The organism is Mesorhizobium sp. BR1-1-3, assembly GCF_020165455.1.
Classification (GTDB): Bacteria; Pseudomonadota; Alphaproteobacteria; order Rhizobiales; family Rhizobiaceae; genus Mesorhizobium; species Mesorhizobium ciceri.
Genome location: NZ_JAIUIC010000008.1, coordinates 54,739 through 279,236, shown reverse-complemented (window position 1 = coordinate 279,236; position 224,498 = coordinate 54,739). Strand labels below are relative to the sequence as shown.

At 63.5% G+C, this 224,498-nt stretch carries 219 protein-coding genes, 2 tRNA genes and 3 pseudogenes (2 of these 224 only partly in view); 120 read left to right on the top strand and 104 right to left on the bottom strand.

The annotated features are described in order from the left end of the window. From LB559_RS19990 to msrA, 3 genes are all read left to right on the top strand, one after another. Positions 1 to 108 carry the 3' portion of a DUF1223 domain-containing protein gene (locus LB559_RS19990; RefSeq protein ID WP_224674816.1) on the top strand. 591 nt of this gene lie to the left of the window's left edge, so 108 of the gene's 699 nt are visible here — the last part of the coding sequence; its start codon lies beyond the left edge, outside the window; its stop codon occupies positions 106 to 108. A 102-nt stretch (positions 109 to 210) separates the two neighbouring features. Further along, positions 211 to 489: a hypothetical protein gene (locus tag LB559_RS19985; RefSeq protein ID WP_027162827.1), complete on the top strand. Its 279-nt coding sequence runs from the start codon at positions 211 to 213 to the stop codon at positions 487 to 489. Positions 490 to 631: 142 nt separating this feature from the next. Beyond that, a complete protein-coding gene (gene msrA, locus LB559_RS19980; protein ID WP_224674815.1) occupies positions 632 to 1,369 on the top strand; it encodes a peptide-methionine (S)-S-oxide reductase MsrA in 738 nt (245 codons plus the stop codon). Between the two features lie 62 nt (positions 1,370 to 1,431). Here the strand turns inward: msrA and LB559_RS19975 are convergent, their stop codons facing one another. From LB559_RS19975 to LB559_RS19965, 3 genes are all read right to left on the bottom strand, one after another. After that, entirely contained in the window at positions 1,432 to 1,932 is a 501-nt protein-coding gene (locus tag LB559_RS19975; RefSeq protein WP_224674814.1) for a hypothetical protein, read from the bottom strand. Positions 1,933 to 2,004: 72 nt separating this feature from the next. Then, positions 2,005 to 2,292, bottom strand: coding sequence for a hypothetical protein (locus tag LB559_RS19970; protein WP_224674813.1), 288 nt, complete (start codon positions 2,290 to 2,292; stop codon positions 2,005 to 2,007). Continuing rightward, the gene (locus LB559_RS19965; RefSeq protein WP_013528685.1) at positions 2,270 to 2,542 is read right to left on the bottom strand and encodes a DUF4242 domain-containing protein; all 273 of its coding nucleotides are present in this window, start codon (positions 2,540 to 2,542) and stop codon (positions 2,270 to 2,272) included. The genes LB559_RS19970 and LB559_RS19965 overlap by 23 nt, the downstream gene beginning before the upstream one ends. 213 nt (positions 2,543 to 2,755) lie before the next feature. Between LB559_RS19965 and LB559_RS19960 the strand changes: the two genes are divergently transcribed. Further along, a complete protein-coding gene (locus tag LB559_RS19960) occupies positions 2,756 to 5,350 on the top strand; it encodes a helix-turn-helix transcriptional regulator (protein WP_224674812.1) in 2,595 nt (864 codons plus the stop codon). Positions 5,351 to 5,405: 55 nt separating this feature from the next. On the opposite strand, the gene LB559_RS19955 is transcribed toward LB559_RS19960, so the two are convergent. Beyond that, on the bottom strand, positions 5,406 to 6,410 hold the full coding sequence (locus LB559_RS19955; protein ID WP_224674811.1) for a cytochrome d ubiquinol oxidase subunit II: 1,005 nt from the start codon (positions 6,408 to 6,410) through the stop codon (positions 5,406 to 5,408). Positions 6,411 to 6,419: 9 nt separating this feature from the next. Next, positions 6,420 to 7,781 carry a cytochrome ubiquinol oxidase subunit I gene (locus tag LB559_RS19950; protein ID WP_224674810.1) on the bottom strand — a complete coding sequence of 454 codons (1,362 nt, stop codon included), beginning with the start codon at positions 7,779 to 7,781 and terminating at the stop codon, positions 6,420 to 6,422. Between the two features lie 261 nt (positions 7,782 to 8,042). Between LB559_RS19950 and LB559_RS19945 the strand changes: the two genes are divergently transcribed. Then, positions 8,043 to 8,969: an ABC transporter ATP-binding protein gene (locus LB559_RS19945; protein WP_024502216.1), complete on the top strand. Its 927-nt coding sequence runs from the start codon at positions 8,043 to 8,045 to the stop codon at positions 8,967 to 8,969. After that, complete coding sequence (locus tag LB559_RS19940) at positions 8,966 to 9,727, top strand: ABC transporter permease (RefSeq protein ID WP_013528680.1); 762 nt, start codon at positions 8,966 to 8,968, stop codon at positions 9,725 to 9,727. The genes LB559_RS19945 and LB559_RS19940 overlap by 4 nt, the downstream gene beginning before the upstream one ends. 155 nt (positions 9,728 to 9,882) lie before the next feature. On the opposite strand, the gene LB559_RS19935 is transcribed toward LB559_RS19940, so the two are convergent. Continuing rightward, on the bottom strand, positions 9,883 to 10,920 hold the full coding sequence (locus LB559_RS19935; protein ID WP_127368985.1) for a phosphatidylglycerol lysyltransferase domain-containing protein: 1,038 nt from the start codon (positions 10,918 to 10,920) through the stop codon (positions 9,883 to 9,885). Positions 10,921 to 11,263: 343 nt separating this feature from the next. Between LB559_RS19935 and LB559_RS19930 the strand changes: the two genes are divergently transcribed. Then, complete coding sequence (locus tag LB559_RS19930) at positions 11,264 to 12,454, top strand: flavin-containing monooxygenase (protein ID WP_224674809.1); 1,191 nt, start codon at positions 11,264 to 11,266, stop codon at positions 12,452 to 12,454. Here LB559_RS19930 and LB559_RS19925 read toward each other — a convergent pair. Then, on the bottom strand, positions 12,446 to 12,670 hold the full coding sequence (locus LB559_RS19925) for a hypothetical protein (RefSeq protein WP_224674808.1): 225 nt from the start codon (positions 12,668 to 12,670) through the stop codon (positions 12,446 to 12,448). The two genes, LB559_RS19930 and LB559_RS19925, sit on opposite strands and share 9 nt — an antisense overlap. A 145-nt stretch (positions 12,671 to 12,815) precedes the next feature. Further along, entirely contained in the window at positions 12,816 to 14,819 is a 2,004-nt protein-coding gene (locus LB559_RS19920; protein ID WP_224674807.1) for a PhoX family protein, read from the bottom strand. 561 nt (positions 14,820 to 15,380) lie between these two features. On the opposite strand from LB559_RS19920, the gene LB559_RS19915 reads away from it, so the two are divergent. Then, a complete protein-coding gene (locus tag LB559_RS19915; protein WP_063169632.1) occupies positions 15,381 to 15,887 on the top strand; it encodes a hypothetical protein in 507 nt (168 codons plus the stop codon). Between the two features lie 283 nt (positions 15,888 to 16,170). Here the strand turns inward: LB559_RS19915 and LB559_RS19910 are convergent, their stop codons facing one another. Both LB559_RS19910 and LB559_RS19905 read right to left on the bottom strand, forming a co-directional pair. Further along, positions 16,171 to 16,830, bottom strand: a complete 660-nt coding sequence (locus LB559_RS19910; protein WP_013528674.1) for a response regulator — start codon at positions 16,828 to 16,830, stop codon at positions 16,171 to 16,173. Next, complete coding sequence (locus LB559_RS19905; protein WP_024502211.1) at positions 16,827 to 18,221, bottom strand: sensor histidine kinase; 1,395 nt, start codon at positions 18,219 to 18,221, stop codon at positions 16,827 to 16,829. The genes LB559_RS19910 and LB559_RS19905 overlap by 4 nt, the downstream gene beginning before the upstream one ends. A 170-nt stretch (positions 18,222 to 18,391) precedes the next feature. Between LB559_RS19905 and LB559_RS19900 the strand changes: the two genes are divergently transcribed. The 4 genes from LB559_RS19900 to LB559_RS19885 all read left to right on the top strand — a co-directional run bounded on the left by LB559_RS19900 (position 18,392) and on the right by LB559_RS19885 (position 21,824). Beyond that, positions 18,392 to 18,733, top strand: a complete 342-nt coding sequence (locus tag LB559_RS19900) for a hypothetical protein (protein ID WP_013528672.1) — start codon at positions 18,392 to 18,394, stop codon at positions 18,731 to 18,733. Positions 18,734 to 18,747: 14 nt separating this feature from the next. Beyond that, entirely contained in the window at positions 18,748 to 19,461 is a 714-nt protein-coding gene (locus LB559_RS19895; protein WP_224674806.1) for a phosphatase PAP2 family protein, read from the top strand. Positions 19,462 to 19,730: 269 nt separating this feature from the next. After that, positions 19,731 to 20,009, top strand: coding sequence for a helix-turn-helix domain-containing protein (locus LB559_RS19890; RefSeq protein ID WP_063169634.1), 279 nt, complete (start codon positions 19,731 to 19,733; stop codon positions 20,007 to 20,009). Positions 20,010 to 20,078: 69 nt separating this feature from the next. Further along, positions 20,079 to 21,824 carry a SulP family inorganic anion transporter gene (locus tag LB559_RS19885; protein WP_224674805.1) on the top strand — a complete coding sequence of 582 codons (1,746 nt, stop codon included), beginning with the start codon at positions 20,079 to 20,081 and terminating at the stop codon, positions 21,822 to 21,824. 42 nt (positions 21,825 to 21,866) lie between these two features. On the opposite strand, the gene LB559_RS19880 is transcribed toward LB559_RS19885, so the two are convergent. Then, entirely contained in the window at positions 21,867 to 22,589 is a 723-nt protein-coding gene (locus tag LB559_RS19880) for a class I SAM-dependent methyltransferase (protein WP_224674804.1), read from the bottom strand. Between the two features lie 315 nt (positions 22,590 to 22,904). Between LB559_RS19880 and LB559_RS19875 the strand changes: the two genes are divergently transcribed. Then, complete coding sequence (locus LB559_RS19875; RefSeq protein WP_224674803.1) at positions 22,905 to 24,806, top strand: sulfotransferase family protein; 1,902 nt, start codon at positions 22,905 to 22,907, stop codon at positions 24,804 to 24,806. A 148-nt stretch (positions 24,807 to 24,954) separates the two neighbouring features. Here the strand turns inward: LB559_RS19875 and LB559_RS19870 are convergent, their stop codons facing one another. From LB559_RS19870 to LB559_RS19860, 3 genes are read right to left on the bottom strand one after another with little or no spacing between them, the layout of a single operon-like run. After that, on the bottom strand, positions 24,955 to 25,725 hold the full coding sequence (locus LB559_RS19870; RefSeq protein ID WP_224674802.1) for a glycosyltransferase family 2 protein: 771 nt from the start codon (positions 25,723 to 25,725) through the stop codon (positions 24,955 to 24,957). Positions 25,726 to 25,777: 52 nt separating this feature from the next. Continuing rightward, positions 25,778 to 26,692, bottom strand: coding sequence for a UbiA family prenyltransferase (locus LB559_RS19865; RefSeq protein WP_224674801.1), 915 nt, complete (start codon positions 26,690 to 26,692; stop codon positions 25,778 to 25,780). Next, positions 26,689 to 29,433, bottom strand: a complete 2,745-nt coding sequence (locus LB559_RS19860) for a hypothetical protein (RefSeq protein ID WP_224674800.1) — start codon at positions 29,431 to 29,433, stop codon at positions 26,689 to 26,691. The genes LB559_RS19865 and LB559_RS19860 overlap by 4 nt, the downstream gene beginning before the upstream one ends. Positions 29,434 to 29,554: 121 nt before the next feature. Here LB559_RS19860 and LB559_RS19855 point away from each other — a divergent pair, with 121 nt between their 5' ends. Further along, positions 29,555 to 29,962 carry a sulfotransferase gene (locus LB559_RS19855; RefSeq protein WP_224674799.1) on the top strand — a complete coding sequence of 136 codons (408 nt, stop codon included), beginning with the start codon at positions 29,555 to 29,557 and terminating at the stop codon, positions 29,960 to 29,962. A 103-nt stretch (positions 29,963 to 30,065) separates the two neighbouring features. Next, on the top strand, positions 30,066 to 30,311 hold the full coding sequence (locus LB559_RS19850; RefSeq protein WP_224674798.1) for a hypothetical protein: 246 nt from the start codon (positions 30,066 to 30,068) through the stop codon (positions 30,309 to 30,311). 10 nt (positions 30,312 to 30,321) lie between these two features. Here LB559_RS19850 and gmd read toward each other — a convergent pair whose 3' ends face one another. Next, entirely contained in the window at positions 30,322 to 31,362 is a 1,041-nt protein-coding gene (gene gmd / locus LB559_RS19845) for a GDP-mannose 4,6-dehydratase (protein ID WP_224674797.1), read from the bottom strand. Positions 31,363 to 31,448: 86 nt separating this feature from the next. Between gmd and LB559_RS19840 the strand changes: the two genes are divergently transcribed. Then, a complete protein-coding gene (locus LB559_RS19840) occupies positions 31,449 to 34,010 on the top strand; it encodes a glycosyltransferase (protein ID WP_224674796.1) in 2,562 nt (853 codons plus the stop codon). Positions 34,011 to 34,276: 266 nt separating this feature from the next. Here LB559_RS19840 and LB559_RS19835 read toward each other — a convergent pair whose 3' ends face one another. Next, complete coding sequence (locus tag LB559_RS19835) at positions 34,277 to 35,137, bottom strand: SMP-30/gluconolactonase/LRE family protein (protein WP_224674795.1); 861 nt, start codon at positions 35,135 to 35,137, stop codon at positions 34,277 to 34,279. Positions 35,138 to 35,250: 113 nt separating this feature from the next. Between LB559_RS19835 and LB559_RS19830 the strand changes: the two genes are divergently transcribed. Beyond that, positions 35,251 to 36,051 carry a helix-turn-helix domain-containing protein gene (locus LB559_RS19830; RefSeq protein ID WP_127366869.1) on the top strand — a complete coding sequence of 267 codons (801 nt, stop codon included), beginning with the start codon at positions 35,251 to 35,253 and terminating at the stop codon, positions 36,049 to 36,051. 21 nt (positions 36,052 to 36,072) lie between these two features. Here LB559_RS19830 and LB559_RS19825 read toward each other — a convergent pair whose 3' ends face one another. The 4 genes from LB559_RS19825 to LB559_RS19810 are packed head-to-tail and all read right to left on the bottom strand — an operon-like array spanning position 36,073 to position 37,546. Beyond that, positions 36,073 to 36,513, bottom strand: coding sequence for a hypothetical protein (locus LB559_RS19825; protein ID WP_224674794.1), 441 nt, complete (start codon positions 36,511 to 36,513; stop codon positions 36,073 to 36,075). Between the two features lie 22 nt (positions 36,514 to 36,535). Further along, complete coding sequence (locus LB559_RS19820; protein WP_224674793.1) at positions 36,536 to 37,054, bottom strand: hypothetical protein; 519 nt, start codon at positions 37,052 to 37,054, stop codon at positions 36,536 to 36,538. Further along, positions 37,047 to 37,391, bottom strand: a complete 345-nt coding sequence (locus tag LB559_RS19815; RefSeq protein ID WP_127365456.1) for a hypothetical protein — start codon at positions 37,389 to 37,391, stop codon at positions 37,047 to 37,049. Before LB559_RS19815 ends, LB559_RS19820 begins: the two co-directional genes overlap by 8 nt. A gap of 11 nt (positions 37,392 to 37,402) precedes the next feature. Beyond that, a complete protein-coding gene (locus LB559_RS19810; RefSeq protein ID WP_023813481.1) occupies positions 37,403 to 37,546 on the bottom strand; it encodes a hypothetical protein in 144 nt (47 codons plus the stop codon). A gap of 179 nt (positions 37,547 to 37,725) precedes the next feature. On the opposite strand from LB559_RS19810, the gene LB559_RS19805 reads away from it, so the two are divergent. Beyond that, the gene (locus LB559_RS19805; protein WP_013528662.1) at positions 37,726 to 38,697 is read left to right on the top strand and encodes a helix-turn-helix transcriptional regulator; all 972 of its coding nucleotides are present in this window, start codon (positions 37,726 to 37,728) and stop codon (positions 38,695 to 38,697) included. 54 nt (positions 38,698 to 38,751) lie between these two features. Here the strand turns inward: LB559_RS19805 and LB559_RS19800 are convergent, their stop codons facing one another. From LB559_RS19800 to LB559_RS19790, 3 genes are all read right to left on the bottom strand, one after another. After that, positions 38,752 to 39,558, bottom strand: a complete 807-nt coding sequence (locus LB559_RS19800; RefSeq protein ID WP_224674792.1) for a lipo-like protein — start codon at positions 39,556 to 39,558, stop codon at positions 38,752 to 38,754. An 87-nt stretch (positions 39,559 to 39,645) separates the two neighbouring features. Beyond that, positions 39,646 to 40,578, bottom strand: coding sequence for a CHAD domain-containing protein (locus tag LB559_RS19795; protein ID WP_224674791.1), 933 nt, complete (start codon positions 40,576 to 40,578; stop codon positions 39,646 to 39,648). Further along, positions 40,575 to 41,048 (bottom strand): CYTH domain-containing protein, encoded by a 474-nt coding sequence (locus tag LB559_RS19790; protein ID WP_013528659.1) that lies wholly within the window; start codon positions 41,046 to 41,048, stop codon positions 40,575 to 40,577. Before LB559_RS19790 ends, LB559_RS19795 begins: the two co-directional genes overlap by 4 nt. A gap of 90 nt (positions 41,049 to 41,138) precedes the next feature. On the opposite strand from LB559_RS19790, the gene LB559_RS19785 reads away from it, so the two are divergent. The 4 genes from LB559_RS19785 to LB559_RS19770 are packed head-to-tail and all read left to right on the top strand — an operon-like array spanning position 41,139 to position 44,837. Further along, a complete protein-coding gene (locus LB559_RS19785) occupies positions 41,139 to 41,837 on the top strand; it encodes a CerR family C-terminal domain-containing protein (protein ID WP_224674790.1) in 699 nt (232 codons plus the stop codon). After that, positions 41,834 to 42,787, top strand: a complete 954-nt coding sequence (locus tag LB559_RS19780) for an HlyD family secretion protein (RefSeq protein ID WP_224674789.1) — start codon at positions 41,834 to 41,836, stop codon at positions 42,785 to 42,787. Before LB559_RS19785 ends, LB559_RS19780 begins: the two co-directional genes overlap by 4 nt. After that, complete coding sequence (locus LB559_RS19775; RefSeq protein ID WP_013528656.1) at positions 42,784 to 43,704, top strand: ABC transporter ATP-binding protein; 921 nt, start codon at positions 42,784 to 42,786, stop codon at positions 43,702 to 43,704. The genes LB559_RS19780 and LB559_RS19775 overlap by 4 nt, the downstream gene beginning before the upstream one ends. Beyond that, positions 43,701 to 44,837, top strand: a complete 1,137-nt coding sequence (locus LB559_RS19770) for an ABC transporter permease (RefSeq protein ID WP_224674788.1) — start codon at positions 43,701 to 43,703, stop codon at positions 44,835 to 44,837. The genes LB559_RS19775 and LB559_RS19770 overlap by 4 nt, the downstream gene beginning before the upstream one ends. Before the next feature lie 620 nt (positions 44,838 to 45,457). On the opposite strand, the gene LB559_RS19765 is transcribed toward LB559_RS19770, so the two are convergent. The 3 genes from LB559_RS19765 to LB559_RS19755 all read right to left on the bottom strand — a co-directional run bounded on the left by LB559_RS19765 (position 45,458) and on the right by LB559_RS19755 (position 47,169). Further along, on the bottom strand, positions 45,458 to 45,829 hold the full coding sequence (locus tag LB559_RS19765; RefSeq protein ID WP_063173458.1) for a hypothetical protein: 372 nt from the start codon (positions 45,827 to 45,829) through the stop codon (positions 45,458 to 45,460). Continuing rightward, positions 45,819 to 46,100, bottom strand: coding sequence for a hypothetical protein (locus LB559_RS19760; protein WP_063173459.1), 282 nt, complete (start codon positions 46,098 to 46,100; stop codon positions 45,819 to 45,821). Before LB559_RS19760 ends, LB559_RS19765 begins: the two co-directional genes overlap by 11 nt. 139 nt (positions 46,101 to 46,239) lie before the next feature. Continuing rightward, entirely contained in the window at positions 46,240 to 47,169 is a 930-nt protein-coding gene (locus tag LB559_RS19755) for a LysR family transcriptional regulator (protein ID WP_224674787.1), read from the bottom strand. Positions 47,170 to 47,288: 119 nt separating this feature from the next. Between LB559_RS19755 and LB559_RS19750 the strand changes: the two genes are divergently transcribed. After that, positions 47,289 to 47,891, top strand: a complete 603-nt coding sequence (locus LB559_RS19750; protein WP_224674786.1) for an NADPH-dependent F420 reductase — start codon at positions 47,289 to 47,291, stop codon at positions 47,889 to 47,891. 43 nt (positions 47,892 to 47,934) lie between these two features. Here the strand turns inward: LB559_RS19750 and LB559_RS19745 are convergent, their stop codons facing one another. The 3 genes from LB559_RS19745 to LB559_RS19735 all read right to left on the bottom strand — a co-directional run bounded on the left by LB559_RS19745 (position 47,935) and on the right by LB559_RS19735 (position 50,229). Beyond that, entirely contained in the window at positions 47,935 to 48,534 is a 600-nt protein-coding gene (locus LB559_RS19745) for a DNA-3-methyladenine glycosylase (protein ID WP_063173460.1), read from the bottom strand. Positions 48,535 to 48,625: 91 nt separating this feature from the next. Continuing rightward, complete coding sequence (locus tag LB559_RS19740) at positions 48,626 to 49,609, bottom strand: threonine/serine dehydratase (protein ID WP_027161221.1); 984 nt, start codon at positions 49,607 to 49,609, stop codon at positions 48,626 to 48,628. Positions 49,610 to 49,905: 296 nt separating this feature from the next. Further along, positions 49,906 to 50,229, bottom strand: a complete 324-nt coding sequence (locus LB559_RS19735; RefSeq protein WP_024502197.1) for a hypothetical protein — start codon at positions 50,227 to 50,229, stop codon at positions 49,906 to 49,908. A gap of 175 nt (positions 50,230 to 50,404) precedes the next feature. Here LB559_RS19735 and mbfA point away from each other — a divergent pair, with 175 nt between their 5' ends. Continuing rightward, on the top strand, positions 50,405 to 51,388 hold the full coding sequence (gene mbfA / locus LB559_RS19730; protein ID WP_013528652.1) for an iron exporter MbfA: 984 nt from the start codon (positions 50,405 to 50,407) through the stop codon (positions 51,386 to 51,388). A 10-nt stretch (positions 51,389 to 51,398) separates the two neighbouring features. On the opposite strand, the gene LB559_RS19725 is transcribed toward mbfA, so the two are convergent. The 3 genes from LB559_RS19725 to LB559_RS19715 form a co-directional block, all read right to left on the bottom strand. Continuing rightward, a complete protein-coding gene (locus tag LB559_RS19725) occupies positions 51,399 to 51,743 on the bottom strand; it encodes an antibiotic biosynthesis monooxygenase family protein (RefSeq protein ID WP_013528651.1) in 345 nt (114 codons plus the stop codon). Further along, positions 51,740 to 52,072 (bottom strand): NIPSNAP family protein, encoded by a 333-nt coding sequence (locus LB559_RS19720; RefSeq protein ID WP_013528650.1) that lies wholly within the window; start codon positions 52,070 to 52,072, stop codon positions 51,740 to 51,742. The genes LB559_RS19725 and LB559_RS19720 overlap by 4 nt, the downstream gene beginning before the upstream one ends. 63 nt (positions 52,073 to 52,135) lie before the next feature. Then, positions 52,136 to 52,351: a DUF1127 domain-containing protein gene (locus LB559_RS19715; protein WP_063169647.1), complete on the bottom strand. Its 216-nt coding sequence runs from the start codon at positions 52,349 to 52,351 to the stop codon at positions 52,136 to 52,138. A gap of 68 nt (positions 52,352 to 52,419) precedes the next feature. On the opposite strand from LB559_RS19715, the gene LB559_RS19710 reads away from it, so the two are divergent. Next, complete coding sequence (locus LB559_RS19710) at positions 52,420 to 53,094, top strand: ArsR/SmtB family transcription factor (RefSeq protein ID WP_063173462.1); 675 nt, start codon at positions 52,420 to 52,422, stop codon at positions 53,092 to 53,094. Between the two features lie 76 nt (positions 53,095 to 53,170). Here LB559_RS19710 and ligD read toward each other — a convergent pair whose 3' ends face one another. Next, complete coding sequence (gene ligD, locus LB559_RS19705; RefSeq protein ID WP_224674785.1) at positions 53,171 to 55,684, bottom strand: DNA ligase D; 2,514 nt, start codon at positions 55,682 to 55,684, stop codon at positions 53,171 to 53,173. A 12-nt stretch (positions 55,685 to 55,696) separates the two neighbouring features. Further along, positions 55,697 to 56,566 carry a Ku protein gene (locus tag LB559_RS19700; protein WP_224674784.1) on the bottom strand — a complete coding sequence of 290 codons (870 nt, stop codon included), beginning with the start codon at positions 56,564 to 56,566 and terminating at the stop codon, positions 55,697 to 55,699. Between the two features lie 377 nt (positions 56,567 to 56,943). Here LB559_RS19700 and LB559_RS19695 point away from each other — a divergent pair, with 377 nt between their 5' ends. After that, entirely contained in the window at positions 56,944 to 57,084 is a 141-nt protein-coding gene (locus LB559_RS19695; protein ID WP_224674783.1) for a hypothetical protein, read from the top strand. Between the two features lie 179 nt (positions 57,085 to 57,263). Continuing rightward, positions 57,264 to 57,725: a DCC1-like thiol-disulfide oxidoreductase family protein gene (locus tag LB559_RS19690; protein WP_224674782.1), complete on the top strand. Its 462-nt coding sequence runs from the start codon at positions 57,264 to 57,266 to the stop codon at positions 57,723 to 57,725. A gap of 15 nt (positions 57,726 to 57,740) precedes the next feature. On the opposite strand, the gene LB559_RS19685 is transcribed toward LB559_RS19690, so the two are convergent. From LB559_RS19685 to LB559_RS19675, 3 genes are read right to left on the bottom strand one after another with little or no spacing between them, the layout of a single operon-like run. After that, positions 57,741 to 58,124: a DUF1850 domain-containing protein gene (locus LB559_RS19685; protein WP_224674781.1), complete on the bottom strand. Its 384-nt coding sequence runs from the start codon at positions 58,122 to 58,124 to the stop codon at positions 57,741 to 57,743. After that, positions 58,121 to 60,241, bottom strand: coding sequence for a TRAP transporter permease (locus tag LB559_RS19680; protein WP_224674780.1), 2,121 nt, complete (start codon positions 60,239 to 60,241; stop codon positions 58,121 to 58,123). The genes LB559_RS19685 and LB559_RS19680 overlap by 4 nt, the downstream gene beginning before the upstream one ends. A gap of 14 nt (positions 60,242 to 60,255) precedes the next feature. Beyond that, a complete protein-coding gene (locus tag LB559_RS19675; RefSeq protein ID WP_224674779.1) occupies positions 60,256 to 61,215 on the bottom strand; it encodes a TAXI family TRAP transporter solute-binding subunit in 960 nt (319 codons plus the stop codon). Between the two features lie 257 nt (positions 61,216 to 61,472). Here LB559_RS19675 and LB559_RS19670 point away from each other — a divergent pair, with 257 nt between their 5' ends. Together LB559_RS19670 and LB559_RS19665 are read left to right on the top strand one after the other, a co-directional pair. Beyond that, complete coding sequence (locus tag LB559_RS19670) at positions 61,473 to 61,826, top strand: YciI family protein (RefSeq protein ID WP_013528640.1); 354 nt, start codon at positions 61,473 to 61,475, stop codon at positions 61,824 to 61,826. Next, complete coding sequence (locus LB559_RS19665; RefSeq protein WP_224674778.1) at positions 61,826 to 63,070, top strand: RNA polymerase sigma factor; 1,245 nt, start codon at positions 61,826 to 61,828, stop codon at positions 63,068 to 63,070. The genes LB559_RS19670 and LB559_RS19665 overlap by 1 nt, the downstream gene beginning before the upstream one ends. Before the next feature lie 3 nt (positions 63,071 to 63,073). Here the strand turns inward: LB559_RS19665 and LB559_RS19660 are convergent, their stop codons facing one another. The 6 genes from LB559_RS19660 to hrcA all read right to left on the bottom strand — a co-directional run bounded on the left by LB559_RS19660 (position 63,074) and on the right by hrcA (position 68,667). Next, entirely contained in the window at positions 63,074 to 63,700 is a 627-nt protein-coding gene (locus tag LB559_RS19660) for a glutathione S-transferase family protein (protein ID WP_024502187.1), read from the bottom strand. Between the two features lie 129 nt (positions 63,701 to 63,829). Continuing rightward, the gene (gene cysK, locus LB559_RS19655; RefSeq protein ID WP_013528637.1) at positions 63,830 to 64,810 is read right to left on the bottom strand and encodes a cysteine synthase A; all 981 of its coding nucleotides are present in this window, start codon (positions 64,808 to 64,810) and stop codon (positions 63,830 to 63,832) included. A 196-nt stretch (positions 64,811 to 65,006) separates the two neighbouring features. Next, the gene (locus tag LB559_RS19650; protein ID WP_224674777.1) at positions 65,007 to 65,624 is read right to left on the bottom strand and encodes a LysE family translocator; all 618 of its coding nucleotides are present in this window, start codon (positions 65,622 to 65,624) and stop codon (positions 65,007 to 65,009) included. 272 nt (positions 65,625 to 65,896) lie between these two features. Continuing rightward, positions 65,897 to 67,249 (bottom strand): PQQ-dependent sugar dehydrogenase, encoded by a 1,353-nt coding sequence (locus LB559_RS19645; protein ID WP_082827514.1) that lies wholly within the window; start codon positions 67,247 to 67,249, stop codon positions 65,897 to 65,899. A 98-nt stretch (positions 67,250 to 67,347) separates the two neighbouring features. Continuing rightward, entirely contained in the window at positions 67,348 to 67,545 is a 198-nt protein-coding gene (locus LB559_RS19640) for a hypothetical protein (protein WP_013528634.1), read from the bottom strand. A gap of 24 nt (positions 67,546 to 67,569) precedes the next feature. Next, positions 67,570 to 68,667: a heat-inducible transcriptional repressor HrcA gene (hrcA, locus tag LB559_RS19635; RefSeq protein WP_027161211.1), complete on the bottom strand. Its 1,098-nt coding sequence runs from the start codon at positions 68,665 to 68,667 to the stop codon at positions 67,570 to 67,572. 158 nt (positions 68,668 to 68,825) lie between these two features. Here hrcA and rph point away from each other — a divergent pair, with 158 nt between their 5' ends. The 6 genes from rph (at position 68,826) to LB559_RS19605 (ending at position 72,734) form a co-directional block, all read left to right on the top strand. Beyond that, positions 68,826 to 69,542, top strand: coding sequence for a ribonuclease PH (gene rph, locus LB559_RS19630; protein WP_013528632.1), 717 nt, complete (start codon positions 68,826 to 68,828; stop codon positions 69,540 to 69,542). A gap of 184 nt (positions 69,543 to 69,726) precedes the next feature. After that, positions 69,727 to 70,137, top strand: coding sequence for a VOC family protein (locus tag LB559_RS19625; RefSeq protein ID WP_024502185.1), 411 nt, complete (start codon positions 69,727 to 69,729; stop codon positions 70,135 to 70,137). Continuing rightward, entirely contained in the window at positions 70,137 to 70,784 is a 648-nt protein-coding gene (rdgB, locus tag LB559_RS19620) for an RdgB/HAM1 family non-canonical purine NTP pyrophosphatase (protein WP_224674776.1), read from the top strand. Before LB559_RS19625 ends, rdgB begins: the two co-directional genes overlap by 1 nt. Next, positions 70,781 to 71,944 (top strand): radical SAM family heme chaperone HemW, encoded by a 1,164-nt coding sequence (hemW, locus tag LB559_RS19615; RefSeq protein WP_224619104.1) that lies wholly within the window; start codon positions 70,781 to 70,783, stop codon positions 71,942 to 71,944. Before rdgB ends, hemW begins: the two co-directional genes overlap by 4 nt. A 3-nt stretch (positions 71,945 to 71,947) precedes the next feature. Further along, positions 71,948 to 72,271, top strand: coding sequence for a low molecular weight protein tyrosine phosphatase family protein (locus LB559_RS19610; protein WP_013528628.1), 324 nt, complete (start codon positions 71,948 to 71,950; stop codon positions 72,269 to 72,271). A 25-nt stretch (positions 72,272 to 72,296) separates the two neighbouring features. Next, complete coding sequence (locus tag LB559_RS19605) at positions 72,297 to 72,734, top strand: EamA family transporter (protein WP_224674775.1); 438 nt, start codon at positions 72,297 to 72,299, stop codon at positions 72,732 to 72,734. 73 nt (positions 72,735 to 72,807) lie between these two features. Here the strand turns inward: LB559_RS19605 and LB559_RS19600 are convergent, their stop codons facing one another. Further along, entirely contained in the window at positions 72,808 to 72,996 is a 189-nt protein-coding gene (locus tag LB559_RS19600; protein ID WP_013528626.1) for a hypothetical protein, read from the bottom strand. 149 nt (positions 72,997 to 73,145) lie between these two features. Between LB559_RS19600 and rsmI the strand changes: the two genes are divergently transcribed. Together rsmI and LB559_RS19590 are read left to right on the top strand one after the other, a co-directional pair. Continuing rightward, positions 73,146 to 74,060, top strand: coding sequence for a 16S rRNA (cytidine(1402)-2'-O)-methyltransferase (gene rsmI, locus LB559_RS19595; RefSeq protein WP_224674774.1), 915 nt, complete (start codon positions 73,146 to 73,148; stop codon positions 74,058 to 74,060). Next, a complete protein-coding gene (locus LB559_RS19590; protein WP_024502180.1) occupies positions 74,053 to 74,430 on the top strand; it encodes a YraN family protein in 378 nt (125 codons plus the stop codon). The genes rsmI and LB559_RS19590 overlap by 8 nt, the downstream gene beginning before the upstream one ends. Before the next feature lie 80 nt (positions 74,431 to 74,510). On the opposite strand, the gene LB559_RS19585 is transcribed toward LB559_RS19590, so the two are convergent. Beyond that, the gene (locus LB559_RS19585; RefSeq protein WP_224674773.1) at positions 74,511 to 75,317 is read right to left on the bottom strand and encodes an undecaprenyl-diphosphate phosphatase; all 807 of its coding nucleotides are present in this window, start codon (positions 75,315 to 75,317) and stop codon (positions 74,511 to 74,513) included. Between the two features lie 160 nt (positions 75,318 to 75,477). On the opposite strand from LB559_RS19585, the gene LB559_RS19580 reads away from it, so the two are divergent. The 12 genes from LB559_RS19580 (at position 75,478) to LB559_RS19525 (ending at position 87,161) form a co-directional block, all read left to right on the top strand. Next, complete coding sequence (locus LB559_RS19580) at positions 75,478 to 76,170, top strand: glutathione S-transferase family protein (protein ID WP_013528622.1); 693 nt, start codon at positions 75,478 to 75,480, stop codon at positions 76,168 to 76,170. Further along, positions 76,151 to 77,305, top strand: coding sequence for a tRNA epoxyqueuosine(34) reductase QueG (gene queG, locus LB559_RS19575; RefSeq protein ID WP_224674772.1), 1,155 nt, complete (start codon positions 76,151 to 76,153; stop codon positions 77,303 to 77,305). The genes LB559_RS19580 and queG overlap by 20 nt, the downstream gene beginning before the upstream one ends. Continuing rightward, positions 77,302 to 78,201, top strand: coding sequence for an SDR family oxidoreductase (locus tag LB559_RS19570; RefSeq protein WP_224674771.1), 900 nt, complete (start codon positions 77,302 to 77,304; stop codon positions 78,199 to 78,201). Before queG ends, LB559_RS19570 begins: the two co-directional genes overlap by 4 nt. 149 nt (positions 78,202 to 78,350) lie before the next feature. Then, a complete protein-coding gene (mepA, locus tag LB559_RS19565; protein ID WP_224674770.1) occupies positions 78,351 to 79,439 on the top strand; it encodes a penicillin-insensitive murein endopeptidase in 1,089 nt (362 codons plus the stop codon). 174 nt (positions 79,440 to 79,613) lie between these two features. Next, a complete protein-coding gene (locus tag LB559_RS19560) occupies positions 79,614 to 80,660 on the top strand; it encodes a glucokinase (protein WP_027161200.1) in 1,047 nt (348 codons plus the stop codon). 78 nt (positions 80,661 to 80,738) lie between these two features. Then, entirely contained in the window at positions 80,739 to 82,610 is a 1,872-nt protein-coding gene (locus LB559_RS19555; RefSeq protein ID WP_024502175.1) for an ABC transporter ATP-binding protein, read from the top strand. Continuing rightward, positions 82,607 to 83,449 (top strand): 4-hydroxy-tetrahydrodipicolinate reductase, encoded by an 843-nt coding sequence (gene dapB / locus LB559_RS19550; RefSeq protein WP_024502174.1) that lies wholly within the window; start codon positions 82,607 to 82,609, stop codon positions 83,447 to 83,449. Before LB559_RS19555 ends, dapB begins: the two co-directional genes overlap by 4 nt. A gap of 33 nt (positions 83,450 to 83,482) precedes the next feature. After that, positions 83,483 to 84,103, top strand: coding sequence for a 2,3-bisphosphoglycerate-dependent phosphoglycerate mutase (locus LB559_RS19545; protein WP_013528615.1), 621 nt, complete (start codon positions 83,483 to 83,485; stop codon positions 84,101 to 84,103). Positions 84,104 to 84,176: 73 nt separating this feature from the next. Continuing rightward, a tRNA-Leu gene (locus LB559_RS19540) sits at positions 84,177 to 84,261 on the top strand. 149 nt (positions 84,262 to 84,410) lie between these two features. Beyond that, entirely contained in the window at positions 84,411 to 86,096 is a 1,686-nt protein-coding gene (locus LB559_RS19535; protein ID WP_224674769.1) for an FAD-dependent oxidoreductase, read from the top strand. Further along, on the top strand, positions 86,093 to 86,401 hold the full coding sequence (locus LB559_RS19530) for a UBP-type zinc finger domain-containing protein (protein WP_063173483.1): 309 nt from the start codon (positions 86,093 to 86,095) through the stop codon (positions 86,399 to 86,401). Before LB559_RS19535 ends, LB559_RS19530 begins: the two co-directional genes overlap by 4 nt. Before the next feature lie 196 nt (positions 86,402 to 86,597). Further along, complete coding sequence (locus tag LB559_RS19525; RefSeq protein ID WP_013528613.1) at positions 86,598 to 87,161, top strand: cytochrome b; 564 nt, start codon at positions 86,598 to 86,600, stop codon at positions 87,159 to 87,161. A gap of 120 nt (positions 87,162 to 87,281) precedes the next feature. On the opposite strand, the gene LB559_RS19520 is transcribed toward LB559_RS19525, so the two are convergent. Then, a complete protein-coding gene (locus LB559_RS19520; RefSeq protein WP_023814179.1) occupies positions 87,282 to 87,461 on the bottom strand; it encodes a hypothetical protein in 180 nt (59 codons plus the stop codon). Between the two features lie 129 nt (positions 87,462 to 87,590). Then, complete coding sequence (locus tag LB559_RS19515) at positions 87,591 to 89,579, bottom strand: transcriptional regulator (protein ID WP_224674768.1); 1,989 nt, start codon at positions 89,577 to 89,579, stop codon at positions 87,591 to 87,593. A gap of 254 nt (positions 89,580 to 89,833) precedes the next feature. Between LB559_RS19515 and cysK (LB559_RS19510) the strand changes: the two genes are divergently transcribed. The 7 genes from cysK (LB559_RS19510) to LB559_RS19480 all read left to right on the top strand — a co-directional run bounded on the left by cysK (LB559_RS19510) (position 89,834) and on the right by LB559_RS19480 (position 98,500). Beyond that, positions 89,834 to 90,922 carry a cysteine synthase A gene (gene cysK / locus LB559_RS19510; protein WP_127368096.1) on the top strand — a complete coding sequence of 363 codons (1,089 nt, stop codon included), beginning with the start codon at positions 89,834 to 89,836 and terminating at the stop codon, positions 90,920 to 90,922. Positions 90,923 to 90,935: 13 nt separating this feature from the next. Next, positions 90,936 to 92,423: a pyridoxal phosphate-dependent decarboxylase family protein gene (locus tag LB559_RS19505; RefSeq protein WP_224674767.1), complete on the top strand. Its 1,488-nt coding sequence runs from the start codon at positions 90,936 to 90,938 to the stop codon at positions 92,421 to 92,423. Between the two features lie 49 nt (positions 92,424 to 92,472). Next, positions 92,473 to 92,829, top strand: coding sequence for a hypothetical protein (locus LB559_RS19500; RefSeq protein WP_024502169.1), 357 nt, complete (start codon positions 92,473 to 92,475; stop codon positions 92,827 to 92,829). Positions 92,830 to 92,956: 127 nt separating this feature from the next. Continuing rightward, entirely contained in the window at positions 92,957 to 93,328 is a 372-nt protein-coding gene (locus LB559_RS19495) for a hypothetical protein (protein WP_064992726.1), read from the top strand. Between the two features lie 114 nt (positions 93,329 to 93,442). Continuing rightward, positions 93,443 to 94,069: a CDGSH iron-sulfur domain-containing protein gene (locus tag LB559_RS19490; protein WP_027161191.1), complete on the top strand. Its 627-nt coding sequence runs from the start codon at positions 93,443 to 93,445 to the stop codon at positions 94,067 to 94,069. A 121-nt stretch (positions 94,070 to 94,190) separates the two neighbouring features. Further along, entirely contained in the window at positions 94,191 to 96,233 is a 2,043-nt protein-coding gene (locus LB559_RS19485; RefSeq protein WP_224674766.1) for a hydantoinase/oxoprolinase family protein, read from the top strand. Between the two features lie 98 nt (positions 96,234 to 96,331). After that, positions 96,332 to 98,500 carry a malate synthase G gene (locus tag LB559_RS19480; RefSeq protein WP_224674765.1) on the top strand — a complete coding sequence of 723 codons (2,169 nt, stop codon included), beginning with the start codon at positions 96,332 to 96,334 and terminating at the stop codon, positions 98,498 to 98,500. Between the two features lie 66 nt (positions 98,501 to 98,566). Here the strand turns inward: LB559_RS19480 and LB559_RS19475 are convergent, their stop codons facing one another. Together LB559_RS19475 and LB559_RS19470 are read right to left on the bottom strand one after the other, a co-directional pair. Beyond that, entirely contained in the window at positions 98,567 to 99,106 is a 540-nt protein-coding gene (locus LB559_RS19475; protein WP_224674764.1) for a J domain-containing protein, read from the bottom strand. Between the two features lie 275 nt (positions 99,107 to 99,381). Next, positions 99,382 to 100,005, bottom strand: a pseudogene (locus LB559_RS19470) (ATP-binding protein); the annotation flags it as partial. 66 nt (positions 100,006 to 100,071) lie between these two features. Between LB559_RS19470 and LB559_RS19465 the strand changes: the two are divergent. Then, complete coding sequence (locus LB559_RS19465) at positions 100,072 to 100,542, top strand: hypothetical protein (protein WP_224674763.1); 471 nt, start codon at positions 100,072 to 100,074, stop codon at positions 100,540 to 100,542. Between the two features lie 22 nt (positions 100,543 to 100,564). On the opposite strand, the gene LB559_RS19460 is transcribed toward LB559_RS19465, so the two are convergent. Continuing rightward, entirely contained in the window at positions 100,565 to 100,774 is a 210-nt protein-coding gene (locus tag LB559_RS19460) for a hypothetical protein (RefSeq protein ID WP_224674762.1), read from the bottom strand. Positions 100,775 to 101,182: 408 nt separating this feature from the next. Between LB559_RS19460 and LB559_RS19455 the strand changes: the two genes are divergently transcribed. Beyond that, the gene (locus LB559_RS19455) at positions 101,183 to 102,172 is read left to right on the top strand and encodes a hypothetical protein (protein ID WP_224674761.1); all 990 of its coding nucleotides are present in this window, start codon (positions 101,183 to 101,185) and stop codon (positions 102,170 to 102,172) included. Positions 102,173 to 102,185: 13 nt separating this feature from the next. Here LB559_RS19455 and LB559_RS19450 read toward each other — a convergent pair whose 3' ends face one another. Continuing rightward, positions 102,186 to 103,148, bottom strand: coding sequence for an IS1595 family transposase (locus tag LB559_RS19450; protein WP_224674760.1), 963 nt, complete (start codon positions 103,146 to 103,148; stop codon positions 102,186 to 102,188). A 99-nt stretch (positions 103,149 to 103,247) separates the two neighbouring features. Between LB559_RS19450 and LB559_RS19445 the strand changes: the two genes are divergently transcribed. Both LB559_RS19445 and LB559_RS19440 read left to right on the top strand, forming a co-directional pair. Then, entirely contained in the window at positions 103,248 to 103,484 is a 237-nt protein-coding gene (locus LB559_RS19445; RefSeq protein WP_224674759.1) for a DUF6471 domain-containing protein, read from the top strand. A 301-nt stretch (positions 103,485 to 103,785) separates the two neighbouring features. Next, positions 103,786 to 104,526 (top strand): hypothetical protein, encoded by a 741-nt coding sequence (locus LB559_RS19440; protein WP_224674758.1) that lies wholly within the window; start codon positions 103,786 to 103,788, stop codon positions 104,524 to 104,526. A gap of 42 nt (positions 104,527 to 104,568) precedes the next feature. On the opposite strand, the pseudogene LB559_RS19435 reads toward LB559_RS19440, so the two are convergent. Next, positions 104,569 to 104,883 (bottom strand): annotated as a pseudogene (locus LB559_RS19435) (ATP-binding protein); the annotation flags it as partial. A gap of 165 nt (positions 104,884 to 105,048) precedes the next feature. Here LB559_RS19435 and LB559_RS19430 point away from each other — a divergent pair. Further along, complete coding sequence (locus LB559_RS19430; RefSeq protein ID WP_224674757.1) at positions 105,049 to 106,701, top strand: recombinase family protein; 1,653 nt, start codon at positions 105,049 to 105,051, stop codon at positions 106,699 to 106,701. 9 nt (positions 106,702 to 106,710) lie between these two features. Here LB559_RS19430 and LB559_RS19425 read toward each other — a convergent pair. Together LB559_RS19425 and gshB are read right to left on the bottom strand one after the other, a co-directional pair. Then, positions 106,711 to 107,352 (bottom strand): annotated as a pseudogene (locus tag LB559_RS19425) (magnesium chelatase domain-containing protein); the annotation flags it as partial. Between the two features lie 174 nt (positions 107,353 to 107,526). After that, complete coding sequence (gene gshB, locus LB559_RS19420; protein ID WP_013528601.1) at positions 107,527 to 108,468, bottom strand: glutathione synthase; 942 nt, start codon at positions 108,466 to 108,468, stop codon at positions 107,527 to 107,529. A gap of 300 nt (positions 108,469 to 108,768) precedes the next feature. Between gshB and LB559_RS19415 the strand changes: the two genes are divergently transcribed. The 6 genes from LB559_RS19415 (at position 108,769) to LB559_RS19390 (ending at position 114,825) form a co-directional block, all read left to right on the top strand. Next, the gene (locus LB559_RS19415) at positions 108,769 to 110,118 is read left to right on the top strand and encodes a putative bifunctional diguanylate cyclase/phosphodiesterase (RefSeq protein WP_013528600.1); all 1,350 of its coding nucleotides are present in this window, start codon (positions 108,769 to 108,771) and stop codon (positions 110,116 to 110,118) included. A 272-nt stretch (positions 110,119 to 110,390) separates the two neighbouring features. Continuing rightward, a complete protein-coding gene (locus tag LB559_RS19410) occupies positions 110,391 to 111,158 on the top strand; it encodes an SDR family NAD(P)-dependent oxidoreductase (RefSeq protein ID WP_224674825.1) in 768 nt (255 codons plus the stop codon). Then, positions 111,155 to 112,108, top strand: coding sequence for a 2-dehydro-3-deoxygalactonokinase (locus tag LB559_RS19405; protein WP_224674756.1), 954 nt, complete (start codon positions 111,155 to 111,157; stop codon positions 112,106 to 112,108). The genes LB559_RS19410 and LB559_RS19405 overlap by 4 nt, the downstream gene beginning before the upstream one ends. Then, the gene (locus tag LB559_RS19400; RefSeq protein ID WP_013528597.1) at positions 112,105 to 112,746 is read left to right on the top strand and encodes a 2-dehydro-3-deoxy-6-phosphogalactonate aldolase; all 642 of its coding nucleotides are present in this window, start codon (positions 112,105 to 112,107) and stop codon (positions 112,744 to 112,746) included. Before LB559_RS19405 ends, LB559_RS19400 begins: the two co-directional genes overlap by 4 nt. Beyond that, a complete protein-coding gene (locus LB559_RS19395; RefSeq protein WP_024502161.1) occupies positions 112,743 to 113,624 on the top strand; it encodes an SMP-30/gluconolactonase/LRE family protein in 882 nt (293 codons plus the stop codon). The genes LB559_RS19400 and LB559_RS19395 overlap by 4 nt, the downstream gene beginning before the upstream one ends. A gap of 127 nt (positions 113,625 to 113,751) precedes the next feature. Beyond that, positions 113,752 to 114,825 (top strand): D-alanine:D-lactate ligase-like protein, encoded by a 1,074-nt coding sequence (locus tag LB559_RS19390; RefSeq protein WP_224674755.1) that lies wholly within the window; start codon positions 113,752 to 113,754, stop codon positions 114,823 to 114,825. 42 nt (positions 114,826 to 114,867) lie between these two features. Here LB559_RS19390 and LB559_RS19385 read toward each other — a convergent pair whose 3' ends face one another. The 9 genes from LB559_RS19385 to dnaK form a co-directional block, all read right to left on the bottom strand. Next, complete coding sequence (locus tag LB559_RS19385; protein ID WP_224674754.1) at positions 114,868 to 115,278, bottom strand: GFA family protein; 411 nt, start codon at positions 115,276 to 115,278, stop codon at positions 114,868 to 114,870. Positions 115,279 to 115,313: 35 nt separating this feature from the next. After that, positions 115,314 to 115,781: an SRPBCC family protein gene (locus LB559_RS19380; protein ID WP_027161172.1), complete on the bottom strand. Its 468-nt coding sequence runs from the start codon at positions 115,779 to 115,781 to the stop codon at positions 115,314 to 115,316. After that, a complete protein-coding gene (locus LB559_RS19375; RefSeq protein WP_013528592.1) occupies positions 115,778 to 116,098 on the bottom strand; it encodes an ArsR/SmtB family transcription factor in 321 nt (106 codons plus the stop codon). The genes LB559_RS19380 and LB559_RS19375 overlap by 4 nt, the downstream gene beginning before the upstream one ends. Before the next feature lie 245 nt (positions 116,099 to 116,343). Next, positions 116,344 to 116,631 (bottom strand): DUF1330 domain-containing protein, encoded by a 288-nt coding sequence (locus LB559_RS19370; protein WP_013528591.1) that lies wholly within the window; start codon positions 116,629 to 116,631, stop codon positions 116,344 to 116,346. Between the two features lie 32 nt (positions 116,632 to 116,663). Then, entirely contained in the window at positions 116,664 to 117,362 is a 699-nt protein-coding gene (pyrF, locus tag LB559_RS19365) for an orotidine-5'-phosphate decarboxylase (RefSeq protein WP_224674753.1), read from the bottom strand. Then, the gene (locus LB559_RS19360; RefSeq protein ID WP_024502157.1) at positions 117,359 to 117,955 is read right to left on the bottom strand and encodes an NADPH-dependent FMN reductase; all 597 of its coding nucleotides are present in this window, start codon (positions 117,953 to 117,955) and stop codon (positions 117,359 to 117,361) included. Before LB559_RS19360 ends, pyrF begins: the two co-directional genes overlap by 4 nt. 158 nt (positions 117,956 to 118,113) lie before the next feature. Then, positions 118,114 to 118,719 (bottom strand): phospholipid N-methyltransferase PmtA, encoded by a 606-nt coding sequence (pmtA, locus tag LB559_RS19355; RefSeq protein ID WP_224674752.1) that lies wholly within the window; start codon positions 118,717 to 118,719, stop codon positions 118,114 to 118,116. A gap of 166 nt (positions 118,720 to 118,885) precedes the next feature. Then, on the bottom strand, positions 118,886 to 120,016 hold the full coding sequence (dnaJ, locus tag LB559_RS19350) for a molecular chaperone DnaJ (RefSeq protein WP_023810873.1): 1,131 nt from the start codon (positions 120,014 to 120,016) through the stop codon (positions 118,886 to 118,888). Positions 120,017 to 120,228: 212 nt separating this feature from the next. After that, complete coding sequence (gene dnaK / locus LB559_RS19345; protein WP_024502156.1) at positions 120,229 to 122,145, bottom strand: molecular chaperone DnaK; 1,917 nt, start codon at positions 122,143 to 122,145, stop codon at positions 120,229 to 120,231. A gap of 213 nt (positions 122,146 to 122,358) precedes the next feature. Between dnaK and LB559_RS19340 the strand changes: the two genes are divergently transcribed. From LB559_RS19340 to LB559_RS19320, 5 genes are all read left to right on the top strand, one after another. Continuing rightward, positions 122,359 to 124,602: a hypothetical protein gene (locus LB559_RS19340; protein WP_224674751.1), complete on the top strand. Its 2,244-nt coding sequence runs from the start codon at positions 122,359 to 122,361 to the stop codon at positions 124,600 to 124,602. 10 nt (positions 124,603 to 124,612) lie between these two features. Continuing rightward, positions 124,613 to 128,458, top strand: a complete 3,846-nt coding sequence (locus tag LB559_RS19335; RefSeq protein WP_224674750.1) for a DUF11 domain-containing protein — start codon at positions 124,613 to 124,615, stop codon at positions 128,456 to 128,458. 222 nt (positions 128,459 to 128,680) lie between these two features. After that, positions 128,681 to 129,358, top strand: a complete 678-nt coding sequence (rpe, locus tag LB559_RS19330) for a ribulose-phosphate 3-epimerase (RefSeq protein ID WP_027161168.1) — start codon at positions 128,681 to 128,683, stop codon at positions 129,356 to 129,358. A 408-nt stretch (positions 129,359 to 129,766) separates the two neighbouring features. After that, positions 129,767 to 130,507, top strand: a complete 741-nt coding sequence (locus LB559_RS19325) for a GntR family transcriptional regulator (RefSeq protein WP_224674749.1) — start codon at positions 129,767 to 129,769, stop codon at positions 130,505 to 130,507. A gap of 177 nt (positions 130,508 to 130,684) precedes the next feature. Then, complete coding sequence (locus tag LB559_RS19320) at positions 130,685 to 132,199, top strand: malonate--CoA ligase (protein WP_224674748.1); 1,515 nt, start codon at positions 130,685 to 130,687, stop codon at positions 132,197 to 132,199. 27 nt (positions 132,200 to 132,226) lie between these two features. Here LB559_RS19320 and LB559_RS19315 read toward each other — a convergent pair whose 3' ends face one another. Genes LB559_RS19315 through LB559_RS19295 form a run of 5 tightly spaced genes read right to left on the bottom strand, consistent with a single transcriptional unit; the run spans position 132,227 to position 138,205 of the window. Beyond that, entirely contained in the window at positions 132,227 to 134,266 is a 2,040-nt protein-coding gene (locus LB559_RS19315; RefSeq protein ID WP_013528580.1) for an ABC transporter ATP-binding protein/permease, read from the bottom strand. A gap of 51 nt (positions 134,267 to 134,317) precedes the next feature. Next, complete coding sequence (gene nagA / locus LB559_RS19310) at positions 134,318 to 135,496, bottom strand: N-acetylglucosamine-6-phosphate deacetylase (protein WP_013528579.1); 1,179 nt, start codon at positions 135,494 to 135,496, stop codon at positions 134,318 to 134,320. Continuing rightward, a complete protein-coding gene (locus LB559_RS19305; RefSeq protein WP_224674824.1) occupies positions 135,493 to 136,527 on the bottom strand; it encodes an SIS domain-containing protein in 1,035 nt (344 codons plus the stop codon). Before LB559_RS19305 ends, nagA begins: the two co-directional genes overlap by 4 nt. 17 nt (positions 136,528 to 136,544) lie before the next feature. Beyond that, entirely contained in the window at positions 136,545 to 137,327 is a 783-nt protein-coding gene (locus LB559_RS19300) for a GntR family transcriptional regulator (protein WP_063169682.1), read from the bottom strand. Next, positions 137,324 to 138,205 carry an N-acetylglucosamine kinase gene (locus tag LB559_RS19295; RefSeq protein ID WP_013528576.1) on the bottom strand — a complete coding sequence of 294 codons (882 nt, stop codon included), beginning with the start codon at positions 138,203 to 138,205 and terminating at the stop codon, positions 137,324 to 137,326. The genes LB559_RS19300 and LB559_RS19295 overlap by 4 nt, the downstream gene beginning before the upstream one ends. A 198-nt stretch (positions 138,206 to 138,403) precedes the next feature. Here LB559_RS19295 and LB559_RS19290 point away from each other — a divergent pair, with 198 nt between their 5' ends. From LB559_RS19290 to LB559_RS19260, 7 genes are all read left to right on the top strand, one after another. After that, positions 138,404 to 139,363, top strand: coding sequence for an N-acetylmuramic acid 6-phosphate etherase (locus tag LB559_RS19290; protein ID WP_224674747.1), 960 nt, complete (start codon positions 138,404 to 138,406; stop codon positions 139,361 to 139,363). A gap of 2 nt (positions 139,364 to 139,365) precedes the next feature. Then, on the top strand, positions 139,366 to 140,625 hold the full coding sequence (locus tag LB559_RS19285) for an ABC transporter substrate-binding protein (protein WP_013528574.1): 1,260 nt from the start codon (positions 139,366 to 139,368) through the stop codon (positions 140,623 to 140,625). 241 nt (positions 140,626 to 140,866) lie between these two features. Next, on the top strand, positions 140,867 to 141,796 hold the full coding sequence (locus tag LB559_RS19280; RefSeq protein ID WP_027161161.1) for a carbohydrate ABC transporter permease: 930 nt from the start codon (positions 140,867 to 140,869) through the stop codon (positions 141,794 to 141,796). A gap of 11 nt (positions 141,797 to 141,807) precedes the next feature. Then, positions 141,808 to 142,647 carry a carbohydrate ABC transporter permease gene (locus LB559_RS19275; RefSeq protein WP_224674746.1) on the top strand — a complete coding sequence of 280 codons (840 nt, stop codon included), beginning with the start codon at positions 141,808 to 141,810 and terminating at the stop codon, positions 142,645 to 142,647. Next, positions 142,644 to 143,111, top strand: coding sequence for a DUF4304 domain-containing protein (locus LB559_RS19270; protein ID WP_013528571.1), 468 nt, complete (start codon positions 142,644 to 142,646; stop codon positions 143,109 to 143,111). The genes LB559_RS19275 and LB559_RS19270 overlap by 4 nt, the downstream gene beginning before the upstream one ends. 1 nt (position 143,112) lies before the next feature. Then, positions 143,113 to 144,168: a Gfo/Idh/MocA family protein gene (locus tag LB559_RS19265; protein WP_224674745.1), complete on the top strand. Its 1,056-nt coding sequence runs from the start codon at positions 143,113 to 143,115 to the stop codon at positions 144,166 to 144,168. 15 nt (positions 144,169 to 144,183) lie between these two features. Then, on the top strand, positions 144,184 to 145,182 hold the full coding sequence (locus LB559_RS19260; protein ID WP_127369149.1) for an ABC transporter ATP-binding protein: 999 nt from the start codon (positions 144,184 to 144,186) through the stop codon (positions 145,180 to 145,182). Positions 145,183 to 145,347: 165 nt separating this feature from the next. Here the strand turns inward: LB559_RS19260 and LB559_RS19255 are convergent, their stop codons facing one another. The 5 genes from LB559_RS19255 to LB559_RS19235 all read right to left on the bottom strand — a co-directional run bounded on the left by LB559_RS19255 (position 145,348) and on the right by LB559_RS19235 (position 151,803). Next, positions 145,348 to 146,193 (bottom strand): fumarylacetoacetate hydrolase family protein, encoded by an 846-nt coding sequence (locus tag LB559_RS19255; RefSeq protein WP_013528568.1) that lies wholly within the window; start codon positions 146,191 to 146,193, stop codon positions 145,348 to 145,350. Between the two features lie 219 nt (positions 146,194 to 146,412). Further along, the gene (locus LB559_RS19250; RefSeq protein ID WP_224674744.1) at positions 146,413 to 147,144 is read right to left on the bottom strand and encodes an SDR family oxidoreductase; all 732 of its coding nucleotides are present in this window, start codon (positions 147,142 to 147,144) and stop codon (positions 146,413 to 146,415) included. Positions 147,145 to 147,330: 186 nt separating this feature from the next. Beyond that, entirely contained in the window at positions 147,331 to 149,703 is a 2,373-nt protein-coding gene (locus LB559_RS19245; RefSeq protein WP_224620770.1) for an aldehyde dehydrogenase family protein, read from the bottom strand. A gap of 70 nt (positions 149,704 to 149,773) precedes the next feature. Beyond that, on the bottom strand, positions 149,774 to 150,823 hold the full coding sequence (gene deoC / locus LB559_RS19240; RefSeq protein ID WP_224674743.1) for a deoxyribose-phosphate aldolase: 1,050 nt from the start codon (positions 150,821 to 150,823) through the stop codon (positions 149,774 to 149,776). Positions 150,824 to 150,975: 152 nt separating this feature from the next. Continuing rightward, on the bottom strand, positions 150,976 to 151,803 hold the full coding sequence (locus tag LB559_RS19235) for a ferredoxin--NADP reductase (RefSeq protein ID WP_224674742.1): 828 nt from the start codon (positions 151,801 to 151,803) through the stop codon (positions 150,976 to 150,978). A gap of 221 nt (positions 151,804 to 152,024) precedes the next feature. On the opposite strand from LB559_RS19235, the gene LB559_RS19230 reads away from it, so the two are divergent. The 4 genes from LB559_RS19230 to LB559_RS19215 all read left to right on the top strand — a co-directional run bounded on the left by LB559_RS19230 (position 152,025) and on the right by LB559_RS19215 (position 158,038). Continuing rightward, positions 152,025 to 154,109 carry a hydantoinase/oxoprolinase family protein gene (locus tag LB559_RS19230; RefSeq protein WP_224674741.1) on the top strand — a complete coding sequence of 695 codons (2,085 nt, stop codon included), beginning with the start codon at positions 152,025 to 152,027 and terminating at the stop codon, positions 154,107 to 154,109. A 1-nt stretch (position 154,110) separates the two neighbouring features. After that, a complete protein-coding gene (locus tag LB559_RS19225; RefSeq protein WP_224674740.1) occupies positions 154,111 to 155,853 on the top strand; it encodes a hydantoinase B/oxoprolinase family protein in 1,743 nt (580 codons plus the stop codon). 123 nt (positions 155,854 to 155,976) lie between these two features. Further along, positions 155,977 to 156,753, top strand: a complete 777-nt coding sequence (locus LB559_RS19220) for an ABC transporter substrate-binding protein (RefSeq protein ID WP_224674739.1) — start codon at positions 155,977 to 155,979, stop codon at positions 156,751 to 156,753. 154 nt (positions 156,754 to 156,907) lie between these two features. Further along, positions 156,908 to 158,038 (top strand): aminomethyltransferase family protein, encoded by a 1,131-nt coding sequence (locus LB559_RS19215; RefSeq protein WP_224674738.1) that lies wholly within the window; start codon positions 156,908 to 156,910, stop codon positions 158,036 to 158,038. Positions 158,039 to 158,220: 182 nt separating this feature from the next. Here the strand turns inward: LB559_RS19215 and LB559_RS33045 are convergent, their stop codons facing one another. Next, the gene (locus LB559_RS33045) at positions 158,221 to 158,493 is read right to left on the bottom strand and encodes a hypothetical protein (RefSeq protein WP_318014176.1); all 273 of its coding nucleotides are present in this window, start codon (positions 158,491 to 158,493) and stop codon (positions 158,221 to 158,223) included. A 10-nt stretch (positions 158,494 to 158,503) separates the two neighbouring features. Between LB559_RS33045 and LB559_RS33040 the strand changes: the two genes are divergently transcribed. Beyond that, entirely contained in the window at positions 158,504 to 158,818 is a 315-nt protein-coding gene (locus tag LB559_RS33040; RefSeq protein WP_318014175.1) for a Fic family protein, read from the top strand. Between the two features lie 78 nt (positions 158,819 to 158,896). Here the strand turns inward: LB559_RS33040 and LB559_RS19200 are convergent, their stop codons facing one another. The 6 genes from LB559_RS19200 to LB559_RS19175 all read right to left on the bottom strand — a co-directional run bounded on the left by LB559_RS19200 (position 158,897) and on the right by LB559_RS19175 (position 166,006). Continuing rightward, the gene (locus LB559_RS19200; RefSeq protein WP_013528559.1) at positions 158,897 to 159,553 is read right to left on the bottom strand and encodes a methionine ABC transporter permease; all 657 of its coding nucleotides are present in this window, start codon (positions 159,551 to 159,553) and stop codon (positions 158,897 to 158,899) included. Then, positions 159,534 to 160,631: a methionine ABC transporter ATP-binding protein gene (locus LB559_RS19195; protein WP_224674736.1), complete on the bottom strand. Its 1,098-nt coding sequence runs from the start codon at positions 160,629 to 160,631 to the stop codon at positions 159,534 to 159,536. The genes LB559_RS19200 and LB559_RS19195 overlap by 20 nt, the downstream gene beginning before the upstream one ends. 91 nt (positions 160,632 to 160,722) lie before the next feature. Then, positions 160,723 to 161,577, bottom strand: a complete 855-nt coding sequence (locus LB559_RS19190; protein ID WP_013528557.1) for a MetQ/NlpA family lipoprotein — start codon at positions 161,575 to 161,577, stop codon at positions 160,723 to 160,725. A gap of 244 nt (positions 161,578 to 161,821) precedes the next feature. After that, positions 161,822 to 163,309 carry an aldehyde dehydrogenase gene (locus LB559_RS19185; protein WP_224674735.1) on the bottom strand — a complete coding sequence of 496 codons (1,488 nt, stop codon included), beginning with the start codon at positions 163,307 to 163,309 and terminating at the stop codon, positions 161,822 to 161,824. Beyond that, positions 163,306 to 164,508 (bottom strand): cytochrome P450, encoded by a 1,203-nt coding sequence (locus LB559_RS19180; RefSeq protein WP_224674734.1) that lies wholly within the window; start codon positions 164,506 to 164,508, stop codon positions 163,306 to 163,308. The genes LB559_RS19185 and LB559_RS19180 overlap by 4 nt, the downstream gene beginning before the upstream one ends. A 49-nt stretch (positions 164,509 to 164,557) precedes the next feature. Beyond that, entirely contained in the window at positions 164,558 to 166,006 is a 1,449-nt protein-coding gene (locus LB559_RS19175; protein WP_224674733.1) for an APC family permease, read from the bottom strand. Positions 166,007 to 166,178: 172 nt separating this feature from the next. Here LB559_RS19175 and LB559_RS19170 point away from each other — a divergent pair, with 172 nt between their 5' ends. From LB559_RS19170 to LB559_RS19145, 6 genes are read left to right on the top strand one after another with little or no spacing between them, the layout of a single operon-like run. Continuing rightward, positions 166,179 to 166,949 carry an IclR family transcriptional regulator gene (locus tag LB559_RS19170; RefSeq protein ID WP_224674732.1) on the top strand — a complete coding sequence of 257 codons (771 nt, stop codon included), beginning with the start codon at positions 166,179 to 166,181 and terminating at the stop codon, positions 166,947 to 166,949. Next, positions 166,949 to 168,229, top strand: coding sequence for a Tm-1-like ATP-binding domain-containing protein (locus LB559_RS19165; RefSeq protein WP_224674731.1), 1,281 nt, complete (start codon positions 166,949 to 166,951; stop codon positions 168,227 to 168,229). The genes LB559_RS19170 and LB559_RS19165 overlap by 1 nt, the downstream gene beginning before the upstream one ends. Then, positions 168,226 to 168,894, top strand: a complete 669-nt coding sequence (locus tag LB559_RS19160) for an HAD family hydrolase (RefSeq protein WP_024502132.1) — start codon at positions 168,226 to 168,228, stop codon at positions 168,892 to 168,894. The genes LB559_RS19165 and LB559_RS19160 overlap by 4 nt, the downstream gene beginning before the upstream one ends. Before the next feature lie 19 nt (positions 168,895 to 168,913). Beyond that, positions 168,914 to 170,263, top strand: coding sequence for an aminotransferase class III-fold pyridoxal phosphate-dependent enzyme (locus tag LB559_RS19155; protein ID WP_224674730.1), 1,350 nt, complete (start codon positions 168,914 to 168,916; stop codon positions 170,261 to 170,263). 52 nt (positions 170,264 to 170,315) lie between these two features. Beyond that, positions 170,316 to 171,602: an aminotransferase class III-fold pyridoxal phosphate-dependent enzyme gene (locus LB559_RS19150; protein WP_224674729.1), complete on the top strand. Its 1,287-nt coding sequence runs from the start codon at positions 170,316 to 170,318 to the stop codon at positions 171,600 to 171,602. Then, positions 171,599 to 172,621 carry a phosphotransferase enzyme family protein gene (locus LB559_RS19145; protein WP_224674728.1) on the top strand — a complete coding sequence of 341 codons (1,023 nt, stop codon included), beginning with the start codon at positions 171,599 to 171,601 and terminating at the stop codon, positions 172,619 to 172,621. Before LB559_RS19150 ends, LB559_RS19145 begins: the two co-directional genes overlap by 4 nt. Positions 172,622 to 172,649: 28 nt before the next feature. Here LB559_RS19145 and hpaH read toward each other — a convergent pair whose 3' ends face one another. From hpaH to LB559_RS19120, 5 genes are all read right to left on the bottom strand, one after another. Next, complete coding sequence (gene hpaH / locus LB559_RS19140; RefSeq protein ID WP_224620780.1) at positions 172,650 to 173,456, bottom strand: 2-oxo-hept-4-ene-1,7-dioate hydratase; 807 nt, start codon at positions 173,454 to 173,456, stop codon at positions 172,650 to 172,652. After that, positions 173,453 to 174,325, bottom strand: a complete 873-nt coding sequence (locus tag LB559_RS19135) for a fumarylacetoacetate hydrolase family protein (protein ID WP_063169699.1) — start codon at positions 174,323 to 174,325, stop codon at positions 173,453 to 173,455. Before LB559_RS19135 ends, hpaH begins: the two co-directional genes overlap by 4 nt. Positions 174,326 to 174,560: 235 nt before the next feature. Then, on the bottom strand, positions 174,561 to 175,541 hold the full coding sequence (hpaD, locus tag LB559_RS19130) for a 3,4-dihydroxyphenylacetate 2,3-dioxygenase (RefSeq protein ID WP_224674727.1): 981 nt from the start codon (positions 175,539 to 175,541) through the stop codon (positions 174,561 to 174,563). A gap of 14 nt (positions 175,542 to 175,555) precedes the next feature. Next, entirely contained in the window at positions 175,556 to 177,073 is a 1,518-nt protein-coding gene (gene hpaE, locus LB559_RS19125; protein ID WP_063170418.1) for a 5-carboxymethyl-2-hydroxymuconate semialdehyde dehydrogenase, read from the bottom strand. An 11-nt stretch (positions 177,074 to 177,084) separates the two neighbouring features. Continuing rightward, positions 177,085 to 177,471, bottom strand: coding sequence for a 5-carboxymethyl-2-hydroxymuconate Delta-isomerase (locus LB559_RS19120; RefSeq protein WP_013528543.1), 387 nt, complete (start codon positions 177,469 to 177,471; stop codon positions 177,085 to 177,087). 215 nt (positions 177,472 to 177,686) lie between these two features. Between LB559_RS19120 and hpaR the strand changes: the two genes are divergently transcribed. Next, positions 177,687 to 178,082: a homoprotocatechuate degradation operon regulator HpaR gene (gene hpaR, locus LB559_RS19115; RefSeq protein WP_224620863.1), complete on the top strand. Its 396-nt coding sequence runs from the start codon at positions 177,687 to 177,689 to the stop codon at positions 178,080 to 178,082. A 29-nt stretch (positions 178,083 to 178,111) separates the two neighbouring features. Here the strand turns inward: hpaR and LB559_RS19110 are convergent, their stop codons facing one another. Both LB559_RS19110 and LB559_RS19105 read right to left on the bottom strand, forming a co-directional pair. Continuing rightward, complete coding sequence (locus tag LB559_RS19110; RefSeq protein ID WP_013528541.1) at positions 178,112 to 178,621, bottom strand: flavin reductase; 510 nt, start codon at positions 178,619 to 178,621, stop codon at positions 178,112 to 178,114. A 6-nt stretch (positions 178,622 to 178,627) separates the two neighbouring features. Next, entirely contained in the window at positions 178,628 to 180,172 is a 1,545-nt protein-coding gene (locus LB559_RS19105; protein WP_224674726.1) for a 4-hydroxyphenylacetate 3-hydroxylase N-terminal domain-containing protein, read from the bottom strand. Positions 180,173 to 180,264: 92 nt separating this feature from the next. Between LB559_RS19105 and LB559_RS19100 the strand changes: the two genes are divergently transcribed. From LB559_RS19100 to LB559_RS19025, 16 genes are all read left to right on the top strand, one after another. Next, entirely contained in the window at positions 180,265 to 181,134 is an 870-nt protein-coding gene (locus tag LB559_RS19100; RefSeq protein WP_224674725.1) for a helix-turn-helix domain-containing protein, read from the top strand. Between the two features lie 206 nt (positions 181,135 to 181,340). Continuing rightward, a complete protein-coding gene (locus LB559_RS19095; protein ID WP_224620786.1) occupies positions 181,341 to 181,829 on the top strand; it encodes a hypothetical protein in 489 nt (162 codons plus the stop codon). A 177-nt stretch (positions 181,830 to 182,006) separates the two neighbouring features. Next, positions 182,007 to 183,101 carry a transporter substrate-binding protein gene (locus LB559_RS19090; RefSeq protein WP_013528537.1) on the top strand — a complete coding sequence of 365 codons (1,095 nt, stop codon included), beginning with the start codon at positions 182,007 to 182,009 and terminating at the stop codon, positions 183,099 to 183,101. Continuing rightward, the gene (locus LB559_RS19085; RefSeq protein ID WP_024502123.1) at positions 183,098 to 183,715 is read left to right on the top strand and encodes an ANTAR domain-containing response regulator; all 618 of its coding nucleotides are present in this window, start codon (positions 183,098 to 183,100) and stop codon (positions 183,713 to 183,715) included. The genes LB559_RS19090 and LB559_RS19085 overlap by 4 nt, the downstream gene beginning before the upstream one ends. Positions 183,716 to 183,734: 19 nt before the next feature. Continuing rightward, positions 183,735 to 184,601 (top strand): ABC transporter permease, encoded by an 867-nt coding sequence (locus tag LB559_RS19080; RefSeq protein WP_128278528.1) that lies wholly within the window; start codon positions 183,735 to 183,737, stop codon positions 184,599 to 184,601. After that, entirely contained in the window at positions 184,598 to 185,518 is a 921-nt protein-coding gene (locus LB559_RS19075) for an ABC transporter permease (RefSeq protein ID WP_063170923.1), read from the top strand. Before LB559_RS19080 ends, LB559_RS19075 begins: the two co-directional genes overlap by 4 nt. Positions 185,519 to 185,551: 33 nt before the next feature. Next, a complete protein-coding gene (locus tag LB559_RS19070) occupies positions 185,552 to 187,195 on the top strand; it encodes an ABC transporter substrate-binding protein (RefSeq protein WP_063170924.1) in 1,644 nt (547 codons plus the stop codon). Next, on the top strand, positions 187,185 to 188,129 hold the full coding sequence (locus LB559_RS19065; RefSeq protein ID WP_024502120.1) for an acetamidase/formamidase family protein: 945 nt from the start codon (positions 187,185 to 187,187) through the stop codon (positions 188,127 to 188,129). The genes LB559_RS19070 and LB559_RS19065 overlap by 11 nt, the downstream gene beginning before the upstream one ends. A 46-nt stretch (positions 188,130 to 188,175) precedes the next feature. Continuing rightward, complete coding sequence (locus tag LB559_RS19060) at positions 188,176 to 189,939, top strand: ABC transporter ATP-binding protein (protein ID WP_224674724.1); 1,764 nt, start codon at positions 188,176 to 188,178, stop codon at positions 189,937 to 189,939. Between the two features lie 206 nt (positions 189,940 to 190,145). Beyond that, positions 190,146 to 191,354 carry an ABC transporter substrate-binding protein gene (locus tag LB559_RS19055; protein WP_224674723.1) on the top strand — a complete coding sequence of 403 codons (1,209 nt, stop codon included), beginning with the start codon at positions 190,146 to 190,148 and terminating at the stop codon, positions 191,352 to 191,354. A 12-nt stretch (positions 191,355 to 191,366) separates the two neighbouring features. Next, positions 191,367 to 192,146: an ABC transporter ATP-binding protein gene (locus LB559_RS19050; protein WP_013528529.1), complete on the top strand. Its 780-nt coding sequence runs from the start codon at positions 191,367 to 191,369 to the stop codon at positions 192,144 to 192,146. After that, positions 192,139 to 192,849 (top strand): ABC transporter ATP-binding protein, encoded by a 711-nt coding sequence (locus tag LB559_RS19045; protein WP_127369551.1) that lies wholly within the window; start codon positions 192,139 to 192,141, stop codon positions 192,847 to 192,849. The genes LB559_RS19050 and LB559_RS19045 overlap by 8 nt, the downstream gene beginning before the upstream one ends. A 7-nt stretch (positions 192,850 to 192,856) precedes the next feature. Then, positions 192,857 to 193,744 carry a branched-chain amino acid ABC transporter permease gene (locus tag LB559_RS19040; protein ID WP_224674722.1) on the top strand — a complete coding sequence of 296 codons (888 nt, stop codon included), beginning with the start codon at positions 192,857 to 192,859 and terminating at the stop codon, positions 193,742 to 193,744. A gap of 22 nt (positions 193,745 to 193,766) precedes the next feature. Next, on the top strand, positions 193,767 to 194,738 hold the full coding sequence (locus tag LB559_RS19035; RefSeq protein WP_024502115.1) for a branched-chain amino acid ABC transporter permease: 972 nt from the start codon (positions 193,767 to 193,769) through the stop codon (positions 194,736 to 194,738). Between the two features lie 27 nt (positions 194,739 to 194,765). Further along, positions 194,766 to 195,413, top strand: coding sequence for a class I SAM-dependent methyltransferase (locus LB559_RS19030; RefSeq protein WP_024502114.1), 648 nt, complete (start codon positions 194,766 to 194,768; stop codon positions 195,411 to 195,413). Between the two features lie 91 nt (positions 195,414 to 195,504). Continuing rightward, complete coding sequence (locus LB559_RS19025) at positions 195,505 to 196,563, top strand: aminopeptidase (protein ID WP_224674721.1); 1,059 nt, start codon at positions 195,505 to 195,507, stop codon at positions 196,561 to 196,563. An 86-nt stretch (positions 196,564 to 196,649) separates the two neighbouring features. Here the strand turns inward: LB559_RS19025 and LB559_RS19020 are convergent, their stop codons facing one another. From LB559_RS19020 to LB559_RS18980, 9 genes are all read right to left on the bottom strand, one after another. Further along, a complete protein-coding gene (locus LB559_RS19020; protein ID WP_224674720.1) occupies positions 196,650 to 196,883 on the bottom strand; it encodes a hypothetical protein in 234 nt (77 codons plus the stop codon). A 104-nt stretch (positions 196,884 to 196,987) separates the two neighbouring features. Continuing rightward, complete coding sequence (locus LB559_RS19015) at positions 196,988 to 197,371, bottom strand: VOC family protein (RefSeq protein ID WP_024502110.1); 384 nt, start codon at positions 197,369 to 197,371, stop codon at positions 196,988 to 196,990. A gap of 95 nt (positions 197,372 to 197,466) precedes the next feature. Next, a complete protein-coding gene (locus tag LB559_RS19010; RefSeq protein ID WP_013528521.1) occupies positions 197,467 to 198,447 on the bottom strand; it encodes a 2-dehydropantoate 2-reductase in 981 nt (326 codons plus the stop codon). 2 nt (positions 198,448 to 198,449) lie between these two features. Next, positions 198,450 to 199,976, bottom strand: coding sequence for an acyl--CoA ligase (locus LB559_RS19005; RefSeq protein WP_224674719.1), 1,527 nt, complete (start codon positions 199,974 to 199,976; stop codon positions 198,450 to 198,452). Positions 199,977 to 200,064: 88 nt separating this feature from the next. Continuing rightward, the gene (gene ggt / locus LB559_RS19000; RefSeq protein WP_224674718.1) at positions 200,065 to 201,651 is read right to left on the bottom strand and encodes a gamma-glutamyltransferase; all 1,587 of its coding nucleotides are present in this window, start codon (positions 201,649 to 201,651) and stop codon (positions 200,065 to 200,067) included. A 64-nt stretch (positions 201,652 to 201,715) separates the two neighbouring features. Next, positions 201,716 to 202,516, bottom strand: a complete 801-nt coding sequence (locus LB559_RS18995) for an ABC transporter permease (protein WP_127369843.1) — start codon at positions 202,514 to 202,516, stop codon at positions 201,716 to 201,718. After that, complete coding sequence (locus LB559_RS18990; protein WP_224674717.1) at positions 202,513 to 203,439, bottom strand: ABC transporter permease; 927 nt, start codon at positions 203,437 to 203,439, stop codon at positions 202,513 to 202,515. Before LB559_RS18990 ends, LB559_RS18995 begins: the two co-directional genes overlap by 4 nt. Further along, positions 203,439 to 204,521, bottom strand: coding sequence for an ABC transporter ATP-binding protein (locus LB559_RS18985; RefSeq protein ID WP_224674716.1), 1,083 nt, complete (start codon positions 204,519 to 204,521; stop codon positions 203,439 to 203,441). Before LB559_RS18985 ends, LB559_RS18990 begins: the two co-directional genes overlap by 1 nt. Before the next feature lie 82 nt (positions 204,522 to 204,603). Further along, a complete protein-coding gene (locus LB559_RS18980; RefSeq protein ID WP_224674715.1) occupies positions 204,604 to 205,644 on the bottom strand; it encodes an ABC transporter substrate-binding protein in 1,041 nt (346 codons plus the stop codon). A 229-nt stretch (positions 205,645 to 205,873) separates the two neighbouring features. On the opposite strand from LB559_RS18980, the gene LB559_RS18975 reads away from it, so the two are divergent. Together LB559_RS18975 and LB559_RS18970 are read left to right on the top strand one after the other, a co-directional pair. Beyond that, positions 205,874 to 206,575 (top strand): GntR family transcriptional regulator, encoded by a 702-nt coding sequence (locus tag LB559_RS18975; RefSeq protein ID WP_224674714.1) that lies wholly within the window; start codon positions 205,874 to 205,876, stop codon positions 206,573 to 206,575. A gap of 124 nt (positions 206,576 to 206,699) precedes the next feature. Continuing rightward, the gene (locus LB559_RS18970) at positions 206,700 to 207,269 is read left to right on the top strand and encodes a TMEM175 family protein (RefSeq protein WP_027161123.1); all 570 of its coding nucleotides are present in this window, start codon (positions 206,700 to 206,702) and stop codon (positions 207,267 to 207,269) included. 28 nt (positions 207,270 to 207,297) lie between these two features. Here LB559_RS18970 and LB559_RS18965 read toward each other — a convergent pair whose 3' ends face one another. Continuing rightward, complete coding sequence (locus LB559_RS18965) at positions 207,298 to 208,056, bottom strand: SDR family NAD(P)-dependent oxidoreductase (protein WP_224674713.1); 759 nt, start codon at positions 208,054 to 208,056, stop codon at positions 207,298 to 207,300. A 275-nt stretch (positions 208,057 to 208,331) separates the two neighbouring features. Then, a complete protein-coding gene (locus LB559_RS18960) occupies positions 208,332 to 209,225 on the bottom strand; it encodes a LysR family transcriptional regulator (protein WP_063173508.1) in 894 nt (297 codons plus the stop codon). A 55-nt stretch (positions 209,226 to 209,280) separates the two neighbouring features. Here LB559_RS18960 and LB559_RS18955 point away from each other — a divergent pair, with 55 nt between their 5' ends. The 3 genes from LB559_RS18955 (at position 209,281) to LB559_RS18945 (ending at position 212,245) form a co-directional block, all read left to right on the top strand. After that, positions 209,281 to 210,618: an MFS transporter gene (locus LB559_RS18955; RefSeq protein ID WP_318014173.1), complete on the top strand. Its 1,338-nt coding sequence runs from the start codon at positions 209,281 to 209,283 to the stop codon at positions 210,616 to 210,618. Then, positions 210,609 to 211,703, top strand: coding sequence for an alpha/beta hydrolase (locus LB559_RS18950; RefSeq protein ID WP_013528508.1), 1,095 nt, complete (start codon positions 210,609 to 210,611; stop codon positions 211,701 to 211,703). Before LB559_RS18955 ends, LB559_RS18950 begins: the two co-directional genes overlap by 10 nt. Positions 211,704 to 211,777: 74 nt before the next feature. Further along, positions 211,778 to 212,245 (top strand): cyclophilin-like fold protein, encoded by a 468-nt coding sequence (locus LB559_RS18945; protein ID WP_224674712.1) that lies wholly within the window; start codon positions 211,778 to 211,780, stop codon positions 212,243 to 212,245. A 364-nt stretch (positions 212,246 to 212,609) separates the two neighbouring features. On the opposite strand, the gene LB559_RS18940 is transcribed toward LB559_RS18945, so the two are convergent. Further along, a tRNA-Arg gene (locus LB559_RS18940) sits at positions 212,610 to 212,686 on the bottom strand. A 323-nt stretch (positions 212,687 to 213,009) separates the two neighbouring features. Continuing rightward, a complete protein-coding gene (locus LB559_RS18935) occupies positions 213,010 to 214,512 on the bottom strand; it encodes a sensor histidine kinase (protein ID WP_013528506.1) in 1,503 nt (500 codons plus the stop codon). Positions 214,513 to 214,790: 278 nt separating this feature from the next. Between LB559_RS18935 and rpmH the strand changes: the two genes are divergently transcribed. The 4 genes from rpmH (at position 214,791) to LB559_RS18915 (ending at position 217,859) form a co-directional block, all read left to right on the top strand. Next, positions 214,791 to 214,925, top strand: coding sequence for a 50S ribosomal protein L34 (gene rpmH, locus LB559_RS18930; protein ID WP_008833937.1), 135 nt, complete (start codon positions 214,791 to 214,793; stop codon positions 214,923 to 214,925). Positions 214,926 to 214,941: 16 nt separating this feature from the next. Beyond that, positions 214,942 to 215,295 (top strand): ribonuclease P protein component, encoded by a 354-nt coding sequence (gene rnpA, locus LB559_RS18925; protein WP_013528505.1) that lies wholly within the window; start codon positions 214,942 to 214,944, stop codon positions 215,293 to 215,295. Between the two features lie 14 nt (positions 215,296 to 215,309). After that, positions 215,310 to 217,121, top strand: a complete 1,812-nt coding sequence (yidC, locus tag LB559_RS18920; protein WP_063170936.1) for a membrane protein insertase YidC — start codon at positions 215,310 to 215,312, stop codon at positions 217,119 to 217,121. Positions 217,122 to 217,298: 177 nt separating this feature from the next. Then, positions 217,299 to 217,859, top strand: a complete 561-nt coding sequence (locus LB559_RS18915) for a fasciclin domain-containing protein (protein WP_013528503.1) — start codon at positions 217,299 to 217,301, stop codon at positions 217,857 to 217,859. A gap of 185 nt (positions 217,860 to 218,044) precedes the next feature. On the opposite strand, the gene LB559_RS18910 is transcribed toward LB559_RS18915, so the two are convergent. From LB559_RS18910 to LB559_RS18900, 3 genes are read right to left on the bottom strand one after another with little or no spacing between them, the layout of a single operon-like run. Next, a complete protein-coding gene (locus LB559_RS18910) occupies positions 218,045 to 219,586 on the bottom strand; it encodes a DHA2 family efflux MFS transporter permease subunit (protein WP_224674711.1) in 1,542 nt (513 codons plus the stop codon). Continuing rightward, positions 219,583 to 220,875 (bottom strand): HlyD family secretion protein, encoded by a 1,293-nt coding sequence (locus tag LB559_RS18905; protein WP_224674710.1) that lies wholly within the window; start codon positions 220,873 to 220,875, stop codon positions 219,583 to 219,585. The genes LB559_RS18910 and LB559_RS18905 overlap by 4 nt, the downstream gene beginning before the upstream one ends. Then, positions 220,868 to 221,332: a MarR family winged helix-turn-helix transcriptional regulator gene (locus tag LB559_RS18900; protein ID WP_013528500.1), complete on the bottom strand. Its 465-nt coding sequence runs from the start codon at positions 221,330 to 221,332 to the stop codon at positions 220,868 to 220,870. Before LB559_RS18900 ends, LB559_RS18905 begins: the two co-directional genes overlap by 8 nt. A 178-nt stretch (positions 221,333 to 221,510) precedes the next feature. Between LB559_RS18900 and LB559_RS18895 the strand changes: the two genes are divergently transcribed. From LB559_RS18895 to yihA, 3 genes are all read left to right on the top strand, one after another. Continuing rightward, positions 221,511 to 221,825 carry a hypothetical protein gene (locus LB559_RS18895; protein WP_024502096.1) on the top strand — a complete coding sequence of 105 codons (315 nt, stop codon included), beginning with the start codon at positions 221,511 to 221,513 and terminating at the stop codon, positions 221,823 to 221,825. A gap of 124 nt (positions 221,826 to 221,949) precedes the next feature. Next, a complete protein-coding gene (locus LB559_RS18890; protein ID WP_027161114.1) occupies positions 221,950 to 222,588 on the top strand; it encodes a CatB-related O-acetyltransferase in 639 nt (212 codons plus the stop codon). After that, positions 222,585 to 223,244: a ribosome biogenesis GTP-binding protein YihA/YsxC gene (gene yihA, locus LB559_RS18885; protein ID WP_013528497.1), complete on the top strand. Its 660-nt coding sequence runs from the start codon at positions 222,585 to 222,587 to the stop codon at positions 223,242 to 223,244. Before LB559_RS18890 ends, yihA begins: the two co-directional genes overlap by 4 nt. Before the next feature lie 91 nt (positions 223,245 to 223,335). On the opposite strand, the gene LB559_RS18880 is transcribed toward yihA, so the two are convergent. Beyond that, entirely contained in the window at positions 223,336 to 224,070 is a 735-nt protein-coding gene (locus LB559_RS18880; protein WP_013528496.1) for a TetR/AcrR family transcriptional regulator, read from the bottom strand. Positions 224,071 to 224,202: 132 nt separating this feature from the next. Here LB559_RS18880 and LB559_RS18875 point away from each other — a divergent pair, with 132 nt between their 5' ends. Continuing rightward, positions 224,203 to 224,498, top strand: the 5' end (the start) of a protein-coding gene (locus tag LB559_RS18875; protein WP_013528495.1) for an HlyD family secretion protein. 904 nt of this gene lie beyond the right edge of the window; 296 of the gene's 1,200 nt are visible here — the first part of the coding sequence; the start codon lies at positions 224,203 to 224,205; its stop codon lies off the right edge, out of view.

Here is a 224,498-nt window from a genome sequence, read left to right as displayed (position 1 = left end):
GGCGCGGCAGCGACGTATCCTCTGCCCGCCGCGTCCGGCGGCATGAGCACCGCCGTGCTCGTGCAGTCGCCCGGTGGCGGACCGATCCTGGCCGCCGCGACCGACTAGATCCCGCTTCGACAAGAGATTGCGCAACGCCGCATGGAGCGGCGCCGCATAGCACGGCCGCCTAGAGGGCGCGCCTTCAACGCCAACCCCAAGGAGATCATCATGACCACTTCCCGCCTGACGCTGCCGGCGCTCGCTCTCGCTCTGTGCTCGACGGCGCTGTTTGCCGGCGGCATCGCCCGTGCCGACGACGCGACCAATGCGATGAAGCCGGCTGCAAATGCCATGAAACCGGCCGCGGATGCGATGAAGCCGGCCGCAGACGCCATGAAACCTGCAACGGATGCGATGAAGCCTGCCGACCCGATGGCCACCAATTCCATGAAGCCGGCGGCTGACGCCATGAAGCCGGCAACGGATGCGATGGCTCCGGCCAAGTAAAGGCGGTGCTGTTTCCGGCTTCGGTCCCGCGGGTCCGAAGCCGGATGCACGTGAAAGTGAGGCTTCGGCCGCAACTCGCACGTCGCATCGTCGTATCTTATCCAATAGACTCCACATGATGGACGTCACAGGAGCTCAAGCCATGACCGACATTCAAAAACCAGTCATCAGACAATCGTCGAACGTCTTCCGCAGCGCGCTCGCCGCCCTTGCGCTGGCCGCAGCGGGCGCCGCGTTCTGGCTGACGCCGGCGGTTTCGGCCGAGGACGCGGTGAAGATCCCGCCGCCGGCACTCGACGAGAAGGCGGCCACCGGCACTGAAAAGGCAGTTTTCGCCGGCGGTTGTTTCTGGGGCGTGCAGGGCGTGTTCCAGCACGTCAAGGGCGTGACCAGGGCCGTCTCCGGCTACACCGGCGGCGACAAGGACACCGCCGTCTACGAGACGGTCGGCTCAGGCCGCACCGGGCATGCCGAATCCGTCGAGATCACCTACGATCCGTCGAAGGTGACCTACGGCCAGCTGCTGCAGGTCTATTTCTCGGTCGCCCACAACCCGACCCAGCTGAATTTCCAGGGTCCGGACTCCGGCACGCAGTACCGCTCGACGATCTTCGCCGAAAACGATGCCCAAAAGAAGATCGCGCAAAGCTACATCGCCCAGCTCGACCAGGCCAAGGTGTTCCCGGAGCCGATCGTCACCACGCTGGAAACCGGCAAGACCTTCTATCCGGCCGAGAATTATCATCAGGACTTTCTGACGCTGAACCCGACCTATCCCTACATCGTCTACAACGACCTGCCCAAGGTGGCGAACCTGAAGGCCCTGTTCCCGGCGCTCTATAGCGAGAAGCCGGTGCTGGTGCTGTCGGCGAGCAACTGAGAACGCGCAATCTCCCCCTCGCGGGGGGAGATTTGCGCACTCAGCCGCCCCGCCCCTGCCGGCTACATGGCCTTCATCGCGTCACACGACACAGTCGGGTTCATGTCGGCGAAGGTGCCGGCCGGGTTCTTCTTCCAGGCCCAGACATGCAGTTCATAGAACGGGCCTAGACCGTAGCGGTTGGGCGCACTGTCGAAATTGAACAGCTGCCCTTCCAGCGAAGCCGGACCTTTCGAGGTGATGTACTCGACGGCCACCAGCCTCAGCTTGCCGTTTGCCATCGGCTCGTACATCAACGCCTCGGGCTTGGCGAGTTCGACCGCATCGTCCTTCAGATAACCGGCATTGACATAGTGGATGCCCATGGCGCCGCCGGTGATGCCGCTGGCGCAAGGGATCGGCGCATAGCCCTCGGCCGTCGCCATCGCCACGTTCTCGAAGCGGCTGTTGGCTGCCCGCACCTTCTCGTCCAGCGCGCCAGCGTTGTGAGCATTGGCCGCCGTGGCCGCGATCGACAGGATCGACAGGTTGATGAGGTGTTTGGTCCACAGATGGATGTTCATGTTCTCTCCTCCTTGTTGATGGCGCGCGGGAGCAGCCGCTCCCGCTGCGACGTCGGATCTCGGCTGCACGCATCATTGGTACCGGGTGAAGTCCCAGTAGTGCGGCAGACCCTCGAGCTCCGGCAGGCCGATGTCGCGTCTCAGATAATCGTCCTGCGGAGGCAATCGACGCCGACTCTTGCGCAATGGCGCGAACAGCAGCGAGGCCAGCCGCCAGAAAGCCCGGCCCGGTAACGGGTCTCGTCCGATGGGTCTCGACGCCGCCGACGGCCCGCTGAACGATTCGTCAGGCACGCTGCCGTCGCCGCGAAGGGCAGTTTGATACTCATCGATCGGGTCAACGGTAAAAGTAAGGGTCAAGAACCCGCACCTCCGTGATCTTGTCGACAGGCAGCGCGTTTTTCTGGGCCGTGCTGCGGATCGCTTCCGGCGAAGGCGCGTCATAGATGCAGAAGCTCTGCTTCTTGTCGGGCGAGACGAAGGACTGCACCCAGGTCACGCCTTTCTCCGCGTTGCGCATGATGACGCCGCCCAGCGCATCGGCGCCGGCATCGTTCACCGGCACGCTGAGGCCGTTGGGAAATGTACGTTCAACCACATAGCGAGGCATATCAGGTTCCTTTGCTGTTTCACGCCCGGTTTTGAGCGCGGAGGACATTGATCACGCTCGCCAGGGGCGCGCATCGGAACCTTTCCCTATGTTTCGTGGGACGATTCCCCATGTTAACGGCGTTCACTGCTGGAGCCACAAAGCCGATACCGGGCCGCGCTATCCTGCCTGACGAAAGCGGGGTGCGGCAGCGACCCGGATCACGAAAAGCGGATGATCATGCTTCTGGAACGGCAGACACAGCTGGAGCAGCTGGACGGACTTCTCGCCGAAGCCGCGCGTGGTCGCGGCAGCGTGGTGGCGTTGTCGGGCGAGGCCGGCGCCGGCAAGACCGCACTGGTCGAGGCCTTCGTCGCCGGCGCGGCCAAGGCTACGCGCATCTTGCGCAGCGCCTGCGAGGACCTGTCGATCCCCGATCCGCTCGGACCGCTCTATGACCTCGCCCGCGAGGCGCAATGGGCGATGCCGCAGGCGATCGACGCCAGGCAGGGTCAGCGGCTGCCACTGTTCTCCGGTGCCCTCGACGTGTTCGAGACAAGGACCCAGCCGACGCTTCTGGTAATCGAGGATCTGCATTGGGCGGACGACGCGACGCTCGATTTCGTCCGCTTTCTTGGCCGGCGCATCGCCAACACCCACATCCTGGTCCTGTTGACGGCGCGCACCGACCGCAGCGAAGGACAGGCGCGTGTGCGCCGGGCGCTGGGTGAAATTCCGTCGGGCAACGTTGCCCGTATCGACGTGCCGCTGTTGAGCGAGGCGGCCGTCCTGTCGCTCGCCAGCGCTGCCGGCCGCGATGGCGATGCCATCTACCGGGTCACCGCCGGCAATGCCTTCTTCGTCACCGAGCTCCTGTGCGCCGACAATGAGATGACGCCGCCGGCCAGCGTGCGGGACGCCGTTGTGGCGCGGGCCGAACGGCTGTCCGCTGGTGCCCGCTCGATGCTCGACGCGGTGTCGGTGTTTCCCAGGCGGGCCGATGCTTGGGCTCTGCAGGGCCTGTGCGGCGTCGCCAGCGCCGGACAGCTGGCGGAATGTGTGTCGAATGGGCTGCTCGACGATCTGGGCGATGGCTATGCCTTCCGCCATGAAATCGCACGCCGCGCCATCGAGATGATGCTGACGACAAGTTACAGGAGACTGTTCAACCAGCGCGCGCTGTCGGCGCTGCTTGAAAACGGCGGCGTCGCCACCGCACGCCTGGTCCATCACGCCGTGGAAGCGCACAATTTCGAGGCGGTGCGCGAATTCGCGCCGATCGCCGCGCGCGAGGCTTCGCGTGTCGGCGCCCATCGCGACGCCGCCGGCTACTATGAGGTTGCCTTGCGGCAGGCCGACACCTTGCCCGTGGAAGAACGCGCCGGACTTTACGAGCAGTATGCCTTCGAGTGTCACTTGATCGCCCGCATTGACGAGGCCATCAAGGCGCAGGAACAAGCCCGCGCGTTGCAAAAGGCGCTTGGCAACACGCTGAAGGAAGGCGACAGCCTCAGGTGGCTATCGCGCTTCGCCTATCTGTTGGGCGACCGCCCGGCAGCCGACCTGTTCGGCGCCCAGGCGGTCGCGTTGCTGGAGGCAGTTCCCGCCAGTGCCGAACTTGCCATGGCCTATTCGAACCTTTCGCAGCTGGCGATGCTGGCCGAAAGGCTCGACGAGACCCTGTCGCTGGGCGGCAGGGCGATCGAGCTTGCCGAGCAGCTGGACCGGCAGGATGTCGTTTGTCACGCGCTCAACAATGTCGGCGCCGCCGAGCAGTGGCTGGATCTGGCCAGCAGCCGGCTGCATCTCGCCCGCAGCCTCGAAATCGCGCTGGAGCAGAATTTTCAGGAGCACGCCGCGCGTGCCTTCACCAATTGCGCCTGTGGCGAGATCAACCAATTGGGCTACAGCCAGGCTCAATCCTTCCTCGATCGCGGCATCGACTATTGCGTCGACAACGATCTGGCGACTTGGCGTGACTATATGCGTGGGGTTCGGGCACAGTTGTTGTTGCGTCAGGGATACTGGAACGAAGCTGCCGCCGAGGCTCTGGATGTCATAAGCAATGACCAGGCGACGGCGCTGGTCCGCTATCCCGCTTTGGTGGCCCTGGTGAAACTGCGTCTTCGGCGCGGAGATCCTTCGGCCGAGCCGCTGCTGGCGGAAATGAATCGGTTCCTGGAAAGGGGAGCCGAATTGCAGCGGCTGTTGCCGTACGCCGCCATCGTCGCCGAGCAGGCATGGCTCGGCGAGGCGGAAATCGCCGAGGCGCTGCGGCTGATCGACCTTGCCGAGACCCTGTCGCCGACGCGGGCTATGTTTGCCGAACTGGCCAGCTGGCGCCAGATCCTCTCCGCCGGTAGCGACGCGGGGGATACGGCCGGCATGGCCGCGCCGTACCGAATGCTCCTGGCTGGCGACTGGCAAGGGGCGGCCGCGGTCTGGGCGGATCTCAACGCACCTTATGAACGTGCGCTCGCGCTCGCCCAGGGCGATGAGCCGGCGCAGCGTGCGGCACTCGAGATATTCGAGACCCTTGGAGCCAAGCCGGTTGCGAGCCATGTGCGCGAAATCATGCGGCGCAACGGCGTCATTCGCATCGCCCGGGGGCCGCGCCAGACCACGCGCGCCAACAGCGCCGGCCTGACCCAACGCCAGATGGAAGTGCTGCAACTGATCGAGCGCGGCTTCTCCAACAAGCGGATCGCAGAGCATCTGACCATTTCACCAAAAACCGTCGATCACCATGTCTCCGCGGTTCTGGGTAAGCTGGATGCCATCTCGCGTGGCGAGGCCACAGCTGCCGCGCGCGATTCCGGGCTGATCTGAAAGCAGCCCTTCCTGAGAAAGCCCATGGCGCTTTGCGTCAAAGAGATGGAGCGGATCAATCGTAGGTCAGGTCGGTCGCCTTGCCGCCGAACACCCGGTAGGCATAGAAGGAATAGAAGATGATGATCGGCAGCACCACCACGGTGCCGGCCAGGATGATGGCCAGGCTTTCCGGTGCCGAGGCTGCCTGCCAGATGGTCAGGCGATCCGGCACCACGAACGGGTAGAACGACCAGGCGAGGCCGGCAAAGCCAAGCGCGAAGATGGCCGCCAGCGTCAGGAACGGCGTCAGTGAATGGCGGTCGTCGGGCTTCGGCAGATGGAAGGTCTGCTGCCACAGCCACAGAAACAGCAGCGCCGACAGGATCGGCAGCGGCGACAGATAAAGCATCTCCGGCCAGACGAACCATTTGTCGAAGATGCGCGGGCTGGCGAAGGGCGTCGCCAGCGACACCGCGGCCATGCCGAGCGCGGTCAGCACCAGCGTCGTGCGCAGCCAGCGCACCGCCTTCTTCTGCAGCTCGCCTTCGGTCTTGTAGATCACCCAGGCGGCGCCCATCGCCGCGTAGGCGGCGGCAAGGCAGAACGCCACCAGCACGCCGAACGCCATGCCGCCGAGGCCGACATCGAGGCCGAGCACATAGACACCCAGCATGTAGCCCTGCGCCAGCGAGGCGATGAGCGAACCCAGGAAGAAAATACGGTTCCAGCGATGCTTCCGGCCAGCTGGCACCTTGGCGCGGAAATCGAAGGCGACGCCGCGCAGGATCAGCCCGAGCAAAAGCACGAAGACCGGAATGTAGAGCGCCGTCAGGATGACGCCATGCGCCAGCGGGAAAGCGACCAGCAGCAGGCCGACGGCCAGCACCAGCCAGGTTTCGTTGGCGTCCCAGAACGGGCCGATCGCGGCAATCATCGTATCCTGTTCGGCCTCTTCGGCGGCGGCGAACAGGATGCCGATGCCGAGATCGAAACCGTCGAGAATGACGTAGATCAGGATGGCGAGGCCCATCAGGCCGGCGAAGATGAGGGGAAGCGCGGTTGGCCAGTCGAAGCTCATCTTCTTCTCCTACTCGCCAGCCGCCGGCTGTGACATGGCGGCGTTCATGACGCCCGGCAGCGGCGATGAATCGCCGTCCTTCGCCGCCTTCAGCGCCAGGTGCACCAGCACGCCGAGATAGGCGATCAGCAAAAGCACATAGAGAACGAGGTAGGTCGCCAGCGTCAGCGCGACATGGCTGCCCGCCACCGGGCCGACCGCGTCTGCCGTTTTCAGCACGCCCGTCACCAGCCAGGGCTGTCGGCCGATTTCGGTGGTGTACCAGCCGGCCAGCGTTGCCAGCCAGCCCGACAGCGCCATCGGTACCATCAGCATGGCGAGCGGCTTCGGCAGGCTGTGCCGGCGCTTGAGGAAGAAGGCAGCCGACCACGAGACGAGCAGCATCGATATGCCTGTGCCGACCATCACGCGGAAACCCCAGAACACCGGAAAGACCGGCGGATGGTTGCCGGGATAATCGTTCAGTCCCGGCACCACACCGCTGGTCGAGTGCCGCAGCACCAGGCTGGCGCCGTCGGGAATGGCGATCTCGAATTTGTTTTCCTTCGCGGCCTCGTCGGGAAGCGCAAAAAGCACCAGCGGCACGTTGGGGCCGGTGTTCCAGTTGGCTTCCATGGCGGCGATCTTCTGCGGCTGGTGCTCCAGCGTGTTCAGCCCATGCTGGTCGCCGGCGAAGATCTGAATCGGGATCAGGATCGCGGCCGTGAAGACGCCGGTGCGCAGCGCCTTCCACATCGATTCCGAACGGTCGCCGGTGAGATAGCGCAGCGCCGACAGGCCAGCGATCAGGAACGACACCGTCAGCCCGGACGCCAGCAGCATGTGGGTCAGCCTGTAGGGCATCGACGGGTTGAAGATGATTGCCCACCAGTCGACCGCATGCGCCACGCCGTCGCGCATCTCGAAGCCGGCCGGCGTCTGCATCCAGGAATTGAGCGCGATGATCCAGAACGCCGAGACGGTGGTGCCGCCGGCGACAAGCACCGTCGCCAGCGTGTGGATGCGGTTGGAAACGCGGCGGAAGCCGAACAGCATGATGCCGAGGAAGGCCGCTTCGAGGAAGAAGGCGGTGAGGATCTCGTAGGCCAGCAGCGGCCCGGCGATGTTGCCGACCTTTTCCATGTAGCCCGGCCAGTTGGTGCCGAACTGGAAGCTCATGGTGACGCCCGAAACCACACCCATGGCAAAGGACAGCGCGAACACCTTCACCCAGGTGAAATAGGCGCGCATCCAGGCGGAATCGTTGGTCGCGTTGTAGCGCAGCTTGAAGAACAGCAGCACCCAACCCAGCGCAATGGTGATCGTCGGAAATAGAATGTGGAATGAAATATTCGCGCCGAACTGGATACGCGAAAGTATGAGCGGGTCCATGATGGGCTCCGGCTGCTGCAAATACTCGCGAAGAATAGGCCCGAAGCGAGTTCAGGTCAAAGCGGCGTCCTGCCGCGAGGCTGAACGCCACAGGACAATTTTCCCGGTTGCATGCCGCGCAACTCCGGGCCTGTGCGCCGCACCTGCAATGGCCGGCCGGCAACGATTGTCGAGAACTGTCAGCAGGGCATTGACTTGCGGTTGCAAGCACCGACATTCGGCCTATATCAGGGGACCTCTTTCAAGCAGCCGTTTTCATCCATGCCTTCCATCCTGTCCATTTCCGGGGTCTCCAAGACCTACGCCACCGGTTTTACCGCGCTCAAGGAAGTCAATCTCGACATTCAGCGCGGCGAAATCTTCGCGCTGCTTGGGCCCAATGGCGCCGGCAAGACGACGCTGATCTCGATCGTCTGCGGCATCGTCAACCGCTCGTCGGGCACCGTCACCGTCGACGGCCACGACATCAACAAGGATTATCGCGCCGCGCGCGGTCTGATCGGGCTTGTGCCGCAGGAACTGACCATCGATGCCTTCGAGAGCGTCTGGGCGACGGTCAATTACAGCCGTGGCCTGTTCGGCAAGCCGGCCAACCACGGCTTTGTCGAGAAGGTGCTGCGCGATCTCTCACTGTGGGACAAGAAGGACGCCAAGGCGATCACCCTGTCGGGCGGCATGAAGCGCCGGCTGATGATCGCCAAGGCGCTGTCGCATGAGCCGCGCATCCTGTTCCTCGACGAGCCGACCGCCGGCGTCGATGTCGAGCTGCGCCAGGACATGTGGGCGATGGTGCGCCGGCTGCGCGAGGACGGCGTCACCATCATCCTCACCACGCACTATATCGAGGAAGCCGAAGCGATGGCCGACCGCGTCGGCGTCATCAACCGCGGCGAGATCATCCTGGTCGAGAACAAGGCCGAACTGATGCGCAAGCTCGGCCGCAAGCGGCTGGTGCTGGAACTGCGCAATCCGCTGACGGCCATTCCCGAGGCGCTCTCGCGCTATGCGCTGGAATTGTCGCCCGATGGCGGGCAGCTGACCTACACCTATGACAACCAGGCCGAGCGGCCCGGCGTCGCCTCGTTGATGCGCGATCTCGAGGCCGGCGGCATCCAGTTCCGCGATATCGACACGCAAAACTCTTCGCTCGAGGAGATCTTCGTCAATCTGGTGAGGAGGGAGCCATGAACCTTCGCGCAGTATGGGCGATCTACCGGATGGAAATGGCACGTGCTTTCCGCACCGTGCTGCAGAGCATCGTCTCGCCGGTCATCTCGACGTCGCTGTATTTCGTCGTCTTCGGCTCGGCCATCGGCTCGCGCATCACCGAGATCGACGGCATCAGCTACGGCGCCTTCATCGTGCCGGGTCTGATCATGCTGTCGCTGTTGACGCAGTCGATCTCCAACGCCTCCTTTGCCATCTATTTCCCGAAATTCGTCGGCTCGATCTACGAGCTTCTGTCGGCGCCGGTCTCCTATCTGGAGATCGTCATCGCCTATGTCGGCGGTGCCGCGACCAAGTCGATCATCCTCGGCCTGATCATCCTGGCCACCGCCTCGCTGTTCGTGCCGCTCACCATCCTGCATCCGTTCTGGATGCTCGCCTTCCTGGTGCTGACGGCGGTGACCTTCAGCCTGTTCGGCTTCATCATCGGCATCTGGGCGAAGAGTTTCGAGCAGCTGCAACTGGTTCCGCTGCTGATCATCACGCCGCTGACCTTCCTCGGTGGCAGCTTCTATTCGATCAACATGCTGCCCGAGGTCTGGCGCACGATCACGCTGTTCAACCCGGTCGTCTATCTGATCAGCGGTTTCCGCTGGAGCTTCTACGGCAAGTCCGACGTCTCGGTCGGCGTCAGCCTCGGCATGACGGTCGTCTTCCTGCTGATCTGTATAACGATCGTCGCCTGGATCTTCAGGACAGGTTATCGGTTGAGGAATTGACGGCAGAACGCCGCCAGGTCTGTTGAGATTCAGGTCAGGCCGAGTCGAAAATGGCGGATTCCGAGAACCGGAGCGGAGCGTACTTTTCGTACGTGAGCACCGGAAGCGCAGGAAGCCGCCATTTGCAGGCCGGCCTCACCTGAATATCGATAGATCTAGATCGCCTTGACCAGCCGCAGCAACCCCAGCATCTCGACATACGTCCCCTTGCGGAAGGCGATGTAGACCGGCTCCTCGACACCGTGGAAGCGGCGCTTGAAGGCCGCCTGGCCCTGCAGGTTGAACCTGCGGCGATTGACCCAGGGCGAATCGTAGGCGCGCTGGAAGGCATTGCGCCAGAAATCGCTTTCGGCAAAGCCGCTTGGCCCGATATCGAGCATCGGCGACAGGCCGAGCGTGACCACCGAGATGCCCTCTTCGCGAAAACGATCGACGGCGAATTTGGTCAGGCCGACCTCGGCATGCGGCGAAGCGTCGATATGCTTGCGCTTGAAGGCCGTCGTGTAGCCGATGACCTTTCCGTTGCGGCACAGCGGGTCGAAGTCGAGCAGAGCGACCAGTCCGCCGTCGGGACCGTGCAGGACGAAACGGCGCATGTCGGTGCCGAGATGGTCGGCAAAGTTGCGGTTGAGAAAGCCCATCTCCCAGCGCTTGACGATGCGGTCGCCGCGCCAGTTTTCCGAAAGCCGGGCAATTTCATCCAGAAAAATCGTGCGCTTGTCCTCGTCGAACGAAAAGCCTTTCTTCAGCAGCCAGCGCTCGGAGTAGCGCACGGTCTCGTTGCGCTTCCCGGAAAAATCATGCTCGGGCAGGGTGAGGCGGGTGTCGATGCCGAGGCGATTGACCTTGTAGCCAAGGCCGGCCAGCACGCGTGCGGTTTCCTCGCCGACCTGCACGAACCACGGGCTGCCGGCGGTCTCGACGAAGCGCTTGATGTAATCGGCCCGACGCGCCGGAGCCGCCACCGGGTCGCCGAGCGCGAAATGGTGCTTCATCTTGGTACCGAAGGCGATGTAGCCGTCGGCGTCGCCGAAATAGGAGAGCTTGCCTTGCACGGCGGTGGAATAGGCGAGCGAGAAGTCGCCATAGCGGCGCACCAGTGCCAGGCGTTCGACATGGGTCAGCGCCTGCCGCTCGACCTCGGGCGCGGCGGCCTCAAGGATCTTGTCGAAATAGAACCGCAAGGAGGGCATGGTCGAGATTCCGCGTGCCGCCTACAGCGCCGGCCGTCCAGGACGCGCCAAGGTGCTGTAACACTTTGATTCTGCGCATGACTCGAAAATCGGAGTCGATTTCGGGCATGCGCGTGGGGATAACCGAGACTCGCCAGCCACCCCGAGCCTCGAATCAATCACATTGCCGCGACCTGATTACCGTTGATATCGCGCATATGCCATATAGAGCGCAACCGCGGCCCGGCGTACGGAGCTAATTCGCATCGCTCGAAATTTCGGCCGCGGTTTGCTGCAGGGATCCTGCGCGGGATCAAACGGTTACAGCGTCCTGCCAGCCTAGCGTCGAACGGGATTCGAGTGAATGACTGATACGACAATCAGATCGATTGTGGATCTGCCGGCCAAGGTCGAGCCGGCAATCGTCGTCGGCGCCGGTGCTGCCGGGCTGGCCGTCGCGCACGCCTTGATGAACGCCGGCGTGCCGACGGCGATCCTGGAAAAGGAAAGCCGGTTGGCTGAGCCATGGCACCGGCGGCACCAGCAATTGCATCTCAACACCCACCGCGATCTTTCTTCGCTGCCTGGTCTCCCCTATCCCCCCGGCACCCCCGCCTTTCCGCACCGGACGGTCGTCATCCGCCACATGAATGATTTCAGGGAGGAAAACCGGCTGCCGGTGCAGTTTGGCGTCGCTGTCGAAGAGATTGCCTTCAAGGGCGATCACTGGGCGGTACGGACCAGCGCTGGCCTGCGGCTGGCCCGCAATGTCGTCGTCGCCACCGGCCGCGACAGGCAGCCGTTCATTCCCGAATGGAAAGGCATGAAGGATTTCGTCGGGCGCATCATCCATTCGGCGGATTTCGGTGACGCACAGGCCTATGCGGGCCAGAAAGTGCTGGTCGTCGGCGCCGGCAATTCGGGTTTCGATGCGCTCAATCATCTGGCCGGCATAGACACGGCCGCCATCTGGCTGTCGGCCCGCAGCGGTCCCGCCCTGCTGCCCAAGCGCATCGGCAAGATCGCCGTGCACCGGCTTTCGCCGTTCATGGCTCGCTTGCCGTTGCGGGTCGCCGACGCGGTGATGTCGGCGACGCAGCGCCTGGCTTTCGGCGACCTGACCAAATTCGGCCTGCCGCCCGCGCCTGCGGGCGGCGCCAGCCGCCTGACCTCGGACTACACCGCGATCGCCGCCGACGACGGCGCCGTCAGCGCCATAAAGGCCGGCAAGATCACCGTCGTACCCGGCATAAGGGAATTCACCCGTGACGGCGTGATCCTGGCCGATGGCAGCCTGATCTATCCTGACATCGTCATTGCCGCGACAGGCTACCGCACCGGGCTGGAGCCGATGGTCGGCAAGCTCGGCGTGCTTGACGCCAAGGGCGTTCCGCTCTTCAACGGCGGGCAAGCCGATCCGAAATTGCCCGGTCTGTGGTTCACCGGCATGCGGCCGAGCATTCGCGGCTGCTTCGCCAATGCCGGTATCCTGGCCAAGGCGATCGCCAAACGGATTGCAGGGTCGGCCTCGCACCAACCCGGCGCATCACGCTGATTTGGGTTCCAGCCGCCGGAAACCGACGGTCTCCATCAGCATGTCCTCTTCCTCCATGCCGGCATTGTGCAGGGCGAGCAGGTTAAGCGCGATTTCCCGCGCGTCGGCGGAATCGGGATGTGCCTCGCGCCGCCGGCAGGCCTCGTCGAACACGCGCTGCAGCTTGGCGATATCGGCTGGCTTGAGCAAGCCACGGTCATAGACGGACTTCGACATGGCGATCTCCTGATAAAGATCTAGGGCGCCATGCTTAAATTGCCAATCTTTCCCGAGGCTTGACCGACTTCACCCCATGCCGCGACTTCAAGGGGCGGCAGCGGTGCAAATCTGCTCCGCTGCTGCGCCTCACGCTGGAGGACAATCAGACCGCGATCTTGCCGCCGCCCTGTCTGGTGATGGCGACCACCGACGGCCGCACCGGCATGTCGGGCTTGAAGTCGGGCCAGCGCGTCGACAGATCCTCATAGTAGGACGGGCGGCCGAACGCTTCCCAGTCTTCGCCGCCATCGCCCGGATGCTGGACGGCGACGAAGGCGGTCTGGTCGTCGGGCGCAAACAGCGGACCGCACATTTCGGCGCCGATCGGCACGCGGAAGAACAGTTTCGAGGTCGCCCGCGCCGCCCCTTCCGTGTCCACCGCCCACAGACCATCTGTGCGGCCGGTGGCTTTCGGGCCTTGGCCGTCGGTCGCGACCCAGAGACGCCCGGCCGAATCGACCGCGCAATTGTCGGGCATGCCGAACCAGCCATTGGCCGTCGTTGCCGTCGAGAAGGTGGCGCCGACATCGGCAACCGCCGGATCACCGCATTTCAGCAGCACTTCCCACTTGCCCTTGGCGGCGGTGAAATCACCGCCGTCCTCGGCGATCTCGATGATGTGGCCGAAGGCGTTTTCGGCGCGCGGGTTGGCGGCGTCTACCTGGTCGGCCTTGCGCTTCGAATTGTTGGTCAGCATGACATAGACCTTGCCGTTGACGGCATTGGGCTGGATGTCTTCGGGCCGGTCCATCTTGGTGGCACCGAGCAGGTCGGCGGCGCGGCGCGTCTCGATCAGCACGTCGGCCTGGCCAGTGAAACCGTTTTCAGCCGTCAGCGGTCCCTGGCCGAAGACGATCGGCAGCCATTCGACCGTGCCATCTTCGGCGAACCTGGCGACATGCAGCGTGCCATCATCGAGCAGGTCCCGGTTGGCGGCATGATCGTTCGGATCGAACGCGGCCTTGGTCACGAACTTGTAGACATAGTCGAAGCGCTCGTCGTCACCGAGATAGAAGACGACGCGGCCGTCCCTGGCGACAATCGATTCGGCGCCCTCATGCTTGAAGCGGCCCATGGCGGTGCGCTTCCTCGGCGTCGAGGTCGGGTCGTTGACATCGACCTCGACGATCCAGCCGAAGCGGTTGGCCTCATTGGGCTCCTTGGCGAGGTCGAAACGCTCGTAATGCGCCGCCCATTCATAGGCGCCTTCGGGAATGCCGAGACGCTTGTAGTTCGCGGCTTCCTTGTGGCCTTCCGGCAACTCGCCGGAGAAATAGCCATGGATGTTCTCCTCGGCCATCACATAGGTGCCCCAGGGCGTGACGCCGCCGGCGCAATTGTTGAACGTGCCGAACACCTTGGTGCCGGACGGATCGGCATTGGTCTTGACGCGGTCATGGCCGGCAACCGGACCGGACAGCGCCATTTCGGTGTTGGAGGTGATGCGGCGATTGAGCTTGCCGTCGCGCACCACCTGCCATTTGCCTGATGCCTTGCGGATCTCGACGATGGTGCCGCCGTGAGCTGCCATTTCGACATCGACCTGCTCCTTCGAGAGGGGTGCGACTTCGGCCGACTTCTTGCCGTCCTTCTCGACGATCTTCACGATGCCCGGGAACATCAGATGCGGATTGGTGTATTCGTGGTTGACCACCAGCAGGCCATGTTCGGCCGAGCCGTCGATGGGAATGTAGCCGACATAATCGTTGTTGTAGCCGAACTGTTTCGCCTGGGCCTCGGCCGACTGTTTCGTCGGGTCGAAGTCGGGCGAATCGGCAAACAGCGGATCGCCCCAGCGCAGCAGCACATCGGCATCGTAACCCGGCGCGACGTGGTGCTTGTCGTCGATGCCGGCCTCGAGTTCGTCGAACGTGAAGGCCGAGCCTTCAGCGGCCCGGGCCTCGTCGGCGCTGATCAGCGCCAGCGGGCTGACGGTGGCGGCGATGGCCGAGACAGCCAGCGAACCCTTGAGGAAGCCGCGGCGCGAGAACCGCGCGGCGATGATCTCGCCCATGGTGCGGTTGTCGGAAGCGTTGATGGCCGGGCCGTCGTTTTCCTCGAGCAGGCTGGTGCGGAATCGGGTGTCGGGGGAGCGAAGGTCAGTCATGGCTTGCCTCTGGCTGTTGGATTGGCTGGAGCGTGGGTACCTGTTTGACCCCCTTATAATCGCCGGATCACATTTTCGTGACATCGGGAGACCTTTCAGACGCGACAGGCATTGCGCGCAGCGCTGGCTAAGCATTCCCGCAGACCGGAACTGCTCCAGAATCGCCGGTTCGAGATGAAAGGAGACCTTAGGCGGCATCTTGGCCGCGCATCCTGCGACGGCGGACGACATCAGTCGTTTGCAAAAAACAGATCAACGGGCAACTGCACCCTCGACAAGTCACCTCCGCCGCCCCCGGCGGAGGTGACTTGATGTTCGGCGTCTGCGGTCGTCAGGCATCGGGAAAGCCAGTCTCCCGTTTAGCGATGGCGGTCACGGCGCCGTTCATGCGAAGCTAATGTAGCATATACTTGGGACTTTAGTCCAACCTTGCGCTTGCAATGGTCCTGGTTGACAACCGCAACGGTCGGAGGTCGCTTCCGGGCGCCGCGTCTTTCGGCAATGTTGGTTGCACTGCAACGTTGGGGTGGGGCGCGCCGGGCTCAGTCGTCGGAGATCAGAATGCACAGATCGGTCACGACCCGTTGTTGCCGGCTGGCGCTCAAATCGGCAGCGGCGCTGGTGTTGACGATTGCGCCCTATCAAATTGTCCTGGACGGCTCCGTTTCCGGCATCCACACCGTCAGCGCATACGCCAAGGGTGGCGGTAACAGTGGCGGCGGTGGTGGTGGCGGTGGTGGCGGAGGCAACAGTGGGGGCGGCAACGGCGGCAATTCCGGCGGAAGCAATAGCGGGAACAGCGGCAACGGCAATGGGAATAACGGCAACAGCGGCAACAGTGGCAACAACGGCAAATCAGGATCCAGTCAGGGTAAGAGCGGGAGCCATGTCAATGCAAAGACCGGTGACAAGGTCGACGTGACCGGCAACAAGATCACAGTCAGGCATCCCGACGGCATAACGGAAAAGCTCGAGAACGGTCGTTTCAGCATGAAGGACGCTCTCGGTCGCACGATCATCGACCGCCAGGCCACGCCGGCCGATGCCAATCGTCTCAAGGCCTTGTGAAGCTGGCCAACAGGCAACGGTCAGCTTTGCACGTCACCTCCGCCGCCCCCCGGCGGAGGTGACCTCGTTTCCGGCCGGCGTCGTCCCGGTTTTCGGCACCGCAATGGCTGCGGTCCCGAGGCGCGACGCGCTTTTGCGCAATCCGGGACGGGAAACCGCTGCGCATTTCTTCGGACCTGCCCAGAGCAATTCTAGAAAAAGTGTGAAGCGGTTTTCCCGTTCCCTTGGGAATTGCGTCACAGAGTTAGAGCAGCTCGCCGTTTCCGTGAAACGGTGAAATGCTTTAGGAAGGCCTGTCGCGGTCGCGCCACTCACGCATCATCAAGGCCGCTTCGGTGCGATTTCGCACATTGAGCTTCGACAGCACTCCGGTCATGTGATGTTTGACGGTCTTCTCCTGCAACTCAAGCCGCAAGGCGACTTCCTTGTTGCTCAGCCCCTCCGCCACCAGCCGCAGGATTTCCGTTTGCCGATCGGTGAGCTGCCGCAGCCGTTCCGCCAAGCCGTCGGTCGGCTGCTGGGACTGGAGATCCGAAAGCAGCCGGGCCGATAGTGTCGGCGAGAGATAGCTTTCGCCGGCTGCGACATTGCGCAGGATGTCGGCGAGGCCGCGCGATCCGACGCCTTTGAGGACATAGCCATTCACCCCTGCGTTCAGCGCCTTGGTCACATCGGCATTGGCCTCCGAGACGGTCAGCATGACGATCTTCTGGGCGGGATGGTTGGCGAGGATGCTTGCGACCGCGCTCAGCCCGCCGCCCGGCATCGAGATGTCGAGCAGCAAGATGTCGGGCCGCATCGTCGCGGCGAGGCGTTCGGCATCCTGCGCCGTGGCGCCCTCGCCAACCATCTCGAAGCCTCCGATCTCCGACAGGCTGCGCGTCACACCTTCGCGAAAGAGGGGATGATCGTCGACAATGGCAATGCGAATGGTCCCAGTCATGCTTGCTCCTCGACCGACAGACGGATCACCAAACGCGTACCTTGCGGCCCGGTCAAGGTTTCGAACTGTCCGCCAATGCTTTCGACCCGTTCCCTGAGGCCGGCGAGCCCGAGGCCCTCGACCCGTGCCGTCGGATCGAAACCCGGCCCGCGGTCCGACACTTCGACAAAAAGCCTGCCACCTTTCATCCCGGCACTCACCGCCTGATCCTTGCCTAGCCCGTGGTGATAGGCATTGTTCAGCCCTTCCTGGACGAAACGATAGATGCTGATCTTCTCGGAGGCGCCGGGTTCAGGCAACTGTCCGGCCAGCGTCAGCGTCACCGACGTTCCCGTCCTCTGTTCGTGTTCCTTGACGGCCAGCCGCAGAATGTCGGTTGCGGCAGCCGTCTCGATCTGCGGCAGGACAAGGCCGGTGCAGATGCCGCGTATTTCGCGCATCGCATCCTCCAGCGTCTTGCGAATCATCGTGACCTCGGTCGAGCGGCTTGCGCCCGAATGGCCATCGCTGGAAAATATCGGGCTGTCCATGCGCAGCGCCGCCAGGGCCACGAGTTGGGCCGGGCCGTCATGCAGGTCGGCGCCGATGCGGCGCAGATATCTTTCGTTGAGCGCGGTGGCGCGGCGCGAGGCCTGTTGCACGCGCAGTCGCAAGGCACTGTTTTGCGCCACCAGACCCTGCAGTTCCGACACCTGGCGGCGCAGCGCCCCACGCTGGTCGTCGATGGTGCGGCTGCCGCGCAGGACGATGCCCGACAGGAGCAGGAATGCCGCCAGGGTCGCGCCGGCCACGATCAGCCAGCTCGACCACAGAGCGGAAGCCAGGGTGGCCTGGAAATCGTCGGCGATCTCATAGAACTCGGTAACCGCCACCACCTCGCCCGACCAGGGCTCGCGCACGGGATTGTAGATCTCCAGCAATGGCAAGCCGGTCGCCTTCTCCTCGCTCTCATCCTCATCGAAAGTATTGAATTCAGCGACGACATTGCCTTGGAAAGCGGAACGCAGATTGTCGCTCGGAGCGAAGCGGCGGCCGATCAGGGCCGTCTCCTTGGCATAGAGGACCGTCCCGTCGCGGCGCCAGAGCATGAACGATTCGAGGCGCTTGCCGAGCGCGCCCTGGCCAAGCGTCTCGTCCAGCGCCTGCTTGACGGAATCGCTGAGCTCCTGCTCCTTGCGCAAGTCGGGAAGCAGCGGCGCAATCACGCTGTCGACATAGAGCGCCGTCGTGGCGGCCGAATTGCGGATGACGCCCTCTCTGATCTGCGCCGTCACCCAGGCGCCCACCACCAGCATGACGGCCAGCAGGCCAAAACCGCCGGCAACGACGAATTGCAAGGCAAGAGAGAGTTCGCTCCAGCGTCGCGTCAAGTTCTGCAGAATACGAATCATGAACCCCTGACCGCCCTTCAATCGAATGGCTGGACGATGTCGGTACATTGAGCCTCCGTCTTGCCATTGCCAAGAGCTTCGTTTGGTCGAGCGCTTGACGTCCCGGCGCGCTTCGGAAACAACGTCCGCGACACATGCGGCGGGAGCCGCTTCGAGAGGGGGGCGGAACGTTGAGTTTTTCGGGACTGCTGCAGCTCGGCTTTTCAACCGTCATTTTCCTGCTGGCGGCGACAGCCGCCAAGCAATGGGGCCTGGCGCCGAGCCTTGGCAAGATCGCGCTGACGCTGGCGCTCTATTCGCTGGGCAATCTGATCATGCTGCGGCTGATCCGCGAATTCGGCATGTCGGTGTCGTTCAGCCTGTCTGCCGTCATCCAGCTGGTCTCGGTGAACGTCGTGGCACTGGTCTTCTTCGGCGAGCGCGTCAACGCGCTGCAGGCGACCGGCATCATGCTGGCGATCGCCGCAGTGGCGCTGATCACGCTCGGACCCTATCTGCAAGGCCGGCTGTAACGGGCGGATTGCCGATGAAGAATGCCGCGAACGCTTTGCTCAACCGGGTCGAATTCCCGGTGCTGCTGGCCGGCCTGGTCATCGCGGCCGGCCTTTGGGGATTCGAGGAGCTGATGGAGATGGCGCGCGCCACCACCCCGCACGCCTTCGACACCGAAATACTGCTCGCCTTCCGCCAGGCGGGGCGGCCTGACAGCCCGATCGGCCCGATGTGGCTGCAAGGGGCGATGCGCGACATCACAAGCCTTGGCAGCGGCAGCGTGCTGGTGCTGATCGTGACGGCGGTAATCGTCTATCTCCTGCTTATCCGCAGGCCGGCGACCGCCCTTTTCATCTTCGTGGCGGTGGCCGGCGGTCAGGTGCTGTCGAGCCTGCTGAAAGCCGGAATCGACCGGCCGCGCCCCGAACTCGTCTCGCATCTCGTCAACGAAACGACGCTGTCTTTTCCCAGCGGCCACGCCATGCTGTCGGCGGTGACCTATCTGACGCTCGGCGCGCTGGCGGCACGCTTCCTGCCCGGTCGAACGACGAAGATCTATGTGCTGTCGCTGGCGGTGCTGACGACGCTGCTGGTCGGCATCAGCCGCGTCTATCTCGGCGTCCACTGGCCGTCGGATGTGCTGGCCGGCTGGTGCGCCGGCTTCGTCTGGGCGATGCTGTGCTGGCTCGCTGCCCGGACGTGGCAGCGATGGCGTGGGCAGCACCCGGACGGCGAGACTGGAGACTAGATCAGCCGGTTGATCAGCCCGTGCCCGCAGCCGGCCAACAGGAAAACCGCCGACAGCAAGGCTGCCGATGTCATGAAAGTCTTGAAGATATTCAACCGCGTTACTCCCTGCCCAGATGGAAGACCTTAGCGCGCAATCCCGGGAAAGTATCTAAAAAATGGCCAGTCAGGCGCCGCTACTTACGTCTCAAACATTCATCCTAATGCTTGAAACATCAGAATGATGATATTATACCTTACTCCTGCAGACTCAGACGGGGATTCCGGCCGATGATCACTGCCGCGCAGATGCGCGCCGCAAGGGCGCTGGCCGGCATCGATCAGAAGACGCTCGCCGAGCGCGCCGGCGTTTCGCTTCCGACTATCCAGCGCATGGAGGCGAGCGATGGCGTGGTCAGGGGCGTGGTCGACACGCTGATGAAGGTCATCCAGGCCCTCGACGAGGCCGGGGTGGAGCTGATCGGCGAGAATCAGGCCAGCGAGCGCGGCGGCCGGGGCGTGCGCCTCAAGTCTGCCGTGCCGCCGGATCCCAAGGCTGAGCCGGCATAAAGTCGCGACGGCGACCGCCGACAGCCCTGCCGACGATCCCGCCGCCTTTCAGGGTGCGAAAGGCAGTCCATGGATCAGACGCAGCGGGCAGGGCATGAACCGGCCCCCAGATCGGCCCAAAGGTCGGCCCACCAGTCGGCAAAGCCGACATTTCCCGAATTGTTCACGCCAAAGCTCGTGACGGTCTGGCGCGAGGGCTACACCTTCGCCGACGCCAAGGCGGACGCCATTGCCGGGCTGACGGTGGCCATTGTCGCGCTGCCCTTGTCGATGGCCATCGCGATCGCCTCGGGAGTCACGCCCGAGCGCGGCCTCTACACCTCGATCGTCGGCGGCTTCATCATTTCGGCGCTCGGCGGCAGCCGCTTCCAGATCGGCGGCCCGGCCGGCGCCTTCATCGTGCTGGTGGCCGCGACGGTTGCCCGGGTCGGTATTGACGGGCTGCTGCTGGCAACGATGATGGCAGGGGTCTTCCTGCTCGCCATCGGCTATCTCCGTCTCGGCACCTACATCAAGTTCATTCCCTATCCGGTGACGGTCGGCTTCACCGCCGGCATCGCCGTCATCATCTTTTCCGGACAGATCGTCGAACTGTTCGGGCTGAAGCTTGCCGGCAAGGAGCCCGGACCGCTGGTGCCGAAGCTGATCGCGGTCGGCGAGGCGGCCGGCACCATCAACCCGGCGGCGACCTTCGTGGCGGTGTTGACCGTCGCCACCATCGCCGGCCTGAAGCGCTGGCGGCCGACATGGCCCGCAATGCTCATCGCCATCGGGCTGGCATCGCTGGTCGTGGCGCTTCTCGCACTGCCGGCGGAGACGATCGGCACCCGCTTTGGCGGTATACCGCGCAGCCTGCAAATGCCCGCTTTGCCGCCGATCAGCCTGGACAGGATGATTGACGTGCTGCCGGATGCCATTGCCTTCGCCTTGCTGGGCGCCATCGAATCGCTGCTTTCGGCGGTGGTCGCCGACGGGATGACGGGCCGCCGGCATCGTTCCAACTGCGAACTGGTGGCGCAAGGCTTCGCCAACATCGCATCCGCCCTGTTCGGCGGCATCTGCGCCACCGGCACCATCGCCCGCACGGCGACCAATGTGCGGGCCGGCGCCCACGGACCGGTTTCGGGCATCGTCCACTCCGCCATCCTGCTCGCCTTGATGTTGGTGGCGGCGCCGCTCGCCAGCTATATCCCGCTCGCCGCCCTGGCCGGCGTGCTGGCGGTCGTGTGCTGGAATATGTTCGAGAAACAGGCCTTCGCCACCTTGCTGCGTGCCTCGCGCGGCGATGCGCTGGTGCTGATGGCGACCTTTCTGCTCGTCATCTTCCGCGATCTCACCGAAGGCATCGTCGTCGGCTTCGTGCTGGGGTCGATCCTGTTCATCGACCGCATGGCCAAGTCGATTGCGGTCGAGGCCGATCAGCCGCTGGTGCAGGAGGATGTCGCCGACAGCACCAAGGCCTACGATGCCAGCGAGGCGACCGACGCCGACACCGTCGTCTATCGCATTTCGGGCGCCTTCTTCTTCGGCGCCGCATCGACCGTCGGCACCGTGCTCGACCGCATAGCCGACCAGCGCAGGAACTTCATCCTCGACTGCTCGGCCGTACCGTTCTTCGATTCGACGGCGGCCAACGTCATCGAAGGCGCCGCCCACAAGGCGAAACGCGCCGGTGTCCGCTTCATCATATCGGGTGCCGCGCCGCAGATCCGACGCATGCTGATCACCCACGGCGTCAAGCGCCCGCTGGTGACCTACGCCGCCTCGATCAAGGATGCGCGGGCGCAGCTGAAAGGGAAGATCGAGGCGGGGTAGGGGCCACTGCGGATGCGCTGGTCCATATTGGCCGTCAATCAGTCAACCTGGCAGCAGCCCATAGGCGTAGGCCATCTTTTCCGTTTCTGCGGTCCTGCCCGGCGAGGCGTCCACAAGGATGCGTGTGCCCCAACTGTCGATGCGATCAATCTTAAAGCCAACGTCGCGCACCATGGCAAAGAGACAATCCTTATTGGGCACCCAGAAATTGGTGATGTCGCCGGCAAGGGAAGCCGCTTCGTAGTATTGCGCGACCGCGACGCCAGGCATCAGGGCCGGCGCAAATTCCGTTTCAACCAGCAGGCGAGCCTGACACAGTCCGGCAACGATGTTCAGCGCGCGCACCATGTCGGGCAAATGATAGAGAACGCCCAGAAAAAGCACGATGTCGAACGTGCCAATGTCTGATGCAGGGATATCGTACAGGTTCATTTGGCGGTAATCGAAGTCCAAAGCGGTCAACTGCTCCATGGCTCCGAAACCATGAACGTTCTTGGCCCGATAGTCGATGACCGTCACCTGCGCTCCGCGACGCGCCATGTTCATCGAAAAAAAACCATCCGATGGACCTATGTCCAAGACTTTGAGGCCAGCCATATCTTTTGGCAATTGGAGTTTTTCGAGCAGGAATCCTGGGTCATAGGAACCCGGAGTGACCACGCCTGGGAAGACTTCAAACTTGTGGTGCCAATGGGTTACCTCTGCAACGATCGCCCGAGCGCGGTCGCGGTCGAGTGACGTCGAAGCTGGTGCTGCCGGGTACATATCTCTAATCTCCAATCAGGTCCTGCCTCACTCAGGAGATAAATTTTTGACCCGAGCCTCATATGCCAGCGATGGGCGCCAGGCCGCGACTATGCATGCGGGCTCCATCGTTGCCAATAGTGCAACCGATTTCCCTAACAGTTGCGATGGGCGGATGGACAGCCCCTTCAGCAACGACCGACTGCTGCCAGAGCGCTTCACGGTTTCACGCCAACGGTCCTCATCCGCCTGCTTTGAAACAACTTTGGACGTACATTCGTTTCACACTGTTCCTGTATCCGCCCTAAGCGTTGAGCGCGTTTCCTTGGAGGCGTCATGACCAACAGAACCGCCATAGTTGTTGTCGGTATGCACCGCAGCGGGACGTCTGCGCTGGCGCGGGTGCTCAGTCTTCTCGGCGCAACCTTGCCACGCAACCTCAATCCCGCGGGATTGGGCAACGAGATCGGCCATTGGGAGCCGGAGGCTGCCGTTCGCCTCAATGATCAGATTCTGGATCTGGCCGAGTCCCCCGTAAACGACGTCCAAGGGCCGGCCGGCGAATGGCTGCAACGGCCTGAGGCTCTCGCGTTCGTCGACAGGCTGGCGGATCTGATCGCCGACGAATATGGCGACGATCCGCTGTTCGTGCTGAAGGATCCCCGAATCGCGCTGTTGTTTCCCTTGTGGCGCGTCGCGCTGGGTAGACTGAAGATAAGGTGTGCCACTGTCGTCATCTCGCGCAATCCAGTGGAGGTTGCGCTCTCGCTGGCGAAGCGACAAGGCGTGGCAGGTGATTGGCAATCGTGGCCGCTGGAGAGGGGTGGGCTTCTATGGTTGCGCTACAATCTTGCGGCCGAGGAATACACGCGCGGCGTCGATAGGGCGTTCTGCGACTATTCGAAATTGCTCGAGGACTGGAGAGCGGTCGTGCGCCGCCTGGGCGATGAACTCAATATCGCATGGCCGAAATCCATCCCGGATGCCGCTTCCGAGATCGACGGCTTTCTTTCGCGCGACCGGCGGCACCATCAAGAGCCCGAAGACTTGGATCACCGTCATGGGGTATGGTCCGAATGGATCGCGCCGATTTTTTCGGAGCTTCGTGGGGCAGCCGAAGGTCGTGGCCCCGACCCGGCTATTTTCGGCGCAGTGAAGCAGTCGTTCGGCGATGTCTACACCGATATCTGTACGGGCATTCAGTCTCCTCCGGCTCAGCAGCCACCGTCAGGGCGATCTCGTCTGCGCGTCATGCGCCGGGGTAGGGGCAGGCGAAAGATATGTCTTGCCGGCGGCCTGTTTTGGAAGGCTAACCATGGCGACGGCGCGGCGATGGCCGCGGTCGAAGCCGCCATAGCCGACGACATCGAAATTTCTATCATCGACATCGGCGCCTTCACCGACGCAGATGAGACCGCCTTTGCCGCCTTTGCCGAAAGCCATTCCTTCGACATCGAGTATCCCGACGAGGACGACCCGCCAATCGAGCCATCCTTCCTGGCTTCAACGATCCGGTTATTGAGGTACGTCCGGGCGCGGCGTTTCGATGCCATTCTCTTTCAGGATCAGAATGGTCTTGGTAGCGCAAGCGCCGTGGCAAAGCAGGCCGGATTGACGCTCGATGGCATTTCTCTGGCCGTTCTTGCCGCGGGGAGCCCCGACTGGATCGGGCAGAAGAATGGCGCGCCTCCATCAACTCTGGTGACGATCGGCATCGAACACCTGGAAAAAATGGCAGTCGAGCGAAGTACCGCTCAAGCGATCATTGCAGCAAACAGCAATGCGCTGAAGGGCGAGGTCGGCCGGTATGTACACAGCCTGCGGATAGCCCTCGAGGAGCGATCGAGAGATGCCGCAGAGGCGGCACGTTACGCGAGCTCCCTAGAAGGCACAGTGGACCAATTGCGGAAGGCGAACGAGACCGCGGCCGAATACGCCAGAAGTCTCGAACAGTCGCGGATTCAGATGGAGACGGCCTCTGGCGGCGATGCACTGGATAGGGAGGTCGGCCGATACGTGCACAGCTTGCAAGCAGCCCTCGAAGCACGATCGAGAGATGCTGCGGAGGCGGCGCGTTATGCGAACTCCCTAGAGGACACCGTGGCCCTATTGCGGAAGGCGAACGAGACTGCGGCCGAATACGCCCGAGATCTCGAACGGTCGCGAGCTGAAACCGAGGAGTATGCCAGGTCGCTGGAGGCAGAACTAGAAAAAGCCAACCCGACTGCACAAAGCTGACGGCGAAGAGCTTAGAATCCGGCACATATGACCAAGTCACCCCATTTATAACCGGCTTGCAACGGACTAGGCATTGGCATTCCGTGCCCAACGCCGCGACGGTTTTGCCTGGAACCATGGCTCGGCATGCTTGACTGCCGTCGGCGGTTTAGGAAAAAAGCCGGAAACGGGCGAGATACCAGATTGCCTTGACACCATCGCGCCATCCGATTTTTTTGCCCTCCTCATAGGTGCGACCGAAATAGCTAATGCCCATCTCGTAGATGCGCCAACGGCCTGCAAGCGCAATCTGGGCACTGAGCTGGATTTCACAACCAAAGTCGTTGCAGGTCAGACGCAGCCGGCTCAATACGTCTCGCGTGAACATCTTGTAGCAGCATTCGATATCGGTAAGGGTCTGGTTAAAGAGCAGATTGAACGCCAGAGAGATGAGGCGATTGGCCAGATAATGGTGAAAATAGAGAGAGCGGTGAGGTCGGCCGTAGAAGCGTGAGCCGTAGACGACATCAGCAACTTTTCGCCCGGCAATGAGGTCATACATGACGGTCCAATCCGCAGGATCGTATTCAAGGTCCGCGTCCTGGATGACAATGACGTCGCCCTTGACTTCCGCCAGCCCGGTCTGCAGCGCCGCGCCTTTTCCGCTATTTCTGTCGTGATAGAACACGCGCACCGCAACTGGGGCGCTCGCCCGTTGCTTGGCGAAGACTAGACCTCCTTCGACGCCGACTGTCAGGGCCGTGGCGCAGCCGGACCCGGTTGGAAAATTGGCCTGAAGCCACTCGCGGGTGCCGTCGGAGGAGCCGTCGTCGACGACGATGATCTCCTTCGCCACCTCGGGAAGTGCTATACTCACCATCGCCAGAACGTGTGGCAATGTCGCTGCTTCGTTAAAGACCGGTACGATTACGGAGAGCATGGAACCTCGAGGCCGACATGTCAGCCGTTGCGGTGGAATCCGACACCGCCGGCTAGGATAGAGCGACCATCAAGATCATGCCGATGCCAATGGTGGCGAAGAGCGCCCGATAGCACCGCTGCAGTCCACGCAGGCTCTCGGACGTCAAGCCAGCCCGCATGGCGCGGCGGGACGCCAACAGATGCAACGGGATGAGCGCAGCGGCAAGGACGAGAGCAATCGGAACGAAGCCGAGTGCTGCCAGCACGACCAGGTAGATGTAGGAGGAGATAAAAAGCATCAAGCCGGCGACAAAGCTTTGCGTCTTGCCGAACGCCACGGCGTTCGTGCGTATGCCGTTGATCAGGTCAACCTCGTGGTCCCGCGCCTCATGCGTGAAATGGCCGGCAGTGAATACCAGTCCAAAGAAACAACTTACGACGACGCCCTGTGCATCGATCGCGCCAAAGGCCGTGTATCCAAGCAGGAAATGCAGGCAACCGCCGACAAAATGCAGGGCCGAGCTGAACAGCGGCGCAGCCTTCAAATGCAAGGCGGGGCTGGAATACAAGGCGCTTAACCCGGCGATCGTTGCTGCGATAAGGAGCGTTCCCGTGCCGACCAGCGCAAGGAGGAGCAGACTGATCACAAGTAGCGAGCCGGCGAGATAGCCGACTTCCGTGCGCGTCAGGCCTTTTGCAGCGAATGTCCGGCCGGCCCGGTCCGGGTCCTTGAGATCGCCGAAGATACCTGACCAGTCGTTGAGAACGAACACATGAGCCATCAGGCATAGATTGCCGGCCATCATGATGGCCCCGGTCAGCACATGGCCGGCCGACAAGGCTCCAACTGAGAAAACGGCTCCGACGAAAGGCGTGGCCTGCAGGGCCGCGACCTCGTCATAACGGATGCAAGAAAGCCAACGCAGCAACAACTGAATCGCTGGGAGGTGACTTCGAGAGGCTGCATCGCCGGCGATTTGCGTCACTTGTCACCACATTCCCGTTTCGAGCCGCAGGCAAGCTTCGAACGCATAAGTTCATTCTCGAAATAGAGCCGCAACCAGAGGGCATAGCCGAAATCTTGCGACCAGTAGAATCGTCTTACCGTCGCGCTAAGGTCATTGTGATACAGAAGCGGAGGTGTGTGGCTCAACAAGGAAAAGTCATCGGCCGCAATATCCTTCAGCAACTGGGCCGTGCGTTGATAGGCCTCGGATGAGCCGGCATGGCTTTCCACTTGCCGAAGCGCGCCCGCCGCCCGAACCCAGATGTCCTGGCCGGGAATGTCGGTCTGCAATCGCGATTGCGGAACCGGCGGCCGGCAGCCGGCTTTTTCCAGATCCGCCAACCGCAGCATCGGCATGAGGGGCGCATTGGCATAGTAAACCCAGATATCGTCATCGCCCGCCTTCTTAGAGAGGGCTTCGCACAGCGACCGCGCGGCGGGTTTGTCCACTCGGTCAAGAAGGAGGAAGATGTGCATCTGGATTGCGGCATCCGCAGGATTAGGGTCGTGCCCCGGGTCGAGGCATTGGTACTTGTCCCTTGTCGCGAGCCAGGTCTGGTAAAGCCCGTCAGCCCGCATGAATTGCGTGATGGTGGCAAGCGCGGGTTGCAGCAGTTCGCGCTTGTCGCTGGGCGCAACCCGCCACGCCAGGGTTGTGTCGTCCGAATCGGGCGTGATGGCGCAGCCAAGCGTGCCGATCGTGGGCGCGTCCGGCCGACCATGATAGCGCACAAGGCCGCTTTCCTCGATCTGTGCAGACAGGAACTGCCGCGCTCCTGCAAGCATGTCGCTCACGCCGGCGGCTTCGGCCACCGGGCTCGCCACGTCAAGCATGACGGCGTTGAGATAGGTATTGAGTTCCAGGCGCGGCTGCTCGAACCGGCTCGCGCTGGTATAGGATGTAAGCCAGTATCCGCCGGCCTGCTGATCGTTCGCCAGCAACTGCCTGGCGTGCCGCGCCGCGCTAGGCAAATCGCTGACATGCTCAACTGCAACTTTGTCCACGGGAACAAGGAAGGAGACCTGCTTGAGCAGGCGCGGGTCGCCACCCTGGGTCGCGCGCACCAGAACCGCCAGCGAATGCTCGCCCGGCGTCATATCATCGATTGGGATGGTTACGCGCCAGCCAGCCGGGCTCGATTGCCCCAAAGCCTTTTCTACATCGGCTCTGCCAAAGAAATCCCTGGTTCCACCCAGCTGCCGGCCGTCGATCAGCACGCCGACATCGGTTGGAGAATGCTGGTTGGTGAGCGCCCATCCCAGGATCTCGAGCTGTCGGCCTGCTTCGGCGCCTACGGCTTGACCTGCGGGCAAGATGTTAACGGCATCGATGTTGCCTGTTAAATCGACAACGAGGTCGGCGCGCACATGCGGGTGAGAGAGTTCGGCGATGAAGGCCGCGTTATGAATGTCCCAGGCCGGCCGCATTCTGTCCGGACCCTGAGTTGAGATGACGGGCATGTCGAAAATGCCGGTGTACCAGAAAGCGCCGATCGTCTGGGTCGAGACCGCCGCCAGCGATGCAAGGCCGAATGCCGCACAGCCGCTGCGTGACAGATTTTTCACGACCGGTGGAAGCATCCATATGAGCATGGGCAACATGTCAGTAAGCCATCGCGGTCCCCAGGACATGCCTTGCCGCCAGTCGATCATGGCGTAGAAGAACACTTGCACGATCATAGCGCAACCGACTGCCGCCGTTAGACCTCGCCCCAAGCGTTCAGCCGCGAGGTGACGAAAAAACATCGGGACAAACAGCAGGAATGGGGAGAAGATGAAGAGGCCTCGGGTCGGGCTGAAAAGCAGACCCGCGATACCGCCCATCAAGCTGTCATTTAAATCGCCTGCCCCGACATGCACTGCATAAGCGCCCGCAATATTGCCGACGAGCATGACATTGTAGGCAAGGGTTAGGGCGACGGGGACCATGCCTGAAAAAACGAGCAGTGATCTCATGCGGCCAGCCCACCACAGGCCATAGACACCCAAGCCCGCAGCCAGAATGGCATCCGGCTGGCGGTTGGCCGCGATAAGTGCGCAAAGCAGGCCGGCGAGCAGGACCCGCCACGGCTTGGCAGGGCCTGTAAGCAAAAGCATTGTGCCTATGACCAGCAGCTGCGCCAGGCCATGCATCCAGAGGGCTTGACTGCTGATGACCCATGTCGTGGTGCCAAATGCATAGAGCAGGGCCAGAATGGCTGCCCACCCTTCATCGGTCTTTCGGCGCAGCAGCAAGTAGAGCAGCCCCACGGAGACCGCCGCCATCAAAGAAGCGCAGAGCTTTTCCATGATGCGGGCGAGTTTGTCCAACAGCAGCGCATCGGAACCATGCCGTTCCAGATAAATGATCGCCGGCAGGTAGAGTGGGGAGAGGACGACGGGAACGACGATGGGATATTTCGATACGTAATCGCCCCCCTGAATCTTCACGATCCAATGGGCATTGTAAGTCTTGTCCGGCGTTGACGGAAGCTTTCGGCCCTGAGCGATCAGGTCTAGGATCGGGTTCAAGGTCAGGCTGTGATTCTGCCAAATTGAAAAGGGCAGATAGCGCGCCGCAAAGCTGTCCGCTGCCGCGATCGATCGCATATTCGCGTTGAAGACCAGGAGGGACAGGAACCCGAGGAGCAAAGCGGTCGCGAGATCGCGTGCGCGGATGCGTCGAAAAGCCGGCGTCGATACTATCTGGCTCGGAACGTGGGCGGTCATTGCCACGATCAACGATCTTTCCCGTTCAAAGCTCATAGACGTGTAGGGCTCGTACAACGATCGCGTTGCGGCTTCAACCCGACATAAAAAAATTTAGATCATACCGGGTTGCCGGAGATTTGGGGGATCAAGATTGCCACTGTTGAAAATGCACACCGCGAGGCGGGTAAATCTGATCGGCATCGGAGCCGCGAGGACCGCAACCAGCAGTCTGGCGTGGATGCTGCGCGGGACGGGAAAGGTCTTCGTACCCGAAGAGAAAGAGATGAATGGCTTCGGCATCGACGCGGATGTAACCGCAAGCGTGTACGACATGCGCTTCTCGGAGGCGACGACTGAGCATCGCTATCTCGCCGACATCTCTCCCGTCTATCTTTCAAGCATCCAGGTGGCGGAGGCGATAAAAGCCTACAATCCGGACGCGAAAATCATCGCAAGGGATCCTGTCAGTCGAGTGATTTCACAGTACAGGCACATGAAGGGAAAGATAGACCCGTCTTTGGGCGCCGAACTAAAAGGGGGTGGCGGATATATACAATAATAAATTGGGCGATAACTCCTGGTATTCCGCAGCAATGAATATAAACCACTCGTTTTACGGAAAGTATTTGCAAGCGTATTATTAGAGATTCCCCAAAAACCAGATGCTCGTGCTGGTCTATGAGGACCTAACGCGACGGCGCCTGTTCCGCCAGGGTCCCTGGGCGTGGCAATTGCAGCGGTTCCTGGGTGTCAATGTAAACCAGGAGTACCACGACAACCGCGCCGTAGGATTCGAAACGAAAATCGCTGACGATATGGCAGTCGATTTGAAAAAGCTGTTCGCGGCAGACGTATCCACGACCAGCGACCTGATCGGCCGCGACCTGGCCAGACTATGGGGATATTAGATCGCTGCTGCTAGAACCCTGCCGCATGGTTCGACGAGACCCGTTGCATGTCAGCCTCAACCATCTCGGCGACCAGATCCTCCAGTCGAACCGTGGGGCTCCAGCCAAGCACCTCTTTGGCACGCGAAGAGTCGCCGACAAGTAGGTCGACTTCCAATGGCCTGTAGAAAGCCGGGTCAACAGATACAACGACTTTTCCGGTAGTCCGGTCGATACCTTGCTCGTTGTGCCCCGTTCCTTGCCAATCCAGAAAGATGCCGCAGGCTTTCGCGGCCATCTCGACAAATTCACGAACCGTGTGCGTTCTCCCGGTCGCTACAACGAAATCCACTACAGGCGTCCTTTGCAGCATCCTCCACATTGCATCGACGTAGTCTCGGGCGTGGCCCCAATCTCTTTTCGCCTCTAGATTTCCGACCCGCAGAGGCCCTTCGCCGCGCAACGCATATTTGGCCATACCAAGTGTTACTTTTCGAGGGAGAAACTCCACGCCCCTTAGAGGCGACTCGTGATTGAAGAGGATGCCGCTACAGCAATGCAAGCCATACGCCTCTCTGTAGTTCACAACAGTCCAATGCGCGAACAGCTTGGCCACTCCATAAGGGCTGCGCGGATAGAAGGGAGTTCCTTCGTTTTGCGGGACTTCTTGCACTTTACCAAACATTTCGGACGTCGAAGCTTGGTAGAATTTAGCTTCCGGGACGACAGATCTAACGCCTTCCAGCAGTCGCAATGTTCCAATCGCGGTCACCTGAGATGTATAGATTGGCTGTCTAAACGATTCGCCGACAAAACTCTGGGCCGCAAGATTGTATATCTCATCGGGCTGGACATTCTCCAGCACCACACGCACGTTTGAGTCCTCGGTCAATTCCATCGACACGAATTCGATATCTCGCAGAACCTGCAGATCCTGGAGACGCCATGTGCCTATCCCCGACGTGCGGCGCATGGAGCCCACCACGCGGTATCCCTTGTCGAGAAGCAGCTTTGATAGATAAGCTCCATCCTGCCCCGTGATGCCCGTTATCAAAGCGGTCTTATTTGCCACAGCCTGTTCCTTGCGATTGTGGATTTCCCTTGTCGTGGGCTATGGCAACGTTTGGATGCGAAGGCAAAGGAAGATTCGGGCCCAGCATGAGGAATGCGTTCTTTACGATTTCATCGTGGAACTATCTCCACTATTCGCGCACGCTTGCGTCTTCGTTTGCTCGCCACCATCCAGACTTCTCACGCATACTTGCCATCGCTGACACACCTCGGAACGACCTGCAACAGGGCGCCTTCCCCGAATTCGATGCTCATATTTTCTTCGGCGAACTCGATCTGCCTGACCGTCGCTCCTTCAGTTTTCGCTACGATGTCATGGAACTGAACACGGCCATCAAGCCTACGGTATTCCGGCGACTTTTTGCCGAAGGTTTTGACCGCGTGATTTACCTTGATCCGGATATCTTCGCTTATCGTCGCTTCGACGAGATATTGCGGGCATTCGACGAGGGAGCGACTTCCATCCTGACGCCGCATTCCCTCGCCCCCAATCTCCATTCCGAGGGCCCAAACGACCTGACCTTTATGCAATCCGGCATTTACAATCTGGGGTTTTTGGCCCTCGCCAGGACGAGCGAGACGTCGGCTTTGCTGGAATGGTGGGAGTCGCGTCTGCAAAGCGAGTGTGTCGCCGATCGCCTGAGCGACGGGATTTTCGTTGACCAGAAATTCATGGACCTGTGGCCCGCCTATTGCCCAGGCACACACATCCTGCGCGATCCAGCTTACAACGTGGCGTACTGGAACCTGGACACCCGCACGATCAAAGCCACGAATGAGAACTACGAAGTTAACGGCGCGCCACTCGCCTTCTTCCATTTCAGCGGGATCACTCCCGGCGACAGGGGCGTCCTGTCGAAGCACCAGCAGCGATGGAAACCAACATCTACGGAAGCGTTGGCAAGCCTCACAGCGGGTTATCATGACCAGCTGGAAGGTTTCGGGGCAAGCAGTTTTTCTTCAGTCCCCTACGGCTTCGGGACGTTCTCGGACGGCACCAAGATTCCGAAACTGGCACGAATTCTCTTTCGCGAGAAGCTCGAGCCTTTCGAGGGCGATCCTTTCACTCTGATGCCGGACCATCTGGACCGTCCAGCCGGCATCAAGCCCAACCCCGGTGGTGTGGTCACACAGCTTGCGCACGCACTCTGGACGACGAGGCGCGACCTACAATCCTACTTCCCTCTCCAAGAGGGGAAATCCCAGATAAACTACGCCGACTGGTATATCGCCGGTGGCGCAACGTCGGCAGGGATTCCTGCCAGGTTCACGCAAACTGTCGCCAAGAGAATCCGCCAATTAGGTCACGGAACTGCAGATGTTTCAGGCACAGAAAAATCGGTGATCGCGACGCGTATCGCGCGCCGCGCTTATCGAACTCTCATGAAAGCCCAGCCTCACATTCGCTGGCTCTATAGAATGGTGCCGCCGGCCAAGCGAAAGCAATTTCTCGATGCGATGTTCAGGCATGCGTGGCCCGCAAATTTCGACACGATATCGAAGGCCCCCGTCGGCCCCGGCATGTCCCTGATCGGTTATCCATTTTCAGAAACGGGCGTGGGTGAAGCAATGCGCTCGCTCGCTCGTTCAGTCGACAGTGCCAACATCACCTATGATGTCACGAACTTTGACGAGCAGGTCCTTTCGTCGAGGAGGGATAGAGCCCTGACGTCTCATATCGTTGTTCGACCATCCAAAATGGTGAACGTTTTCTGCGTAAACGCCGACATGCTGGGGTCAACCATTCATGGCATTGGCGGGGGTGTTCTCCAAAACAGATACAACATCGTCAGGCCTTTCTGGGAACTGCCTTCGATCCACCCGCAATGGCTGAACAGTCTGCGACAAATGGACGAAATCTGGGCCCCGACCGCCTTCGTTCGGGATGCCTTCATGGCCGGTACTGACCGCCCCGTTGTGCATATTCCAGTGGCTATATCCGTTCCGCCCGACATCGAGGCGAGCCGTGAGCGTTTCAAGGTTCCAAAGAACTCTACCGCATTTCTGTTTGCATTCGATTTTTCGTCCTACCCGGACCGGAAGAACCCGAACGCTGTTTTACAAGCCTACCTTCGCGCGTTCGGAGATGACCGAAATCGACGCGTTTCTTTGGTTATCAAGACGATGGGTAATAGCCCCCACAAACGAACAATTCTGAATTCAATTCGTAGCCTGGCGCAGACCGACAACAGGGTTGTGTTGATTGATGAGGTTCTCACTCGAACCGAAACCTATTGTCTGACAAAATCTTGCGATGTCTTTGTCTCGTTGCATCGCTCGGAGGGCTTCGGGTTGGGAATTGCCGAAGCCATGGCTATGGGCAAAGCCGTTATTGCAACAGACTTTTCGGGAAGTAAGGATTTTGTTGGCACGCAAACGGGGTTTCCTATTCCATACCGATTGATCGGCGTCGAACCCGATCAATACCCCTATTTCATCGAAGGCCAGAAATGGGCCGATCCCGACATAGATGAAGCCGCTCGGGTCATGGCGCAACTTGCCGACAACGTTGAGGTCATGGCCGCTATGGGCGAGCGTGCTCGGAAATATATGGCCGCGGTGCACAGCCCCGAGGCGGTCGGCAAGGCGATCGCTAGTCGCCTTCAAGACATCCAAGGATATAGGAATTCCATTTTGGATACCTATTGAAGTTCGCCAGGGAGGTCAGCGGACTGGCAGCTTCCCGGTAGTTTGTTCCAGAACCGGACAGGCCCGCTTCCGGCCCCCAAAAAAGGCGACATCAAAGCATCTGCCCGGTAACGTCCGCTGCGCTTGGCACAAGGTGGGCCGATCCGGCGGACGTCGTTTACTAGCCACAAGACAAGTTCGAGTTGGTGATCATCGCCGACGAACGAACTTTCCCCTCACGGCTGCGAACGTCTCGCAGCTCTGCCCCGAGGCGCCGACCATGGCTCTCAGTCGAGCTTCAGCGCCACAATCTCGCCTTCGTTCATCAACGGCACATAAAGGATCGACTTGCCATCGGTGCCGATGTCGGCGCTGCCCGGCTTGAACTGCGCCACCACCTCCGGCGCGCCGCCCGCATGATAGCGGTAGAGCGTGCCGGTCATGTAGGCGGTGGTATAGATGGTGCCGCCGATGGCTACGACGCCGTCGAGATCGGCGAATTTCTGGGCGGCCGGCAAGGGCGAAACCACCTTGCTGGCGATGTCGACCGACAGCAGGCCGCCAAGCTCCGTCGTGCTGAAGTCGGGCTTGATGCCCTTGCCCCAGGAGGCGACGATCAATCGGCCGCCATCGGCGAAGATGCCGTTGGGTGAAGCCAATGCCCCGTCCTTGACGAACAGCTCCGGCCGGTCGCCATCGATGCGGTAGATGGCGTCGGCCAGCATGTCGGTGACATAGACCTTGCCGGATTGGTCCGATGTCATGTCGTTGAGGAAGACCGCGTTCGGCACCGCGATGCTGGCGACCAGCTTGCCGCTGGCGAGGTCGACGACGCGGACTTTCGTGATGTCGGCGACATAGAGCTTGCCGCCCGAGATCGCCATACCCTTGGGTGCGTCCATGCCGTCGGTCCAGTGCTGGGTGACCGTCTTGCCGTCCAGAGACAGCACGGAGAGATAACCGTTGCCGTCGGCCTCGCCGGGATTGCCTGATATGTTGGAAACGATGATGCGATTGTCAGCGGCGTCGAACAGGGCTGATTCCGGCTGTTCGAGCCCGGTGGCGCGCCAGAGTTCGCCTGCCTCCGCGGCGGGCACTGCGGCAATGCCGATGACGGCGATAAAGGTTGAGGTGATGAGGGTGTTCATGACTGCTCTCCTGAGATGACGAGGCAGAGCTATGGCTTTCGATACTTTCCGGAAAGGCCTGACACCGCTAGTATCGAATATCGATACGAAACTAGCGGCAAGAGGTGCATCCGATGAACGGTCTGATCTTCCAGGCGCTGAAGCGGACGTTGAAGGCGAAGGGCGTCACCTATCGCGCGCTTGCCGAACGCATGGGCGTTTCCGAACCGACGGTGAAGCGTATCTTCCATGAGCGCAATTGCAAGCTCGACCGGCTGATGGAGATTTGCGCTGCTGCCGGTGTCGAACTAGAAAACGTGCTCGGCTCGATGAACCGGGGGCCTGGGCCGGTCAACCACATCGCGCCGGAGATCGAGCGCAAGCTCGCCGGCCGGCCGGCGCTGCTGTTCATCTTCGTCATGCTGTCAGAAAAGTTCACGCCCGAAGGCATCATGCGCTCACAAGGCCTGAGCGAGGCTTCGATGTTCCTCTATCTGCGCGATCTCGAGGAACTCGGCCTGATCGCGCTCGGACGGGGTCTTTCGGCGAGACTGCTGGTCGAGACGCCGATCCAGTGGAACTTCGAAGGGCCGCTCAGGCCGCTGTTCGAGATGACCAACAAGAATTTCATCGGCTGGGCCATCACCCATATCGACAAGGAAGCGACCTTCGTCAGCTTCTCCAGGCGGATGCGGCCGGAGACGGCTGAAATGGTGCGGCGCGAGGCGGAGGATCTCGCCGACCGCGCCAAGCTGCTCGCCCATCACGACCAGCACACGACGCCGGAGGATGGCCTGATCGGCTACAAATGGACGTTTGCCTTTGGCGCGACGCCATTTCCGGCAATCATGCCGATCGGGCCACACGCGCGAGATGCCGGGGCGAGGCCTGATACGCCCGCCGCCGCGAAAGGACGGCGGCCGCTGCCGGCCTGACCAGGCACCGCGTCAATCGTCTCAGCACGATTGCATCTGGCGGCTGAGCTTGCCGCGCACGACCCTGGCAGTGCCGACCGCCACCATTTTTGCCGCTGTCTTGCCCGCCGGACCCGCCATGCGACCGGCGACGCCGACCGCGCCATTGACGGCGCCCATCGTCTTCATCTGCCCGACCGTCTCGTTCATCCGCGCCCGGCAGTCCCGCATTTTCCTGGTCGCCTCGACTGCAGCCAGGGCCTCGCCAAGGCCTGCCGGCGAGTCCGGGCCGGCCGCCAACTCCGCCAATTGCGCATGCTGGTCTGGCGTGATCGGCGGGCTGGCGGCCGTCTGGCTGCAGCCGGAGGCCAGCAGGCAGATCAGCATCGCGATCGGGCTGCCTCGCCCGGCACGTGCCGTGGCTGGAAAAATATCGCGATGTTCGGCCTCGAGGCTCCCGCCCGGAGTTGCTTTTCCGGCCACCCGTTTCCTGTTGCCCAACATCCTATTGCCCCATCACCGGGCCGAGGATGAGGCTGCGGATTTTTGGCGTCAGCGGCCTGACGACGTCGGCGAAGGGATCGCCCTCAGTCCGCAAAATCATCAAGCCTTCGACCTCTTCGTCGATGGCGTCGATGGTCTCCGTCTTCTGTGCCTCGGTCAGCTCCCTCATGCCGGATATGGCATTTCTGAGCTTGGCGAAAATGGCATCGAGTTCCGCGACCGGCATCGTCGCCAGGAACCCGCGCATGGTCTCGCCAAGCGCGACCTTCCAGCTGTCGGCGGTGAAACCGGCTGTGCCGATCAAGCCCTTGTCCGCGGCATCGCGCTCGTACCAGTCGGCGGCGATCTCCTCGTCATAGGCGAACTGACCGAATTCGGGCTGCAAGGCCTCGATCAGGCCGACGACCGCCGACGCGTCCCGCGCTGTCAGGGCCAAGGCCTGCGGGCTGTCGAAGATCATGCCGGCAAGTGCGAGCGCGCCGGCCAGCCGGCGCATGGCTGCGAAACGCCGCTCAGCCATAACAGTCCTGCGCAATGCCGGCCCGGGCACTGCTCGTTGCCTGGGACTGCAGAACCGAGCCGCCGATCGAGGCGGCCTGGCCGGCAATGACCCCACCATTGCCAGCCAGACCGCCAAGACCCCCCGCCATCGACAGCACACCGCCGAGCAGAGCCGCATTGGTCTGCGCCTTCGCCGCCTTCTTGGCCGCATCGGCGCAGGCCGTTTCCGTCGTCGGTTCGTTCCGGGCCTTCTTGCTGCCGGCCGCGCTCGCGATCGATGCCGGCTTGTCGTCGACCTGGCCCGTTTGGCAGCCCGCCAGGGCAATGGTCAGGGCCAGGAAAATGCTCTTTTTCATGGTGCTGCTCATCATCGGGCAGCGCGCGGCGGCAGCTTGGCCTCGCGATGATCGGTCACTGCGTTGCCCAAGGCGATCGACAGCAGATAGACACGCGGATTGAACCCTGCCGCAGCCAGTGCCGACAGCGTCTTGAACAGTTGCAAATGAAACATCGTGCCCCCCTTTGGATTGCCGCCAATGCGGTTCCGGTTCCGGAATCGCGCCGCAAACTAGGGGCATAAAAGGGGGGCAGCTTGGACAGAACGGCACTGAAAGCGGCCAAAACGGCCCGGGATTGACGTTTTGCAGGCTCCGGCGCATATGACCGCGCTCTTGGGCATGGGGGGTGTCGATGACTGCGACGATGGGGACGTCAGCTTCATTCAGGCTGGCGACGGAGATGTTTCCGGAGCGGGATCGCGTCGAGATCACGCGTGAGGTTTACGGCCGCACAGTTCTGAGGGTGGACCTCGATCCGCTGGCGCCGGCGCAGATCGACATGCGGGTGCGCGCGTTGCCAGGCCTCGGCATCGCCACCGGCAGCTCATCGGAATTCCGGGTGCATCGTACGTCGTCGCTGATCGACAATGACGACTTCGTTCTTCTGGCGGCCCTCGACGGGGGCAGTGTGATGAAGCATCGCGGCCGCGAGGAGGCGGTCGGCAACGGCCAGGCGCTGATGATGAGCGGTGAAGAGGTTGGCCTCAACCTGATCGGCGCCGGCGGGTTTCGCTTCGTCAATCTGAGTTTTTCGCGCAAGCAGCTTTCGCCTCTGATCGGCGATCCGGCCGCGGTTCTTATGCGGCCCTTGCCGACCCAAAGCGGGGCGATGCGGCTGTTGCTCGACTATATCAGCTCGATCCAGGAGGTCGGAGACGAGTTGACTGCGGAGGCCTGCCACCTTGCGGCGGCGCATGTCTTCGACCTTGCCGCACTCGCCATGGGCGCGACCAGGGATGCGGCCCAGATCGCACGCGGCCGCGGCGTCAGCGTTGCCCGCTTGCGCGCCATCAAGGCCGATATCGTCGCGCATGGTGGCCATGTCGACCTGTCGGCGCAGGACGTCGCCGCCCGCCACGGACTGTCGGCCCGCTACGTCCGCAAGCTGTTCGAGAGCGATGGCACATCCTTGATTGATTTCATGATGACCCAGCGGCTGGCGCGCGCGCATCGCATGCTCGGCGATCCGCGCCATGCCGGACGCAGCATCACCGCGATCGCCTACGAGGCCGGCTTCAACGACCTTTCCTATTTCAACCGGGCGTTCCGTCGCCGTTATGACGCCACACCCTCGGACGTGCGGGCCGCGGCTTGCAAGCACTGACGCCCGGCCGCCGGCCAGCGCTCCTGTGCAGCGGCTGGACTCATTTGATCGCGTTTATTCGGCGGCCTTCGCCCCGGAATCGGCAAGCTTGTCGTCCCAGGTCACCGCCCGGTAGTCGAAACCATATTCCAGCGTCGGCTTGACGATGCGGAAATAGGGCGACAGGTCGAAATCGCGCGGCGTGTAGAGCGAATGGTGGCGGATGTGCAGGATTTCCTTGCGCGAATAGTTCGACTGCGCCGAGGCGCGGCCGAGCGCACGGGTGATCTCGGGCAGGATCGGATAGCGGATCTGGCCATAGGCCTCGGCAATCAGCGTCGAGCAGATCGCCCGTGTCGGATCGCCGGAACCGAAGGCCAGCATGCGGCGGCGCCAGCGCACCGGCACCGGCGGTGTCGGGAAGAAAAAACGCAGCATGTCGAAAATGTTCTTGAGGTCGTATTTCAGGCCGAGCTTGCCGATCATGAAGGCGACGACCTTGTCGCGATCCTCCGGCGCCAGCCCACTCGCCCGGCAGATGCGGGTGTTGTAGGTGCGGTAGCGCGACAATGGAACGGCGACGCAGCCTTCGCCGATCGTGACCTCGATCAGGCGCGGCCGCTCCGAGCCGTCCGCCGGCGCGGGCAAGGCATCGCCGATATAGAAGGCCGCATGCGACCAAGTCGACTGGGTCAGGTACTTGATCGCCGCCGAGATCTTCTGGTTGCCCTCGATCAGCAGGATGTCGCCGGGCTCAAGCGTGCGACGCAGCGTTTCGGCATCGGAGGGGGTGTAGGGCTCGTAGCCGGACGATTCTTCCTGCAGCCGGCCGGCAAGCCAGCGGCCAAGTCGATCCAGAAGCGTGTCGCCGGGCTCGGTCATACTCCATGGCGATTAGCATGGGCGGGTAATGAGGGCTAGCGCACGCCTTTCTTCCGTCCGGACCGAGAGGAAGAGCGCCAAGTCATCCTACGATGCCGCGGCCTCTTCCGGCGGCGCAGCCAGATCGTCGCGCGCCTTGCGGGCCAGTTTGCGTGTCGAGCGTTTGGGACTGTCGCCGAACAGCTCGGCCGCCTCGGCAAGGCAGCTCTTCTTCAGCTGCTTTTCCGACCGCTTCAAAAGCTTGGCCAGAAGTTTCGTGTCCTCGGGCGGCCCGAGCAGCCGGTCGTCGGTCTCGAGCAGGGCGCGCATCACCAGCACATCGTGCAGGTCGCCCAGCCGCTCGCCCAGTTCGTCGACCGCCTTGCGCCTTGCCTTGATCGGTGTCGGCCACAGCCTGCCGAGCAGCGACAGATGCATGCCGTGGGTCTTGGCCGCCTTGCGCAGATCGTGGAAATCATCGGCCGCTCCCCGCGATCCGGCCTTGTCGAGCGCCTTCCTGGCGCGGCGCAGCGTGACGCGGGCGCCTTCGGCAAGCACGTCGGCCGCCTGTTCCGGCTGGTCGGGCAAGGCCAGCGTGCCGATGCGGTGCAGGCCCTCCTCGCAGGCGGCGGTCGCCGCGCCGATCGCCGCTTCGAGCCCTGTACCTTCGTGCAATTCATGCTGGCGCGCGATCAGCCTGTCGCGAACCGCGCCCAGCCCATCGTCGGCGCTCTCCTTGGGAAAGCTTGCCGCCAGGCGGTCGATGGTCTCGATCAGCGCTGTCGCCTCGCGCGGGCCGGCAAGCAGGGCCGCCACGTTGCGGTAGCACTGGTTTTCTGTCTCACAGAATGTTTCGTCACCGGAACGAACAAGCCGCAACAAGGCGCGAGCGCTCTTCAGCCGCTTGCGGCATTTGTGCAGCGCCTGTTCCGGCCGGCTCCGTGCGGCGTCAAGATGATGCAGCGCCTTGCCGATCTCCTCGGCAAGGATTCTCCTGACCTCGCCGGTCAGCGGCAGGCGCGGATCGATGCGAAAGCTCATGCGGCGATCTCCGGAATCCCACCAAGGGCGAGCGACGCGTTGTAGAATTTCTGCTCGCCGGTGACTTCACGGCCGAGCCAGTCGGGCAGCATTTCGTCCGGCACGTCCTCCGGCGTCTCAAGTTCGGCGACCACAAGTCCCGCAAGCGGTCCGCCAAAGACATCGACTTCGTAGAGATAGCCACGGTGCCTAACATGGTGACGTGTCTTCTCGATGACACGTCCGATGGCGAAGTCCAGCATCTCCACCGCCTCCGACAGCGGGATCGGGTATTCGAATTCGTCGCGCTCGCGCGCTTTGCTGCCGAATTTGAGCGTCAGCTTGGCGGAAGTGCCGTCGCTGATGCGGATGCGCACTGTGCGCCCGGGGCCGGCAGCGAGATAGAACTGGAGAATGCGGATATTGGCCTCGGCCAACTCCCGCCATGCGGTGCTGGTGACCAGGAATTTTCGTTCGACTTCCTTGCCCATGGCCGCGCACTAAAGCGTTTGCCGCCGTCGATGGCAAGACAATGACGAACAGAAGTTGACTTTAATCAATCGATTGATTAAAGTGCGCTCATGATCAAACTACCTGAGCCCAAAGTTCTTCGTCGCGAGCCCGCCGAGATGACGCGCGCGGCGCTTGTCCAGGCGGCACTGAAGCTGTTCGGACGGCAGGGCTTCGATGGCACCTCGACGCGCGAGATCGCCGCCGAGGCGCAAGCCAATATCGGCTCGATCGCCTATCATTTCGGAAGCAAGGAGGGTCTTCGCACGGCCGCCGCCGACTTTATCGTCGAGACCATCCAGACGGTCGCCGGCCCGGCGCTCGGCAATGCGCAGGCGCCCGCGCCGGTCGGTCCGGAGGCAGCGCAGGCGCAGCTCTTCGCGGCGCTGGAGCGAATGGTCGGCTTTGTCGTGGCCAGTCCGCAGGCCGGTGAGATCGTGCAGTTCATCCTGCGCGAACTTTCCCATCCAACGGCAGCCCTCGATCGTATCTATGACGGTGTCTTCGAGCCGAGCCATCGCCGGCTGTGCCAGCTGTGGGAACAGGCAACTGGCGAGCCCGCCGAAAGCGAGGCCACAAGGCTCACCGTGTTCACGCTGATCGGCCAGGTCATCTATTTCCGCATCGGCCGTGAGGCGGTGATGCGCCGCATGGGCTGGCCCGATATCGGCGCCGCGGAGGCCGCCAAGGTGGTGGCGGTCACATCGGGCAATCTCAAGGCCATACTGGCCGCCAGAAAAGGGGCAAAGACAAAGGGGCAAAGACCATGAGCTTTCTGTGTTCGCTGCCGCTCGCCGCGCAGCTCTTCTCGGCCTGTGCCCCGGCAGCACCGCTGGCCGTCGGCTATGTCGAAGGCGACTACGTGCTGCTGGCGCCGATCGAGGTGGCGCAGGTAGAGACCGTCACGGTCAAGCGCGGCGACCGTGTCATGCCCGGCACCACCGTTGTGACGCTGGAAAGCGCCGATGCAAAGATCGCTGTGGCGCAGGCGCAGGCAAGCCTTGCACAGGCGCAGGCACAACTCGCCGACCTGCAGATCGGCAAGCGGCCGGAAGAGATCGCCGTGCTGAAGGCCGAGGTCGATATGGCCAGCGCCCAGGCCGCCGACGCCAAGCGCAAATACGACCGCGCCGCCGATCTGTTCAAGCGCGGCGCCGGCACGCAAGCGGATTTCGACACCGCGTCGGCCACGCTCGAAACGGCCAATGCGCAGGTCGGCCAGGCCAAATCCAATCTCGCCGTCGGCGGCCTGCCGGCGCGCCCCGAGACGATCAAGGCCGCCGACAATCAGGTCAAGCAGGCGCAGGCCGCGTTGGAGCAGGCGCAGTGGCGGCTGTCGAAACGGGTGCTGGCCGCCCCTTCGCCCGGCCGCGTCAACGACGTCATCCGCAATCCGGGCGATACATCAGGTCCGACCGCGCCTGTCATCTCGATCCTGCCCGACGGCGCGGTCAAGCTCAGCGTCTATGTCCCGGAGAGCGCCTTCTCCTCGGTCAAGGTCGGCACCTTGCTCGGCGTCCATTGCGACGGCTGCGGCCCGGATGTGAAGGCGCGCGTCAGCTACGTCTCGCCAGATCCCGAGTTCACCCCGCCGGTGATCTATTCGCTCGAGAACCGGCAGAAGCTGGTCTACCTGGTCGAGGCGCGGCCGGAGGGCGATGCCGGCCCGCTGCAGCCCGGCCAGATCGTCGATGTCGATCTGGCGGACAGCGCAAGATGAACGCCATCGACGTCCACGGCCTGGTCAAGCGCTTTGGCGACAAGACCGTCGTCGACCATGTGACGATGTCGGTTGCCGAGGGCGAGATCGTCGGCTTTCTCGGCCCCAACGGTTCGGGCAAAACGACCACCATCCGCATCATGTGCGGCCTGCTGACGCCGGACGAGGGCGAAGGCACGGTGCTCGGTTTCAACATCCGCACCGACAGCCTGCGCATCAAGCGCGAAGTCGGCTACATGACGCAGAAATTCTCGTTCTACGAGGATCTGACGATCGGCGAGAATCTCGAATTCGTGGCGCGGCTCTACCGGCTGAAGCCGGTCGAGGAGCATGTCGCGAGCACGTTGGAGGACCTCGGCCTGACGTCGCGCCGCAACCAGCTGGCCGGCACCTTGTCGGGCGGCTGGAAGCAGCGGCTGGCGCTGGCCGCCTGCATCATGCACAAGCCGAAATTGCTGCTGCTCGACGAGCCTACGGCCGGTGTCGACCCGAAGGCGCGGCGCGAGTTCTGGGACGAGATCCATCGCCTCGCCAGCGGCGGGCTGACCGTGCTGGTCTCCACCCACTATATGGACGAAGCCGAGCGCTGCCACCGCATCAGCTACATCTCCTATGGCAAGATGCTGGCCACCGGCACTGTCGCCGAAGTGGTGAAAAATGCCGGGCTGACCACCTTCGTCCTGCAGGGTCCGCGCCTCGATCAGGTCGCCGAAGCGCTTCAGGGCCGCCCCGGCGTCGATCAGGTGGCGCCGTTCGGCGCGACGCTGCATGTCGTCGGCTCCGACAAGAAGAAGCTCGAAGCCGCGCTTGCCGATGTCGAGAGAGAGCACAAGGGCGTGAAAGTTTCGCCCGGCGAAACCAGCCTCGAGGACGTCTTCATCCAGTTCATGTCCGGCTCGAAGGACAACATGGCATGAACAGCGTCTTTTCCTTCGCCCGGCTTGGCGCCTTGCTGATCAAGGAATTCATCCAGATGCGGCGCGACCGCATCACCTTCGCCATGATGCTCGGCGTGCCGCTGATACAATTGGTGCTTTTCGGCTACGCCATCAACAACGACCCGAAAAGCCTGCCGGCAGCACTCGTGGCGACGAGCAACGATCCCTATACGCGCGCCATTGTCGCGGCGCTGCAGACCACCGGTTACTATCGTTTCGACCATGTCGCGCAAAGTGCCGCCGAGGCCGAGTTCCTGATATCGCGCGGCGACGTTGCCTTCGTCGTCACCATCCCGGCCGATTTCGCCAGGAGAGTGGAGAGCGGCAACAACCCGCAGATACTCATCGAGGCCGACGCCACCGACCCGGCGGTGGCAAGCGGCGCCATCTCGACGCTCGGCACAGTCGCCAGCCAGGCGCTGCTGAGGGCGCAAGGCACGCAGGAAGCCGCCGCCGAGGCCGCCAAGGGTCAGCTCGATGTCGTCGTACACCGGCGCTACAATCCCGAAGGCACCTCGCAATACAACATCGTGCCCGGCCTGCTGGGCGTCATCCTGCAGATGACCATGGTGATGATGACTTCGATCGCGCTGACACGCGAGACCGAGCGCGGAACGATGGAGAACCTGCTGGCGATGCCGTCCAGCCCGCTCGAGATCATGATGGGCAAGGTGCTGCCCTATCTGGCGGTCGGCGGCGTGCAGGTGGTGGTGGTGCTGGCGGCGGCGAAACTTCTGTTCGCCATCCCCTTCACCGGATCGATGTCGCTGCTCCTGACGGCCGTGCTGATCTTCGTGCTGGCGCTGGTGCTGCTCGGCTACACGATTTCGACCATCGCCCGCACGCAGATGCAGGCGCTCCAACTCACCTTCTTCTTCTTCCTGCCGTCGATCATGCTGTCCGGCTTCATGTTCCCGTATCGCGGCATGCCGGACTGGGCACAAATCTTCGGCGAGATCTTCCCGCTGACGCATTTCCTGCGCATCACCCGCGCGGTGATGCTGAAGGGCGCCGAACTGGCGGCGGTGGCCGGCGAGATCGGTTGGCTGGTGGTGTTCGTGGCTTTGTTTGCCGGCGTAGCATTGGTGCGATTCCGGCGGACGCTGGATTAGACGCCGCGCTCGTGGAGGGCGATTATATATGTGAACTGGCGCGCAAGATTGAGACCACCGATTCCGAAGAGCCCTTGAACGCAGCAACTAAGAAGGCGGTCAAGGCGCCTCCCGTGCCTGAAAAGGGGTCCAAGCCCATCAAAATAATTGCACCGGAACGGTGACGAAACGATTGCAAAAGCGGTCGAATACGGCCAAGATTCGCTTGTTAAAAAAAGACCCCGCCGAAGCGGGGCTTGGAGTTGAAGTCTCTTACTAATTACACCGTCGGGTAGGACCGACAATGCTCTCGGACGAATTCCAATCGTCCGAACCGTACACGCCAGTAAAATACGACGTGTACAGCCTTCGGCCATGAACATGCTACCATGTTCTTGTCCTCCGCCGGGATAACCCCCGGTTGACCAGGTACGCAGGATCGCGCCCCGCCGGTTATCAGGGCGGGTCCTGTGGCCGGTCTGGAGTAGGCCAAACCAAACATTAGGTGATTCGTAGGTGCCCGACGACCCTAAGGCGTCGCCGTACCCGGTTTTCACAGGCAAACACGGCACAAACGGGGCTAAGGAAACACATGCGCGTGCTTTAGCGGGCCAATCCCCCTACGGCTGGCTGGGTAGCGCCTAGGACTTCGATTCCTTTTTTATGATGTCGAGCATCCCGTGCCGCCAATAAAGCAGCGCTCCGGAGGCTATCCAAAGAGCGATACCGATATAGAGGCAAATGGGCTGCACTACGCCGACCATAGCTTGGGCTGCCGCTGGGATTTGCGCCGCCATCTCCGTGTCTTTGTAGACATCGAGACCAAAGGCGAAAAACGCCGATCCAATCCCAAACGTTCCGGAGATAGCCAGGTTCGCAAGCCCTAGCTGCTTCAGTTCGCTATCGGTGACGGTGTAGCACCTCATTTCGCGAGACCCCATGACAAGCCGGATCGGCTCTGCGGGTCTTTCTGTGTAAGTTGTCGTCTGAGTAATTTGCACCTCATTTTCCATCGGACGGGTCCTTTGGTATGACACCGGACGCGATGGCACTGAAGGTGAGCATGTGACTGCAATTGTTGCAGACGACCATGAATTGCGGATAATTCGGACCGCCCATGATGATGCTCCCGCCATAGTGAATCTGAGGGGTCAAAATATGCTCGACAATGGCAAACGAAGAATGCTTGCATGCCGGGCACACCATGTTCGGAGCTTTTCTGTTTAGCCAGTCTATCGCCTTCTTTTGCTCTTCTGGCGACATCTTTCCTTCGGTATCCGGCATATGCTTCCTTACACAATGAAATCTGTGCGCGACTCACATCACCGGCCTCCTGCCTAGCCTAGGGTCTGTCAACTATCTAATCCCCTCGTGGCGTCGTCGTCCCAAGGCGAAGCGGGTGTCCGCTGGCTTCCCTCGAGCCTCACCCGAGGCTGCCGGCGAAGCGCTCGGCAAAGTGTTCGCGTCGGAAAGCGTCGACGACGAAATCGATGAAGACGCGGGTTTTCCCGGGCAGCAGCCTGCGGCTGGCGAAGTAGATCGAGAGCGCGCCGGCATCGGCATACCAGCGGGGCAGCACCCGGACGAGGTTACCATTTTCAAGATGCTGCAGTGCGTCCGGCACCGCGATCATGGTGACACCAAGCCCCAGCAGGGCGGCTTGCCGCATGGCGGCCGGATCGTTGACGACAATGGTCTCGCGCGGTGAGCCCGCCATCTCATTGCCTGCGGCATCCCGCATCGTCCAGTGACGGATGCGGCCGGTACTGAGCGAGCGCATGAGAATGCCATCGAAGGCGGCAAGGCCGGAAGGATCGGTCGGAGGCGTCTGCGCTGCCATATAGGCGGGCGAGGCGACGGCGATGACGTGGACCGGCGCCAGCGACCGCGATACGACGCCCGGCGAGAGGTCGAAGCCACCGCCGATTGCCGCATCATAGCCCTCGGCCACGAGGTCCACCGGTCGGTTCTCGAAATGCCATTCCGGGCGGATGAGCGGATAGCGCATGAGAAATGCCGGCAGCAGAGGCAGGCAATAGGCGATGCCAAACGTCGGCGACAGGCTGAGCTTGAGCACGCCGGCTGGTTCGCTGCCGCCACTGGACGTTGCCGCAATGGCGTCCTGCAGCGCTTCGAGATTGCCGCCAATGTCGTGCAGAAGACGCTCGCCGGCTTCGGTCAGCGCGAGTTTGCGCGTCGAGCGATGGAACAGGCGCAGGCCGAGATTGCGCTCCAGCATGGCAACGTTGCGGCTGACGGCGGCAGGTGTCAGCCCGAGCAGCCGCGCGGCGGCGGAAAAGCCGCCGGCTTCCGCACTGCGAACGAAGGATTCGAGGTTGGCGAGCGTCTCCATCGTTCTCCGTAACGAACAATCTTCAACTGATGTTTGAGAATAAGACAAGCAAATACCGGCTAATCCTAGGCCAATAAAAGGGCGATATCCACTCCACACGAACCAACGGAGTGAAGATCATGAACAGCATCGGCATCATCGGCGCCGGCAATATCGGCCAGGCATTCGCCCGAACGCTGGCCAGGAACGGCATCGAGGCCACCATCGCCAACAGCCGCGGCCCGGAGACACTGGCGGAACTCGTTACGTCAATCGGCCCCTCGATCAAGGCCGGCACACTGCAAGAGGCGGCGGCCAAGGACATTGTGCTTGTCGCGGTCAACTGGTCGAAGCTTTCGGGAGCACTTGCCGGCCTGCCCGACTGGAACGGGCGCATCGTCATCGACGCCAACAACTCGATCGAGGCGCCGCTGTTCAGGCCGGTCGATCTCGGCGGCCGTTTCTCAAGTGAGGTGTTTACCGATCTCGTGCCTGGCGCCAGGGTGGTGAAGGCGTTCAACCATTTGCTGGCACAGCTGTTGGCCGACGACCCGGCGGCGGAAGGCGGCAAGCGCGTGCTGTTCTATTCGGGTGACGACGCGCAGGCCAAGGCTGAAATCGGCGCGCTGATCGGCAGGCTTGGCTTCCATGGCATAGATCTCGGACCGCTGGCGCTCGGCGCTCGCCTCGTCCAATTTCCGGGCGGTCCGTTGCCGGTCCTCAATCTCGTTCGCTTCGAATAATGCACCCAGGCTGGCGTCCTCTTGCTGGCGACCAGCCCGTCGTTTAGCCGTTCAGCGAAGCTGGGCCGCTGACGAACGGGCTCTTTCTGACATGGAATCGCAGCAGGCGGTCCGCATCTTTCGAAATACCGATCCTGACGCTTTCCCCTATTTCGTCGGGTTCATGATCATCGCGTGCCAGCCATAGCGGGCCTTTGCGGCAAAGATCGAGCCCGTCGAGCGAACGATCGATCCGCAGTGCCTGGGCTAGCCTTCCCGGTCCTCGCGCAAGGTCGCGCAAGCGCTCGATGCCGCGATTGAGCCGCATGAGCGCAATGCCTTCGAGCGGTTCGAGCGCCCTGATGAGCACGCCGGTTCCGACCCCTGCCATCTCGCTCGAGACGTTGAGCATGTAGGAGATGCCGTAGGCGAGATAGACATAGGCGTGCCCAGCGTCGAGAAACAGCGAACGGTTGCGCGGGGTCATCCCCCGATAGCCGTGCCCGGCGGCGTCACCGGTCACATAGGCCTCGGTCTCGACGATGCGGCCGCTGGCGATGCCTTCGGGCAGTTCGCGCACCACGATCTTGCCGATGAGAGTGCGGGCAAGGGATGCTGTATCGTCGGGCAGCTCAGAACGCGTGAGCGGGCGGTAGATGACCATGTTCAGCCCGCCGACGATTTGGAGGCGGGCGAGGAGTGATCCAAGGCGAAACCTGCCTCAGATCCATGTCGGACCCCTTGGACATCTCGTCTCAAGCCGCCGCCATGATCCCGGCATAAGTGCCGAAATCGACATTGCCGCCGGACAGCACCACGGCAACGCATTTGCCGGACAGTTCGATCTCGCCCGACGACAGCGCCGCCAACGCCACGCAGCCGCCGGGCTCGACCACCAGCTTGAGATAGGCCATGGCGTCGCGCATCGCCTGTGCCGTCGCCTTGTCGGAGACGGCGATGCCGCCTGCCAGGTTCCTGCGGTTGATCTCGAAGGTGATCAGGCCGGGCTCCGCGGTCAGGATCGCGTCGCAGATCGACGCGTGGCCGGGTTCGTTCGACACCCTGGCGCCGGCGGCCAGCGACCGGCGGGTGTCGTCGAAATGCTCGGGCTCCACCGCCCAGACCGCAGTGTTGGGCGAGGCGTCCTTGACGGCAACCGAAATGCCGCTGGTCAGGCCGCCGCCGCCGCAGGGAATGACGACCGCGTCGAGGTCGACGCCAAGCGCTTTTGCCTGGCGCATCAATTCGAGGCCGATCGTGCCTTGGCCCGCAATGATGGCCGGGTCGTCGAAGGGTGGCACCAGCACCATGCCTCTTTCCACGTAAGGGCGAACCACGCTCATGCGGTCGTCGCGAAAGCGGTCGAACGGCACCACCTCCGCCCCCATCTTGCGGACGTTAGCGATCTTCATCGCCGGCGCGTCTGAAGGCATGGCGATGACCGCCTTGACGCCGAACATCGCGGCCGAAGCGGCGACACCCTGCGCATGATTGCCCGACGAGAAGGCGACGACGCCCTGGCTGCGTTCTTCGTCGCTCAGCGACGACAGCTTGTTGTAGGCACCACGGAACTTGAACGAGCCGGTACGCTGCAGCGTCTCCGGCTTGAACAGGATGCGGCCGCCGAAGCGCTTGTTCAGCTCCTGCGATTCGATCAACGGGGTTTCGACGATCAGGCCGGCGAGACGCGCGGCGGCGGCGTGGATGTCGGCGATGCCGGGAGGGGTGGTGGCGGTCATGTGAGGTCCAGTGGACAGGGGTCTTTCCATGATGCCCGCAAAGGGAGGTGGCGCACCATGGGAAAAATGTGACCGTTACAAGGTTTAGCGAGGCGGTCGCCAACGCCTCGGCTGCACGCCTCCCTCCGGCCTGCCGGACATCTCCCCATGGGTGGGGAGATCGGCTGGGTATCCGCTTTCGCCAATTTCCAACGTTGAAGAAGGGGCACACCTAATGAAGCTGCCAATCTCCCCCTCGTGGGGGAGATGTCCGGTAGGACAGAGGGGGGGCGCCTTCCCGCCGCCGTCCCACGAGTTCACCCCAACAGCGTCCTCTGCCTCTTGCTCCCACCCAGCTTGCGCCAGTTGTTGAAGCGGTGGCTGGCGGCGGCAAAGGATATCTTCATCTGCTGGGCGACCGAATAGCGCGACTTGCCCTCGTCGAACATGCGGTAGCAGCACTCGACGCCTTCCTCGGTCAGTTTGCCGTCCGGCGCCTTGTTGTGCGGATTGGCGGGGTCGAATTTCTCGACCTGCTGCTCGACCAGGCCTTTCAGGCGCTGCAGATCGGCTTCGATGCTGGCGATGAGATCGAGAACGGGCTTTGGGTCATAGGGATGCGGAGGCTGTTTTGCCGTCATCTGCGGGTTCCTTGTTCTGGCTGGGTTGAATTATATAGGTGAACATTCACTGATAATGAAGGGGTCGGCCCGGCATGCGCGCTTCAACAATTCTTGACCGCGACCCAAGCGCGCAATTGACCGGAGGCACTTTGAGCCCTAGTTTAGAATAATTCTAAACTAGGGTGAATTCCTCATGCTTTCCCGTGTTTTCGGCTTCGGCCGCCGCCCCTTCGAATCGCTTTCCGAACAGGAGATCCTGGCGCTGGCCATTTCGTCCGAGGAGGATGACGGTCGCATCTATCGGGCTTATGCCGACGGCCTGACGGAAAACTTCCCCCAATCGGCAAAAGTGTTCGAGGAGATGGCCGAGGAAGAGGATGGCCATCGCGATTCGCTGATCGAGCTTTTCCGCAAGCGTTTCGGCGAGCGCATTCCGCTGATCCGGCGCGAACATGTGAAGGGCTATTACGAGCGCAAGCCCGACTGGCTGGTCCGGCCGCTCGGCATCGAGCACGTGCGCAGCCAGGCCGAGGCGATGGAGCGGCAAGCCTACCTTTTCTATGTCGAGGCTGCCAAGCGCACGGCGGATGCCTCGACGCGAAAACTGCTCGACGATCTGGCGGTGGCCGAACTGGGCCATGAGACACTGGCGCAGCGGCTGGAGCAGAAACATGTGCCGGGCGAAGTGAAGGACGAAGAGACCGCCGCCGAGCAGCGCCAGTTCATCCTCACCTATGTGCAACCAGGGCTGGCCGGGCTGATGGACGGATCGGTGTCCACACTGGCGCCGATCTTTGCTGCCGCCTTTGCCACGCATGACACCTGGCAGACGCTGCTGGTCGGGCTTGCCGCCTCGATCGGCGCCGGCATTTCGATGGGCTTCACCGAAGTCGCTTCAGACGACGGCAAGCTGTCGGGCCGCGGCTCGCCGCTCAAGCGCGGTCTGACCGTCGGCATCATGACGACGCTGGGCGGTCTCGGGCATGCACTCCCCTATCTCATTCCGCATTTCTGGACGGCGACCGGGGTTGCCGCGGTGGTGGTGTTCTTCGAATTGTGGGCGATCGCTTTTGTCCAGAACCGCTACATGCAGACGCCCTTCCTGCGCGCCGCCTTCCAGGTGGTGCTGGGCGGCGCCCTGGTGTTCGCGGCCGGCGTGCTGATCGGGAATGCGTGAGTAGCCTCACTCACCCATTCACCGCCCGACTGTCGGCCGGCGCCTCGTCCCTCTCCGTCAGCCCATAGTCCCTCACGACGTGGGCGATGCGCAATCGGTAGCCGGCAAAGATGCCGCCGCGACCGGCCTTCTGCGCCTGCCGGTGTTCCTCGGTGTTGCGCCAGTCCTTCACGGCTTCCTCATCTCGCCAGAACGACAGCGACAGGATGCGGTTCGGATCGGCCAGACTCTGAAAACGCTCGATGGAGAGAAAGCCGTCAATGCCGTCGAGCAGCGGACGCAGGTCCGCGGCGATGCTCAGATAGGCATCGCGCCGACCCTCCGCCGGCTCGACCTCGAAGATGACGGCAATCACGGCAGCACCAGTTTCGCGTGCGGGCCTGAGGCCAGTTTCAGGAACATGCGATCCTCCTTCAGGATGAATCTCTCGCGTTTGGCGAACTCGTAGTTTGCCTTGCCGGCGGGATCGGCGGCAAGCCGGGCGCGATAGGCTTCGTAGGCGGCCAGGCTTTCGATGTTATAGGCCGCATAGGCGGTCGTCGCCGAGCCCTCATGCGGCGCGTAATAGCCGATCAGATCGGCGCCGCAGCGCGGAATGGCCTGACCCCAGTTGCGCGCATACTCCTCGAAGGCCGCCTTGCCGAACGGGTCGATCTCGTAGCGGATGAAGCAGGTGATGGTCATTGTGGTCTCCTCGGCTTGCGTCGATAGTTTGAACGGCATCGAAACGTCGTGCCGACTGGTCTGCTAGGGCTGCCAGAAGGACTTCGCGCATTCGCGGCGCACGTCTTGCCGCGTCAGGCCAAGGTCGCGCAGCTGATGGTCGTCGATCTCGGCAAGATCGAGACGCTGCAGATGGCGGTCATACCAGCGGGCCAGCAGCCGCGAACGCAACCAGCTGACGAACGGGAAGAACCGACGGCTGTGGAGCGGGGCTGAGGGGAAAGCGGTTCGTGCGGCCATCGTCGTCTCCTTGATCTCACCGGAGAATAGTGATTATCTGACAAGAACGCTTCGATGAGGAACGAACTATGCGCGAAGGACCCGACATCGCCGGCATCGCCAGCCTGGTCGGCGACCCGGCACGGGCAAACATGCTAAATGCCCTGATGGGCGGCACGGCGCTGACAGCAAGCGAGCTGGCGCTCGAGGCCGGCGTCTCGCTGCCGACCGCCAGCTCGCACCTGGGCAAACTGATGGAAGGTGGGCTGCTCACGGTGGCGAGCCAGGGCCGGCATCGCTATTACGGCCTCGCCGGACCGCAGGTGGCGGGCATGATCGAAGCCATCACAGGCGTCGCGGAAGCCGTCGGTCCAAAGCGTGTGCGGCCGGGTCCGCGCGATGCAGCGATGCGCGTGGCGCGCGTCTGCTACGATCACCTCGCCGGCGAGCAGGCAGTGGCGATGCTCGACCGGCTCGTCGCCAAGAACGTACTGGTCCGCGACGAACAAGAGATCAGGCTCGGGCCATCGGCGGCTTCGCATTTCGCCGCGATCGGCATCGACGTCTACACCAAGCCGCGCCGGCCGGTATGCCGCGCCTGCCTCGACTGGAGCGTGCGCCGTTCGCACCTCGCCGGCACGCTGGGCGCCGCCATCCTCGACAAGATCCTTGCCGAGAAATGGGCGCGCCGCGAGAAGGACAGCCGCGCGGTGATTTTCTCGCTGCCGGGCAAGCAGGCTTTCGAGAAGGTGTTTCTGAGCTGAGGAGCCGACGCTGATTTCGTCACGCTGGCGGGCCAGCGGGGGCGCGAAGGATCGCTGCGCTGGCAAATTGCGCGAACTACCCCCGCTTCAACGCCTTCCCCTGCTTGAAAAATTCCCTCCACGGATCGGCTTTCGCCAGCTGCTTCAGCGTCGTCTTGTCGCCGATCGGGAAAGCGTTCGGCGGCAAGCCGGCCTCGATCTCTGGCCAGGTCACCGGCATCGACACGGTGGCGCCCTTCTTGGCGCGCGAGGAATAGGGCGCGACCGTCGTCGAGCCCCTGCCGTTGCGCAGATAATCGACGAAGATCTTTCCCGTGCGCGCTTTTTTCGACAGCGTCGCCGTGTAGCGATCGGGGGCACCCTGCTCCAACGCGCGGGCAAAGTCATGGGCGAAGCCCTTCACCGCATCCCAATCCGCCGCCGGTTTCAGCGGCACCAGCACGTGATAGCCCTTGCCGCCCGAGGTCTTGACGAAATTCGGCAGCGACAGCTCGTCGAGCTTGCCCCGGATATCGAGTGCCGCCTCGCGGACCGCCTTCACATCGACACCTTCATCGGGATCGAGATCGAAGATGATCTGGTCGGGCTTCTCGATCTCATCGATCGTGCACCCCCAGATGTGGATCTCGACCACGCCATACTGGACCAGTGCGGCAACACCATCGAAATCCCGGATGAACAGGATTTCCTCGCCGTCGGTCGGGTCCTTCATGCGCGCGATCTTGTCGCTCATGCCAGCCGAGGCATGCTTCTGGAAGAAACGCTGGCCGCCGACACCGTCCGGCGCCCGCACCAGGCTGAGCGGCCGGTTGACCACGAACTGTTCCATGCGCGGCCAAACCTGTGCGTAATGGTCGAGCAGGCCCTGCTTGGATATGTTTTCGTCCGGCCACAGCAGCTTGTCGGGATGCGAGAGTTTGACCGTGGTCGTCATCGACCCGGCGGCTTTGCCGCCTGATGCCGGCTTGGCCGTGCTCTTGCCTGTCGATGGCATGCCTGTCGCCGCTTTGGGCTTTTCCTGCACGACTTCCTCCGCCGGCTTGTCCTCGCGCAACCCCTGGAACGAGGCGTGGCGTATTATACGGTCCGAGGTCCAGCTGCGAAACTCCACTTCGCCGACAAGTTCAGGCTTGACCCAGACCAGGCCCTTGCCCTTCGGCACGGCGGTGGAGAAGGGCGATGATTTTGCCGTCAATGCATCGAGTTTTGCCTTCAGCTCATTGGCGCCCTTGCCGGAAAAACCAGTCCCAACCCGGCCGGCATAATGCAGCTTGCCGCCCTCGTGGAAGCCGACCAGGATCGAGCGCAGTCCGCGCCCGGTCTTGTCCGACGGCAGGTAGCCGCCGATGACGAATTCCTGCCGCGCCGTGCATTTCGATTTGACCCAGGTCGGGCCGCGGCCGCTGCGGTAGGGTGCATCGGCACGCTTGGAGACGACGCCTTCCAGGCCCATGCGGCAGGCATGCTCCAGCATGATCTTGCCGGGTTCGGCGAAATGGTCGCTGAAGCGGACCGCCGCATTGTCGGGCTGTTCGCCGAGCAGTTCCTGCAAGGCCTGCTTGCGCTCGACCAGCGGCTCGCGCCGCAAATCCCTTCCATCGAGGCGCATCAGGTCGAACACGTAATAGATGAAACGATTGGTCCGCTTCGCCGACAGGTCTTGCTGCAGCAGCGCGAAGGACGAAACACCACTGTCGGCCAACACCACCACCTCGCCATCGAGGATGGCGTCGCTGCACTTCAGCCCGGCCAACTCCGCGACGATCTCGCCGCCGAATTTCTTCGTCCAGTCGAGGCCGGTGCGGGTCAGCAGCCGCACATCGGTGCCGGCGATCTGCGCCTGCATGCGATAGCCGTCGAACTTCACCTCATGCAGCCAGTCCTTGCCCGGCGGCGCATCACGCTCGAGCGTGGCCAGCTGCGGCTCGACAAAGTCGAGGCGTTTGCCGGCTTTTGTCTTGACGGCGGCCGGCTTGTTGGAATGCCATACTTTCGGCTTCTCGCCCTTCGCGGTCTTGCCCTCGCCGACCTCCTCGATGGTCAGGCCCGATTTCACCGATTCAGGCGCTTCCTTGAGGATGTCCTCGCCGGGACGCGCTGCGGCATCGTCCGACTTGATCAGCAGCCAGTTGTCGCGCTTTTCACCCGCACGCGGCTTCAGCCGCACCAGATGCCATGCCCCATACAGCTTGTGTCCCCTGAGCTCGAAGCTGATATGGCCCTTTTTCATCGCCTTCGCCGGGTCGATCTCGGGAATCCAGGTGCCCTCGTCCCAAACGATAACCGAACCGCCGCCATATTCGCCCTTGGGAATGGTGCCTTCGAACGGCGCATAGTCGATCGGGTGATCCTCGACATGGACAGCCAGTCGCTTCTCATGCGGGTCGAGGCTCGGGCCGCGCGTCACCGCCCAACTCCACAGCACGCCATCATGCTCGAGCCGCAAGTCGTAATGCAACCGCGTCGCGGCATGCTTGTGGATGACGAAGATGCCGCCGGCCTCGTCCTTCTTGGTCCGGGCGACCTTGCCGGCCGGTTCGGCGGTTTTCTTGAAATCGCGCTTGGAGTGATATTGTTCGAGGCTGGCCATTCGTTGGGTTCCTCAGGCCGATTTGCGTTTGGGCGCGCTGGCTTTCGACTTGGCGCGTTTGGCCGCTGGCCTGGCCTTCGCCGACGAAGATGTTTTCGATGACCCGGAGTCCGACAGGCTCTTCTTCAGCGCGTCGAACAGATTGACGACATTGGAAGGTTTGGGCGCCGCCTTAGCCTTCGGCGCCTTGTGGCCGGCCTTCTTGGCGCGGATCAGCTCCAGCAGCGCGTCCTCGTATTTGTCGTCGAATTTCGAGGGATCGAACTTCGTCTTCTTCTTGTCGATGATCAACTCGGCCAGATCGGTCATCTCCTGATCGGTCTTCACGGGCTCGATGTCGCCGAAGACGGTGTCCGGTTGCCGCACCGTGTTGTCGTAGCGCAGCGTCGTCAGCACCATGCCCTTGCCGAGCGGTTCGATCACCACCGGCCGTTCGCGTCGGTAGAGCACGATACGCGCCAGCCCGGCCATCTTCTTGCGCGCCATCGCATCGCGAATGACGGCGAACGCCTCTTCCGACACCTTGTCGGCCGGCGCCACATAGTAGGGCGTGTCGAGATAGATCTGCTGGATCGAAGCTTTGTCGACGAAGCCGTCGAGCGCCATCGTGTGCGAGGATTCGATCTGCACCGCCTCGATCTCGTCTTCCTCGATATGGATGAAATTGCCATCGTCGAGTTCATAACCCTTGATCTCGTCATCCTCCTCCAACGGCTTGCCGGTTTCGGCATCGACATAGAGGCGCTTCACCGTGTTGCCGGTCTTGCGGTTGAGAATGCGAAACGAGACCCGCTCCGTATGGGTGACGACATTGGTCAGTTCGACGGCACAGGTGACCAGCGAAAGCTTCAGATAGCCTCTCCAGGCCGGACGCGGCGCCATGATATCTTCCCTTCAGAACCAGATGAAGGTGAGAACGGACAGATCGCGCTCCAGTTCCGCGCTCCCGCGCCGATCTGGATGCCAAGGGGCCGCCTGAGTGGTTCTGGCCGCCAGCACGGAAATTTCGCGGGCTCGGCAAAAGTTGAAACAGAACCGCGCGCAGGCGACATTCAAACGAAACATATGTGATGCAAAAGTCACATTGGCCGGAATGCCAACCAACTGCACGGAAAGACCCCGAATCAGCCGCATTCCAGCCACGAAGCAAGGCATTTTCGACCAGATATTAACATCACGTTCACCGACTATTCACGCCTCGACGCTATGATGACCGCAATTCGGAAGGGACATCCGAAAATCGGGACAAGGACAAGGTAATGAACTTCCTCGCGCACCTCATCGGCTATGCCGCCGCCATCCGCGAATTCGTCGCGCCGACCTACCGGCCCGAACGCTATTACATGCGCGGCCCCGGCCCGGCCTGCGTCCGTCGCGGCAACTCGCTGGGCGCGCACTGATCATGGCTTTCGAAAATCGCCACAACAGCCGGATCTGCAGGCCGGCCGCCTCTACCCGCGCCACCACCTATCGCGCCGAGCGTCCCGCTCTCGCCGACAGGCGCCGTGCGACATCGCCACGGCTTTGATACCATCGCTGGCCGGCTTAGTGTCATAGGACACGAGCAGCCGAGGCCAGCGTGACGGACCATCTTCAACCAGTTCGACCCCAGTCAACTCGTCCCTTCGAAACAGTTCTCGACTCACGCCATCCATTGATCGTTTTCGATGGCGTCTGCGTGCTCTGCTCCGGTTTCGTGCGCATGGTGGTCAAGCTCGACCGCCAAGGCCGTTTCCGCTTCGCCACCGCGCAGTCGCCCTTCGGTGAAGCGCTGTTCCGGAAGCATGGACTGCGCACCGACTCTTACGAAACCAATCTCGTCCTGATCGACGGCGTCGCCTTCACGCGGCTGGACAGTTTTGTCGCCGTCATGGCGGAACTCGGCTGGCCTTGGCGGGCGGCCAAGGCACTGTTGCTGTTGCCGCGCCCGCGGCGTGGTTGGCTCTATGATCGCATCGCCAGGAACCGCTACGCCCTGTTCGGCAGGAAGGATGCTTGCGACATTCCTTCTCCGGAGCTGCGCAAGCGGTTCCTTGGCTGAGGGTGTGGCTATGCGCTACCGCGGCTGGCTCGTGCCATCCGGCCGGCACGGCTCGAGCACGATCGGTCCGCCTGCCGTCCTCCCCAATTCCCGGCAGCCCTGAACCGTGCACAGTGTCCAGCCGTCGCTGGTTGCACCTGAAGCGGCGAGCACGACGCGCCGCTGCGGGCCGACATCAGGCGCATAGCTCCACCAACCCTCCTTCAGCACCGCGCCTTCCGGTGGCTCCATGCCGGCGCCCGAGCCCTCGATCCGGGCTTCGACCACCTGCAGGCTGGAGGACGTGACCTTCCAGTCTTCTTGCCAGCGCGTCCGTTCCACCGAATGCGTCCAGGACAGCGTGAAGGCGGCGACGGAGAGCGTTGCCGTCTTGCCCGCGGCCAGGATGCACAGGCTCATGTTCTGACTGAAGCCTGCCGCGCGCGAAAACAGTGCCAGCCGATCCAGGCCAGCGCCAGCACCCAGCCGGCCTCGTCGGTGAGCGGCACCGCGGCGACCAGCAGCACGCCGGTCGCGAAGGCGACGAGCCGCTCCCACCACGCCATGCGGGTGACCAGAAAACCGACGGCGGCGGCACCCCACAGCACGATGCCCATGCACGCTTTTGCGACGATGTAGGCGACCTCGACGGGATAGCCGAACTGGGCGGCGATCGGACCTGCGTCCTGCAGCATCAGCGCCGGCGTGTAGACAGCCATGAACGGCACGACGAAGCCGGCAATGGCCAGCTTGGTCGCCTGGATGCCGATCTTCAGGCCGCTTTCCCTGGCCATCGGTGCGGCGGCGAACGCCGCCAGCGCCACCGGGGGCGTCAAATCGGCCATGATGCCGAAATAAAACACGAACATGTGGCTGACCAGCAGCGGCACGCCAAGCTCGAGCAGCGCCGGCCCGGCCAGCGACGAGGTGATGATGTAGTTGGGAATGGTCGGAATGCCCATGCCCAGCACCAGGCAGGTGACCATGGTCAGCACCAGCGACAGGAACAAATTGTCCTCGCCGATCGAGATGATCCAGCCGATGAAGGTCGAGGCGATGCCGGTCAGCGTCAGCGTGCCGATGACGATGCCGACAATGGCGCAGGCAATGCCGACCGGCAGCGCGTTCTTGGCGCCTTCGGCGAGCGAGTCGACACAGATTTGCAACGTCTCGCGGCCGCCCTTGAACGTGAAGCAGGCGACGACCAATGCGGCGATCACCAGGCCGAGGAGGTTGACGCCGAACTTCATGAACGAAGCGGCGGCAAGCCCGAGCGCGATCCAGAACACGATGCGGAAGGCCAGCGGCCCGATCGCTGCCGCCAGCGGCGTGCCGAGGATGAGCACGATGGTCAACGCCAGGCCCATCGTGCCGGCGAAGATCGGCGTATAGCCGGCAAACAGCAGGTAGATGAGCGCTGCCAGCGGCAGCACCAGCGGCCAGTGTTGCCGCACTGCGTCCCACGGATTGGGCAGCTCGGCCTTGGCCATGCCGTGCAGGCCCGCCTTGCCGGCTTCCAGATGCACCTGCCAGAAGCAGGCGCCGAAATAGAGCAGCGCCGGGATGATCGCCGCCTTGACCACTTCGGCATAAGGCACGTTCAGCGTCTCGGCCATGATGAAGGCGACCGCACCCATTACCGGCGGCATGATCTGGCCGCCCATCGAGGAGGTCGCCTCGACGGCGCCGGCAAAAGCCGAGCGGAAGCCGAAGCGCTTCATCAGCGGGATGGTGAACTGGCCGCTGGCCACCACATTGGCGACACCCGAGCCGGAAATGGTGCCCATCAGCGCCGAGGACAGCACGCAGACCTGCGCCGGGCCGCCGCGCCACGAGCCGACCAGGCCAAGCGCGAAATCGTTGAACAGCGCGATCATGCCGGCGCGTTCGAGAAAGGCGGCAAAGACGACGAAGATGAAGATGTAGGCAGCCGAGACATAGATCGGTGTGCCGTAGATGCCTTCGGTGCCGTAGGCGAAGGTGTCGACGAGCTGGGCGAAATCATAGCCGCGATGGATGAGCGGCGGCGGCAAATGGCTGCCGAAAAAGCAGTAGGCGAGGAAGATGAAAGCGATGACCGCCAGCGGCAGGCCCATCAGCCGCCGCGCTGCCTCGAAGACCAGCACCACCAGCACCGCGCCGACGATGAGGTCCGGCGTGGTCAGGAAGCCGGAGCGGCGGATCAGATCGGTGTAGAACACCCAATTGTAGAGGCCGGTGCCGAAGCCGAGCGCCCCGAGCGTCCAGAACGCGGCTTTCGCCGGCATGCTCTTGGCGCGCAGATTGGCGATCAGGCCAAAGCCGAGCAGCAGCAGGAAGCCGACATGCATGGCCCGCACCACCTGGCTCGGAATGCTGCCATAGGCGGCGACATAGATCTGGAACACGGAAAAGGCGACGGCGATGAGAAAGGCGGCTTTGCCCGCAAGGCCGTCGCCGAAGCCCGGCGGCAGCCCTTCGACCTGTTCTTCGACGGCAGGCAGATGGAAGGTGGCGGATTTGCCGTCGGTTGACGTTCCAGACGTTGCTTCGGTCATCCGACGGACCCGCCCTACTTCAACAAGCCCTTCTCCTTGTAGTACCGCTCGGCACCGGGGTGCAGCGGCACCGGCATGCCGTCGAGCGCCTTGGCCGGGTCGATCGCCTTGGCGGCGGCATGCGCCGCGGCCAGTTGGTCGAGATGGTCGAACATCAGCTTGGTCATCTGGTAGGCGGTCTCGTCGGAGACATCGGCGCGGGTGATGAGGAAATTGCCGACGGCGGCGGTGGCGACATCCTCGCTTTGGCCTTCATAAGTGCCCTTGGGAATGACCACCGACAGATAGGGCGCGCCGATCTTGGCGACGTCCTCGGCCGGCACCGCCACAACATTGATCGGCACGGAGGTGGCGAGGTCGCGGATCGAGGCGACGCCGAGCCCGGCCGATTGCAGCGTGGCGTCGAGCTGCCGGTTCTTGATCAGCTCGACCGATTCGGCGAAGGGCAGATACTCGACCCGGCCGAGATCCTCATACTTCAACCCGGCGGCGGCGAAGATGGCGCGGGCATTGAGCTCGGTGCCGGAGGCCGGCGCGCCGACCGACAGGCTTTTGCCCTTGAGGTCGGCCAGCGTCTTGATGCCGGACTCCTGGCTGGCGACGATCTGGATGTAGTTGGGATAGATGGCTGCGATGCCGCGCAACTTATCGAGCTTGCCGGGGAAACCAGCCTCGGCATTGCCTTCGGCGGCCAGCTTGACGGAATCGCCCAGCGCAAACGCGATCTCGCCCTTGCCCTGCTGCAACAGATTGAGGTTTTCGACCGAAGCCTTTGTTGCCTGCACCTGGGTGCGGGCGCCTTCGATGCCCTTGCCGTAGATTTCCGACAGTGCCACGCCGAGCGGATAATAGACGCCAGATGTGCCGCCGGTGAGCACGTTGATGAATTCCTGCGCCTTGGCGGAAACAGCGCCTAGGCCAAGCGACAGCGCCACGGCGCCGGCCGCAACAAGTTTCGTCCTGAAATGGAACATCTGATTTCCTCCCTGAAATAGCAGCCGCATCACCTCCCTGACGCGAACAGAAGCGAGTTTAGACAGCGAGATGGAAATGCCAACCCGCAATCCCATGCGTTAGACGAATGGTTGAGTGCGGGATGCACAGATGGCCGCTTGCGTGAAATGTCTTCGGAGCCGAAAGATTTTTCCAATGCCTGTCGAAATCGGCCAGGGCCGCGCGACATACGTCCGGCTCGCAAAGGAAGCAGCCTTCGAAACAACGGGAGAAGACCATGCGATACATGCTTTTGATCTACGTCAATGAAGCCGCGATGGCGGCCGCGCCGACCGATAAGACCTACGAGATCAGCGCTGCCTATGGCGCGTATACCGATGCGTTGAAGAAATCCGGCGCCTGGCTGGCCGGCGACCGGCTGAAGCCGACCCAGGCCGCCACTTCGGTGCGGATGGTCAATGGCAAGACCAACGTGCTCGATGGCCCCTATGCCGACACCAAGGAGCAGCTTGCGGGCTTCTACATGATCGAGGCCGAGGATGCCGATGCCGCTATCGCCTGGGCGGCGCGCTGCCCCGCGGCCAGCGCCGGCACGGTCGAGCTGCGGCCGATCTGGGAACAGACCATGTGATGGAAAGTGGCCTGGAGATCGCGCGGGCGGCAGCGGAAACCGCCGCCCGGCAAAGCTACGGCAAGCTTGTCGCCTGGCTCGCGGCCCGCACGCGCGACGTGGCCGCAGCCGAGGACGCGCTGGCCGATGCCTTTGCCGCCGCCCTCGAACGCTGGCCAAGAACCGGCGTACCCAAGAAACCGGAAGCCTGGCTGCTGGCGGTGGCAAGGCGGCGCCGCGTCGATGCGGTGCGGCGCCGGCTGACCAGCGAGGCCGGCCGCGAGCATCTCAAGCTGATTGCCGAGGAAGCGGAGGCGCGCATGACCGACGAAGACCTGCCCGACGAGCGGCTGCGGCTGATGTTCGCCTGCGCCCATCCGGCGATCGAATCGAGCGTGCGTTCGCCGCTCATCCTGCAGACGGTGCTGGGGTTCGACGCCGCGACGATCGCTTCCGCCTTCCTGGTCTCGCCGGCAACGATGGGCCAGCGCCTGGTGCGAGCCAAGTCCCGAATCCGTGAAACCGGTATTCCGTTCCGCGTGCCGGAGCAGGCCGAACTCGGCGAACGGCTGGATGCGGTGCTGGAAGCGATCTACGCCGCCTTCGCCGAAGGCTGGTCCGACCCGGCGGGCACCGAGACGCGAAGGCGCAATCTGGCGACCGAAGGCATTTGGCTCGGCCGGCTGGTGGCTTCGCTGTTGCCGGAGGAGCCGGAGGCGCTGGGCCTCCTGTCGCTGATGCTGTTTGCTGAGTCGCGCCGCGCCGCACGGCGCAGCGCCGCCGGCGACTTCGTGCCGCTGGCGGAACAGGATTGCCTTCTATGGGACCGCGCCCTCATCGATGAGGCGGAGGCGCTGCTTTCCCACGCCGCGGCCAAGGGCATCATCGGCCGCTACCAGCTTGAGGCGGCCGTGCAGTCCGCGCATGCGGCACGACGGCTGACCGGCCGCACCGACTGGGCGGCGATCCGCGAGCTCTACGATGCGTTGCTTTCGATCGCAGGATCGCCGGTGGTGGCGATAAACCGCGCGGTGGCGATCGCCGAGGCCGAGGGCGCAGTGGCGGGATTGGCGGCCCTCTACGTGCTGGGCGACGACAAACGGCTTGATGACTATCAGCCCTATTGGGCCGCACGCGCCGGTCTCCTGGCCAGGCTTGGTCAGGTACTGCAAGCCTGCGAAGCCTATGACCGGGCGATCGGCCTCGAGCGCGACCCGGCGGTGCGCCGCTTCCTGCAGGAAAAGCGGGCAGTGCTCAGAAATTGAGCTTCAGCCCGGCCACATCTCGTGCGAGGTGTTGAGCGTCTTCATCAGCGGATGGTCGCGCAGCCGCGCCCACAGGCGTTCAATGTTCGGCCATGCCGTCCGCGCGCTGTCGATGTCGGGATGCCAGGCCACCAGCATGACCAGATAGATGTCGGCCAGCGACATCCGGTCGCCGACCAGCCAGTCACGGCCTTCAAGCGCGGCATCCAGAACGGCAAAGCCACGGTCCATCTCGGCCACGGCTGCCTGCTTGACCGCCTTGGTGCCTTCGGGATCGGCAGTGTAGCGGTATGCGTAGTAGAAACGCAGCACCGCCGGATAGAGCACCGACGACATGAAGGCCATCCAGCGCAGGAAATCGGCGCGGGCAGGCGCGTCTGCTGCCGGCGCCAAATTGGCATCGGGATGACGCTCGGCAAGCAGGATGCAGATCGCCGCCGATTCCGTCATCGAGCTTCCGTCCGGCAAGGTCAGCACCGGCACCTGGTTCAACGGACTGATGTCGAGGAAGGCGGGGTCGGGCCGGTCGGTCTTCGGCACGTCGATCTGCTCGAACTGTGCATTCGCCAACGCCAGCGCTGCCTCGACGACGAAGCCGCCGCTGCCAGGACGGGTATAAAGCTTGTACATGAAATTCTCCCCCGGCCGCGCAAAGCAGGCCGGGGCGATATGAACCGGAAGCGGTGCCGCGCTCAAGCCGCCGATGGCGGCCACGCGCGTTTTTTCAGCGGGCCAGCTTGGACGCGAAGGAGCGTCGGACTACGATCCCAGCCCCTCGAACAGGATTGTCGACAGATAGCGCTCGGCGAAGGACGGGATGACCACCACAAGATTTTTGCCCTTGTTCTCCGGCCGCGAGCCGACGACGATAGCCGCCTGCAGGGCGGCGCCCGAAGAGATGCCGACCGGCACGCCTTCGAGGCGGGCGACGAGGCGGGCATTGGCCACCGAATCCTCGTTCGACACCTTGACGATCTCGTCATAGATCGTCGTGTCGAGGATTTTGGGCGCAAAACCGGCGCCGATGCCCTGGATCTTGTGCGGGCCGGGCTGGCCGCCCGACAGAACCGGCGAGGAGTCGGGCTCGACGGCGACGACATGCACGGAGGGCTTGCGCTTCTTCAGCACCTGGCCGACGCCGGTGATTGTGCCGCCGGTGCCGATGCCGGCGACGAAGATATCGACCTCGCCATGCGTATCGTTCCAGATTTCCTCGGCCGTCGTCGTGCGGTGGATTTCCGGATTGGCCGGGTTCTCGAACTGCTGCGGGATGATCGCATTGGGGATCGTCGCTGCCAGTTCGTCGGCCTTGGCGATGGCGCCCTTCATACCTTTCGGACCCTCGGTCAGCACCAACTCGGCGCCGAGCAGCGCCAGCATTTTCCGGCGCTCGACCGACATTGTTTCGGGCATCGTCAGGATCAGCTTGTAGCCCTTGGCCGCGGCGGCGAAGGCAAGCGCGATGCCGGTGTTGCCCGACGTCGGTTCGATCAGCGTTGTCTTGCCGGGAGAAATCTTGCCTGATGCCTCAAGCGCCTCGATCATCGCCACGCCGATGCGGTCCTTGACCGAGGCGATCGGATTGAAGAATTCGAGCTTGGCGATGAGATTGGCGACGATGCCCTTTTCCCTGGCGAACTTGTCGAGCCGCACCAGGGGAGTGTCGCCGATCGTATCGGTGATGGAATTGTAGACGCGGCCGCGGCCGGGCACGCGGGCTGATGTGGCGGACTTGTTCATTTGTTTCGCTCCCAGAACTTCAGGCGAGTAAGGATTTCAGGCAGTGGAATTGCAGCCGGCAAGATAGGGCCTTCGGTCGCGCAAGATAGACTGTCGGCTGAAAATATCCGAGTGGGACCTGTGTCTAAAACCGTGCCGTCCCGGAAAAGCATTTCTCGCAAAGGCCCGTTTGCGAAATGCTTTGGCGGAAAGCTCTCTATTGCCGAGCGGCAATCGCTGCAGCAGCACCGACCATGAAGCCGGCCGCCGTGCGGTTCAGCGCCTTGAGCGCGCGGGGCGATTTCAGAAACCAGCGCGCCTTGGCCGCCAGCGCCAGATACGGCACCAGCACCACCAACAGCACGACAACGGTCAGCGCGACGAGGATGCCGTAATCCGCCAGCGTGATGGTTTTCAGGTCGACGATGGTCGGCGTGATCGCGAGATAGAAGATCATCGTCTTCGGATTGCCGAGGGTAACGGTCAGGCCGGCGGCAAAGCTCGACAGCAAGCCGCCCTTGCCTTTTCCGGCCCCGACGGTCTCGGGCGTGATGCCGCTGTTCCAGAAGCGCCAGCCGAGAAAGGCGAGATAGGCGACGCCGAGCCATTTGATGGCCAGGAAAACCATGCCGAAGGATTGTGCGACGAAGGCGAGGCCAAGCACCACGGCGGTCAGATAGGTGATGTCGCCAACCATCAGGCCAAACGACATCGCCAGCGACGATCGGAAGCCTGAGCCGAGCGCACGGGCGACCAGCGCGGTGATGCCGGGACCAGGAATCGCGGCGGCGATGCCGAGGGCCGCACTATAGGCGAGGAATCCGGTAAGGGTCATGGCACTGGTCTCGGATCAGAGCGTTTTATTGCATGGGACAGGCCAAGATTGAATTCCCTGGGGCCGGATTCTATTGCACCAGATATCGAGGGCTCGCCTTACGAAGCCCCCTCATCCGGCCGCTTCGCGGCCACCTTCTCCCCGAGGGGAGAAGAGACGGGCGCCAGCGTCTGCTGACTCCTCTCCCCTCGGGGAGAGGTCGGATTGTCCCGAATTGCTCTTCGCAATTCGGTTGGCAATCCGGGTGAGGGGGGCTGCGTTACCTGAGCAGATCAGGACGGACCGTCGCCATGGGTGACACGCCAGATGGTGCCGTTGCCGTCCTCGCTGACGATCAGCGCACCGTCGCTCGCAATCGCCACGCCGACCGGCCGGCCCCAGACCTCACCGTTGGAAACCACGAAGCCGGTGATGAAATCCTCATACGCGCCGGTCGGCTTGCCGTCCTTGAACAGCAACCGCACCACCTTGTAGCCGGTCCTGTTGCCGCGGTTCCATGACCCGTGCAGAGCGACGAACGCATCGCCCTTGTATTCAGCTGGAAAGCTCTTCCCCTCGTAGAAGGCGATGGTGAGCGGCGCCGAATGCGCCTGCATCAGCACATCGGGAACGGTCGTTTTGCCGGCAAGATCGGGGCGCTCACCCTTGTGGCGCGGATCCTCATTGTTGCCGATATAGTACCAGGGCCAGCCATAGAAGGCACCCTCCTTGACCACGGTCGCGTATTCGGGTGGCACATTGTCGCCAAGCGCATCGCGTTCGTTGACGACGCACCACAGCGCGCCGGTCGCCGGCTGCACGGTCATACCCGAGCAGTTGCGCAGGCCGGCGGCAAAGATGCGGCCGTTCTTGCCATCGGGATCGAAGGCCAGCACGTCGGCGCGGCCGTCTTCAGAACCCCAGGCTGCACCCAGCGGCTGCGATTTCGCCCAGGCATCGAGTCCGCCTTTCGGCTCCCGGCCCATGTCCTCGGCGACATTCGATCCCGAGCCGACCGAAAGGTAAAGCGTCTTGCCGTCCGGCGAGAAGGCGATATCGCGGGTCCAGTGATGACTGGCGGGGATGTTGCCGACGATGGTTTCCGGGTCGCCGGAGGCCTTCAGGTCGCCATTGCGGTAGGCAAAGCGCACGATGCTGTCGCTGTTGGCGACATAGACCCATTGCGGGTCAGCGCCCGGCGGATAGAAGGCAATGCCATAGGGCCGGTTGAGATTGCCGGCAAAGATGCCGTCCTGCGCCGGCTTCGCACTGCCTTCGGCGAGGCGATAGATGCGGACCTGGTTGGCTTTGCTGTCGGCGACGAACAGGTCGCCATTCGGTGCGACGCGTACGACGCGTGGATTGTCGATGCCCGATGCAACCAGCTCGGCCGAGAAACCCGGCGGCAGTTGCAGCTTCGCGTCTGCCGGCATGTCCGCGATGCCGGCGCTGTTCGAGGTCGACCGGGTGGCATTGGGCTTGGGCAGATCATCCGGTCTGATCAGGCGGCGGGTGCCCGGCTTGTCCGCTCGCCAGTCGCCGAAGGCAGCCGCGCCTTTCAGCACCGGTTCGTCCGCCTGCTGGGCGAATGAAGCGGTCGAGACAAACAGTGCGGCGGAAAGTGCGGGGCCGGCAAAACGCATCATTCGGTCCTCCAGTGTTCGGGCGTGAAAACAGGAACGACCGGTTTCGTCGATCGTTCCACGGCACACGATGAGGTGAAGGAAGCTTGCGGTTTTCCGGTTCAGGTCCCGGCGGCGTAGAAATCGTCGTCGAGGCGTTTTTCCAACTCGACGAGGTCAGCCGGCAGCGGCAGGCCCATGGCGCGCATTTCCCGTAGCTTTTCGCGCAGCTGCTCCTGGATCTCGTGCTGGTCTTCCGGCTGGTTGACCATCTCCTCCAGCAGCAGGCTGATCCGGGCCTTGAATTCTTCGAGCGCCATCGTCGTCTCCTCGGTTGGATCAGCTCAGCGCAGCATGCGTGAAATCAGCTGCGCCGTATAGTCGACCATTGGGACGATGCGCGCGTAATTCAGCCGGGTCGGGCCGATGACGCCGAGCGCGCCGACGACGCGGGCATCCTTGTCGCGATAGGGGGCGACGACCAGCGACGAGCCCGACAGCGAAAACAGCTTGTTTTCCGAGCCGATGAAGATGCGCACACCCGAGCCCTGCTCGGCGAGGTCAAGCAGCTGGATAAGCCCGTCCTGCGTCTCCATGTCCTCGAACAGATGGCGCAGCAGCTCGATGTCGGCCTGGGCGGTAACGTTTTCAAGCAGATTGGCACGCCCGCGCACGATGAGCCGTGCCGGCAGGCCGCTGTCGGCGCCGGCCCACACCGCCAGCCCCTTCTCCACCAGGTCCTGCGACAGCGTGTCGAGCGCGGCCCTGGTTTCTTCCTTGATGCGAGCGATCTCGATCCGCGCCTCGGCAAGCGTGCGACCGCGTATATGGGCGTTGAGGAAATTCGAGGCCTCGTGCAGTTGCGAGACGGTGATGCCGGCGGGCAGGTCGACGACGCGGTTTTCGACGTCGCCATTCTGCGACACCAGCACCGCCAGCGCCTTCGTCGGCTCAAGCTGGATGAATTCGATGTGCTTCAGCGCCACCTCGTTCTTGGCGGCCAGCACCAGGCCGGCGCCGCGCGACATGCCCGACAGCATCTGGCTGGCCTCGGTCAGCATGTGCTCCAGCGTCGCACCGGAGCCGGACGCCCGCACCTGTGCCTCGATGGCGCGGCGCTCCTCGTCGGAAAGGTCGCCAAGCTCCATGAAGGCATCGACGAAGAAACGCAGGCCGGCCTGTGTCGGCAGCCGGCCGGCCGAAATGTGCGGCGCGTAGATCAGGCCGAGATGCTCGAGGTCGCTCATCACGTTGCGGATGGTCGCCGGCGACAGCGAGGACGGCAGGATACGCGACAGGCTGCGCGATCCCACCGGTTCACCGTCCCTGAGATAGGAATCGACGATGCGCCGGAAGATGTCGCGGGAACGCATGTCGAGCGCCTGGAATACTGGCGACTGAAGCGCGGGCGACTGCGAACTCGGATCGACTGCCTTGGTCATACGGCCAAAAAACCTCCGGCCCAAGGATACAGACTTACACTGCACCCGCGCAACCCGGTGTCTGTGTCCGATCGTCAGGCCATTTTCCTTTGCGCCACGCGTCCCATGCGGTTACAAGCCGGCCAAGATTCCGAAAAATGACAAGAAAGCAGCCCTGAATGCGCCCTTCCAAACGCCAATTCGACGAAATGCGTGCCATCTCCTTCGAGCGTGGCGTCTCCAAGCATGCCGAAGGCTCATGCCTGGTGAAGTTCGGCGACACGCATGTCCTGTGCACGGCCAGCCTCGAGGAAAAAGTGCCGGGTTGGATGCGCAACTCCGGCAAGGGCTGGGTGACGGCGGAATACGGCATGCTGCCGCGCTCGACCGGCGAGCGCATGCGCCGTGAGGCTTCGGCCGGCAAGCAGGGCGGCCGCACGCTGGAAATCCAGCGGCTGATCGGCCGCTCCTTGCGCGCCGTGGTCGATTTGCAGGCGCTGGGCGAACAGCAGATCACCGTCGACTGCGACGTCATCCAGGCCGATGGCGGCACCCGCACCGCCTCGATCACCGGCGGCTGGGTGGCGCTGTATGACTGCCTGCGCTGGATGGAAGCCCGCCAGATGGCCAGCGTCGCCAAGGTGCTGAAGGATCATGTCGCTGCGATCTCCTGCGGCATCCATGACGGCCAGCCGGTCATCGACCTCGACTATATCGAGGATTCCGCGGCCGGCACCGACGCCAATTTCGTCATGACAGGCAAGGGTGGCATCGTCGAGATCCAGGGCACCGCCGAGGGCGAGCCTTTCTCCGAGGAGCAGTTCGCGGACCTGATGGGCCTGGCCAAGAAAGGCATCCAGCGGTTGGTGAGTTTGCAGCAGATGGCAGTGGCTTAGTTTTTAGATGTCGAGCCTGAGCGCCCCCCCTCTGGCCTGCCGGCCATCTCCCCCTCAAGTGGGGAGATCGGATGTCGTCTAGGGCTTCGCCAATCTCCGGCGTTGTAGGGTGCGCGACAATGCAGAAGCTGCCAATCTCCCCAGCTGAGGGGGAGATGGCCGGCAGGCCAGAGGGGGGCGCCTCGTGACACCCTCCGCCATCCTGGAATCGGCCCTCTACGTCACAGACCTGCCCGCCGCCGAAACCTTCTACACCGACATCCTCGGCCTCAATCTCCTCGGCAAGGTCGACGGCAGGCACCTGTTCTTCCGCTGCGGCCCCGGCGTGCTGCTCGTCTTCAACGCCGAGGCAACCAAAATCCCGCCGGCGCCTGACGCGAGGCTGCCGGTGCCGCCGCACGGCGCGGTCGGCCAAGGTCATCTCTGCTTTACGGCGACCGCCGATGAAATCGCCGGCTGGAAAGCCCATCTCGAGGCAAAGAAGATCGCCATCGAGAGCGAATTCGAGTGGCCGCAGGGCGGCCGTTCGATCTATATACGCGACCCCTCGGGCAATTCGATCGAATTCGCCGAGCCAAGAATCTGGGGCCTTTGATGCATTCTCTCGATGGCAAGAAGATCGTCGTCGCCAGCCATAATGAGGGCAAGCTGCGCGAATTCGCCGACCTGATGGGACCGTTCGGCTTCGAAGCGAAGTCGGCCAGGGAGTATGGCCTGCCGGAGCCGGACGAGACCGGCACCACCTTCGAGGAGAACGCCTACATCAAGGCGCTCGCCGCCGCCAAGGCGACCGGCTTGCCGGCGTTGTCGGACGATTCCGGCCTGTGCGTCGACGCGCTTGACGGCGCGCCCGGCGTCTACACCGCCAACTGGGCCGAAACCCCGGACGGTTCGCGTGACTTCGGCATGGCCATGCAACGCACCGAAGTGGCGCTGCAGGAGGTCGCCGCCGCCTTGCCGGAGCAGCGCAAGGGACGCTTTGTCGCCGTCATCTGCCTGGCGTTTCCCGACGGCGAGGCGGAATATTATCGCGGCGAGGCCGAGGGCACGCTGGTCTGGCCACCGCGCGGCGAGCTCGGCTTCGGCTACGATCCTGTGTTCCTGCCCGATGGCTTCGAAAAAACCTTCGGCGAAATGAGCGCCGAGGAAAAGCATGGCTGGAAGCCCGGCCAGGCCACGGCGCTGTCGCACCGCGCCCGCGCCTTCCAGAAATTCGCCCAAGCTCGATTGGGCTCGGCATGAGCATGCTGCTCGACCGGGCGCCCGGCTTCGGCGTCTATGTCCACTGGCCGTTCTGCGCGGCCAAATGCCCCTATTGCGACTTCAACAGCCATGTTCGCCACCAGCCGGTCGACCAGGAGCGCTTTGCCGCCGCCTTCGAGGCCGAACTGGCGACGATGCGCGAGCGCACCGGGCCGCGCGAGGTGACCAGCGTTTTTCTCGGCGGCGGCACGCCCTCGCTGATGAAGCCGGAAACCGTGGCCAGGGTTCTGGACGCCGTGGCGAAGAACTGGACGGTGCCTGCCGGCATCGAGGTGACGCTGGAGGCCAATCCCTCCTCGGTCGAGGCCGAACGCTTTCGCGGCTACCGGGCAGCCGGCGTCAATCGCGTGTCGCTCGGCGTGCAGGCGCTGAACGACAAGGATTTGCGCTTCCTCGGCCGTTTGCACAATGTCGAACAGGCCCTGCACGCCATCGGCTTCGCGCGGGAAATATTCCCAAGGCTGTCCTTCGACCTGATCTACGCCCGCCCCGGCCAGACGCCGGAGGCTTGGGCATCGGAGCTGGAACAGGCGATCGGCCATGCCGCCGACCATCTGTCGCTCTACCAGCTGACCATCGAGGAAGGCACGCCCTTCCACGCGCTGCATGCGGCAAAGAAATTCGTCATCCCCGACAATGACCATGCCGCCGACCTCTATGCGCTGACGCAGGAGATCACCACGGCGCACGGCCTGCCGGCCTACGAGATTTCCAACCACGCCAGGCCGGGCGCCGAGAGCCGGCACAACCTGACCTATTGGCGCTATGGCGAATATGTCGGCGTCGGGCCGGGCGCGCATGGCCGCTTCGTCGAGAACGGCCGCCGCACGGTGACAATCGCCGAGCGGATGCCGGAAACCTGGGCCAATCTGGTCGAGGCCAAGGGCCATGGCGTCACCGGCGGCGAGATCCTGACGCGTTCGGAAGAGGCCGACGAATTCCTGCTGATGGGCCTGCGGCTGGCCGAAGGCATCGACCTCTCCCGCTACGAGGCGTTCTCCGGGCGCGGCCTGTCGAGCGCGCGGTTGTCGATGCTGCAGGGCGAAGGGCTGGTGGCGCCGATCGGCAATGCGCGCCTGCGTGCCACGGCCGCCGGCATGATCGTGCTCGACGCGGTGGTCGCCGATCTGGCGCGCTAACCCTTGAAGAACGTCCTTTTCGTCTGCAGCCAGAACCGCTTGCGCAGCCCGACCGCCGAACAGGTGTTTTCAACGCGCCGCGATATCGAGGTGGCCTCGGCCGGAACCAACCACGATGCCGACACGCCGCTGACGCATGAGCTGGTCGCTTGGGCCGACATCATCTTCGTCATGGAAAAGGCGCACCGCACCAAGCTGCAGAAGAAATTCAGGGCCAGCCTGAAGAAGGCGCGTGTGATCTGCCTCGACATACCTGACGATTATGAATTCATGGATCTGGAGTTGATTGGCCTTCTGAAGGCGCGCGTTTCGCGGTATCTCGGTTGAGACGTCATCCGCGAAGGCCACCTTGATGAACCTGACCGTATCCTCCTGGCAATTCTGGGCATTGCTCTCGGCTGCATTCGCTGCCCTGACGGCGATCTTCGCCAAGGTTGGCATCGAGAACATCAATTCCGATTTCGCCACCTTCATCCGCACGATCATCATCCTGATCGTGCTCGGTGCCATCCTGCTCGCCAGCGGCCAGTTCCAGTCGCCGGCTACGATCTCGGGAAAGACCTGGGCTTTCCTCGCCCTGTCCGGTCTGGCGACCGGCGCTTCATGGCTCTGCTATTTTCGCGCCCTGAAGATCGGCAATGCGGCGCAGGTGGCGCCGATCGACAAGCTAAGCGTCGTGCTTGTGGCGGTGTTTGGCGCGGCCTTTCTCGGCGAGCGGTTGTCCGGAGCGAACTGGCTTGGCGTCACCCTTATCGCGGCGGGTGCTGTGCTGGTCGCCTATCGAAGGTAGTTGCGCGCCATGGCGTGCGTTCTTCGTTTCAAGACGGGTGATGAAGATATCGAAGCGATTGGGCATCGTCCGGTCAGTGCTCCGTCGTGCTGTCGGGTTTGTTGTCGGAAAGGCTGACGTTCGTCGGCAAGGTGCTGGCGACGCGCTCTTCGGTCAGGCTGTGCTCGGTCTTGGCAGACGGGCGCTTGTCCCTGGGGGTGGCAACGCGGTTGCGGCCGGCATAGTAGGGCTCGAAAGCGTCTTGTATCTTGAGGCTGTCCATCCTGTCCTCCTCCGGAATCAGGGGGCTAATCTGCCAACGCCGGTTTGGTTCCCCACTGTGGCAAAGGAAAGGCGAATTCCCTACATCGGCGTCAGCTTTTGCAAGCCCGCGTCAGCCGTGCCAAACAGGGTCGAACGGAGACTTGATCAGTGACCGCAGAGACGGGCAAGCACAGCTATGTGGTCGGGCAGACCGAGATCGCGGCCCGGCCGCTGGAGCCGGCGCTCTATCTGGTGGCGACGCCGATCGGCAATCTCGCCGACATCACGCTGCGCGCGCTGGAGACGCTGGCCGCCGCCGACATCGTCGCTTGCGAAGACACGCGGGTGTCGCGCGTGCTGCTCGACCGGTATGGCATCCGCCGCCGCACCACAGCCTATCATGAGCATAATGCCGGCGAGGCCGGGCCGAAGCTGATCGCGGCGCTCCAGGCCGGACAGAGCGTGGCGCTGATCTCCGATGCCGGCACGCCGCTGGTGTCCGATCCCGGCTACCGGCTGGTCGGCGAGGCGCTCGACCACGGCATTCGCGTCGTGCCTGTCCCCGGCCCATCGGCGCCGCTCGCGGCGTTGACCGCATCCGGCCTGCCCTCCGATGCCTTCATGTTCGCCGGATTTTTACCGGTGAAGACCGGGCAGCGGCTGACGCGGCTGGAGGCACTGAAAGCCGTGCCGGCGACATTGATTTTCTTCGAATCGCCGCGCCGGCTGGCCGAATCCCTCGGTGCCATGGTCGAAGCGCTGGGCGGCGAGCGCAAGGCCGCGATCGGCAGGGAATTGACCAAGACCTTCGAGGAGATGCGAACCGGCACGCTGCAGGCGCTGGCCGACCACTATGCCGCGGCCGATACGCCGAAGGGCGAGATCGTCGTCTGCGTCGCTCCGGCCGAGGCCAGGGTCGACGAACCCGCCGACATCGACCGTCTGCTTCTGTCGCTTGCCGCCGAAATGCCGGCCTCCAAGGCGGCGGCGGAAGCCGCGAAGATGACCGGCGGCCAGAAACAGGCGCTCTATCGGCGATTGCTAGAGCTCAAGGATGCTTCGGGAGAAAGCGGCGGTGGCTGAACGCCCGAGCGCCAGCCGCCAGAAAGCCTATCGGCGCGGCCATCGCGGCGAATGGCTGGCGTCGGTAGCGCTGATGCTGAAAGGCTATCGCATTCTCGCCCGCCGCCATCGCACGCGCTTCGGCGAGATCGACCTGATCGCGCGGCGCGGCGATCTGGTGCTGTTCGTCGAGGTCAAGGCGCGCCGGTCGCTGATGGAAGCCATGGAGGCGATCGGCCACGAATCGGAACGTCGCATAGAAGGCGCGGCCGACATCTGGCTCTCGCGCCAAGCGGACTACGGCAGACTGTCGATGCGCTTCGACATGGTCGCGGTGCTGCCCTGGCGCTGGCCGGTGCATGTCGAGAACGCGTTTTATGGGAAGAGTTAGAGGGGGCAGCCCTCCTTCATTCGTCATCCACGGGCGGAGCCCGTGGGACGAAGCGTGAGGGCTGCTACGCGGAACACTCCTCACCCCCAGATCATCAACGCCACCAACCCGACACCGCCCACCACCAGCCGCCACCAGCCGAACAGCGAGTAACCCTTGCGCGAGACGTAATCGAGCAGGAAGCGCACGACGATGAGCGCCGTGACGAAGGCGGCGACGAAGCCGACGGCGATGATCGGCAGGTCGGCGCTGCTCAGCACGTTGCGGTTCTTGAACAGGTCGAAGGCGAAGGCGCCGACCATGGTCGGGATTGCAAGGAAGAAGGAAAATTCAGCGGCCGCGCGCTTATCGACGCCCAAAAGCAGGGCACCGACGATGGTCGAGCCCGAACGCGATGTGCCGGGAATGAGCGACAGGCACTGGAAAAGCCCGATCTGCAGGTAAAGCCGGGTCGGGAAGCGCTCGACGTCGCGATAAACCGGCTTGAGGTTCATGTGGTCAACCACCAGCAGCACGACGCCGCCGATGATCAGCATGATGCAGATCAGCCTCGGCGATTCGAACAGCACCGTCTTTATGAAATCATGCGCCAGCGCGCCGATGAATGCCGCCGGCAGGAAGGCGATGAGGATGCCGATGACGAAATGCCTGGTCAGTCGGTCGTGCGGCAGTTCGAGCAGCATTTTCCAGAGGCGGCGGAAATAAACGCTGAGGATCGCCAGGATGGCGCCGAGCTGGATCAGGATCTCGAAGGCCTTGCCGGTCGAGTGGAAGCCGAGGAAATGGCCAGCGAGCAGGATATGGCCGGTCGAGGACACCGGGATGAACTCGGTCAGCCCCTCCAGCAGGCCGAGCAGCAGGGCTTCGACGATGGTCTGGCTTTCCATGGCTACCTCGGCATTGGCGTGACGGCTGACAGAAGGGCTTGCTTGTCATGGCGTTGAAGTCCCCCTATAGGTCGCAACACCCTGACGGCCCGCTAACCGGGCGGCCAAGACTTACCGGTGCGCCCTGCGATTCGCCAGTGCGCTTTATCATCGCGGAACCATGCTGACGCTTTTCCACCACCCCATGTTCGCCACCTGTCGCTTCGTCCGCCTCGCATTCGGCGAGTATGGCGAGGAGCTGGCTTTGATCGAGGAAAAGCCGTGGACCCGGCGCAAGGAGTTCCTGGCGCTGAACCCGGCCGGCACGCTGCCGATCCTGCTGGCCGAAGGCGACGTGCCGATCGTCGGCGCGACGGTCATATCGGAATATCTCGATGAAACGCGCGGCGTGCTGAAGCGCGACAAGCGGCTGTTCGCCGAGGACCCGATGCAGCGCGCCGAAATCCGCCGGCTCATCGACTGGTATCTCAACAAGGCTGAAAGCGAAGTCACCCGCCATCTGGTGCGTGAGCGCGTGCTGAAGCCGGTCATGCCGGAAACGGCGGGCGGCGGCTCGCCCGACTCTGGCGCGATCCGTGCGGCGCGCGCCAACATCCGCCAGCACATGAAATACACCAACTGGCTGGCCGGCACCCGCCATTGGCTGGCCGGCTCGAGGGTCACCTATGCCGATCTCGCGGCCGCGGCGACGCTTTCGGTGCTCGATTATCTCGGCGAGATCGACTGGCGCGAGCACAGCGCTGCACGCGAATGGTACACGCGGGTCAAGTCGCGGCCTTCCTTCCGGCCGCTTTTGACCGACCGGGTGCGCGGCCTGTCACCGGTGTCGCATTATGCGGACCTCGACTTCTGACGCCGCAAAACTGCGCGCGCTGATCGACGCGGAGGCGCAGCGCGCCGGCTTCGATGCCGTCGCCGTCACCTCCCCCGATGCGATCCCGCTGGCGCCGGCGCGCCTGGCCGAATTCGTCGCCGACGGCTTTCACGGCTCGATGGACTGGATCGCCGAGACGCTGCAACGCCGCAGTGAACCAACGGCCCTCTGGCCGCAGGTACGCTCGATCGTCGTGCTGGCGATGAACTACGGCCCCGACCGTGATCTTCGCGAAGTGCTGGCCAAGCGCGACCGCGGCGCGATCTCGGTCTATGCGCAAAACCGCGACTATCACGATGTGATGAAAGGCCGGCTGAAGGAGATCGCCGGCAAGCTTGTCGCCCGCGCCGGCGGTGACGTGAAGGTGTTCGTCGACACCGCACCTGTCATGGAAAAGCCGCTGGCCGAAGCCGCCGGGCTTGGCTGGCAAGGCAAACACACCAATCTGGTCAGCCGCGAGCACGGCTCCTGGCTGTTCCTCGGCACCATCTTCACCACCGCCGAACTCGTGCCCGACCGCGCCGAAATCGACCATTGCGGCTCCTGCCGCGCCTGCCTCGACGCGTGCCCGACCGATGCTTTTCCGGCGCCCTACCGGCTCGATGCGCGGCGCTGCATTTCCTATCTCACCATCGAGAACAAGGGGCCGATTCCGCACGAATTCCGCGAAAAGATCGGCAACCGCATCTATGGCTGCGATGACTGTTTAGCCGCCTGCCCGTGGAACAAATTCGCCCGGGCGGCTTCGGAAGCAAAACTCGCCGCGCGCGATGATCTGCGCGAACCACCGCTCGCCGACCTTTTGGGTCTCGATGACGCGGCCTTCCGCGCTTTCTTCTCCGGTTCGCCGATAAAACGCATCGGCCGCGATCGGTTCATCCGCAACGTGCTGATCGCCGCCGGCAATTCCGGCGATGCCTCTCTTGCCGACACTGTGCGCACCTTGCTGGACGATGCCTCGCAGCTGGTGCGGGGCGCGGCAATTTGGGCGCTGGCGCGGCTGGTGCCCGATGCCGAATATTCAGAAAGGGCAGCCCTCGGCCTGAAAACCGAGAGCGACGAAGCCGTGCGCGACGAATGGCGTCTGGCGCGGCCAACCAGGGCGAATGCATGAGCGAAAAGCAGATATTCATCTTCGGCGCCGGCTATTCCGGCAGGGCTTTTGCTCGGGCCAACAAAGGCGCCGCGACGATCTTCGGCACGACACGCTCGCCGGAAAAATTCGAGACGCTACGGCAGGCCGGCATCGCGCCGCTGCTGTTCGACGGCGCGATGACGGATGAGACTGGCGATGCATTGCGGAAAACAACGCATCTGCTGATCTCGGTCGCCCCGGAGGAGGCTGGCGATCCCGTGCTGGGTGCCGCCCGAGAGGCAATCGCTCAAATGCCGGCGCTGGAATGGATCGGCTATCTCTCTACGGTCGGGGTTTACGGCAATTATGACGGCGCCTGGGTCGATGAAACGGCTGAATGCCGGCCGGTGTCGAAGCGTTCGATGATGCGGGTGGCGGCAGAGCAGGACTGGCTGGAGCTGGGCCGCGAGATTCGCCGGCCGGTGGCGATCCTGCGACTCTCCGGCATTTACGGGCCGGGCCGCAATGCCCTGGTCAATCTGGAAAACGGCAGCGCAAGGCGGCTGGTCAAGCCCGACCAAGTGTTCAACCGCATTCATTGCGACGACATTGCAGGCTCCCTGTGGCAGCTCATCCAAGGCAATAAAGGCGGCATCTTCAACGTCACCGACGATCTGCCGGCGGCGCCGCAGGACGTCGTCGCCTATGCCGCATCATTGATGGGCATCGAACCGCCGCCCGAGATTCCTTTCGACGCCGCCCAACTTTCGCCCATGGCGCGGTCCTTCTATGGCGAGAACAAGCGCGTCGGCAACGCGGCGATCAAGGCGGCGGGCTATTCCCTGCGCTTTCCGGACTACCGCGCCGCCTTCGACCATATGTGGGCGAGCGACGACTGGCGCGACGGCGAGGCGCGCAGCCCGATGAAGCGCTAAAAGCAATTTCAGGAAAAGTGTGACACGGTTCTCCGTCCGGGATTGCGTCAAAACAGAGATAGAGCGGTTCACCGTTTCGGTGAACCGCTCTGTCGATCGAAGCGTTCCGCGTTGCATGCTATGATTCGGCCTGGTGGGGATCCGGTTTCATGAAAACACCGATACAGCCATCTCTCGGCAAAAAATTCAGGCTGGCGGCCGCTCTCGGCCTGTTCGTCCTTACCGGTCTAGCCGTACGGCCGGCCGCGGCCGAGGAACGGGCAAAAGACCTGTTCGGCGCCAAGAAACTGCCAGCCGCGAGCGCGGCGCAATCGATCGGCTTCTATTCCAAGGGCTGTTTTGCCGGCGGCGTCGCCATTCCCATGGACGGTCCGACCTGGGAGGTGATGCGGCCGTCCCGCAACCGTCGCTGGGGCCATCCGGCTATGATCGCGGTGATCGAGAAATTGTCGCGCGATGCGGCAGCCGACGGTTGGCCGGGCCTGCTGATCGGCGACATTTCGCAGCCGCGCGGCGGCCCGATGCTGACCGGGCATGCCTCGCACCAGATCGGGCTCGACGCCGACATCTGGCTGACGCCGATGCCCAGCCGCCCGCTGTCGATGGCGCAGCGCGAATCGATGAGCGCCACCTTGATGGTCGATGAGAAGACCCATCTGGTGAAGGACGCGCTGTGGACGCCGGCGCACACAAGGCTTCTGAAGCGGGCGGCGAGCTACAGCCAGGTCGAGCGCATCCTGGTCAATCCGGGCATCAAGAAGAAACTCTGCGACACCGTCAGGGGCGACCGCGGCTGGCTGCGCAAGATCCGGCCGTTTTGGGGCCACGACTATCATTTTCACATGCGCATCGGCTGTCAGCCGGGATCCCCCGGCTGCAAGGCGCAGGAAGCGACGCCGGACGATGACGGTTGCGGCAAGCCATTGGCCTGGTGGTTCACGCAGGAGCCGTGGCGGCCCAACAAGAACCCGGATGCCCCCAAGGCACGCGACCTGATGACGATGGCGAACCTGCCGAGCGAATGCCGCGCCGTGCTCGACGCGCCGGGGCCGGCCTCGGCCGAGGCGGCGACCTATCATGGCGGCGGCGTGCCGGTCGCGGCTGCCGCACCCGAACCCGAAGCGCCGTCATTCTCCGCCACGCCGGCCGCCGCCGGCTTGCCAAGTACGGTGAACGCCTTCACGGCGACCCCCGAGACCGGCGTGCCGCTGCCGCGACCGCGGCCGCCAGGAAACTGACGGTCACGGCCCAATCGGTTCGGGGCCTTATTTTTGCGAAACCGTGTCGGTTTGGCCGCACAGCCGGCCTCAGCGCGCCGCCGGGGTCGAAAACCGTTTCCCTTTTCAAACCCATGCGCTAGTCAACGGAAGAACGGCTAGATGCCGTCGGTGGCGCCGGAGACGGACGAGAGCATGCCAGGCACAGGCGACGACGATACTTTGTTGCGGTTTCCGATCCTTATCGGCGACATCGGCGGCACCAATGCGCGCTTTTCGATCGTGCTCGACGCCAATTCCGAGGCAGGCGAGCCGACCATCGTCCAGACGGCGAACTACAACACCATCGACGAGGCGATCCAGGCGGCCGTGCTCGATCGCTCGTCGGTGCGTCCCAATTCGGCGGTGCTGGCGGTGGCCGGTCCGGTCGACGGCGACGAGATCGAACTGACCAACTGCCCCTGGATCGTCAAGCCGAGAAAAATGTTCGCCAGCCTCGGCCTGAGCGACATCGTCGTGCTCAACGATTTCGAGGCGCAGGCGCTGGCCGTCGTCGCGCTCGGCGAGGAGCACATGGAAAAGATCGGCGGCGGCACGCCGGAGCCCAATGCCGGCCGCGTCGTGCTCGGCCCCGGAACCGGGCTCGGCGTCGCCGGGCTGGTCCATGCGCTGCACCACTGGATACCGGTGCCCGGCGAGGGCGGCCATATGGACATCGGTCCGCGCTCGGCCCGCGATTTCGAGGTTTTTCCGCATATCGAGAAGCTGGAGGGCCGCATTTCGGGCGAGCAGATCCTGTGCGGACGCGGTCTGGTCAATGTCTATCGGGCGGTTGCCAAGGCGGACGGCAAGCCGTCGCCCTTCACCACGCCGGCCGAGATCACTGCCGCGGCACTTGCGAAAACCGATCCAGTTGCCGAGGAAGCGCTGGAGACCTTCGTCACCTGCCTTGGGCGCACGGCAGGCGACCTTGCTCTGGTGTTCATGAGCCGCGGCGGCGTGTTTCTCACCGGTGGCATCGCGCAGAAGATCGTGCCGGCGCTGAAAGCCGGCAATTTCCGTGCCGCTTTCGAGGACAAGGCGCCGCACAGCGCGATGATGCGCACCATGCCGGTGTATGTCATTACCCATCCGCTGGCCGCACTTCTGGGCCTTGCCGCCTATGCCAGGAACCCCTCGCTGTTCGGTGTCCAGACTTCGGGCCGGCGCTGGCGCGACGAAGTTAGTCACCCCGAGGCATAGGCAAGCTGGCTGCTTGGCGTTAAGAGGGGTGCCAAATTGCCCGGCCGCGGGAAGCGGAAATCTACGAAGCGCTCCAATTTGACATTTCAGCCCCCCAATTTGTCGAAACCCCGTGCGGGAGAGATCGTGGCGGTCATCCGCCGTATCCTCCAGGAAAATGGCCGCGACTATCGGGGCGCGTATGTTTTCACCATCCTCTGCCTGCTGACCGTGTCGGCGACGACGGCGCTTGCCGCCTGGATCATGAGCCCGGTCGTCAACCAGATCTTCTACGAACGACGCGGCGACCTGATCCCATGGATCTGCGCCGCACTGCTCGGTGCCTTCATCCTGCGCGGCCTTGCCGGCTACGGCCAGGCGGTGACGATGGCCAGGATCGGCAACAATCTGGTGGCGCGCTATCAGCAGCGCATCTTCAACCATCTGATGAAGCTTGGCGTCTCCTTCTTCAACGACACAAGGTCCGGGCGGCTGGCCGCGCAGGTCAACGAGAACGTCAACGGCATTCGCGACCTGTTGTCGATGACGGTGACCTCGACCGCGCGTGATGCCGTCTCGCTGGTCGGCCTGGTCGGCGTGATGATCTATCAGGATCCGATACTCTCCTTGAGTTCGCTGCTGATCGGGCCGCCGCTGATCTGGACCGTCACCTATCTAATGCGCCGGGTGCGCCGCATCACGCGCGAATCGGTGCAGATCAACTCTCGGCTGATCGGCGCCATGCAGGAAGCCACGCAAGGCATCGCCATCGTCAAGGCCTTCACCATGGAGGACGAGCTGTCGCGCCGGATCAGCCAGCTCGCCGAGGATGCCGAGCAGCGGTCGAACAAGATCGCTCGCGTCTCCGAGCGGCTGACGCCGGTTTCCGAACTGCTGGCCGGCATCGCCTTCGCCAGCGTCATCGCCTATTCCGGCTACCGGGCCACCGTTCTCGGCCAGCCGCCGGGCGCGGTGTTTTCCTTCATCACCGCGCTGACGCTCGCCTATGATCCGGCCCGCCGTCTGGCGCGCATGCAGGTCGGCATGGAACGCGCGCTTGTGAATGCGCGCATGATCTACGAGCTTCTCGACATCGAGCCGCAGCAGAGCGACGCCCAAGGCGCCGCCGAGGCGAAATTCACCTCCGGCGAAGTGCGTTTCAACAACGTCTCCTTCCGCTATGTCGAGGAGGCTCCGGTGCTGCAGGATCTGAGTTTCGTCGCCGCGGCCGGCAAGGTGACGGCAATCGTCGGCGCTTCGGGCGCCGGCAAGACGACATTGGTGGCGCTGCTGCAGCGCTTCTACGATGTCGAGGCTGGGTCGATCGAGATCGACGGCCAGGACATCTCGAAGGTCACCAAACAGTCGCTGCGCGGTTCCATCGCCTATGTCTCGCAGCAGCCCTATCTGTTCGAAGGCACTATCCGCGACAATATCCGCTACGGCCGGCTGAGCGCCACCGATGCCGAGATCGAACAGGCCGCGGGCCAAGCCGCGGCCGACGACTTCATTCGCCAGCAGCCGCAGGGCTACGACACGCCAGTCGGCGAGAATGGCGTGACGCTGTCCGGCGGCCAGCGCCAGCGCGTCTCGATCGCGCGGGCCATCGTGCGGCAGGCACCGATCCTTTTGCTCGACGAAGCGACATCGGCGCTCGACAACGAGGCCGAGGCTCGCGTCCAGCAGGCGCTGACAAAGGTCATGGAAGGCCGCACCACCATCGTCATCGCGCACCGGCTGTCAACGGTGGTCAATGCCGACCACATCATCGTCATGGAACAGGGACGGCTGGTCGAGGAAGGCACGCACGCCTCGCTGATGGCCGATCCGCACAGCGTCTATGCCCGCTTCCACCGCATCCAGGGCGTCAAGGGTCTGGGGCTTGTCGACGACAGCGCGCCGATCCGGACTTCGGCGCAACGCCTGTCACAAGGCATCGACACGCAGAGCATCGCCGGGAGCACGACATGAGCGCCACGCCCGCAACCGACGGACCGGCAAATGATATGGGCCTGGTGGTGGTAGGCGCCGCCGGCCGCATGGGCCAGACGCTGATCCGCGCCATCCACTCTATATCAGGCGCGCGGGTCATCGGCGCGGTCGAGCGGGCGGATTCGCCGCATCTGGGCAAGGATGCCGGCGAGCTGGCCGGCATCGGCATCATCAACGTGCCGATCAGCGACGATCCGCTGCCGGTGTTCGCCAAGGCCGACGGTGTGCTCGATTTCACCACGCCTGCTTCGACGGTCGAATTCGCCGGCTACGCGGCGCAGGCGCGCATCGTCCATGTCATCGGCACTACCGGCTGTTCGGCCGATGACAATGCCAGGATCGCTGCGGCGGCGCGCCATGCGACGATCGTCAAGTCGGGCAATATGAGCCTCGGCGTCAATCTGCTGGCGGTGCTGGTCGAGCAGGCGGCGCGCGCGCTCGATGCCGACGATTTCGACATCGAGATCCTCGAAATGCACCACAAGCACAAGGTCGACGCGCCTTCGGGCACGGCGCTGCTGCTGGGTGAAGCCGCCGCCGCCGGGCGTGGTATCGAGCTCTCAGGCAACGACGTGCGCGTCCGCGACGGCCACACCGGGGTGCGCAAGACGGGCTCGATCGGCTTTGCCACGTTGCGCGGCGGCTCTGTCGTCGGCGACCACAGCGTGATGCTGGCCGGAACCGGCGAGCGCATCACCCTGTCGCACCACGCCGAGGACCGCGCCATCTTCGCCCGCGGCGCCGTCAAGGCGGCGCTTTGGGCGCGCGGCAAAAAGCCGGGACTGTATTCGATGCGGGACGTGCTCGGCCTCAGCTGAGCCGGCCTGATCCATAAACCTGAAGGAGCAAACATGTCGCGAACCCTCGTGCTCGTGCGCCACGGCCAGAGCGAATGGAATTTGAAGAACCTGTTCACCGGCTGGCGCGACGTCGACCTGACCGAACAGGGCCACGCCGAGGCCAAGGCCGCCGGGCAAAAGCTCAAGGCGCGTGGCCTGAAATTCGACATCGCCTTCACCTCGGCGCTGATCCGGGCGCAAAAGACCTGCCAGCACATCCTCGACGCGGTCGGCCAGGGCGACCTGAAGACCATCCGCGACCAGGCGCTCAACGAGCGCGACTATGGCGACCTCTCCGGCCTCAACAAGGACGACGCCCGCAAGAAATGGGGCGAGGAGCAGGTGCATGTCTGGCGCCGCTCCTACGACGTGCCGCCGCCTGCCGGCGAAAGCCTGAAGGACACCGGCGCCCGCGTCTGGCCCTATTACCTGCACGATTTGCAGCCGCACGTGCTTCGCGGCGGCACCGTGCTGGTCGCCGCGCACGGCAACTCCCTGCGCGCGCTGATCATGGCGCTCGACGGCAAGTCGGGCGAGGAGATCGTCAAGCTGGAACTCGGCACCGGCGTGCCGGTCATCTACCAGCTCAACGCCGATTCCACCGTCGCTTCCAAGGAAGTGCTGGACGACTGAGCCGGCGAACGGAGCAACCGCGAAAAAAGCGCGTTGACACACATCGCTTGCCCGCTTACATGAGCCCGCACCAGCCCAGATGGCGGAATTGGTAGACGCGCACGGTTCAGGTCCGTGTTCCGCAAGGAGTGGAGGTTCGAGTCCTCTTCTGGGCACCAAATTCCCGTTTCGAGCCACTTGACGGTTCAGAAACTTAGAGAAAAAGCCCGGTTCGTCCGGGCTTTTTCTTTTCAGCCCACCTCCCCTTCCGGCCAGTCCCCTCACAAACCGCTTCAAACTCCGCGGCCGCTTCGCTACGCTCAAAACCATGGCTCAATCCACCAACCCGATCTTCGGTGCCCGCCGCGACCAGGCGTTCCCCACGCTGGCCGAGGTGGACATCGACCGCATGCGCCGGTTCGGCGAGGCCAGCACCTATGCGGCCGGCGAGAACATCGTCACGGCAGGCGATGTGGCGCCCGGCCTGATCGTCGTGCTGTCGGGTAGCGTGGACATCACCCAGGACGGCGGGCTCGGCCGGCGCGAGACGATCGTCACGCACGGCCCGGGCAGCTTTGTCGGTGAGCTGGCGCAGCTTTCGGCCCGTCCCTCGCTGGTGAATGCGCAGGCCGCCGAGCCGGTGGAGGCGTTCGTCATCGCCTCGCAGCGGCTGCGCGACCTGATGGTGCAGGAGGCCAATCTCGGCGAGCGCATCATGCGGGCGCTGATCCTGCGCCGCGTCGGGCTTTTGGAGAGCGCCACCAGCGGGCCGATCATCATCGGACCCCAGGACAATGCCGACGTGTTGCGGCTGCAGGGTTTTCTGGCGCGCAGCGGCCAGCCGCACCGCGTGCTCGATTCCGACAGCGATCCCTGCGCCAAAACGCTGGTCGAACGCTTCGAGGTCGATCCGCACCACCTGCCGATCGTGCTCTGTCCAAACGGCAGGCTGCTGATGAACCCCGGCGAAAAGGACCTCGCCCGCTGCGTCGGCCTGTTGCGCCCGATCGATGCCGATACGGTGTATGACGTGGCCATCGTCGGCGCCGGCCCGGCAGGGCTGGCGGCGGCGGTCTATGCGGCATCCGAAGGGCTGTCGACGATCGTGCTCGATTGCCGTGCCTTCGGCGGACAGGCCGGCGCCTCCTCGCGCATCGAGAACTATCTCGGTTTCCCGACCGGCATCACCGGCATGGCGCTGATGGCGCGCGCCTACAACCAGGCGCAGAAATTCGGCGTTGAAATGGTCATCCCGGACGAGGCGAAGCTTTTGAGCGCGGCCACCGACACGTCAGGCGCCCGCTATCTGCTCGATGTCGGTGACGGCGAGACCGTGCGCACGCGCAGCGTGGTGATCGCCAGCGGCGCGCGCTATCGCCGCCTCGACATCGCCAATCTTGCGCGGTTCGAGGGGACGTCCGTGCACTATTGGGCGTCGCCCATAGAAGGGCGGCTTTGCGCCGGCCAGGAAGTGGCGCTGGTCGGCGCCGGCAATTCGGCGGGCCAAGCGGCGGTTTACCTCGCCAGCCATGCGCGGAAAGTGGCGCTGCTGGCGCGTGGTGGCAGCCTCGAAGCCTCGATGTCGCGCTATCTGGTCGAGCGCATCAGGGCGCAGCCGAATATCGAAGTGCTGACCGGGACCGAAATCGAGGCGCTGGAGGGCGAAGAGGGCAATCTTGCCATGGTGCGCTGGCGCAACCGCGCCAGCGGCGCGGAAACGACGCGCCCGATCCGCCATCTCTTTCTCTTCATCGGCGCCGATCCGAACACCGATTGGCTGGCCAACTGCGATGTCGCGCTGGACGCAAGGGGTTTCGTGCGCACCGGATCGGACATAGGATCGGCGCAGATGGAGACGAGCCGCAGCGGCGTGTTCGCCATAGGCGATGTCCGCGCCGGTTCGGTCAAACGGGTCGCGGCGGCTGTCGGCGAAGGCGCCCAGGTGGTCGCGGCTCTGCATGCCTACCTCGCGCGCGGCAACGCCGACACATTTCGAATGGCCGGGAGACCATGATGGATGAATGCAGACATACGCGCGACATCAGGAAGGTCACGCCGAGCGCGCTCGGCTGCGAGGAATGCCTGAAGAGCGGGTCGAAATGGGTGCATCTGCGGCTGTGCCGTACCTGCGGCCATGTCGGCTGCTGCGACGACTCGCCCAACCGCCACGCCACCAAGCATTTCCACGCCACCAAGCATCCGATCATCGAGGGCTACGATCCACCCGAAGGCTGGGCATGGTGCTATGTCGACGAGGTGTTTGTCGACCTCGGCGACGATGTGACCCCGCAGAACGGTCCGATCCCGCGCTTTGTTTGAGCGCCCTGGAGACGCCGAAGAAGAGCCCGGTTCGCCCGGGCTTTTCTTTGTCCAGCATTACGCGCTCGATGCCCGACTGTCCGCAAACTGACAGCTTACCCGTTCCAGTGTCCTGCCAGCTCACGATCATCCGAGCCCGACAAAGCTTTGACATGATCGCGGCTAGTTTAGAAACATTCAAAACTGGAAGGCTCGCATGCACCCCACCTATACAAGCGCACAAAAAGCCATTCACTGGGCGGTGTTTCTGCTGGTCATCGGCCTTTATGGCTTGACCTATGTGGAAGAACTTTTTCCGCGCGGCGATCCCGGCCGCGCGCTCGTCTGGTGGTTCCATATTTCGTTCGGGCTGCTGTTGGTTGCGCTGGTAGTCATCCGCGTCGGCCTGCGCCTGATACTGGGAACGCCAGGGCTGCAGACGGAAATGTCGGAGCTTGAACGATGGGCGGCCAAGATCGCGCATCTGCTGCTCTATGCGCTGCTGGTGACCATTCCGGCTCTCGGCATCCTGCTGACTTGGTATAGGGGCGACGCCTTGAGCTTCTTCGGCCTCTTCACCATCCCGGCCCCGGTATCGCCCGACCGCGACACGGCCCGGTTCATCAGGGAACTGCACAGCCTGTGCGCCAATTCGATCCTCATCCTCGCCGGAGTGCACGCGGCCGCGGCGCTATGGCATCATTTCATCCGCAAGGACGACGTGCTCAAGCGAATGCTGCCGGAAAGCACGCTCTCCTGGAGCAAGTCCGGGAAAGTGTGAAGTGGTTTCCCAGGAAAAGCGCATAGCGCCTTCCCTCGTTGATCGGGAGGGCCTTTCCTTCGACCTTCTTTTTCTTCAGAAGGCGCTCTCCCCGAGAGGGCTAACGCCGACCGATAGCGCCTACCGCACGGAGCCGGTGACGGTCGGGTCGATCATGCTGGGAACCGACTTGCGTTCGTTTCCGGCAAGCGCCGCTATGATCAGCAGGCTGGCAACCACCGGGACAAACAGGATGGCAACGCGAGCCTGCACGTAAAATATGGCGCGCCATTCATTGCGCTTGTCGGGGCTGTTGCTCATCATACTCACTTTGTCGGCCCCCCGGGCCGTGACATAGAAGCTAACGGTTAAACAACTCCTTCCGACTTCGTTAACCCGGCGGATTTGAGGCGAAATTCCCACGCGATCCCCAAGATGGCGATCCAGGCTTCAGTTGAGCCCGATGCGGCTGGCGCCCTGCCGGAACAGCGCTACGGCATCCGGTTCGAAGCGGAAGGTGCCGATGAAATCGTCGGCGCAATAGTCCGGCCTTGTCTTGCGGATGGCGGCGGCGAAGCCGCGCGCCTCGTCGAGCCGTCCGGCCAGCGCCAGGCAGTGCGCGGCGATCGCCAGTATGATGGCGTGGGCGTTGGGCCGCGCCGCCGCCTTCAGCGCCCATTCGGCCGCCTCCTCAAACTGGCCGAGCCGGACATGCGCCATGGCGCGTGCGCCCAGCATGCCGAACAGCAGCGGGTCGAACGGGCTGAGATGGCGCGAGTGATCGGAAGAGCCTATCGCCGCTCGCGGGTCGCCCGACTGCGAATGCACGAAGGACAAAGCGTAGTGGCCGAGCGCGAAGTTGGGGCTGAGATCGACCGCCCGCTCGAGTTCGAGCAGCGAGCCGTCCTGCTCCCCGCGCAGCCACAGCGCCCGGCCCATCGCCCAATGCGCGGCCGGATTGTGGTCGTCGACCAGCAGGCTGTGTCCGGCGCTCTCGAACGCCAGCGCGCATTCGCGGTCGCGGTCGCCCCAGCGCTGGAAGGCGTTCTGCCAGTGGGTGAAGGACAGGCCGGCATAGGCGCGGGCGAAGGTCGGGTCGAGCTGCAAGGCCTGCGCAAAAAAATGCCGCGCCTGCTCGTTTTCGGCCTGGGTGAAGCGGTACATGTGCCAGAGGCCGCGATGGTAGGCCTCCCAGGCGTTGAGCGAGCTGGGCGCCTTCAGCATGGCGCGGTTGCGCTCGACCGTTTCGATCTCGGCCGAGATCGAGGAGACGATGCTGTTGCCGATGTCGTCGAGCACGGAAAAGATGTCATCGGGCCTGCGCTCGAAGGTCTCGGCCCAGACGATCCTGGCGCTGCGCACCTCGATCAGCTCGACGCTGACGATGAGGCGGCCGGACGGGCTGCGCACCGTGCCGGTGGCGACATAGTCGACATTCAGCCGGCGGCCGGCATCCTCGGGCGCGATGTTCTGCTCTGCCAGCGCAAACACCGATCCGCGCGCGATGACGAAGAAATCCCTGAGCTTGGCCAGGCGGGTGATGATGTCGTGGGTGAAACCGTCGGCCAATCCGCCGCGCGTGCCGCCGCTCTCCTCGACAAACGGCATCACCGCCAGCGAAGCGTGGCTGGGCTCGACCGGGCCGGGTGCGGTGGGCATGGTGGCCACCAGTGGCGATAGCGTGGACAGGCAGGCCGTTCGAAGCGAGGTGCCCGACTGTCGGTCGCGGATCGCCCGCCAGGCCGCGCGAAGCGGTGCGAAATCGAGCTCCTCCGACCGAAACAATCGTTCCGCCGCGGCCAGATGCTCTTCGGCCGCGCCGACCTCGCCGCGCCCGGCCAGATTGGACAGCAACGCCAGATGTCCGCACGTGTCGAACGGCGCCAGTTCCACCCATGTGTCGAGATGGGCGATCGCCTCGTCACTATAAGCCGGCAGGCTCGCGACAAGGCGTTCCAGCACGGCGGCATGGCAAGCGCTGAAGCGGCGGCGCTGCGCGATCAGCCAGCTGTTGAAATGCGGGCTGCGCTCGAGCTCCAGCCCGTCGAGGAAATCGCCGGCAAACAGTCCGGCCAGCACGCGCAAGCGCTCGACGTCAAGCGTGCCGATCCCTTGCGCGGCGGCGCGGCTGACCTCCAGCACATCGACCAGGCAATCGTCGAGATCGAGTGCGACCGTATCGCCTTGGGTGGAGACCCGGCGCCGGGCCGGCATGTCAAGCGCGCCGCGCAGCTTGCTCAGGCACCAGCGCAGTTCGCCCCTTGGGTCGTTCGGCACATCCCACAACAACTCGCACAGGCGACTGCGGCTGACCGGATGCGGCGCCAGCGCCAGATAGGCGAGCAGCGCGCGCAGCTTGCGTGACGCAGGCAGGGCAACCGGAGCGCCGTCGCGGGAGATCATCAGCGGTCCGAGCAGGCGCACGGAAAGGACCGGCATGTCGCCGTCCGGCCTCGATCGAGTGGATTCCACGTGCGTTTCCACGCCTGCTCCCACGCTGGCCTGTCGGCCTCTCCTGTATCACCAAACACGACACGGCGCATCCGGCAGCGGATCTCAGCGCCGGATACGGCCATTGCCGCTGTGCGGCATGTCAGTCCTAGCGCGGCAAGGTCACCAAACCTCGCCGCCCAACCCGCCGGTTTGTAACCGGCCCGTGAAGACAAAACGCGATGACAATCAAGGAGACCAAGATGTTGCAGCAGCAGAAGATCAGAACCACGGCCGGGCGCGGCCGCCTGTTCGACAGCATTCTCGACACCGTCGGCGACACGCCGGTGGTTCGCATCAACAATCTCGGACCGTCCCACGCGACGATCTACGTCAAGGCCGAGTATTTCAATCCCGGCGCCTCGGTGAAGGACCGGCTGGCGCTCAACATCATCGAGGAGGGCGAGCGCAGCGGGGCGCTGAAGCCGGGCCAGACGGTGGTCGAGGCGACCAGCGGCAACACCGGCATTGGCCTCGCCATGGTCTGCGCGCAAAAGGGCTATCCGCTGGTCGTCACGATGGCCGACAGTTTTTCGGTCGAGCGCCGCAAGCTGATGCGCATGCTGGGCGCCAAGGTGGTGCTGACGCCGCGCGCCGAAAAAGGTTTCGGCATGTACAAGAAGGCGGTGGAACTGGCCGAGGCCAATGGCTGGTTCCTTGCCCGCCAATTCGAGACGGCCGCCAACGCCGCCATCCACGAGGCAACGACGGCGCGCGAGATCGTCAATGATTTCGCCGGTTCGCGGCTTGATTGCTTCGTCACCGGCTATGGCACCGGCGGCACGGTGGTGGGCGTGGCGCGCGTGCTGCGCCGCGAGCGGCCGGAAACCCGCATCGTGCTCTCCGAGCCGGCCAACGCGCAGCTCATCGGCAGCGGCAAGGTCCAGCAGCGCGGCGTCGATGGTGCTCCCGCCGCCAGCCATCCAGCCTTCGAGCCGCACCCGATCCAGGGCTGGACGCCGGATTTCATCCCCAACGTGCTGCAGGAGGCGATCGACACCAGCCTCTATGACGAGGTGATGCCGATCGCCGGGCCCGAGGGCATCAAATGGGCGAGGGAATTGGCGCGCAAAGAGGGCATCTTCACCGGCATTTCCGGCGGCGCGACCTTCGCCGTGGCACGGCAGGTCGCGGAGGAGGCGCCGGCCGGTGCGGTGATCCTGTGCATGCTGCCCGACACCGGCGAACGCTACATGTCGACACCGCTGTTCGACGGCATCGAGGCCGAGATGGATGCCGACGAGACCGCCCTGTCGCGCTCGACGCCCGGCTGCCAGTTCCCGGCGGCTTGACGGGAGATCTGGTATGGACGCCGTGCAAGAAAACCTCGGCCTTTTGGCCGAGGAAACGCTCGATCCCCTGGACTGGGCCGATGTGCAGGCCCTGTCGCACCGGGTCATCGACGATGCGGTCGATTACCTCCGCGATGTGCGCGACCGCCCGGTCTGGCGGGAGATGCCGGCCGATGTGAGAGGGGCCTTCTCGGCGCCGCTGCCGCGCTCGCCGGCGCCGCTGGATGCGGTCTATTCTGAGGTGTCCCGCACGGTGATGTCCTATCCAATGGGCAACATCCATCCGCGCTTCTGGTCCTGGTATATGGGGTCGAGCAATTTCACCGGTGCGCTCGGCGATTTCCTTGCGGCAATCCAGGGCTCGAACCTCGGCGGCGGCAACCACGCCGCCGGGCTGATGGACAGCCAGGTGGTGAACTGGTGCAAGGAGATGCTGGGCTTTCCCGCTTCTGCCGGCGGCACGCTGGTCAGCGGCGGCTCGATGGCCAACATCATCGGGCTGACCGTGGCGCGCAACGTCAAGGCCGGCATCGACGTGCGCGAGCATGGTGTCGCCGCCATCGAAGAGCCGCTGCGCTTCTACGGCTCGGAGCAGATCCACTCGTGCCACCGCAAGGCGATGGAGGCACTTGGCCTCGGCAACCGGGCACTGCGCCGCATCCCGACCGATGCCGGGCTGCGCATCGATATCGCCGCCTTGCGGGCAGCGATCACAGACGACCGCGCGGCAGGGTTCAAGCCGGCCTGCGTCATCGGTACGGCGGGCACCGTCAACACCGGGGCGATCGACGATTTGCAGGCGCTTGCGAAGCTGTCACATGAGGAAGGCCTCTGGTTCCATGTCGACGGCTGCATCGGCGCGCTGATCGCCATTGCGCCTGAGAATGCCCATCGCGTCGCCGGCATCGAACGGGCGGATTCGGTCGCGCTCGATCCCCACAAATGGCTGCACGCGCCGTTCGAAGTCGGCTGCGCCCTGGTCAGGGATGCCGCCGCGCATCGCGGGACCTTCGCGGTGACGCCGGAATATCTGGAATCGACGCCGCGCGGCCTCGCTTCCGGCGAATGGCTGCACGACTACGGCCTGCAGACGTCGCGCGGTTTTCGCGCGCTGAAGGTGTGGATGGCGCTGAAGGAGCACGGTGTCGAGAAATTCGGCCGCCTGATCGACCAGAACATTGCCCAGGCCGTCTATCTTGCCGGCTTGATCGAGGCCGCGCCGCGGCTGCAGCTGGCGGCATCGCCGACCGTCAACATCGTCTGCTTCCGCTATCAGCCCGGTCTGACAGGCGAGGCTCTGAAGGCGCTCAACACGGAGATCATGCTGCGGCTGCAGGAAAAGGGCATTGCGGCCCTTTCGGACACCACGGTGCATGGCGAGCACTGGTTGCGCGTGGCGATCACCAATCATCGCACACGGCGCGAGGATCTCGACCTGCTGGTGCGTGAAACGGTGCGGCTGGGGCATGAGATCGCGACGCAGGGTTCCACACCTTCCTAGTTGCGGGCAGGCATGCGATTCTGCCGCGGTGATTCGGGAGATCCAGGCCGTGACGCTGTTTCGTATGGTTGCACTGGCGGCGCTGGTCTTCACCGCCTCGGCGCAGGCCGCCGACATGGCCTTCTTCGTCAAGAACCTGCGCAAGGAAGCAGTCGCGGTCGAGCTGTTCAGCCGCGACCGCGAGACGGTCTGGCCGGGCAACGACAAGGTGTTCCTGATCGCCCCAGGGTCGCAGAAATCCGTGCCGTTCTCCTGCAATCAGGGCGAACATATCTGCTATGGCGCCTGGGCCGACGGCAATGACAGCCTCTCGGCCGGCGTCGGGCCGGACAATGACCAGCCTTGCGACACCTGCTGCTTCATCTGCGTCGAACACTCGACAGAGACGATCGATCTGGTGCCGTAGAGCGCGGAAGTTTTCGTTGGACCCAAATTAAGTCAGGGATCGGCTCGTCCGGTCCACTTCCGCGATTCAGCGCTGCGTGCGATGGTCGCCACGCGGCCGGGTGGGCCGCTTATTCAGGGGGTTACTCATGTTTCATGCCTATGCGCGCCGCGTGCTGGCCGCGCTGTCTCTCCTCATGCTGCTCGTGCCGGCGGCGCGTGCCGACGATGTCACCTTTGCCATCAAGAACGGCCACCCCAACGCCATGCGCGTCGAACTCTACAGCCAGGACCGCGACTATGTCTGGCCGGGCGATGACAAGGACTTCTACCTCGACGACGGCGAGACCAAGCAGCTGCCGATATCCTGCAACGCCGGGGAATCGATCTGTTACGGCGCCTGGGTCGATGGTGACGAGGGCACCTATTGGGGCGTCGGCCCCGGCAACAAGGAAAAATGCGAGGATTGCTGCTACACCTGCAGCGGCGGCGAGACCGAGGAGATCGAACTGGTCCCCTGACCGGTTTGCCAGCTTGACGGTCTTCGGGCTGGAGCCATAGCCTGTGCAAATACGCAGCGCGCGCCGCCTCGAACTGTTCAGACGCGACGTGCTTCAGGCAAAAGGAGCTCAGCTATGGCCGGCATGGTCGAAAGCGACAAGATCGACGTCGGGTTTTCCGGCAAGCGCTGCATCCATTCGCGCAACTGCGTGCTCGGCGATCCGCACGTCTTCGTGCCCAACGCGCCGGGTCAATGGATCCATCCCGAGGCGGCCAGCGTCGAGAAGATCGTCGCCATCGCCGAAAGCTGCCCGTCGGGCGCCATCACCTATGTCAGGAAGGATGGCGGGCCGCAGGAGCAAGCACCAGTGGTCAACACGGTGCGGCTGCGGGAAAACGGCCCGCTGGCAGTACACGCCGAGATCGTTCTCGACGGCGAGACTTCTTATCGTGCCACGCTCTGCCGCTGCGGCGCTTCGGAAAACAAGCCGTTCTGCGACGGCAGCCACAACAAATCCGGTTTTGCCGCCACCGGCGAGCCGCAGCTGAAGGACACGCCGGCGCTCGAAGCGAGAAACGGTCCGCTGAAAGTGACGCCGACCACCAATGGCCCGCTCAAGTTTGAGGGCAATCTCGAGATCGTCACCGGAACCGGCCATACGGTCGACCGTACACAACGCGCCTTCCTCTGCCGCTGCGGCCATTCCGCCAACAAGCCGTTCTGCGATGGCACGCACAAGAAAGTGGGGTTTGTCGGGTAGGTTGGCGCTTCGGCCAACGCTGCCAATCTCCGCCTTGGCCCAGCGCTAGCAGCTTTATCGACCGGCCCGCATCGGCTAAAGGCAGGGGCAGACAGACTCCCCAGCCGGACCGCCGCCAAAAATGACAGCCAAGACCAAGCCAAAACCGTTGTTCCTCGGGATCGACACCGGCGGCACCTATACCGATGCCGTGTTGTGGTCTGAAACGGAAGGCCCGCAAGAAGGGCCGAACAAGGGCAAGGTGCTGGCCAAGGCCAAGGCGCTGACCACCAGGCATGATCTTGCCGTCGGCATTTCCGGCGCCGTCGACGCGGTGCTGCAGAAAGCCGGAACCGATCCGGCTGATATCAAGCTGGTGTCGATGTCGACGACGCTTGCCACCAACGCGCTCGTCGAGGGCCAGGGCGGCCGCGTCGCGCTGGTGATGATCGGCTTTTCCGAGGGCGACCTCGCCCGCGACGGGCTGAAGGCCGCGCTCGGCACCGATCCGGTGGTTTTTTGTCCGGGCGGCCACGACGTGCATGGCAATGCCGCCAAGCTCGATCTGTCCGGACTGGAAGCGGCGCTGCCGGAACTCGGCGCCTCGGTGTCCGGCTTTGCCGTCTGCGCCTACTTCGCCACCCGCAATCCGGCGCATGAGATCGCCGCCCGCGAGTTGATCCGCGACAAGTCCGGCCTGCCGGTCACATCGAGCCACGAGCTGTCGGCCAAGCTCGGCGGCCCGCGCCGGGCGCTGACCACTTTGCTCAACGCCAGGCTGATCTCGATGATCGACCGGCTGGTGGCGGCGACCGAAGGCTTTCTCGAGGCGCGCAACATCGCAGCACCGCTGATGGTGGTGCGCGGCGATGGCGCGCTGGTTTCAGCCGCTTTTGCCCGCCAGCGACCGATCGAGACCATCCTGTCCGGCCCGGCCGCCAGCCTGGTCGGCGCCCGCCACATGACCGGGCTCGACAATGCTGTGGTGTCCGACATCGGCGGCACCACCACCGACGTCGCCGTGCTCGACGGCGGCCGTCCCAGGCTAGATCCGGAAGGCGCCACCGTCGGCGGCTTCCGCACCATGGTCGAGGCCGTCGCCATGCGCACCTTCGGCCTCGGCGGCGATTCCGAAGTGGCGCTGGAGGATGGCGCGCTCAACCCAAAGATCCTGCTCGGGCCGCGCCGCCTGGTGCCGTTGGCGCTGGCCGGCATGGCGCATGGCGTAGCGGTGATCTCAGAGCTGGAGCGCCAGTTGCGGGCACCCAATCCCGGCCGCATGGACGGCCGTTTCGCGGTGCGCACCGGCGTGCCCGACCGGCTCGCCGCCGGCCTGACCGGCGCCGAAGCCAGGCTCTACGAGGCCATCGGTGCCGTGCCGCTCGCCGTCGACAGGCTTTTGACCTCGAACGCGCAGAACGCGACGCTGAACCGGCTGGTGTCGCGCGGGCTGGTGCATGTCGCCGGCTTCACCCCGTCGGACGCCGCCCACGTGCTGGGCAAGCAGGCGAACTGGGATCCCATCGCCGCGCGCCTCGGCGCCGAACTGTTCGCCCGCAAGCGTGACGGCCGTGGCCAGAACATCGCCGCTTCGCCGGAAGCGATCTCGGAACGGGTGCTGGTGACGCTGACGCGCTGGTCGGCCGAATATATCCTCGAGACCGCCTTTGCCGAGGATGGGCTCGACGGCGCCGCGACGGTGGCGCACGCCCTGGTGCAGCGCGCAGTCGACGCGCATCCCGGCATCGCCCGCCTGAGCGTTGCGCTCGACCGCCCGGTCATCGGCCTCGGCGCCTCGGCGCCGCTGCACTATGCCGGCTTGGCCGAGCTGATCGGCAATGACTGCGTGGTGCCCAGGGATACCGATGTCGCCAACGCGCTCGGCGCCGTCGTCGGCCAGGTCAGGGTTTCGGCCGAGGCGCGGGTCAGCCAGCCCATAGAAGGGCTGTTTCGTCTCGCCTCGGGCGAGACCGTACGCGATTTCCTCGACGAGGCAGCGGCGATCGCGGCGGCCGAGGCCGATGTCCGCGCCATCGTCGCGGAGCGCGCCAGGCATGCCGGCACCGACAGCGCCGAGATCGACGTCGCCACCGGATTCCGGGTCTCGACCGTCGAGGCCCAGCGCATGTTCATCGAGGCGCATGTCGTGGCCGTGGCCTCGGGAAGGCCGCGCATTGCGGTTTGAGCGACGCGGCGAAATACGCCACCTTCACCCTAAGCTGAATTGACCCGGCAAACCTGACATGCCAAAGGCCCGCAAAGCCTTTCATCTGGAGTAGCCTGATGACCCACCGCATCGAGATCGCCGGATTGCGGATTGCCCGCGAGCTGCATGAGTTCGTGGCCAGGGAAGCGCTGCCGGGCACGGGGATCGAAGCGGACGCCTTCTGGAACGGTTTTTCGGCCATCGTCCATGATCTGGCGCCGAAGAACCGGGCGCTGCTGGCAAAGCGTGACGCCATCCAGGAACAGATAGACGGCTGGTATCGCGATCACGGCGCGCCGGTCGACATGGAGGCCTACAAGGGCTTCCTGAAAGAGATCGGCTACCTCGTTCCCGAAGGCCCGGCCTTCAGCGTGTCGACCGACAATGTCGACCCGGAAATTGCTGATGTTGCCGGACCGCAGCTGGTCGTGCCGGTGATGAATGCGCGCTATGCGCTCAACGCTGCCAATGCGCGCTGGGGTTCGCTCTACGATGCGCTCTACGGCACCGATGCCATCCCCGAAACGGATGGCGCCGAAAAGGGCAAAGCCTTCAATCCGGCACGCGGCGCCAAGGTCGTCGCCTGGACGAAGACCTTTCTCGACGAGGCTGCCCCGCTCACGTCCGGCAAATGGGCCGGCGTCAATGGCCTGTCGCTGGCGCAGGGTGCCTTGCGGCTGAGCGCCGGCGCCGGCTCGACGACGCTGGCCGACCCCAGGCAATTCGTCGGCTATCGCGGCGATGCCGCCAATCCCGATGCCGTGCTGCTTGTGCGCAACGGCCTGCACATCGAGATCGTGATCGACCGCAACAACCAGATCGGCCGCACCGATCCGGCGGGCATCGCCGATGTCATCCTGGAATCGGCGCTGACCACCATCCAGGACTGCGAGGATTCGGTCGCGGCGGTGGATGCGCCAGACAAGGTCGTCGTCTACCGCAACTGGCTCGGCCTGATGAAGGGTGACCTGGCGGAAGAGATCACCAAGGGCGGCAAGAGTTTTGTCCGCAAGCTCAATCCCGACCGCGCCTACACCGCGCCCGCCGGTGGCACGCTGACCGTGCCCGGCCGCTCGCTGATGCTGGTCAGGAATGTCGGCCACCTGATGACCAGCCCGGCGATCCTCGACCGCGACGGCAATGAGGTTCCGGAAGGCATCATGGATGCGGCGATGACGGCGCTGATCGCGCTGCACGATGTCGGGCCGAACGGCCGCCGCGCCAATTCCCGAGCCGGCTCGATGTATGTCGTGAAACCCAAGATGCATGGGCCGGAGGAAGTCGCTTTCGCCGTCGAGATCTTCGACCGCGTCGAAGCGCTGCTCGGCATGGCGAAAAATACCATCAAGATGGGCATCATGGACGAGGAGCGGCGCACCACCGTCAACCTCAAGGAGGCAATCCGCGCCGCAAAGGAGCGCGTCGTGTTCATCAACACCGGCTTTCTCGACCGCACCGGCGACGAGATCCACACCTCGATGGAAGCCGGCCCGATGATCCGCAAGGGCAATATGAAGCAGGCCGCCTGGATTTCCGCCTACGAGGCGTGGAATGTCGACATCGGGCTGGAATGCGGCTTGGCCGGCCACGCCCAGATCGGCAAGGGCATGTGGGCGATGCCGGATCTGATGGCTGCGATGCTGGTCGAGAAGATCGCCCACCCCAAGGCCGGCGCCAACACTGCCTGGGTGCCGTCGCCGACGGCGGCGACGCTGCATGCCACGCACTATCACAAGGTCGATGTTCACGCCGTGCAGGCGGCGCTGAAGAACCGGCCCAAGGCCAGGCTCGACGACATCCTGTCGGTGCCCGTCGCGGTGCGGCCGAACTGGTCGCCGGATGATATCCAGAAGGAACTCGACAACAACGCGCAGGGCATTCTTGGCTATGTCGTGCGCTGGATCGACCAGGGCGTCGGCTGCTCGAAAGTGCCTGACATCAACGATGTCGGCCTGATGGAAGACCGCGCCACGCTGCGCATCTCCTCGCAACACATCGCCAACTGGCTGCACCACGGCGTGTGCAGCGAGGACCAGGTGATGGCGACGATGAAGCGCATGGCTGACATCGTCGACCGCCAGAACGAGGGCGACCCGCTCTACGAGCCGATGGCGGCCGACTTTGACAAGTCGATAGCCTTCCTCGCCGCCTGCGACCTGGTATTCAAGGGCCGCGTCCAGCCCAACGGCTACACCGAGCCGGTGTTGCACGCGCGGCGGCTGGAACTGAAGGCGCAGCAGGGCTGAAGAGGCCAGTCCCTGCCGTGAATGGGGCGGCAGGTCTTCGGCCTGACTTCCTCCGGAGGTGAGGCGTCAGGAAGCTGTATGGTCCAGGAGCCGGATGGTGGGATCGCGACGGTGTTCGGAGTTGACCCTATCGACGCCTTCCACCGTAATCGCGATCGTCCCGTTTTCCACTCTTGCTATCCAGCCCTTCGCTTTTAGATACCAGAGATGAAACTCGAGATGCTCTCGCGGACAGTCTGACAGGCGTTCGAGCTCCACATCCCCGATCCCGGGATTGCTGACGTCGTGCCGGCGCTTCGCGTAAAGCAGCGACAGCAGCCTGGCCTGGATCACGACATCCCGCTCGATGCCTTTGCTGTTGCTGGCTTCCTCGGTCAATTCGCGGCGAAGGCCGGCATGGTCCCTATACGCGATGTCGTATTGAGCGCGTTTGACCGGATCCTTGAGCGTGTTGTGGGCCTCCACGATTTCACTGAAGCGGGCTTCATCGCCGGTTTCGCGATTGTCGGGATGATAGCGCATCGCAAAATAGCGAAATATGCGCTCCAGCGTTTCCGAGTTGGCGTTCGGGCTGACTTCCAAAGCTTCGTAGTAGTCAACGAACATAGCGGGCTCCCCGACCGCAATCATATTCACATTATCTAAATAAGGAATTCCCAATGCGGAGACCAAGACTTTGGTCCGATGCGATGACGTCCACGCCCCCGAAGACGGAGAAACGGCCGGCGCCCGGTCGGTGGGGGCCGTTGGGTGGTGAGGACGTCGACCAAGCGGACAATCAGGTCCGCCGCAGTGCGGAGATGGCCGATTCGTCGGATGACGGTTATGGCGTGATTGCGGAAGGTGGCGTGGCAAGGTCGGCTTGTCGGGCGGCGAGTGACCTACGCCGCCTGCGCCACCCGCTCCGAGCTCATGCGGTAGGAAATCGCTTCGGCCAGATGGATGCGGCCGACGGTTTCGCTGGCGTCGAGATCGGCGAGTGTCCGCGCCACCTTCAGCACCCGGTGATAGGCTCGCGCCGAAAAGGCGAGCTTTTCGCTGGCGTCCTTGAGCAGCGACAGGCCGGCGGCGTCCGGCATGGCGATCTCCTCGATGACCGAGGGCGCGCAATGCGCGTTGGTGGTGGCGCGGGTGGCGCCGAGCCGCTCGAAGCGCTCGCGCTGGATGGTGCGGGCGCGTGCCACGCGCATCGCCACATCGGCACTTTTCTCCGCCCGGTCGGGCCGGATCAGGTCGCTGGCCGAGACCGCCGGCACTTCGATCCTGAGATCGATGCGGTCGAGCAGCGGGCCCGAAATGCGCGCCTGATAGTCGGTGCGGCAGCGCTCGCCGCGCAGGCAGCGATAACCAGGCTCGCCGGCCATGCCGCAGCGGCACGGGTTCATCGCCGCCACCAGCTGGATACGCGCTGGATAGGTGACGCGATGGTTGGCCCGCGCGATCATGCAGTCGCCGGTCTCCAGCGGCTGGCGCAGCGCATCGAGCGTCTGCGGCGTGAACTCCGGTATTATGGAGCAAACTCACCAAATATGATGTTTACGCCATTGTAAACGAGGTATATATCACCGTGCATGGTGAACATTTACGACTACGATAGACCGAACACCGTAGCCGGCCTTGTCGGCAAGCACGCCGAGCTTGTGGCCTTGCGTGAGAAGTACCGCGCCGAGATCAAAAAACTGACGGTCGATATAGACCATCTGGACGCGGCTATCAGGCTCTTTGATCCGAACGCCGACACGTCTCCCCTGAAAGAGTACGTCACCAAGCACCGGGCCGTGAAAGGCACTGTGAAGCGTTTCGTCCTCAACACCATGCGGGAAGCCACCGCGCCCCTTACGTCGCGCCAGATTACCGAGCTATGGGTTTCAGACCGTGGGCTAGCCGCCGATGAGGCGACCGTCACCACGATAAGGAAACGCATCGGCGCTTGCATAAAGGTCTGTGTGATCCAAGGGCTGATTGAGGAATGCGGCTGGACTGACGATCACGACGCATTCGGCCCTTACAAGCTGTGGAAATTGAAAAGGGGCGACCGGTAGGCCGCCCCTTGTATTGCTTCGCTTAGGCCGCCATCGATCCCGGCAAGGGGAAGTCAGCGGGGAGTTCTGTTGCCGGCTTGATTTCGGGGAACCTACGCCCCGCCATCACGTCAGCAATCCGGCCAAAGTTGAGGCCGGGGTAATAGCCCGAAATCCACGAGTACGGGATTCCCAAGTGGCGGGCCAACTTAATCACCGGAACCATGTCCGGTGTGACCTTGCGGTCGTTCATTTCCTTTTCTCCTCTGAAAAGGATGCGACCGAATACCGGTTGACGCCGATTCTCAGATGAATCATTGTCATTTTGTGCTGCGCCGATTTTCGGTCGCATGTTTCTGCCCCGGAATTATTTCCGTGACAGTCGAGTGGAACCGGAGCATTTGCGCCCCGGCTCCTACCGCCCAGCGGCGGCTGCTGAAACTGACCAGGTGGATCAGACCTCGTCAGATCAGGAAGCAGTCAGGCTATATGGGTTCCATACCGATTACCCTTGCTCGATGCGCCGTGGATACGAATCTCCACGGCGCATCCTGCGGGCAGTCTGGTCATAATGCAATACCCGGTTTGGACATATTCGGACTTTTGACTTTTCTAGCCTCCTCATATATGAAGGCTGCGAGATCCAGAGCCGGAGGCTACAATGTCAGACCAAAGCGAGGCCACGAGTGCCGAAGCCAAGAGTGGCCAGAAGCGCAGGGCGGGGCGCAGCCCATCCTACCCCGTTCTCAGCGTTCAGAAGGCAGTGGAGAAGGCCAGAGCCCTTTATGAACGGGAGGGGGACTACGCGGCACCGGTAGAATCAGTCGCCGCCGCGTGGGGCTACAGCGCGAAAAGCAGTGGAGGGCGGCAAACACTCGCAACGCTTGGGTATTATGGCCTAATCGAAGTTCAAGGCGACGGCGATGCTCGGAAGATTAAGGTATCGGAAATTGCGCGTCGGATTCTGCTCGACCAGCGTGAAGATGAGACGGAAAAAAAGGTTCTCTTACGGAGGGTTGCCTTAAACCCTAAAGTTCACAAGGCGATCTATAACAAGTACCCAGTCGGGCTAGCGTCTGACAACTCCGTCGTGCATTTTTTGGTTTTTGACTTTCTGTTCAACAAGGAAGCTGCCCACGAGGTGCTAGCCGAATTCAAGGAAACAGCCGGGTATATCGGACTGTACGAGCCTGATAAAACCGTGGACAAAAACGTCTCCGAGATTCATAATGCCGGCGCGGAAAAACCGCCGCTCGACATCAAGGTCGGCGATAAGGTCCAGTGGTCCAGTCAAGGCGTAGACCAGTTTCCGAACGGCGCGACCGTCCTAGGTTTTTCGGATGACAATCTGTGGGCCTTTACCGATCAAGGGATGTCGGGGATCCCAGTGAAAGAGATGAAAATTATGGAAGCTTCCCCCGCACAGACGCCGCCGGCCATGCCGCAACACCTTGCGGACATCGTGGCGCGCTCCGGCCAAAACACCTTGGCGATTGAAGTTAAGAAGGGGTCACGAAAGGCAGTCTTCCCCGTCGATGAAGGGGACGTAACGCTGATCTTTCCGGAGAACATGTCCGCTGACGGACTTGCCGAGCTTGGTCAGTACCTCAATATCTTTTTGAAGAAAGAGCAAAAGAAGGCGGCTCCCTGAGGCCCGCCTTCTTTTATTTTGCCCGGCGCTGCCAGTAACCGCACCACTGGTCCGACTTCGGCGCAACGCCTACCGCGCTGACAACCATCGCGTACTGAGTGCCGTTGGCTTCGCGGCGATTATCTTCGCGCCATGCCATCTCGGCGGCATAGGAGCCGAGATAGTCGCCAGCGATGCGATGGTGAATACCGATCTCGGCGCGGCGGATGCGCGAAAAAAATGATTCCGCGTCGTTCGTGCAAGCGCCATCCTTCGAATACGCTTCCTGATGGTTGATACGCTTTATCGGGAAATAGGCGGCCAACTTATCCCAATGCGAAGCTTCGTCGGCGTGAACCGTTGAACCGTGCTTCACGGCGGCAGCGACGAAGGCAACGCCATCTGCCTCCGTGCGAGCGACGTGGGTAATCGTGCGGCCATCGGCTTCGCGGGCAACGATAACCGACTGGCGCTTGCCGGATTGATTGGCAGTCAAGCGGCGATCCTTGCGGTCGTTCTTGTTGTTCGCCGGCTTCACATACCCGCCAAAGTAAGCGCCATCAACGGCTACGCTGCCCGATAGAGCGCCTTCGTCACGGGCCAGCTTTATGGCCTCACGGACCTTGTGCAGCATCACGAAGGCCGTCTTGTAATCAACTGAGAGGTCGCGGGAGAGTTGAAGGGCGCTATAGCCCTTGGCGCCGTTTATGAAGACGGCAATGGCGGCGAGAATGTCGCGCACCGCCAACTTGCGGCTGGCGAAGATCGTGCCTGACGTGATGCTGAATTGCTTCGAGCAAGCCTTGCACTTGTAAACCTGGCGCGTCTTGAGGTCATACGCATCGAGGCCGCCACATTCCGGGCAAACCGGCTCACCATCCGTTTCCGACCAGCGTATCTTGCGGAAAGCCGTCCGGGCTTCCACGTCAGACATGCGCATGACCTTGACCAGCGAGAGGGTCTTGGCGGCGGGAGAGAGGAGGAAATGCTGAGACATATCAAATCCGATGATGTTATACATCGGATATAGGACATTGAATCAGCACATGCAAGGGTATATATCATCATCCGTGATGTTTTTTCTGGAGATATGATGATGGCGGACGATTCCCTGACCGCGCCTTACGAGGAGCAGGCCAAAAACATACTGAAGGGCGAGTTGAAGCGCCGTGGCATAACGTACGCGGCGCTGGCCGAGAAGCTGACGGAGAAGGGCGCCCACGAAAGCGAGAGGAATCTGGCAAACAAGATAAGCCGTGGCAGCTTCACCGCCGCATTCTTCATGATGTGCATGGACGTGATCGGCGTTCGACAAGTCAGTCTAGAGACTTGAAATTATTACGGAATATTATCGCGAGTTGACACTTAGGCTCTAAGCGCCTAAGTGAACGCTGCTTTTACCTTTGCAACCTATGCTCCTCAGTTGCATTAGTTAGTGTCCTACCGAGATTCAGCCGGTGGCCATCGAAAGCAAAATTGGTGACTGTCATGGATGAACTGATTATTGGCATGATTATAGCCGTCTGGGTCGCGTATGCCGCCCAGGCTTTGGCGCGCCGCTATAATCGTTTTCTTTAGCCGGTTGTAAATTCCGCAAAGAATTATATGCTGCCCCCGCGCTTAGGGGGACAATCTTGAAAACATTGGTTTGGGCTATTGTAGCAACCGCTTTCTCGGCGTTTGGGTTGCTTCTCTCCCTGTGGGGAGTTGACGACAGGATCATCGCCAAATTTCCTTGGTCGGCCCCGGCTGTCAATCTAATTCCGATCGCATCATTAACAATGCTTGGGCTGGTGTTTGCCCTGTTTATTGTATATTTGATTGTGGCTTTGATATCTACGATATATATAAGAACGTCCAGTTCTCTTCAGAACGTCACTAGTGTTGCGTGCAGAGAAGAAGACCTGCCGAAAATACGGAAGATTGCGGAAAGTGAGATTGGACAGGTCTCCAGTGAGGAAGACACCTTAGCTCTTTATCGCCGCAACAAGCAGGCTTTTCGTAAAATTGTAGATACGAAGACCCATGAAATCATTGGGTATTTTTGCATATTGCCCCTTACAAGCGATGGCTTGGACCGGGTCAAAAATCGGAATCTCCTTGAACCCCCAATCGATGTGAAGTGTTTCGCCCAAAAGTTTAGAAAGGGCGCTGACGTTTACATCGGGGGCATAGCCGGCGTTGGTCCAAGAGGGAAAGCCGGCGCTCATGAGCAATTAAAGCTCTTCATCGTCAACAAGAACTTTGTCACAGCGTACGCAAGGCCAATGACCAAGCGGGGCGTTGCGCTGGCGAGGGAGAATGGGTTTAAGCCGGTATCCGAAAACGACAACCTTGTGACAGGTGTCTACGCCTACAAGATACGCTCCATATAATGGCAAACATCATCATATTTGGTGAGTTTGCTCCATAATACCGGTGAACTCGGGAAACTCGTCGAGGAACAGCACGCCGTGATGGGCCAGCGACACCTCGCCCGGCCGCGCGCGGATGCCGCCGCCGACCATCGCCGCCATCGAGGCCGAGTGGTGCGGAGCGCGGAACGGCCGCCGGTCGGTCAATTTGCCTTCGCCGAGCTCTCCCGCCACCGACGCGATCATCGAGACTTCGAGCAATTCCTTCGGCGCCAGCGGCGGCAGGATCGACGGCAGCCGCTGCGCCAGCATCGATTTGCCCGAGCCCGGCGGGCCGATCATGAGCATGAACCGTCCGCCGGCTAGCGTGGGCCTGAGTCCGAATACATACCCCTGAATGCCAGGCGGGAGGTTCTTCTGCCAGATAGCGGTAAGCTCCGTGAGAATATCGACTTCGAGGGACAGAAGTCCGTCCCTTGACTGGTGCCATGCTTCGGGTACTGCCGGTGGCCGTAATTGCCCACCGAACTCCGAGGAAAAGCCTTGAACTTGCCAGTCGTACGCACCGGGCTAATCCCGGCGGCGCAATACATACGTATGTCCACTGAACACCAGCGCTATTCGCTCGATAATCAGAGCGCAGGAATCGCAGCGTACGCCAAATCGCGTGGCTATCAGATTGTTGAAACCTACAAGGACGCTGGACGGAGCGGCCTGACATTGCGCGGACGAGCAGCCCTCAAACAGCTGCTGAGTGACGTGATGGGCGGCAAGGCGCCCTATACGGTTGTTCTGGTTCTGGACATCAGCCGTTGGGGGCGATTCCAGGATGTGGATCAGTCAGCCCACTACGAGTTTCTGTGCCGAGAGGCTGGCGTCTCGGTCGCCTATTGTGCCGAAGCATTTGAAAACGATGGCAGCGCGACCTCCGCGATCGTCAAGCAGATAAAACGCGTCATGGCGGCAGAATACAGCCGAGAGCTATCAAGAAAGGTATCGCGCGCGCATCGCCAACTGGCGCGACTGGGTTTTAGGCAAGGCGGCGATGCTCCTTACGGTACCAGGCGGCAGCTGATCGACGAGGGCGGCACTCGCCGTATGATATTGAAGCCGGGCGAACGCAAAGCGATCATCACCGATCGGGTCATTCTGACCCATGGACCGAAGGAGGAGACGGATCTTGTGCGTCGAATCTTCCGAATGTTCGTCGATCAAAAAATGCGCCTTGCCGAGATCGAAAAAGCGCTAGCGTCAGAGGGGCGTACATCTAGCCGCGGTGGTGATTGGTCACTGGGCACCATCCGTAACCTTTTGGAGAACGAAATCTACATCGGCCGCTACGTCTTCGGCCGGCAGCTCAACAATTTGGGCCGACCATTCAAAACCCTACCGGAGACGTGGTCTCGTTCCGAAATGATGGAGCCCATCATTCCCGTAAAACTATTCAAAGCGGCGGCGCGTCGGCTGAAAGAGATCACCAGGGTGCGCCTGAGTGACCAAGACCTTCACGAACGTCTTACTCGGCTTTATGTAGAGCACGGGCGCCTGACATATTCACTCGTGCATGATTGTCCGTATCTGCCCCTGCCGCAGGCAGTTCGGAAACGCTACGGTAGCCTGTACGCCGCCTATCTGTCAGTCGGATATGAAATGCCGACGCGATGGAAACTAAACGCTGACGGGAAACCTTACACCGACGAGGATCTTCTCAACGAACTGCGTCGCATCCACGCCGAGCACGGGCGCCTAACGACGGCGATCATCAACAAGGATCTCCATTCGCCCACAGCCAGATATTTTATTCGAAGGTTCGGCGGTCTTACCAACGCTTGTCAATTGGCAGGTTTTGGCGAAGTGAATTTGACGAGCCGAGGCGCAGCTTCCTTACGGAACCAGCACGAGCGGCATGAGAGGGCCGTCAGGAAGGCCGCGATCCGGTTTAACGAAGATGGCAGCCGCATCACTGACGAACAGCTTCTCGATCACCTGCGACGGTTGATGGATCTTCACGGCCACCTGTCGATAGGCATCATTGATGCAGATCCTACCATACCGACCAGCCAGTTCTTCCGCCGGCGGCTCGGCGGCCTGAAGGCGGCCTACGCTCAAGTCGGCTATCACTCCGATCAGGGCGCGATCGTAACCGCGGCGCTGAAGCGTCTAACGTCTAGTTCGTCGGAGCCCGCGTTTAATTAGCCACAATGTTAGAAGATTATGCCCGCCGGCGGCCGCCACTTCCAGCGCCCGCTTGGCGGTCTCCTGGCCCTTGATGTCGGCGAGGTCGGGCAAATCCAGCGCGGCGGCGTGGATGCCGGCCTCGGGGCGCGACAGCACCTGCGTGCCGCGAAAATGATTGGCGATGGCAATCAGGCTGCGCGGTGCCAGAATGTCGAAATCCTTTCCAGCCCAGGCCGCCTCAGGTCCGCAGGCGAACGGGCAGATCAGGCCCTTGCCCTCGGCATTGGCGGCGATCGCCGCCGGCAAGGCGCCGGCGACCGCGGCAATCGTGCCGTCGAGGGACAATTCTCCAAGCACGACATAGCCGGCCAGCATGTCGCCCGGAATGGCGCCAAGGGCAGCCATCAGGCCAAGCGCGATCGGCAGGTCGTAGTGACTGCCTTCCTTCGGCAGGTCGGCCGGCGCCAGATTGACCGTGACCTTCTTCGACGGCATCGACAGGCCTGAAGCATGCAGTGCGGCCTGCACCCGCTCGCGGCTTTCGGCCACCGCCTTGTCGCCCAGGCCGACGATGTGCATGTTGACCTTGCCGGGCGCGATCATCACCTGCACGTCGACCGGCACGGCCTCGATGCCCTGGAAAGCGACCGTGCGAACCCGCGCCACCATTTCTTTGCCCCCAGGCCACAACCCACGCGATGGCCAAGAAATGGCCCCACGGGCAGACAATCACAAATCCTCGGTCAAATCAAGAACATTACGGGAACATGTGAGCGCGTGGGTTGCAGCCGAATTGAGCGCGGTTGCAAAAACGGAACATGGTTAAGACAAAATGAAAACGGCTTACCCGCGCTTGTCCTCGACCGCGTCCCAGAACAGGCTGGCGATGTCGGCGCCGCCGAAGCGTTTGACCTCGCGCACGCCGGTCGGCGAGGTGACATTGATCTCGGTCATGTAGTCACCGATGACGTCGATGCCGACCAGGATGAAGCCACGCTCCTTCAGCGAAGGCCCGATGCGGGCGCAGATCTCGCGTTCGCGCGCCGTCAGCTCGGTCTTTTCGGCGCGGCCGCCGACATGCATATTGGAGCGGGAATCATGTTCGGCGGGCACCCGGTTGATGGCGCCGACCGGCTCGCCGTCGATCAGGATGATGCGCTTGTCGCCCTTGCGCACGTCCTTGAGATAGCGCTGCACGATATAGGGTTCGCGAAACATCTGGCCGAACATTTCCAGCAGCGAGGCCAGGTTGCGGTCGCCCTCCAGCAGATGGAAGATGCCGGCGCCGCCATTGCCGTAGAGCGGCTTGACGATGATGTCGCCGAACTCCTTGCGGAAGGCGGCAACTTCGAGTGGATCCTTGGTGATCAGCGTGTCCGGCATCAGGTCGGCAAATTCGGTGACGAAGATCTTTTCCGGGCTGTTGCGCACCCAGGCCGGGTCGTTGACCACGAGCGTCTTCGGATGGATGCGCTCCAGGATGTGCGTGGTGGTGATGTAGTTCATGTCGAAGGGCGGATCCTGGCGCAGCAGGACGACATCCATCTCCGACAGGTCGGTGCGCACCTTCTCGCCCAGCGAATAGTGGCTGCCTTTCTCGTCGCGCACCTGCATCTCCTCAATGCGGGCAAACACCTTGCCGTCGCGCAACGACAGCCGATCCGGCGTGTAGTGGAACAGCTCATGGCCACGCCGCTGCGCTTCCAGCGACAGCGCGAACGAGGTGTCGCCGGCGATCGACACGGTGGAGATGTGGTCCATCTGGACGGCGATTTTCAGCTTCATGGCGGGTCTCCGGCGGCTCGGATGGGCGACTGTCCTGCCTGTACAGGCTCACTGCCCGTCTGCCAATCGCGACCTTTTGAAGATTGGCATCAGCAAGTCGCAAGCTCGGCCCTGCCGGTCATTCCGTGACAGGAGCCAGGCTGCGCGTCTTCGTTGTTCCTTGAGCCCGAATGCACACCTCACATCGATCCTTCGAAACAGGTCGCGGTTGCCCATGGAAAATCGATTTCGCGATACGTTTCCTAAAGGGTTTGCTGCCAGTCTGAAAATAAATTCCGAAGTCACAAAACAGGGACACCGATGCAAACTTCGTTTGGCACCGGTCAGGCAAACAGGGAGAGCACGGATCTGGCATTCACCGATCCGTTGACCGGGCTTGGCAACCATCGCCGCTTCTTCGACAAGGTCGATCGGCTGATCGCCGACCGAGCCGACGATCCCGCGCCCTTTACCGTCGGGATTCTCGACCTCGACGGCTTCAAGCCGATCAACGATCTGTTCGGCCACAAGGCCGGCGACGACATCCTGATCCAGGTCGCGATGCGGCTGCGCGCCTCTATGGACGGCTATTCCACGGTCTGCCGCATCGGCGCCGACGAATTCGCTTTTCTCTATCCGATGGTATTCAGCGAGGACGCTGCGGCCGAAAAGTCGCGCATGCTGATCGAGATCCTGTCGGCGCCCTACGATGTCGGCGAACGCACCGCCAGGCTTTCGGCCTCGGTCGGCTGCTCGTTGTTCTATTCGGGCGACGAGACCACGGAAATCCTCATCAACAAGGCAGAGACGGCACTCTACCACGCCAAGCGTTCCGGCCGTGGCCGCGTCGTCGTCTACACCCGTGAGATGGAAGAAGCCGCCAAGCGCGTCACCCGCATCGAACAGGCGCTGCGCCGGGCTGTCTCGGCCGGCGAGGTGGAACCGCATTTCCAACCCATCGTCGATCTCGCCACGCGCCGCACCATCGGCTTCGAGACGCTGGCGCGCTGGACCGACCGCGACCTGGGTTCCGTGCCGCCGACCGTCTTCATTCCCATCGCCGAGGAGCGTGGCATCATCGGCCCGTTGTCGCAGCTGGTGCTGCGCAAGGCGACGGAGGCCGCCAGAAGCTGGCCGAAGGACCTGTTCCTGTCGTTCAACCTGTCACCCTCGCAGCTCGTCGACCAGAACACCGGCCTGCACATACTGGCGATCCTCGACCGCACCGGCTTCGATCCGCGCCGGCTGGAGATCGAGATCACCGAGACCGGCCTGATGAACGACCCGGCCTCGGCTGCTCAGATCGTCGAGGATCTGCGCCGCGTCGGCATCCGCGTCTCGCTCGACGATTTCGGCACCGGCCAATCCTCGCTCGGCCGCTTGCGCGAATTCCATTTCGACAAGCTCAAGATCGACCGCGCCTTCGTCTCCTCCATTCTCGACGACAGGCCGTCGGAACACATCATCCGCGCTATCCTCGCAATGTGCGAAGGGCTCGGCATGGACGTCGTCGCCGAAGGAATCGAGCAGGAAGCGCAGGCCGATCGCCTGGTCCAGTTTGGCTGCGCCGGCGGACAGGGCTATCTGTTCGGCAAGCCGGTCGATGCCGACGCCACGCTCGGCTATCTCCGCGATTCCTTCCGCGGCGCCCTGCGCGCCAAGGCGATCTGACCGGCGGTCCTCCGCAATCCCCAACCCCGACGGTGCTGCCGTGCACATCCGGTGCGGCGCATTGTCGTTTTGTCTGACATAAGCCCTGAAATTCGACGGTTCGCCCTTGCCCGCGCGCCTTGCGCGGCTAGGATGCGCGCCGGCCACGCTACAGCGCCGCGCGTCTTTCAAGACGCGCAAAGGACGCTGTAGCATTTAACATTTGCGCATGATCCCTTTCCGAAAATCGATCCGATTTTCGGAAAGGGATCATGCGCGGGGAGACAACAACGATGATGCCATCGGCGCATTTTGCCGACCTCGAAGGAGCCTCGGTGCTGATCACCGGCGGCGGCTCCGGAATTGGCGCGGCACTGACCGAGGGTTTTGTGCGCCAGGGCGCCAATGTCGCCTTCATCGACATCGCCGACGGCCCAAGCACAGCTCTTGCCGACCGCATCGAGAAAGAATTCGGCCGCCGGCCGCTCTATCTCAAGACCGATTTGCGCGATGTCGAGGCCCTGCGGGCGTCCGCCGCAAAGGCTGCCCAGGCGCATGGCGATGTCACCGTGCTGGTCAACAATGCGGCCTGGGACGAACGCCACGCCGTCGAAGACGTGACGGTCGAGTTCTGGGACAACAACCAAGCCATTAATCTGAGGCCGCATTTCTTCACCGCGCAAGCGGTGGCGCCGGGCATGAAGCGGGCCGGCGGCGGCTCGATCATCAACTTCACCTCGACGTCCTATCTGATCAACCACCCCGACATGCCGTCCTACACGGCCGCCAAGGCCGGTATCCTCGGTCTGACCAAGGGGCTGGCCGGCAAGCTCGGTGTGGACGGCATCCGCGTCAACGCCATTGCGCCCGGCTGGGTGATCACCGAGCGGCAGAAGGAGCTCTGGGTGACCGAACAGGGGCTTGCCGCCCATGTCGCCAAGCAGTGCATAAAACAGGTGATGCAGCCGGACGACATCGTCGGCACCGCGCTGTTCCTGGCCTCGGACGCCTCGCGCATGCTGACAGCGCAGATGCTGGTCGTCGATGGAGGCTTCCTGTGAGCCAAGCCGGCAACGCACCGGCGGTCGCCGCCGTCGACTGGGGCACGACCCGTATGCGGGTCTGGCTGATCGACGGGCAAGGCAATATGCTTGCCGAACGCCGCGGCGATGACGGCCTGATCACCGCGCAGCAAAAGGGCTTTTCGACCATCCTCGAAGGGCATCTGGCGGCGATGGGAGCACCAGCGGCGCTGCCCGTCATCATCTGCGGCATGGCCGGGTCCCGCCAGGGCTGGCTCGAAGCGCCCTATGTCACCGTGCCGGCGCCGCTTACCGCCATCCTTGCGGGTGCCGCCAGCGTGCCCGGCCAGAGCCGTGACATCCGCATCGTTCCGGGTCTGGCCCAGCGGCTGACCGACGCGCCCGACGTCATGCGCGGCGAGGAAACCCAGCTTGCCGGCGCCGGCCTGCCGGCCAGGGGGCGCCAGCTGGTCTGCATGCCCGGCACCCATTCGAAATGGGTGCTGGTCGAGGATGGCGCTGTTACCGGCTTCGGCACCTGGCCGACCGGTGAGCTGTTTTCCGTGCTTGCCGCGCATTCGATCCTGCGCCATTCGCTCGGCGAGCACCCCAAGCCGGTCACATCGGACAATCCGTTCTTCCGCCGCTGGTGCGAAACCGCATTGGGCGAAGGCGGCGATGTCACCTCGCGGCTGTTTTCGATCCGCGCCGCCGGCCTGCTGCAGGATCTGAAAGCCGACGATGCCGCCGCCTGCCTGTCCGGCCTTTTGATCGGCGGCGAGATCGCCTCCGCCAGCCGCCGGCATGGCGCCCGCGCCGAACCCGTGGTGCTGATTGCCTCCGGCGCGCTGGCCGCCCTCTACCAGGCCGCACTTGGTCTTGCTGGGCTTGAGGTCCGGGCCGTCGACGCCGACGAGGCAGTGCGTGCCGGTCTCGTCGAGGCGGCGCGCGAGAACGGCATGATCGCCAGAATTGGAGTTGCCCGATGAGCCAGACCGCACCGTTTCCAAAACTCAAGCGCGGCCTGGTTGCCATCCTTCGCGGGCTCAAGCCCACCGAGGCGATGGCCATGGGCCAGGCGCTGTTCGACGCTGGCATCGAGGCGATCGAAGTGCCGCTCAACTCGCCGCAACCGTTCTCGTCGATCGCCCGCATCGTCCAAGTGCTGCCGAAAACGGCGCTGGTCGGCGCCGGCACGGTGCTGACGCCGGCCGATGTCGATGGCTTGCACCAGGCCGGAGGGCGGCTTCTGGTCAGTCCCAACATCGATGCCGAGGTGATGGCGCGCGCCATGCATTACGGCATGGTGACGATGCCCGGCGTGTTCACGCCGACCGAAGCCTTCCTGGCGATCAAGCTCGGCGCCTCGGCCCTGAAATTCTTCCCGGCGAGCGTGCTGGGTGCCGGCGGCATTTCAGCGATGCGCGCGGTGTTGCCGGCGCAAACATTGGTCGGTGCCGTCGGCGGCGTCTCTGAAAAAGATTTTGCCGGCTACAAGGCTGCCGGCGTGACCGCCTTTGGTCTGGGCTCCAGCCTGTTCAAGCCGGGCATGAGCGTCGACGAGGTGGCCGCGCGTGCGCAAGCTGCCGTCGCGGCCTGGGATGCGGTGTTCGGAGAAGCAGGATGAGCGAAGCGATCGTTTCGGTTTTTTCCGATCACGTCTGCCAGCTCGGCGAGGGGCCGAGCTACGATCCCGCCACCGATACGCTCTACTGGTTTGACATCGTCAACAGCCAGCTTCTGGAAAAGCGGCTGTCCGGCGGCGCGACCACCGTCCATGAGCTTGGCCAAATGGCGAGCGCCATCGCCGTCATCGACGACAAGCGCCAGCTGATCGCCGCCGAGACCGGCCTTTATGTCCGCGATGTCGCGACCGGCAAGCTGACGCTGCACACGCCTGTCGAGGCCGACAATCCGGTCACGCGCTCCAACGATTCCCGCGTCCATCCCTGTGGTGCCCTGTGGATGGGCACCATGGGCAAGGGCGAGGAAAAAGGCGCGGGTTCGATCTACTGGTTTTTCAAGGGCGAACTGCGCCAGCTGTTTTCGGACATCACCGTCTCCAATTCGATCTGTTTTACCGAGGATGGCGCGATCGCTTACTACACCGACACCTCGACCGGGCTGCTGATGCGCGTCGCCTGCGACCCGGCGACCGGTCTGCCTGCCGGTGAGCCCAAGCTGTTCGTCGACCACCGCTCGGCCAAGGGCTATGTCGACGGGTCGGTGCTCGACCGCGACGGCATCCTGTGGAACGCCGTCTGGGGCGGCAGCGTCATCGAAGCCTACGGACCCGACGGCAAGCTCGTCCGCACGGTCGCCATGCCGGTGACGCAGCCATCCTGCCCAGCCTTCGTCGGCGCCAAGGCCGACCGGCTGGCGGTCACCTCCGCCTGGTCGGGCAAGGATGAGAAGCAGCGTCTGCTGGATCTGCAGGGCGGCATGACCTTTCTGCTCGATATTCCCGTCAACGGCCGCTTCGAGCCGCGCGTGCTGATCGCCTGATCGAACTGGATTCTATGGTCGGACGGTGCGTTGTCACGCCACCGCCCGCACCGTGTCGGTTTCGCGAGAGCCTGACGTCTCGACCATGCGATGGTAGGTGATCGTACCGCCGGGAATCGTTCATCTCATGCCAAGCCGTAAGCCGAAACTGATACTCGTCCATGAGCCGGAAAAGGCTTGTTTCGACCGTCTGTTCGCCGACGGCCATGCGTCGCAGCGCGCCACCGAAATCGCCTCCTATCTGGCGCAGTCGACCGATCTCGCTCCTGAATTCGACGTGCTTGGCCGTGCCTGCCAGGCACGCGGCCTGTCGTTCACGCCGGTGGCGCTCGACGACGCTGCCAGCGTGCTCGCCGGCGAGCATCCCAGCACAACGCTGGTCTGGACGCTGACCGACGGCATTGCCTATTTCCGCGGCGGCGCGGCGCCCGCTTTGGCGCGACTGGGCGGTTTCAAGACAATCGGCGCCGACGATGCGCTGTTCGCGCTCTGCCAGGACAAGTTCCGCTCCGGCGCCGTGCTCGGCGCGCTCGGCCTGCCGGTGCCACAGGCTGGGCTCGCGCGTGACGGCCAATGGCTGGTCGAGCCGCCGGCCTCGCCCGCCGGCTGGTTCGTCAAGCCCAACCGGCTCGGCGCCAAGATCGGCATATGGCCGGATTCGCGCTGCAGCGATCTCGCCCACGCTTTGGAGCTCAGCCGGCGCGTCTTTTCGGCCTATCGCGACGATGTCGTCGTCCAGCCTTATGTCGCCGGCCGCAACGTGCGCGCCAGTTTCCTCGGCCTGGTACCAGATGCCGGGGTCGAAGCGCTTGGCGTGGCCTTTGTCGATTCAGGCGCCGATTTCCAGACCATGGCCGACAGCCTGGCGCTCTACGGCGACACTGGCCAGGCAGCGAAAGCGGCGGGACATTACGCCGAGCCGGAGCTCGTCGCGGTCGCCGACAGCCAGCCGGCCGCCGACGCCAGGATTCGTGCGATCGCCGGGCGGCTGATGAGCGGGCTCGGCCTGCGCGACGTGTTTTCCGTCGATCTCAGGGTCGAGGCCGACGACACCGTCCACCTCGTCGAGTTCGAGGTCTGCCCCGGCCTGCCCTGCTTCGATTTCCGCGCCTATTGCCGCCAGCAATGGAGCCTCGAGCTTGCCGATGCCATAGCCGAGACAGCGGCGAGCCGGCTGATCGGCCAAGAGCATCGCGCCTGAAGGCGCGACGGCAGATCGCGGGCCGACGGCGGACGCGTTTCACTACGGCATTCGCTCGACCGCCTGCAAGGCGGGATCCATCTTGTCCCAGGCATGGCCGTGGCTCGTGTAAGTCACCATCTGTGGGCTGAACTGTTCCGGATCGTCGAGGCTGGCCGCATGGACCGCTATGAATTCCGGCATGGCGACGGATATCAGAAAGACCGGCGTTCCGCAGGTTGGACAGAAGGTGTGGATTTTTTCATTGCCGCTGGCGCCCGCCACGCGCCAGGTGCTCACCTCCCCGGTAATGGCCATATCGGCACGCTGGCCGAAGGTCAGGTAGGATCCGTGGCCGGTGCCTGAGCGCTTCTGGCAATCGCTGCACTGGCAGTGGTTCTGGAAGATAGGCTCGTCATTGGTTGCGTAACGGATCGCGCCGCATGCGCAGCCGCCGGTATAGCGCTTGGTCATTATCGTTCTCCACGGGTCTGCTCGAGGTCGCAACATCAGGCCGATTTCGGCTTGGCGAAAATGTCGATGCCGCTGCCGGTTTCGAGGAAGGATTTCAGGCTGGACAGCACCGCCGGCCAACCTTGGCTGACGCCCTTCGCCATGCCGCTGCCGGCCTCGAGCTCGTCATGGCTGACGGTTAGCCGCACCATGGTGTCGTATTCCTCGATGGCGAACGTCACCCGGCTGGTTTTCGACGGATCGTCGGCCTGCGAAGCGTTCGCCCAGGTGATGACGAGGCGGGTCGGCGGCGAAATCTCGACGACCTTGCCGACGAGTTCGACGGTCCGTTCGTCATTGGCGCGGATGTGTTCCCATTTCGAGCCCGGCTTCCAGTCGGAGACGTTCTCGTGGCCCCAGTAGCGTTTTGCGATCTCGGGTTTGATTATCGCCTCGAACACCTTCTGCGGCGTCGAGCGGATATAGGTCACGTAGACAAAGCTCGTGGTCTCTCTGGTGGTCATTGGTCTTCTCCTTCGAGTTCCTGCTTCAGGTCGTGCAGCAGGCTGAGCCGCTGCCGTTCGAATTTCCGTACCCAGCGCTCGTAGACTTCGTGCAGCGGCACGGGATTGATGAAATGCAGCTTTTCGCGGCCGCGCTTGACCGTGCTCACCAGGTTGGCCGCCTCCAGCAGGTCGAGGTGCTGGGTGGCGGATTGCCTGGCCATGTCCAGATGATCGCAAAGCTGACCGAGCGTCTGCCCGTTCTGCTCGCACAGAAGGTCGAGCAGCCTTCTGCGCGTCGGGTCGCCCAGCGCTTTGAAAACCTTGTCGGCGTCCATCTGCCTCACTCTGTTGTAAGGCATAATATGCAGGTAAATACCTGCATGTCAACCGGCAATCCGACCGGCGTTGAATGACCGCTCGTCGGCACGGCTCCGCACCTGGCAACTGCGCCAGGCAGATCACCGTGAAATCGCGGAGCAAAGATATGTAAAATGAGCCTGCGAGGCTTCAAACGCCGCCAGGCTCTATCCGATTTTGAGCACGTCTCCGGCTAAAACCGGAACTATGCTTGCAGGGGACCTCAGGCGCCCTCGACCAGGACGATCTCGCCGTCGGCGACCTTCTGGCGGATGGCGGCGGCGCGCTGGTATTCCGGCGAATGGTAGCAATCGTGTGCGGCCGCGAGCGATTCGAACTCGATGATGACATTGCGTGCGCGGCCGGGGCCTTCGGCCTTTTCGTGCTCGCCGCCGCGCGCCAGGAACTTCGCCCCGAAGCGCTCGAAGGCAGGTTTGGCGGCGGCGACATAGTCCTTGTAGCCTTCCGCGTCGCGCACATCGACACGAGCGATCCAATATCCTTTGGGCATTTTCTTGGTCTCCGAACTTGTTCCTGGAAATCTCAGGCCGAGCGCATCTCGTCGAGGATGGCTTCGGCCGCTTCCCGTTTGTTGGCCGCAGCAATGATCGGACGGCCGACGACGAGGTGGCTGGCGCCGTTGCGAATCGCCTGGCCCGGCGTCACCACGCGCTTCTGGTCGCCATGGTCGCTGCCCGCCGGCCGGATGCCGGGCGTCACCACCGCCATGTCGGGTCCCACGATCCGGCGCACCGCCTCGGCCTCCGCGGCCGAGCAGACGATGCCGCCCATGCCGGCATGCAGCGCCTGTTCCGAGCGCCTAAGCACCAGCGTATGCGGATCGTACTCATAGCCGACGTCGATCATGTCCTGCTCGTCCATCGAGGTCAGAACGCTGACGGCAAGCAGGCAAAGGTCGCTGACTCTGGCCGCCTCTACGGCGGCCTGCATGGCCTTGGGATAGGCGTGGATGGTCAGCATGGTCACGCCCATCTTGACGATGTTCTCGACACCCTTGGCCACCGTGTGGTCGATGTCGAGCAGCTTCATGTCCAGGAAGACGTTGGTGCCGCCGCTGGCCAGCTCCCTGGCGAAGTCGAGCCCGCCGGCGAAGGCAAGCTGGTAGCCGATCTTGTAGAAGGAGACGATGCCGTCGAGTTCGCGCACTGCCTGCTCGGCTTGCTTCACTGTCGGCACGTCGAGGCCGACGATGAGCCGGTCGCGCATGCTATTGGCGATCATGCCTCGATCCGGGTGGACAGCAGGCGCGAGGTCTCGATCAGCGTGCGGCATAGGTGCTCCATCGATTTGTGCAGTCTTTCGTCACGGAAATTTCCATCCTCGTCGAAGGCGTCACCGCCGTCGGGCACCGAGCATTCCGGCGTCACCACCTCCATCTGGCAACGCACCAGCACCGCGCGCAGATGGTTGATGCAGCGGATACCGGCAAAGTGCCCGTTGGAGGACGAGCAGAGGCCAACGACCTTGCCGGCCAGCGGCCTGACTGGCCGGCCACCATCCCTGCGCACCCGGCTCACCCAGTCGATCGTGTTCTTGAGCAGCGGCGGAATGGAGCCGTTATATTCGGGTGTGGCGATCAGCAGCCCGTCATGGGCGACAATCAGACGGCCGAGTTTCTGGGCGTTTTCGGGAACGCCTTTTTCCTTTTCCAGGTCCTCGTCCATGATCGGCAGGGGGTATTCGGCGAGCGAGATGCGGGTCACCTCGGCACCTTGCATGGCGAGTTCCTTTTGAGCCACGTCGGCGGCCCTGCCGCTATAGGCGCCGCTGCGCACCGAGCCGGCGAAGACGAGGATTTTCGGGATCACTGCCATTGGCCACCCTTGTTCCCGGACAGGTACAGCCAAGGACGGCTCAAATCAACGGCTGGATAGGGGAATAGGGCAGTAGGGAATATGGGAGTAGAAAATAGCCTGGAAATGGACCCTTCATCCCTACTCTCTTACTCCCCTATTGCCCTATTCCCTTCTCACTAGTGCGCTTCGCGGCGATAGATCCACAACTGCGTCGGCGGAATGTTGCGGAGGATGAAATCGAAATGCTTGACCGTGTAGTCACCGCGGCCGGCCGGGATCGGCGACATCGGTCCGTAGGTCAGCTGCACGATCGGCCGTCCGGCCGGGATGCGGTCGAGCAGGCTCTCGATATAGGCGATGCGCTGGGCGACCGGAAAGTTGAGCAGCGGCACGCCCGAAACGACGGAATCGAAGATCATCCCGCTCTTGTCGCCAAGCGTGGCGTTGAGGTTGAAGGCGTCGCCCTCGATGACGTTGACGCCGGGATAGAGTCGTCGCAAATGGCGCACGAAATCCGTGGAATATTCGACGGCGTAGAGGTTTTCGGGCCGTACGCCCTGGGCAAGGATGGCGCGGGTGATGACGCCGGTACCGGGACCGACCTCGAGCACCGGCAGGCCGGATTTAGGATTGACGATCGAGGCCATTTTGCGCGCGGTGACCGAACTGGTCGGCACGATCGAACCAACCGCCTTCGGCTTGTCGATCCAGCCCTTGAAGAATTTGAGTTCGTCGTCGAACTTTTCGACAAGCGCCTTCCGCAGTCCAGGGCCACGTGTCATGCAAGCTCTCCTCAGCGCTCCCCGCAAAGTTACTTAGCACCTGAGCGGTGCTAGGCAAGGCGCGGCCGGACGCATGTCGTGGATAAGATAATTTTCGTCGCGTCTCAAGGGGTGACGCGATTCAAGGATTTACGCGTTGCAATCGGCTTAGGCTGGCCAAAGTGCATCAACGTTCGCCGAAGGACTCGAAAAAATCCTTCATGCGGGCGAAAAAGCCGCTCGATTGAGGCGAATTGTCCTGTGAGGAGAGCTGTTCGAACTCCTCCAGCAGTTCGCGCTGGCGGCGGGTCAGGTTCTGCGGCGTCTCGACAGCGGTCTGGATGTAGAGGTCGCCGATATTGGGCTGGCGCAGCACAGGCATGCCCTTACCCTTGAGGCGGAACTGGCGCCCGTTCTGTGTGCCTTCGGTCACCTTGACCTTGGTCTGCGTGCCGTCCAGCGTCGTCACCTCGAAGGAGCCGCCAAGGGCTGCCGTCGTCATCGAGATCGGCACCTTGCAATACAAGTCGGCGCCGTCGCGCTGGAAGAACTCGTGCGGTTTGACCGCCAGGAAGATATAGAGGTCGCCCGAGGGCCCGCCGCGCAGGCCGGCTTCGCCCTCATTGGCAAGGCGGATGCGGGTGCCGTCCTCGATGCCGGCCGGGATGTTGACCGACAGCGAACGCTCCTCGGTGACGCGGCCCTGGCCGGCGCATTTCGGGCACGGGTCCTTGATCGTCTGGCCACGCCCCTGGCATTGCGGGCAGGTCCGCTCGATCGAGAAGAAACCTTGCGTGGCGCGCACCTTGCCGTGGCCGTTGCACATCGAGCAGGTGACGGGCTGGGTGCCGGGCTTGGCGCCGCTGCCCGAACATTCAGAGCACGAGATCGACGCCGGCACCCGGATCTGTGCGGTCTTGCCGGCAAAAGCCTCTTCCAGGGTGATTTCCATGTTGTAGCGCAGGTCGGCGCCGCGCTCGCGGCCGCCCGACGAGCGGCGCTGGCGCCCGCCCATCATGTCGCCGAAAATGTCCTCGAAAATGTCGGCGAAGCCGCCGGCGCCAAAGCCCTGGGCCCCGCCATTCATGCCGCCCTGTTCGAAGGCGGCGTGGCCGAAGCGGTCATAGGCCGCGCGCTTCTGCGGGTCTTTCAGCGTCTCGTAGGCTTCGTTGATTTCCTTGAACTTGTGCTCGCAGGAATGGTCGCCGGGGTTGCGATCGGGATGGAACTGCATGGCGAGCTTGCGGAAAGCGCTCTTGAGCTCCTTCTCATCGGCGCCTTTTTGCACGCCCAGCGTCTCGTAGAAATCAGCTTTCATTTTTTCCCGCTGTCCGGATGCTCAACGTCTTGAAGCATTGTTGCGTCTCTTGCCGGCACTGACGCTTCGATTTAGGTGCGATGGAAGGGGGATGCCAGTGTCGACGCGGCTTTGCCTGCATTTTTTCAGCAAGGCCCGCTGTTTTTCTGCAAGAGGTTGCAAAAAAGCCCGGCCTTCGCCGGGCTTTTCGCTTTATCTTGCCGTCAAACGGTTCAGGCCGACTTCTTCTTGTCGTCGTCCTCGTCGATTTCCTCGAAATCGGCGTCGACAACGTCACTGTCCTTGGCGGCGTCCGCCTTGGCGTCGGCTTCCGCCGCTTCCTTCTGCGAAGCCTCGTACATGGCCTGGCCAAGCTTCATAGAAGCCTCGGCCAGCGCCTGGCTCTTGGCTTCGATGTCGGCCGCGTCGTCGCCTTCGGTCGCGGTCTTCAGCGCCGCGATCGCGTCGGAGATCGCCGTGCGCTCGCCTTCCGAAACCTTGTCGCCATATTCCTTCAGCGACTTCTCCGAGGAATGCAGCAGCGCTTCGGCCTGGTTGCGGGCCTCGACCAGCGCACGCCGCTTCTTGTCGGTCTCGGCATTGGCCTCGGCGTCCTTGACCATCTTCTCGATGTCGGCGTCCGAAAGACCACCCGATGCCTGGATGCGGATCTGGTGCTCCTTGCCGGTGCCCTTGTCCTTGGCCGAAACGTTGACGATGCCGTTGGCGTCGATGTCGAAGGTGACCTCGATCTGCGGTACGCCGCGCGGCGCCGGCGGAATGCCGACCAGGTCGAACTGGCCGAGCGCCTTGTTGTCGGCGGCCATTTCGCGCTCACCCTGGAAGACCCGGATGGTCACTGCCGACTGTGAGTCCTCGGCCGTCGAGAACACCTGGCTCTTCTTGGTCGGGATCGTCGTGTTGCGTTCGATCAGGCGGGTGAACACGCCACCCAGCGTCTCAATGCCGAGCGACAGCGGCGTCACGTCGAGCAACAGCACGTCCTTGACGTCGCCCTGCAGCACGCCGGCCTGGATGGCGGCGCCGAGAGCGACGACCTCATCCGGATTGACGCCCTTGTGCGGCTCCTTGCCGAAGAACTGCTTCACGATTTCCTGGATCTTGGGCATGCGGGTCATGCCGCCGACCAGGACGACTTCGTCGATCTCGCCCGCCTTCAGGCCGGCATCCTTCAATGCCGCCTTGCAAGGGGCAATCGTGCGCTGGACGAGGTCGTCGACCAGCTGCTCGAACTTGGCGCGCGTCAGCTTCAGCGTCAGGTGCTTCGGCCCGGTCGCGTCGGCGGTGATGAAGGGCAGGTTGATTTCGGTCTGGGTGGTCGACGACAGCTCGATCTTGGCCTTTTCAGCCGCCTCCTTGAGGCGCTGCAGGGCAAGCTTGTCGTTCTTCAGGTCGATGCCCTGTTCCTTCTTGAACTCGGCCGCCAGGTATTCGACCAGGCGCATGTCGAAATCCTCGCCGCCGAGGAAGGTGTCGCCATTGGTCGACTTGACCTCGAACACGCCATCGCCGATTTCGAGCACCGAAATGTCGAACGTGCCGCCGCCAAGGTCATAGACGGCAATGGTCTTGCCTTCCTTCTTGTCGAGGCCATAGGCAAGCGCTGCCGCGGTCGGCTCGTTGATGATGCGCAGCACTTCAAGGCCGGCGATCTTGCCGGCATCCTTGGTCGCCTGGCGCTGGGCGTCGTTGAAATAGGCCGGAACGGTGATGACCGCCTTCTCGACCTTTTCGCCGAGATAGGCTTCCGCCGTCTCCTTCATCTTCTGCAGGATCATGGCCGAAATCTGCGAGGGCGACTGCTTCCTGCCGCCGGCTTCGACCCAGGCATCGCCATTGTCGCCCTTGACGATCTTGTAGGGGACAAGCTTCTTGTCCTTCTCCGTCACCGGATCGTCATAGCGGCGGCCGATCAGGCGCTTGACCGCGAAGATGGTGTTTTCAGGATTGGTGACCGCCTGGCGCTTGGCCGGCTGGCCGACCAGACGTTCGTCGTCGCCCGAGATGGCGACGATGGAAGGCGTCGTGCGCGCGCCTTCCGCATTCTCGATTACCTTGGGCTCCTTGCCATCCATGATGGCGATGCAGGAGTTGGTGGTGCCGAGATCGATACCGATTACTTTTGCCATTTCTCTAGTCTCTCCGCTAAGCAGGCTCTCAGGACCCGTACAGGCGTTCCGACGAAAGCCCCTGTTCACAAGAAATCCCGTTCCGGCAACCGGCATTCCGGCGCCGAACGGCTTGGCGCGTATATAAGAACAGGCGGCATCGCGCGCAAGCATTCTGCGCAGGCCTTCCATGAACCTTTCCATCTCCGCCCGCGACTGATCTCCAGGTGCCGCATGGTGCGGCCCGGAAAGGAAGCCCCCATGACCAATAACCCAGAGGCTCTGCGGTCTCCGGGAACAACAGGAGCTCGGCGCGACCACCGCCTTCGGGACGGGGTCGATGCGCTGGGCTTTCCGCTGATTCCGTTGACCCTGCGTAAGACCAGGCGTATCGTCGTCTTGAGGAAAGCAGACAATTCGATCAGGGAAGAACGAGCCGGACCGCCGCGCCTTGCCCTGATTTGCGCGGCCAGCCCCGACGTTCTCCCGTCGACTACGGGGGGTAGTGTCATGTCTCGCATCCGCGGCTCGTTCGTGTCGTCTCTTGATGGCGGCTTGCGCCGTGCTGTGCATCCAGGCGGGTTGCTGGCGCTGGCGCTCGGCCTGTGGCTGGGCGCCGCGCAGGCGCAGGAAACCCGGATCATGTATCCCGGCTCGATGGCGGTGACCGGATTCTCCGGCACCATCATTCCCAATTTCGACCCCCCTGATTCCGAAAAAGAGGGCCTGCCGCCCGGCGTCGATCCGGTCGACGAAACCTTCATCGACCCCACGCGCGCCACCTTGCGCGTGTTCGACGTTTCGCATCTGGGCGGCCCAGCCTCCGGCCAGCTGGTCAACACGCCGCCGCCCTTCGAGGTGACGGCGGAGCAGATCGGCCAGGTGTTCGGCGTCACCTATGATGACGGCGTGCGCGACGGCGTTCCATCGGGCATTCCCAATCTCTATGCCGGCGCCACCTCGCTGCACGGCATCCGTATCGTCACCCCGGATGCCGACGATGACGGCCGCCCCGAGAGGCAGCGCCGCGGCGCTGCCGGCGCCACCTTCATGGATGGCCAGTTCGGCACCGAAAACGGTGGCGGGCCGGGCGCCGTCTGGAAGATCGACGGCATCACCGGCCAGGTCTCCAAATTCGCCGACATCGACACCAACAGCGGTCCCGGCATCGGCAATCTCACTTTCGACGCCACTCACCGCGAGTTCTTTGCGTCCGATCTCGACACCGGCCTGATCCATCGCATCGACGCCGAAGGCAGACTGATCGACAGCTTCGATCACGGCGTTGCCGGCCGGCCCACGCATGGGCTCGCTCCCGTCGCCGACGATGGTTCGGTGATGGACATACAAGGTGCCGCCTTCGATAGCGAAGACCCCGACAGCTGGGGCTACACGCAGGACGAGCGCCGCGTCTGGGGTGTCTCCTACCATGGCGGCCGGCTCTACTATTCGGTCGGCGAAAAGTCGGAAATCTGGTCGGTGGGCATCGCTCGCGACGGCAGTTTTGCCGGTGACCCGCGCTGGGAACTGACGGTCAGGGCCGACAAGGACTACGCCGTCACCGACATCGCCTTCGACAACAGCGGCTTCATGTACCTGGCCCAGCGCGGTCCGGTCGAGAACCGTTACGATTACAGCCAGTTCGCCGATTCCGGTAAAGGCGAGGTCATCCGCTATTTCCGGGAGAACCCGGACGATCCGGAAACGGAATCGGTCTGGGTCGAAGTGCCGCAGGAATATGCGGTCGGCTTCCCCCAAGGCAACCGGCAGTCGGCCGGCGGCCTCGACCTGCAATATGGCTATGACGCCGACGGCAATCTCGACAGCTCCGTCTGCACGCAGACGCTGGTCAACACGGGCGACAAGCTGCGCGACAATCCTTCACTCGCCGAACAGCTCGCAGCCGGCGGGCCGCTGGCCGTACACGGTGTGCAGATCACGCCGAAAGAGCTGGTCAAGCCGGCCAATGTGCCGCCCTTCGGCTCATGGTTCGTCGACTTCGACGGTTATTTCGAAGACCCGGAGGTCGAGGGCCATGTCGGCGATGTTGCCGTCTGGCACCCTTGCGAGGGCCGCGCCGGCTATTACGAGGAAATCCCGGGCGGCTACCTGCCCCCCTTCTACCCGCCGGATTTCCCACCACCCGGCAACCTGCCTCCATGTCTCGACGTCGACGACGTCCAGTATTACTGCACGCCTTCCGGCCTCGAGGCCGATCTCTATCTCCATGACCATGCCGGCTTCGGCGGCGATTCGATCAAGGTCCAGTCCAGGACGCCAGGCGTCGGGGTGACATCATCCCAGTCGCATGCGCCCGGCAAGCCTTACACGATCGACATCACCGGCCACTATCCGGGCGACACAGTCGATGTCGGGCTCTGCTTCTACAGGAAGTCCGACAAGGACAAGGGTGGCTATTACCCTTGCTGCAAGATGACTTTGCCGCTCAGAACCCCAGCCGCCAGCTGCGAACGTTGAGGAGGGGAAGATGAAAAATCTCGCACTCTCCCCGCTCGCAACGAACGCCCAAACAACCGTCATGGAGACGATCATGAAACCCCTGTCATACGCCAGGCGCGGCGCGCGCTGGCTGATGGCGGCCGGTATCGCGGTCGCCATGTTCACCCCGGTGCAAGGCTTTGCAGAAGACGCTGCCTCGATCACCCCGGAGCTGAAGCTCGATCTCGACAGTTCGCGCGTCGTCACTCCGAGGCCTGACCAGGTGGTGCCTTTCTTCACCAAGACAGGCACTCAAAGAGGCTGCGATTACGTCGTCTACTCGCTGAGCTTCGGCTTGCGCGGCGATCCGCAGGGCCTTGCCGACCCGAGCCTCGAGGCCAGGCTGAAGAAGGTCAGGATCGACTTCAAGGACCAGCTTCCGCACGGCCTTGCGATCATCAACGTCAACGTGTCCGGCGACGGCACGGATTCGTCCGGCGGACCACTGCCGGGTGCAACGATCAGCACTTCGGCAAATCCGAACGATACTGCCACGGTTTCCGACTTCCGCATCTCCACGTCCGATCTCGACGGCGTCGGCGCTGCCAACGAGCGTGTGATCAACTTCGCGATCACGGCCAAGATCGATCGTGCGGCATTTCCCGCGCCGACGATCGTCGACAACCAGGGCATGATCAAGGTGACGGCCGGACCGGGCACCGGGACCATCATCCCGTCGCAGGATCCGGGCAAGCCCGACGACGGTGACTTCAAGACCGGCGTGAAGACCTCGATCAAGATCGACGTCACCAAGTGCAATCCGCCACCGCCACCTCCGGGCAAGGAATGCTTCAAGGTGGAACGCGGCACGGTCGACTGCGTGCCCGGCGGCGGCGCCTTCATCTACCACATGCCGGTCGGCCCGGAGATGGGCGGCAAGTGGGTGCAGGTGTCGACGAGCACGCCCGGCATCAATATCATCCCCGATACCCAATTGGTGCCGGCGGGCGGCGGTGTGCTCAACTGGAAGATCGTCGGTGCCTCGCCCGGCGACGTCATCCACCTCATCGTCACCGGCATCGAAACCTATGCCGGTCCGAAGGAAGGCTGGGGCCTGTGCTGCACGCAGACGATCGACATCGTCATCCCGCGTGACCAGAGGTGCCCGCCCAGGGACAAGGAGCCGGACCTCAAGGTCGAGAAACGCGCCGACGTGACGCGTTGCACGATGGGCGGCGGCTGCGACTTCACCATCAGGGTCACCAATGTCGGCACCGGTGCCTACCACGGCAAGATCGTGCTCGACGAGGTGACGCTGCCGGCCGGCTCGACGCTCGATTCAGGGCCAAATCCACCCTGGGTCTGCGTACCCGGAACCACCCCGATGACCTGCACACATCCGGTGACCACGCTCAATCCGGGGGCCTCCGTCGACCTCAAGCTCGGCTTCAAGCCGGCCGGAGGCTGGCAAGGCGGTGCTTTACGCAACTGCGCCACCTACAATTATGGCGCCAGCGGCAAGCCGCTGTTCGGCAGCCAGTCGAACGATCGCGGCTGTGCCTCGATCCCGATCTGCCGGCGCGGCGACCGTGACCGCGACTGCCGGCCGCCGGTGGAGAAGAAGGTCGACCTGATCCTGAAGAAGCGTGCCCGCGTCCCGGTCTGCTCGGCCGACGGCATCTGCACCTTCGTGATCGACATCATCAACAACGGCACATCGACCTATAACGGACCGCTGACGGTGATCGACAGCTATCCGGGCGGGGCGCCGTCGTCCTCGACCTTCGGCCCGAACCCGCCCTGGACATGCGGACCGAACGGCCCCGGCCAGTTCCGCTGCGACAATGCCGGCATCTCGCTGCCTGCGGGCGCCTCGACGCCGATCTTCGTGAAGGCGGTCATGCCGGCCGGCTACCAGTCGGACACTGTCGAGAATTGCGCTGAGGTGAAGCCCATCCCCGGTGAAAACGACCTCACCAACAACAAGGCCTGCGCCAAGGAACGCTTCCGTCATCCCAATGGCGGCAAGCCGACCCTGCGCATCACCAAGGTGTGCAACGGCTCGCTCGCCGGTGCCGCGGTCGTCTCTTGCCGCATCACCGTCATCAGCCTTGGCACCGCTGCCCCCACCGGTCCGGTGCGGGTCAACGATGCCGCCACGCTGGTGGCCGGCGGCGCGCCCGTCCAGATCCAGACCGTCACCCCCGACGGCGCGGAATGGGCGTGCGGACCGGTTCCGGCCAATGCGCTGTCGTGCCAGATTCCCGGTGCCGTCATGACACCTGGAACCAGCCGCCACTTCGACGTGACGGTCTCGGCGAATGGCGCGTTCGAAAACTGCGCGCGCGGCTCCTATGGGCCTGCGCCGGGCGACGACGTCGTCTATCCCTTTGGCCAGGCCTGCGCCAAGGGCGGCGGTTCTTCGACCATCCGTGTCGAAAAGACCGGCGACCGCGAATGCAGGCTCGGCCAACCCTGCTCGTTCGAGATCACCATCACCAATGACGGAGCGACCGCCTTCTCCGGGCCGGTCCGCATCGGCGATGCGATCGGCGTGGAGGGGCTCGGCAGGCTGGAAGGCGTTGAGATCACCTCGATCGATCCGCCCTTCGGCTGCTCGCCGGAACCGGCAATCTTGCCTGCGTCCTGCATTGCCAACCTGACGCTCGGCGCCGGCGAAAGCCGGGTACACCATGTCACCGTGGTCATTCCCGACGACGGCCGCCTGGCCAATCTGCAGGGCAATGTCAGCGGCCAGAACTGCGTCGGCGTGCTGTCTCCCGACACACGGGTGCAGGGCGGTGGCGACGTGCTTGGCGGCGATCAGACCAATGTGCAGGGCGATCGCGGCAAGGCCTATGCCTGCCATCCCTTCACCATTAGCCAGGAGACGAGGAAGGAATGCTCGCAAGGCTTCGTCATGAACGATGCCGGCCGCTGCGTTTGCCCCGAAGGCACCACCTACCGCAACGGCCAGTGCTCGCCGGGCGGTGGTATCGTGCCGAAGCCGGAACAGCCGAAACGCTGTGTGCTGCTCGAGGGCCAGATCCGCACCGAGGACGGACGCTGCGTCTGCCCACGCGGAACCGGGCTCGAGAACGGCAGGTGTGTCAGGACCGACAAGCCCGAGCAGTGCACTATCCGTGGCCAGGTCCACAATGCGGATGGCGATTGTGTTTGCCCCAGGGGAACCGAGATCAGGGGCAATGCCTGCCGCCCGATCCAGCCAAAGCCGGAGCAGTGCACGATCCGTGGCCAGGTCCACGATGCCGATGGAGACTGTGTCTGCCCGCGAGGGACCGAGGTGCGCAATGGCGCCTGCCGTCCGATCCGGCCGAAGCCTGAGCAGTGCATCATCCGTGGCCAGGTCCACGACGCGGACGGAGACTGCGTCTGCCCGCAAGGCAACGAGGTCAGAAACGGCGCCTGCCGCCCGATCCGGCCAAGGCCTGACCAGTGCACCATCCGTGGCCAGGTCCACGACGCCGACGGCAATTGTGTCTGCCCGAGGGGTACCGAGGTGCGGGGCAATGCCTGCCGGCGCAAGCAGCCGACGCAGGAGCAGTGCGACATACGCGGCCAGGTCCACAACAAGCGCGGCGAATGTGTCTGCCCGCGCGGCACCGAGGTGATCAACGGCGCATGCCGCAGGCAGGAGGTGGAATGCGCACCGGGCTCGCAGATGATCGATGGCCAGTGCCAGCCGATCATCAGGAGGCGCTGCCCGGAAGGCACGATCGGGCGCTACCCGAACTGCCGGGCGGTCCGCGGACAACCGTCGCTGGAGCTGAACCCCGGCCTGCTGCTGCAGCAGGTGCTGCCACGGCGCAGGCCGCAAGTCGAACAGCGGCAGGACCAGGTTCCAGACAGAATCCTGAAGCTCCAGCAGCAATAACCACCTGCTCGACACGAGACCAGAAACCCCGCCGGAGCAATCCGGCGGGTTTTTCTTCGCAGCTGTGGGGACAAGCGGGAATTGGCCGCAGCATGATCGCGGATAACGGCACGCGTCCCAGCCTGCGCGTCGGCCGCGCCTGCACCCTCGACAAGTCGGCTGCGGCGCATTAGGCAGTCGATAGAGTGGCCAACGAGAAGGACACTCGGAAAGGCCGCATCCATGAGCAGAAAGACCCTGATTGCACCATCGGTGCTGGCATCGGATTTTTCCAAACTCGGCGATGAGGTCGAAGCGGTAGCGGCAGCCGGCGCCGACTGGATACATCTCGATGTTATGGACGGGCATTTCGTGCCCAACATCACCTTTGGCCCGCCAGTGATCAAGGCGATCCGCAACCGCACCAAGGCCTTCTTCGACTGCCATCTGATGATTGCCCCGGCCGACCCCTATCTGGCCGCTTTCGCCGAGGCCGGCTGCGACGGTTTGACCGTCCATGCCGAGGCCGGCCCGCATCTTGACCGCTCGCTGCAGACCATCAGGAACCTTGGCAAAAAGGCCGGTGTGTCGCTCAATCCGGCGACGCCGGAAAGCGTGGTCGAATACGTGCTCGACCGGCTCGACCTGATCCTGATCATGACCGTCAATCCGGGCTTCGGCGGCCAGGCCTTCATCCCAGCGATCGTCGACAAGGTGAAGCGGGTCAAGGCCCTCATCGGAGGCCGGCCGATCCGAATCGAGATCGACGGCGGTGTTTCAGCCGAAACCGCGCCGCTGGTCACCGCTGCCGGCGCCGATGTGCTGGTGGCGGGCGCCGCCATCTTCAAAGGCGGCAGCGTCGAGGCTTATCGGCAGAACATCCAGGCGATCAGGACGGCAGCCGATAAGGCAGCCGGTTGACCAGCAGTGTTCCCGCGTCAGCCCTGCATGCCGGCTAAGGTTCTGGTGCCGGGCGGGTTTGTGAAGCTTTTGGGGCAACGGCATCGGATGTGAGCGATTGCCTGATTCGGTTTTCAGCTCCGTCGTTTATGCCCAAAGCAGACAGTTGATCTCGCACGAATACAAAAGAACAAAAAGAACAGGTTCTCCTGCGTGCATACAAAACATGTTAAGTGCCCGCAGGTTGTGAAAAAGCGCGGAATTACAGCATTGAACTCCGAAATGCCGCATATTCCTTTGTGCTAAAGTACAATAACGTGATCTTCTGCTTGAGCAGGCGAATCTTCGCGCTGTATGGTACAAGTACGAGAAGGCGAATGCTTTCGGACTCGAATCGCCCGGGACAAGTCCTGGGGACAAGGAGTCGCTTTGACATACGGAGCTGCCAATCTGAACGACGACGCTGCCGGACCGAAGAGCACGCTTGCCACTACGGTCTATCAGCAATTGCGGGACGATCTTCTCGGCGGTGTCCTTGAAGCGGAGAGCAAGCTGCGGGTCGAGTGGGTGGTCTCCAAATATGGGGCCGGCGCCTCGCCTGTCCGCGAAGCCCTCAATCGCCTCGCCTCGGAAGGGCTTCTCGGCCGGCACGACCAGCGCGGCTTCTTCATCATGCCGGTCAGCGCCTCGGAACTCGAGGAGCTGACGCGCACCCGCTGCTGGCTCGAGGAGCGAGCGCTTCGCGAATCCATCACCCACCGCACCGCCGAATGGGAAGAACAGCTCGTGCTGGCGCTGCATCGCCTGGGACGCGCGTCACGCCTGGCACCGCAGAATCTCTTCTCGCTCAATCCCGATTGGGAGAGGCTGCATCGCATCTTCCACAGGGTGCTGATTTCGGCCTGCCGGTCGCAATGGCTGGTGGGGTTTTGCGACCAGCTCTCCGATCACGCCTATCGCTACCGGCAAATGGCCAATGATGGCGAAGGCGTCCAGCGCGACGATTTCGGCGAGCATCGTCTGATCGCCGAATATGCCCTGGACGGCAATGCCGACAGTGCCGTCGAGGCCCTGCTCAACCACTACCGGTTGACTGCGGCCATGTGCATGAAGCGCTTCGAGCAGGACGAGGAAACGAAAGAAATCGCCGGCAAACGCGCTCGGCGATAGCAGTCGTTTCCTGGCGGGTCTCTTGTGCTCGTTTCTTGCACGCAACCTGCGTCGGCGCGGCCGGCGTGAACCGCTGTCGGCGGGCTTGACGGCGCGGCCAAGAACCGCGAACTCTCGCCGCCGAGGCATGCCGCGACAGGCGCATGCTCAGCGCCGCAGCACCCCAGGGAAGTCTTCATGAGCAATCATCTGTTCGATGCGTTCCGGTTCCGGATGCCGGCGCCAGCGCGCTTGCTGATGGAAACCGATGATGGCCGCTCGATCACCTATGGCGATATGCTGGCCCGCTCGGCGCAGCTTGCGCATGCGCTCCTGCAACTGGATGTCGAGCCCGGTGACCGCGTTGCCGTGCAGGTCGAGAAGAGCCCGGAAGCGGTCATGCTCTATCTCGCATGCCTGCGCGCCGGCGCCGTCTTCCTGCCGCTCAACACCGCCTACACGCTGGCTGAGCTGGAGTATTTCTTCGGCGACGCAGAACCACGCCTGGTCGTCTGCGATCCGGCAAGAGCGGCCGACATCGGCGCGCTGGCGGAAAAGACGGGCGCCGTCACCGTCACGCTCGGCCGCGATGGCCGGGGATCGCTGACCGACCAGGCCTCGCGGCTGCCGACGGATTTTCATGACGTGGCGCGCGGGCCGGATGACCTCGCGGCAATCCTCTACACGTCGGGGACCACCGGCCGTTCGAAAGGCGCCATGCTCAGCCACGAGAACCTTGCTTCGAACGCGCGCGTGCTGGTCGAGCACTGGCGTTTCACCGGAGACGACGTGCTGATCCACGCATTGCCGATCTTCCACACGCACGGCCTGTTCGTCGCCACCAACGTCGTCCTGATGGCCGGCGCCTCGATGCTGTTCGAGCAGAAGTTCGATCCGGCCCGCATCGTCTCGCTGCTGCCGCGTGCCACGGCCCTGATGGGGGTGCCGACCTTCTACGTGCGCCTGCTGCAGCATGAGGGGCTGGACCATGAGGCGGCGAAAAACATCCGTGTGTTCATTTCCGGGTCGGCGCCGCTGCTGGCCGAGACGCACAAGGCCTGGCGCGAGCGCGCCGGCCACGCGATCCTCGAACGCTACGGCATGACCGAGACCAACATGAACACCTCGAACCCCTATGAGGGCGAGCGGCGCGCCGGCACCGTCGGTTTCCCCTTGCCCGGCGTCACGCTTCGCATCGCCGATCCAGACAGCGGCGCAGCGCTTGCGCAGGGCGAGGTCGGCATGATCGAGGTGAAGGGCCCAAATGTTTTCGGCGGCTATTGGCGCATGCCGGAGAAGACCAAGGCGGAATTCCGCGCCGACGGTTTTTTCATCACCGGCGATCTCGGCATGATCGACGCCGACGGTTATGTCCACATCGTCGGCCGCGGCAAGGACCTGATCATATCGGGCGGTTACAACATCTACCCGAAGGAGCTCGAAAGCGAGATCGATGCGCTCGACGGGGTTAGCGAAAGCGCCGTCATCGGCGTTGCCCATCCGGATTTCGGCGAAGGCGTCACCGCCGTGGTCGTGCGGGCGCCGTCATCGCGGATCACCGGTGCCGAAATTCTCGGCGCTATCGCCGGACGGGTGGCGAAATACAAGCATCCGAAGCGCGTGATCTTCGTCGATGAACTGCCGCGCAACACCATGGGCAAGGTACAGAAGAACCTGCTGCGCGACGCCTACAAGGACATATACGCATCATAGTTGCGCGGTGCCCGGGGCAGCGGCGCCTTACTCCTTGCGCGCCCTTTCGACCCGACTGCCGGAGCCCCACAAGGCGCGCTTCAGCAGGTTGCGCTTGCGCGGCACGAGGTTGATGTCGCTGACAAGCTTGGCGCCGCCCTCGCGCCGTTCGAGGGTGATCTTGCGGCTGTGGAAGGCTTCCAGCTCGGCACGGTGCGCCACGCTGATGATGGTGACATCGGGCAATTCGCGGATCACCGTCGCCATCATGGCGTCCTGGCTCTTCTCGTCGAGCGCCGAGGTTGCTTCATCCAGCACGACGATATCGGGGCGGTGCAGCAGCAGGCGCGCGAAAGCGAGACGCTGCTTTTCGCCGCCCGACAGCGTCTGGTCCCATGGCGCTTCTTCCTTGATCCTTTCGGCAAGATAGGCCAAGCCGACCTTGTCCAGGGCGGCCTTGATCTGTTTGATCGTCCACTTGTCCGCGGCCGCGGGATAGGCGACCGCGCGGCGAAGCGTGCCCGAGGGGATGTAGGGACGTTGCGGCAGCATGAACAGTCGCCTGTCGGCATGAAAATTGACGCTGCCGCCGCCCCACGGCCACAGGCCGGCAACGGCCCGCACCAGCGTCGACTTGCCGGAGCCGGATTCGCCAGCCACCAGCACACGCTCGCCCGGTTCGATCGCAACCTCGGTTTCCTTGACCACGGAGGTGCCGTCGTCGAGCGTGACGGAGAGATCGTCGAGGCTGAGCATCGCACCGTCTTCGGTTTCGCCGTGCTGGATGCGTCCGAGCGCGTCGCTCTGCTCCGCACGCTCGAGCCCGTCGAGCGACATCATCAGCGAGGCGATGCGCCGCGCCGAGGCGTTCCAGTCGGCAAGACGCGGGTAGTTGTCGACCAGCCATCCGAACGCGCCCTGCACGATGGCGAAGGCGGAGGCAGCCTGCATCACCTGTCCGAGCGACATCGAGCCTTCGAGGAATTTCGGCGCGCAAAGCAGGACCGGCACGACCGGCGCAAACAGGCTCGACCCCTGCGACACCAGCGCCGTGCGCATGTGCTGGCCCGTCAGCAGCGCCCATTGCCTGAGCACATGACCGAAGTTCCTGTCGATGCCGCTGCGCTCCTCCTCCTCGCCGCCGAGCAATGCGATGCTCTCGCCGTTTTCGCGTACCCGCGTCAGCGTGTAGCGGAATTCGGCTTCCGCCTGGTTCTTCTGCTCGGAGAGGCGGACGAAATGCCGGCCGATGACCACCATCGACGTGGAGGTGATGGCGGCATAGATGACTGCGGTGATGACGAGGAAGCCGGGAATGGTCAGGTTTTCGCCACCGATCGGCAAAGTGAGCGCGCCGCCGATCGTCCACAGCACCACGATGAAGGTCGAGGCCGACAGGAACGCATTGAGGACGCCGGAGATGAAATCGACCGGTGACTCGGTGGCGATCCGCAGATCCTCCGTGAGGCGGGCTTCGGGGTTCGAGTGGTCGCCGGCGACGAGATTCAACTGGTAGTAGCGGCCATTGGCAAGCCAGCGTGCGATGACGGCGGTGGTCAGCCAGGAACGCCAGCGGCGCTGGATCGTCATGCGCAGATAGACCTGCGCGACCACAAGGCCCGCGCTTCCAGCGACGAGCGGCAGGAATATGGCGCTAAGCACATAGACGGTGTGGACGTTGCGTTGCTCGATGGCGTCGAAGAAGGAGCGGTTCCAGACGTTGATCCCGTACTGAAAGCCGACATTGACGCAGATCAGGATCAACAGCCCGATCGTGAGCGGCCAGGCAAGCCCATCGCCCCGCCTGGCCCAGTAGCCGCGCCCGCTGATCCAGAAACGCCGCAGCAGGTATTTCCGGCGCGCCTGCTCGGCTTCTTCGGGCGTCAGTTGCGGATCCGGCTCGACAGCCTCCGGTGGCGGTCCCGGCTGGCCGTCGACCTCGGGGGCAGCTTCGGCAGTCGGCGGTTTTTTTTCGCGCAGATCCTCGTGGCGCGGCCTGTGGTCACGCGGCGCTTGCTGTCGCGGCTTCAAGGCACCGCGCGGTTTGATGCCGTCGGCCTGTTTCAATTTGGGTTTCGCCTCGGACATACGCTCCGACAACGACCTCAAAATCAAAAGGTTTCACGACGACAGCCGATATCAATGCGCAGTGCCGTAGCCGGCTCCAAAAACCTTTTCGCCGCCGATCCAGACGCCCTTCGGGTCGAGATCGTCCGACAGCGCGACAATATCCGCAGCCGTGCCGTTGGCGAATCGGCCAAGCCGGTGCGACTGGCCGATTGCTTGCGCCGGATAGAGCGAAGCCATGCGCAAGGCCTCGGAAAGCTCGACCCCGATGACGCGGTGGGTGAAACGAATGGCCGAGATCATGTCGAGATCGGCGCCCGCCAGCGTTCCGTCGCCGAGCCGCAGGCTGCCATGCCTGCGATAGATGGTACGGCCGTTGAGCGTGAACGACGTCATGTCGGTGCCGATTGTCGCCATGGCGTCGGTGACCAGAACGATCCTGGCCGGCCCCTGCTTGGCGCGCAGTGCGATCTTGATGGTGGCCGGATCGACATGGATGCCGTCGGCGATGAGACCGGCCGACAAGGTGCCGATGTCGATGGCGGCGCCAGCCAGGCCAGGCTCGCGATTGCCGATCTGGCTCATCGCATTGAACAGGTGGGTAACCATCGAGGCGCCCGCCGCGGCAAAGGCGCTGGCGGTGGCGTAGCCGGTGTCGGAATGGCCAAGGCTGACGATGACGCCGGCCTTAGTCAGCGCCGCGACGCGAGCCGGCTCGACGGATTCGGGCGCGATGGTGGTCAGCAGCACCGGCAGCTTTTGCCGAGCCGCGATCAGCATCGCCTGGTCGGCATCCGTCATCGGCCGGATCAGCGCCGGATCATGCGCGCCCTTGCGGGCGACCGACAAATGCGGGCCTTCGAGATGCAGCCCGAGAAACCCAGGCACCTTCTGGCGCGCCGCCGCCTCGCCGGCGGCGACAGCGGCGGCCGTGATTGCAGGCGTGTCGGTGATCAGCGTCGGCAGCAGCGCCGTCGTGCCGAAGGGCGCGTGCGCGCGGCAGATGGTCTCGATGGAAGCGACATCGGGATGGTCGTTGAGCATGACGCCGCCGCCGCCATTGACCTGCAGGTCCACGAAACCCGGCACCAGCAGGCCGTCACCGGCGTCGACGAGGGCGATGTCCGAGGGGACGGCGCCCGTGGGCAAAATGGCCTCGACGAGACCGTCGCGCACGACCAGCGCGTGGCCTTCATGCCAATCGTCGCCGTCGAAAATCCGGGCGCCAGTCAGGGCAAAGCGATTGCTCATACGGTCTCCGTCACCTTGCGAAGATTGCGCGGCGTGTCCGGGTCGAGACCGCGATGGCGGGCAAACGCCTCGACGAACATGTAGAAGGAGACGATCAGCGTCAGCGGATCGGTCAGTGGATGGCCGGTGGCGACATGCGGCAGGCGCACGGCGCGTTGGGCAAGTGCCGAGGTGACGAACACCGGCGCGCCCTTGGCCGCCAGGCTGTCGGCGGCCTCGGCAATCGACGGTTCGGACGCGTCGCGCGCGGCCAGCGCCAGCACCGGAAAATCGGGGCCGACCAGCGCCAGCGGGCCATGCATGACCTCGGCGGCGCTGTAGGCTTCCGCATGCATGCCGCAGGTCTCCTTGAATTTCAGCGCAGCCTCATTGGCCATCGCCGCCGACGGTCCGCGGCCGAGGATGAACAACGACTTCTGCTTCTCGATCGTCTCAGAGAGCACGCTCATCCAGTCGCAGGCGATCGCCTTGCCGAAATGCTCCGGCAGGCGGGCAAGCGCCGCCAGCAGCGCATCGTCGCCGGTGGCATGCGCCATCAGAGCGAGGCCGGCGACGGCCGAATTGATGAAGGTCTTGGTGGCCGCAACGCTGCGCTCGGGGCCGGCCAGGATGTCGATCGCATAGTCCGAGGCACGCGCCAGAGGCGAATCGGCGGTGTTGGTGATGGCGACGGTCAGCGCGCCTCCCGCCCGCGCGGTTTCGGCCATGGCGACGATGTCGGGGCTCTTGCCCGACTGCGAGATCGCCAGGCAGGCCGAGCCGGCGAGCCTGAGCTTGCGGCCATAGATCGAGGCGATCGACGGCCCGACCGATGCGACGGCCAGGCCCGCGGTCAGCTCGACGGCGTACTTCATGAAGGTGGCGGCATGGTCGGACGAGCCGCGCGCCACGGTGACGACGAACTGCGGGTCACGTTCACGGATGCCGCGCCCGGCTTCGGTCAGCACGGCGCCGGAGCCGTCGAGCAGGCGGGCGACGGCCTGCGGGACCTCCGCGATCTCGCGCCGCATATGGGTCATCTCTGTCGACATGGTCGGCTCTGTCGTGCTCATGGTCGGCCCTCTTCGCTCGGCCCTGTCAGCCGCAGTTCGGCGACGAAATCATAGGCGTCGCCCCGGTAGATAGAGCGGGTGAATTCGATCACCTTGCCGCTCGCCAGATAGGAAATACGTTCGATGTGCAGGCCGGCAATGCCTGGCGGCACCTCGAGCAGGCGCGCGTCGCTGTCGCCGAGATTGGCGGCGGAAATGCGCTGCACCGCCCGCACCGGCCGATTGCCGGTCAATTCCAGCGCGGCATAGAGCGAGGAGCCTATGTCGGCCGGGTCGGGCAACACGCTGGCCGACAGCGAGGCCCGCTCGATCGCCAGCGGCGTGTCGTTGGCAATGCGCAGGCGCGCCACGCGCGCCACCAGTTCGTTCGACGACAGGCCGAGCACCATCATTTCGTCGGGCGAAGGTGCGTAAAGGCCGCGGTCGAGCCATGCCGAACGCACCACCATGCCGCGCCGCGCCATGTCCTCGGTAAACGAGGTCAGCCGCGACAGCGACTGTTCGACACGCTCCATGCGCGGCGCCACGAAGGTGCCGGAGCCGTGGCGCTGCACCAGGATGCCGCCCTTGACCAGATCCTGCACCGCCTTGCGCACGGTGACCCGCGAAATATCGGCCTTGGTGGCGATGTCGCGCTCGGAGGGCAGCGCGTCGCCCGGCCCGATCAGGCCGCGATTGACCGCGTCCTCGATGCTCTTGCGCAACTGCAGATAAAGCGGCGCGCCGCTTTGCGCCTGATGTTTCAGCGTGGCGAAGATCTGGTCGGCGGCCTCGCTCATCGAGTTGCCTCCGCGTGTCCGGCGAAAAGGCGAACCGCCATCTGCACCGCGCCGCCCAGCGCGTCGTCGAGCGGCGGCTTCAGCAGCGCCCGGTAGCGGGCAGACAGGCGCGGCGCGTAGAGCGGCGCCAGCCCGCCGAGGAGGCACAGCGGCGCGTCGTCGGCGAGATCGAGCGCGCCGAGCGAGGCTTCGACATCGGCAACCACCCTGTCGAGGATCCAGTTGGCGACGCTGTCGCCCTTCTCGGCGTGTTCGAACACCTTGGGTGCGAAGCCGCCGAAATCGCCGGGCTTGGCATTGGTGGTGAATTCGACGACATCCTCCGGGTTGTTGCGGAAGACGGCCAGCATGCTCTGCGTCAGCGGCGAGCCCGCGCGGACGCCGTCATAGGCAAGCAGTGTCTGTTCGAGCAGGTCGCGGCCGATACGGGCGCCGCTGCCCTGGTCGCCAACCTGGAAGCCCCAGCCGCCGATGGCGCGCGATTTGCCTTGTCTGCGCGCCATATAGGCGGTGCCGGTGCCGAGGATCGCCATGGCGCCGTCACCGGCGCCGACAGCGCCTTCCAGCGCGATTTCGGCGTCGGTCTCGACGCGGCTGATGCTGAATGGCAGGATCGCCTCGAGCTGCTGCCGGTAGGTGCCGACATTGGCGCCGGCAAGGCCGAGAATTGCGGGCGTTCGCGGGATCAGTTCCGGATCCTGCCCGGCGACGAGGAACGCCTGCCTGGCGGCCTCGACGATGTTCGAGCGGGCGCCGGTCAGGTCGGTGCGGATGTTGGCGGCGCCGCTTTTGGCGCGGCCGATCACCGTGCCGTCCGCCGTTGCCAGGGCGGCCCTGCAGCTGGTGCCGCCGCCATCGATTCCGAGCACGAAATTCACGTGATATCTCCTCCGGGCGGATAATACCAATAAAATACCAATAGCCAAGGGTTAATTTCCGTTTCAAAAAGTTTAAGCCGTATTTTATTGAAAAATCTGCGTATTTCGGCGGCTCAGCGATTTCCGGCCCGCGAATTCGTTAATGCGTGTGGACAAGTGGTATTTTTTTGGTATTGTTCTGGTATTGGAGGAACCGGGATGGCCGAAACGCGCACCGAAGCGCTTCACAAAAATGCCGAGGGGCTGGATATCCAGCCTCCGGACGCCATCCTTTCCTATTTGGCCGATGCGCAGATCGAAGCCGCCAAGGTGGTGCGCCATGCCATTCCATCCATCGCCAGGGCCGCCGAGATCATCGCCGGCAGGCTGAAGAGCGGGGGCAAGCTTGCCTACGCCGCGGCCGGCAGCTCAGGCCTGATGGCACTGGCCGATGCGCTGGAGCTGCCGGGCACCTTCGGCATTCACCGCGACCGCATCGCCATCCTCATCGCCGGCGGCGACGACGCTTTCCGCACGCTGGCCGGCGGGCCGGAAGACGATACCGAGGAAGCCGCGGCAGCGGTCGCCGAGGCCGGCCTCGGCAAGGGCGACTGCCTGATCGCCATTTCCGCCAGCGGCACGACGCCCTATGCCGTGCGGGCCATCCAGGAGGCTGCCCGCCGCGGCGCTGCCACCATCGGCATCGCCAACAACAGGGACTCTGCGCTGCTGAGCCAGGCACAAACCGCCATCCTGCTCGAAACGCCGCCGGAACTGATCGCCGGCTCCACGCGCATGGGCGCCGGCACTGCCCAGAAGATCGCGCTCAACATGCTGTCGACGCTGACCGCCATCCATCTCGGCCATGTGCATGACGGCTACATGGTCAATCTCATGGCCGACAACATCAAGCTGCGCGACCGCGCGGCGCGCATCGTCGCCGCCGTCAGCGGGCGCGGCACGGACGAAGCGGCCCGCCTGCTCGAAAAGAGCGGCGGCGCGGTCAAGACCGCCATTCTGCTCGCCGCCGGCGCCGACAGCACTGACGCGGCGCAGAAGATACTGGAAGAGGCCGGCCAGAAGTTGCGGCCGGCCCTTTCCGCTATAGAGGGGAGCAAGGGCTCAAAAGCCTCTGTTCTCATCAAAACCGAACCTGAAAAAGGTCAACAGGGAGACTGAGCATGACAACGAAACTACTGACGGCACTGCTTTTGGGCACCAGCATTCTCGGCTCGGCCGGGTTGGCTCACGCCGACGACGTAACGCTCAACATCGAAAGCTGGCGCGGCGACGACCTTGCCATCTGGAAGGACAAGCTGATCCCGGCTTTCGAAGCCAAGAACCCGGGCATCAAGGTCGTGTTCGCACCCTCGGCTCCGACCGAATATGACGCCGCGCTCGGCGCCAAGCTCGCCGCCGGCTCGGCGGGCGACCTGATCACCTGCCGCCCGTTCGACAAGTCGCTTGAGCTGTTCAAGAAGGGCAACCTTGCCGATCTCTCGGCGCTGCCTGGCATGGAGAACTTTTCGCCGGTGGCCAAGTCCGCCTGGCAGACCGACGACGGCAAGGCGAGCTTCTGCGTGCCGATGGCCTCGGTCATCCACGGCTTCATCTACAACAAGGACGCCTTCGACAAGCTCGGCATCAAGGTGCCGGAGACCCGCGACGAGTTCTTCGCCGCGCTCGACAAGATCAAGGCCGACGGCACCTACATCCCGATGGCGATGGGCACCAAGGATCTCTGGGAAGCCGCGACCATGGGCTACCAGAACATCGGCCCCAACTACTGGAAGGGCGAGGACGGCCGCGCGGCGCTGATCAAGGGCGATCAGAAGCTGACCGACAAGGACTGGGTCGCGCCATATGAGGAACTGGCCAAGTGGAAGCCCTATCTCGGCGATGGCTTCGAGGCGCAGACCTATCCGGACAGCCAGAACCTGTTCACGCTCGGCCGCGCCGCCATCTACCCGGCCGGCTCGTGGGAGATCGGCCTGTTCAACACCCAGGCGCAGTTCAAGATGGGCGCCTTCCCGCCGCCGGTCGAGAAGGCCGGTGACACCTGCTACATCTCCGACCATACCGATATCGGCATGGGCCTGAATGCGGCTTCGAAGAACGCCGATGCGGCCAAGACCTTCCTGTCCTGGGTCGCCTCGCCGGATTTCGCCACCATCTACGCCAACGCACTGCCGGGCTTCTTCAGCCTGAACTCCTCGCCGGTGAAGATGGAAGACCCGCTGGCGCAGGAATTCGTCTCCTGGCGCGGCAAGTGCAAGTCGACGATCCGCTCGACCTACCAGATCCTGTCGCGCGGCACGCCGAACCTCGAGAACGAGACCTGGGTTGAATCGGCCAACGTCATCAACGGCACCGATACGCCGGAAGCGGCGGCCAAGAAGCTGCAGACCGGCCTCGACAGCTGGTACCATCCGGCCAAGTAAGAGCTCAGGCAACGGAACCGGCCTGGCGCACGCCTGGCCGGTTCCGGACTACCTCATTCAAAGCCTATTCAGATTGCGATTGTCGGCACCGCCTCCCGGCCTTACCCTCTCTTCGGGGAAGGCTAGCTGATCAGTCGCAGGCCTTTGTTCCTGCCGCATCGGCAGGAATGGTCGGGCCGTGCATCGAGGCATCATCTAGATCGATACCCTTTGGAACCGAGAGACGGCGGGGACCGAACTCATGGCCGCAGATATCAGAGCGAAAAGACCGTTCCGCTGGCATATAGGCGTCTTCCTGGCGCCGGCGGTGCTTGTCTACACGGCAATCATGATCCTGCCGCTCGCCGGCACGCTGCAGCTCTCGCTGTTCCGCAACATCGAGCAGCACCAGGTCTTCGTCGGGCTGGAAAACTTCCGCATGCTGTTCGGCGATCCCAACTGGTCGGTGGGTTTCTGGAACGCGCTGAGGAACAACACCTGGTTCTTTATCATCCACATGCTGGTGCAGAACCCGATCGGCGTCATGCTGGCCGCGCTTCTGTCCAGCCCGAGACTGAGGTTCGCGGCCTTCTACCGCACGGCGATCTTCGTGCCGACCATCCTGTCCTTCGTCATCGTCGGTTTCGCCTGGAAGCTGATCCTGTCCCCGTTGTGGGGCGTAGCGCCGCATCTGATGGATCTCGTCGGCCTGAAAAGCCTGTTCACGCCATGGCTCGGCAAGGAGCAATATGCGCTCACCGCACTCAGCCTGATTTCGGTGTGGCAGTTCGTCGGCATCCCGATGATGCTGATCTACGCTGCCCTGCTGTCGATCCCCGAAGAGGTGATCGAGGCCGCCGAATGCGATGGCATCACCGGCCTGGCGCAGTTCTGGAAGATCAAGCTGCCGCTGATCCTGCCGTCGATCGGCATCATCTCGATCCTCACCTTCGTCGGCAATTTCAACGCCTTCGACCTGATCTACACCGCGCAAGGCGCGCTCGCCGGGCCGAACTATTCGACCGATATTCTCGGCACTTTCCTCTACCGCGCCTTCTTCGGCTTCCAGCTGCAGGTCGGCGACCCCAATATGGGCGCGGCGATCGCCACGATGATGTTCCTGATCATCCTCGGCGGCGTCTGCGTCTACCTCTTCCTCGTCCAGACGCGCCTGCGTCGCTACCAGTTCTGAGGGGCCGAGAGATGAGCACCGCCACCCGTTCCGTGCCCCGCACCATCGGCGCCCATGCGATCCTGTTGACCTACACGGTGATCGTGCTGTTTCCGGTGATCCTGGTGATCATGAACTCGTTCAAGTCCCGCGCCGGCATCTTCGGCGCGCCGCTGACGCCGCCGACGCCCAAAACCTTCGACCTGATCGGCTACACCACCGTCATCGGCCAGGGCGACTTCATCCACTATTTCCAGAACAGCCTCGTCGTCACCGTCGCCTCCCTGTTCCTCGTGCTCCTGTTCGGCGCCATGGCGGCGTTCGCGCTGTCGGAATACCGCTTCCGCGGCAACTCGCTGATGGGCCTCTATCTGGCGCTCGGCATCATGATCCCGATCCGGCTGGGCACCGTCGCCATCCTGCAATTGATGGTGGCGAGCGGGCTGGTCAACACGCTGACGGCGCTGATCCTGGTCTACACCGCGCAAGGCCTGCCGCTTGCCGTCTTCATCCTGTCGGAATTCATGAAGCAGGTGTCCGACGATCTGAAGAATGCCGGCCGCATCGACGGCCTGTCCGAATACACCATCTTCTTCCGCCTGGTGCTGCCGCTGGTCAGGCCGTCGATGGCAACCGTCGCCGTCTTCACCATGATCCCGATCTGGAATGACCTGTGGTTCCCGCTGATCCTGGCGCCGTCGGAAGAAACCAAGACGGTGACGCTCGGCGCCCAGCTGTTCCTCGGCCAGTTCGTCACCAACTGGAACGCTATCCTGGCGGCGCTGTCGCTGGCGATCATGCCGGTGCTGATCCTCTACGTCATCTTCTCGCGGCAGTTGATCCGCGGCATTACTTCCGGAGCGGTGAAGTGAGCGGCGGGGAAGAAGCTATCGTACAGGCCCTCGTCGAGACAGCGAGCCACTATGGATTCCGGGGCGTTCGCGCCAAAAATTTCTACCGAGAGTGGCCGGAGACGATCTGTGTGCTGAACCTTCAGAAGTCTTCCTGGGGTCCGCAATTCTATATCAACGCTGCTGTCTGGTTTGCACGGCTTGGGCCGGAGCGCCGGCCGAAGGAATACAATTGTCACATTCGTTGGCGCGTCAATTCCCAGATGGAAGACGAGCAGTCGAAAGCGTTCGAGCAGGCGCTCAACCTTGAGCATCCCTTGCCTGATGATCAGAGGCTTTCACTGATCAAGGACGGAGTTGATGCCTATGGCTTTCGACTTTTGTCCCGGTGTGACAGCGAAGAAGCAGCCCTGCGGGTCGCAGATGAATGTGAGCCACAGGTGATGGTGGCTCTCGCAGCCCGCAGTCAAGAAAAGGCGAATTGAAATGGCCCAACCCCTGCGTGTCGTCGTCGCCGGCCTCGGCAATATGGGCCGCAGCCATGCGCTGGCCTACCATACCAATCCAGGTTTCCAGATCGCGGCGCTGATCAATCGCTCCGACGTGCCGCTGCCGGACGGGCTGTCGGGTTACGGCATCAGGCGCTCCTTCGACGAGGCATTGCGTGACGAAAAGCCCGATGTCGCCTGCATCGCCACCTATTCCGATAGCCATGCCGACTATGCGGTGAAGGCGTTCGAGGCCGGTTGCCACGTCTTCGTCGAAAAGCCGCTGGCAACGACGGTGGCCGATGCCAGGCGCGTCGTCGCGGCGGCCAAGGCCAACGGCAGGAAGCTGGTGATCGGCTACATCCTGCGCCATCACCCGTCCTGGATCCGGCTCATCGCCGAAGCGCGCAAGCTCGGCGGCCCCTACGTCTTCCGCATGAACCTCAACCAGCAATCCTCGGGCCATACCTGGGAGACGCACAAGCAGTTGATGCAGACGACCTCGCCGATCGTCGACTGCGGCGTGCACTATCTCGACGTCATGCTGCAGATCACCGATGCGAAGCCCGTGGAAGTGCGCGGCATGGGCGTGCGGCTGACCGACGAGGTCGCGCCCTCGATGTACAATTACGGCCACTTGCAGGTGCTGTTCGATGACGGTTCGGTCGGCTGGTATGAGGCCGGCTGGGGGCCGATGATTTCGGAAACCGCCTTCTTCGTGAAGGACGTCATCTCGCCCAATGGCTGCGTGTCGATCGTCATGAAGGAAGGTGTGAAGTCCGATGACATCGACACCCACACCAAGACCTCGACCATCCGCCTGCACAATGCGGCGACCGACGCGGACGGCAAGTTTCTCAAGGCCGACGAAATGCTGTCGATGGCAGGCGAACCCGGCCATCAGGACCTCTGCGACCTCGAACAGGCCTTCGTGCTGAAGGCAATCCGCGAGGATCTGGACCTCGCCAAACACATGGACGACGCGGTCAAATCGCTCGCCGTCTGCCTTGCAGCCGACGAGAGCGTGCGCAGCGGCGCCGCCGTCAAACTCTAGAACAGGGACGAAGCCGTGGGCTCGCTGAACATCGAGAACGTGAAGAAGGCCTTTGGGCCGGTCGAGGTGCTGAAGGGCATCAACCTCGAGGTGAACGACGGCGAGTTCGTCGTTTTCGTCGGGCCGTCCGGCTGCGGCAAGTCGACCCTGCTCAGGGTCATCGCCGGACTGGAGGACTCGACTTCGGGCCGCGTCGTCATCGACGGCGCGGACGTCTCGGCCACGCCGCCGGCCAAGCGCGGCATCGCCATGGTGTTCCAGACCTATGCGCTCTATCCGCATCTGACGGTGAAGAACAATATGGGCCTCGGCCTCAAGCAGGCCGGCACGCCGGCGGCCGAGATCGAGCGCCGCATCGGCATCGCCTCGTCGATGCTGTCGCTGGAGCCCTATCTCGAAAGGCGGCCGGCCGAACTCTCCGGCGGCCAGCGTCAGCGCGTCGCCATCGGCCGCGCCGTGGTGCGCGAGCCGAAGCTGTTTCTGTTCGACGAGCCGCTGTCGAACCTCGATGCCGCGCTGCGTGTCAACACGCGGCTCGAGATCGCGCAATTGCACCGCCGGCTGAAGGCGACGATGATCTACGTCACCCACGACCAGGTCGAGGCGATGACCCTGGCCGACAAGATCGTGGTGCTCAACGCAGGGAAAATCGAGCAGATCGGTGGCCCGATGGAGCTCTACAATTCGCCGGCAAATGAGTTCGTCGCCGGCTTCATCGGCTCACCGAAGATGAATTTCGTCGACGGCGCCCGTCTCGGCGAAACCGCCAAGACAATCGGCGTGCGGCCGGAACATCTGACCGTCGATCCGAAATCCGGCTCCTGGAAGGGAACGGTGGTGCACGCCGAGCATCTCGGCGCCGACACCAACCTCTATCTCGACTGCGAGAAAGCCGGGCTGATCACCGTGCGGATTTTTGGTGTTTATGATGCCGAGCCGGGTGCCACGCTGTATGCGACGCCGGATCCGGCGAAGACCTATCGGTTTGGTACGGATGGGAAGGTGCTGAAGTAGATACGCCGGCGCTGGCCCTCACCCAGCCTCCGTTTCGCTCGGCTGACCTCTCCCCGAGGGGAGAGGAGATTGCCAGCGCCGACGCCAGTCTCTTCTCCCCAGCGGGGAGAAGGTGGCCGCGAAGCGGCCGGATGAGGGGGCAGCGCTGACCCCGAAATATACTGCCTAAACGTCCGCCTTGAACGTCTGCTTCTGCTGCCCCAGGCCTTCAATGCCCAGTTCAACCACATCGCCGGCCTTCAAGAACACCGGCGGCTTCATGCCCAGCCCGACGCCGGGCGGCGTGCCGGTGGAGATGATGTCGCCGGGGTGCAGCGACATGAACTGGCTGAGATAGGACACCAGATATTTGACGCCATAGACCATGGTCTTGGTCGAGCCGTTCTGCATCGTCTTGCCGTTGACGGTCAGCCACATTTTGAGGTTCTGCGGGTCGGCCACTTCGTCTTTGGTCACCAGCCATGGGCCGGTCGGGCCGAATGTGTCGCAGCTCTTGCCCTTGGTCCACTGGCCCTGCCGCTCGGCCTGGAAGGCGCGTTCGGAGACGTCGTGGGCAACGCTATAACCGGCGACATAGTCGAGCGCATCGGCCTCGCTGACATATTTGGCGGTTTTGCCGATGATCACGGCCAGCTCGACTTCCCAGTCGGTCTTCTCCGAGCCGCGCGGGATCAGCACGTCGTCATCCGGCCCGACAATGGCCGAGCTCGCCTTCATGAAGATGATCGGCTCCGGCGGCACGGTGGCGCCGGTCTCGGCGGCGTGGTCGGAATAGTTCAGGCCGATACAGATGAACTTGCCCGTGCCGGCAACGCAGGCGCCGAGGCGCGGGCTGCCGGAAACCGCCGGCAGCGACTTCGGATCTAGCTTGGCGAGTGCTGCCAGCGATGCCGGATCGAGTGCCTTGCCGCCGATATCGGTGACGTGAGCGGAGAGATCACGGATCGTTCCATCCGCATCGAGCAGGCCGGGACGTTCGCTTCCCACCTCGCCATAGCGCAGCAGTTTCATCTAAATCCTTCTCCTGATTGCGGCCTCGTGGCCTTTTGCAAACTTTCCGCCAAGGCGATTGCTCCTTCAAGGAACCGGCGGACCGTACCCATCGACCTGACTACGGACAAGCGCGATCGCCATACAAGATAGCCGGCGCGCGGGATTTTCAGACTGTTCGATCCCCTGTTGAACGCCGGCAACGGGCCAGATCGTCCGGCCCACGCAAGATTTCCGCAGTCAGATCGACCAGCCGCCGTCGATATTGTAGGCCTGCCCGGACGTGTACGTGGCGCCGGCCAGGTAGACGGCCAGATCGGCGATTTCCTCCGGCGTGCCGAGCCGGCCCATCGGCTGGCGGGCGATGAAGGCGGCGCGGGCGGCATCATAGTCGCCTTGCGCGTGCATGCGGTCCTGCAGCGACGGGCTCTCGACCGTGCCGGGGCAGATGGCGTTGCAGCGTATGCCCTTGCCGACATAGTCGGCGGCTATCGCCTTGGTCAGGCCGATGACCGCGGCCTTGGTCAGGCCATAGACGAAGCGGTTGGGCACGCCCTTGGTGGAACTGGCCAGCGAGGCCATGTTGATGATCGATCCGTCGCCGCGTTCCAGCATGCCGGGCAGCACGGCCCGGCTGGTGCGGATCATGGCGCGGACATTGAGGTTCAGCGCGAAATCGAGGTCGCCGTCCTTCATCTCCAGGATCGAGCCCGAATGGACGAAACCGGCGCAATTGAACAGCACGTCGACGACACCGATCTTGGCAAAGGCGGCGTTGACGGCTTCGTCGTTGAGCACGTCCAGCTTGCGGGTCTTGATCCCTGGCGTCTTGGCGAGTTCCGCCAGCAGCGTCTCGTTGATGTCGGTGGCGTAGACGATGGCGCCGGCTTTTGCGAAGGCCAGTGCGCTCGCCTTGCCGATCCCTTGCGCCGCTGCCGTGACGACAACGACCTTGCCTGCCAGATCCGCCATGCTGTTCTCCTCGTCCGCTGGGATAGTCCGGGTCTACCTGCGGCTGGCCAAGGCGTCATGTGCCAGTCACGCGTGATCGTGCAGCCTGCGCCGTTGACCGTTCACTGATAAAGATGTTTTTTCTCGTTAAAGAACATCTGTCCGGGCGTCAAGCCCGAACACGATCTGAACAGTACCGGCAGGCCATCAATCGCCGTAAGGCACCCAGACATTCTTGACCTCGACGGCGCGGCGCAGGAAGGCGTCGCCGGCGGCTTGGTCGGATGCCCAGTCGATGCCGCGGCCATTGCCGCTCCAGACGCGCTTGAGGTTGCCGATGGACTCGGCTTCCGCCTTGGCGCAGGTCTCGGCATCGGCGAACACCCAAAGCCCGTCGACATCGTCATGCTTGGCCAGCACGCCGGCGAGTTCGGCGCTGCGACCGGTGACGATGTTGATGGCGCCTGAGGGAATGTCGGAATATTCGATGACCTGGTAGAGATCGGTCGCCAGCAGCGGGTAGCGCTCCGACGGCACTGCGACCACGGTGTTGCCCATCGCGAGTGCGGGTGCAATCAGCGAGATCAGGCCGAGCAGCGGCGAGGCATCCGGCGCGACGATGCCGACGACGCCGACCGGCTCGTGCAGCGCCAATGTCACGGCACGCGCGGGCGGTTGGTGCACGCGGCCCTCGAATTTGTCAGCCAGACCGGCATAGAGGAACAGGCGCTCGATGGATTGTTCTACCTCTTCCCGCGCGGCCTTGGGCGTAGCGCCGGTCAATTCGGTGAGACGGGCGGCGAACTCGCCGGCGCGGCCGGAAAGGTTCTCGGCCAGATAATAGAGCACCTGGGACCTGTTATAGGCGGTCGCCTCCGGCCAGGCCTTGGCACCGCGGGCGGCGGAGACGGCATCGCGGATATCCTTGCGGCTACCGAGCCCAACTTCGCCGGCAAGCTTGCCCTTGGCGGTGGCGATGGCGAGCGAATAATTGCCGTCCGGCCGTACCTGCTTGCCGCCGATGAACAGCTTTGCCGTGCGGTCGATTGCCGCGCCATCGGCCTGCTCGACCGGTTGCGCCGACATCGTCGCCGGCTTGATGACCGGGCCGAGCGGCAATTTTGCCGTGAGATATTCGAACATGCCCTCGCGCCCGCCCTCACGACCGAAACCACTCTCGCGGTAGCCGCCGAAGCCACAGGCGGCGTCGAACATGTTGGTGCCGTTGACCCAGACCACGCCGGCCTTCAATTGCGGCGCGACGTGCAGGGCAAGGTTGACATTCTCGCTCCACACCGAGGCGGCGAGGCCATAGCGCGTGTTGTTGGCGAGCTCGATCGCTTCCTCGGTGTTGCGGAAGGTCATGGTCGCCAGAACAGGGCCGAACACCTCTTCTTGCGCCAATATGTTAGCCGGCGAAACACCTGTGGCGAGCGTCGGCAGATGGTAGTAGCCGGAGGACGGCAGTGCGGCATCCGGCTGCCAGCAGACGGCGCCCTGTCTGGCGCCTTCGGCAACCAGGCCCTTGACGCGGTCAAGCTGGGTCAGATCGACCAGCGGGCCGATATCGGTGTTCTTGTCGAGCGGGCTGCCGACGCGCAGCCGGCTCATCCGCGTCTTGACCTTGGCGATCAGGGCGTCGGCTATGCCTTCCTGCACCAGGAGCCGCGAACCGGCGCAGCAGACCTGGCCCTGGTTGAACCAGATGCCGTCGACCAGGCCTTCGACGGCGCTGTCGAGATCGGCATCCTCGAAGACGATGAAAGCCGACTTGCCGCCGAGTTCCAGCGACAGTTTCTTGCCCGAGCCGGCGGTGGCTTTCCGGATGATCTTGCCGACTTCGGAAGAGCCGGTAAAGGCGATCTTCTGGACGCCGGGATGGTTGACGATGGCGACGCCGGCCTCAGGGCCACCCTGGACGATGTTGACGACGCCCTTCGGCACGCCGGCACGCTCGCAAATCTCGGCGAACAGGATAGCGGTCAGCGGCGTGAACTCGGCCGGCTTCAGCACCACGGTGCAGCCGGCGGCGAGCGCCGGCGCGATCTTCCAGGCCAGCATCAGCAGCGGAAAGTTCCACGGGATGATCTGGCCGACGACGCCGACACCCCTATGGCCGGGGAAATCCCTGTCCAGCGCCTGCGCCCAGCCGGCATGGTGGATGAAATGGCGGATCGCCAGCGGCACGTCGATATCGCGGCTTTCGCGGATCGGCTTGCCGTTGTCGATGGTCTCAAGCACCGCGAACAGGCGCTGATGCCGCTGCATGGCGCGGCCGATGGCATAGAGCACCTTGGCACGCTGATAGCCTGAGGCTGCCGACCACTTCGGCAGCGCCTTGGCGGCGGCCGCAACCGCCGCGTCGATATCGGCGGCATTGGCGTCCGAGACCTCGGCCAGCAGCTTGCCGGAAGACGGCTCGCTGGTCTCGAAGGTCTTGCCGCCGGCAGCGGCTTTCCAGTCGCCGCCGATGAACAGCGCCTTGCCGAAATCGCGCGCGGCAAGCCAGGCGTCGGCCTCGTTGCGGGCCTCCGGTGCCGGGCCGTATTCCATGGCGTGATAGCGATCGAGAATGTTCATCAGGTGCCTCCTTCACCCTCCCGCCTGGGAGGGTCGATCGGCAAAAGCCGATCGGGGTGGGGGTAAAGGCTTACGCCATCGCGTGGCGATGATTGGCCGAATAATGTCCGGTCAGATGGTGCTCGAGCTGGCGCTCGATGTCGGTCAAGAGGCTCGACGCGCCGAAGCGGAACAGGTCCGGCTCCAGCCATGGCCGGCCGAGCTCTTCCTTCATCAGCACCAGCCAGTCGAGCGAGGCCTTGGCCGTGGAAATGCCGCCGGCCGGCTTGAAGCCGATGAGATAGCCGGTTTCCTCGAAATAGGCCCTGATGGCACGCACCATGGCGAGGCCGACGGGCAGCGTCGCGTTGACGCTTTCCTTGCCGGTCGAGGTCTTGATGAAATCGGCGCCCGCCATCATCGCCACCATCGAGGCCAGCATGACATTGCGCAGCGTGGCGAGGTCGCCGGTGCCGAGGATGACCTTCAGATGCGCATCACCGCAGGCGGCGCGCATCGAGACGATCTCATTGTAAAGCTCCCGCCACTTGGCGCCGAACACCAGGCCGCGCGGGATGACGACGTCGATCTCGTCGGCGCCGTCACGGACCGAGGCCTCGATCTCCTGCAGACGGGTCGACAGCGGCGCCAGGCCATGCGGAAAGGCGGTGGAGACGGCGGCGACATGGATGCCAGTGCCGCGCACCGCATCGACGGCGGTGGCAACGAAGGGGTGGTAGACGCAGACGGCGGCCGGGCGGATGGTTTCACCTGATATGCCGAGGCCCTCGACAATGTCGCGGCGGAACGGATTGATCGCCTTGGCGCAAAGCCGGCGCACGCGCTCCTCGGTGTCGTTTGAATTCAGCGTCGTCAAATCCATGCAGGCGACGGCGCGCAGCAGCCAGGCGGCCTGGTTGTCGGCCTTGATAGAGCGCCGCTTGGTCAGGCTGGCGACGCGCCGTTCCAGCGCCGAGCGATTGACGCTGCGCACCGATTCCATGAAGCCAAGGTCGAGCTTCATGCCAGGGTTGCGCGCAATGCGATGATCGTGCGGGACGGCTGTATTGGCGGCGGCACGCGCCGGCAGCGGCGTCACCTTGGACGGGCCGACATCGGCTTCGCGGATTGTGCTGCTCATCTCCTGCCCTTTCATTCAGCGACGTATGCCGAAGATAGCCCGTGAAGCCGTACTTCACGAGTCCTGCGGGCGGTCATAACCGAAAAAGGCGGTGAAAGCAGCAGTTTTTGACCGTGCGGTCAAAAACGTAGACTTCGAGATGTTGGTGCGGCTCAGCCGACGAAGGCGCGCTCGACGACAAAAGTCGCCGGATGGCTCAGCGAGCCTTCCTCGAAGCCGAGGCTTTCGGCCAGTTCCTTGACGTCCTTCAGCATATGCATCGAGCCGCAGATCATGATCCGATCGGTTTCCGGGTTGAGCTTGTCGATGCCGAGATCGCTGTAGAACTTGCCGGAGCCGATCAGCGCGGTGATGCGGCCCATGCGTGCCGATTCCTCGCGGGTCGTCGAATTGTAGAGCGTGACGCGCCCAGTGGTCAGTCCACCGATCAGCGGGTCGCTTTCAAGTGCTGCGACCAGCTCCTGGCCGTAGGTGAGTTCCGCATTGTCGCGGCAGGTATGGGTCAGGATCAGTTGATCGAATTTTTCGTAGGTGTCGGGGTCGCGCAGCAGGCTGGCGAAGGGCGCGATGCCGGTGCCGGTCGAGATCATGAACAGCCGCTTGGCCGGCGTCAATGCGTCGACCACCAGCGTGCCCGTCGACTTCTGGCGCATGATGACGGTGTCGCCGACCTGGATCTTCTGCAGCTCCGAAGTCAGCGGGCCGTCCGGCACCTTGATCGAGAAGAATTCCAGCTCTTCGTCCCAGGCCGGGCTCGCCACCGAATAGGCGCGGTACACCGGCTTCTCCGCATTGGGCAGGCCGATCATGACGAACTCGCCGGAGCGGAAGCGCAGCGACTGCGGACGGGTGATGCGGAACGAGAACAGCCGGTCGGTGTAGTGCTTCACCGAGACCACGGTTTCGGCATAGACATTGGCCGGAATCGGGAACTGCAGCGGTCGGGCGCCGACGGTGTTGAGAGCGGATGTGGTGTTCATCAAATCCAACCTTCTGGCCCAGCTCACGGACGCGGGCGCCAAACCTTCACCTGCGCGCCCGGACCATTCAGGTCCCGGCGTGCTGTTCGCACACTCCAAAGCGGCAAGCTCTTGTGTCCGGAATTTATTAGTATACAAACGATATTTGCGTCAAGATGCTCCCTTAAAACAGCTTTCCAAACTGACGCATATCCGTAGTCCGCGCATTTCGGGTTTCGACGATGGAAGAGAATATTTCGGCGCAAGCGCGCGAGTCCCGGGGAAATGTCGTTGCCGGTATCGATGTCGGCGGCACCTTCACCGACCTGCTCCTGATCGACGGAAGCGATGGCGGCAGGGTGTATCTGGCCAAGACGCCGACTACGGTCGACAACCAGGCCTTCGGTGTCGTTTCGGCGCTCGGCGCCACCGGATTTCCGATCGACGGCATCGACCTCATCGTGCATGGCACGACCACCACCACCAATGCGGTGCTCGAACGCCGGCTGGCGAAAACCGGCATGATCACCACGCGCGGTTTTCGCGACGTGATCGAGCTTGGCCGGCGCACGCGGCCGCAGGCCTATGGCATGACCGGCAGCTTCGTGCCGATCATCCCGCGCAATCTCAGGCTCGAAGTGTCGGAGCGCGTCGAGGCGTCGGGTGCGATACGCACACCGCTCGACGAGGCCGAAATGCGCGAGGCGGTGCAGACGCTGATCGCGGCCGGTTGCGAATCCCTCGTCATCCATTTCCTGCATTCCTACGCCAATCCGGCGCACGAGCGGCGCGCCACCGAAATTGCCGGCGAGCTCTGGCCGAACGGCTACATCACGGCAGGCCATGCGCTGCTGTCGGAGGCGCGCGAGTTCGAGCGCGGCGTCACCGCTTCGGTCAACGCCTCGGTGCAGCCGATCCTCGAGCGCTATGTCGAGCGGCTGCGCAAGGAACTGGCTGCAAAAGGCTATGCCCGCGACTTCCTGATCATGAACGGCAATGGCGGCATGATCTCGGCCCGCTTCGTCACACGTGAATCGGCCAAGACTGTCATGTCCGGTCCGGCCTCGGGCGTCATCGCCGCCGCCTACACCGGAAAACGTGCCGGCTTCGAAAACCTCGTCACCTACGACATGGGCGGCACCTCGACCGACGTGGCGCTGATCCGCAATGCCGAGCCGGCTGTCTCGAACGAGATCGAGATCGAATATGCCATGCCGATCCATGTGCCGATGGTGGCGGTGCACACGGTCGGCGCCGGCGGCGGCTCGATCGCCCGCGTCGACGCGGCCGGCCTGATCCAGATCGGCCCGGAAAGTGCGGGCGCCAATCCCGGCCCGATCTGCTACGGGCGCGGCGGCCTCGAGCCGACCATCACCGACGCCAATCTGGTGCTCGGCCGGCTGGCGCCGAAGAAGCTGCTGGCAGTCGAAAACCCGGTCACATCAGAGCGCGTCACCGGCATCTTCGAGGAGAAAATCGGCAAGCCGACCGGCCTTTCCGGCGTCGAGGCGGCGGGCGCGGTGCTGCGGCTCGGCAACATGAAGATGGCCGGCGCCATCCGCATGGTCTCGGTGTCACGCGGTCATGACCCCCGCGATTTCGCGCTGTTCGCCTTCGGCGGCGCCGGGCCGCTGCATGCGACTGCCCTGGCGCGCGAACTCGGCCTGCCCAAGGTGTTGGTGCCGGCGCGTCCAGGCATCACCAACGCGCTCGGCTGCGTCGTTGCCGACCTGCGCCACGACTTCGTCAACACCATCAACCAGCCGGTGTCGGTACTCGACGAAACGCATCTTTACGCAGTATTGGAACGGCACCGAAACGAAGGCAAGGAGCTGATCGGCAAGGAAGCGGTAAAGCCGGAGACGATCCGCGTCACCCACTCCGCCGACATGCAGTTCGTCGGCCAGACCCACATCATCAACGTGGCGCTGCCGTCCTCCTCGGTGACCCGGGCAACGCTGCAGCAGCTTTTCGAAAAGGCCTATTTCGCCCGCTTCAAGGTCGAGCTGCCGGAAATCCGAGCCAATCTCGTCAATCTCAATACATCGGTCACCGGCGTGCGTCTGGCGATCGATCTGTCGCGCCTGATCGATCCGGCGGGGCGCGCAGCAACGCTCGACGAGGCGCGGCGCGAAATCCGGCCGGTCTGGTATGCCGGCCGTTGGCACGACACGCCCGTATATGCGCGCGAAAAGCTGCCGCTCGATGCTATCATCGAAGGCCCGGCGATCCTCGAACAGATGGACGCCACCACCGTGCTCGAACCCGGCGACCGCGCACGCAGCGACGCTGACGGCAACATCATCATCGACATTGGCGAGGCCTGATATGGCAAAGCTCGACGCCATCACCCTTTCGGTCCTCCAGGCGGCCCTGCAGCAGGTCTGCGACGAGATGGACCTTACGTTCTCTCGCGCCGCCTTCTCGCCTGTCATCGCCGAGGCCAATGACCGTTCCGACGGCATCTATTCGGCTGTCGACGGTTCGCTGATCGCGCAAGGCAGCCAGGGCCTGCCGGTGTTCGTCGGCGTCATGCAATATTCGACCAGGACGGTGATCGAGATGATCGCCGACGGCCGTTGCCTGGCGCCGGAACCAGGCGACATCTACGTCGTCAACGACCCCTATCTCGGCGGCACCCATCTGATGGATGTGCGCTTCGCCATGCCGGTCTACCGGGACGGCAAGATTTTCTGCTGGCTATCCAACACCGGCCATTGGCCCGACATTGGCGGCTCGGTGCCGGGCGGATTTTCAGCCTCGGCGACTGCCGTGGAGCAGGAAGGGCTGCGACTGCCGCCCGTAAAACTGTTCAAGAAGGGCGTGCTCGACCCGGAAATCTACGCCATCATCTGCTCCAACATCCGCGTCGCCGACCAGCGCATCGGCGATATCAGGGCCCAGGCCGCCGCACTGCTGATCGGTCAGGATCGGCTGAATGGAATCCTGGATCGTTACGGGGATGAAACGGTTGTAGAGGCGATCGCCGAACTGCGCCGCCGCGCGGCCGAACAGATGCGCGCCAACATCTCAGCCATTCCCGACGGCACCTACCATTCCAAGGCGTTTGTCGATTCCGATGGGGTGGTCAACGAGCCGCTGATCATCGCGCTCGCCGTCGAAAAACAGGGCGACACGCTGACCTTCGATTTCACCGGTTCGTCAAAGCCCTGCGCCGGGCCGATGAACAGCGTGCTGGCGACGACCCTATCCTCGGTCTATCTCGCCATGCGCCACATTTTCCCGGATGTACCGATCAGCGCCGGCGCGTTGGAACCCCTGATCGTCAAACGGCCGGAAGGCACGTTCCTCGACGCCAAATATCCGCGGCCCGTCTCGGGCTGCGCCGCCGAGGTGTCGCAGCGCATCGCCGAGGCGGTATTCGCGGCGATGGTGCAGGCATTGCCGGACAAGGTGACCGCCGCACCCGCCGGTTCCAGCGGCAATTTCGCACTCGGCGGCAACGACCCGGCGCGCAGCCGCGACTACGTCATGTACCAGATCTCCGGCGGCGGTTATGGCGGCAATTCAGGCCATGACGGCCTGACCAATGGCTGCTCGACCATCGGCATCTCCAAGTCGCCGCCGGTCGAGATCATGGAACAGGCATTCCCGGTGCTCTACCGCCACTACGCCTTGCGTGAAGGCTCCGGCGGCGCCGGCAAGCATCGCGGCGGTTTCGGACTCGCCTATGAGGTGGAAATCCTGCGCGGCGACGCCCGCGCTTCCTTCGTCATGGACCATGGCCGGTTCGGCCCGCAGGGCGCGCTTGGCGGCAAGGACGGCGCCGTCAACACGGTGACCGTCTTCCGCAACGGCGAGGAACACGTGCCGCCGCATTTGTCCAAGGAACAGGACATTGCGCTCAAGGCCGGCGACCGTGTGCGCGTCGGCACGCCGGGCGGCGGCGGCTACGGCGATCCGCTGCAGCGCGATGCCGATCTTGTGCTGCGCGACGTGGCGCTGGGGTACTACACATCAGAGGAAGCCACCGAAAAGTTTGGCGTTGTCCTCTCGGCCGGGGAGTTGGCCATCGACCGGACGGCCACCGACAAGCAGCGCGTCGGCTAACACATCACCGATCGATCGACTGGTCTGCTCGCCGCGCCGCGATCGCCGCAGCGCATGTCGTTTCCGTCTCCGCCGCGCGCCTGGAAGACCGTAGACTTCCCGCTTTCAACGGGGATCTCGAACATGCGTCTTTTCGGTCGTTTCGTGCTTGCCGCTTCCGTCGCCCTCACCCTTGCCACGGGTGCCGCCTCCGCCCAGGATAAAAAACTCAGGATCGGCACCGAAGGCGCTTATCCGCCCTTCAACTACGCCAGTGCTGACGGCACGCTGGGCGGCTTCGACATCGATCTCGGCAATGCGCTGTGCGCCGAGATGAAGTCCGAATGTGAGTTCAGCGTGCAGGATTTCGATGGTTCCATACCGGCGCTGCAGGCCGGCAAGTTCGACGCCATCATCAACATCACTATCACGCCGGAGCGAGCCGAGAAGGTCGAGTTCACCCACAAATACTACCAGACGCCGCCGGCCATCGCCGTGCCCAAGGATTCGACCATATCAGGCACCTCGCCGGACGACCTGAAAGGCAAGGCGCTCGGGGTGCAGACCGCGACTATCCACCAGAAATTCGCCGACCAGAAATATGAAGGCTCGACGGTCAAGGCCTATCCGACGGGCGACGATGCCCGCACCGACATGGCCAATGGCCGCCTCGACGCGATGATGGACGGCTCGATCATCTTGACCGAGTGGCTGAAGAAGCCAGACGGCGCCTGCTGCAAGCTGCTCGGCACGCTGACCGCCGATCCGGCCATACACGGCCCCGGCGTCGGCATCGCCCTGCAAAAGGGCAACAAGGAACTGGCCGACAAGCTCAATGCGGCCATCGACGCGCTGCGCGCCAATGGCAAGTACAAGGAAATCAACGACAAGTACTTCTCGTTCGACGTCTACGGCAGCTGAGACCGTTTGGAAACTCTACTCTGGCGGCCATCTGAAGGCGTTTTCTGCGCTTCCGGTGCTCACGGACCTGAATGTCCGCTGCGCTCCGGTTCTCGAAACCACCATCATATGACTCGCCAGAGCGAATTTCGAAACGGTCTCTGGATCGCAATTCATGATGGAGACTTCCTTGGCTGAGCGGCGTTCCCCTTTCTACAGCAGCATCGTCGGGCTGGGCGCGACCATGGGTCGTGTCGGGGGCGATTTCATCTCCGCTAAAACCTATTCCGGCATTGCCGACGAGCATCTGAACACCCGCAAAAATGTCGGCGTGCAGGATCTCAGCACCATGGGCAAGATGGACATCAAGGGGCCGGATGCCGAGGCGCTGGTCAACCATGTCATCGTCAATAATGCCGCTGCCATGAAACCGGGCCAGGTCCGCTATTCCACGGTGTGCCGCGAGGATGGCGGCATCATGGACGACCTCACCGTGTTTCGGTTGGGTCCGGAGCACTTCATGCTGGTAACCGGCTCGGTCAACCGCCTGAAGATGCTGCCCTGGCTGTTGCATCACGCGCAGAGTCGCAAAGCCTATGTCACCGACATAACCGCAGCCATCGCCTTCCCGACCATCCAGGGTCCGCGCTCGCGCGAACTGTTGAAGGCGATGATCTCGGATGCCGATCTGGACGGGCTGAAACGCTGGTCGTTCACGTCAGGCCACATCAACGGCACGCGGGTGCTGATCTCGCGCACCGGGGTCACCGGCGAGCTCGGCTTCGAGCTGTTCGTGCCGGCCGACGAGGCCGCTTCAGTCTGGGACGCGCTGATGCGGACCGGCCGGGACTTTGGCCTGAAACCCTATGGCGTGCTGGCAATGTTCACGCTCGGGTTGGAAAAAGCCTATCCGGCACACGGCATCGACATGGATGAGAGCCGCACGCCGTTCCATGTCGGCCTCGACCGCTGGATCAAGTTCGACAAGGGCGATTTCGTCGGCCGGCAAGCTTTGCTCAAGGTCCGCGACAAGGGCCTCGACGAGCAATGGGTCGGCCTGATCCTCGACGGCGACACGCCGGCCGCCACCGATGCCAGGGTCCTGGCCGATGGCGAGGACGCCGGCATCGTCACCTACAGCGATCACGGCTATTCCCTGGGCAAGGTGCTGGCCACGGCGCACCTGCGGCTGCCTTTCACCGCGATTGGCACCGAACTCAGCATAGACATCGATGGCAAGCCGAGCCGGGCGGTCGTGGCGCCGATACCGTTCTTCGATCCCGAGGGGGGGAGGTTGCGCGGCTAAGTGGGCTTACCCTGGAAATCATTTTGGTCTCTCCTCAATGGTTATGATATTGTCTCGAAATGAAGTCTCCTAGCTCAAGAGCCAGCCGTTCAGCCAAGACCGGCCAGTTCGTACTGACCAGCGAGCGCGGCGAGAAAATCAGCGCTGTGGAAGGCATGACGTTATCGCCTCGCATGGCGAAATTACTCGCCCAAGGCGTACGACACGGACTGTCCGGTGATGAGCGGCGTTCGCTCATCAAGGAAGAAATCCGTAAGAAGAAATAGACTTTGGTCTACGCCGCTGAGTTCGATCCGCTGTGCTACCCCGGCACGACGGTGCTTATTAACCTGTTGGACATCCGCGACCAGGCTGAGTTTGATGAAGTCGAGCTCGCGCTGTTCCTGACTCGCGCTGACGAGCCATTTCCGGCAGGCGAACTCGACTACCGTCACTATCTCGGCCTGCACCGGCACCTGTTCCAGGATGTGTGGCTGGGCCGGTCAGCCGCGCACCATCCGCATCGGCAAGGCCGGCAATTGGTTCTGCTATCCCGAACACATCGCCACCGAGATGGCGTGGGTCTTTCGCGAACTCGGCAATCCCGACCGCTTAGCTCATCTCGACGGCACCAGCTTTGCGAAGCATCTGGCGCACATCGTCGCGGAGATCAACGCCGTGCATCCGTTTCGCGAAGGCAACGGCCGAACCCAGCTCACCTTCCTTGCGATGCTCGCCGAGCACGCGGGCCTGACATTCAATGACGACATCCTTGAACGGATCGCGTCATTCAAGCCATGATCGACAGTTTCAGCGGTTCAGAAGCGTCATTGCAAGCACTGATAGAAGACATCATCGCCTAGTTCGTCGGCCTAACAATCACCCCCGTCTATCCAGCCTCGCCACCAACCAATCCCCCACCCATTGGATGCCGCAGACCAGGATGATCAGCACGATGACCACTGCGATCATCACCGACGTCTCAAAACGCTGGTAGCCGTAGCGGATGGCGAGGTCGCCGAGGCCGCCGGCGCCGATCGCGCCGGCCATGGCTGACGCACCGATCAGCGTCACCAGCGTCACCGTGAAGCCGGCGACGATGCCGGGCAGGGCTTCTGGCACCAGCACCTCGCGGATGATCGTCCAGCGGTTGCCGCCCATGGCGCGCGCCGCCTCGATCAGCCCGCGATCGACTTCGCGCAGCGACACTTCGGCGATGCGCGCATAGTAGGGCGTGGCGGCGATCGACAGCGGCACGATGGCTGCCCATGTGCCGATCGAGGTGCCGACGATCAGCCGCGTCACCGGGATCAGCGCCACCAGAAGGATGATGAAGGGCACCGAGCGGAAGCCGTTGATGATGGCGCCGAGCGCCCGGTTCACCCAAAGGCTTTCGGCAATGCCGCCGCGTTCGGTAGCAATCAGCGCCAGGCCGAGCGGCAGGCCGAAGACCAGCGAGATGAGGCCGGAGGCGGCCGTCATCAGCACCGTCTCCCAGATCGAACGCAGCAGAAGTTCAAACAGGATTGGCGACATGGCCAAGCACCTCCACCCGCGCCTGGCGGGCCTTCAGGAATGTGATGATGTCAGCAAGATGATTTGCATCGCTGCCGGGAACCGAAAGGAACAGCGTGCCGACCGGCTGCTGCTGGATATGGTCGATGCCGCCATGGACGAGGCGGAAGGCGCCTGGAACAGCCGTGGCAAGGTCGGACAGCAATGGCCTGCTTGCCGCTTCGCCGGCCACATCCACGCGCAGGATCGTCTCCGGGCCGGCCGCCGGCAGCAGCCGGGCCGCCAGTTCGGCTGGCAGCTGCGGCCGGATGGCGCCGAGCAGGCTTTTGGTGATGTCTGATTGTGGGTCGGCAAACACCGACCAGACCGGCCCTTGCTCGACGATGCGTCCGGCGTCGATCACCGCCACGCGGTCGGCGATGGAACGGATCACCTCCATCTCATGGGTGATCAAAAGGATGGTCAGGCCAAGCTGCCGGTTGATGTCCTTGAGCAGTGCGAGGATGGAGCGCGTCGTCTCCGGATCGAGCGCCGAGGTGGCTTCGTCCGACAGGAGCAGCGCCGGGCGCGCGGCAAGCGCCCTGGCGATGCCGACCCGTTGCTTCTGGCCGCCCGACAGCGACGCCGGATAGGCCTTGGCTTTCTCCGACAGGCCGACAAGATCGAGCAGTTCGGCGGCGCGCTTCAGCCTCTCGGCTTTCGGCCGGCCCTCGATCTTCAGCGGCAGCGCCACATTGTCCTCGACGGTCTTGGCCGACAGCAGGTTGAAATGCTGGAAGATCATGCCGATGCGCCGCCGCAGCGGCTGCAGGTCGCGCTCGCCGAGCCGGCTGATCTCGCGGCCCTCGATGAACACCTCGCCGGAGTCAGGCCGTTCGAGCCCGTTCAGGCAGCGGATCAGCGTCGATTTGCCGGCGCCGCTGCGGCCGATGATACCGAGGATCTCGCCCTTGCGCACGGTCAGCGAAATGCCGTCGAGCGCCGCCGTCACACCGAAATGGCGCTTCAGGTCGACAAGGCGCACGACATCCTGAGATGCGTCGGGCCGGGTCTGGGTCGGATCGGCGGTCTCCCCGGATGCCGTGATATGCTGGTTCATGAATATTCCTGTTCCCGAAAACGCAATCGCGGCCCGCGCCTGAGCGCGGCCCGCTGTTGCTCTCGAACCGGGCTTCCGGCCGAGGACCGGATCAATAGGCGCTGAGGCCGGTGCCCTTGTAGACCTTGTCGAACTCGGCCTTCACCGCCTCGTTCTGATAGGAAGCCACCAGCGTCTTCACCCAGGCCTCGTTCTCGTTACCGGTCTTCACCGCGATGAAGTTGCGGTAGGGATTGTCGGCGATAGGCTCCTGCGCGATGCGGTTTTCCGGCGACAGGCCGCTTTTCAGCGCCCAGTCGGTGTTGACTACGGCCGCATCGAGATCCTCGACCGAGCGGCCGACGATACCGGCGTCAAGTTCCTTGATCACCACCTTCTTCGCGTTCTCGGCGATGTCGGCGGTGGTGGCCAGAATGCCGGTGCCATCCCTGAGCTTGATCACGCCCTCGTTCTGCAGCACGCGCAGCGCCCGGCCTTCATTGGATGGGTCGTTGGGCACGCCAATGACCGCGCCCTCGGGCAGGTCGGCAACCTTGCTGAACTTCTTAGAGTAGAGGCCGATCGGCCAGACGCCGGTATAGCCGACACGGACGATGTGGTAGCCTTGCGTCTTGATCTGGTTGTCGAGATAGGGCTGGTGCTGGAAGGCGTTGGCGTCGATCTCGCCGCGCTCCAGCGCTTCGTTGGGCTGGGTGTAGTCGTTGAATACCACCGTCTCGATGGCAAGGCCCTTTTCGGCGGCTTGCGCGACGACGACGCGCCAGACGTCCTCGTCCTCGCCGCTGATGATGCCGACCTTGATCGCCTTCTTGTCCTCGGCAAACGACGCATGCGGTGCAATCAGGCTGCCGATCGCGACGACTGAGGCGAACAGCAGAGCAAGGCCACTGCGCCGGTTGACGGTTGACCCGGGGGAAGATGGCAAAGTGTTCTTGAAGTCAGTCATGATTGATCTCTGCGGTTGTGAAGTCATGGCAGCGAGGCGGATTGCCTAGCCTTGGTCGCATCCTCAGAAATTCTATCAAATTTATCAAAGAACGCGTTTCGCCATTCTCGCCAAAGCCGGGAATATTCTCTCAAAATTTTCAAAAGCGTGAGCAAAAGCCGCTGCTTGGCCGGCCGCAGCGGATCGCGGCGCGATCTTGCGCGCGTCTGGAGGTCGTCAGATTCTCAGAGAGCTCAGCGTGCCGTCAAAGCGCGATCCAGGCCGCCTTCAGTTCCAAATATTTCTCCAGCGCGTGCAGCGACTTGTCGCGGCCGAAGCCGGACTGCTTGACGCCGCCGAGCGGCACGGTGATGTCGGCGCCGCCATAGGTGTTGACGTGGACGACGCCGGCATTGATGGCGCGCACCATGCGATGCGCGGTGGAGAGATTGGCGGTCCACACCGCGGAGGCAAGCCCGTAGATGGTCGAATTGGCAAGCCGAACCGCCTCCTCCTCGGTCTCGAAGCGCATGACGCCGAGCACCGGCCCGAACACCTCCTCGCGCGCCAACTGCATGTCCTGCATGACATTCTCGAAGATCGTTGGCGCCATGTAGCTGCCACCGGTCTCGGTCAGCATCCGCTGGCCGCCGGTGACGAGACGGGCACCTTCTTCCGTGGCCCTGGCGACGAAACCGAGGTTCTTGTCCAGCTGTTCGGCGCTCGATACCGCGCCGACATCGCTGGTGAGATCAAGCGGATCGCCGACTTTGAGCCGCATGGTTGCCGAGAGCAGTTCGTCCATGAAGCGGTCATAGACCGCTGACTGGACGAGAAGCCGCGAGCCGGCGACGCAGACCTGGCCGGAATTGCGGAAGATGCCATTGGCCGAGACGACCGCTGTCTGTTTCAGGTCCGGGGCGTCGGCAAAGACGATGTTCGGCGACTTGCCGCCGAGTTCGAGGAAGACGCGCTTCAGATTGGAGCGAGCGGAATATTCGAGCAGCCGCCGGCCGACCGGGCCGGAACCGGTGAAGGCGATGGCGTCGACATCCATATGCAGACCGAGCGCCTCGCCGGTGACCGCGCCAAGCCCGGTGACGACGTTGAGCACACCGGCGGGCAAGCCGGCCTCGCTTGCCAGTTCGGCCAGCCGCAGCAGCGTCAGCGAGGCGATCTCCGGCGGCTTCACCACCACGCAATTGCCGGCGGCAAGTGCAGGCGCGATCTTCCAGGCACCGATCATCAGCGGGAAATTCCACGGCACGATGACGCCGACGACGCCGAGCGGCTCCTTGTGGATCAGTCCGAGCACATTCTCGGCCGTCGGCGCGATCTCGCCATAGACCTTGTCGATGGCCTCGGCATAGTAGCGGATGGTGCCTGCCGCCGACAGCGGTTCTGCCTTGTAGGCCATGCCGATCTCGGTGCCGTTGTCGCGCACACCGAGCACGGCGAGCTCATCGGCGTGTTTCTCGACCAGCTCGGCGAATTTCGTCAGCACCTTCTTGCGAAAGGCGGGTGCGGCGCGCGACCACGAGCCCTTCTCGAACGCCTTGCGCGCCGACTTCACGGCGCGGTCGATGTCGGCGGCGTTGCCGTCGGCGATGCTGGCGAAAGGTCGGCCGTCGATCGGCGACGTCACCGGCAGGCTTGCGCCGCTTGTTGCCTCGACCTGCACGCCATCGATGAACAGGCCCTGCGCGCCGATCTCCGTCTTGCGCAGCGTTTCGATGGCATTCTGACTGATCATTGGTGACGGACTCCAAGGGAAACATGCAATGTGGTTGGCGCGCGGAATTCCCAGCCGCGAAACACCGGTTCCTTGCCCGGCACAAGGCTGAGATCGGGGAAGCGTTGGAGCAACAGCCTCACCGCAAGGCACATCTGCTCGCGTGCGAAGAACCGGCCCGAACAGAAATGATGGCCGAAGCCGAAGGCGGCATGGTTGCCTTCGTTGCGGTTGATGTCGAAGCGGTCGGGATCGGCAAAGCGACTCTCGTCGCGGCTTGCCGAAGCGACGAGGGCGGCGACGGCAGCGCCGGCCGGGATCGTCACGCCGCCAAGCTCGACTGCCCGCGTCGTCTGCCGCGTCTGCGTGCCGATCGGCGCCACCCAGCGCAGGCCCTCGTCGACCGCCCTCGGCACGAAAGTCTCGGGATCGGCGAGCACCTGCCGCAATTGCTCGGGATGGGCCAGCAGGCCGGCGAGGATCGAGCCGGCGCCATGTCCGGGCTCCTGCATGCCGCCAAGCAGGATGACCTTGATGCTGGGCATCAGAAAGTCGATCGGCCGCGTCGTGCCCTCCGGCATGCCGTCATGCAGCATGTGCGACAGCGCCGAGTCATCTGGCTGGCGCGCAAGTCTTTCCAGCGTCGGCAGGATGGCGTCGCCGACCTCGGCACTGATTGCGTCGGCGATCTCCTGCCGTTTCGGATCGTTCTCGAAATTGATGGCGCCCTGGGCAAGGCCGTAGAACCAGCGGCGCAGCGTCGGCATATCGATGCCGGCAAGGCCGAGCGAGCGCGCCAGGCTGAGCGTCGACACCGGCTCGAAATAATCGGCCATCAGCTCGGCGGAGCCCTGGTTGGCGATCCGGTCCAGAAAAGGTTCGGCAATCGACCGCACGAGGTCGCCGGCATAGGCGGCGACGGTGCGCGGCCGGTATTTCGGGTCGACGCCTTGGCGCAGTTGCTTGTGCGTCTCGCCATCGGTGGTCAGGATGGTCGGCTTGCCGAAGGAACGCTCAACTGGTGACGAGCCGACGACGGCGGAGAAGATCTCGGGCGACTTGGCGACGCTCTCGACATCCTTCCAGCGGGTGACGAACCAAAGATTGACCGCCGGCACGAAAGCGACCGGCGCACTGCGCCTGAGCTCTGCATAGATCGGGTAGGGATCGGCTTCCAATGCCTCGACGGTGATATTTTCGGCAAAGCTCAAATCCGCCACTCCCCTTGTGGTGTAAGGGGCGGCGTGGCATGCCGCCCCTTTGCTTTTCTCAATCTTTCAGCGGCTGGCCGAGGTTTTTGAACGCGACCGGATCGCGGCTCTTCAGCGCGCTGGCCAGCAGCAGGCCGACGATCGCGGCGATCAGCACCAGCCCCGGCAGGAACACGCCAAGGAAACCGCCGGCTCCCGACAGGCTGCCGAAATTGATGACGATCAAATAGATGATGATGACGAAGGCGATGAAGGTCAGCCCGGGCAGGATGGTGGTCTTCAGCGCATTCTCGTGGGCCGCCGGGTTGGCGCGGAAGAACATCACCACGGCAAGCGATGCCACCGCCATCATCGCGATGACGCCGAGCGTCGCGACATTGGTCAGCCACGAAAACAGCGCCAGCACCGGATCGAGGCCGAGCACGGCGAACAGGCCGACAACGACCGCGGCGAGCACGCTCTGGATGACGGAAGCGACGTGTGGGCTCTGGTGCACCGGATGCGTCACGCCGATCATCTGCGGCAACAGCTTCTCGCGGCCCGAGACGTAGATATAGCGCGCAACCGCATTGTGGAACGCCAGCACGCCGGCAAACAGGCTCGACACGAACAGGATGCTCATCGCCTGCGAAAGCATCGTGCCGGCGTAGCGGTCGGACAGGCCGAACAGGAAGGTCGTCGGATCCTGCAATCCCTGCAGCGTCGGCAGCAATTTGTCGACACCGGCGCCGACCGCCATCAGCCATGCCGTGAGCATGTAGAAGACGCCGATCAGCACGACCGAGAAATAGGTGGCGCGCGGAATGGTGACCTTTGGGTCGCGGGCTTCCTCGGCATAGATCGTCGTCGCCTCGAAACCGATGAAGGCGGCGAAGCAGAACAGGATGGCGATGGCCGGCGAGCCGCTGACGATCTGGCTCCAGCTGAATGGCGCCGCCGACAGGCCGCTATCGCCGCCGGTCTTGAGGATGGCGATATCGAGGATCAGCACCACAAGATATTCGCACAGCACCAGCACCGTCAGGATCTTGGCGGAGAGGTCGACCTGCCGATAGCCGAGCACGGCGACCAGCGCGATGGCGATGAAGCTCCACACCCACCAGGGCAGGTTGATGCCCCAGCCGGCGAACAGGCCGGCGGTTGCGGCGCCCAGCAGGCCCATGACGCCGATCTGCATGGCGTTGTAGGACAGGATGGCGATCAGCGCCGTGGCGCCGCCGGCCATGCTGCCGAGGCCGCGTGCGGCATAGGCATAGAAGGCGCCGGCATTGCCGACATGGCGTGACATGGCGACATAGCCGACCGCGAACAAAAGCAGCAGCACGGTCACGATGAGATAGGTGCCGGCAAAGCCGGCGCCATTGCCCATCAGCATGCCAAGCGGCGTGCCGCCGGCGACTGCCGTGAGTGGGGCGGCCGCAGAAATCACCATGAAGGTGATGGCGCCGACGCCAAGACTGTTCTTGCGCAGCCTGTTGGCCGGCGCCTGTTCCGAGACTGCTGTCATTGATCCCTCCTGTTTGCAAACCCTTGAGTTCGCCGGCCGAATGGCCTGTCCCATGCACTCTGGTGGTTGGTTCATTATTTGAACCGTTATTTTGAATATAGACTTGCAAACAATGCTGATGCCTGTCAAGTTAATTCACACGTTAAATGATTGTCCGAACCGGGAGGCAAATTTGAGTACGGTCGGAAAAGCGATCTCGCTTCTGGAGCTGTTCAACGTCGACGAGCCCGAGCTCGGCCTGTCCGATCTGGCGCGCCGCTCGGGCTTCGACAAGGCGACGACAAGGCGGCTGCTGGTAGCGCTGGCCAGCCGTGGTTTCGTCGAGCAGGATGCGGGTACGCGGCACTATCGCCTCGGCGCCGGCCTGTCGCGGCTGGCGCGCATCCGCGAGGCGCGCTTTCCCTTCCTGCAGACGGCCGTTCCGCTGGTGCGGGACCTGGCCGCATCGACGGCCGAGACCGTGCATTTGTCGGAATTCGGCGTCGACAGGCTGGTCACCGTCCACGTCGAGCATCCAGCATGGGCAAACCGGGTCAACATCGACATCGGTCAGTTGCTGCCTTTGCATTCGACCGCGTCGGGCATCGCCTATCTGGCCTTCGCCCGCGACGAGACCGTCAGGGCGTGCCTGACGGGTTCGCTCGATGCCTTCACGGCTCATACGCTGATCGAGCCGGCCGCCATCTCAAGATCCATGGGCGAGGCGCGCGAGCGCGGCTATTCGATCTGCGACCAGGGTTATGAGGAAGGTGTGATCAGCGTCGCGGCGGCAATCCGCGGGGCGGATGGCTTTGCGCTCGGCACCATCGCGGTGGCCGCGCCGAAGGCCAGAACCACGGCAGCCGCGATCGCGGAACGGGGACTTGCGGTGATGGAAGCGGCACGGGAAATTTCGATGCGCCTCAACGGCGAGAACCTGCAAACCCTGAGGAGGCAGGCCTGATGCCCTCGGAGACTGCGCCCCGCATCCTGGTCATCGGCACGGGCGACACAAAGGCCGAAGAGCTGTTGTTCATGAAACAGTGCATTGAGCAGTCGGGCGGCAGCGCCGTGATGATGGATGTCAGCGTGCTGGGCGACCCGCCCTACAGCCCGGACCACGATAAGCACGCCGTGGCGCGGGCGGTGGATGTGACGATCGCCGAGATCGTTTTGAGCGGTGATGAGAACACCGCCATGACGCTGATGGCCGGCGGCGCCGTCCAACTGGTGCGCAAGCTCCATCAAAACGGCGAGATCGACGCCTTCATCGCCATCGGCGGTTCGATGGGGACAGATCTGGCGCTCGACGTGGCGCTTTGCCTGCCGCTCGGCGTGCCGAAATTCGTCGTCTCGACCATCGCCTATTCGCACCTCATCCCACCCGAGCGCGTCGCGCCCGACCTGATGATGATCCTCTGGGCGGGCGGGCTGTACGGCCTCAACTCGATCTGCAGGCTGGTCCTGTCACAGGCCTGTGGTGCGGTCGTCGGCGCGGCCAGGATCGTGCTGGAGACTCGCATGTCGGCTCCGGCAATCGGGCCGACCATCGGCATGACCTCGCTCGGCAGCAGCTGCCTGCGCTACATGAAGACCCTGAAGCCGGCGCTGGAACAGCGCGGCTATGACGTTGCCGTCTTCCACACCACCGGAATGGGCGGCCGTGCCTTCGAATCGATTGCCGGTCAGGACCATTTTTGCGCGGTGTTCGACTTCAGCCTGCAGGAGATCACCAACCATCTCGCGGGCTCAGTCGTCAGTTCCGGCGCCGACCGGCTGGAGAATGCCGGTGCCCGCGGCATTCCGCAGATCGCAGCACCCGGCGCGGTCGACATGGTCGACCTGCCGACCTGGCAGGATTTGCCGGCTAAATTCTCGAAGCGGCCGTTTCACGCCCATAACAGGCTGATCGCTTCGATCACCGTCGATGCCGACGATCGCCGCCAGGTCGCCAGGACCATCGCCGCCAAGCTCGGTGCCGCCAGAGGCCGCTCCGCCTTCGTCCTGCCGTCCCAAGGCATCCAGGAATGGGACGTGGAGGGCGAGCCGCTCTATGAGCCGGAAGCCCTGGCCGCCTTCACTGACGAAATTCGCAAGGTCATTCCCGCCGGCGTCGAGTTCCACGAGATCGACGCTCACATCAACAGCGACGACTTCGTCGGCAAGGCGCTCGAGATCTTCGACCGCTGGGTCGAGGAAGGCATCGTCCCGCGTGGCAAGCCGGCCAAGGGAGTGGCGGCGTGAGTGCTGTTCCCGCCCAGGCGCTTGTCCTCGATTTCGGCGGCGTCGTCACCCGCACGCTGTTCGAGACCCACGCCTTGACCGAACAGGCGCTCGGCCTCGCGCCGGGGACGCTGCAATGGCGCGGGCCGTTCGATCCGGGCAGCGATCCGCTGTGGCGCGCCATGCAGGCCGACGAGATCAGCGAGCGTGACTATTGGCGCACACGCACAAGCGAGGTCGGCCGTCTGGTGGGCGAGGACTGGCAGGCGATGGAGACCTTCGTCCGGCGCGCGCGAGGGGCCGAGCCGGAAAAGGTGGTGCGGCCGGAGGCTGACAGCACCATTCGCACGGTGCATGCCGCCGGTTTCCGACTGGCCATCCTGTCCAATGAACTCGACCTGTTCTACGGCGCCGACTTCCGCCAGCGGCTGCCGTTGCTCGGCCTGTTCGATGTGATCATCGACGCCACTTACACCGGCATCCTCAAGCCCGATCCGCGCGCCTATGCCTTCGTCACCGAGGCGCTCGGCGTGCCGGCCGGCGCTTGCGTCTTCGTCGACGACCAGCGGCGCAATGTCGATGGCGGCTGTGCTGCCGGCATGCGCACGGTGCATTTCGACGTCGCCCGCCCGGCTCATTCCTATGCCGAGGCCCTCGGCCATTTCGACCTCGTCCCAGTTGCCTGAGATTTTTGCGGAGTCCATTATGCGCGACATCAATTTTCTCACCGAAACCAACGCCAAGCCGATCTGGCATCCGATGGCGCATCCGGCCGAGATGCGGGCCAACCCGCCAAAGGTGATCATGAAAGGCGAGGGTGTGATGGTCACCGACATCGCCGGCAACACCGTGCTCGACGCCGTCGGCGGCCTGTGGAACGTCAATCTCGGCTACAGCTGCGAACCGATCAAGAAAGCGATCGCCGACCAGCTTGGCGCGCTGCCCTATTATTCCGGCTTTCGCGGCACCTCGACCGGCCCGTCGATCGAGCTCGCCTACGAACTCTGCGAATGGTTCGAGCCAGAAGGCATGGTGCGGACGTTTTTCACTTCGGGCGGCTCGGATTCGGTCGAAACGGCACTTCGGCTGGCGCGGCAGTACTGGAAGATCCGCGGCCAGGCCGACCGGACCAAGTTCCTGGCGCTGAAGAAAGGCTACCACGGCACGCATTTCGGTGGCGCGTCGGTCAACGGCAACGCCAATTTCCGCCGCAACTACGAGCCGCTGCTGCCGGGCGTCTTCCACATTCCCGCGCCCTGGACCTTCCGCAATCCGTTCGACGAGACCGACCCAGTGCGGCTGGCAAAACTCTGCGCTAGGGCGCTGGAGGACGAGATCGCCTTCCAGGGCGGCGATACCATCGCCGCGTTCATTATGGAGCCGGTTCTCGGCGCCGGCGGCGTCATCGTTCCGCATGAGAGCTTCATGCCGCTGGTGCGCGAAATCTGCGACCGCCACGAGATCCTGCTGATCGCCGACGAAGTGGTGACGGGCTTCGGCCGCACCGGCGCATGGTCGGGTTCGCGTCTGTCCGGTGTGAAGCCGGATTTCATGACCATCGCCAAGGCGATCACTTCGGGTTATTTCCCGCTCGGCGCCACTTTGATCGGCGCCAAGGTCGCCGATGTCTTCGAGGCCGACAAGACCAGCTTCGGCGCCATCGGCCATGGCTATACCTATTCCGGCCATCCTGTCGGCTGCGCCGCGGGTCTGGCGGCGCTTGCCGAGACCAAACGGCTGCGCCTGAACGAGAACGCGGCCGCGCGTGGTGTCGAACTCGCAGCCGTGCTGGAGGGGCTGAAGGCGAAGCATGCGATCGTCGGCGATGTCCGGTACAAGGGCCTGATGGCGGCGCTGGAGCTGGTCTCGGACAGCGCGACGAAAAAGCCCGCCGACAAGAAGACCATGGCATTGGTTTCGGAGGCGGCCTATGAGGCCGGCGTCATGCTGCGCGTCTCCGGCAACACCGTCATCTTGTCGCCGCCGCTCATCATCAGCACCGCCGATGTGACGAAGATCGGGGAAGCTTTGGATGCAGGCCTGTCGAAGGTCTGACGGGTCGGCCGCTACATCGGAGTTGGTATACATGGCTCAATCGCAGGAAAAAATGGCTGAGGAAGCGCTGGTTAGCCGGCGTTCGCGCCTGCTCGGCGCGAAATCGCAATTGTTCTATGACGAACCAGTGCATCTGGTGCGCGGCGAGGGCGTCTGGCTTTACGATGCCGATGGGCGCAAATATCTAGATGCGTACAACAACGTCGCCCATGTCGGCCACTGCCACCCCCATGTGGTCGAAGCCTTGTGCCGGCAGGCAAGCTTGCTCAACACCCACACGCGCTATCTGCACACCGCCATTCTCGACTATGTCGAGCGGCTGACGGCGACCTTCGATGCCAGCCTGTCGACCGCCATCCTGACCTGCACCGGCAGCGAAGCCAACGACATCGCGCTGCGCATGGCGCAGGCCGCCACCGGCCGCATGGGTATCATCGCCACCGACGCCACCTATCATGGCAACACCGCGGCGGTTTCGCAGCTCAGCACCCGCATGCCGCCGGTCGGCGGCCGCGCCCGCAATGTCAGGCTGGTGCCGGCGCCTGACAGCTATCGCCATCCGGATGCGATGGCCAACGGCAAAGCCTTTGGCGACGCGGTGCGCGAAGCCATCGCCGCGCTGGCAAAGGACGGTATCGGCCTGTCCGGCATCATCCTTTGTCCGCTGCTCGCCAATGAAGGCTTTCCGACGCTCCCATCCGGCTTTTTCGACGACGCGATGCGCGCGGTGCGTGACGCCGGCGGACTGGTCATCGCCGACGAGGTGCAGCCTGGTTTCGGCCGCACCGGCAGTCATTTCTGGGGCCACCAGCGCGCAGGCTTCGTTCCCGACATCGTCACCATGGGCAAGCCGATGGGCAACGGCCATCCAATCGCCGCCGTGGTCACATCAAGGGAGATATTGGCGACCTTCCGCAACGCCTTCCGTTATTTCAACACCTTCGGCGGCAATCCGGTTTCCTGCGCGGTGGCCAATGCCGTTCTCGACGTCATCGAGCAGGAAGATCTCGTTGCCAACGCGCGTGACGTCGGCGCCTATGCACTCAACCTGCTGCGCCCGCTCGCCGATCGCCATGAATGTATCGGCGAGGTCAGGGGCGCTGGCCTGTTCTTCGGCGCCGAACTGGTTCACGACCGCAAGACGCGCGAACCGGCGCCCGACATTGCCGAGCAGGTCGCCAACCGGATGCGCCAGCGCGGCGTGCTGATGGGCAAGACCGGCATCCACGGCAATGTGTTGAAGATCCGCCCGCCAATGCCGTTCTCCCGCGACAATGCCGACTTCCTGATCGGCGTCCTCGACGAAGTGCTTGGCGAAGTCGGCGGAGTGAAGGCGTGAGCGCAGTCTCCGCGCAATCCGAACCCGAGACGGCAGCCGATGTCACGGCGCTGGCCAGGCGCGCGCTCGCCCATTGGGGCATTGATGAGGGTGAGCCGGAGCTGCTGAAATTCCGCGAGAACGCGGTCTTCCGGATCCGTCTACCCGATGGCCAGCCGGCCGCCATGCGCATTCACCGGCTTGGCTATCACACGGACGCCGCCCTGCGCTCGGAACTGCAATGGATGGGTTTTCTGCAATCGGCCGGCATCGCCACGCCATCTGCGGTCGCCACGCCGGCTGGCGATCTGTTCGTGCTTGTCAGCGCGAACGCCTCAATGCAACCCCGGCAAGTCGATTGCCTGAGCTGGCTGGAAGGCCGCGCCGTCGGCGCGCGAGGCGTGCCGCTGGATTTTACGCCCGAGCAGGCAAGACAGATCTTTACCGAGATCGGGCGAACCATCGCCCACATGCACAATGTCACAGCAGCCTGGACGCGTCCGTCCGGCTTTGCCCGCCATGCCTGGGATTTCGACGGCTTCTTCGGCGCGAACCCGAATTGGGGGCGTTTCGAGACCTCGCCCTTCCTCGACGGTCCTCGCCGCGAACTGGTTTTGCGGGCGCGCGAAAAGGCCGTGCGCGCGCTATTGACGTATGAACGCAGTGCCCGCAATTTCGGCATCATCCACGCCGACCTGGTGCGCGAGAATGTGCTCGTCCATGATGGTGCGATCCGCATCATCGACTTCGACGATTGCGGCCATGGCTGGCACATGTACGACCTTGCCGTCGCGCTTTACCAGAACCGCGATGAGGCGATCTATCCGCTGATCGAGGCCGCTTTGCTCAAGGGCTATCGGCAGGAGCGCGAACTGACGGCGCGCGACATCGCCGCGCTGCCGCTGTTTTCTGCCTTGCGGGCCTTCGCCTTCCTCGGCTGGGTGCAGAGCCGCGTCGAAGGCGACATCACCAGGGAGGTCGGCCTGCGCATGTCGGCCATCGCAGCCGATGTGGTGATTGCCTATCTGCATGGCGAATAGGGCCGATTGATAAGAACTGGCGGAACCGTCAGCCCTTCGCGAAATGGATGCTGACCGTGCCCGAACTGCCGAAATCGGCGACGATCGTGTCGCCGGGTCGCGCCTCGACCGGACGCACGAACGACCCGGAGAGAACGACCTCGCCGGCAGCGATCGACATGCCGTAGCGGGCGAGCCTGTCGGCCAGCCAGGCAATGCCCATCGCCGGATGGTTGAGCACGCCGGCGCCAAGCCCGGTCTCCTCGACCTCGGCATTGCGCGAGACGATGGCGCCGATCCAGCGCATGTCGGCTTCATCAGGCCGCTGCGGCCGGCCGCCGATGACGATGCCGGCATTGGCGGCATTGTCTGAAATGGTGTCGAAGAAGGTACGCGCCTTCTTCGTCTCCGCATTGACGCGCTCGATGCGCGTATCGAGGATTTCGAGCGCCGGCGTGATGTAGTCGGTGGCGTTGAACACGTCGAAGATCGTCACGCCGGGGCCTTTCAGCGGCGCCTTCATGACGAAGGCGATCTCGGCCTCGACGCGCGGCTGGATAAAGCGGCCGGCCGGAACCGACGCGCCGTCATTGAAGAACATGTCGTCGAACAGCACGCCCGAATCCGGCGTGTCGATGGCGAGCGCATATTGCATCGCCTTGGAGGTGAGGCCGATCTTCCAGCCCTTCGGCTTCAGCCCGGCATCGATCTTGCGCGTCACCAGCGCTGCCTGCACGCGATAGGCATCCTCCATCGTCGCCTCGGGAAAATCGAGGCTGAGCAGCCGGATCTGGCGGCGTGAACGCTCGGCCTCGAACAGCCGTGCCGCGGCGTCTTCCACTTGCTCCGGGGTCATGCTGCTTCCTCGTCGACGACGCTGTTGCGCAGCACGCCGATGCCGTCTGCCTCGACCTCGATGACGTCGCCCGGCTTCAGCCAGATCGGCGGCTCGAAGCGGGCGCCGGCGCCCGTCGGCGTGCCGGTGACGATGATGTCGCCCGGCACCAGCGTGGTGAAGGTCGAGACATAGGCGATAATCTTGCGAAACGAGAAGATCATCCGGCTGGTGCGGTCCTGCTGGCGGATTTCGCCATTGACGCGGGCGGTCAGCGCGATGTCGGCGATCTGCTCCGCGTCGGTGAACGGCACCAGCCAAGGGCCGATCGAGCCGCTGCGGTCGAAATTCTTGCCTTGCGTGACGTTGAACTTGGCATGCCGCACCCAGTCGCGGATGGTGCCTTCATTGCACAGCGACAATGCCGCAATATGGCTGAGCGCGTTGGCCTCGGCAATGCGCCGTCCCGCCTTGCCGATGACGATGACGATTTCGCCCTCATAATCGAGCTGCGGGGATTCCGGCGGCCGCACCAGCGGCGCGCCATGGCCGACGAAGGAGCGGGGAAAACGGACGAACAGCGACGGATTCGAGGGTGCTGCCTGGCCGTCCTTGTACTCCTCGTTGCGGTCCGGATAGTTGACGCCGACGCAGATGATCTTTTCCGGCGAAGGGATCGGAATTTCGTAGGCAATGGCGTCGAGCGGGAAATCGATCGGGAAGGCCTCGGCCTCTTCCGCCAGCCGCCGCAAGGCGCCGGCCTCGATCGCTTCCCGCAGCGTCGGCCACTGGCCGTGGCGCGCCGACAGGTTGATGACACCCTTGCTGGTGACCGCGCCATAGCGCGCCTTGCCGCCGACGGTGAAGGTGGCGAGCCGTGCGTGTTTCATGCTGCGGCTCCGGCAATGGTGGTGGGCGAGGATGGCGCTCTACGGCGCCCCCCTCTGTCCTGCCGGACATCTCCCCCACAAGGGGGGAGATCGGATGTCATCTCTGCCTTCGCCAATTTCCAACGCTGCAACAGAGGCGCTGACCATGGGCCTAGCCAATCTCCCCCCTTGAGGGGGAGATGTCCGGCAGGACAGAGGGGGGCGCCACGGAACGCTGACATCTCCAAAATCCCACTCACGGCGCAATGATCGGCGAAGCCGCCAAATCCGGCTGGCGCGCCTCCGCCCCGGCAAACGCACTGCCCTCCTCGAACCAGCTTTTCGGCGCCGGTGCGCCCCACAGCGTCTGGCGCTGCGGGTCCTTGAGGTCCCACTTGATCGGCTCCAGGTCCGGATCGACCGTCTGGTAGTCCGAACAGTAGATCTCGATACGGTGGTTGTCCGGGTCGCGGACATAGAGGAAGAAGGCGTTGGAGATGCCGTGCCGACCAGGGCCGCGTTCGATGTTCGGCAAATAGCCCGTGGTCGCCATCAGGTCGAGCAGGTCGATGATGTTGAGCGGCGTCGGCACCCAGAAGGCGACATGATGCAGGCGCGGGCCGATGCCGTTGGTGAACGCGATGTCGTGGACGCCGCCCTTGCGATGCGTCCAAGCTGCCCAAAGCTTCCCGGTTGCGGCATCCTCGGTGTATTCGGTGACGCGAAAACCGAGCTCGTTGTAGAAGGCGACGGACTCGTCGACATTGGGCGAGAAGCAGTTGAAGTGGTCGATGCGTAGCGGCTTGACGCCCTTGTAGAGCGCATATTTCTGATGGATCGGCGGCAGCCTTTCCATCTGGGCATAGAACTCCAGCGGAATCCCGTGCGGGTCGCGCGTCCGAAAAGTGCGCGACTGGTAGGGCCGCTCGACCCATTCCACCGGCAGGCCCTTGCCCTTGAAGAAATACTCGGCCTTATCGAGGTCCTCGTCCGAAAGGACCTTGAAGCCGAGGTCGCGCGCTTCCGGCGTCGTCGCCTTGCGCAGCACGATGCAGTGATGGCCACGTTCCTCCATGGCGCGCAGGTAGATGGCGCCTGATGTCTCGTCGGTAACCTGCAGGCCGAGCGTGTCGACATAGAAGGCGCGGGATTTGGCGAGGTCGGTGACAGCCAACTCGACATGGCTGAGGCGCACGATGTTGAAGGCGGGGTAGAGATTGGGTTTGGGCAAGGGCATCCGATTTCCTCCGGTCAGCCGCCGAGTTTCTGGATCGCGTGCGCCGTCGTCGCGAAGGCGACGTTCTTCGTCTCCATGTAGAAGTCGAAGGAATGGTCGCCGCCGTCGCGGCCGATGCCGGAATTCTTGACGCCGCCGAAGGGGGTCGGCAAATGCCGCACGTTCTCGGAGTTAACCCAGATCATGCCGGCCTCCAGCGCATCGGTGAAACGGAAGGCGCGGGTGACGTCAGAGGTCCAGAGATAGCCGGTCAGGCCGTATTGCGTGTCGTTGGCCAGCGCCAGCGCTTCCGCCTCGTCGTTGAACGCAATGGCGCTCAGCACCGGCCCGAAAATCTCCTCCTGCGCGATGCGCATGCCGTTGGTCACGTTGGTGAACAGGGTCGGGCCGACATAACAGCCGCCTCCCGGTCCATCGACCTTGCCGCCGCCGACGGCCAGCGTCGCCCCCTCCGACCTGCCGATGTCGATATAGGACAGCACCTTCTTTTCATGCACCGGATGGATCAGCGGCCCGGCCACCGTTTTCGGATCGAGCGGGTGGCCGACGACGATGCGCTTCGCCCTCTCCGCGACTTTGGCGGTGAAGCTTTCATAGATCGAGGCTTCGACCAGAAGCCGCGACGACGAGGTGCAGCGCTCGCCATTCAGCGAATAGATCATGAATACGGCGGCGTCGGCGGCGCGCTCGAGATCGGCGTCGGCAAAGACGATCACAGGGTTCTTGCCGCCAAGCTCGAAATGCACGCGCTTCAGCGTGCCGGCGCCTTGCTTCATGATCATCGAACCGGTGCGGCTTTCGCCGACAAAACCGATCGCCCTGATGTCGGGATGCTCGGTCAGCGCCTTGCCGGCGTCTTCACCAAGGCCGTTGACCAGGTTCCATACGCCTTTCGGCAGGCCGGCCTCCTCGGCGATCTCGACCAGCAGGCGGGCGGTCAGCGGCGAGAATTCAGCCGGCTTATGAACCACGGTGCAGCCGGCCGCCAGCGCTGGCGCAATCTTCCACGTCGACAGCATGAACGGTGTGTTCCACGGCGTGATGATGCCGACCGGGCCGATCGGAACGCGCGTCGTCATATTGACCTGGCCTGTCGTACGCAGCGTCTCGCCGTCGCGCGCTTCGGGCGCGCGGTCGGCGAAGAAACGGAAATTCTCGGCACCGCGCAGCGCTGCCTTGGCCATGAACTTCAGCGCCTGGCCGGTATCCATGCATTCGACAAAAGCGATCTCCTCGGCGCGCGCTTCGATTGCGTCGGCGATTTTGTGCAGCAGCTTCTTGCGTGCCTCGCCAGGCATGGCTGCCCAGGCTGGGAACGCCGCCTTCGCCGCCTTGGCGGCGCGGTCGATGTCGGCGGCCCCGCCGCGCGCGACGCTTGCCAGCGGCTTGAGGTCGACCGGCGACAGCGTTTCGAACGTCGCGCCATCGAGGGCCGGCACCGCCTCGCCGCCGATCTGGTTCAAAACGCCATCGCGCTTGAAGCGGGCCAGATAGGCCTCGGCCTTTTTCAGATTGCCTTGCAGGTCGGACATGTCGGGTTCCGTCACTTGCCGCGCAGCCGCGGGTGGATTGCGTTTTTCTTCCAGCTGAGCACCGGGTCGATTTCCCGGATTTCGAGCGACAGGGCGAAATGCGGGGTCTCGAACAGGGTGGCAAGGTATTCGCTCACCGCCGCGAAGACAGCCTCGCCGGTCCGCTTCTTCTCGTCCGGGCTGCGGCCGGTGCCGATGCGAAACGACATGTCGAGAAAAGCGTTTTCCGGCAGGCTGTCGGCCATCGCGTAGGCCTCGGCGCGAAAGGCCCGCACCCGCACGGCGCCGGTCTCGAACAGCCCGGTGTCCAGCACTGTGCGCAACACCAGCGCGCACAATTCGTCCATATCGACCTTGGCATCGAGATTGGCCGAATACTCGATGGAGAAGTGAGGCACGGCGCTTCGTTTCCCTGGGTTATTGCTTTGTTGTAGTTAACGCGTTAATTACATGCCGCATCCGCGAAGTCAAGTCTTGCATCGGCCTTGGCGCAACGATACGGGATGGCAGGAACGGGCCCCGGCTGGCGGATTCGGCCGAGGGAAGGCCTGTTTCGATCGCAAGCGTGGGAGGCTCTTTTTTGCTGCCTGAAAATACCCGTCGTTCCCTGCCGATGGCGCTGCTTCATGCCCGCGAAGCGGTGATGGCGCGGTTTCGGCCGATGCTTGCGGCGCATGACGTGACCGAACAGCAATGGCGCGTGCTGCGTGTGCTCAGCGAAGCCGGCCCGGTCGAGGCGACGGAACTTGCCGATCGCGCCTCGGTTTTGCCGCCCAGCCTGACGCGCATCATCAAGGCGCTCGAGGGACGCAAATTCATCACCCGCAACAAGGCCGAAGGCGACGGCCGCCGCGTCGTGCTGACCATTGCGCCTGCCGGCTCCGCCCTGATCGACGCCCTGTCGCCCGAGCGTCGCGTCATCTATGACGACATCGAACAGCGTTTTGGGCATGAGAAGCTGGAGCAGCTCCTCGACCTCTTGGAGAGCTTGATCGACGGCGAGAGCTGAGCGGTCGGTCCTGGCCGTTTCGTCCAGGCTCACCCGCCAAAGCTGCCCAACCGTGTCGGCTGCGTATAATTCCGGTCGACATAGAGCAGGGCCGAGCCGCCGCTGCCGTGCCGGACATCGATGACGCGGCCGATCATGACATTGTGCGTGCCGACGACATGCACGGTCTCGATCTCGCAATCGAAGTTGACGATCGCATCCGACAGCGCCGGCGTGCCGGAGGTCAGCGTCTGCCAGCGCGCCGAGGCGTAGCGCGCCTCCATGTCCCTGGTCGCGCCGGCGAACTTTCCCGCCAGATGCATGTGGTCATGCGTCAGCACGTTGACGCAGAAGCGCCGGTTGGACAGGAACATGGCGGCCTGGGTCGAGCGCCCGTTCATGCACACGAGCAGCGTCGGCGGCTCGTCCGAGACGCTGCACATGGCGGTGGCGGTGAAGCCGCCGCGTCCTGCCGGCCCGTCTGTGGTGACGATGTTGACCGGCGCGCAGACCCTCGCCATGGCGTCGCGGAAATCGGCTTTCGAAATCTGCGTGGCCATGTGATTTCACTCGGCCGTTGAGACAAGCGGATTGAACCAGGTATCGCCGGTCCAGCCATTCTCGTCATAATCGGCCATGCAGGTGTCGACCAGCTCTTCCATCGCCTTCAGCCGCCCGCCGCGCTCGGCGCCTTTCAGCACCTGCAGCCGTACCTCTTCCGGCGCACCGGCATAGTTGAGCTCATAGAGCGCGTGGCGGCCGCCGAACTCGGTGCCGGTCGCATCCCACAACAGCTTCATGATCTTGATGCGTTCGATGTGGCCCATATCGTTGGAGCCGCGCACATATTGCGCCAGATATTTGTCGATCTCGGGGTTGTTGAAGTCGCGCACCGACGACGGCAGGTAGATCAGCCCCGAGGCGATCACCCGGCGCACGGTGTCGATGAGGCGCGGATAGGCTTCCGACATGAAGGTGCGGTAGGCAAGGGCGGCTTCGAGGTTGGGCAGGACGGCGCCATTCGCCCATGGGATCGGGTTGTAGGCCATGGCGTTGGAAAAGCTCCAGAACATGTGCCTGAGCGCAATGACCTCGCCCAGTGCCGCCTGGTTGCCGCGGAAAGCATCGCCGCCCGTGGCGCGCAGCGCCTTGGCCAGCAGGCCGGCGAGAAAGTCGAGCTTGACGGCGAAACGCGTGCAGCCCTGGAAGCAGTAGCCATGCATGAAGCCGGAGGCCGGATGGAAGGACAGGATTTTTTGCGCATCGCGCAGCACCAGCACGTCCTCCCAGGGGATGAAGACATTGTCGAGCACCAGGATCGCGTCGTTCTCGTCGAAGCGCGACGACAGCGGATAGTCGAAGGGTGCCGCCACCGTGTTGGCCGTCTGCTCGTAGGAGACGCGGCAGAACATCTTTATCCCCGGCGCATTCATCGGCACGATGAACATCACCGACAGCGACGGATCCTCGGTCACCGTCGCCGACCCTTGCGCCAGGAAATTGTAGTGCGTCAGCGCCGAGGACGTCGCCACCACCTTGGCGCCGGACACGTAGATGCCGGCGTCCGTCTCCCTGTTGATGTGGACGAAGACATCCTTCACCTGTTCGGCCGGCTTGTGGCGGTCGATCGGCGGGTTGACGATGGCGTGGTTCATGAACAACGCGGCTTCCTGCGCGCGTTTGTGCCAGGACAGGGCATTGTCCTTGAACGGCCCGTACCAGTCGGCATTGGCGCCGAGCGTGTTCATCAGCGCCGCCTTGTAGTCGGGCGTGCGGCCCATCCAGCCATAGGACATGCGCGACCACTCCGCGATCGCCGTCTGCTGGGCAACAAGCTCGGCGGAAGACTTGGCAACGCGGAAATATTTGTGGGTGTAGCCGCCCGAGCCGGTGTCGGTTGGTGACGTCAGCGCGTCCCGCCGCTTTGGATCATGCAGGGCGTCGTAGAGGCGCGCCAGCGACCGCGCCGAATTGCGCATCGCCGGATGCGTGGTGACGTCGGCAATGCGTTCGCCGTTGATATAGACCTCGCGGCGATCGCGCAGGCTCTCCAGATACTCGGCCCCGGTGAATGGGCGTGCCTTATCGGTGCGGAAGTCTTCTGATCGCATGATGGTCCTCCTCTTAAGCCGTAACCCTAGCGCCCTGGGCATCGATCGGTTATGGACGGAACGGCAAAACCGATTGGACTTTTTCCGGCGTCATGAGCCAGAGATCCATCCCCGACTTCTTCGTCTATGGCGAGCCGGTGCGGCCGCTCGATGTCGGTTTTCTGCATGTCGAGACGGTGCTTGCGCGCGGCAATATCCATCTTGGTGAGGTCGCCGCGCACAAGCACCCGCAGATGGGTCAGATCACCTTCTGGACCAGCGGCTCCGGTACCTACCGCATCGAAGACCGATCCTGGGACTTTTCGGCGCCTGCCGTGAGTTTCGTGCCGAGCACTATCGTGCACGGCTTCTCGATCGGCCCCGGCACCGACGCCATCGTCGTCTCGGTCGCCGACGGCGCGCTTGCGGCCATCGCGGCTCACAGCCTGCTGCCGCTGGACCGGCCGGTCTTTGCCGACGGCATGCCGCAGCACGCAGCGTGGGCCAGATTGGCGGCGGTGCTGGAGATGATCGCCGCCGAATACGCCGAGGCGCAAGCCGGCAAAGACAGGGTCCTGCAGGCGCTGATCGCCGTCGCGCTCTCCCACATCGCGCGCCTCAGTCCCGAGACAAAGGATGCCACGGCGTCTTCTGATGCCTCACTGGCGTTGGGGCTGCGCCGGCTCGCCGATGCGCATTTCCGCGACAACTGGCCTGTTGATCGCTACGTCGAGGCGCTGGCCACGACGCCGCATCTCCTCGACAAGGCCAGCCGCGCGGTGCTGGGCAGCGGCGTCAAACGCGTCGTCAGTGAGCGACGGCTGCTGGAGGCCAAGCGGCTGCTGTTGTTCACCGTACGCTCGGTCGAGGACATCGCCTACGAGATCGGCTTCGACGACCCGGCGTATTTTTCACGATTCTTTCGCGCGCGGGTCGGCGAAGCGCCCGCGTCCTGGCGGCGGAAACAGTTGCAGGGTCATTGATGGGTGACCATGGATGCGGACCTTGGCGCGCCGTTCCGGCGCGAGTCCGCTTCCGCCAGGGCGTTGGCTTCCCGACCGGCCATGATGCAGCCACAGCCACTTTTTCGTGAAGCTGAACGGGTTGATCCGCTCGCCTGTCTGCCTAGGTAGAAAGGAGCGGCGGGCGCCACGCAAAATCTGACAATCGGGCAAATCTGACAGTCGGCATGATATTTTCCTGCATTCGAAAGCTTGGCCTCGCTGCTCTCTGTGTCGGCATCCAGTCTTCCTGCGTCGTTCCCGACGATACGTCGCGTATCGCCAAGGTTGATCCAACGGCGGCGGCTGCCCGCAAGGAGATGGTCGGCCTCAGCGAAGCCGATGTTCGAATGTGCGCCGGGTTTCCGACCGCCACCGCCGACGCCGGCCAATCGGGCCAGATCTGGACCTACAAGCGCATCGTCCAGCGCGGCAATCTCAGCATTGTGGTTCCGACGTTGGCGGTCGGCGCGATCCCGGCGGTCGGCGGCTCCGTCAATGTCGCTCCCGGCGGCTATTGCGATACGCAAATTCGCATGGTCGATGGCCGCGTCGCCGAAGTTGCCTATGCCGGCGACAACAATTTGCCGAACAGGCGCGACGCGCTTTGTGTCAGCACGGTGGACGCCTGTGTGACCTATGCCCGCCAACACGGCCAGAGGCCGGCGGCCAAATAGCCGGCGGCAGCGAAACGGCGATGGCAGGTCATGCAAATGTCGTTGAGGGCTTGACTGACCCGCCGGACCGAATACGCTAGCGCAAAATACCGGCTCTGATCGCCGGGCGGCAAAAATGCCTCGTATGCCTCGCCCTTCCGGCGCAGGCTGCGAGGCATTGTCATTTCTGGGTCCTGTTTGAAACGGCGCATCGAGATCGGCATCCTGTATTCCCGCTCGGGGAGCTATCAGCTCGTCTCCGATGCGTGCCGCATCGGTGCCATGCGTGCCATAGCCGACATCAACGCCGATCGCAGCTCAGGCATCGAACTGGTGCCGGTGGAGCGCGATCCGCAAAGCAATGCGGACCGCTACGCAACGCTTTGCGAAGATATCTTCAAGACCAGCAGCGCACGCCATGTCATCGGCTGCGTCACCTCCTGGAGCCGCAAGGAAACCATTCCGGTCTTGGAGAAAGCCGGCGGCATGCTCTGGTACGCCTGCCCCTATGAGGGCTTCGAAGCCAATGAGCATGTCGTCTACATGCACGCCTGCCCCAACCAGCATCTGGTGCCGCTGATGGCGCATGTCGTGCCGCGTTTCGGCGCCAACGGCTTCCTGCTCGGCTCGAACTACATCTGGGGCTGGGAGATGAATCGCGTCGCGCGCGACCTGATCGCGGATGCCGGCGGCAAGGTGCTGGGCGAACGCTACCTGCGCATCGGCGAGACCGACGTGTCGCGGCTGATCGCGGAGATCCGCGCCACGCGGCCGAACTTCATCCTCAACAACTTGATCGGCACCTCGTCCTACGCCTTCCTCGCGGCCTATCGCGACCTGGGTCACGAGGATGCCGCCTTCAGTCCCGGGACTTGCCCCGTCATCTCCTGCAACCTGACCGAAGGTGAGCTGCCGGCGATCGGTGAATCCGGCAAGGGACATCTGTCGGTCGGGCCGTATTTCGCGCCGCGCCCGGCTGCCTTTGCCTCATCCTTCGAGGCCTCCGCCTATGCCTCGGTGCAGGTGATGGCCGACGTGCTCTCCAGCAATCCCGACGCCGGTCCGGCGGAATTCTCCAAAGCCTTCGCCGAACGCCGCTTCTCCACCCGGCTCGGTCCGATCGCCATCGACGCCCACTCGCAGCACGCGACACTGCCGGTGATCATCGGGCGCATCGCGGACGGCTTCTTCGAGGTCGTCAGCCGCGAAGACGAAGTCGCGCCGGATCCGTATCTGTCGCGCTACGACCCGGCAAAAACATTCGGCCGCCCGCGCCTGAGGGTGGTGTCGTGACCAGAGCCCCACGCATCCCCAATCTCGGCGGCGCCAGGGCGTTTATCCTGCATCGCCCGCATCCGACGGTGCAGGCGATCACCAGGCAATTGTCGGCCATCGGGCTGATCACGCTGGATTGCTGGCCGGAACTGCCGCCCGAGGCGCTGGCCGCCGATTTCGTCTTCTTCGACGCCGATCTCGGCTTTGACGAGCAGTTTCCGTGGAAGCCGGGCGAGGCACCGATGCCGCTGGTGGCGCTGATCGGTTCCGAGGCGCCGGGCCGCATCGAATGGGCGCTGTCGCATAAGGCCGATGCGCAGCTGCTGAAGCCGGTCGGCAATGCCGGCGTCTACAGCGCGCTGCTGATCGCGCGCCAGAGTTTCGAGGCGCGAAAACACCTGGCCAGCGAGATCGCCTCGCTTCGCCAGCGCGTTGCCGAGCGCCAGACCATCGTGCGCGCGGTGACGGCACTCGCGAAAGGCAGCGATGACGGCCGCGCCTATGCGCAACTGCGCTCGCTGGCGATGAGCTGGCAGATCAGCGTCGAGGATGCCGCGCGGCGGATCGTGGCCATGACAAGTGAAGAAGCAACAGGGGAAGAAGGCGGCGATGACCAGTCCCATCGTGCCTGATCTCACCGCGCCAGGGCGCATGCCGGTCAAGCCGCGCGCCGGCGTCTGGCGCCGGCTGGTCAGGCGCCGTCTGGCTCTGCTCGGGCTGGTCATCGTCGCCATCGTCGTTGCCGGCGCCGTGCTGGCGCCATGGCTGACTGGCTATGATCCCAACGAGCAGATGTTCGACGGCCTGACCATCGAGGGCTCGCCCTTGCCGCCGGATGCAAAATTCTGGCTGGGCACCGACTTGCTCGGCCGCGACCTCCTGACCCGCATCCTCTACGGCGCCCGCACCTCGCTGATCATCGGCATCGTCGCCAATGGCGTGGCGCTGTTCATTGGCACGCTGGTCGGTGTTGTCGCCGGCTATTTCCGTGGCTGGATCGGCAGCGCGCTGATGCGTTTCACCGATTTGATGATGGCGTTTCCGGCACTGCTGCTCGCCATTTGCCTGGCCGCGGTGTTCGAGCCCAGCCTGTGGATCGTCGCCATGGTCATCGCTTTGGTCAACTGGGTGCAGACCGCCCGCGTCATCTACACCGAGACCTCATCGCTGGCGGAGCGTGAGTTCATCGATGCCGAACGCACCATCGGCGCGAGCGCGCCGCGCATCCTGTTTCGCCACATCCTGCCGCATCTCTTACCGACCATCATCGTCTGGGGCACGCTCGGCATCTCGACCACCGTGCTGCTCGAGGCGACGCTCTCTTTCCTCGGCATCGGCGTCCAGCCGCCCACGGCGTCCTGGGGCAACATCATCTTCGAGAACCAGACCTATTTCCAGGCCGCACCCTGGCTGGTGTTCTTCCCCGGTGCCGCGATCCTGGCGCTGGCGCTGGCTTTCAACCTGATCGGCGATGCGCTGCGCGACATTCTCGATCCGACGCAGAGGGGCCGGGCATGATCGCCTATCTCGGCCGCCGCCTCATCCAGTCGCTGCTGATCCTGCTCGGCGTCTCGCTAATCACCTTCGCGCTGCTCTATCTCCTGCCGGCCGATCCGGTGCGCCAGATCGCCGGCCGCAGCGCCACGCCGCAGACGGTCGAGAACATCCGCCAGCAGCTCGGCCTCGACCAGCCCTTCATCGTCCAGTACTGGCGCTATCTCACGAAGCTCGTCAGCGGCGATTTAGGCCGCTCCTACATCCAGCGCTCCGAAGTCACCGAGCTGATCGTCTCGCGGCTGCCGGCCAGCCTGTTGCTGATGGTCGGCGCCATCCTGTGCGAGCTGTTGCTCGGCCTGAGCATGGGCCTGATCGCCGCCGTCAAGCGCGGCACCGCCACTGACCAGACGCTGATGGTCGCCTCCTTCGTCGGCGTCTCGGCACCGCAATTCGTCGTCGGTCTGCTGCTGCTCTACGTCTTTGCCGTGCGGCTCAGCTGGTTCCCGATCGGCGGCTACGGCACCTGGCGTCATCTGGTGCTGCCGTCACTGACCATGGGAATCCTCGGCGCCGGCTGGTACGCGCGCATGATGCGCTCGTCGATGATCGACGTGCTGCGCCAGGATTACGTGCGCACCGCCCGCGCCAAAGGCCTGGCGCGGCGAGCTATCCTGTTCCGCCATGCGCTGCCCAACGCCATCCTGCCGGTGATCGCCATGATCGGCATCGACATAGGCATCTTCATGGGCGGCATCGTCGTCGTCGAAAGCGTATTCGGCTGGCCCGGCATCGGCCAGCTCGCCTGGCAGGCCATCCAGCGCGTCGACATCCCGATCATCATGGGTGTGACGCTGGTGTCGGCCTTCGCCATCGTGCTGGGCAATCTGCTGGCCGACATCATCGCGCCCTTCATCGACCCCCGCATCAAGCTCAGATGAAATGAAAACCAGACAGAGAAAGGGAACATAAAAATGAAAAGGTTTCTCGCATCCACGGTAGCGGCATCGGCGCTGGCGCTGATGCTCGGCATGACGAGCGTTCGCGCCGAGGACGCCGTCGATCCGAACGCCAAGCAGGGCGGCGCCATCACCATCACCTACAAGGACGACGTCGCCACGCTCGATCCGGCGATCGGCTATGACTGGCAGAACTGGTCGATGATCAAGAGTCTGTTCGACGGGTTGATGGACTACGAGCCGGGCACCACCAATTTGAAACCCGACCTCGCCGAAAGCTACGAGATTTCGCCCGACGGCAAGACCTTCACCTTCAAGCTGCGCCATGGCGTGAAATTCCACAATGGCCGCGAGATGACGGCCGACGACGTGAAATATTCGCTCGACCGCGTCACCAATCCGAAGACGCAGAGCCCCGGCGCCGGCTTCTTCGGCTCGATCAAGGGCTATGACGATGTCGCCGCCGGCAAGGCCGAGAGCCTCTCCGGCGTCACCGTCGTCGACCCTTACACGATCAAGTTCGAATTGACCCGCCCCGACGCCACCTTCCTGCATGTGATGGCCATCAACTTCGCCCATGTCGTGCCGAAGGAAGAGGTCGAGAAATACGGCGCCGATTTCGGCAAGCATCCGGTCGGCACCGGCGCCTTCAAGCTCGCCGAGTGGACGCTCGGCCAGCGCATCGTCTTCGAGCGCAATGCAGACTACTGGCACAAGGGCCTGCCGCATCTGGACAAGATCACCTTCGAGATCGGCCAAGAGCCGATCGTGGCGCTGCTGCGCCTGCAGAAAGGCGAGATCGACGTCCCCGGCGACGGCATTCCGCCAGCAAAATTCCAGGAGGTGATGGCCGATCCCGAGCAGAAGGCACGCGTCGTCGAAGGCGGCCAGCTGCACACCGGCTATGTCACCATGAACACCACCATGGCGCCGTTCGACAATGTTAAGGTGCGCCAGGCAGTCAACATGGCGATCAACAAGGCGCGCGTCATCCAGATCATCAACGGCCGCGCCGTGCCGGCCAACCAGCCGCTGCCGCCGTCGATGCCGGGCTACGACAAGGAATACAAGGGCTATCCCTATGACGTCGCCAAGGCCAAGGCGCTGCTCGCAGAGGCTGGCCACCCCGACGGCTTCGAGACACAGCTGTTTGCCATGAACACCGATCCCAACCCGCGCATCGCCCAGGCGATCCAGCAGGATCTGGCGGCGATCGGCATCAAGGCCAGCATCCAGTCGCTGGCGCAGGCAAACGTGATTGCCGCCGGCGGCGACAAGGCCGGCGCACCGATGATCTGGTCCGGCGGCATGGCCTGGATCGCCGACTTCCCGGATCCGTCGAACTTCTACGGCCCGATCCTCGGCTGCGCCGGTGCGGTGCCCGGCGGCTGGAACTGGTCGTGGTATTGCAACAAGGATCTCGACGCCAAGGCGGCCGAGGCCGACTCGGTGGTCGACCCGGCTAAATCAGGCGAACGCGACAAGATGTGGAGCGCCATCTACGACAAGGTGATGGAAGACGCGCCCTGGGCGCCGGTCTTCAACGAGCAGCGCTTCACCATGAAATCGGCGCGCATGGGCGGCGCCGACAACCTCTATGTCGACCCGGTTCATATCCCGATCAACTACGACAATGTGTACGTAAAAGATGTGCAATAACTGCGACTACACCATCCATGGGCGCCAACATCATTTCGGCTGGGACAATTCGTTTGCCCCGGCCGAGCGGGTGGCGCCCGGCTCGACGATCGAGTTCCAGTGCCTCGATTCCTCCGGCGGCCAGTTGCAGGCCGGCAGCACGGTCGCCGACGTCGCCAAGCTCGACTTCGCCACCGTCAATCCGGTGACCGGGCCGATCTTCGTCGAGGGCGCCGAGCCGGGTGACGCGCTGAAGGTGACGATCGAGATGTTCAAGCCGTCCGGCTTCGGCTGGACGGCCAACATTCCGGGCTTTGGGCTGCTCGCCGACGACTTCAAGGAGCCGGCGCTGAACATCTGGAAATACGACGCTGCCTCGCTCGAGCCGGCGCTGTTCGGCAAGAATGCGCGTGTGCCGTTGAAACCCTTCGCCGGCACCATAGGCAACGCGCTGGCGGAAAAGGGCCACCACTCGGTGGTGCCGCCAAGGCGCGTCGGCGGCAATCTCGACATCCGCGATCTCGCCGCCGGCACCACGCTCTATCTGCCGGTGGAAGTGGCGGGCGCGCTGTTTTCGGTTGGCGACACCCATGCCGCGCAAGGTGACGGCGAGGTCTGCGGCACGGCGATCGAAAGTCCGATGGACGTCGTGCTCAAGCTCGACCTGGTCAAGGATGCCAGGCTGAAGACGCCGCGCTTCACCACGCCAGGCCCGGTGACGCGCCATCTCGACGCCAAGGGCTATGAGGTGACGACCGGCATCGGTCCGGACCTGATGACCGGCGCCAGGGAAGCGGTTGCGCAGATGGTCGACCTGCTCGCCGGTCGTTATCACATCGACCCAGTCGAGGCCTATATGCTGGCCTCGGTCTGCGGCGATCTCCGCATCAGCGAGATCGTCGACATGCCGAACTGGGTGGTGTCGTTCTACTTTCCGCGCTGCGTGTTTGAATGAGGAGGGGGGTGTGCCGGAGTAAATCCCTCTCCGGGTCACGCGCGCAATGATCGCCGCCAGCGAACCCATACTCGACATCGCCAACCTCTCCGTCAGCGTGCGCGGCGAGGAGGGCGAGCGCGAGGTCGTCTCCGACCTGTCGCTGACGTTGTCTCGTGGCGAGACGCTGTGCATTGCCGGTGAATCCGGCTCCGGCAAGTCGATGACCGCTCTGGCCATCATGCAGCTTCTGCCGCAGCCTGCCGCCAGGATTTCATCCGGCAAGGTCCATCTCGGCGATACAGATCTGACGATTCTGGACGAGCGCCGGATGCGGCGCATTCGCGGCAACCGCATCGCCATGATCTTCCAGGAGCCGATGACCTCACTCAACCCGGTGCTGTCGATCGGCCGGCAGCTCACCGAATCCATCGAGGCGCATACCTCCCTGTCGCAGAGCGAGGCTCGCCAGCGTGCCATCGAGGCGCTGAAGGCGGTGCGCATTTCGGAAGCCGAAAGCCGGCTAAAGCAGTTTCCGCACGAACTGTCCGGCGGCATGCGCCAGCGGGTGATGATCGCCATGGCGCTGGCGCTCGAGCCGGACGTGCTGATCGCCGACGAGCCGACGACGGCGCTCGACGTCACCGTGCAAGGCGAGGTGCTGGAACTTTTGCGCGATCTGCAGCGCCAGCATGGCACCAGCGTCATCCTCATCACGCATGACATGGGCGTCGTCGCCGAAATGGCCGACCGCGTCATCATCATGCGGCATGGCCGCATGGTCGAAGAGGGAAAAACCGCTGACATTTTCGCCAGGCCGCAAGCCGGCTACACGCGCGAGCTGCTGGCCGCCGTGCCGCGCATCGGCAGCGGTATCGGTCGCCAGGAATCCAGGAGTGCCGAGACGGCAACGCCGGCCAATGTCGCTGACGTCAAGGACCTGCATGTCCGTTTCGACCTGCATGGCGGCTTCTTCGGCCGGGTCACTCGTCGCGTCCACGCCGTCGAAGGCGTCAGCTTCTCGATCGCGCCCAACGAGACGCTGGCGCTGGTCGGCGAATCCGGTTGTGGCAAGTCGACCACCGCCAAGGCGCTGGCCGGACTGGTGCCCTACAGCGGCGACATCGCCATTGGCGGCCGCAATCTGTCCGGCCTCGGCCGCGACGAGCGCAAGGCGGTGCGCCGCGACGTGCAGATGATTTTCCAGGACCCCTATGCCTCGTTGGACCCACGCATGCGTGTCGGCGACCTCGTCGCCGAGCCGCTGCTGATCCACGGCATCGCCTCGAAGGAAGAGCGCAGCCAGCGTGTCGCCGCACTGTTCGAGCGCGTCGGCCTGTCGGCTGACCAGATGGAACTCTATCCGCATGAATTCTCCGGCGGCCAGCGCCAGCGCGTCTGCATTGCCCGCGCGCTTGCACTGCGGCCGAAGCTGATCATCGCCGACGAAAGCGTCTCGGCGCTCGACGTCTCGGTGCAGGCGCGCGTGCTCGATCTGTTGAAGGAATTGCAGCGCGAATTCGGCGTCGCCTATCTCTTCATCTCGCATGACATGGCGGTGGTCGAGAACATCTCCGACCGCGTCGCCGTCATGTATCTCGGCCAGATCGTCGAGATGGGCACCCGCGACCAGGTCTTTTCCAACCCGCGCCATCCCTACACCAGGCGCCTGATCGAAGCCGTGCCCGTGCCCGATCCCGCGCGGCGCAGAAGCCGCTTCGCGCGCCTCGACCAGGAAATCCCGAGCGCCACCCGCAGGATCGGCGAGGCGCCGCTGAAACTGGCGCTGAGGGATGTGGGCAACGGCCATCTCGTCGCCGCCGAGGGCTGAGCCGGCACTGTCGCCGGGCGGTTCACATGTTTGCGTCTCTATCTCTCGCCCAAGGCTCGCGTTGCGCCGCCAAACCGTATCGCTTCGAACACTAAATCCCTAACGGCCTCTTGCCCTCTGTCCCTATCTTCCTCATGTTCAATACCATTGCGATGATCGATCGTAGGAGGGTCGGTCGGATTCATCGCTATGGGAGGAAGTCAACCATGAAGGTAAGCCTTTTCGTTTCCGCGGCACTTCTCGCCGCATCCGCGATCCCCGCTTCGGCCGTCGAAATTTCCGACGGCAAGGTCAAGATCGGCATCCTCAACGACCAGTCGGGCGTCTACGCCGACTTCGGCGGCAAGTGGTCGGTCGAGGCGGCCAAGATGGCCGTCGAGGATTTCGGCGGTAAGGTGCAGGGAGCGCCGATAGAAATCATCAGCGCCGACCACCAGAACAAGCCGGATATCGCCTCCAACATCGCCCGGCAGTGGTACGACACCGAGCAAGTCGATGCCATCATGGAACTGACGACCTCTTCGGTAGCGCTCGCCGTCCAGGGGATTTCCAAGGAAAAGAAGAAGATCGACATCGTCACCGGCGCGGCAACCACGGAGCTGACCGGCAAACAGTGCTCGCCCTACGGCTTCCACTGGGCCTATGACACTCACTCGCAGGCGGTGGGTACCGGCGGCTCTCTCGTGCAGCAGGGCGGCGACAGCTGGTTCTTCGTCACCGTCGACTATGCATTCGGCTACTCGCTGAAGGATCAGACCACCAAGTTCGTCGAAAGCCATGGCGGCAAGGTGCTGGGCGAGGTGCGTTATCCCCTGGGATCGACCGATTATTCGTCCTTCCTGCTGCAGGCGCAATCGTCGGGCGCCAAGGTCATCGGCCTGGCCAATGCCGGCCTCGATACCTCCAACTCCATCAAGCAGGCGGCCGAATTCGGCATCGTGCAGGGCGGTCAGCGTCTTGCCGCACTCCTGTTCACGCTGGCCGAGGTGCATGGGCTTGGCCTTCAAGCGGCGCAGGGCGTCGTGTTGACCGAAGGCTATTACTGGGATCGCGACGACAAGAGCCGCGAATTCGGGCAGCGCTTCTTCAAGCGCACCAACCGCATGCCGAACATGATCCAGGCCGCGACCTATTCGGCGGTGACACAGTATTTGAAGGCGATCGACAAGGCCGGCACGGACGAGACCGAAGCCGTCGCCAAGCAGCTGCATTCGATGCCTGTGGACGACGCGGTGATAACCAACGGCAAGGTGCAGGCGGACGGCAACATGGTCCACGACATGTACCTCTACCAGGTCAAGTCGCCAGCCGAGAGCACCGAGGATTGGGACTACTACAAATATCTCGCCACCATTCCAGGCAACGAGGCCTTCCTCAGCGAGAAGGAAAGCGGCTGTCCGACGGCCGGCCAGTGATCGGCGCGGCCGATGGCGCCGACTGACCTGGACGCGAACGAGCCGCGGGTTGTGCTTTCCGCCCGCGGGTTGCGACGCGACTTTGCCGGCTTCATCGCCGTCAAAAACGTCGATCTCGATGTCCGCCATGGCAACATCCATGCCCTGATCGGACCCAACGGCGCCGGCAAGACGACCGTCTTCAACCTGCTCACCAAGTTCCTGGCGCCGACCAGCGGCAGGATCGAGCTGCTTGGCCACGACATCACCCGCACCTCGCCGGCCAGGGTTGCGCGGATGGGGCTGGTGCGCTCGTTCCAGATATCGGCGATTTTTCCGCACCTCAGCGTGCTCGACAATGTCCGCGTCGCGCTGCAGCGGCCGGGTGGTCTTGCCGTTCAATTCTGGCGCTCGCTCGCGGCGCTCGACCGGCTGACCCCGCGCGCCGAGGAATTGCTGCGCTCGGTTGGTCTCGACGACGCCAGGAACAGGCTCGCCGGCGATCTTTCCTATGGCAGGAAACGCGTGCTGGAGATCGCCACGACGCTCGCGCTCGATCCGAAAGTGCTGCTGCTGGACGAGCCGATGGCCGGGATGGGGCATGAGGACGTGGCCACGGTTTCCAGCCTCATCCGTTCGGTTGCCAGGGATCGCGCCGTGCTGATGGTTGAGCACAATCTGACCGTGGTGGCCGACCTTTGCGACTGGATAACGGTCATGCAGCGCGGCGAGGTGCTGGCCGCTGGCGACTACGCCACCGTTAGCCGCGACGAGCGCGTCAAGATCGCCTATATGGGCACCGCCGATGACTAGTGCCGCACCTCTGCTTGCCGTCACCGGCCTCAACGCCTGGTATGGCGAGGGCCATGCGCTGCACGGTGTCGATCTGGAAGTGTTTGCCGGCGAGACGGTCACGCTGCTCGGCCGCAACGGCGTCGGCAAGACGACGACGCTGCGCGCCATCATGGGGTTGATCCGCAAGCGGACCGGCCGGATCGCCTTCGACGGCAAGGACCTGATGCGGCTGCCGCTGCACCGCACCGCCCATCAAGGCATCGGCTTCGTGCCGGAGGAGCGCGGCATCTTCGCAACGCTGACCGTGGACGAGAATCTGATTCTGCCGCCGGTCGTCGCGCAGGGCGGCATGAGCGTCGAGGAGATATTCGATCTGTTCCCCAATCTGAAGGAGCGGCGCAACAGTCCCGGCACCAGGCTGTCGGGCGGCGAACAGCAGATGCTGGCGATCGCGCGCATGCTGCGAACCGGCGTGAAGATGCTGCTTCTCGACGAACCGACGGAGGGGCTCGCTCCCGTCATCGTGCAGCGCATCGGCGCGTTGCTGGCGACGTTGAAAAAGCGCGGCATGACGATCCTGCTGGTCGAGCAGAACTTCCGCTTCGCCAGTCGCGTCGCCGACCGTTTCTACCTGATGGAGCACGGCAAGGTGGTGGCGGGGTTTCCGGTCGGCGAACTGCCGGACCGCATGGCGCAGCTCCACGAAGTCCTGGGTGTATGATGGCGCCATGACGATGATCTTCGGAATCCCGGTTCAGGCCTTCCTCGGCCAGTTGCTGGTCGGCCTGATCAACGGCTCGTTCTACGCCATGCTGAGCCTGGGCCTGGCCGTCATATTCGGCTTGCTGCGCGTCATCAATTTCGCCCATGGCGCCCAGTATATGTTCGGCGCCTTCGTCGGCTACCTGCTTCTCACCCATCTCGGCATCGGCTATTGGCCCGCTTTGATCCTTGTGCCGCTGATCGTTGGCGTCTTCGGCGTCGTGGTCGAGCGCCTGGCGCTGTCGAGGCTGTACAATCTCGATCCGCTCTACGGGCTGCTCTTCACCTTCGGCCTCGCGCTCGTGCTCGAAGGCATCTTCCGCTATTATTACGGCGTCTCGGGAAACCCTTACGCCGTGCCGCCGCTGCTTGCCGGCGGCACCAATCTCGGCTTCATGTTCCTGCCCAACTATCGCGGCTGGGTCGTGGTCGCCTCGCTGATCGTCTGCTTCGGCACCTGGGCGCTGATCGAGAAGACCAGGCTTGGATCCTATCTGCGCGCGGCAACCGAGAATCCCCGTCTCGTCCAGGCTTTCGGCGTCAACGTGCCGTTGCTGCTGACCCTCACCTACGGCCTTGGCTCCGCGCTGGCCGGGCTTGCCGGCATTCTAGCAGCACCGATTTATCAGGTGAGCCCGCTTATGGGATCGGACCTCATCATCGTCGTCTTCGCGGTGGTGGTGGTCGGCGGCATGGGATCGATCCTCGGTGCGATCGTCACCGGCTACATGCTTGGCCTCGCCGAGGGCCTGACCAAGGTCTTCTACCCCGAGGCCTCCAATCTCGTGGTCTTCGTCATCATGGCCATCGTGCTTCTGGTCCGGCCGGCTGGCCTGTTCGGAAGGGACGCTTGACATGTCGGAAGGGACATCTGACATGACCGAACTGACGCTTCGCGAGGCATCGGCCAAAACCTCGGCACGGCTGGAATGGATGCTGGTCGGGCTCGGCATCCTGGCGCTGCTGGTAGCGCCTTTCCTGATCTATCCGATCTTCCTGATGAAGATGCTGTGTTTCGCGCTGTTTGCCTGCGCGTTCAATCTTCTGCTCGGCTATACCGGGCTCTTATCGTTCGGCCACGCCACCTTCTTCGGCGGCGCCGCCTACTTCACTGCGCATGCCGTCAAGGTCTGGGGCTGGCCGCCGGAAGCCGGCATTCTGCTCGGCATGGCGGGTGCGGCCTTGCTCGGCCTTGTCATGGGCTTTTTCGCAATTCGCCGGCAAGGCATCTATTTCGCCATGATCACGCTGGCGCTGTCGCAGATGTTCTTCTTCTTCTGTGTGCAGTCGCCCTTCACGCAAGGCGAGGACGGCATTCAGGGCGTGCCGCGCGGCATGCTGCTTGGCGTCCTCGACCTGAACGTCTCGCTGAACATGTATTACTTCGTGCTGGCGGTGTTCCTGATCGGCGTCTTCGCCATCTGGCGCATCGTCAACTCGCCGTTCGGCATGATCCTGCGCTCGATCCGCGAGAACGAGAACCGCGCCATTTCGCTGGGCTATTCCGTCGCCAACTACAAGCTGGGCGCCTTCGTCATGTCGGCGGCCCTGGCCGGGCTGGCCGGCTCGCTCAAGGCGATCGTTTTCCAGTTCGCCACGCTCACCGACGTCACCTGGCAGATGTCGGGCGAGGTGATCCTGATGACGCTTCTCGGCGGCATCGGCACCATGGTCGGGCCGATCATCGGCGCCAGCCTTGTCATTGGCCTGGAAAACACGCTTGCCACTTCCGGCTTTCCGGTGACCATCGCCACCGGCCTCATCTTCATGGTGTGCGTGCTGATCTTCCGGCGCGGCATCGTCGGCGAATTTTATGCGCGGATTTTCAAGCGGGCGGGCAAGGACTGAGCACCGGAATCTGGGGGCCGCACGCCAATGTTGGACAACTACGCGGTGGACGGGTTTGGCGTGATCCACCAGGTCGACTCCAAACCGATCAAGTATGACAAGCAGTATATTTCCTATTACGAGGACCTGAGTGACCGGACCATCAAGCTCGGATATCAGCGACTCGGCTGGGTGCTGGGGATCACTGGCGAGATTCCCCGGTCCGTGCTGGAGATTGGATATGGCACCGGCACATTCATCGAAGCCGCGAAAATAACCGGGGTCGCCGACTGCGCCGGCTGCGACATAACCAGGTTTCCGCTGCCCAAGGGCGTCCGCTTCGTCGATTGGGATGAGGCGCTCTCCAGCTCGTGGGATCTCGTCGCCATGTTCGATGTGCTTGAGCATATCCCGGATCTGGGTTTCCTCGCCCGGCTTAAGGCCCGCTACCTGGCCGTCGCCGTCCCTTATTGCCGCTGGCGCGAGCTCGGCGCCGACGGCGACGCCTGGTTCCGGACGTGGCGTATGCGTCTTCCCGACGAGCACCTCCACCACTTCGATCGTGACTCGCTGGTGGCACTCCTCGCACACAGCGGCTTCGAATGCATGACGCTGAACTGCTTCGAGGACGGGATCAGACTGCGCCCTGGGGAAGTGGGTCCGAATATCCTGTCCGGATTCTTTAGAAAGCTATAGACCTCGATCAAATCGATGCGGCTGCTTGGGACCTGGGGCAATCGCGACAATCGCCCGATCGGTACGGGAGCACTGCTGTGGGCAAATCGTGATGCGCGCATTCTTTCGATTGGTTGCCGTTATGATCGTGGTGTCCGGTGTGACCGGCTGCACCAGTGTTTCATATTATGCGCAATCCGTGCAGGGTCATCTGCGGATCATGACGGCGCGCCAGGATGTCGGAAAACTGATCGAGGACCCTTCGACGCCGAAGGCATTGCGCGCTCGAATGGCATCGGCGAGCGCCATACGACAGTTCGCAACGGATAAACTGGCGCTGCCCGACAACAGCAGCTACCGCAGCTATGTCGATATCGGTCGGGATTCGGTGACATGGGCCGTCTTCGCCGCGCCGGCATTCTCGCTGACGCCGCGAACATGGTGTTTTCCCGTTTTCGGCTGCGTGCCCTACCGGGGGTATTTCTCCAGGAAGTCCGCAATTGAAACCGCTGCCGAACTTCAAGGACAGGGCATGGATGTCTATGTGACGGGCATCACCGCATATTCCACGCTTGGCTGGTCGAGTGACCCGCTGCTGAGCACGATGTTCAGCGAGGATAAAACCTATCTTGCAGGGCTGGTGTTCCATGAACTGGCCCACCAGCGCGTCTACGTGCACGACGATTCCGCATTCAACGAGTCGTTCGCTGTCGCCGTCGAAACGACCGGCGTGAGAAAATGGCTGCGCGCGGCTGGCGATACCGCCGCATTGCGCCGTTACGAAGCCGCCCGGAGGCGCAAAGCTGAATTTCTTGCGCTGGTGTCGCAAACACGGGACGAGTTGGCGAAAGTCTATTCCAACGCCGGAACCTCGGAGCAAAAACTGGCCGCGAAGACGACCGCGATCGAACGGCTGCGGATGCGCTACCGACACATGCGCGACAGGCGCTGGGGCCGATACCGGGGATACGATGCCTGGTTCGCTTCCCCGATCAACAATGCAAAGCTCGCCGCGACTTCCGTCTATAGCGATCGGGTGACCGCGTTTCTCCGCCTGTTCGATCTGTGCTCGGGCGACTATGTCAGGTTCTATGCGTCGGTCCGACGGATTGGCGCACTGGACCAAGCTCACCGTGCCGAAGCCCTTGCGGCGGCGGATAGCTGTTATTGAGCCGGCCAAATGGGAGGGCTCGGAGCGTCGGAGAACATGCGTCCGAAACCAACCAATCACACGGTTGAGATCGCCCGTGCGCGGTTCTACTGGTCCGAAAACTTCACGGTCACGCCACGCTGCCGAAAATAAGCCTGCATCAACTTGCGGCCCGAGCGGTTGTTCTGCGCCAGCTTGGTCGGATCGAACACCGCCTGTTTGATCCCCTCTCGCGTCAGCGCCGCCTTAAGCGCCGCAATATGTGTGTCGATGTCGGCATTGTCCGCCCGGAGCGAGGCATAGATGCTCTCGGTCGCCTCGGCCACGGTCAGTTCGCTCATTGGTGTCGTCCTTTGGTTGGTTGGGCGGCGCTTAGCACAGATTCGCGGTCCGCCGATACCGAGACCGTCAGTACAAAGCGCCCATCGTGAAATCGAACCGTTCCTTATGGGGCTTCGTAGAGTTCCAGCGGCAATCCATCCGGGTCCCTGAAAAAGGTAAACCGTTGGTCTGTGTATGGATCGATCCGGATTGGCTCGACGGCAACGCCTGCGGCTTCCAGGCGGATAATCACGGGATCAAGATGAGCCACCGCGAATGCCAGATGTCTCAGGCCTGTAGCCTCTGGGTGGGACGGCCGCATCGCCGGTGCAGGGAAGGAGAACAATTCCAGTTGGGCCGACCCGATCCGCAGATCCGCCTTCCATGACTGCCGCTCCTCCCGATAAACCTCCCGGACCAGATCGAGGCCGAGGAGTTCGACGTAGAACCGTCGCGACCGGTCGTAGTCGGTGCAGATGAGCGCGACGTGGTGAATGGCGTTCAGCATGCTGCTAACCCTGGTCAAGCTGGGAGATGAGGCCAAGGCGCTTCAAGGCCTGGATCGTCGCGCCCTCGCCACGGTGCTGATCAACCCCGAGCCCATTATCCATAACACCCGCGTTCCACCGCCAGCCGCCGCACCAGCGCCAGCACGGCATCGATGGTCGGGGTCGGCTTGTCCGTTAGCCTGCCAAGTTCCTGCACCGCGCTCACCAGCGCGTCGATCTCCATCGGCCGGCCACGCTCCAGGTCCTGCAGCATCGAGGTCTTGTGCTCGCCGACATCGCCGGCGCCCTTGATGCGCCGATCGACCGCGATGGGAAAACGCACGCCGAGGCTTTCGCCGATCGCCTGCGCCTCCAGCATCATGGTGCGGGCGAGCGTGCGGGTGCCCTCGTCGGCAACGATCGCGGCAAGCGTGCTGCCGGTCAGCGCCGAGATCGGGTTGAAGGAGAGATTGCCCCACAGTTTTACCCAGATCTCGCTGCGGATGTCTTCGCGCACCGGCGCCTGCAAGCCGCCCTTGACCATCTCCTCGGCCAGAAGCGTGACCCGTTCGCTGCGCTCGCCCGAGGGTTCGCCGAGCGAGAAGCGTTTGCCCTCGACATGGCGGATGAGCCCCGGCGCATCGACCTCGACCGCGGGATAGACGACCGAGCCGATGACGCGGTCCGGTCCAATCCGCTGCCAGATCGCGCCGCCGGGATCGACCGCGTTCAGCCTGGTGCCTTCGAGTGGCCCGCCGACGCCGTGGAAATACCACCACGGCACGCCGTTCTGCATGGTGACGACTGATGTGTGGTCCCCAAGCAGCGGTGCGATCTGGTCGAGCGCCGGGGTGAGGGAATGGGCCTTCAGCGCCAGCACGACATAATCCTGCACGCCAAGTTCCTCGGCCTTGGCGGCGGCCCGGACGGGGACGGACGTCTCCTGGCCATCCTCGATCAGGCGCAGGCCATCTGCCTTGATCGCTTCCAGATGGGCGCCGCGCGCGACGATCGAGAGATCGGTGCGGCCGGCGGCGGCAAGCTTGGCAGCGAGATAGCCGCCGATCGCACCGGCGCCGAAGATGGTGATCTTCATCGTCAAAGCCCGAGTTTGGCGGCAAGGCCGATGCGCTGCAATTTGCCGGTCGCGCCCTTGGGGATCTCGTCCAGGATCAGGATCTTGCGCGGCACTTTGAAGTCGGCAAGCCGCGTCGCGGCATAGGTGCGGATGTCGCCCTCGGTGGCGCTGATGCCTTCGCGCAGCACAACCGCCGCCGCCACCTCCTCGCCAAGCTTGCCATGCGGCATGGCGAAGGTGACGACCTGCGCCACCGCCGGATGGTCCATCAGCACATCGTCGACCTCGAGTGGCGAGATCTTTTCGCCGCCGCGATTGATGATCTCCTTGAGCCGACCGGTGACCCTGAGATAGCCGTCCCCGTCCAGCACGCCCTGGTCGCCGGTGTGGAACCAGCCATGCGCGAAAGCCGTGGCGTTGGCATCCGGGTTCTTTTCGTAGCCCGTCGTGACATTGGGCCCGCGGATGACGATCTCGCCGGTCTCGCCTGCATCGAGCAGCCGCCCGTCGGGCGCCATCACAGCCACCTCCGGCCCGGCGGAGGCACCAACGCTGCCGGGCTTGCGCTGGCCCGGCGGCAGCCGGTTCGAGGCCATCTGGTGAGCCGCCTCGGTCATCCCGTAGGATTCGATCACTGGGCAGCCGAAGGTCGCTTCCAGCTCGGTCATGACCTGCGCCGGCAGCGACGCCGAGGACGAGCGGATGAAGCGCAGGCGCGCCGCCGCCAGCGCCTCGGTGTTGCGCGCCGCGCGGGCCAGGATCGCCTGATGCATGGTCGGCACCGCCGTGTACCAGCTCGGCTGCGCCTCGCTCAGCCACTGGAAGAAGCGCAGCGCGTTGAAACCCGGCGTGCAGTAGATGCTGCCACCGGCAGCCAGCGACGACAGCACGGCCGCGATCAGGCCGTGAATGTGGAACAGCGGCATGATATTGAGGCAACGGTCATCGGCCGTCAGGCCAAGGGTGCCGCCGATATGGGCTGCCGAGGCCGCGATGTTGGCATGGCTGAGCGGCACCAGTTTTGGACGCGATGTCGTGCCGGAGGTATGCAGCAGCAGCGCAATGTCGCTGTCTTGCGCCATGTCTGGCGCGGCCTTCGGTCCGATCGCCGCGCCCTCGATCGTGAAGCTGCCGGCCGGTGTGTTCGGCTGCACGACAAGCCGCAGCACGCCGATGCCGAGGCGTTCGGCCACCGTCACCGCGGGGCCGGTCTCACCCTCCGCGACGAGGATCGCCTTGGCGCCGATGTCAGTCAGGTAGAAATCGAGCTCGTCGGCCCGGTAGGCGGGGTTGAGCGGCGCCGTCGAGGCGGCGGCCGCCACGGCGACGAAGGCGGTGGCCATCTCGGGCCCGTTAGGCAGCACGATCGCCACCCTGTCGCCGCGGCCGATGCCGCGCGCATGCAGCTGTTTTGCCGTGTCGGCGATCAGGCTGCGCAATCCGCCATGGCTGAGCGTTGCCCTGTCGGGCGCCAGAATGGCGGGGGCGTCGTCGGCGCCGGCGGCGAGACGGCGGGAGAGATCTGCGTGGGTTTCAGTTTGGGTCATGATCACCGGCTGGATTTCGAACGATTACTGGCGAGAGCCCTTCTGACGGGCTTGCCTCGATATGGGCGCCATTGGACAACGGATCGCCTCAATAGCCAAGCGCCAAACCATCCTTGCGCGGATCGGAAGCGCCGGTCAGCGTCCCCTTCTCCCAGTCGATCAGCACCACTTGCCCGCCGCCAAGCGGATGATGCGGTTCGGCGATGCGGTGGCCGCGCCGGCGCAGGCCCTCGGTTGCATCAGTGGGAACGCCACGCTCGGCTTCCACTGTGTCATCGTTGTAAAACACCCTCGGCGCATCCAGTGCCTGCTGCGGGTCCATGCCGAAATCGATCATGTTGGTGAGCAGGTGGACATGGCCAAACGGCTGGTAACCGCCGCCCATGACGCCGAACGGCATCACCACGCGGCCGTTCTTCGTCGCCATGCCCGGCATGATCGTGTGCATCGGCCGCTTGCCCGGCGCGATCGCGTTCGGATGCGCCGGCTCGAGGCGGAAGCTCGAACCACGGTTCTGCAGCACGATACCGGTCTTCGGGCCGACGACGCCACTGCCGAACGAATAATAGGTCGAGTTGATGAAGGAGACCGCGTTGCGGTCGCGGTCGACGATGGAGATATAGACCGTGTCGCTGCCGGGCAGCTCGACGCGCGGCAGATGCGTCATGGCGCGGTCGCGGTCGATCTCGGCGCGTAGCCGGTCGGCATAGGCGCCGGACAGGAGCTGCTTCAGGGGCACCGGGACATGGTCCTGGTCGCCGACATAGCGGTCGCGGTCGCGGTAAGCCAGGCGCCCGGCCTCGATCTCCAGATGCAGGCGTTCGGCGCCATTGGGGTCGAGCCCGCCAAGCTCGAAGCCCGACAGCAAATTGAGCATCAAAAGCGCCGTCAGCCCCTGATTGTTCGGCGGCATCTGGTGGATCTCATGGCCGCCATAGGAGGTGCTGACCGGCGCCACATAGTCGCCTCTGGTCGCGGCAAAATCCTCGGCCGTATGAAGTCCGCCCAATTCGTTAAGCCGGCTCACCATATCGTCGGCGACCGCGCCTTCGTAGAAACCGGACCGGCCGTGTTTGGCGATGATGCGCAAGGTCGCCGCCAGTTCCGGCTGCCGATGGACGTCACCCGCCTTCGGCGCCCTGCCGCCGGGCAGGAAGATGCGCGCGGCATGCTCGTCGGCCGACAGGTCGGTCTCCGGCTCGGCCCAGTCGAAGGCGACGCGGTCGTGCACGACATAGCCGTTCTCGGCATAGTGAATGGCCGGCGCCAGCGCCTCGGCAAGGCCCTTGCGGCCATGGTCTTCGAGCAGGCGGCTCCAGGCGTCGACGGCGCCCGGTACGGTGACCGCATGCGGACCCTGCAGCGGGATGCGGTCGAAGCCTTTTTCGAGATACCAGCCGACCGTCGCCCTGGCCGGCGCTCGCCCCGAGCCGTTGAAGGCCAGCACATTGCTTTGTCCTCCGGGAGAATAAAGCACGAAGCAGTCGCCACCGATGCCCGTCGATTGCGGCTCGACCACACCCTGCACGGCGGCGGCGCAGACCGCGGCGTCCATGGCATTGCCGCCGGAGCGCAGCATGTCGATGGCCGCGAGCGTTGCAAGCGGATGCGAGGTCGCGGCAACCGCCTCGGTGGCACGAACCGGCGAGCGGCCGGGAAACTGGAAATCACGCATTCTGTCTGAATATCCCCTAGTCACTTCTGCAAATTGGTCACTTCTGCGAATTGATCTGGTGAAATCAATGCCGCCGGCCGAAGATCTGCGCAACCGACAACAGCACGACCGACAGAACGATCAGGCAGGTCGAGATGGCGGCGATCGTCGGGTCGATCTGGTCGCGCAGCGCATTGAACATGCGGCGCGTCAATGTCGTCGTCTCGCCGCCCGAGATGAACAGCGACACCACCACTTCGTCGAAGGAGGTGATGAAGGCAAACAGCGCGCCCGAGACAATCGAGAAGCGGATCTGCGGCATCGTCACCTGCCAGAAGGCGGCGACGCGGCCGGCGCCGAGGCTGCGCGCCACGCGCTCCTGGTTCATGTCGTAGGAGCGCAATCCTGACAGCACGGTCAGCACCACCAACGGCAGCGCCTGCACCGTATGCGCGATGACCAGGCCGGTCAGCGTGTTGTTGAGGCCGATGCGCGCATAGAGAAAGAAGGTGCCGATGCCGATCAGGATCACAGGGACGATCAGCGACGCCGTCAGCAGCGCGTTGATGGTGCCGTTGAAGCGCAGCGTGCCCCGGTTGATGGCATAGGCGGCCGCGGTGCCGAGCGGCGTCGCCACCAGCACGGTCATGACAGCCACCTTGACCGAGACGATCGTGGCATCGCGCCACTCCAGCGACCCGAAATAGGCCTGGTACCAGCGCAGCGACCATTGCTGCGGCGGGAATTGCAGCAGCGTCGAATCGGAAAACGACATGATGACGATGATGATCGACGGTGCGATCAGGAACAGCAGCACGAGGCCGCCGAAGCAATAGAGCCATAGGCGTTGCCGGTGCGAGATAGGCAGGCCGAGATCCCTACTCATCTCGAACTCCACACGCCGGTGGCACGCGCGCCGAGCAGCCACTGGAACAGGCCGAGAAGCGCCAGCGTCACCACCAGCAGCACCACGCCCAGTGCTGCACCCGCGCCCCAGTTTGAATAGAGGCTGGTGGTCTGTTCCATGCGCATCGCCCACATGATGACCTTGCCGCCGCCCATCAAAGCCGGCGTGACGAAGAAGCCCAGGCAGAGCACGAAGACGATGACCACGCCCGAGGCGAGGCCTGGCAGCGACAGCGGAAAGAAGATCTGCCGGAAGGTGGCAGCCGGGCCGGCGCCGAGATTCATGCCGGCGCGCAGGCAGTCGGTGTCGATGGTCTTCATCGAAGCGTAGAGCGGCAGCACCAGGAACGGCAGCAAGATATGCGTCATGCCGATGACGACGCCGGAAAAATTGTTGGCGAGCGATAGCGGCTGGCTGATGATTCCGAGATCGATCAGCCAGCTGTTGATCAGTCCCTTGCGCTGCAGGATCACCAGCCAGGCATAGGTGCGCACCAGAACCGATGTCCAGAACGGCAGGATGACGAAGATCAGGCAGATCGACGCCGCCCGGCGCGGCAGTTGCGACAGCATGTAGGCCAAGGGATAGCCGAGCAGCACGCAGGCGCCGGTGACGATGAAGGCGACCTTGAAGGTGGTGATGAAGGTCTTGATGTAGGAGGCCTGCTCGAACAATCGCGCATAATTGGCGGCGCTGAAGCCGCCCGCTTCGTCGAACAGCGACAGCCAGAACAGCCAGCCGATCGGCACGATGATGATGGCGAAGACCAGAAGCAGGCTTGGCGACAACAGCGCCAGCAGCCGTAGTGATTCACGCCGGGCGTCGGCGTGAAGTCCCTGCGTGTTGAGCTCCCGGCCTGCGGCGCTGCCGATCTCTTCCATGAGGGCGGGCTGCGCGCTCATCAGTCTGCCGCCACCAGGATCGTGTCCTGCGCATCGAGACCGAATGAGACTGGCTGGCCGGGCGCCGGCATTTTGGCCAGCACATCGCTGCGGCAGTAGTCGCGCAAAGTCAGCTGGCGGCCGTCGCGCAACGCCGCGTAGCAGACGAAGCTGTCGCCCTGATAGATGATGTCGCTGACTTTCGCCTCGAGCACGTTGACGCCGCTTGTCGGTTCGGCGTCTGCCAGGAGCCGCAGCTTTTCCGGCCGCACCACCATCAGGTGCTGGCCTGCCGCCGGCACTGGTGCCGCGGTATGGATTCTCCGGTCCTCGTACCAGACGGAGCCGTTGCGGCACTCGACCGGAATGAAATTCGATTCGCCGATGAAGCCGGCTACAAATCGCGTTTGCGGCCTGGCGTAGAGGGTTTCAGGCTTGTCGAGCTGTTCGATGCGCCCGGCGTTCATGACCGCGATGCGGTCGGACATGGTGATGGCTTCGCGCTGGTCGTGCGTGACATAGACGGTGGTCATGCCGAGCCGGCGATGCAGGGCGCGCAGCTCGATCTGCATGTGCTCGCGCAGGCCCTTGTCGAGCGCCGACAAGGGTTCGTCCATCAGCACGATGCGCGGCTCGAAGACGATGGCGCGTGCCAGCGCCACACGCTGTCGCTGGCCGCCGGAAAGCTGGTCGACCCGGCGTTCGCCCAGGCCCTGCAATTTCACCAGATCGAGCGCCTTCTCGACACGTTCGGCCGTCTCGGCGGCGGCGACGCCGCGCTGCTTCAGCGGAAAGGCGATGTTGTGGAAGACGTTCATGTGCGGAAACAGCGCGTAGTTCTGGAACACCATGCCGATGTTGCGCTTGTGCGGCGGCGTGGTGATGATCTCGTCGCCGCCGACCTTGATCGAGCCGGCATTGGCCCGCACGAAACCGGCCAGGATCATCAGCAGCGTCGTCTTGCCGGAACCGGAAGGGCCGAGCAGCGTCAGGAATTCGCCGGCCTCGACATCGAGGTTAAGGTCGCGCAGCACCGGGACGCTGCCAAATCGTTTCTCGATCCCGCGCATGTCGATGGGCAACGCGGATGGCGCAATGGACAAGATTTTTCGCTCCTTAGCCGCAGAGAACAGGTGGCGAGGCAGTGGCTGGTTACGCTGCCCGCCGTAAGCTTGTGTCCGCGGCCTATTGCTGGACCAGATTGTTGAACTTCTCCGTCGCCTCGACCAGATTGTCGCGCCAGAACTCGGCGTCCTGCAGCACCTGTTTCTTGACGTTTTCGGGCGCCGAATTGATGTCCTTGATCCTGTCCTGCGGGATCTTGCCGGTCTCGAAAGCCTTCTCGTTTACTGGGCCATTGTCGACGTAGAGCGGCAGATTGGCCTGCAGCTGCGGGCTGACGAACATCGCAAGCGCCTTCATCGCGGCTTCCTTGTTCTTGGCACCCTTGGGGATGACCATGCAGTCGGCGGTCAGCACGCCCTGGTCGAAGGAGAAACTGACCGGCGCGCCTTCCTTCTTCAAGGTGCCGGCGCGGCCGTTCCAGATGCTCGCCATGTCGACTTCGCCATCCTTGACCAATTGCATGGCCTGAGCGCCGGAGGTCCACCAGGCGTCGACATGGCCACGGATCTTGTCGACGGATTTCAGCGCGCCGTCGACATCCACGGGATAGACCTTGTCGATCGGCAGGCCCGAGGCGAGAGCCGCGACGCTCAGCGTTTCGGTCGCCTGGCTGCCGCTCAACGCGCGCCGTCCCGGAAACTTTTCCACGTTCCAGAAGTCGGCCCAGGTCTTGGGGCCTGTGTCGCCGAACACATCAGTCCGATAGATCAGCACGACGGAGGTGTAGGATATGCCTACCCAGTCGTCATGGACGAGCTTGGGGTTGATGCCGCTCTTGTCGATAATGCCGTAGTCGAGCTTCTCGAACAGCCCTTCCTTCGAACCGCGCGCGCATTCGTCGGCGCCAAGTTCGGTGATGTCCCATTTCACTGCATTGCCGGTCACCTGCAGTCGCACGTCGTCGAGCCCGTTGGTGGTGTCTTCCTTGATGGTGATGCCGAGCGCGTCGGCGGTCGGCTTGAAGAACGCCTTGGTCTGCGCTTCCTGGTAGGTGCCGCCCCACGAGGCGACGGTGATGGTGTCGCCCGCCATGGCGGGGGCCGCCAGCGAGGCCATGAGGCCCGCCATCGCAACGATACTAACGCTTCTGGTCCTGTTCATTTTTTCGGCTCTCCACCGGTGTTCCCATTGTTTTTGATTTCGCATGCTATTTTGTATACAATTTTGAATGTAGCTTGGGGATCAGCGATGTCAACACCGATCGGCGCGCCTGGGGCCGTCAACCCGGGGGGAGATGGGGCGCCGGGGCGTGGCAAACCGCGCCGACTTTGAATACAGCTATGCGTGAGAACATATGCCGGCGGAAAGACCGGAGAACTGGAAACGGAACTTGGCCAAGGAAACCAAAAACACGCTGCGCGACTCGGTCTATTCCGCGCTCAAGGCGATGATCGTGACCGGCCAGATCCCGCCGGGATCGCGCGTCACCGAGAACGACATCGCCGCAAAACTCAATGTCAGCCGCACGCCGGTGCGCGAGGCCTTCAATCGCCTCGAGCGCGACGGCCTGGTCACCGGCCGGCCGCGCCAGGGCTATGTCGTCACCGAGTTCGACATCAACATGTTCCGCGAGGCCTTCGAGATCCGCGAACTGCTCGACGGCCACGCGACGGAACTGGCCGCCGCTGCTGCGACGGAACAGGACAAGGCGCGGCTGCGTGCCATGCTGGCCGAATGCGAGCGGCTGGCCGCCATTCCGGAGCGCACCACGCACGAAAAATTCCAGGAGCTCGAAGTCGGCATCGACCTGCACCGCGTCATCGCCGAAATCAGCGGCAATGCGATGCTGCATGGCATGCTGTGCGGCATCCTCGACAAGTGCCAGCACTATGTCTGGACCGAACTGTTGTGGCTCGACGAATGGAAGATCGCCCGCGACGAGCATGCCGAGATCGTCGAGGCGATCTGCGCAGGCGATGCCGCCCGAGCCGGCACGCTGGCCCGCGCCCACGTAAGGGGCTCGCGCGACAATGTGCTGCGCCTGCTGCAGGCGAAATCGGACTACCAGAGTTTTCTGGCCAAGGCGTCCTGAGCGGCGCTGGTGGCGGCGTCAGATGGTCCGAGCGGCCATGGATATTGCTATCGACAGCACTACTATATGTCTAACGAACTGCGACGAGGACGGTCCAGTGCTTCCCTCGACAGGGCTCGATCGGTTGAGCGCATTTTCGGATGGCGTGTTCGCCGTCCTCATCACGGTGCTGGTCCTCGACTTGCGCCCGCCGGAGTTGCCGACGTTCAAGGCGCTTCTGGAGCTCTGGCCGACATGGCTGAGCTACAGCGTCAGCTATCTCTTCATCGCCATCGTCTGGGCGAACCATCATCATCTGTTACGCCACGCCAGGGAGGCGACAGCCAGCCTGATGTGGTACAATTTCGCGCATCTGTTCTCGGTTTCGCTGCTGCCGCTGGCGACCGCGTGGATGGCGGTCAGCGAGCTGGCGCCGCAGCCGGTCGCCTTCTATGCCGCCGTCTTCTTCCTGGTGAACCTGACCTACATTCTTCTGATCCGCGAACTCATCGACCCGATGCCGGAGAACGCGGTTCCGCTCGCGGTGCGCAAGCGCATGCGCATCCGGTCGCTCGCGACGCTCTGCCTATTCGCGCTGGCGGGGCTGGTCGCCCTGAAATATCCAGTCGCGGGCTTGGCGATCTGTTGCTGCTGCTTGGCCGTCTATCTCAGGCCGGAAGCGCCGGGGGCAGGCAAAAGCTCGGGCAAAGGCTGAATTCTCGCACCCGACGCGTTGGACGGCTTCAGCCCTTGCGCTCCTGAAGGCTGTTGCCGCCATCGACCACCAGCAAGGCGCCGTTGACATAGCTGGCGCCTTCCGAGGCCAGGAACACGACCGCGGCGGCCACCTCATCCGGTCGCCCGGCCCGCGCCGGCGGCGTATTCAGGGCGGCTTGCCGCTCCATCTCGCTCGACGACCCTGTTTCGATCCAGCCGGGAGCCACCGCGTTGGCCGTGATGCCGTTTTTCGCCACTTCGAGCGCCAGCGTGCGTGTCAGGCCGACCATGCCGGCCTTGGCGGCGGAATAGGCTGATGTGCCCTCGAAAGACACCAGCGGTCCGGTGACCGACGCCACATTGACGATACGCCCGTAGCCCGCTTCGACCATCGCCGGCAGAAACGCCTTGGTGACGAGGAATGCCGTCTTCAGGCTGACGTCGATCCCCTGATCCCAGTCGGCCTCGGTCATGGCGAGAAACGCCTTGTCGACCGATGGCGATGCCAGCGAGCCCATGCCGGCATTGTTGACAAGGATATCGACCGCGCCGACATCGGCCCGCAACCGCGCGACATCGGCAGCGATGGTGAGATCGGCGACCACGGCCTTGGCGTCGATGCCTTCTGCACGGAGCTCAACGGCACGATCGAGCACACGCCCACTGGCGCCGGTGAGAAAAACGGCATGGCCGGCATGGCCGAGCTGGCGGGCAATGGCGAAACCGATGCCGTCGGCCGCTCCGGTCCCGGTGATCAAAGCGCGCTTGATGGGGGTAGAGGTCATGGTCAAATCAGGCTCCGCTGGTTGCGCCTGTCGCGGTCTTACCACGCACATTGGGGTGATGGCGCTGCGAAGATTTGCTCTGCAACATCCCGCCGCTGTGCGTTCTCGACGTGCGAAGACGAGCCGAACGAGGCGTGGCGATAGAGCGGGCGTGGGAAGGACGATCTTGATGCCCGAGATCCGGAAAATACCGTATCTTCCGCAGGTGGGTGCTATGCGAGCGGGGCGAAACGGGCTCGGCGTGCAGCCAATCGCGCGGGTTAGATCCTCTTGTCTCAATTCCGATGTCGTAGCGCGTCGACGATGACCTTGAACGCGGGAAGATTCTGACGACGGCTCGGATAATAGAGGAAATAGCCGTCGAAGAACGGCGACCAATCGTCGAGGACCTGCACCAGCAGGCCCGAGGCGATGTGCCGCTCCACGATGTTCTCGGGCACATAGGCGATGCCGTAGCCGTGCACGGCTGCGTCGATCATGGCATAGGAATTGTTGAAGGTCAGCTGGCCGTTTACCCGGACGCGCAACGCCTGCCCATCCTTCTCGAACTCCCATGCATAAAGACCGCCGGCGGTCTCGTGACGCATGTTGATGCAGACGTGGCGGATCAGGTCCTGTGGGTGCTCAGGCACACCACGCGCGGCGAAATAGTCGGGAGAAGCCACGGCCACCAAACGCCAGTCCGGACCAATTCGGACCGCGATCATGTCCTTCTCGACGCTCTCTCCCAACCGGACGCCCGCGTCGAAGCCCTCCTCGACGATGTTGCGGAACGTGCTGTCCAGGATCAGTTCGACACCGATATCGGGATAGGCGCTGAGGATCGGCTTCAGCTTGGGCCAAACCACGCTTTCAAGCGCGTGGTCGGACAGCGTCAGCCTGATCGAGCCCGAGGGTTTTTCACGAAACGCCATCAACGCGGCGATCTCATCCTCGATTTCGCCGATGCGCGGGGCGATCGTCTGTAACAGCCGCTCGCCTGCGGCGGTCGTCGCGACATTGCGCGTGGTGCGGGTCAGGAGGCGTATGCCCATTTGCGCTTCGAGCTGCTTGATCCTGTGACTGAGCGTCGACTGCGCGACGCCGAGCTTTGCCGCCGCCTTGGTGAAGCTGCGCTCCTCGGCGACGGCCTGAAACCACGTCAGTTGATTGAGGTCGGTTTTGGCCATGAGCTTCTCTCGTTTGCCATGCCGCAGCACATTATTCGATGTGGTCGATTAGTTCATGCGCATTTCGATGGCTAATCGCTTTATGGCAAAGCCACTAGTTTTGCGTTGCAACAATTCAGCAGGAGCAAACGACATGGCGATTGCCGCCGCAACCGATGCGGATAGCAAACCGGACGCCGCCTGGGGCGCGGTTCTTTCGATGGCACTGTGTGTGGCAATGCTGATCGCCTCGGAATTCATGCCGGTCAGCCTGCTCACCCCCATGGCCGAAGGATTGCGCGCAACTGAGGGACAGACCGGACAGGCGATATCGATCAGCGGTCTTTTCGCCATAGCGGCGAGCATGGTCATCACCACTGCCGCTGGAACGCTGAACCGCAAATGGGTCTTGGTCGCGATGACGGCTTTCATGCTGTTGTCACTGGTTCTGGTTGCGGCGGCCCCGAATTTCTCCGTGCTGATGCTCGGTCGAGGCCTGTTGGGCATCTGCATCGGCGGCTTCTGGGCACTGGCCACCGCCGTCATCATGCGGCTGGTCCCTGAAAGGGATGTGCCGCGCGCGCTCGCCTTGATGTATGGCGGACAGGCGATCGCTGCGGCCTTCGCCGCGCCGATCGGCAGCTATCTCGGCGCCGTGTTCGGCTGGCGCGCTGTGTTCTGGGCGCTGACGCCAATCGTCGCCATCAACCTCGTCTGGCACTTGATCGCGCTGCCGTCGTTGCCCGCGCGCCAGCGGCAGGATTTCCGGACGATGTTCGGCCTGCTGAAGCGCCCCCATTTCCTGCGCGGCCTTATTGCCTCGATGTTATCCTGGGGCTCGGCCTTCACCATGTTCACCTATCTCCGCCCCTTCCTGGAGCAGGTGACGGGCGTCAACGTGGGGACGCTCTCGATCCTGTTGCTTGTACTGGGCTGTGCGGGCTTCCTCGGAACATGGGCGGCAGGGCGTATCGTGAGCGGCAATGTCGCACCGCTGCTGCGGTTGCCCGCGCTGCTGATGGGCGGTTGCACGCTGGGACTCCTGCTTCTCGGCGGTTCGGTAGCCGCCGCCGGCCTCTTCCTTGCTCTCTGGGGCGCGGCGAACACCGCAATGTCTGTGATCTGGATGACGTGGATGTCCCAAAACGCGGACGATGCGCCGGAAGCCGCCGGAAGCCTGATGGTCGCAGCCATCCAGGCGTCGATCCTGCTCGGTGCCGTGGTCGGCGGGCTGCTGCTGGATGGCATGACGGTCTTCGCGACCTTCGCCGGCAGCGTGGTTCTCGCCGGCCTTGCAATCGCCCTGATCGGCAATGGCCGGCGGTTGCTGAAGCCCGGACGCCCCGCACTGACGTTCGTTCAACGAACTGCCCAATCCCAATTCATACCAACAGGAGATCGGAAATGCCCATGAATACCCCTGACACGAAAAATTCGGCAAGCGTCATCCACCGGCGCGAACTGTTGAAGTTGACCGGCGCAGGCGTCGCCGCCTTCGGTGCAGTTTCAATATCCAACCCCTTCAAAGCAAAGGCTCAGAATATGTCAAAGCAATGGGATAAGGTCTTTCCGCTCAGCGATAAGATCGATCACGAGAAGATCACATTCAAGAACCGCTACGGCATCACACTGTCGGGTGATCTCTATCTGCCGAAGGACCGGGCCGGTGGACGTCTGCCGGCGCTTGCCGTCGGCGGTCCGTTCGGCGCTGTTAAGGAACAATCCTCTGGCCTTTACGCGCAGACGATGGCCGAGCGCGGCTTCGTCGCACTGGCTTTCGATCCGTCCTACACCGGCGAAAGCGGCGGCGAGCCGCGCAATCTCGCTTCGCCGGACATCAACACCGAGGATTTCAGCGCGGCCGTCGACTATCTCGGCCTGCACGCCGCCGTCGACCGTGAGCGCATCGGCGTCATCGGCATCTGCGGCTGGGGCGGTATGGCTTTGAATGCCGTCGCCGCAGACAAGCGCGTCAAGGCCGTGGTGGCGAGCACCATGTACGACATGACCCGTGTTATGTCGAAGGGCTACAACGACAGCGTGACCCCCGAACAGCGCGCACAGACATTGGAGCAACTGGGTCGGCAGCGTTGGACGGATGCGGAAAACGGCGCGCCAGCCTATCAACCACCCTACAACGACCTGCACGGCGGCGAGGCGCAGTTCCTGGTCGACTACCATGACTATTACAGGACGCCGCGCGGCTACCATGCGCGCGCGGTCAACTCAGGCAATTCCTGGACGCAGACCACGCCGCTGTCGTTCATGAATATGCCGATCCTGACCTACATCGCGGAAATCTCGCCGCGCCCGATCCTGTTCATCCATGGCGAAAAGGCCCATTCGCGCTACTTCAGCGAAACCGCCTTCGCGGCAGCGGCGGAGCCGAAGGAACTCATGATCATTCCAGGCGCCAGCCACACCGATCTTTACGACAAGGTGGACGTGATCCCGTTCGACAAGCTGACCAGCTTCTTCAACCAGCATCTCGCTGCCTGACCAGGTCGTATCGTCGAAGGGTGCGGCCGTGTGCAGGAACGATGGACATGGCCGCACCGACCGGGAGACTTTAAATGACACGCGCCGCCGTATGGCTTTCACGCCGCACCTTGCTGGCAGGTGCTGCCAGCCTCGCGCTCCCCTCTTCGGTGCGCTCTCAGACCGACGCCACGGATAGGAAAGGAGCCACCATGCGCCTTAGATTCATCTTCGGGGATCAGGATTTCACGGCGACGCTGGAGGACAATCCTTCCGCGCACGATCTGGTCTCGATCCTGCCGCTGGATCTGACGATCGACGACTATTCGACCAACGAGAAGATCGCCTACCTGCCGCGCAAGCTCACCGAGGAAGGCAGCGGTCGCTTCGGCAACGAGGCGACTGGCGATCTCTGCTACTACGCCCCCTGGGGCAATCTGGCGATGTTTCATGGTCCCTACCGCTGGTCGCGCGGTCTGATCCGGCTCGGGCGACTGGCCCAGGGCCCGGCGCCGCTTCTGACGCGCGGAGAACATCCGCTGCGCGTCGAAATGCTTTCCTGAACCCGGGAAGGCCGCTGCGCATGGGGACAATGCCGCGGATGCCGGAAAACCGAAGCAGGTTTCGAGTGACTGACGCACGCCGACCAAGTGGCATGAGCGCCTGCTGACCTCGATCCATGATCTGATACAAATGATGCTCGCCTATCGGGAGATCGCTGTTAGATCGTCGTCGGCACCATCCACATCAATCACCGCTTGGAACTCCGCTCCGGCCGCGTCGGAACTCCGCCAATCTGAAGAGATTCGAACTCTTTACTGCCTAACGCCGCCGTTTCTACGCTTTTTCGCTCGCAGGCTATTCCCCGCTCGTCGCGTAGGCACCAATTCGGCAGCTATATCGTCGCAGGGAAACGATGAATGGTTTTGGCGCGCCCGAAGAGATTCGAACTCCTGACCCCCAGATTCGTAGTCTGGTGCTCTATCCAGCTGAGCTACGGGCGCGCAACAGGCCATGCTTTCCATGACCCCGCGATCCGATCGTGAACGACCGGTCGCGACGAGACGTGTTCCCTAGCGACTGAATTTCCGAAAAGCAAGCCGATCCGGTAAAAGTTTTGTCGCAGGCGTGTCATCCGGCAATGACAGCTCGCTTCTCGGCGCCTCAAAACAACCAAAGCGCATCGTGTCTGGGTGGTTCAGACGATGCGCTTTCCATGCATGCCGGCCTCTCAGGGCAAAAGGCCGTTTCGCGAGCGACATGTTTCTGGAAGGAAGGGGTGAGACCGAAAAGCTAGGTGTTGCCAAGCGGAAACCGGTCAAGAACCTCACGCCGGGCGGCGCAGGCCGTTGCGGGCCTGGTCGAGCCGGACCGGCTGGTCGGGGATGGTGACGGCGAATGTGGTGCGCCCGCCAATGCTCTCGACCAGCTCGACCGTGCCGCCGTGCGCGCGGATCAGTTCGTGCGCGATCGCCAGGCCAAGGCCGGTGCCGCCGCTGCGCGCCGAGCCGCGAAAGGCCGCGAACAGGTTTTCGCGCGCCTTGGGCGGCAGGCCGGGGCCGGTGTCGCTGACGGCGATGCGGCTGACGCTGCCCAGGCGCACGGCCGACACCGCCAGGCGGCGCACCAGGGCGCTTTCACTGTCGGCCGCCATCGCCTGCACGGAATTCCGGCACAGATTGGTCAGCACCCTGAACAACTGGTCGGAATCGGCATCGACCTCGAAGGCCGGCTCGACCGAATTGACGAACTCGATGCCTTGCTCGATGTCCAGCAGGCCGTGCACGTCCTCGACCAGTTGCCGCAGCCTCAGGCGTCGGCGCGCCGGCGGCGGCTCCTGCGTGCGGCCGTAGTGAAGCACGCCTTCGGAATAAGACACGGCGCGGTCGAGCGCGCGCAGCAGTTTCGGCGCGAAGGCCTGCACCGTCGGATCCTTGACCTGACGCAAGCGGTCCGACATCAGCTGCGCGGAAGCCAGGATGTTGCGCATGTCATGGTTGATCTTGGAAACCGCCAGGCCGAGATCGGCAAGATGCTTCTGCTCGGAGAGCATTTTTTGCAGCCGTTCCTGCATCTGCGACAGCTCGCGCTCGGCAACGCCGATCTCGTCGGCGCGGGCAGCCGGATGGATGATCCGCCCGGGATCGTCAGGGGCTTCGGAGAAAGACAGCATCGAGCGCGTCATCGTCCGGATCGGCCCGATCATGATCAGGTCGATGGCGGCGTAGACCAGCATGGCGGTGAACAGCGAGATCAGCAGCGAGACGAAGGCGACGTTGCGCGAATAGCGCAGCATCGCGTTGCGCAGGCTGTTGTCGGGCATGATCAGCTCGAACTCCTTGTCCGAGTCGCCGACCGGACCGAAGACGCGCAGCATACGGTCGCCGCCGAAAAACAACGTGTCGAGCGCGCCGGTCATGCCCTTGATCATGCCGATCGAGGCGATATCGATGTGTTCGTCGACCTTCGGCGGCATTTCGGCCACCACCAGCAGCCGCGAGACGCCGCCGTCGCGCACCGCGATCGCCTTGGCGCCGATCGCCATCAGCACGTCGTTCTGCGCCGTGCGCGACAGCGAGGTGGGTTCACCCTGCACCAGCACGATCGACACCGCCGCCGCCGTGCTCAGCCGCTCCTTCAGCCAGTTCAGCCGGTAGCTGGCGATCCAGGGCAGGAAGATCAGCACTTCGGCCAGCAGCACGAAGACGATGGTCAGTAGCAGCAGCTTGGTCGACAGGCCGCGCGACAGCGGCACCGTGCGCACGCTGGCCGGCGCCTCGGTGGACCCCGCCGTGCCGATCCCTTCCTGTGCCTGTATGGTTTCGCTCATGCGGCTAATGTCTTCACGATCACTTGATCAACGCAGATTAGGCGATTACGGCTTTTTTGCCAATTTCATCCTTGGTCGCAAACATAAACCGGCCTGAATGGCGAAGCTTTCGGCCCGACGACTCCGGATTGACTTCCAAAAGCCTTCTTTCTATAAGCCCGCACACGCTCGGGCCATTCGTCCCGGCGCGGTTTCGATCGCGCCAAAGCCGGCCCGGCAAAGCTCCTGTTACACAGTGACAGAATCAAGAAGGGCCGCACCCCGCGGTATTAAAACAAATGAAGCGTACCTACCAACCGTCCAAACTCGTCCGCAAACGTCGGCACGGCTTTCGTGCCCGCATGGCCACCAAGGGTGGTCGCGGCGTCGTCGCAGCTCGCCGCAACCGCGGTCGCAAGCGGCTCAGCGCCTGAACGGAAGACGAGATCGTTGCCCGCATCCGGCAAGCCAGTGGGACCAAATCCCAAGCGGCTTCTGAAGCGCGCGGAATTCCTGGCTGTCCGTCGTGGTGAAAAACGACGCGGGCGGCTTTTTCTCGTCGAAGTTCTCGACCGCGGCGACGGCCTGTCGCCGCGCGTCGGCTACACCGTCACCAAGAAGGTCGGCAATGCGGTTGTCCGCAACCGCGTCCGGCGGCGGCTGCGAGAAGCCGTCCGTACGCACGCCGCAAGTGACATGGCGCCTGGCAATGACTATGTCATCGTCGGGCGCGAAGACGTGCTTACCACTCCGTTCGGCCAGTTGAAGGCCGAACTCTCCCGCCGACTGCGCGGAACACGATAGGCCAAGGGCTTTCGATGGAAAACAACCGGAACTTCTTCATCACCATCGCGCTGTCGGTGCTGATCCTGGCGGTATGGCAATATTTTTATGTGTTGCCGCGCAGCGAAGCGCAGCGCGAGGCCGCCCGCGTCGAACAGCAGCGCGTCGAGGAGCAGAAGAAGGCCGCCGGCACCAGTCCCGGTACCGACACCGGAACGCCCGCCGCCCCTGGCGCCATTCCCAACGCACCCGGCACCGATGCCGTGACGCCGGCCGGCCGCGAACAGGCGCTCGCCACGACGACCCGCGCGAAGATCGACACGCCGAGCCTCGAGGGTTCGATCAACCTGACCGGCGCCCGTCTCGACGACCTCAAGCTCAAGCACTACACCGAGACGGTCGACAAGAACTCGCCCGAGATCAGCCTGCTCAATCCGGCAGCACTGCCCAATGGCTACTATGCCGAGATCGGCTTCGTCGGCAACGACAAGACCGGCGCGGTGCCCGGTCCCGAAACAGTGTGGGCTGTCGACGGCAATGCGACACTGACGCCGACGACCCCGGTCACGCTGACCTATTCGAACGACAAGGGCCTGACCTTCAAGCGCACCTTTTCCGTCGACACCAACTACATGTTCACGGTGTCCGACACGGTGCAGAATGCCGGCACGGCCGCCGTCTCGCTGTCCAATTACGGCCGCGTCACCCGCTTCGACAAGCCGCTCGTTGCAAGCACCTATGTGCTGCATGAGGGCCTGATCGGCTTCACCGGCACGGAAGGCCTGCAGGAACACAAATACGCGTCCATCGAGAAGGACAAGCAGTTCACGCCGGGCAAGTCGACCGACGGCTGGCTCGGCATCACCGACAAATACTGGGCGGTGACGCTGGTGCCGACCGAGAAGCAGCCGTTCCAGCCGCGCTATGCCTATTTCGAGGACGGCCGCCATCGCTACCAGTCCGACTTCCTCACCGACCCGATCACCGTCGATGCCGGCCAGTCGGCGACGGTGGAGAGCGAGATCTTCGCGGGCGCCAAGGAAGTCGGGAAGATCAACGCCTATGCGGAAGACCGTCATATCAAGCGGTTCGACCTTTTGATCGACTGGGGCTGGTTCCACTTCATCACCAAGCCGATGTTCTGGCTGATCGACACGCTCTACAAATTCTTCGGCAATTTCGGCCTGGCCATTCTCGCCACCACCGTCATCGTCAAGGCCATCTTTTATCCGCTCGCCAACAAGTCGTACGCGTCGATGGCGAACATGAAGAAGGTGCAGCCGAAAATGCTCGAGATCCGCGAGAAATACGCGGACGACAAGATGAAGCAGCAGCAGGCGATGATGGAGCTGTACAAGACCGAGAAGATCAACCCGCTTGCCGGCTGCTGGCCGGTGGCGCTGCAGATCCCGGTCTTCTTCTCGCTCTACAAGGTGCTCTACATCACCATCGAAATGCGGCACGCGCCGTTCTTCGGCTGGATCCAGGATCTGGCCGCGCCCGATCCGACGTCGCTGTTCAACCTGTTCGGCCTGATCCCGGTCACCCTGCCGCACATGCTGATGATCGGCGTCTGGCCGCTGATCATGGGCGTCACCATGTTCCTGCAGATGCGCATGAACCCGACGCCGCCGGATCCGACGCAGGCGGCGATCTTCACCTGGATGCCTGTCATCTTCACCTTCATGATGGCGGGTTTCCCGGCCGGCCTGGTCATCTACTGGGCCTGGAACAACACGCTGTCGATCCTCCAGCAGGGCATCATCATGAAGCGCCAGGGCGCCAAGATCGAGCTGTGGGACAATCTGGTCGCGCTGTTCCGAAAGAAACCATCACCGGCCGAATAGAATGCGCAGCGCTTTCTCCAGCCTTCAAAGCCCCGCCTCGCGCGGGGCTTTTCGTTTAAGCAGCTCCGGCATCACGTTCCCGTGATCGGCGAAACTTGCGCCCCCTCGGCGGCGTGACTGCCTGTGCGTTTCCAAAGGCTATCAATTCCGATCAGCCCTCACACGGAGGAAGACCACATGCGCTTGCCGTCATTCAGGATCATCGCCCTTTCCGCACTCGTCGCCGGCGTGGCGATTGCCGCGCCCGCCTATGCCAAGAACCCGAATGTCGGCGGCGCGCCGATGTACACAACCAAGAACATCGTCGAGAACGCCGTCAATTCGAAGGACCACACGACGCTGGTCGCCGCGGTCAAGGCCGCCGGCCTGGTCGACACGCTGCAAAGCGCTGGCCCGTTCACAGTCTTTGCCCCGACCAACGCAGCGTTTGCGAAACTGCCCAAGGGCACCGTCGACACGCTGCTGAAGCCGGAGAACAAGGGCAAGCTCACCAAGGTGCTGACCGCGCATGTAGTGGCCGGCAAGATCTCCGGCGCCGAGATGATGAAGAAGGCCAAGGCGATGGGCGGCAAGTACGAGATGAAGACCGTCTCCGGTGACACGCTGACCGCCGAAGTCAAGAAGGGCAAGCTCTACATCATGGATGAGTCAGGCGGCGAGGCGCGAGTGACGATCGCCGACGTCAACCAGTCGAACGGCGTCATCCATGTCGTCAACAAGGTGTTGTTGCCGAAGTAACGGCTTTCGGCAAAGGGGATCAAGGCAGGTCCGTTGGGGCTTTCTCGGGCCTGCTATCCCCGCCTCATGACGAGGTGCCATGTTTCTTGGGAAGTCGTATCGGCATCGGCCGGGGTCCTGTCCCTCACAGGACCCCGGTTTCTTTTTGGCTGTTGCCTGTGCAGCCGGATAAGTTTCGAGCGTCGTCACTCCATCACGGCGCTGTGGTCGATCTTGGCCGGAGTCGCCGGCTTGCGCAGCAACAGAACCAGCGGAATGGCAGCAAGCGACAGGATCATCATCAGCTTGAAGTCGTTCATATAGCTGATGATCGTGGCCTGCAGCGTGACCACGCCGTCGAGCGCGGCGCGGCCCGCGGCGCTGTAGGGATCCATTGCCTGGAAGATCGCCGGATTGCTGAACGCCTGGTTGTAGGGTGTCACATAGGTGGCGATGTTGGCGTGGTTGATCTGCACGTTCTGCGTCAACAGCGCGGTGACCACCGAGATGCCGACGCTGGAGCCGATGTTTCGTGACAGATTGTAAAGGCCTGTGCCTTCCGCGCGCCGCTCCGGCGCCAGCGTGGCGAAGGTGATGGTGGTCAGCGGCACGAACAGGAAACCCAGGCCCGCGCCCTGGATGAAGCCGGTGCTGATGATCGTCCATTGCGAGACGTCAGGCGTCCAGCCGGTCATGTCGTACATCGCCCAGGCGGTGACCAGCAGGCCGGTTAGAAGCAGCCAGCGTGTGTCCACCTTGCCGATCAGCCTGCCGACCAGGAACATGCAAGCCATGGTGCCGAGACCGCGCGGCCCCATGACGATGCCGGCCGTCACCACCGGATAGCCCATCAGCGTCTGCAGATAGGGCGTCATCAGGGCCAGCGAGGCCAGATAGGTGATGCCGATGATGAAGATGAAGATCATGCCGACGGCGAAATTCCTGTCGAGGAACAGCCGCGGGTTCACGAAGGTGTTTTTGGCGGTGAAGGTGTGGACGAGGAAGATGTAGAAGGCCGACGCGCAGATCAGCGCCTCGACGATGATCTCGGACGACGAGAACCAGTTGAGCTGCTCGCCGCGATCGAGGAACATCTGCAGCGACGCGATGGTGACGCTGAGCATGCCGAAGCCCAGCCAGTCCAGCCTGGCCTTGAGGTCGGTCTTGGTTTCCTGGACGAACATCGAGACGCCGGCGAAAGCCAGCGCGCCGATCGGTACGTTGATGTAGAACACCCAGCGCCAGCTGACATTCTCGGTCAGCCAGCCGCCGATGACCGGCCCGAGCACCGGCCCGACCATCACCGAAACGCCGAACAGCGCCATCGCCGAGCCGCGCTCCTCGACGCTGTAGATGTCGAGCAGGATGCTCTGCGCCAGCGGCACCAGGGCTGCGCCGAACAGGCCTTGCAGCAGGCGGAAGCCGACGATCTGCGGCAGCGACTGCGCGAAGCCGCACAGCACCGATGCGACGACGAAGCCGGTGATGGAGATCAGCAGGATGCGCTTGCGGCCGAAGCGATTGGCAAGATAGCCTGAAGGCGGCGTCATGACGGCCGCCGCGACGATGTAGGACGTCAGCACCCAGTTTATCTGGTCCGCGCTCGCCGAAACGCTGCCCTGGATATAGGGCAGCGCCACATTGGCGATGGTGGTGTCCAGCGCCTGCATGATCACGGCCAGGATCACGCACGCGGTGATGGCGCCGCGATTGGCGACCACGCCACCTGTCGCGGGCGCGCCGGTCATGACTTTTGGCCGAACCGACCGAGGAGGTCCGTCACGAAGTCCGGCAGGCCGCGCGCATGGCCGGTATCGATGCCGACCACGACGCTCATCCCGCCGCGCAGCGGCGGCTTGCCCTGGAGATCGTCCACCGTCACGCGCATCGGAATGCGTTGCACGACCTTGACCCAGTTGCCGGTGGTGTTCTGCGCCGGAAGCAGCGAGAAGCTCGACGACGACGCCGGGCTGATCGAGGCGACCCTGCCGTGCCAGACGGCACCGGGATAGCTGTCGACGCTGATCGTCGCCGTCTGTCCCGGCCGCACATAGGTCAGTTCGGTTTCCTTAGGCTCCGCCGCGATCCACAGATCGGTCGCCGAAATCAGGCTGAACGCCGGCTGCGAAGCCGGCAGGTACTTGCCGACCTGAAGCGCGTCGACATTGGTGACGATGCCGTCGAATGGCGCCTTGACGATGGAATCGGCAAGGTTGCGCTGGGCGTCGTCCACCGCCGACTGCGCCTGGAGATAGAACGGGTTCTTCTCCACCGGCTGGCTGGCGTCGCCGCCGAGCTGGGCAAGCGTCGCCTGTGCCTGCGCTTGGGCAACGGACACTTTCTGGCGGGCGGCGACGAGGTCGTGCTGGGCGCTGTCGAAGGTCGCCTTCGAGGAGGTGGAGGTCTTGAGCAGATCCTGCTGGCGTTGGAAAGCGGCCTCGTAATAGGGAATGTCGGCCTGCGCCTGCTCGATCAGCGCCTGCGACTGCTGGTAGCTCGCCTGCAAGGTCAGCACCTGGTTGCGCACTGTGCCGAGCTGTGCCTGGGCGGCGGCAAGAGCGGTTTCGAAAGAGGCCGGCCGCAACCGGAAAAGCACCTGGTCCTTCTTCACCGCCTCGTTCTCGTGCACGTCGATCTCGGACACAGTGCCGGAGACATCGGTGGAAACGCCGAGCGACTGCGCCTGGATGTAGGCATTGTCGGTCGTCATGACCTGGCCGCCGATGACGTAGTAATAGCCGCCGACGACCAGCGCGACCGGAAGCAGGGCAAACAGGATCGGCCGTGCCCGGCCGCGCTTGGGCTTGACCGGCGCCGGAGGCGCCACCGCAACCCCGGCCTGGCGTGGCTCCTTGGACGGAGCCTCGAGCGCCGCCGGCTCCAGGGCGACCGGTGCTTCGAGCTCGTCATTGTCGATGACGGTGCTGGCTCGCCTTTGCTCGCGTTCGCTGTCCAGCCGGATGACCTGGTCGCGCGCCCGGTCGGCGGCGGATCCGTCTTCTTCGACAGGCTTCTTTGGTGAGGTTGATTCAGCCATGTGTTTTCTCCCGGTCGGCGGCAGGCTGGGCGCAAGCCGCGAGCAGATTGGATTTGATGAGGGATAGGGTTTGCAGCAGATGCAGTTGCGCATCCGCGGAAAGGCCGACAAAGGCCTCGTCACGCGTCTTCCGCCCATTGCCGCGCATGATTTCGATCAGCGGATGGGCTTGCGGCTTCAGGTACAGCAGCCATGCCCGGCGGTCAGCGGGATCGGGCCGGCGCTCGATGAAGCCGCTTGCTTCCATCTTGTCGAGCAGCCGGGCGAGCGTGATCGGCGTGATCTCGATCAGGTCCGCCAGTTTGTTCTGGTGGATGCCTTCATGCAGGCTGAGATAGGCCAGCACCTGCCACTGGGCGCGGGTCAGCCCCGATGCCCGCGACCTCTGCTCGAACCGCTTTCGAAGCAGGCGCGCGACATCGTGCAGCACGAAGCTGATGTTGGGTGACGATGGCATGGGAGGTACTGGAGTTTTTCGGCGCGACTGTTAGTGAGCATGCTTATTATCATCATGCACATAATCTTGCTGGACGCGGTGCGCAAGACGGACTAAGCCCGCCTGGAAAAAATGACGCATGGGCTGCGACCCACCAAAAGGCTCAGGTAACAGGCTGTTGCCGGGCAAGGATACGACGATGAATTGGCTGAAGATCGCGACCGTGGCGGCCATTGCGGGATGGCCGGGCATTGCGCTCGCAAAGGGCGCCGTCAGTTGCGGCGGCGCCGCCATGCTGGGTGGCGCGCAATTGAACTGCAGCCACGTCGAACCCCAGGCGCCGCCTCAGTTTTGCACCTATAGCTGGGCTCTCCACATGCCGGCCGGCGACCAGAAAATCGTCGAAGGCAGCTTCATGCTGCCGCCCGGCGCCACGAATGTCACCGTCTATCAGGGCAGCGGTTTCGACAGTGCGCTGTCCGATCCGATCGTGATTTGCCGCGGCAGCAAATGAGCAAGGCCGTCAAGGAAAGCTCGCTCGTCGCCCGATTGGTGCTATAGGGCGGATCACGCTATTTTGAACGGGCGCATTCGAGTTTCGGATGCACCTGGCGGCCATTTCTCTGACGGATTTCGACATGGACGGACCCAACCCAGACATCAAGCACCCGATCCCGATGCATACCCGCGTCGGCTTCCTCAAGGGACTGGTGAACGCGCCGAACATCGAGATCGGCGACTTCACCTATTATGACGACCCCGACGGGCCGGACAAATTCGCCGAGAAATGCGTCCTGCATCACTATCCGTTCATAGGCGACAAGCTGATCATCGGCAGGTTCTGCGCCATCGCCGAGGGCGCGCGCTTCATCATGAACGGCGCCAACCACGCCATGTCCGGCTTTTCGACCTATCCGTTCAATATTTTCGGCCATGGCTGGGAAAAGGGTTTTGATCCGGCGACCTGGTCGAAGGAGGTGCGCGGCGACACCATCGTCGGCAACGACGTCTGGATCGGCATGGAGGCGGTGATCCTGCCCGGGGTGGAAATCGGCCACGGCGCCATCGTCGCTGCGAAATCGGTGGTGACGCACGACGTGCCGCCCTATGCGATCGTCGCCGGCAACGCGGCCAAGGTGGTAAAGATGCGTTTCGACGACCGGACAATCAGGCGGCTGCTGGCGGTGGCGTGGTGGGACTGGCCGGTAGACAAGGTCAGCCGCAACCTCGATGCTATCCGGGGTGCCAATATTTCTCTTCTGGAGGCAGCAGCTTGAACGCTCTGAACAGCAGCATAATCGGCACCGAACTGTTTACGCGAGGGTGGATCTTCATCCGCGGCGTGCCGGCGATGAAGTTCCTGCCACCGGAAGGGCCGCCGGAAATCGCCTTTGCCGGCCGCTCGAATGTCGGCAAGTCGTCGCTGATCAATGCGCTGGTCAACCAGAAGGGGCTGGCGCGCACTTCCAACACGCCGGGGCGCACGCAGGAGCTCAACTATTTCGTGCCGGATGGATTTTCGGGCGAGGGCGCCGACCTGCCACCCTTGGCGCTGGTCGACATGCCCGGCTACGGCTACGCCACCGCGCCCAAGGAGAAGGTCGACGAGTGGACCAAGCTGGTCTTCGATTACCTCAAGGGCCGGGTCACGCTGAAACGCGTCTATGTGCTGATCGACGCCCGTCATGGCATCAAGGCCAAGGACGACGAAGTGCTGTCGCTGCTTGACAAGGCGGCGGTGTCCTACCAGATCGTGCTGACCAAGACCGACAAGATCAAGACTGCCGGCGTGCCGAGGCTGATCGAGGAGACGCTGGCAAAGATCAAGAAGCGGCCGGCGGCGTTCCCGTTCGTGCTGGCCACCTCTTCTGAAAAGGCCGAGGGCCTTGAGGAATTGCAGGCAGCCATCGTGCTTGCCGCCAATGGCGGCTAAAGCATCCGCACCTTAGAGCAATCCTAGGAAAAGTGTGAAGCGGTTTTCCGTCCAGAATTGCGTCTAAACAAAGAGTTAGAGCATGGTCTGGCTAGGGCTTGGCCTCGATAGCAATCGTCTGATGGCCTTCTTCCGCCACAAGCCTTTCGGTGCCGTAGGCCTTCAGGAACATGCTGACGCCTGACCTGACGATGTGGTCGATCTCGTCCTGGGTCGGGGCCTTGGTGCGGTAGGCGAAGATGCACTGGCGGAACAGACCGGCCAGGCACAGTTCGGTGAACTGATAGGCGGCAAGATCGACATCGTCGATGCGCAGCAGGTCGCGCTCGATGGCGGCATTGAGAAAGGCCGCGACCTTGTCGTGGCCACGCTTGGGACCGCGCTCGTAAAAACGCGCGCCCATGTCGGGGATCCGGTCTGATGCCCCGATCACCGTGCGCTGCGCTTGGACGACCTTGGCCGACGTGATCTTGAGAGCCAGCACCTTGCCGAACTTCACCAGCGTCTCGCGCAGGTTGTCGGCATTGTCCAGCACGTCATACATGTTCTTGAAGATGGTGCCGCGCTCTTCCTCGATCAGCGCCTCGAACAGCTCTTCCTTGTTGGCGAAGTAGACGTAGATCGTACCTTTGGAGACGCCGGCCTCGCGGGTGATGTCGTTCATCGAGGCGGCTTCGAAGCCCTTGTCGATGAAGACACGACGGGCGCCGTCGATGATCTGGCTGCGCTTGGCCGGATCCTGCCCCGCGGCCGGGCGGCCACGACGCAAGCTTTCCAACAGGTCGTCACACGACTCGTTTTCGACATTGGGCGGGGTCTCGGCCATGAAAGTCACACCTCGAAAATAATTCGAACCAAGCGGTTCGATTGCCCTTGATATGGTCCTCTTTACGCGCTATGTCAACGGCCGGATCGAACCGAACGGTTCAGTATTATATATAAACTTTAGAGAGATGTCATGTCCTCGAACGCGCCGACCACTGCCGAAGTCCGTCCCTTCCCCAACGCCAAGGTTGCGCCGGCGACGGAAGCACCGGAAGTACCTGTCCAGCCCGTCTCGTCGCCGCCGGCAGAGGCTCCGGCCAGGAAGAAGCGTTCGGTGCGTTCCTTCCTGCTGCCGGTCATCGGTGTTGCCTTGTTGGGCGCCGGCGCCTGGTATGGGTACGACTACTGGACAACGGGCCGCTTCATGATCTCGACGGACGATGCCTATGTCCAGGCGGACATGGCGTTCATCTCGCCCAAGATTTCCGG

What these genes read in the sequence shown, in the direction of transcription:
- LB559_RS19545 (WP_013528615.1), top strand. Translation starts at nt 83,483, where the DNA reads ATGTCGCGAACCCTCGTGCTCGTGCGCCACGGCCAGAGCGAATGGAAT.
- LB559_RS19245 (WP_224620770.1), bottom strand. Translation starts at nt 149,703, where the DNA reads ATGAACATTCTCGATCGCTATCACGCCATGGAATACGGCCCGGCACCG.
- LB559_RS19390 (WP_224674755.1), top strand. Translation starts at nt 113,752, where the DNA reads ATGCCAAGCCGTAAGCCGAAACTGATACTCGTCCATGAGCCGGAAAAG.
- LB559_RS18955 (WP_318014173.1), top strand. Translation starts at nt 209,281, where the DNA reads ATGCGCATTTCGATGGCTAATCGCTTTATGGCAAAGCCACTAGTTTTG.
- LB559_RS19320 (WP_224674748.1), top strand. Translation starts at nt 130,685, where the DNA reads ATGAGCAATCATCTGTTCGATGCGTTCCGGTTCCGGATGCCGGCGCCA.
- rdgB (WP_224674776.1), top strand. Translation starts at nt 70,137, where the DNA reads ATGCATTCTCTCGATGGCAAGAAGATCGTCGTCGCCAGCCATAATGAG.
- LB559_RS19155 (WP_224674730.1), top strand. Translation starts at nt 168,914, where the DNA reads ATGCGCGACATCAATTTTCTCACCGAAACCAACGCCAAGCCGATCTGG.
- LB559_RS19780 (WP_224674789.1), top strand. Translation starts at nt 41,834, where the DNA reads ATGAGCTTTCTGTGTTCGCTGCCGCTCGCCGCGCAGCTCTTCTCGGCC.
- LB559_RS19075 (WP_063170923.1), top strand. Translation starts at nt 184,598, where the DNA reads ATGATCGCCTATCTCGGCCGCCGCCTCATCCAGTCGCTGCTGATCCTG.
- LB559_RS19580 (WP_013528622.1), top strand. Translation starts at nt 75,478, where the DNA reads ATGCTGACGCTTTTCCACCACCCCATGTTCGCCACCTGTCGCTTCGTC.
- LB559_RS19815 (WP_127365456.1), bottom strand. Translation starts at nt 37,391, where the DNA reads ATGAAAAAGAGCATTTTCCTGGCCCTGACCATTGCCCTGGCGGGCTGC.
- LB559_RS19850 (WP_224674798.1), top strand. Translation starts at nt 30,066, where the DNA reads ATGCTCGTGCTGGTCTATGAGGACCTAACGCGACGGCGCCTGTTCCGC.
- hemW (WP_224619104.1), top strand. Translation starts at nt 70,781, where the DNA reads ATGAGCATGCTGCTCGACCGGGCGCCCGGCTTCGGCGTCTATGTCCAC.
- LB559_RS19265 (WP_224674745.1), top strand. Translation starts at nt 143,113, where the DNA reads ATGGCCCAACCCCTGCGTGTCGTCGTCGCCGGCCTCGGCAATATGGGC.
- LB559_RS19695 (WP_224674783.1), top strand. Translation starts at nt 56,944, where the DNA reads ATGAACTTCCTCGCGCACCTCATCGGCTATGCCGCCGCCATCCGCGAA.
- LB559_RS19255 (WP_013528568.1), bottom strand. Translation starts at nt 146,193, where the DNA reads ATGAAACTGCTGCGCTATGGCGAGGTGGGAAGCGAACGTCCCGGCCTG.
- LB559_RS19515 (WP_224674768.1), bottom strand. Translation starts at nt 89,579, where the DNA reads ATGCCGGTCCTTTCCGTGCGCCTGCTCGGACCGCTGATGATCTCCCGC.
- LB559_RS19950 (WP_224674810.1), bottom strand. Translation starts at nt 7,781, where the DNA reads ATGGACCCGCTCATACTTTCGCGTATCCAGTTCGGCGCGAATATTTCA.
- LB559_RS19290 (WP_224674747.1), top strand. Translation starts at nt 138,404, where the DNA reads ATGGCCGAAACGCGCACCGAAGCGCTTCACAAAAATGCCGAGGGGCTG.
- LB559_RS19495 (WP_064992726.1), top strand. Translation starts at nt 92,957, where the DNA reads ATGTTTCATGCCTATGCGCGCCGCGTGCTGGCCGCGCTGTCTCTCCTC.
- LB559_RS19190 (WP_013528557.1), bottom strand. Translation starts at nt 161,577, where the DNA reads ATGACTGACTTCAAGAACACTTTGCCATCTTCCCCCGGGTCAACCGTC.
- cysK (WP_127368096.1), top strand. Translation starts at nt 89,834, where the DNA reads ATGTTGCAGCAGCAGAAGATCAGAACCACGGCCGGGCGCGGCCGCCTG.
- LB559_RS19455 (WP_224674761.1), top strand. Translation starts at nt 101,183, where the DNA reads ATGTCAGACCAAAGCGAGGCCACGAGTGCCGAAGCCAAGAGTGGCCAG.
- mbfA (WP_013528652.1), top strand. Translation starts at nt 50,405, where the DNA reads ATGCTTTCCCGTGTTTTCGGCTTCGGCCGCCGCCCCTTCGAATCGCTT.
- LB559_RS19300 (WP_063169682.1), bottom strand. Translation starts at nt 137,327, where the DNA reads ATGAGCGAGGCCGCCGACCAGATCTTCGCCACGCTGAAACATCAGGCG.
- rpe (WP_027161168.1), top strand. Translation starts at nt 128,681, where the DNA reads ATGAGCAGAAAGACCCTGATTGCACCATCGGTGCTGGCATCGGATTTT.
- LB559_RS19935 (WP_127368985.1), bottom strand. Translation starts at nt 10,920, where the DNA reads ATGCCCTCCTTGCGGTTCTATTTCGACAAGATCCTTGAGGCCGCCGCG.
- LB559_RS18990 (WP_224674717.1), bottom strand. Translation starts at nt 203,439, where the DNA reads ATGAGCGCGCAGCCCGCCCTCATGGAAGAGATCGGCAGCGCCGCAGGC.
- LB559_RS19045 (WP_127369551.1), top strand. Translation starts at nt 192,139, where the DNA reads ATGACTAGTGCCGCACCTCTGCTTGCCGTCACCGGCCTCAACGCCTGG.
- LB559_RS19010 (WP_013528521.1), bottom strand. Translation starts at nt 198,447, where the DNA reads ATGAAGATCACCATCTTCGGCGCCGGTGCGATCGGCGGCTATCTCGCT.
- LB559_RS19400 (WP_013528597.1), top strand. Translation starts at nt 112,105, where the DNA reads ATGAGCCAGACCGCACCGTTTCCAAAACTCAAGCGCGGCCTGGTTGCC.
- LB559_RS18980 (WP_224674715.1), bottom strand. Translation starts at nt 205,644, where the DNA reads ATGAACAGGACCAGAAGCGTTAGTATCGTTGCGATGGCGGGCCTCATG.
- LB559_RS18900 (WP_013528500.1), bottom strand. Translation starts at nt 221,332, where the DNA reads ATGCCATCGTCACCCAACATCAGCTTCGTGCTGCACGATGTCGCGCGC.
- LB559_RS19445 (WP_224674759.1), top strand. Translation starts at nt 103,248, where the DNA reads ATGGCGGACGATTCCCTGACCGCGCCTTACGAGGAGCAGGCCAAAAAC.
- LB559_RS19665 (WP_224674778.1), top strand. Translation starts at nt 61,826, where the DNA reads ATGGAAAGTGGCCTGGAGATCGCGCGGGCGGCAGCGGAAACCGCCGCC.
- LB559_RS19915 (WP_063169632.1), top strand. Translation starts at nt 15,381, where the DNA reads ATGCACAGATCGGTCACGACCCGTTGTTGCCGGCTGGCGCTCAAATCG.
- hpaE (WP_063170418.1), bottom strand. Translation starts at nt 177,073, where the DNA reads ATGTCCGACCTGCAAGGCAATCTGAAAAAGGCCGAGGCCTATCTGGCC.
- LB559_RS19410 (WP_224674825.1), top strand. Translation starts at nt 110,391, where the DNA reads ATGATGCCATCGGCGCATTTTGCCGACCTCGAAGGAGCCTCGGTGCTG.
- LB559_RS19375 (WP_013528592.1), bottom strand. Translation starts at nt 116,098, where the DNA reads ATGGACGCCGACAAGGTTTTCAAAGCGCTGGGCGACCCGACGCGCAGA.
- LB559_RS19315 (WP_013528580.1), bottom strand. Translation starts at nt 134,266, where the DNA reads ATGTCCGAGGCGAAACCCAAATTGAAACAGGCCGACGGCATCAAACCG.
- LB559_RS19660 (WP_024502187.1), bottom strand. Translation starts at nt 63,700, where the DNA reads ATGTACAAGCTTTATACCCGTCCTGGCAGCGGCGGCTTCGTCGTCGAG.
- dapB (WP_024502174.1), top strand. Translation starts at nt 82,607, where the DNA reads ATGAGCGCCACGCCCGCAACCGACGGACCGGCAAATGATATGGGCCTG.
- LB559_RS19415 (WP_013528600.1), top strand. Translation starts at nt 108,769, where the DNA reads ATGCAAACTTCGTTTGGCACCGGTCAGGCAAACAGGGAGAGCACGGAT.
- LB559_RS19285 (WP_013528574.1), top strand. Translation starts at nt 139,366, where the DNA reads ATGACAACGAAACTACTGACGGCACTGCTTTTGGGCACCAGCATTCTC.
- LB559_RS19700 (WP_224674784.1), bottom strand. Translation starts at nt 56,566, where the DNA reads ATGGCGCCGCGTCCGGCCTGGAGAGGCTATCTGAAGCTTTCGCTGGTC.
- LB559_RS19065 (WP_024502120.1), top strand. Translation starts at nt 187,185, where the DNA reads ATGTGCAATAACTGCGACTACACCATCCATGGGCGCCAACATCATTTC.
- LB559_RS19505 (WP_224674767.1), top strand. Translation starts at nt 90,936, where the DNA reads ATGGACGCCGTGCAAGAAAACCTCGGCCTTTTGGCCGAGGAAACGCTC.
- LB559_RS19165 (WP_224674731.1), top strand. Translation starts at nt 166,949, where the DNA reads ATGCCCTCGGAGACTGCGCCCCGCATCCTGGTCATCGGCACGGGCGAC.
- LB559_RS19060 (WP_224674724.1), top strand. Translation starts at nt 188,176, where the DNA reads ATGATCGCCGCCAGCGAACCCATACTCGACATCGCCAACCTCTCCGTC.
- LB559_RS19055 (WP_224674723.1), top strand. Translation starts at nt 190,146, where the DNA reads ATGAAGGTAAGCCTTTTCGTTTCCGCGGCACTTCTCGCCGCATCCGCG.
- LB559_RS19175 (WP_224674733.1), bottom strand. Translation starts at nt 166,006, where the DNA reads ATGACAGCAGTCTCGGAACAGGCGCCGGCCAACAGGCTGCGCAAGAAC.
- msrA (WP_224674815.1), top strand. Translation starts at nt 632, where the DNA reads ATGACCGACATTCAAAAACCAGTCATCAGACAATCGTCGAACGTCTTC.
- LB559_RS19765 (WP_063173458.1), bottom strand. Translation starts at nt 45,829, where the DNA reads ATGGAAAATGAGGTGCAAATTACTCAGACGACAACTTACACAGAAAGA.
- gshB (WP_013528601.1), bottom strand. Translation starts at nt 108,468, where the DNA reads ATGAAGCTGAAAATCGCCGTCCAGATGGACCACATCTCCACCGTGTCG.
- LB559_RS19230 (WP_224674741.1), top strand. Translation starts at nt 152,025, where the DNA reads ATGGAAGAGAATATTTCGGCGCAAGCGCGCGAGTCCCGGGGAAATGTC.
- LB559_RS19745 (WP_063173460.1), bottom strand. Translation starts at nt 48,534, where the DNA reads ATGGTCATCTACCGCCCGCTCACGCGTTCTGAGCTGCCCGACGATACA.
- LB559_RS19775 (WP_013528656.1), top strand. Translation starts at nt 42,784, where the DNA reads ATGAACGCCATCGACGTCCACGGCCTGGTCAAGCGCTTTGGCGACAAG.
- LB559_RS19770 (WP_224674788.1), top strand. Translation starts at nt 43,701, where the DNA reads ATGAACAGCGTCTTTTCCTTCGCCCGGCTTGGCGCCTTGCTGATCAAG.
- LB559_RS19335 (WP_224674750.1), top strand. Translation starts at nt 124,613, where the DNA reads ATGAAAAATCTCGCACTCTCCCCGCTCGCAACGAACGCCCAAACAACC.
- LB559_RS19015 (WP_024502110.1), bottom strand. Translation starts at nt 197,371, where the DNA reads ATGCTGAACGCCATTCACCACGTCGCGCTCATCTGCACCGACTACGAC.
- LB559_RS19830 (WP_127366869.1), top strand. Translation starts at nt 35,251, where the DNA reads ATGAACGGTCTGATCTTCCAGGCGCTGAAGCGGACGTTGAAGGCGAAG.
- mepA (WP_224674770.1), top strand. Translation starts at nt 78,351, where the DNA reads ATGAAAACACCGATACAGCCATCTCTCGGCAAAAAATTCAGGCTGGCG.
- LB559_RS19105 (WP_224674726.1), bottom strand. Translation starts at nt 180,172, where the DNA reads ATGCGATCAGAAGACTTCCGCACCGATAAGGCACGCCCATTCACCGGG.
- LB559_RS19820 (WP_224674793.1), bottom strand. Translation starts at nt 37,054, where the DNA reads ATGGCTGAGCGGCGTTTCGCAGCCATGCGCCGGCTGGCCGGCGCGCTC.
- LB559_RS19925 (WP_224674808.1), bottom strand. Translation starts at nt 12,670, where the DNA reads ATGTCGAAGTCCGTCTATGACCGTGGCTTGCTCAAGCCAGCCGATATC.
- LB559_RS19880 (WP_224674804.1), bottom strand. Translation starts at nt 22,589, where the DNA reads ATGTACCCGGCAGCACCAGCTTCGACGTCACTCGACCGCGACCGCGCT.
- LB559_RS19885 (WP_224674805.1), top strand. Translation starts at nt 20,079, where the DNA reads ATGGATCAGACGCAGCGGGCAGGGCATGAACCGGCCCCCAGATCGGCC.
- LB559_RS33040 (WP_318014175.1), top strand. Translation starts at nt 158,504, where the DNA reads ATGTGTGGCTGGGCCGGTCAGCCGCGCACCATCCGCATCGGCAAGGCC.
- pyrF (WP_224674753.1), bottom strand. Translation starts at nt 117,362, where the DNA reads ATGATCGCCAATAGCATGCGCGACCGGCTCATCGTCGGCCTCGACGTG.
- hpaD (WP_224674727.1), bottom strand. Translation starts at nt 175,541, where the DNA reads ATGCCCTTGCCCAAACCCAATCTCTACCCCGCCTTCAACATCGTGCGC.
- LB559_RS19735 (WP_024502197.1), bottom strand. Translation starts at nt 50,229, where the DNA reads ATGACGGCAAAACAGCCTCCGCATCCCTATGACCCAAAGCCCGTTCTC.
- dnaJ (WP_023810873.1), bottom strand. Translation starts at nt 120,016, where the DNA reads ATGAAAGCTGATTTCTACGAGACGCTGGGCGTGCAAAAAGGCGCCGAT.
- LB559_RS19490 (WP_027161191.1), top strand. Translation starts at nt 93,443, where the DNA reads ATGGCCGGCATGGTCGAAAGCGACAAGATCGACGTCGGGTTTTCCGGC.
- LB559_RS19975 (WP_224674814.1), bottom strand. Translation starts at nt 1,932, where the DNA reads ATGAACATCCATCTGTGGACCAAACACCTCATCAACCTGTCGATCCTG.
- LB559_RS19875 (WP_224674803.1), top strand. Translation starts at nt 22,905, where the DNA reads ATGACCAACAGAACCGCCATAGTTGTTGTCGGTATGCACCGCAGCGGG.
- LB559_RS19720 (WP_013528650.1), bottom strand. Translation starts at nt 52,072, where the DNA reads ATGACCATCACCTGCTTCATCCGCTACGAGATCGACCCGTTCGGCAAG.
- LB559_RS19870 (WP_224674802.1), bottom strand. Translation starts at nt 25,725, where the DNA reads ATGCTCTCCGTAATCGTACCGGTCTTTAACGAAGCAGCGACATTGCCA.
- LB559_RS19360 (WP_024502157.1), bottom strand. Translation starts at nt 117,955, where the DNA reads ATGGCAGTGATCCCGAAAATCCTCGTCTTCGCCGGCTCGGTGCGCAGC.
- LB559_RS19560 (WP_027161200.1), top strand. Translation starts at nt 79,614, where the DNA reads ATGCCAGGCACAGGCGACGACGATACTTTGTTGCGGTTTCCGATCCTT.
- LB559_RS19135 (WP_063169699.1), bottom strand. Translation starts at nt 174,325, where the DNA reads ATGAAACACGCACGGCTCGCCACCTTCACCGTCGGCGGCAAGGCGCGC.
- LB559_RS19960 (WP_224674812.1), top strand. Translation starts at nt 2,756, where the DNA reads ATGATCATGCTTCTGGAACGGCAGACACAGCTGGAGCAGCTGGACGGA.
- nagA (WP_013528579.1), bottom strand. Translation starts at nt 135,496, where the DNA reads ATGAGCAATCGCTTTGCCCTGACTGGCGCCCGGATTTTCGACGGCGAC.
- LB559_RS19525 (WP_013528613.1), top strand. Translation starts at nt 86,598, where the DNA reads ATGCACCCCACCTATACAAGCGCACAAAAAGCCATTCACTGGGCGGTG.
- LB559_RS19185 (WP_224674735.1), bottom strand. Translation starts at nt 163,309, where the DNA reads ATGATCAGTCAGAATGCCATCGAAACGCTGCGCAAGACGGAGATCGGC.
- LB559_RS19640 (WP_013528634.1), bottom strand. Translation starts at nt 67,545, where the DNA reads ATGGCGCTCGAAGAATTCAAGGCCCGGATCAGCCTGCTGCTGGAGGAG.
- LB559_RS19530 (WP_063173483.1), top strand. Translation starts at nt 86,093, where the DNA reads ATGATGGATGAATGCAGACATACGCGCGACATCAGGAAGGTCACGCCG.
- ggt (WP_224674718.1), bottom strand. Translation starts at nt 201,651, where the DNA reads ATGCGTGATTTCCAGTTTCCCGGCCGCTCGCCGGTTCGTGCCACCGAG.
- LB559_RS19835 (WP_224674795.1), bottom strand. Translation starts at nt 35,137, where the DNA reads ATGAACACCCTCATCACCTCAACCTTTATCGCCGTCATCGGCATTGCC.
- LB559_RS19750 (WP_224674786.1), top strand. Translation starts at nt 47,289, where the DNA reads ATGAACAGCATCGGCATCATCGGCGCCGGCAATATCGGCCAGGCATTC.
- queG (WP_224674772.1), top strand. Translation starts at nt 76,151, where the DNA reads ATGCGGACCTCGACTTCTGACGCCGCAAAACTGCGCGCGCTGATCGAC.
- LB559_RS19905 (WP_024502211.1), bottom strand. Translation starts at nt 18,221, where the DNA reads ATGATTCGTATTCTGCAGAACTTGACGCGACGCTGGAGCGAACTCTCT.
- hrcA (WP_027161211.1), bottom strand. Translation starts at nt 68,667, where the DNA reads ATGACCAAGGCAGTCGATCCGAGTTCGCAGTCGCCCGCGCTTCAGTCG.
- dnaK (WP_024502156.1), bottom strand. Translation starts at nt 122,145, where the DNA reads ATGGCAAAAGTAATCGGTATCGATCTCGGCACCACCAACTCCTGCATC.
- LB559_RS19035 (WP_024502115.1), top strand. Translation starts at nt 193,767, where the DNA reads ATGACCGAACTGACGCTTCGCGAGGCATCGGCCAAAACCTCGGCACGG.
- LB559_RS19305 (WP_224674824.1), bottom strand. Translation starts at nt 136,527, where the DNA reads ATGTCGACAGAGATGACCCATATGCGGCGCGAGATCGCGGAGGTCCCG.
- rph (WP_013528632.1), top strand. Translation starts at nt 68,826, where the DNA reads ATGCGCCCTTCCAAACGCCAATTCGACGAAATGCGTGCCATCTCCTTC.
- LB559_RS19475 (WP_224674764.1), bottom strand. Translation starts at nt 99,106, where the DNA reads ATGTTCGTTGACTACTACGAAGCTTTGGAAGTCAGCCCGAACGCCAAC.
- LB559_RS19570 (WP_224674771.1), top strand. Translation starts at nt 77,302, where the DNA reads ATGAGCGAAAAGCAGATATTCATCTTCGGCGCCGGCTATTCCGGCAGG.
- LB559_RS19025 (WP_224674721.1), top strand. Translation starts at nt 195,505, where the DNA reads ATGCGCGCATTCTTTCGATTGGTTGCCGTTATGATCGTGGTGTCCGGT.
- LB559_RS19005 (WP_224674719.1), bottom strand. Translation starts at nt 199,976, where the DNA reads ATGACCCAAACTGAAACCCACGCAGATCTCTCCCGCCGTCTCGCCGCC.
- LB559_RS19150 (WP_224674729.1), top strand. Translation starts at nt 170,316, where the DNA reads ATGGCTGAGGAAGCGCTGGTTAGCCGGCGTTCGCGCCTGCTCGGCGCG.
- LB559_RS18950 (WP_013528508.1), top strand. Translation starts at nt 210,609, where the DNA reads ATGCCCATGAATACCCCTGACACGAAAAATTCGGCAAGCGTCATCCAC.
- LB559_RS19685 (WP_224674781.1), bottom strand. Translation starts at nt 58,124, where the DNA reads ATGAGCCTGTGCATCCTGGCCGCGGGCAAGACGGCAACGCTCTCCGTC.
- LB559_RS19585 (WP_224674773.1), bottom strand. Translation starts at nt 75,317, where the DNA reads ATGGAAAGCCAGACCATCGTCGAAGCCCTGCTGCTCGGCCTGCTGGAG.
- LB559_RS18905 (WP_224674710.1), bottom strand. Translation starts at nt 220,875, where the DNA reads ATGGCTGAATCAACCTCACCAAAGAAGCCTGTCGAAGAAGACGGATCC.
- LB559_RS19395 (WP_024502161.1), top strand. Translation starts at nt 112,743, where the DNA reads ATGAGCGAAGCGATCGTTTCGGTTTTTTCCGATCACGTCTGCCAGCTC.
- LB559_RS18935 (WP_013528506.1), bottom strand. Translation starts at nt 214,512, where the DNA reads ATGAGCGAAACCATACAGGCACAGGAAGGGATCGGCACGGCGGGGTCC.
- rpmH (WP_008833937.1), top strand. Translation starts at nt 214,791, where the DNA reads ATGAAGCGTACCTACCAACCGTCCAAACTCGTCCGCAAACGTCGGCAC.
- LB559_RS19100 (WP_224674725.1), top strand. Translation starts at nt 180,265, where the DNA reads ATGAGCCAGAGATCCATCCCCGACTTCTTCGTCTATGGCGAGCCGGTG.
- hpaH (WP_224620780.1), bottom strand. Translation starts at nt 173,456, where the DNA reads ATGACCCCGGAGCAAGTGGAAGACGCCGCGGCACGGCTGTTCGAGGCC.
- LB559_RS19985 (WP_027162827.1), top strand. Translation starts at nt 211, where the DNA reads ATGACCACTTCCCGCCTGACGCTGCCGGCGCTCGCTCTCGCTCTGTGC.
- LB559_RS19805 (WP_013528662.1), top strand. Translation starts at nt 37,726, where the DNA reads ATGACTGCGACGATGGGGACGTCAGCTTCATTCAGGCTGGCGACGGAG.
- LB559_RS19340 (WP_224674751.1), top strand. Translation starts at nt 122,359, where the DNA reads ATGGTGCGGCCCGGAAAGGAAGCCCCCATGACCAATAACCCAGAGGCT.
- LB559_RS19755 (WP_224674787.1), bottom strand. Translation starts at nt 47,169, where the DNA reads ATGGAGACGCTCGCCAACCTCGAATCCTTCGTTCGCAGTGCGGAAGCC.
- LB559_RS19760 (WP_063173459.1), bottom strand. Translation starts at nt 46,100, where the DNA reads ATGCCGGATACCGAAGGAAAGATGTCGCCAGAAGAGCAAAAGAAGGCG.
- LB559_RS19370 (WP_013528591.1), bottom strand. Translation starts at nt 116,631, where the DNA reads ATGCCCAAAGGATATTGGATCGCTCGTGTCGATGTGCGCGACGCGGAA.
- LB559_RS19675 (WP_224674779.1), bottom strand. Translation starts at nt 61,215, where the DNA reads ATGTTCCATTTCAGGACGAAACTTGTTGCGGCCGGCGCCGTGGCGCTG.
- LB559_RS19715 (WP_063169647.1), bottom strand. Translation starts at nt 52,351, where the DNA reads ATGGCCGCACGAACCGCTTTCCCCTCAGCCCCGCTCCACAGCCGTCGG.
- LB559_RS19460 (WP_224674762.1), bottom strand. Translation starts at nt 100,774, where the DNA reads ATGAACGACCGCAAGGTCACACCGGACATGGTTCCGGTGATTAAGTTG.
- LB559_RS19710 (WP_063173462.1), top strand. Translation starts at nt 52,420, where the DNA reads ATGCGCGAAGGACCCGACATCGCCGGCATCGCCAGCCTGGTCGGCGAC.
- LB559_RS19050 (WP_013528529.1), top strand. Translation starts at nt 191,367, where the DNA reads ATGGCGCCGACTGACCTGGACGCGAACGAGCCGCGGGTTGTGCTTTCC.
- deoC (WP_224674743.1), bottom strand. Translation starts at nt 150,823, where the DNA reads ATGAGCAGCACAATCCGCGAAGCCGATGTCGGCCCGTCCAAGGTGACG.
- ligD (WP_224674785.1), bottom strand. Translation starts at nt 55,684, where the DNA reads ATGGCCAGCCTCGAACAATATCACTCCAAGCGCGATTTCAAGAAAACC.
- LB559_RS19920 (WP_224674807.1), bottom strand. Translation starts at nt 14,819, where the DNA reads ATGACTGACCTTCGCTCCCCCGACACCCGATTCCGCACCAGCCTGCTC.
- LB559_RS19810 (WP_023813481.1), bottom strand. Translation starts at nt 37,546, where the DNA reads ATGTTTCATTTGCAACTGTTCAAGACGCTGTCGGCACTGGCTGCGGCA.
- LB559_RS19895 (WP_224674806.1), top strand. Translation starts at nt 18,748, where the DNA reads ATGAAGAATGCCGCGAACGCTTTGCTCAACCGGGTCGAATTCCCGGTG.
- LB559_RS19465 (WP_224674763.1), top strand. Translation starts at nt 100,072, where the DNA reads ATGGTGAACATTTACGACTACGATAGACCGAACACCGTAGCCGGCCTT.
- LB559_RS19650 (WP_224674777.1), bottom strand. Translation starts at nt 65,624, where the DNA reads ATGACCCTTACCGGATTCCTCGCCTATAGTGCGGCCCTCGGCATCGCC.
- LB559_RS19795 (WP_224674791.1), bottom strand. Translation starts at nt 40,578, where the DNA reads ATGAGCTTTCGCATCGATCCGCGCCTGCCGCTGACCGGCGAGGTCAGG.
- LB559_RS19600 (WP_013528626.1), bottom strand. Translation starts at nt 72,996, where the DNA reads ATGGACAGCCTCAAGATACAAGACGCTTTCGAGCCCTACTATGCCGGC.
- LB559_RS19250 (WP_224674744.1), bottom strand. Translation starts at nt 147,144, where the DNA reads ATGGCGGATCTGGCAGGCAAGGTCGTTGTCGTCACGGCAGCGGCGCAA.
- LB559_RS19945 (WP_024502216.1), top strand. Translation starts at nt 8,043, where the DNA reads ATGCCTTCCATCCTGTCCATTTCCGGGGTCTCCAAGACCTACGCCACC.
- LB559_RS19520 (WP_023814179.1), bottom strand. Translation starts at nt 87,461, where the DNA reads ATGAGCAACAGCCCCGACAAGCGCAATGAATGGCGCGCCATATTTTAC.
- LB559_RS18880 (WP_013528496.1), bottom strand. Translation starts at nt 224,070, where the DNA reads ATGGCCGAGACCCCGCCCAATGTCGAAAACGAGTCGTGTGACGACCTG.
- hpaR (WP_224620863.1), top strand. Translation starts at nt 177,687, where the DNA reads ATGGCGCTGCTTCATGCCCGCGAAGCGGTGATGGCGCGGTTTCGGCCG.
- LB559_RS19910 (WP_013528674.1), bottom strand. Translation starts at nt 16,830, where the DNA reads ATGACTGGGACCATTCGCATTGCCATTGTCGACGATCATCCCCTCTTT.
- LB559_RS19785 (WP_224674790.1), top strand. Translation starts at nt 41,139, where the DNA reads ATGATCAAACTACCTGAGCCCAAAGTTCTTCGTCGCGAGCCCGCCGAG.
- LB559_RS19110 (WP_013528541.1), bottom strand. Translation starts at nt 178,621, where the DNA reads ATGGCCACGCAGATTTCGAAAGCCGATTTCCGCGACGCCATGGCGAGG.
- LB559_RS19740 (WP_027161221.1), bottom strand. Translation starts at nt 49,609, where the DNA reads ATGACCGCCACCACCCCTCCCGGCATCGCCGACATCCACGCCGCCGCC.
- pmtA (WP_224674752.1), bottom strand. Translation starts at nt 118,719, where the DNA reads ATGACACGTGGCCCTGGACTGCGGAAGGCGCTTGTCGAAAAGTTCGAC.
- LB559_RS19800 (WP_224674792.1), bottom strand. Translation starts at nt 39,558, where the DNA reads ATGACCGAGCCCGGCGACACGCTTCTGGATCGACTTGGCCGCTGGCTT.
- LB559_RS19020 (WP_224674720.1), bottom strand. Translation starts at nt 196,883, where the DNA reads ATGAGCGAACTGACCGTGGCCGAGGCGACCGAGAGCATCTATGCCTCG.
- LB559_RS19195 (WP_224674736.1), bottom strand. Translation starts at nt 160,631, where the DNA reads ATGAACCAGCATATCACGGCATCCGGGGAGACCGCCGATCCGACCCAG.
- LB559_RS19955 (WP_224674811.1), bottom strand. Translation starts at nt 6,410, where the DNA reads ATGAGCTTCGACTGGCCAACCGCGCTTCCCCTCATCTTCGCCGGCCTG.
- LB559_RS19070 (WP_063170924.1), top strand. Translation starts at nt 185,552, where the DNA reads ATGAAAAGGTTTCTCGCATCCACGGTAGCGGCATCGGCGCTGGCGCTG.
- LB559_RS19040 (WP_224674722.1), top strand. Translation starts at nt 192,857, where the DNA reads ATGACGATGATCTTCGGAATCCCGGTTCAGGCCTTCCTCGGCCAGTTG.
- LB559_RS19485 (WP_224674766.1), top strand. Translation starts at nt 94,191, where the DNA reads ATGACAGCCAAGACCAAGCCAAAACCGTTGTTCCTCGGGATCGACACC.
- LB559_RS19450 (WP_224674760.1), bottom strand. Translation starts at nt 103,148, where the DNA reads ATGTCTCAGCATTTCCTCCTCTCTCCCGCCGCCAAGACCCTCTCGCTG.
- LB559_RS18960 (WP_063173508.1), bottom strand. Translation starts at nt 209,225, where the DNA reads ATGGCCAAAACCGACCTCAATCAACTGACGTGGTTTCAGGCCGTCGCC.
- LB559_RS18915 (WP_013528503.1), top strand. Translation starts at nt 217,299, where the DNA reads ATGCGCTTGCCGTCATTCAGGATCATCGCCCTTTCCGCACTCGTCGCC.
- LB559_RS19200 (WP_013528559.1), bottom strand. Translation starts at nt 159,553, where the DNA reads ATGTCGCCAATCCTGTTTGAACTTCTGCTGCGTTCGATCTGGGAGACG.
- LB559_RS19380 (WP_027161172.1), bottom strand. Translation starts at nt 115,781, where the DNA reads ATGACCACCAGAGAGACCACGAGCTTTGTCTACGTGACCTATATCCGC.
- LB559_RS19605 (WP_224674775.1), top strand. Translation starts at nt 72,297, where the DNA reads ATGAACCTGACCGTATCCTCCTGGCAATTCTGGGCATTGCTCTCGGCT.
- LB559_RS18890 (WP_027161114.1), top strand. Translation starts at nt 221,950, where the DNA reads ATGGACGGACCCAACCCAGACATCAAGCACCCGATCCCGATGCATACC.
- cysK (WP_013528637.1), bottom strand. Translation starts at nt 64,810, where the DNA reads ATGAACAAGTCCGCCACATCAGCCCGCGTGCCCGGCCGCGGCCGCGTC.
- LB559_RS19645 (WP_082827514.1), bottom strand. Translation starts at nt 67,249, where the DNA reads ATGATGCGTTTTGCCGGCCCCGCACTTTCCGCCGCACTGTTTGTCTCG.
- LB559_RS19890 (WP_063169634.1), top strand. Translation starts at nt 19,731, where the DNA reads ATGATCACTGCCGCGCAGATGCGCGCCGCAAGGGCGCTGGCCGGCATC.
- LB559_RS19940 (WP_013528680.1), top strand. Translation starts at nt 8,966, where the DNA reads ATGAACCTTCGCGCAGTATGGGCGATCTACCGGATGGAAATGGCACGT.
- LB559_RS18945 (WP_224674712.1), top strand. Translation starts at nt 211,778, where the DNA reads ATGACACGCGCCGCCGTATGGCTTTCACGCCGCACCTTGCTGGCAGGT.
- LB559_RS19215 (WP_224674738.1), top strand. Translation starts at nt 156,908, where the DNA reads ATGATGGAGACTTCCTTGGCTGAGCGGCGTTCCCCTTTCTACAGCAGC.
- LB559_RS19235 (WP_224674742.1), bottom strand. Translation starts at nt 151,803, where the DNA reads ATGAACACCACATCCGCTCTCAACACCGTCGGCGCCCGACCGCTGCAG.
- LB559_RS19225 (WP_224674740.1), top strand. Translation starts at nt 154,111, where the DNA reads ATGGCAAAGCTCGACGCCATCACCCTTTCGGTCCTCCAGGCGGCCCTG.
- LB559_RS19790 (WP_013528659.1), bottom strand. Translation starts at nt 41,048, where the DNA reads ATGGGCAAGGAAGTCGAACGAAAATTCCTGGTCACCAGCACCGCATGG.
- LB559_RS19680 (WP_224674780.1), bottom strand. Translation starts at nt 60,241, where the DNA reads ATGACCGAAGCAACGTCTGGAACGTCAACCGACGGCAAATCCGCCACC.
- LB559_RS19080 (WP_128278528.1), top strand. Translation starts at nt 183,735, where the DNA reads ATGCCGGTCAAGCCGCGCGCCGGCGTCTGGCGCCGGCTGGTCAGGCGC.
- LB559_RS19275 (WP_224674746.1), top strand. Translation starts at nt 141,808, where the DNA reads ATGAGCACCGCCACCCGTTCCGTGCCCCGCACCATCGGCGCCCATGCG.
- LB559_RS18910 (WP_224674711.1), bottom strand. Translation starts at nt 219,586, where the DNA reads ATGACCGGCGCGCCCGCGACAGGTGGCGTGGTCGCCAATCGCGGCGCC.
- LB559_RS19840 (WP_224674796.1), top strand. Translation starts at nt 31,449, where the DNA reads ATGAGGAATGCGTTCTTTACGATTTCATCGTGGAACTATCTCCACTAT.
- LB559_RS19930 (WP_224674809.1), top strand. Translation starts at nt 11,264, where the DNA reads ATGACTGATACGACAATCAGATCGATTGTGGATCTGCCGGCCAAGGTC.
- LB559_RS19280 (WP_027161161.1), top strand. Translation starts at nt 140,867, where the DNA reads ATGGCCGCAGATATCAGAGCGAAAAGACCGTTCCGCTGGCATATAGGC.
- LB559_RS18965 (WP_224674713.1), bottom strand. Translation starts at nt 208,056, where the DNA reads ATGACCTCTACCCCCATCAAGCGCGCTTTGATCACCGGGACCGGAGCG.
- LB559_RS18995 (WP_127369843.1), bottom strand. Translation starts at nt 202,516, where the DNA reads ATGAGTAGGGATCTCGGCCTGCCTATCTCGCACCGGCAACGCCTATGG.
- LB559_RS19535 (WP_224674769.1), top strand. Translation starts at nt 84,411, where the DNA reads ATGGCTCAATCCACCAACCCGATCTTCGGTGCCCGCCGCGACCAGGCG.
- LB559_RS19670 (WP_013528640.1), top strand. Translation starts at nt 61,473, where the DNA reads ATGCGATACATGCTTTTGATCTACGTCAATGAAGCCGCGATGGCGGCC.
- yidC (WP_063170936.1), top strand. Translation starts at nt 215,310, where the DNA reads ATGGAAAACAACCGGAACTTCTTCATCACCATCGCGCTGTCGGTGCTG.
- LB559_RS19095 (WP_224620786.1), top strand. Translation starts at nt 181,341, where the DNA reads ATGATATTTTCCTGCATTCGAAAGCTTGGCCTCGCTGCTCTCTGTGTC.
- LB559_RS19965 (WP_013528685.1), bottom strand. Translation starts at nt 2,542, where the DNA reads ATGCCTCGCTATGTGGTTGAACGTACATTTCCCAACGGCCTCAGCGTG.
- LB559_RS18895 (WP_024502096.1), top strand. Translation starts at nt 221,511, where the DNA reads ATGAATTGGCTGAAGATCGCGACCGTGGCGGCCATTGCGGGATGGCCG.
- LB559_RS19480 (WP_224674765.1), top strand. Translation starts at nt 96,332, where the DNA reads ATGACCCACCGCATCGAGATCGCCGGATTGCGGATTGCCCGCGAGCTG.
- LB559_RS19385 (WP_224674754.1), bottom strand. Translation starts at nt 115,278, where the DNA reads ATGACCAAGCGCTATACCGGCGGCTGCGCATGCGGCGCGATCCGTTAC.
- LB559_RS19030 (WP_024502114.1), top strand. Translation starts at nt 194,766, where the DNA reads ATGTTGGACAACTACGCGGTGGACGGGTTTGGCGTGATCCACCAGGTC.
- LB559_RS19220 (WP_224674739.1), top strand. Translation starts at nt 155,977, where the DNA reads ATGCGTCTTTTCGGTCGTTTCGTGCTTGCCGCTTCCGTCGCCCTCACC.